This is a genomic window from Pseudomonas brassicacearum subsp. brassicacearum (genome assembly GCF_008801605.1).
GTDB lineage: Bacteria > Pseudomonadota > Gammaproteobacteria > Pseudomonadales > Pseudomonadaceae > Aquipseudomonas > Aquipseudomonas brassicacearum.
Map to the genome: position 1 here is coordinate 1 of NZ_VZPJ01000011.1, position 229,862 is coordinate 229,862.

A 229,862-nucleotide genomic window follows, 5' to 3' on the forward strand; every position below is an offset into this window, starting at 1 on the left:
CCGTGGCCGAAGAGATCAACCGCAGCGTCGTGAACGTTCGCGATGTCTCCGAACAAACCGCCTCCTCCAGCGAAGAAACCGCCGCCTCCAGCGCCGAACTGGCACGGTTGGGGGTTCATTTGCAGACGCTGGTAGGTCGCTTCAAGGTCTAACCAGAGGGCAGGTATAAAACCCGTGGCCAGAGATTGCTCCCGCTTGGGCGCGACGTGGCCACTACTGTGAGATCTATTCTCTACAGATCCCTTCCAACCGGTCGATATAGCTCCCAGCACATAAACTCAGCGCTGCAGGGAGTAACAGCATGTTCCGATGGCTAGGTAATGTAGGCGTTAATCGCAAACTCGGTTTCGGCTTCGGCCTGGTGCTGTTCCTGACCGTGATAATCGCCTTCACGGGCTGGACCGGCCTGGGTAACGTGATCAGCCGTGGCGACAAGCTGGGGTTCATTGCCAGCCTGAACGATTTGACCAAGGACTTGCGCCTGGCACGCATGAACTACGACACCTCGCGGGGCGAGAACGGCCCCCAGCAAGTCAACGACCTGATTGGCAAGCTCGACGCCGGGCTGAAGACCGCCCGCCAACTGATAGAGCAACCGGCCGATGTAGCCCTGATCGATAAACAATTGGCCGCCGTGGCCGAGTACAAAAAAGCCTTCGCCGAGATGACCCGCGCCACCGCCAGCCGAGAAGATGCCCGCAGCAAACTCGGTGCCAGTGCAGACAATGCCGTGGCTCGCATCGCTGAAGTAGAGAAGTCGTTGCTGCAAGGCGACAGCGTCGCCCAGTTCAACAGCATCGTGACCCTGAGCAAAGCGGTCCAGCAAGCGCGCTATCAGGTTCGCGGCTACACCTACAGCGGCAAGAGCGAAGCCCAGCAACCGGCCCTTGAGGCCGTCGACAATGCCCTCAAACTTCTCGCACGTTTGCCAGAGCAATTGCCTGAAGAACATGCAGCCAACCTGCAACAGGCCAGCGACTCGATCAATGTCTATCGCTCAGCGGTCAGCCAGTTCCGCGACTCCCAGATCGACAACGCCGCGGCCCTCAAGCGCATGGCAGAGCAAGGCGACGTATTGATCGATGCCAGCCAAAAACTGACCGTCTCCCAGACCGCCGTGCGCGACCGTGACGCAACCGAGGCCAAGACCTTCCTGGTAGCGGCTGCCGTGCTCGCTTTGCTGTTCGGTGTCGTCGCTGCCCTGGTCATCACCCGGCAGATCGTCGGCCCTCTGGGCCAGACCCTCAAGATCGCCGAACGTGTGGCGGCAGGTGACCTGACTCACAACCTCACCTCCGAGCGCCGCGACGAACTGGGCCAGCTACAGCGCGCCATGCAGAACATGACCGTGGGTCTACGGCAATTGATCGGTGGCATCAGCGACGGCGTCACGCAGATCGCCAGCGCCGCCGAACAGCTCTCGTCCGTCACCGAGCAGACCAGCGCCGGGGTCAACAGCCAGAAAGCGGAAACCGACCAGGTCGCCACCGCCATGCACGAAATGACCGCCACGGTGCAGGAAGTGGCAAGCAACGCCGAAGAGGCTTCCGAAGCGGCCGCCGCCGCCGATGCCCAGGCACGCGAGGGCGATAAAGTCGTCGGCGAAGCGATTGCCCAGATCGAGCGCCTGGCACTCGAAGTGGGTAATTCCACCACCGCCATGGGCGAGCTGAAGCGAGAAAGCGACAAGATCGGCAGTGTGCTGGATGTGATCAAGTCCGTCGCCCAGCAAACCAACCTGCTGGCCCTCAACGCCGCCATCGAGGCAGCCCGGGCCGGTGAAGCCGGGCGTGGGTTTGCGGTAGTCGCCGATGAAGTCCGCAGCCTGGCCCAGCGTACCCAGAAGTCCACCGAAGAAATCGAAGAGCTGATCCTTGGCCTGCAATCGGGTACTGAACAGGTCGCGGCGACCCTGGACAACAGCCGCAGCCTGACTGACAGCAGCGTCGAGCTGACCCGTCGCGCCGGCGGGTCGTTGGAAAACATCACCCGTACCGTCTCGGCGATCCAGGCGATGAACCAGCAGATCGCCGCTGCGGCGGAGCAGCAGAGTGCTGTGGCGGAGGAGATCAACCGTAGCGTGCTGAATGTGCGTGATGTGTCAGAGCAAACGGCGTCGTCCAGTGAAGAGACTGCCGCTTCGAGCGCTGAATTGGCGCGGTTGGGGGTGCATTTGCAGACGTTGGTGGGGCGGTTCCGGGTTTGACTTGGTGTGGTGTTAGGGTTGTGTGAATATCCGTTTCTTCGGTAACGGCGGCTTAGGGTTCCGCTCTTACAGCGGGTCACTTTCGAAAAGCCCGGAAGCCGGCCCAGTCGAAAGTAACCAAAGCGCTTTTGCCCCACCACGCGGTGCCTCGCCTAGGCTCGGCATGCCTGCGTTCGGCCATCGTGGTTAACGGGGCACCCGAGATCAACGTCCACCACGAGGCGGCCTAACAGCCGACCTGGCTCTCCCGGTCGTACACCCGTTAGATCTGTGGGAGCAAAGCTTGCTCGCGATAGCGGTCTGTCAGGCAACATCAATACTGACTGCCCCACCGCCTTCGCGAGCAAGCTCGCTCCCACATAGGTTTTTGGTCGTTTATAAAATCAGCGTCCACCGCCGATCCCTGTGGGGAGCAAAGCTTGCTCGCGAAAGCGGCGGGTCAGCTTGCCTGGATGTTGGATGTGCCGGCCTCTTCGCGGGCAAGCCCGCTCCCACACTGGATCTTCAGTGGGCAAGAAACTTGTGTTCGGCACAGTTCCCTCTGTGGGAGCAAAGCTTGCTCGCGATAGCGGTGGGTCAGCTTGTATTGATGTTGGATCTGCCTGCCTCTTCGCGGGCAAGCCCGCTCCCACACTGGATCTTCAGTGGGCAAGAAATTTATGTTCGGCACAGTTCCCTCTGTGGGAGCAAAGCTTGCTCGCGATAGCGGTGGGTCTGCTTGCATCAATGCTGAATGTGCCGCCACCTTCGCGAGCAAGCCCGCTCCCACATAGGTTTTTGGTCGTTTATAAAATCAGCGTCCACCGCCGATCCCTGTGGGAGCCGAGCTTGCTCGCGATGGCGGTGGGTCTGCTTGCATCAATGCTGAATGTGCCGCCGCCTTCGCGAGCAAGCTCGCTCCCACATAGGTTTTTGGTCGTTTATAAGATCAGTGTCCACCGCCGATCCCTGTGGGAGCCGAGCTTGCTCGCGATGGCGGTGGTCTGCTTGCATCAATGCTGAATGTGCTGCCGCCTTCGCGAGCAAGCTCGCTCCCACATAGGTTTTTGGTCGTTTATAAGATCAGTGTCCACCGCCGATCCCTGTGGGAGCCGAGCTTGCTCGCGATGGCGGTGGTCTGCTTGCATCAATGCTGAATGTGCTGCCGCCTTCGCGAGCAAGCTCGCTCCCACATAGGTTTTTGGTCGTTTATAAGATCAGTGTCCACCGCCGATCCCTGTGGGAGCCGAGCTTGCTCGCGATGGCGGTGGTCTGCTTGCATCAATGCTGAATGTGCCGCCACCTTCGCGAGCAAGCTCGCTCCCACATAGGTTTTTGGTCGTTTATAAAATCAGCGTCCACCGCCGATCCCTGTGGGAGCCGAGCTTGCTCGCGATGGCGGTGGGTCTGCTTGCATCCATGCTGAATGTGCTGCCGCCTTCGCGAGCAAGCTCGCTCCAACAATGGGATCGGAGTACGACCGGAAGAAATAGGCCGGCTGCAAGGCCGCCTCGCGAGCAAGCTTTGCTCCCACAGGTCCGGCTCAAACAGATCTGATGGGTGTACGACCGGGAGAGCCAGGTCGGCTACTAGGCCGCCTCGCGGTGGACGTTGATCTCGGGTGCCCCGTTAACCACGATGGCCGAACGCAGGCATTGTGGAGTGGGCATCCCGGCATGGATGCCGGGATAGCCGCGCTGGGCCATGGATGGCCCTTCGCGGCGGGCCCACGGAGCAATGCCGGAGTGAGGGCACACCGAGCCTAGGCGAGGTGCCGAGTGGTGGGGCATGAGCGTTTTGCTTACTTTTGCGCTTCTCAAAAGTGAGCCGCTGTAAGAGCGGAACCGTAAGCAGCCGTTACCTAAATAACGGATATACATACAAAAATACCTGAGCCCCACAATCCGTCATCCCAAGGCTACGGAGCCTTGCGCCATTGCCTACAACTACGCCAGAATCCGCCGGCTTGTGCGCCTTGGCCCTGGGCTCTAACGTTTGCGGGTCGCTGTCAGTTCAGCGATCGGGTTTAGCAGCTCGGCACAATATCAAGGCACGCAGGTCCGCTTTATGGCGGCTGTGCGTGGGGCACTTCGGTGCGCCGGGTTCCTTGATTCCTGGTCTGCTAACCCGCGCACAGTCGCCACCCTTTTCGTTTAGCAGCGATGTCTGGCGGCTCCATCAATCAAGGAGCGTCAACCATGCACAAGATCACACCCAATCCACCAGAACCAGAAACCGACCCCAAGAAACTCCAGGAAGCCACCGACCGCGCGCTCGATTACTACCTGAAGCCCAAACAACCCAACCCCGAAGATAAACAGCCGCCGGGCCAGCTCTTCACCGTCGTCGACGGCATCGACACCGAAAGCCTGTTGGCCAACCTCAGCGAAAACCTGGCCTCAGCCAATGCCATGGTCAGCGACCTTGCATTCGACCTGAAAGGCTCGCGACGCCATATTGCCCTTGGTATTCAACAACTGATCGAGCTGAGTGGTTTGTTGGCGAATCGGGTACTGGACAACGTCAATACACAGTCCTGACCTCGCCACGGATAGCGCTCAATTACTGAAATAGCGCCCAACAAAAAGCCCCGCTTCCTTTCAGAAGCGGGGCTTTTGCGTATCAGTATCAGGCCACTTGAGGCTGTGCGCTCAACGGCTGAAGCGGTAACAACGGTGCATGAGGATCAGCGTTGATTGATTCGCGCCACGCCGCCAGCCACTCGGGATGACCCTCGCTCCAGACCTGCTCATGCAGGCGGGACAGGGCCACCGGGTCGCTCAGCAGAGCCAGTCGCTCGGCGTTGCTGAGACCGGCAGGGCCGGCCTTCAAGGCGTGACGAACACGTTCGACCCGCAGCCATTCGATCGGCTCGGCCTTGCCGTGACGCGAGGTTGCCAACGCATACGCCAAGGCGTTCTGTTGCGGATCGACCACCGCCCGGATGAAACCGTCTTTGAGCGCATGCCAACGGTTTTCATGGGTGTACTGATCCGTCGACAGCAGTTCCTGTGGCGGTGCGTATTCCTCAGGGATCAGGAACAGGCTTTCATCACGGGACTTCAAGCCCAGGCCCACGCGGCTGGAAATCACCGATACCGGAATCGACAGCATCAGCGAACCGACAATCGGCACCAGCCACCACAGGAAGCTCGGGTTCAGCCAGATCACCAGCAAGGCCCAGAAGAAGCCCAGCAAGGTTTGCGGACCGTGGCGCTTGACCGCTTCGCTCCACGGCGTGGAGTCGTCGTCACGTTGTGGCGAGTTCCAGGTTGCAGCCCAGCCCAGGAATGCGGCGAGCACGAAACGGGTGTGGAAAATCATCCGCACTGGCGCCAGCAGCATGGAGAACAACATCTCCAGGAGCATCGACAGCGTCACCTTGAACTTGCCACCGAACTCCTTAGCACCCTTGGCCCAGATCAGCACGATACTCAGCAGCTTGGGCAGGAACAGCAGCACGATGGTGGTGGAGAACAGGGCGATGGCCTTTTCCGGGTGCCATTGTGGCCACAACGGATAGAGCTGGCGCGGCTCGAGGAAGTACTGCGGCTCCATCAACGTGTTCACCGCCAGCAGCGCCGTGGAGAGCACCAGGAAGAAGAACCACAGTGGCGCCGACAGGTAGGACATCACGCCGGTCAGGAACACCGCACGGTGCACCGGGTGCATGCCCTTGACCAGGAACAGCCGGAAGTTCATCAGGTTACCGTGGCACCAGCGACGGTCACGCTTGAGTTCGTCCAGCAGGTTCGGCGGCAGCTCTTCGTAGCTGCCCGGCAAGTCATAGGCAATCCACACGCCCCAGCCGGCACGGCGCATCAGCGCAGCTTCGACGAAGTCGTGGGACAGGATGGCACCGGCGAACGCGCCTTTACCGGGCAGCGGCGCCAGGGCGCAGTGCTCGATGAACGGTTTCATGCGAATGATCGCGTTGTGGCCCCAGTAGTGGGATTCACCCAACTGCCAGAAGTGCAGGCCGGCGGTGAACAGCGGACCGTATACCCGGGTGGCGAACTGCTGCATGCGCGCATACAGCGTGTCCATGCCCGAGGCCCGTGGCGCGGTCTGGATGATGCCGGCGTCCGGCGTGGCTTCCATCAGGCGCACCAGGCTGGTCAGGCACGTACCGCTCATGACGCTGTCGGCGTCGAGCACGACCATGTACTTGTAGTCGCTGCCCCAACGACGGCAGAAGTCGTCGAGGTTGCCGCTCTTGCGCTTCACGCGACGGCGACGGCGGCGATAGAAGATCTTGCCGAAACCACCGGCTTCACGGCAGACGTCGAGCCAGGCCTGTTGTTCGGCCACGCAGATATCGGTTTCGTTACTGTCGCTGAGCACGAAGAAGTCGAAACGATCCAGGTCACCGGTGGCGGCCACCGACTCGAAGGTTGCGCGCAAACCGGCGAATACCCGTGGCACGTCTTCGTTGCAGATCGGCATCACCAGCGCTGTGCGGGCGTCCTTGGGAATTGGCTCGTTGCCGGCGCTGGCACCGGAAATGCGGTACTTGTCGTGACCGGTGAGCAATTCGAGAAAGCCCATCAACGCTGTCCAGAAGCCTGCCGAGACCCAGCAGAACAGGATCCCGAACAGAATCAGGATGCTGGTTTGCAGCGCATACGGCAGCACTTGCGTGGCGGTCTGCAACAGCGGTTGGTGCAGGACTTCTTCCAGGTCCACGAACGACCAGCCCTGGTACGGCATGATGCCTTTCATGTACCAGCCAGCGACGATGGTCTGGCCGAGCATCAATATCAGCAGGATGTAGCGACGGGTCGAGCCCACGGTACGCCAGCGTGCATGCGGCAACACGCGCTCATCCTTGGGCGGCTTCGGCGGGTTGGTACGACCGGTCAGGCGCCGCCAGCCACGCACCAGGATATTGGTGCGCCATGGCTCCGGTACGACCTTGGTCCGACGAATCGGCGGCGTGGCTTTCAGGCACACCCGACCGCTGGTGTCGAGCCCCAGCATCTCGGCGTCTTCGAGCTCTTCGGCGGTGCTCAGGGTCAGCCGGCGGCCCACCGAGGCTTGCGCCGCCTCGGCGGGCTCGTCGAAGGTCGAAGACGACAGGCGTTCGTGCAATTCGCTGAAGGACTTGCAGCCCGCCAGTTCGGCGCGCTGCTCGTCGGTCATGGGCAAATGGGCCAGGTACTCGCTGAGCGTCTCTGGCTGTACTGAAGTATTACTCATCGGCTGGCAACTGATAGCTCCAGGTCTCGGTCAAGACTTGTTCAGTCGGTTCCGGTTCCTGCTGGGTTGGGGTCGGTTCAACAGCGGCGTCTGCCGCCTTGACGGCCTTGGCTTCGTCTTTCGCTTTTTCGTTCGCGAGCTCTTTTTCGGTCTGCTGGCGGGCGACTTTGTCGGCCTTGGCCAGGGTCGTGGTCACGGAGTGCGCGGTGGCCGGGGCTTCGACAGGCGTCAATGGACGGACCAGCGCCGCACGCATTTCGGTGGCCTGTTTCGAATCCTTGATCTTCAACCGCAGGGTCAAGCGCCAGCCCTTGGTTTCAGGGTTGTAGCGCACGCTATTCTCGACGATCTCGCCGTTTTCGCCGACGCTTACCTGGCTACGCACATCGGCGTCTTCCGGCAGGGCTTGCAGGGACGGACCTTCGAAATCCACCAGGTAGGCCACGCTGCCGTCCGGCTGACGGATCAGGTTGGACTGTTTCACGTCACCGGTGGAACGCAGGGTCTGCTGGACCCAGGCGCTGTCCGGCGAGTGCAGGCTGGCTTCGTCGAGGGTCCAGTGCAGGCGATAGCTGAAGTCCAGCGGCTGGCCTGGCTCAGGCAGTTTTTCCGGGCTCCAGAAGGCAACGATATTGTCGTTGGTTTCGTCGGCGGTCGGAATTTCTACCAGGTCCACGGAGCCCTTGCCCCAATCGCCTTTCGGTTCGATCCAGGCACTTGGACGCTTGTCGTAGCGGTCGTCCAGGTCTTCGTAATGGCTGAAGTCGCGCCCACGTTGCAACAGGCCGAAACCACGCGGGTTCTCTACCGAGAAGTTGCTCACGGCCAGGTGTTTCGGGTTGTTCAGCGGACGCCAGATCCACTCGCCGTTACCGGCATGGATCGACAGGCCACTGGAGTCGTGCAGTTCGCGACGGTAGTTCAGCACTTTGGACGGTTGGTTGGCGCCGAACAGGTACATGCTGGTCAATGGAGCCACACCCAGCTTGGTCACGCGGTCACGCAGGAACATGCGCGACTTCACGTCGACCACGGTGTCGGTGCCCGGACGCAAGGTCAGGCGATAAGCGCCAGTGGCGCGTGGCGAATCCAGCAGGGCGAAGATCACCAGGTGCTTGTCGGTCGGCTTCGGACGTTGGATCCAGAACTCGCGAAAGCGCGGGAATTCTTCACCCGATGGCAACGCGGTGTCGATGGCCATGCCGCGGGCGGACAAACCGTAGGTCTGGCCCTTGCCAATGACGCGGAAATAACTCGCGCCCAGCATGGTCATGATCTCGTCCTGCTTGTCAGCCTTGTTGATCGGGTACAACACGCGAAAACCCGCGTAACCCAGCTGTTCAGTGGCCTTGGGATCGAATTTCACATCGTCGAAATCAAAGCGCGACGGGTCGTACTTGATCTCTTCGACGGTGGTCGCGGTGATTTCGTTGATCTTCACCGGGGTGTCGAAATGCATACCCTGGTGATAGAAGGACAGCCTGAACGGTGTCTTCTGGTCGGCCCATTCGGCTTTTTCGGTGCGGAAACGGATTTTTTGATAGTCAGCGAATTTCATTTCGCGGAATTCGTTCGGCAGATTACTGCGCGGGGCTTCGTATTTTTGCCCGGCCAGTTCTTGAGCCTTCGCCGATACATCATCCAGGCTGAATGCCCACAGTTGGCCCGCGCCGAACAGGCACAACAGAGCCGAGCCCGTTACCAGGGCGCTTCTCAACCGTTTGGCAGTCATTTTTGGTGCATTACAGGGACTAACAATCACGAGCAACCCTCGCCGAAAACTGATCAAAAAACCAACGGCCAGATAAAGTATCTGCACGGTAACGGCACTGAAAAACCGTTCCTGCGGACCACTCTTGCCAAGTTGGCGAGCATTGTTCCGACTCCGATGGGACAAAATGATTCCCCAAACGGTCCAGGACAAGTCTCTACCTAAGTCAAATGGACCAGCGAACGCTGATCCCCCGTAGCGCGCGATTATCTAGTAGCCCGCGTGACAACGCATCAGGGGTAGCAAAGTATTTATCGAGAAAACTCCCAGTTTTGCCTCGAAACAGGCCCGAAAAGATGTTTCAAACGCTTTCAGACCTGTAACAGGAAGGTTACCGGGCCATCATTGACCAAATGCACTTGCATGTCGGCGCCGAATCTACCTGATGCCACAGTGCCATGCACCTGTTTCGCCTGGGTGAGCAAATAGTTGAACAACTCTTCTCCCAGGGCCGGAGGTGCGGCTGTCGAAAAACTCGGGCGCAAACCACTTTTGGTGTCGGCCGCCAAGGTGAACTGCGACACCAGCAGCAACCCACCACCGACATCCGCCAGGGACAGGTTCATCTTGCCGTCGGCGTCGCTGAACACTCGATAGTTAAGCAGCTTATGCAGGAGTTTGTCGGCGCTGGCCCGGGTATCCCCGGGCTCGACAGCCACCAACACCAGCAAGCCCTGATCCACGGCGCCAATGATCTCGCCTGATACTTCGACCCGCGCGCAGCGAACTCGTTGCAACAGCCCCTTCATGCTTCTTCAGGCGGCAGGTCGAGCAGGCGCCGGGCCATTTGCGCAGCGGCGCGAACCAGTGCGTCGGTGATCCCCGGCTCCGAAGCGGCGTGACCAGCGTCGCGAATCACCTGCAGTTCGCTGTTGGGCCAGTTCTGATGCAGCTCCCAGGCATTGTCCAGCGGGCAGATGACGTCGTAGCGGCCATGCACGATGACGCCCGGCAAATGGGCGATCTTGCCCATGTCGCGAATCAACTGGTTGGGTTCGAGGAAAGCGTTGTTGGTGAAGTAGTGGCATTCGATCCGGGCGATCGACAGCGCCCGCTGCGGCTCGGAGAAGCGATCGACCACCAGTGGGTTCGGACGCAGGGTCGCGGTGCGACCTTCCCAGGTGGACCAGGCCTTGGCCGCGTGCATCTGGGCGATCTGATCGTTGCCGGTCAGGCGCTTGTGGAAAGCGCTGAGCAGGTCGTCGCGCTCGTCCAACGGGATCGGTGCGATGTAGTCCTGCCAATAGTCGGGGAACAGGCGACTGGCGCCGGCCTGGTAGAACCATTCGATTTCCTGCGGGCGGCAGAGAAAGATCCCACGCAGGATCAAGCCGTGTACCCGCTCTGGATGAGTCTGGGCGTAGGCCAGGGCCAGGGTCGAGCCCCAGGAACCGCCAAACAGCACCCACTTCTCGATACCCAGGTGCTTGCGGATGCGCTCCAGGTCTTCGACCAGATCCCAGGTGGTGTTGTTCTCAAGGCTCGCATGGGGGGTGGACCGACCGCAGCCGCGCTGGTCGAAAGTGACGATGCGGTACAGGTTCGGATCGAAGTAGCGGCGGCTCTGTGCATCGCAGCCAGCACCCGGGCCGCCGTGAATGAACACCACCGGCAGGCCTTCCGGGGAACCGCTTTCATCGACATAGAGCGTGTGGGTGTCATCGACAGCCAGATCGTGCCGGGCATGGGGTTTGATCTGCGGGTACAAAGTCTGCATTGCGCGCTCCGTAAGGGGTCGAGTCATCCCTGTAGGGACGTCTATTTAGTCTGCCGTCCGGCATCATAAACCCGAATTACCTTAATGAGCATGTCCCCTGCGCAGTCAAAGCATGTCAGCCAGGTACGCCAGCAGCGTGCGATACAGCCGATCGACCTCCGGCACCTGCCCCCGACCGCGCAGGCAGCCGTGGACCAACCCTTCGCCCATGTACAACACAGAGGCTACCCCTGCGGCGTTCAGCCGCTCGCTATAAAGGACACCGTCGTCGCGCAGCGGGTCCCATTGCGCAACGACAATCAGCGCTGGTGGAAGACCGTCCAGATGATCGGCGAGCAACGGCATGGCGAGGAGGGACGGTTGGGCGCCGTTCAGGTAGAGGGTGTGATAACTGTCCAGGTCGCTGCTGCTCAACAGCGGCGCGTCGGCACATTCGCGGCGCGAGGGTAGCGTTGCCAGGCCACCGAGCGCCGGATAGATCAGCACCTGGGCCCGGGGCAGCGCTTGCCCGGCATCACGCAAGGCCAGGCATAACGCAGCGGCGAGATTGCCGCCGGCACTGTCTCCGACCACCAGCCGGCGACGCGGGTCGATGGCAAAGGGCGCGGCTGCCAGATGACGCCACACGGCGAGGCAATCGTCCAACCCGGCTGGAAACGGATGCTCTGGGGCCAGCCGATAATCCACCGCCACCACCAGCGCACCAAGGGCAGCCGCCAGCTCCATGCAGATGAAGTCATGGGAGTCCAGGTCCCCCACCACCCAACCACCGCCGTGCAGATAAAGGATGCACGGCCAGCCGGTGGGTGGCGCGGCGCCCCGTGGGTGATAGGCGCGCGCAGCCACACCGGCCAACTCGAAATCCTCGATGGCCAGTGTTGGCGGGCATGCCGGGGTGAACGCCCGGCACATTTGGCTGTAGGCCTGGCGCGAACTGGCGAGGCTGTCGTCCGGGCTGGTGAAGCTCAGGGTTCTGTCGATGAAGGCTGACATCTGTTCTGAGAGTGGATATGAGGCCATGAAGAACACCACCTATTGAAATGTGGGAGCCACCACAGATAAATCACCCCGCCACAGCCAGGCAGGTCAATTCTTGAGACTGGCCTGCACCGCCGCCACGCCATCCTTGCCGTCGAAGCTGGTGACTCCGGCCAGCCACTTCTGCAAATCCTCGGGATGATCGCGCAACCATTGCCGGGCGACGTCCTGGGGCGTCTTGCGCTCCATGATCGGCACCATCAACTGGCTTTCCTGGGCGGCGGTGAAAGTGAGGTTTTCCAGCAAGCGGTTCACGTTCGGGCAGCGCTGGGCATAGTCCGGCGCGGTGACGGTGGAGACGGTCGCGGCGCCTTCGTTCGGGCCATAGACATCCTCGCTGCCGGTCAGGTAGGTGATGTTCATGTTGATGTTCATCGGGTGTGGGGTCCAGCCGACGAAGACCACGAACTCCTTGCGATTCACCGCCCGTTGCACCGCGGCCAGCATGCCCGCCTCGCCGGATTCGATCAGCTTGAAGTCCTTGAGGCCGAAGTGGTTGGTTTCAATCAGGGTCTTGATGGTGGTGTTGGCACCGCTGCCCGGCTCGATCCCGTAGATCTTGCCGCCCAGTTGATCCTTGAACCGGGCAATGTCGGCGAAGGTCTTGAGCCCCGCCGCCGCCACGTAATCTGGAACAGCCAGGGTGGCCTGGGCGTCGGCCAGGCTCGGCTTGTCCAATACCTTCACTTGGTTGGCCGCCAGAAACGGCGCGATGTTCTTGTCCATCGCCGGCTTCCAGTAGCCCAGGAAAATATCGAGACGCTTATCGCGGATGCCGGCGAAGATGATCTGCTGCACGGCGCTGGTCTGCTTGCTGTCGTAGCCCAGCCCGGAGAGCAACACATCGGCCATGCCGCTGGTGGCGATCACGTCAGTCCAGTTGACCACGCCCATGCGCACGGTCTGGCACGACGCCGGCTCGGCGGCCATCGCCCCGACGCTCAAGAGGGTGGTACCGCAGAGGATCGACAGACAGCGTTTGAACAGTCTTTTCATCGGGAAGGTCTCGTGCGGCAGCGGATTATTGTAGGTCGGTGTCTTGCTGCACCGTGCCCAAAACATTACGCAGCGCCGAGGGGCTGAAGATGAACTGTGGCGACTCGGTTTTGCACAATGGCGACAGTTCCCATTCCAAGGAACCAGAGTACATAAACTTGTGGCGAGGGAGACTCTGGGAGCAAGGCTTGCCCGCGATGAAAACAACGCGGTCTCTCTGAAACAGCGGCGCCTGTATCGCGAGCAAGCTTTGCTCCCACAGATAAGTCCCCTCGCCACAGAAGTCATGGCTAGATCTTTATTTCTTGTAAGCCTGCCGTCCCCACGCCAGGAAGCCTTCCAGCAATTCCCTGAGCACCACCTGAGTCGGCGCCGCCAAATCAGCGCGATAGTTGAACGGTTCGAACTCTTCCATATAGGTGCTCTGGCACAGTTCCAGTTGCACCGCGTGGATGTCTTCGGCCGGGTTGCCGTAGTGCCGGGTGATGTGTCCGCCCTTGAACCGCCCGTTGAGCACATGAGTGAACTGACCGTGACGGGCGCAGATGGCTTCGAGCTGGCTGGCCGGGGTCGGGTCGCAACTGGCACCGTTGAACGTGCCGAGGTTGAAGTCCGGCAGCTTGCCGTCGAACAGGTGCGGGATCACCGAACGGATCGAATGGGCATCGAACAGCAAGGCATAGCCAAACTCGGCCTTGAGCCGCGCCAGTTCCTGCTGCAGCGCCTGGTGGTAAGGCATCCAGACCTGTTGCAGATACATCGCCCGCTCCTCGGCCGACGGTTCCAGCCCTTCGCGAAACAGCGGCACGCCATCGAACAGCGTCGCCGGGTACAAACCGGTGGTGGCGCCGACGTACATCGGCTTGTCATCGGAGGGGCGGTTCAGGTCGACGACGAACCGCGAGTACTCCGCGGCCAGGGTGCTGGCGCCCAGTTCGGCGGCGAACTCGTAGAGCCTTGGGATGTGCCAGTCGGTGTCTGGCAGGCTCTGGGCCTCGGGGATCAACCCGGCCTGTACCGCCGGGGTCAGGCGCAGGCCGGCGTGAGGCATGCTGATCAACAGCGGCACGCGCCCTTGCTTGAAATTCAGGACCTTCTCCACAACCATTCTCCTCAATCGATTTCCACGCCGTGGCGCACGACGCGTTTTTCCAGATCGCCACCGAGCCAGTACGCCAGGTCGGCCGGGCGGTCGATGTGCCAGGCGACAAAATCCGCGACCTTGCCGGCTTCCAGCGAACCGTGGGTTTGCACCATGCCCAAGGCCTGGGCCGCATGAATCGTCGCCCCCGCCAGGGCCTCTTCCGGGGTCATCCGGAAACAGGTGCAGGCCATGTTCAACATCAGGCGCAACGACAACGCCGGCGAGGTGCCGGGGTTGAGGTCGCTGGCCACGGCGATTTTCACACCGTGCTTGCGCAGGGCTTCCATGGGCGGCAATTGGGTTTCGCGCAGGAAATAAAACGCGCCCGGCAACAGCACTGCCACGGTGCCGGATTCGGCCATGGCCTTGGCATCGTCCTCGGTCATGAATTCCAGGTGATCGGCCGACAGCGCCTGGTAACGCGCCGCCAGGCTTGAACCGTGCAGCGACGACAACTGCTCGGCGTGCAGCTTCACTGGCAGCCCCAGTTGTTGCGCGGTGATAAACACCCGCTCGACCTGCGCCGGGGAAAACGCCAGGTATTCGCAAAAGGCATCCACCGCATCCACCAGTCCTTCGGCCGCCAGGGCCGGAAGCATCTCGGTGCAGATGTGCTCGATGTAGTCGTCGGCGCGATCCTTGTATTCCGGTGGCAAGGCGTGGGCCGCCAGGCAGGTGCTGCGCACGCTGACCGGCAACTCGGCGCCGAGGCGGCGGATGACCCGCAGGATCTTGCGCTCGCTGGCCAGGTCCAGGCCGTAGCCGGATTTGATTTCCACCGTGGTCACGCCGTCGCGCATCAGGCTTCCCAGGCGTTTGGCGGCGCTGGCGAACAGTTCGTCTTCACTAGCGGCGCGGGTGGCGCGCACGGTGCTGGCGATGCCGCCACCGGCGGCGGCGATCTCGGCATAGCTGACGCCTTGCAGACGCTGCTCGAACTCACCGCTACGGTTGCCGCCAAATACCGTGTGGGTGTGACAGTCGATCAGCCCCGGGGTGACCCAGGCGCCCTTGAGGTCGTTGACCGCCGGGTAATCACCCGTCGGCAATTCGGCACGCGGGCCGATCCATTGGATGTGCTCGCCCAGGGTAACGATGGCGGCGTCTTCGATGATCGAGTAGACGCCCTGGGCCATGGTGGCGGCGTGGCAGTTTTGCCAGAGGGTTTTCATCCCGGTTTCCTCGTCGCATTCATAATCGAATCGCGAGCAAGCTCGCTCCCACAAGGGTCAGGGTGTACCCCAAATAAGTGTGGGAGCGAGCTCGCTCGCGATGAGGCCCTTACAGGCTCGGCAACAACTGCGCCGTGACCAATTCGTTCAGGCACCGACTCGCCAGCAATTCACTGGCCGCATTGATGTCCGGCGCAAAGAAGCGGTCCTTCTCATAAAACGGCACTTGTGCACGCAGCAGGCCACGGGCCCGCTCCAGCTTCGCGGAGGTCTTCAAGCCGCCGCGCAGGTCCAGCCCCTGGCAAGCCGCGAGCCATTCCACCGCGAGGATCCCACGGGTGTTCTCGGCCATTTCCCACAGACGCTTGCCGGCAGCCGGGGCCATGGAAACGTGGTCTTCCTGGTTCGCCGACGTCGGCAGGCTGTCCACCGAATGGGGATGGGACAGCGCCTTGTTTTCACTGGCCAGGGCCGCAGCGGTGACCTGGGCGATCATGAAGCCGGAGTTCACTCCGCCATTGGCGACGAGGAACGGCGGCAGTTGCGACATGTGCTTGTCCATCATCAACGAAATGCGTCGCTCGCTCAGGGAGCCAATCTCGGCAATCGCCAAGGCCATGTTGTCGGCCGCCATCGCCACCGGTTCGGCGTGGAAGTTGCCGCCGGAAATCACGTCGCCCTCGGCGGCGAACACCAGCGGGTTATCCGACACCGCGTTGGCCTCGATCACCAGCACCTCGGCGGCCTGGCGGAACTGGGTCAGGCAGGCGCCCATCACCTGCGGTTGGCAGCGCAGGGAGTACGGGTCCTGGACCTTATCGCAGTTCTGGTGCGAATCGGAAACTTCGCTGCGCTCGCCCAGCAGATCGCGGTAGGCAGCGGCGGCGTCGATCTGGCCTTTCTGGCCACGGGCGGCATGGATGCGTGCATCGAATGGCGAACGCGAGCCGAGCACCGCTTCCACCGTGAGGCCGCCCAGGGCCAGGGCACCGGCAAACAGGTCTTCGCCTTCGAACAGGCCACGCAAGGCAAACGCGGTGGAGACCTGGGTGCCGTTGAGCAGCGCCAGGCCTTCCTTGGCGGCCAGGGTCAGCGGCGCGAGGCCAGCCACTTTCAGCGCCTCGACGGCCGGCAGCCATTCGCCCTTGTAGCGGGCCTTGCCTTCGCCCAGCAGCACCAGGGACATGTGGGCCAGTGGCGCCAGGTCACCGGACGCACCGACCGAACCCTTGAGCGGAATGTGCGGGTAGACCTCGGCATTGATCAGCGCAATCAGCGCATCGATCACCTGCCGACGGATGCCGGAAAAACCCCGGCTCAGGCTGTTGACCTTGAGCACCATGACCAGCCGCACCAGCGCATCGCTTATTGGCTCGCCCACCCCGGCGGCATGGGACAGCACCAGGGAGCGCTGCAGGTTTTCCAGGTCTTCGCTGGCGATACGGGTCGAGGCCAGCAGGCCGAAACCGGTGTTGATGCCGTAGGCGGTGCGGTTCTCGGCAAGAATCTGCTCAACGCAGGCAACACTGGCTTCGATCTGCGCCGACGCGCTGGCGTCGAGACTCAAGGTCACGGGTTGCTGATAGATGTCACGCAATTGAGCCAGGCTCAATTGGCCGGGAATCAGGTTTAAGGCAGTCATGTAATGCTCCTTTTGAGAGTTTTGTTTTCACCCGCCAGTCGCTCCGGAATGTTCCGTTATCCGTCACCTTCGCTTTTTGGGCGATGCCTTGTGGGCAAGAGGTGCCTTGGCACGCTGGCGCTTTTTTGATCAATTCAAATTCGGTAATACGCTGTGCAACACATTCGGGTCTTTGAGCAGGCCGGCGGCACTGGCGATGTCCGGCGCCAGCCAGCGGTCCTGGTCATAGGCCGGGACGCGTTCGCGCAGCAGTTTCCAGGCAATGTCGGTGCCGGCGCCGAAACGCTGGGCCTTGAGAAACTCAAAGGCCTGGGCCGCCAGCAGGTATTCGATGGCGAGGATCTGCGTGCAGTTTTCCAGCGCCCGGTGCAGCTTCAGGGCCGCGTTGGTGCCCATGCTCAGATGGTCTTCCTGCAACCCGGAGGTGACGAAATTGTCGAGCACCGCCGGTTGCGCCAGTTGCTTGTTTTCCGCGCACAGCGACGCGGCGACGTATTGCACGATCATCATCCCCGAGTTCACCCCGGGGTTGGCCACCAGGAAGGCCGGCAGGCCGCTGACGTGGGGGTTGATCAAGCGGTCGAGGCGACGCTCGGCGATGGAGCCGATCTCAGCCATGGCAATCGCCAGCAGATCTGCCGCCAGCGCCACCGACTGGCCGTGGGGATTGGCCTGGGACATGACCCGGAAGCTCTCCGGCGTACCCAGCAGCAGTGGATTATCGGTCACCGCGTTGAGTTCGGTTTCGATCTGTTGCCGGGCGTGGGCCAACTGGTCGCGAGCCGCGCCGTGCACCTGGGGAATCGAGCGGATGCTCAAGGCGTCCTGGGTGCGAATGCCCAGGCTCGCGGCGATGACTTCGCTGCCGTCGAGCAGTGCTCGCAAATTGCTCCCGACCTGCTGCATGCCCGGGTGTGGCTTGAGGGCGATGACGTCGGCATCGAACGCGGCAATCTGCCCGCGCTGGGCCTCGAAACTCATGGCGCCGATCACGTCGGCCCATTGCACCAACCGCGTCGCATCGGCCAGGGCCAGGCAGCTCAGACCGGTCATGCACGGCGTGCCGTTGACCAGGCACAGACCGTCCTTGGCCCCCAGTTGCACCGGTTGCAAACCCTCTGCGGCCAGGGCCTGTTGCGCCGGGATTATCTGCCCGCGATAGCTGACCTGGCCGACGCCCAGCAACGCGATGCCGATGTGGGCCATGTGGGTCAGGTAACCCACCGAACCCTGGGACGGCACTTGCGGTGTGATGCCGCGATTGAGCAGCGCCAGCAGCGCTTCGACTACCCGGCGATGGATGCCGGACTTGCCTTGGCTGTAGTTGAGGATAGCGGCGCAGATAATCGCCCGGGTCTGCTCATCAGAAAGCGGCGCACCAACGCCACAGGCATGGCTGAGCAAGGTGTTGCGCGACAGTTGGCTGAGTTGTTCGTCCTTGAGCGAAACATTGCACAAGGCCCCCAGGCCGGTATTGACGCCATAGGCGCGCTCGCCGCTTGCGACGATACGCTGGACGATGGCCTGGGCGTTGTCGATCCGCGCCCAGGTCTCAGTCGATAGCTCGAGCACAGCGCCAAAGCGGGCGACGGCGACGACATCCTGCCAACGCAACGGGGCGCCTGTGATTACGATTTTTTCAGCCTGGGACATTTAAAGCCTCATGCACATTAAAGTTGCCAATAACATTTGTGGCGTGGGGATTTATCTGTGGGAGCAAGGCTTGCCCGCGATAAAAACAACGCGGTCTCTTTGGAACCGAGGCGTCTGCATCGCGAGCAAGCTTTGCTCCCACAGGTAAATCCCCTCTCCACAACGGAGTCCGGTCTTACACCACCGCCGCCCGCCGTTGCACAAACCGATCGACATACTCATCCGCCGGCGAGTGCAGGATCTCCCGAGGCGTGCCGACCTGGATCAGCTTGCCGTCCTTGAGGATCGCAATGCGGTTGCCAATGCGCACGGCCTCGTCGAGGTCGTGGGTGATGAACACGATGGTCTTGTGCAGGGTCTTTTGCAGTTCCAGCAACTGGTCCTGCATCTCCGCGCGGATCAGTGGGTCGAGGGCGCTGAAGGCTTCGTCCATCAGGATGATGTCGGTGTCCGCCGCCAAGGCCCGGGCCAGGCCGACGCGCTGGCGCATGCCACCAGAGAGCTGGTGCGGGTATTTGTTCTCGTAGCCCTTCAGGCCCACGGTATCGATCCAGTGCAACGCCCGCTCGGCGCACACCTGCTTGCTCTCGCCGCGCACTTTCAAGCCATAGGCGACGTTGTCCAGCACGCTCTTGTGGGGCAGCAGGCCGAAGCTCTGGAACACCATGCTGATCTTGTGTCGGCGAAATTCGCGCAAGGCGTCCATGTCCAGTTGCAGGATGTCTTCGCCGTCCACCAGGATCGCGCCGCTGGTAGGGTCGATCAGCCGGTTGAAATGGCGCACCAACGTGGACTTGCCGGAACCGGACAGGCCCATGATCACGAAAATCTCACCGGTGCCGATGCTCAGCGACAAGTCGTTAACGCCGACCACGCAGCCGGTTTCGGCCAGCACCTGGTCCTTGGTCTTGTTCTGGCGGATCAGCTCCAGGGCCTCCTTGGAGCGATTGCCGAAAATCTTGAAGACATTCTTGACTTCGATCTTGCTGATGGCTGCGTTGCTCATTTGCTCACCTCGTGCCGAGGACGACCATAGGCCTGGGTAATGCGGTCGATGACCACGGCGAGAATCACGATCGCCAGCCCGGCTTCCAGGCCGCGTCCGACGTTGAGGGTCTGGATGCCCACCAGCACGTCTTCACCCAGGCCACGGGCGCCGATCATCGAGGCGATGACCACCATCGACAGGGCCATCATGGTGGTCTGGTTGATCCCGGCCATGATGCTCGGCAGGGCCAGGGGCAGTTGCACGCCGAACAGCTGTTGCCAGCGGTTGGCGCCGAAGGCGTTGATGGCTTCCATCACTTCGCCGTCCACCTGGCGGATGCCAAGGTCAGTCAGGCGAATCAGTGGCGGCGCAGCGTAGATCACCGTGGCGAAAATCGCCGGGACCTTGCCCAGGCCGAACAGCATCAACACCGGAATCAGGTACACGAAGCTCGGCATGGTCTGCATGATGTCCAGCAACGGCATCAGCACCGAACGCAGGCGATTGCTGCGTGCCGAGAGAATGCCCAGCGGAATGCCGATCAACACCGAGATCAGCGTCGCCACCAGCATCAGCGCGAGGGTCTGCATCAGCTTGTCCCACAGGCCCACCGCGCCCACCAGAAACAGCAGGCCGACGATCACCGCCGTGGCGACGACCTTGCGGGTGGCGTGCCAGGCGATGCCACCGACGATAGCCAGCATCAGCCACCAGGGCGCCATGCGCAGCAGGCCTTCGAGATTGACGATGGCCCACAGCAGGGTGTCGGAGATGTGCCGGAACACATCGCCATAATTGGTCACCAGGGAGTCGACCCAACCGTTGACCCAATCGGCAATGGAGAAGGTAAAGCTTTCGGGAAACATAAGAGACTCTCGATCAAGTGGATGCGGTGAACGTCCCGGCCAGCCCCACGGTTGGCCGGGAAGTATTCGACCTACAGAGCCGCGTCGATTTTCTTGGCAGCGTCTTCGCTTACCCAGGCGTGCCAGACTTCAGGATGTTCCTTCAGGAAGATCTTCGCCAGTTTCGGCGACTCGATTCGTTCCTTCGCCATGCGCCCGAGGTTCTGGTTCAGGATATCGATCGGCAGGTTGACCTTTTCCAGCACCGTCACCAATTCAGGTGCCTCGTCGTGGAAGGTCTTGGACAGGCCGACCTTGATGCTCACGCTTTTATCCACGCCCGGTTTTTCTTCCAGTTTCACCAGGTCCACCTGGCCCATCAGCGGCGTTGGCGACCAGTAGTAGAACAGGATCGGCTCGCCGCGCTTGTAGCTCGACAGCACCGCCGCATCCAGCGCTGGGCCGGTACCTGGACGGAAGTTGGTGTAGGTTTTTTCCAGGCCATAGCTTTTCAGCATTTCGCTGTTGTCCAGCTCGCAGGTCCAGCCGGCCGGGCAGTTATAGAAGCGGCCCTTGGACGGTTCTTCCGGGTCCTTGAACACGGCGGCGTACTGGCCCAGGTCAGCGATGTTCTTCAGTCCTGGTGCCTTGGCTTCGAGCTTGCGCTTGGCGTCGCCTTCCACCACGTAGCGCGGCACGTACCAGCCTTCGATGGCACCCACGACCGGGGCACCGACGCCGACTACCTTGCCGGCCTTCTCGGCCTTGTTCCAGACTTCACTGCGGCCGACCCACTCTTCGGCAAACACCTGGATGTCGTTGCTGCTCAGGGCGTTCTCCATGGTGATGGAGTTGCCTGGCAGGCTGTCGGTCTTGCAGTCGTAGCCTTTTTCCAGCACCACTTGCAGGACGTCGGTCAGCAACATGGCGCTTTCCCAGTTCAGGCCGGCGAACTTCACCGGTTTACCCGACTCGCACCAACCCGCCGCTTGTGTGGCGCCAGCGCTGGCCAGCAGGCCCATGGAAAGCAATGTGGTCAGCAGGGTCTTGTTCGACTTCATTATGTGACGCTCCTAATCAGTTGGATTGGCTTACGGCAGTCAAGAGGCATCCAGCCCTGTCAACGTCCCATCAGACCGCTTGAATGCGGCCCGCCCTGCTCGGTTGTGCGTCAACCGTGTCCTGCTCGATTGGCAGGATCAATTGATCGGGTACAGCGCTGTGCCACTTCTTGGCGACGACGTAATACAGCGCCGCCGGAACCACCAGACCGATGATCCAGGAAATATCCACACCGCCCATGGCTGCCACCAGCGGACCGGTATAGAACTTGGTGGCGATAAACGGCAGTTGAACCAGTACGCCGAAGACATAGACGCTGATGCCGAGGGCGTTCCAACGACCGTAGCGACCGTTCGGGTCGGCCAGTGCCGGCACGTCATAGCGCTCGCGGGTGATGCAGTAGTAGTCCACCAGGTTGATCGCGCTCCAAGGCGTAAAGAACGCCAGCAAGAACAGGATGAAGGACTTGAACGCGCCGAGGAACGAGTGCTGGCCGAGCAGCGCGATCAGCGTCGCAGCGCCGACGATGACCAGCACGAAGACCAGACGCTGCAAGCGCGTTACGTTCAGGTGACCACGAAAACCGCTGATGATGGTCGCGATGCACATGAAGCTGCCGTAGGAGTTCAGCGTGGAGATGGTGACCTTGCCGAACGCGATGCTGAAATACAGCAGCGCGGCGGTGGCACCGGTGCCCCCCAGGCCCACGATGTAGGCCACTTCGTGACCGGCGAATTGCCCATTGGCCGAGGCCGCGGCAAACACGCCGAGGATCATCGCCACCTGTGCGCCGATGACTGAACCGGCGCCCGCGGCAAAAAAGGTTTTCACCGAAGAAGTCTTGCTCGGCAGGTAACGCGAATAGTCCGCCACGTAGGGGCCGAAGGCGATCTGCCAGGACGCCGCGAGCGACACCGCAAGCAGGAAACTGCTCCAGCTGAAATGGCGGATTTGCAAGAGTGCGCCAACGTCCGTCTGGCTCATCAGACGAGAGAACAGGTAAACAAAGGCGATCACACCAAGGATGCTGGCGACACGGCCAATGAAGTGAATCACCCGATAACCGAGCACCGTGACCAGTACGATGACGCTGGCGAAAATGAGGATGCCGACACTGTCGCTGACACCAAACAACTGGCCCAGCGCCTGGCCGGAAAGCACGGTTCCCGTTGCGGTGAAACCCAGGTACATCAGGCACACCAGCACGATCGGGATGGCCGCGCCATACACACCAAACTGCACCCGGCTGGAGATCATCTGCGGCAGGCCAAGCTTGGGCCCTTGCGCGGCATGCAACGCCATGACGCCACCGCCGAGCAGTTGGCCGATCAGCAAACCGATCAACGACCAGAACACATCACCGCCAAGCACCACCGCCAATGCGCCGGTGACAATTGCCGTGATTTGCAGGTTGGCCCCCATCCAGAGGGTGAACTGGCTCAACAATCGGCCGTGTCTCTCCGTTTCCGGGATGTAGTCGATCGAACGTTTCTCGATCAACGGCTTGCTGCTTGCACGTGTGCTGGTGACAGCCATGGTTCAACCTCTGTGGATTGTTCTGCAATTCAATTGCGCCGCACTCCTGTGGGAGCGAGCTTGCTCGCGATGAGGGCGTGTCAGTAGACGGAACCGGTACTGATCCACCGCTATCGCGAGCAAGCTCGCTCCCACAGGGGGGCCCGGGTTTATTTGCCGGTAATCATCGGCAGGTTCAGCCCCTGTTCCTTGGCGCAATCGATGGCGATCTGGTAACCGGCATCGGCATGACGCATCACGCCCGTGGCCGGATCGTTGTGCAGCACGCGGGCAATGCGCTCGGCCGCTTCGTCGGTACCGTCGCAGACGATCACCATGCCCGAGTGCTGCGAGAAGCCCATGCCGACGCCGCCACCGTGGTGCAGCGAAACCCAGGTCGCGCCGCTCGCGGTGTTGAGCAAGGCGTTGAGCAACGGCCAGTCGGAAACCGCATCGGAACCGTCCTGCATGGATTCGGTTTCACGGTTGGGGCTGGCCACGGAACCAGAGTCCAGGTGGTCGCGGCCGATCACGATCGGGGCCGACAATTCGCCGCTGCGCACCATCTCGTTGAACGCCAGGCCCAGCTTGGCGCGTTGGCCCAGGCCAACCCAGCAGATACGTGCCGGCAAGCCCTGGAAGCTGATGCGCTCGCGGGCCATGTCCAGCCAGTTGTGCAGGTGGGCGTCGTCAGGGATCAGTTCCTTGACCTTGGCGTCGGTCTTGTAGATGTCCTGCGGATCACCGGACAGCGCAGCCCAGCGGAACGGGCCGATACCGCGGCAGAACAGCGGACGGATATAGGCCGGGACGAAACCAGGGAAGTCGAAGGCATTTTCGACGCCCTCTTCCTGGGCCATCTGGCGGATGTTGTTGCCGTAGTCGAAGGTCGGCACGCCCATTTTCTGGAAGGCCAGCATGGCTTTGACGTGGACGGCCATCGATTGCTTGGCGGCCTTCACCACGGCGGCGGGTTCGGTCTTGGCGCGGGCACGATATTCGTCCCAGGTCCAACCGGCCGGCAGGTAGCCGTTGAGTGGGTCGTGGGCGCTGGTCTGGTCGGTGACCATGTCTGGGCGCACACCACGACGGACCATTTCCGGCAGGATCTCGGCAGCGTTCCCACACAGCGCGATGGAAATCGCCTTGCCTTCGGCAGTGTATTTCTCGATGCGCGCCAGGGCGTCGTCGAGGTCCTTGGCTTGCTCGTCGACGTAGCGGGTTTTCAGGCGGAAATCGATGCTCACCTGCTGGCATTCGATGTTCAGCGAGCACGCACCGGCCAGGGTAGCGGCCAAGGGCTGCGCACCGCCCATGCCGCCCAGGCCGGCGGTCAGGACCCAGCGACCCTTGAGGTTGGAGTCGTAGTGCTGGCGACCGGCCTCGACGAAGGTTTCATAAGTGCCTTGCACGATGCCCTGGCTGCCAATGTAGATCCAGCTGCCGGCGGTCATCTGGCCGTACATGGCCAGGCCCTTGGCGTCGAGTTCGTTGAAGTGCTCCCAACTGGCCCAGTGCGGCACCAGGTTGGAGTTGGCGATCAGCACGCGAGGAGCGTTGCTGTGGGTCTTGAACACGCCCACCGGCTTGCCGGATTGCACCAGCAGGGTTTCGTCGTCGTTCAGGTTGGTCAGGCTTTCGACGATCTTGTCGTAGCACTCCCAGTTGCGCGCCGCGCGGCCAATGCCACCGTAGACCACCAGTTCCTTGGGGTTCTCGGCCACTTCCGGGTCGAGGTTGTTCATCAACATGCGCAGCGGTGCTTCAGTCAGCCAGCTCTTGGCGGTCAGCGTGTTACCGCGAGGGGCACGGATTTCAACGTCACGGTATTTTTCGGGTTTGCGGGTAGCGTCGGTCACAGCAAAAACTCCTCAGCGATCAATCCAGACCAGCCCGGGCAGTGGGCAGCGATTTAGCGAACGTTGCGTTGAATATCGGCGACTCATACGCATACGTCTTTACTTGTATGTACAAGCATATGCAATCAAGCGGCCAACTTGTTGGAGGCGATATTCAGAAACGGCTGGGGAATTGGCTGAAAGCCTTGTGATTTAAGGGCTGCTGAGCGGCATGAAATTTTTCAAGAGAGTTTTCGAGGGGGAAATCGGAGGGTCACAGAAGCGTGGTGTTGCGCCACGCTGGGGCATTCGGTAACAAGTTGGTGCGCAGAAGAAACAGCAGGCAGGCACCTTGTGGCGAGGGTGTTTATCTGTGGGAGCAAGGCTTGCTCCCACAGGGTACTCAAGAAGCTGAAATTAGCGGGCCGTCAGCTCAATCACGCAGCATTGACCGTGAGTGGAGACATCCACCAACCCGGTGTTACTGCTCAGTTGCAAACAGTCGTAGAGGCCCAAATCAACGGCGGACTCACCGACCTTGATAGCCAGTCCCGGGGCGGCACTGAACACCAGTACCGTTTGCGCGTCACTGAAAAACCGCTGCTGGCCGCCCAACCACTGCAACCGCGCGCGGTAACGCTGCGGTGCGTAGATCAGGTTGAAATCACGAATCGGTCCGCCCAGCAGTGTGCAGAACACATGGCTCTCGCCGCTGAACGTAAAAGGGTCCAGCGGATGCAAAGCCCGCGTGACTTGGCCATCGACGTTCAGTGTCATGCCGCTCCCCTGCAAGACACTGATGACCCGCTCGTAACCGGCGAAGGTGGAGAAGCCGCCCGACTCACCAATGTCGGCAATCGACAGGCGCCAGCCGAAACCTTCCAGGCCGGTGCCGGCATCGCGAGTGATTTCTTCGGTGCTGCCGCCACCGTTTTTCCACGGCATGCGTGGGTAGTCTGCCGCGCGTAAAACCTTCAAATGGCTCATTTATGAAAGCGCCCTTCCAGACTGTGGCGGGACCCCGGATGAATCAAACGGGCGGCGGTCACCGGCTGGCGCCCGGACCAGGTGCGGCGGCGAATCAACAGGCACGGCTCGCCCCTTTCGATCTGCAACAACTTGCATTCACTCGGCTCGGCCAGGATCGCCTCGACCACATGCTCGCCCTCGGTCAGCGGCGCGACCTGGTTCAGATAGGCGTAGGGCGTTTGCACGGTGAAGTCCTGCTTGAGGTAGTCCGGCGCCACCAGCGCGTTGACGAAACGGTCCTCGATTTGCACGGGGATGTCATTTTCGAAATGCACGATCAGCGAATGGAACACTTTCTGGCCTTCGCGCATATCCAGGGCCAGGGCCCGCTCGGAACCGGCCGCCTCTTCTTCCAGGGTAATGACCTTGCAAGTGTGACGATGGCCACGGGAGGCGATTTCGTCGGCGATGTTATGCACTTCGAACAACGCGGACTGGCTCTTGGGCTCGGCCACGAAGGTGCCGACACCCTGCATGCGCACCAACAGGCCGTCGGCGGTCATTTCCCGCAGCGCACGGTTGATGGTCATGCGACTGAAGCCCAGTTGGCTGACCAGTTCGCTTTCCGACGGCACGCGGTAATGCGGCGGCCAGTTTCCACTGTCGATCTGCTGGGTGATCATCTGTTTGACGCGGGCGTACAGGGGTGCCGGACTGTCACCCATGTTTGCGGCCAGCGGCTGTTTGGCAGGCGGAGTCGGCACGGCGGTTCCCTGTTCTGCGGATAAGGTTGCTAGCTTGCCGGAGTTTACCGGCCAGGCAAACGTCTGTATATGTATATACAAATTACGCACGATGAGGTTGAACCATGTCCGCCTTCTTTGCCGAACGCGCGCTGCTGCCTAGTGGATGGGCCCATGATGTACGTCTTGAGGTCGATGCCGAAGGCGTCCTGACCCATATCCAGGCCGGTTCCCACGCAGACGGCGCCGAACGGCTGGGCGGTCCGCTGTTGCCGGGTATGCCGAACCTGCACTCCCATGCCTTCCAACGGGCCATGGCCGGGCTGGCGGAAGTGGCAGGCAATCCCAACGACAGTTTCTGGACCTGGCGCGACTTGATGTACCGCCTCGTCGGAAAAATCAGTCCCGACCAACTCGGCATCATTGCCCGCCAGCTGTACATCGAAATGCTCAAGGTCGGCTACACCTCGGTCGCCGAATTCCACTATGTGCACCACGACATCGATGGCACGCCCTACGCCGACCCGGCGGAGCTGGCCCTGCGCATCAGCCACGCCGCCAGCGCCGCCGGCATCGGCCTGACGCTGCTGCCGGTGCTCTACAGCCACTCCGGTTTTGGCGGCCAGGCGCCCAATGACGGGCAGCGCCGGTTCATCAACAGCACCGAAAACTACTTGAAGCTTCAGTCGCGCTTGCAGCCGGTCCTGGCTGGGCAGCCGTCCCAGGCGCTGGGTCTGTGCTTCCACTCGCTGCGTGCCGTGACGCCCGGGCAGATCCAGGATGTGCTGGCCGCCAGTGACCGCGAGTGCCCGGTGCACATTCACATTGCCGAACAGCAGAAGGAAGTCGACGATTGCCTGAGCTGGAGCGGCGCCCGTCCGCTGCAATGGCTGTACGAAAACACCGAAGTCGACCAGCGCTGGTGCCTGGTCCACGCCACCCACGCCAATGCCCAGGAAGTCAGCCTCATGGCCAGGAGCCGGGCGATTGCCGGCCTGTGCCTGACCACCGAAGCCAACCTGGGGGACGGGATTTTCCCGGCCGTGGATTTCCTCGCCCAGGGCGGGCGCCTGGGGATCGGCTCTGACAGCCATGTATCGCTGAGCGTGGTCGAAGAATTGCGCTGGCTGGAATATGGCCAGCGCCTGCGGGATCAACGGCGCAACCGCTTGTATCGGGCGGATCAGCCGATGGTCGGTCGCACCTTGTTCGATGCGGCGCTGGAAGGCGGTGCCCAGGCCCTGGGACAACCGATCGGTACCCTCGAAATCGGCAAGCGCGCCGACTGGCTGGTGCTCGATGGCAGCGACCCGTACCTGGCCACGGCCCAGGGCGACGGCATCCTCAATCGCTGGCTGTTTGCCGGCGGCGATCGCCAGGTGCGCGATGTGATGGTCGGCGGTCGGTGGGTGGTGCGCGATGGGCGGCATGCCGGCGAAGAGCAAAGCGCCCGGGCGTTTACCCAGGTACTGCGCGAACTTTTAGGCTGACCCAATCAACCCTGTGGGAGCGAGCTTGCTCGCGATAGGGCCTTTACCTTCAACATACATGTTGACTGAAAGTCCGCTATCGCGAGCAAGCTCGCTCCCACATCGGTTTTCGGGTGACAGTCAGTTCGAGGTCTTGGCCATCTGTCGATCCGACGCGCGCCAGATCAGGCGCGTGGTGTCGTAGCCCTGCTGGCGTGCCTTGCTCAGCAGCTCCTCGCGCACGACGCTATTGACGGTCGGTGTACGGGACAGCAGCCACATGTAGCGACGGCTTGGGTCGCCGACGATGGCGGTCTTGTAGTCATCGCTGACGTACAACACCCAGTATTGCCCTTTCGCCACGCCCGGCACGATCCGCGAAAACCAGTTGTCGAACTCGACCCAGAGCTTGTCGGTCTTGCCCGGCACCTGTGGCGTGGCGGTGCCCCTGGCTTCTTCCCACTGCCAGTCCGAGGTCAGGCAGCGATTGAGCACTCCCACGCTGCCGTCTGGCTTGAGGGTGTAGTGAGCTTCCGATTGCGCGCAATTGCGCTGGAAATACATGGGCAGGCGGGCCAACTCATACCAGGTCCCTTGGTAGCGCTTGAGATTGACGCTGTTGACCGTCTTGGGTGCCAGCGGATCTTCGCCAGAAGTGGCACAGCCAGCCAAAATCAGGCCAGCCAAAAGCACAAAAACTAACCGCATCATTATTTTTCTCCCGCGGGCACTGTGGCCAGCATGGTTAGTTCGTCAGTTCAAATTCGGATGCCAGAAGCCTCTAGCCAAGGCGCTGCGACGAGTCATAGCCCGCTATGGCGAGGAGCAGCAACGCAAGCTAGGGGCTTCTGACGCCGAAGTTGACTGACAGAACTAACCATACTGGCCACCATCCCCGGTTTACTTCAGGCCTTGGCCGGAAAACATCAACACTTTGTCACCGGCGTACTGCACGCTGATAAAGCTTTTCTGGTCGCCCCAGGTGCAGCTGGACATGCCGAGCGCGCCTGAACAATCGGTCGGTTTCCCCAGTAACGTTTCGACTTCGGACTTGGGCATGCCAGCCGACAGCTTCGAGTAGTTTTCCTGGTTGACCTTGCTGCATGCAGTCAATACGACACACACAAACAACAAGGCGATAGATCGCAGCGACATGGTGTAACTCCTGGAACGGAAGGGGGGTGGCAGGTGCCAACCAGAAGCTTAGAAGAGAAAACCCCTATCTGGTTCCCCTACACCCCCGGTATTTATTGGGTTTGGGCAGGTGTTTCATCGGTGAAACACTCACTTTGTGACAGCGTCGTGCATTTCGTCGGAATTGAACCGCTACCGCTGATGGGGCGGTCTGGCACGCCGATAAAAAGAAACAGCGCAAACCAATGCGTTATGGCAAATTGACAGCCCGTCCTGACCCGTCCCTCCGCGGTAGTGTTATTAATGACCAGAAACATGAAATTCAGCCATAAAATCCTGCTGGCTGCCGCCCTCGTGGTGGCCGTTGCATTCGCCTGTTTCATCCTGTTCAACGACTATCGTCAACGCCAGAGCTTGAACGCCAGCACCGAAACCTCCATGCAGGAACTCGGCAGCCTGACCAGCCGCAACATCCAGACGTGGGTCGACGGCCGCATCCAGTTGCTGCAATCGCTGGCCCAGCAGATTGCCGTGGACGGCAGCAGTGCCGACAGCCTCAAGCGCGCCGTAGGCCTGCCGGCCTACACCAGCAATTTCCAGCTCAGTTATTTTGGTGGCACCGACGGCGTGATGTTCTCGGTACCGGCCGGCAATCGCGCCGCCGATTACGACCCGCGTGCCCGTGGCTGGTACAAGGCCGCCAACAGCGCACAGCAAACCATCGTCACCGAACCCTACATCGCCGCCTCGTCGGGCAAGCTGGTGATTACCGTCGCCACCCCGGTGCAGCACCAGAACCAGATGATCGGCGTGGCCGGTGCGGACATCGACCTGTCCAGCGTCAGCGCCATCATCAACTCGCTGAACTTCGGCGGCCACGGCCACGCGTTCATCGTCAGTGCCGACGGCAAGATCCTGATCCACCCCGACAGCAAGCGCGTGCTCAAGACCCTGGCCGAGGCCTACCCTAACGGCGCGCCTCAAATCAGCCCGGGCGTGAAAGAAGTCGACCTCGACGGCAAGACCCAATTCATCTCCTTCACCCACGTCAACGGCGTGCCGGGAGCCGACTGGTACGTGGCGCTGGTGCTCGACAAGGACACCGCGCTGGCGATGCTCAGTGAGTTCCGTACGTCGGCGCTGATCGCCATGGTCATTGCCGTGGTATTCATCATCGCCCTGCTCGGCATGTTGATCCGCGTGCTGATGCAGCCGCTGCTGACCATGGGCCGCGCCATGCACGACATCGCCGAAGGCGAAGGCGACCTGACCCGGCGCCTGGTCATCCACGGCCACGACGAATTCGGCGCGCTGGGGACTTCGTTCAACCGCTTTGTCGAACGCATTCATACCTCGATCCGTGAAGTGGCCTCGGCCACCGGCCAGGTCAACGAAGTCGCCCTGCGCGTGGTCAGCGCGTCCAACTCGTCGATGTTCAATTCCGACCAGCAGGCTTCGCGCACCAGCAGCGTGGCCGCGGCCATCAATCAGCTCGGTGCCGCCGCCCAGGAAATCGCCCAGAACGCCGCCCTCGCCTCGCAACATTCCAGCGATGCGCGCAGCCTGGCTGAAGATGGCCAACAAGTGGTGGATAAAACCATCGCGGCCATGCAACAGTTGTCGGCCAAGATCAGCGATTCGTGCGGCAACATCGAAACCTTGAACAGCAACACGGTGAACATCGGCCAGATTCTTGAGGTGATCACCAGCATTTCCCAGCAGACCAACCTGCTCGCCCTTAACGCCGCCATCGAAGCGGCCCGTGCCGGTGAAGCCGGGCGCGGCTTCGCGGTGGTGGCCGATGAAGTGCGCAACCTGGCCCACCGCACCCAGGATTCGGCGCAGCAAGTGCAGAAGATGATCGAAGAACTGCAAGTTGGCGCCCGGGAAGCGGTACTGACCATGACCGACAGCCAGCGCCAGAGCGAAAGCAGCGTCGGCATCGCCAACCAGGCCGGCGAACGCCTGGGCAGCGTGACCCAGCGTATTGGTGAAATCGACGGCATGAACCAGTCCGTGGCCACCGCCACCGAAGAACAGACCGCCGTGGTGGAGTCGATCAACGTCGACATCACCGAGATCAACACCCTGAACCAGGAAGGCGTGGAAAACCTGCAAGCCACCTTGCGGGCCTGTGCCGACCTGGAGCAGCAGGCGGCGCGGTTGAAGCAGTTGGTGGGTAGTTTCCGGATCTAGTGCTTTTGCGGCCTCTTCGCGAGCAGGCTCGCTCCCACATTAGAACTTCAGCGGACGCACATTTTGCGCTCAACGAAAATCCAGTGTGGGAGCGAGCCTGCTCGCGAAGACGGTATCAGCCTCACAGCAAAATCAGAACCTGGACCCAGGCCTGTTCAAGAATTCCACTTCCTCAGCCGTAGACTCGCGCCCCAACACCGCATTGCGATGGGGAAAGCGCCCAAACCGGGCAATGATCTTCTGATGCCGTTCGGCATAATCCAGGTTGTCTTCGAACACCGCCCGTTGCGCCTCCGGTTGTTCTCGCACCAGATCGATAAACCGCGACACGGCCTCGTTCTGCACCGCGAGGTTTTCGCAGTGTTCGAGCACGAGGTAGATGAATACGCGTTGGATCGGTTTGAGTTGCCGGTCGAAACCCGCAGCCATGCCCTGGGCTACCAGCGCTTGGGCACGCAGGTCGCCGGAGAAGGCCTTGGGGGTGTCGCGAAAGATCATTCGCGGGAGTTGGTCGAGTAGCAGCACCAGGGCCAGCCAACCTTCCGGGCGTTGCGCCCAGTCGGTCAATCCGCCGGCCAGTGCCAGCTCGACCTGATCGCCAAAGCGCTCGTTGGCCTGGCGATCATGGCGTTTGCCGAACCACAGCTTGCCTCTGTCAGCCGATATCTCGTCCGGTGTCTTGGCTGAACCAAACCACCAATCGAGCAACGGCTGCCAGGGCTCGGCCATGATTTACTCCTTGTGGTAGGCCGTGGCGCGCGCCACTTCTTCCTTCGAGCCGAGGAACACCGCCACGCGCTGGTGCAGGCCGTCGGGCTTGATATCGAGGATACGCTGATGGCCGTCGGTGGAAGCGCCGCCCGCCTGTTCCACCAGGAACGACATCGGGTTGGCTTCGTACATCAGACGCAGTTTGCCCGGCTTGGACGGCTCACGGCTGTCGCGCGGGTACATGAACAGACCGCCACGGGTCAGGATACGGTGCACATCGGCAACCATCGCGGCGACCCAGCGCATGTTGTAGTTCTTCTTCAGCGGACCTTCTTCGCCCGCCAGCAACTCTTCGACGTAGCGTTTTACCGGAGCTTCCCAGTGACGCTGGTTGGACATGTTGATGGCGAATTCCTGGGTGGTTTCAGGAATGGTGATGTCTTCGTGGGTCAATACGAAGCTGCCCATCTCGCGGTCCAGGGTAAAGCCCTTGACGCCGTCGCCCAGGGTCAGCACCAGCATGGTCTGAGGGCCGTAGATGGCATAACCGGCTGCGACCTGCTCGGTGCCTGGCTGCAGGAAGGCCTTTTCATTCAAGGCTTCGTTCTGGCTCAGGTATTCGTTCGGGCAACGCAGTACCGAGAAGATGGTGCCAACCGGTGCGTTAATGTCGATGTTCGACGAACCGTCCAGTGGGTCGAATACCAGCAGGTAGGCACCCTTGGGGTATTTGCCCGGGATCTGGTAGGCATTGTCCATTTCCTCGGACGCCATGCCGGCCAGGTGACCGCCCCATTCGTTGGCTTCGAGCAGGATTTCGTTGGACAGCACGTCGAGCTTCTTCTGCACTTCGCCCTGCACGTTTTCGGTGCCCATGCTGCCCAGGACACCACCCAGCGCGCCTTTGGAGACGGCGTGGCTGATTTCCTTGCATGCACGCGCCACCACTTCGATCAAAAAGCGCAGATCGGCAGGGGTGTTGTTGCTGCGGGTCTGCTCAATCAAATAGCGACTCAAGGTAACGCGGGACATGGACGGCTCCGAAGAATAGGGGGCGGAAAAACCAGCGCAGTTTAGCGCGAGTCGGGACTTAATTCCTCCTATGAGACGGGGAATGGAGGATTGAGTTCACGGGGTAGCGGTTCGCTTGGGTATTTCTGTTGGTTGAGAGAACGCTATCGCGAGCAAGCTCGCTCCCACAGTTGACCGAGTTGCTGCGACGAACGTGGCCTATTGTGGGAGCGAGCTTGCTCGCGATGAATCACCTCAACTCTTGACCGGCGGCTTGCGCAGCAGGCTGAACGCCATCGCCGCGAGGAACAGCACGCTGAGCAGCAGCACCGCCCACAAGCCGATCTTCTTCCAATTGGTATCGACCGTCGCAGGCGTGGTTGCCGTGGCCGCAGCCGGGGTCGACGTGGCCGCGCCGTTCACGGTCGCCGTACCCAGCGTTGCCAGGCGCGACGGTTTGTAATCGGGCACCAGCGTGGTCAAGGGCAAGCTGGCCGCTTTCACTGTCGCGCTGCCCAGGGCCAGGCTGTAAGGTCCTTCGCCACGCGCCAGGAACACCACCTGGGTCGGACGCACGGCAAAGCGCAGGGCCGGGGCTTCGCTGCCCAGACCGCCGCCACGCTCGTCCACGGTCAATTTCAATTGCTGTACGGTCTGGCCGGACAGTTGCAATTGGTTTTGCAACACATCCTGGCCGTTCTGGGTCAGGCGATAGAGCAAACCACTGCCCAGCGGCTGCCACGGATGGCTGCTTTCACGGCGACCGGCCAAGGTCACCGGCGCCAGGCTGTTGGCCTGGCTCAGCTCGACCTGCACCTGCTCGATGTTCAGCCCCATGGGCAACTGCCAGGTGTATTCACCGGCCTTCACGGTGCTGCCGGCCAATGGCTGCGACCAGGCCAGTGGCAACGGCAAGCTTTCGCGGCTGGCGCTTTGCAACTGGGCCGAGGTCAGGATCGGCGCGGAGGACGGCGAATCCCACAACAACCGCAAGTAACGCGCCGATTGCCCCGGCAAGCTCACTTCATGCTGCTCGACTCGCTCATCGGCAAAGGTCAAGCGCGCCACCTGGCCTTCGCCCCACGACTGCCAGTGTTGCAAGTCGTCACTGGCTTCGATGGTAAACCGCTGGAAACCGTCGCGCTCACTGGTCCAGTCGAGCACCAACTGCTGCAACGGTGCCTTGATCGCGCTGGCATCCAGCAGCCAGCCACGCAGCTCCTCCTCCCCAGCTTCGAGCCGGCTGGAGGGTTGGACTTCCACCAAGGTGCCGTTGGCATTCGATTGCACCCGCACACTGGGCGCGCGCTCATTGTCATCGGCGGCGTTGTACAGCGGGAACCACTTCACGTCGGTGAGGGTACGGTTTTCCCGGCTCTGGGCCGACTCGCGCACAAGGGCGTAGGCCTGGGCCTGGCCGGCCGCGTTGAAGACCCGCAGATCGCTCAGGTCGGTCTGTCGCGCCTGCAACTGCACGTCCAGGGGCAACGGGAGGCGATACCACGGCCCCTCGCCGCTCAAGGCCATTGGCACCTGATGGGCAAAATCCGTCGGTTGCTCCTGGGCCACGGCCGACAATGCCGCCCATAACCCCACCACGCCCAGCCCGATCCGACTCAACTTGCGACTCAAGACGACACTCCCTCACTGACAGGCATAGGCGGCTCATCCTGCGCGACCGTCTCCGGGCGCTTGGGCGGCAGCGGCGCAAAATAGCCCACTACCAGCAGCAACACGCCTACACCGATAAACGAAACAATCCGCGCCAGACCGCCACGGTTACTCAATTCGACAAAAAACAGCTTGGCCACGACCACCGCGATCAACGCCGCGCCGATCAGCCACACTTCACGACGGTGGCGCAAATGCCCACCGATCATCAGCCCCAGGGCGATCAGGGTCCAGACAATGGACAACCCGGCCTGCACGAACATCGACTCGAGCAGCGCGTCCAGCTCGTATGGCACCCCCATCCACTGGTGGGCACTGCGCATCACCAGGGCGGTGAAGAACGCGAACAGCGACACACCGGCGATCAACTGAGCGATGTGCCCGACGCGATTCCAACGGTTCGTCGATTGCTCCACGGCATTGCGGGCCCACACATAGATACCGAACAAGGCGAACAGCAGGCCCAGCTCCAAGGGATTGAGCAACGGCACATAAGGCAGCGGCTCTGAGTTGCCATCGCTGAAGGTGTTGGTCAGCCAGAACCAACCGAGCATCAACAACGCCATCGGCGCCGCCGCGTAGACACGGTACTCGCGCGGTTGGGCCGATACCGGCCACGGCAAGGCACGCGGCGTGGCCATCAGCACCAGGTAAAGGCCTGGCAGGATCGCCCAGGCCAGCCAGCGCCAGGCGTTGTACTGCTCGGACAGCAACAGCAGGCCGTAACGCAACTCCAGCATCAACACCGCCATCAGCAACCAGCAACCGAGCACATGGGCCGTACTGCGCGCCGGGGCCGGCAGCATCGGCGCCAGGCGCTTGAGAGAAAGGAAATGCACGGCAAATACCGCCAGCCAGGCCAGCCAGCCGAAATTCGCGGCCGGGTGATAGTGGCTGTGCCCCGTTGCCACCAGCACGCAGCCCGCCGCCGGAATCAACAAAGTACACAGCAGCCCCAGCGCCGGCCATTTCAAGCGCTGCGCCAAGACTGTCCACACCGCCACGCTGATCGCCGCAACCAGCAGCAGCCAACTGCCCTGCAGGTTTGCCGGGGCAAAGCGCAATACTTCGCTGACCCACGCCAGCGCCCACCAACCGGCGCCCCAGATCAGCAGCAGCTCGGACAGGCGCTGCAAGCTCAAGACCTCGAGTTCCCGCGCCGCGTGCGCCCGTTGCAGGCGCCATGCGCCCACCAGGGCTGCGAGCCCCAGCACCAGCGGCGTCCAGAAGCCGCTGTGGGCCAGCGGTCGCAGATCCTCGGCGTTGAGCGGCCCCAACAGCGCCGGCCCCGCCGTCAGGAATGCCGCACCGCCCAGCAGTTGCAGCAGCAGGCCGAAGACAAAACTCACGCGCTGTTTCAGGTACAGGCTCAGCCAGATGATCAACAAGCCGCTGGCCGCCCACACACCGCTCGCCGTTTGCCACGGCAGGACGAACAGCACCGCAAGGTTGATCAGCACCAGCCCCGCCAGCAACACCACCGACAAGCCGCGCAGCAACCGGACATCGTTGCGCACCATGTCATCACGTGCCGCCAGCAACATGCCGCCAATCAACGCCAGGCCGATCAGCGAGGCGCTGAGCAAGCCGCTCCAGCCCGCGCTGAACACCACCGCCGAATCCCCCTCGGCGCCTTGCAAGCGCAGCAGGAACAGCGCGCCGCCAAGCAATTGCACCCCAAATGCGCTGAACAGGAAGCTGCGCGACTGCAGGCGCAGGCCAACAAACAGCGTTGCCAATCCAGCCAGGGCCCAGGCAATGGCGGTGCCGTGGGTGAAGAAGAACAGCGGTGCCAGCAGATAGAGGAAACTCAACCCCAGCACAGCCAGCACCGGCAGGCCTCGGCGCTCCCAATTGGCGCTGTGTTCAGGTTCAGCCTTGTGCAGTTGGTAGAAGGTGAACAGCAAGGCGCCGCCGAGCATCAACGCGCCCAGCGCTGAACCATCGAGCAGGCTGCCGTCGCCGATACGCAATTCGCTGACGAACGCCAGTGCCGAGCCCAATTGCAGCAACAAGGCAAAAGCCCGGGCGAATGGGCGCTGCTGGCGCAGGCCCAGCCAGAAGATCCCCGCGCCTTCCACGGCCCACGCCGCTGCGGTCCAGCGGGCGTCGAGCCCCAAGGGGATCGCCAGGCTGGCAAAAATCACCCCCAGGGCAAGGCAGGTTTCCGCCAGCAACAGGGCGCGACCGCCCATCAATACCCGCGCCAGGCCCATGTAGATCATGCCCAGGGCCAGGGCGCTGAACGCAGCGGCGAACTCAAAATGCTGCACCAACGCGAACTGCAAGCCGAAGCCCACCAGCGGCGGGCCGAACAGCATGGTGCCGTCCACGTAATCGCCCTTGCGCGCCGACCAGTGCAACAGCGCATCGCGGCTGGCGTCTTCGGGAGCATCGCTCATTTCCAGCAACTTGCGCCGGGTGAACAGCAAGCCAATCGCCAGGTAGATGAGGAAGAACAGGATCAGGAACGGTTCGGTGCTCCAGAGCAGTTCCGGTGTGTAGGAGCGCATGCCCCAGGCGAAACCGATGCCGAAGGTGCCGACAAAGCCGATCAGGTTGAGCAGGCGCCAGGCCTTGAACCAGGCAATCGCGAGGATGCCGGCGTTGAGCAGGATGAAATAGCTGAACAGCGCGACGTGATTGCCACTGCCGGTGGAGGTCAGGATCGGCGCGGCAAACCCGCCCAGCGCCGCAGCCGCGGCCAGGCCCAAGGCGTTCTGGGTAATCGCCAGGATTGCCGAGAACACCGTCACCGCGACCAGCAAGCCCAGGGCCGCCTTGGAGTCGAGCAACGGATGCAGGCGCATGGCCGCGAACACTGTCAGGTACAGCACCGCGATCCCGGTGCCCTGGAGCATAAGCGCATAGTTGCTGTTGCGTTGGCGCAACCACCAGCCCAGGCCCAACAGGCCCAACGCGCTGGCCGCGACGCCGGCGTAACGCAACTCGATCGGCACCACCATGCCTTCGGTGGCATAGCGCAGCAAAAACGCCAGGCCGAGAAACAACAGCACCACGCCGACCCGCAGCACCGTGTTGCCGCCGAACAGCCAGTTGCGCGCGCCAATCACGGCGCGGTCGAACAGATTCGGGCCACGGGGGGCCGCGGGTTTCGAAACCCTCGGTTCCAAGGGCATCGGCTCCAGGGGCAGCGGCGCGAAGTCGCGCTCGGCACGCCGACTGGAAGTGGTTGGCGCGGGTTTCCAAACGTCATCGGGCAACGGTTGGCTGGCCTGGGTGGCCATCGCGGGAACGGGTTCGAGGTCTGGCGGCAATTCCCAGACAAGCTCTGGCTCGGTGCGCGTCTCGGGCTTCGCAGCCTGGGGCACGACAACCTCGGGCGCTGGCGCCGAATCACTCGATTCGGCCACCTTGCCGCGTTCGAGAACCGTCAGACGGGCTTCCAACGTGAGCAAGCTCTGCTGGGCCTCTTGCAACAAGATCTGTTGCTTGGCCGCCTGGCTACCCAGGCGCCCCAATCGAAACGCCTGGGCGATGCCAAGCCCCACCAGCGCGCCTATCAGCGCATCGGCAAACGACTCGTCCACCACCCAGCCGAGTGCCAGGCCCAACAGCGTCAAGATCCATTGCATGGTCGATATCCCTAAGCGGCCCGTTGCGGGCGTAACCGGGGTGATGCGGTGCTTGACTCAGTCTAGTGGAAACCCCCAAACCCTGTGGGAGCGAGCTGTGTGGGAGCAAAGCTTGCTCGCGATCCAGGCGCTGCGGTCCTCAAGAGACCGCGGCGTTTTCATCGCGGGCAAGCCTTGCTCCCACACAGCTCGCTCCCACATTGGATTGTTGGCACTTCCAGTGCTGAGCCCGGCCACACAGCCCGGCGAAACTGGCGCCTAGTATATCGACGAAGCCCAACCGCCGTTGGGCTTCGCTCACATTTCTTACAGCAAATGCTACTCCAGGGCTTTCCAGATGTCGGTCGCGTATTCGCGGATGGTCCGGTCCGAAGAGAACCAGCCCATGCGCGCGGTGTTGAGCACCGCCGAACGCCACCATTGCTTGGAGTCGTGCCAACGCTCTTCGACCTTGGCCTGGGCGTTCCAGTACGAGTCGAAGTCGGCGCAGACCAGGAAGCGGTCGTAGTCCACCAACGAGTCCACGAGCCCGGCGTAGCGCATCGGATCATCCGGCGAGAACACCCCGCCACGAATCGCCTGCAGCACATCATTGAGCCGATGGGACGCGGCGATGTCCGGCGCGGCGCTGAACTCACCGTTTTGCTTGCGGGCCTCCACCTGCTCGGCGGTCAGGCCGAAGATGAACATGTGCTCACCGCCGACGCGCTCATGCATCTCCACGTTGGCGCCGTCCATGGTGCCGATGGTCAGCGCGCCGTTGAGGCCGAACTTCATGTTGCTGGTGCCCGACGCCTCGAAACCGGCCGTGGAGATCTGCTCCGACAGGTCCGCCGCCGGAATGATGCTTTCGGCCAGGCTGACGTTGTAGTTGGGCAGGAACACCACTTTGAGCAAGCCACGTACGGTCGGGTCGTTGTTCACCACCCGGGCGATGTCGTTGGTCAGCTTGATGATGAGCTTGGCCTGGTGATAACTGGCGGCGGCCTTGCCGGCGAAGATCTTCACCCGCGGCACCCAGTCCACTTCCGGCTCGGCGCGGATCGCCTGGTACAGCGCCACGGTGTGCATCAGGTTGAGCAACTGGCGCTTGTACTCGTGGATTCGCTTGACCTGCACGTCGAACATCGCCGCCGGGTTCACGGCAATCCCCAGCCGCTCGTGGATCAAGTAAGCAAGAGCCTTCTTGCTGTGCAGGCGCTGCTCGGCGAACTGCTTGCGAAACGCCGGCTTGTCGGCAAACGGTTCCAGTTCGATCAAGCGCTCCTCGGGGTTGTCGAGCACGCTTGGGCCGAGGGCATCGACCATCATCGAGGTCAATTCGGAGTTGGCCTGGAACAACCAGCGGCGGAAGGTGATGCCGTTGGTCTTGTTGTTGATCCGATCCGGATAGAGCTTGTGCAGCTCGGAAAACACCGTGCTGCGCATCAGTTGGGTATGCAACCCGGACACGCCGTTGACGCTATGGGAACCGAGGAACGCCAGGTTACCCATGCGCACCCGGCGGCCGTTGTCCTCTTCGATCAGCGAAACCGAGCGCAGCACATCGAAATCGTGCACGCCCTTGGCCCGTAGCGAATCGATGTGCTGGGCATTGATCAGATAAATGATCTGCATGTGCCGGGGCAACATGCGCTCCATCAGCCCCACCGGCCAGGTTTCCAGGGCTTCGGGCAGCAGCGTGTGGTTGGTGTAGGACAGCGTGTCCTGGGTGATCTGCCAGGCCGCGTCCCAAGCCACGTCGTAAACGTCCACCAGTTGCCGCATCAGCTCGGCCACGGCAATGGACGGGTGAGTGTCGTTGAGCTGGATCGCCGCATGGTCGCCCAGGGTCAGCACCGAGGTGTGCATGTTGCGATGACGGCGCAGCAGGTCTTGGAGCGAGGCGGCCACGAAGAAGTATTCCTGGCGCAGGCGCAGTTCCTGGCCAGCCTCGGTGCTGTCGGCCGGGTACAGCACGCGGGAAATACTTTCGGCCCGGGCCACTTCCGCTACCGCACCCAAGTGGTCGCCGGCATTGAAGCGTTCCAGGTGAAGGTCTTCCACGGCTCGGGCGCGCCACAGGCGCAGGGTATTGACGCTGGCACCGCGCCAGCCTACCACCGGCGTGTCATAGGCAATCGCCCGCACGGTTTCGGCCGGGGACCAGACTTGCCGGGTTTTACCCGCCTCATCGGTGACGGTCTCGACGCTGCCGCCAAAGCCGATCGGGTAGACCACTTCCGGCCGCTCGAACTCCCACGGATTGCCGAAGTCCAGCCAGTGCTCGGTCTGCTCCTGCTGCCAGCCATCGACAATCGCCTGGCGGAACAGGCCGTGTTCATAACGGATGCCATAGCCATGGCCGGCGATGCCCAGGGTCGACATGCTTTCCATGAAACACGCGGCCAAGCGGCCAAGACCGCCGTTGCCCAATGCTGCATCCGGCTCGAGCAGACGAATGCGCTCCAGATCCACGCCCAGTTCGGTCAGCGCCTCGCGCGCCGTGTCCAGCAGGCCGAGGTTGCTCAGGCTGTCGTAGAGCAAGCGACCGATGAGGAATTCCAGGGAGAGGTAATAGACGCGCTTCTGGCCCTTGCGGTAGATCTGTCGCGTGTGGTCCATCCAGTGATCGACCATGTGGTCGCGGGCGGCGAGGGCGATAGCTTCGAACCAGTCGTGATCAAACGCATGATCCGGGTCCTTGCCAACGGCATAAGTGAGTTTGGTCAACACGGCGTCGCGAAATGCGGCAACTTCAGCTTCGCGAACAAGTGGTTCTTGAGTCATTGATAAGACCTCGAACGAGCATGGAATTGTCTGAGCCTAGACGGTCTGACAGACGGTACAGGCTCTTGGTTCGGTGGATTTCCCCGAGTGTCGGAGAATCGTCGCCATGGAATTGCCGGATGGTCGAATGAATGCAGGGGCCGTGCCGATCCGGGCGGGTTTGGCCGGGATGAAAAAAAACTGGCGGATGGTCGTTCAAAATTTCACCAGTCCCGGTATGATCGCGCGCCCTGATGCATGCTGGTAAACCGTGATGATGAAGCCCAACCTGATCGCCGCCGCGGAGATCGACCGACTCGATACCTGGGCCAAGTACTCCGCCCCGATGTGCGGTTCCTGTGTGTCGAGCTGCTGCACGCTGCCGGTGGAGGTCAAGATCAAGGACCTGATCCGCATCGGCATCGTCGATGAGTTCGAACTGGGCGACCCGCCGAAGAACATCGCCAAGCGCCTGCAAAAGGAAGGGATCGTCGAGCGCTACAACCAGAAGTCGGAAATCTTCACGCTCCAGCGCATGAGCAACAACGATTGCCTTTATCTGGACCGCAAGAGCCGGTTGTGCACCATTTACGAGAAACGCCCGGACACCTGCCGCAACCATCCGCGGGTTGGACCACGGCCGGGGTATTGCGCCTACAAGCCCAAGGAAGTGGAGCGCGAGCGTAATCCACGGACGTTGGACAAATTCTGATCGACTGATGGTTCAGCTGTGTCTGAACCACCGTTATCGCGAGCAAGCTCGCTCCCACACGAGGTCTGTATCCACTGAAGATCCACTGTGGGAGCGAGCCTGCTCGCGATAGGGCCCTGACAAGCGACACACAAACCCCAGGCATAAAAAAACGCCCCCGATCTCACGACCGGGGGCGTTTTTTTAGCTGCTAACTAAGTCGAAACTCAGTTGCCGCTTTTCTTGGCAGCGCGGGTACGCTCGCTTTCGCCAAGGATTTTCTTACGCAGGCGAATCGACTTAGGCGTCACTTCACACAGTTCGTCTTCCTGCACGAACTCCAGCGCTTGCTCCAGGGTGAACTTGACCGGCGGAACCAGGGCGATGGTTTCGTCCTTGCCCGAAGCACGCATGTTGTCGAGCTTCTTGCCTTTGGTTGGGTTCACGCCCAGGTCGTTGTCGCGGCTGTTCAAGCCAACGATTTGACCTTCGTAGATATCCTGGCCGTGCTCGACGAACAGCTTGCCGCGCGCTTGCAGGGTTTCCAGCGAGTAGGTCAGTGCCTTGCCGGTCGCAACCGATACCAGGACACCGTTCTGACGGCCGGACATGTCGCCGGACTTCATCACGTCGTAACGATCGAAGATCGAAGTCAGGATGCCGCCACCGGAGGTCAGGGTCAGGAACTCGTTACGGAAACCGATCAGGCCACGAGCCGGGATGTTGTACTCAAGGCGTACACGGCCCTTGCCATCCGGAACCATGTTGGTCAGGTCGCCCTTACGCAGGCCCATTTGCTCCATGATCGCGCCCTGGGATTCTTCCGGCAGGTCGATGGTCACGTTTTCGTACGGTTCGTGCTTGACGCCATCAACCATGCGGATGATCACTTCAGGACGGCCCACACCCATTTCGAAGCCTTCGCGACGCATGGTTTCGATCAGCACCGAGAGGTGCAGCTCACCACGGCCGGAGACCTTGAACTTGTCGGCCGAGTCGCCTTCTTCAACGCGCAGGGCAACGTTGTAGAGCAGCTCTTTGTCCAGGCGCTCCTTGATGTTACGGCTGGTCACGAACTTGCCTTCTTTACCGCAGAATGGCGAGTCGTTGACCTGGAAGGTCATGGAAACGGTTGGCTCGTCGACGGTCAACGGCTTCATCGCTTCGACGTTCAGTGGGTCGCACAGGGTGTCGGAGATGAACAGTTGCTCGAAGCCGCTGATGCAGACGATGTCGCCGGCAGCTGCTTCTTCAACGTCGATGCGGTGCAGGCCGTGGTGACCCATCAGCTTGAGGATACGACCGTTGCGCTTCTTGCCGTCGGCGTCGATGGCAACCACCGGGGTGTTCGGCTTGATGCGACCACGGGCGATACGGCCAACACCGATAACACCCAGGAAGCTGTTGTAGTCCAGTGCCGAGATCTGCATCTGGAACGGGCCGTCACGGTCGACTTTCGGCGCTGGTACGTCGTCGACGATCGACTGGTACAGCGGGGTCATGTCTTCAGCCATGGCGGTGTGGTCCAGACCGGCAATGCCGTTCAGGGCCGAGGCGTAGACGACTTTGAAGTCCAGCTGTTCTTCGGTGGCACCCAGGTTGTCGAACAGGTCGAAGATCTGGTCCAGAACCCAGTCCGGACGCGCGCCTGGACGGTCAACCTTGTTGATGACCACGATCGGACGCAGGCCGGCTTCGAAAGCCTTCTTGGTCACGAAGCGAGTTTGCGGCATAGGGCCGTCCTGGGCATCAACCAGCAGCAGCACGGAGTCAACCATCGACATCACGCGCTCTACTTCACCACCGAAGTCGGCGTGGCCCGGGGTGTCCACGATGTTGATGTGGTAGCCATTCCAGTTGATGGCGGTGTTTTTCGCCAGGATGGTAATACCGCGCTCTTTTTCCTGGTCGTTGGAGTCCATCACGCGCTCGTCGTTGAGCTCGTTGCGCTCCAGAGTGCCGGATTGACGCAAGAGTTTGTCTACCAGGGTGGTCTTACCATGGTCAACGTGAGCAATGATGGCGATGTTGCGTAGATTTTCGATCACTTGTGTATCTCGATCAGAGGATTCGGTGTGCTGACAGGTCGTGGCAGCGATTTACGTTGAGTCCGACAAGGCCGTTACAGCCTGTCGGCGGCGTCGGGGGGCCGGTGACGCAGGCCACAGGCAAACAGCCCCGGGCACTTAGCTCGGTCGATAAACGCGCACATTGGCATGCCCCTCACTGAGCAAATGGTGGGCATGCAGGCGACTCATCACGCCTTTGTCGCAATACAGCAGGTACTGGCGAGTAGGGTCCAGTTCCTTGAAACGCGCGTTCACGGCATAGAACGGCATCGTTTTTACCTCGATGCCGGCGATACTCAGCGGGTCGTCTTCAGCGTCGTCCGGGTGACGGATGTCGATGATGATCTGACCGGCCAGCGCTTCGCCGACTTCTTCAATCTGAATGTCCTGGCCCAACTCATCGATGACTCGATCGATTGGCACCAGCCTGGCGTTTTCGAGCGCACGCTCGAGCACCGCCATGTCGAATTCTTTCTCTTCGTGTTCCACCCGCCCGCGCTTGGCCGCCGTCTTCGGATTGACCGAGATGACGCCGCAGTATTCCGGCATGTGCCGGGCAAACTCGGCGGTGCCGATTTCATTGGCCTGGTCGATGATGTCCTGCTTGTGGCTGGCAATCAGCGGCCGCAAGACCAGTTTCTCGGTCACGCAGTCGATCACCGACAGGTTCGGCAGCGTCTGGCTCGACACCTGGGAGATCGCCTCGCCGGTCACCAGCGCATCGATTTGCAGGCGGTCGGCAATTCGTGAAGCGGCGCGCAACATCATACGCTTCAAAATGACGCCCATATGACTGTTATCGACTTTGCCGAGAATCTCGCCCAGGACTTCTTCGAACGGCACACTCACAAATAACACGCGTTGGGAGCTGCCGTACTTCTTCCAGATGAAGTGCGCCACTTCCATCACGCCCAGTTCATGGGCACGCCCGCCGAGGTTGAAGAAGCAGAAATGGCTCATCAAGCCGCGACGCATGATCTGGTAAGCGGCCACCGTGGAGTCGAAACCGCCGGACATCAGCACCAGGGTCTGCTCCAGCGAACCCAGCGGATAACCGCCGATGCTGTTGTGCTGGCTGTGGATCACGAACAGCCGCTGGTCGCGAATTTCGATGCGCACTTCGATCTGCGGGTCTTTCAGCGAAATACCGGCCGCGCCGCACTGTCGACGCAACTGGCTGCCGACATACTTCTCCACATCCATCGAACTGAACGGGTGCTTGCCGGCACGCTTGCAGCGCACCGAAAAAATCTTGCCGGCCAGGGCATCACCATAATGGAGCATGCACTTGGCGAGGATGTCATCGAAATCCCCCAGCGGGTATTCATCGACTTGCAGGAAATGCGCGATGCCCGGCATGCAGCTCAGGCGCTCGGTCATTTCCTTCAGGACCTTGGGTTCGCTGACACGGGTTTCCAGCTCGAGGTTGTCCCACACGCCATTCACCACCACGGCCGGGTCCAGGTCTCGGAGCACGGCACGGATGTTCTTGGCCAACTGGCGGATGAAACGCATCCGTACCGGGCGGCTCTTGATGGTGATCTCGGGGAAGACTTTTACGATTAGTTTCATGAAAACAGCGCGCGAACGGCCAGCCGAAAAAGGGGGGCGCGGATTATAGCGGAAATTGCTCAAGGTTTAACCAGTTTATGTGCAGATGGTTTTACATGCACCAAAACAGGTCATTATCGATTGACGACGCCACATTGCAGTGCGTTATTGTCTGACAATCTTTGATTTACGCCTTTAAAAGCGTGGATTTGGTGCAAAAAACCCATGCTGGGGCACTGGCATGCAATTTGCTCCCTTGTGAGGCAGGTTGCCATGGCAGAGTATTCGCGCCGGCATCACCCATATCTAAGGGCACTCCACTACCCGCCCGAAGCCACCCGGAGGACATATGTCGAAGTCGGTTCAACTCATCAAAGATCATGACGTCAAGTGGATTGATCTGCGCTTCACTGACACCAAAGGTACTCAACATCACGTGACCATGCCGGCCCGTGATGCGCTGGACGACGAATTCTTTGAAATCGGGAAAATGTTCGACGGTTCCTCCATCTCCGGCTGGAAAGGCATCGAAGCCTCCGACATGATCCTGATGCCGGACGACGAAACTGCCGTCCTGGACCCGTTCACCGAAGAGCCGACCCTGATCCTGGTCTGCGACATCATCGAACCTTCGACCATGCAAGGCTATGACCGCGACCCACGCGCCATCGCCCACCGCGCCGAGGAATACCTGAAGTCCACCGGTATCGGTGATACCGCTTTCTTCGGTCCTGAGCCTGAGTTCTTCATCTTCGACTCGGTCAAATTCAAGTCCGATATCTCCGGCTCCATGTTCAAGATCTTCTCCGAACAAGGTTCGTGGATGTCCGACCAGGACGTGGAAGGCGGCAACAAAGGCCACCGTCCAGGCATCAAGGGCGGCTACTTCCCGGTTCCACCGTTCGACCACGACCACGAGATCCGTACCTCCATGTGCAACGCACTGGAAGAGATGGGCCAGACCGTCGAAGTTCACCACCACGAAGTGGCAACTGCCGGCCAGAACGAAATCGGCGTGAAGTTCAACACGCTGGTCAAGAAGGCTGACGAAGTCCAGACCCTGAAGTACTGCGTACACAACGTTGCCGACGCCTACGGTCGCACCGCGACCTTCATGCCGAAGCCACTGTACGGCGACAACGGTTCGGGCATGCACGTTCACATGTCGATCTCCAAAGACGGCAAGAACACCTTCGCAGGCGAAGGCTATGCCGGCCTGTCGGACACCGCCCTGTACTTCATCGGCGGTATCATCAAGCACGGTAAGGCCCTGAACGGCTTCACCAACCCGTCGACCAACTCCTACAAGCGTCTGGTACCAGGCTTCGAAGCCCCGGTCATGCTGGCCTACTCGGCTCGCAACCGTTCCGCCTCGATCCGTATTCCTTACGTGAACAGCCCTAAAGCCCGCCGTATCGAAGCACGCTTCCCGGATCCGGCTGCCAACCCGTACCTGGCCTTCGCTGCACTGATGATGGCCGGTCTGGACGGTATCCAGAACAAGATCCACCCTGGCGATGCCGCTGACAAAAACCTGTATGACCTGCCGCCTGAAGAGGCCAAGGAAATCCCACAGGTGTGTGGCAGCCTGAAAGAAGCCCTGGAAGAGCTGGACAAGGGCCGTGCCTTCCTGACCAAGGGCGGCGTATTCAGCGATGACTTCATCGACGCTTACATCGCACTGAAAAGCGAAGAAGAAATCAAGGTTCGCACCTTTGTACACCCACTGGAATACGAGCTGTACTACAGCTGCTGATCCAGTAAACGCCGCCACGCACGGCGTGAATAAAGAGAGGCCTCCTTCGGGAGGCCTTTTTTATGGGCGCAGGTTACGTGCATGATGCCTCGTCGCTCCCCCATAGAAGACGAGATTGCCCATGACTTTGCGCTTCAAGCTCTGCCTTGCCCTGTCTGCCGCACTGCTGGCCTCCACCGCCGAAGCCGCCTCGGCTCCCGCCCCTGAGGCCCTTGCCCCGTTGCTTAACGCCATTGGCGAACGCCTGGCCCTTGGCGATCAAGTGGCGTTGAGCAAATGGGACAGCCATAAACCGGTAGAAGACCGTCAGCGCGAGCGTGAAGTCATTGCTGCCGCCGTTGCCCAGGCACCGGCCTACAAGCTGAGTGGCGAAACCGTGGAAGCGTTTTTCGCCGCCCAGATAGAAGCCAACAAAATGGTGCAGTACATCAACCTGTCCGACTGGGCCCTGGAAGGCAAGGCCCCGGACCTCCCACGCCCGGACCTGGTGGGACAGATCCGCCCGCAACTCGATCGACTGCAAAAACGCCTGCTGCAACAACTGGCCGATTTCGCCCCCTACCGCACCGACCCGCAGTGCCCGCAATGGCTGGCCCGAGCCACCCACCACAACAAGCAGCACCCGGTGCACCGCCTCGCCCTGATCCGAGCGACCGGAGAGCTGTGTATCTCCACAAAATCCTGAGGCACCCCACCTCCCCTTGTGGGAGCGAGCCTGCTCGCGATGAGGCCTTTACATTCAACATCTCAGCGTCTGACACACCGCTTTCGCGAACAGGCTCGCTCCCACAGTGGTTCTGCATCGGGCACAAGATTTGTGTTCACAGCAGACCCCCTGTGGGAGCGGGCTTGCTCGCGAAGGGGCCGGCTCAGCCAACATCTCAGTGACTGACATACCGCTATCGCGAGCAAGCTCGCTCCCACAGGGGTTATGTGCAACAACTTGGGTCAATCACCCTCCCTGACCTATGCTGCAACCCATCACTTTTAGTTTTCGGTCGATTTTCCATGGGTCGTGGTTTTCCAATCATCCTGTTGTTGTTGGCACTGCCCGCCGCCGCGCAGATCTACAAGTACACCGACGCCGACGGCAACACCGCCTACAGCAACCAGCCGCCCCAAGGCGTACCAGCCCAGACGGTGGAGTTGCCGCCGCTCAACAGTATCGAACGCCAATCCCCAGCCAGCCCGAACACACCGCCAGCCCCCGCCAACAGCGACGAGCCGCGCAATGCCTACGAAACATTGGTACTGACGGACATCCCCACCGACGAGGCCCTGCGCGCCAACAATGGCACCTTCACCGTTGGCGTCCGAGCGCAACCGCGCCTGCAGAGCCCGCATCTGTTCCAGCTATTGCTGGACGGCCAACCCTACGGCCAGCCGTCCAACGTGCCACGCCTGCAATTGGTGAACATCGATCGGGGCGAGCACAGCCTGGCGGTTCAAGTCATCGACGGGGACACCCTCGTGCAACAAAGCAAGACCGTCACGTTCACCGTGCAGCGGGTGCACCAGCCATGATCCGCTGGCTGCTCGCGCTTAGCCTGGCGCTGGCGGCGCTGCCTGGGGTGGCGCAGGTCTACACCTACATCGATGCCCAGGGTAATCGCGTCTTCACCGATCAGCCGCGCCCCGGCAATGCGAAGAAAGTCCAACTGCCACCCGGCAACCGGATGCCGACGCCGCCCCCGGGCACAACCTCGGCGCCCATGCCCGAAGCCCGGCCCGAGCCCCTGTTTCATTACGAAATGCTCCGGCTGTTGATACCTGAGCCGGACGCGACGATACGCAGCACCGCAGGCGAACTGATCGTCAGCGTCACCAGCGAACCCGGCCTGAAAAAAGGCCACCGCTATCGCCTGTTGCTCGACGGCCAGCCAACAGGCGCGCCGGGGCCGAGCCCGGTGTTTGCCTTGAGCAACATCGATCGAGGCACCCATCAACTGGCGGTAGAAATCCTCGATGAGCAGGACCGCATCGTCGAACGCACCGCCAACCAGCCCTTCCATATGCAACGCATGTCCCTGGCGCAAAAGCGCCGCATCAAACCCTGCGCCGCGACCGATTACGGTCAACGCCCCGAGTGCCCCCTCGCCGAAAAGCCTGAAGAAGAAAAAAGCAGCATCCTGCCGTTCTTCTGATGCCGTTCAGGCTGGCGCACTATATTGGTGCAAACCATTGCACGCTACTCAGTTTCCAAACCCATTTTGGTTCGAAAGTACCCGAAAAAGCTGGCAGAACGCCACGCAACTGGGCGAAAAACACCCTTTTGAGGCTCTAAACGCTTCTTTTCGGAGCCTTGGTTTGGTTTTTGCATTTTCCTTGTAACAGCGCATTAATCGCGCGCGCAATTTGGGACCGGTCCCGAGTTGCTACGCTCCAAAAGAGGTCCTGATGACCATTAGCGACGCACTACACCGCTTGCTGCTCGACAACCTCACCACCGCGACCATCCTGCTCGACGCCGAACTGCGCCTCGAGTACATGAACCCGGCGGCCGAGATGCTCCTGGCCGTCAGTGGCCAGCGCAGCCACGGACAGTTCATCAGCGAGTTGTTCACCGAGTCCGCCGAAGCACTCAACTCCTTGCGCCAGGCGGTGGAACAGGCCCATCCGTTCACCAAGCGCGAAGCGATGCTGACCGCGCTGACCGGCCAGACCCTGACCGTGGACTACGCGGTTACGCCAATCCTGAACAACGGCGCCACCCTGCTGTTGCTGGAAGTCCACCCGCGTGATCGCTTGCTGCGTATCACCAAGGAAGAAGCGCAATTGTCCAAGCAGGAAACCAGCAAGATGCTGGTGCGCGGCCTGGCCCACGAGATCAAGAACCCCCTCGGCGGGATTCGTGGCGCGGCGCAGTTGCTCGCCCGCGAACTGCCGGAAGAAAACCTCAAGGACTACACCAACGTCATCATTGAAGAAGCCGACCGCCTGCGGAACCTGGTGGACCGCATGCTCGGCTCGAACAAGCTGCCATCGCTGGCGATGTGCAACGTCCATGAGGTGCTGGAGCGCGTCAGCAGCCTGGTGGAAGCCGAAAGCCAAGGCTGCATCACGTTGGTGCGCGACTATGACCCGAGCATTCCCGATGTCTTGATCGACCGCGAGCAGATGATCCAGGCCGTGCTGAACATTGTGCGTAACGCGATGCAAGCCATCAGCAGCCAGAACGAGCTGCGCCTGGGGCGCATCAGCCTGCGTACCCGCGCCATGCGCCAGTTCACCATCGGCCATGTGCGCCATCGCCTGGTGACCAAGATCGAAATCATCGACAACGGCCCGGGCATCCCTGCCGAGCTGCAGGAAACCATCTTTTTTCCCATGGTCAGCGGCCGTCCGGACGGTACCGGGCTGGGCCTGGCCATTACCCAGAACATCATCAGTCAGCATCAGGGCTTGATCGAGTGTGAAAGCCACCCCGGCCACACCACCTTCTCGATCTTCCTGCCACTGGAACAAGGAGCCACATCGACATGAGCCGTAGTGAAACCGTGTGGATCGTCGATGACGACCGTTCTATCCGTTGGGTCCTGGAAAAAGCCTTGCAACAGGAAGGCATGACCACCCAGAGCTTCGACAGCGCCGATGGAGTAATGAGTCGCCTGGCGCGTCAGCAACCGGACGTCATCATCTCCGACATCCGCATGCCTGGCGCCAGCGGCCTGGACCTGCTGGCGCGGATTCGCGAACAGCATCCACGGCTGCCGGTGATCATCATGACCGCCCATTCCGACCTGGACAGCGCCGTGGCGTCCTACCAGGGCGGCGCTTTCGAATACCTGCCCAAGCCATTCGACGTCGATGAAGCCGTGTCGCTGGTCAAGCGCGCCAATCAACATGCCCAGGAACAACAGGGCATGGAAGAGGTGCCAGCCCTGGCCCGCACCCCGGAAATCATCGGTGAAGCGCCGGCGATGCAGGAAGTGTTTCGCGCCATCGGGCGCCTGAGCCACTCCAACATCACCGTGCTGATCAACGGCGAGTCGGGCACCGGCAAAGAATTGGTGGCCCACGCCCTGCACCGTCACAGTCCACGGGCGGCATCGCCGTTCATCGCGCTGAACATGGCTGCGATTCCCAAGGACCTGATGGAGTCCGAGCTGTTCGGCCACGAAAAAGGTGCGTTCACCGGCGCGGCCAACCTGCGGCGCGGGCGCTTCGAGCAAGCCGACGGCGGCACGTTATTCCTCGATGAAATCGGCGACATGCCGGCGGACACCCAGACGCGCTTGCTGCGCGTACTGGCCGATGGCGAGTTCTATCGGGTGGGCGGGCATACGCCGGTCAAGGTGGACGTGCGCATCATCGCCGCGACCCACCAGAACCTGGAAACCCTGGTTCACGCCGGCAAATTCCGTGAGGACTTGTTCCACCGCCTGAACGTGATCCGCATTCATATCCCGCGCCTGGCGGACCGTCGCGAAGACATCCCGACCCTGGCCAGGCACTTCCTCAGCCGCGCGGCCCAGGAACTGGCGGTCGAGCCCAAGCTGCTCAAGAGCGAAACCGAGGAATACCTCAAGAACCTGCCGTGGCCGGGCAACGTGCGTCAGCTGGAGAACACCTGCCGCTGGATCACGGTAATGGCTTCGGGTCGCGAAGTGCACATCAGCGACCTGCCGCCAGAGCTGTTGAGCCTGCCGCAGGATTCGGCTCCGGTGGCCAACTGGGAGCAAGCCCTGCGCCAGTGGGCCGACCAGGCCCTGTCCCGTGGCCAGTCGAGCCTGCTGGACAGCGCGGTGCCGAGTTTCGAGCGAATCATGATCGAAACCGCCCTCAAGCACACCGCCGGCCGCCGCCGCGACGCCGCGGTGCTGCTGGGTTGGGGCCGTAATACCTTGACCCGCAAGATCAAGGAATTGGGGATGAAGGTCGACGGTGGGGATGATGATGACGGGGATGAGGGCTGATCGGCCTTTAACCCTTCGCTGATCTTGAAGGCCAATCGCGAGCAAGCTCGCTCCCACAATGGTTCTGCATCAGGCACAAAATTTGTGTTCACCGCAGATCCCCTGTGGGAGCGAGCTTGCTCCGGGCGGCGATCCGACGATGCTTTTTAAAGGACTGTGTGCACCGCATCAATGCACTGCGAACCGCAATTGCGCATGCACAACGAGCCAAAACCAATCGATCCAGTTCGAAAAAAACCGCACAAACAAAAACAAAAGCCCCGGAATACGGGGCTTTCAGCATCGCCAGCAGTGTTTTTGTGACAAGCCATTCAAAACTGGCACGCCCCCTGCAATAACTCAATCACTACCCAGTTTCGGGGACCTTGGTACAGGCAGGCCGGGGATTCCCCTCTTTTATACCGGGCTCATCGAGCCCACTGTTTTGGGGGCCTTGATACAGGCAGGTCAAGGTTTCCCTTCTTTACACCAGGGCTGGACCTTCGCGGTAAGCCCTCCCGTTTTGGGGACCTTGGTACAGGCAGGCCGGGGATTCCCTCTTTTATTGCTCCTGGAGATGGACCTCCAGCCGCCAGCGGTCATCGACCTCGCTGGAGGTCCACGCCCCGCGCAACGGACGCGCCGCCACCAGCGTCAGCAACAACCCCTTGTCACTCAACCGCACCCGCCAGTTCACGTCCTTGCCGTTGAGCTTTAACTGGCCGTTCTGCGATCGCCCTTGCGCTTCGAACAACAGCGCCACCGAGCCGTCGATGACTTCCCCGTGCAGCTTGGGTTCGGTGTTGAACCAGGCCACCACCCCACCGTCAATCACCTCGACCTGCTGCAGCACGCTCGGTTCGGGCGTGGTCAGGCGTCCGATCATCAATCCGACCATCATGCCGAAGATCGCCAACGAGCCCATCACCCGAGGCATTAGCTTCGAACGTCGGTCGGTTTGCAGCGTAGAATGCCGCTCATCTTCATCTGCGGAGCCGTGCATGTTTCACGTCATCCTTTTTCAACCGGAAATTCCGCCGAATACCGGCAATGTCATCAGGTTGTGCGCCAACAGCGGCTGCCACCTGCATTTGATCGAACCGCTGGGCTTCGACATGGACGACAAGCGCCTGCGCCGTGCCGGTCTCGACTATCACGAGTATGCCACCTTGCAGCGTCACGCCGACCTTGCCAGCTGTCTGGAAAGCCTCGGGCATCCGCGCCTGTTCGCCTTTACCACCAAGGGTTCGCGGCCGTTCCATGACGCCAGCTTCGTCGCCGGTGATGCGTTCCTGTTCGGCCCGGAAAGCCGTGGCCTGCCGGCCGAGGTGCTGGACGCCCTGCCCGCCGACCAGCGCCTGCGCCTGCCGATGCGCGAAGGCTGCCGCAGCCTGAACCTGTCCAATACCGTGGCGGTGGCGGTTTATGAGGCGTGGCGGCAGAACGGCTTCGCCTGAGCCCTGCCTGTCAGCCAGAAACACCTGTGGGAGCGAGCCTGTGGGAGCCGAGCTTGCTCGCGATGAGGTCGACACGGTTCAACTGCAAAACCGCGTCATCGTTCATCGCGAGCAAGCTCGGCTCCCACAGGGCTCGCTCCCACAAGTTTTGTGCCTTGCGAACAGAAGCGACGCCGCTTACTGAACGGTCGCGCCGCCTTCTTGCTGCATGCGCTGCAGTTCTTGCGCATACAGGGCATCGAAGTTCACCGGGGCCAGCATCAGGGCCGGGAACGAACCGCGGGTCACCAGGCTGTCCAGGGTTTCGCGGGCGTAAGGGAACAGGATGTTCGGGCAGAACGCACCGAGGGTGTGGCTCATCGAAGCGGCATCCAGGTTCCTGATCAGGAAGATCCCGGCCTGTTGCACTTCGGCGATGAACGCCACTTCGTCACCGTTTTTCACGGTAACCGACAGGGTCAGCACCACTTCGTGGAAGTCATCTTCCAGGGCTTTCTGGCGAGTGTTCAGGTCCAGGCCTACGCTCGGCTCCCACTGCTGGCGAAAGATCGCCGGGCTTTTCGGGGCTTCGAAGGACAGGTCACGTACATAAATGCGCTGCAAGGAGAATTGCGGTGCGGCTTCGTCTTCGCTGGCAGCTGTGTTCTGTTGGTCAGTCATCGCAGATCCTTCTTACTTTCAGGTTCTTGTCAGTGGGAAATTCAGGCCTTGAGCAGTGCGTCGAGCTTACCGGCGCGCTCCAGGGCGAACAGATCATCGCAACCGCCCACGTGGGTGCTGCCGATCCAGATCTGCGGCACGGACGTGCGCCCGGCCTTCTGGGCCATTTGGGCGCGCAGTTGCGGCTTGCCGTCGACCTTGATCTCTTCGAAGGCCACGCCTTTGTTCTGGAGCAGGAACTTGGCTCGGGAACAATAGGGGCAGTAATCGCTGGAATAGACAACGACGTGGGACATTTCACTTCACCAGGGGCAGATTGTCGGCTTTCCAGCTCGCAACACCGCCGGACAGCTTGGCGGCGGTGAAACCGGATTTCATCAGCTCGCGGGCGTGGGTGCCGGCGTGCTGGCCTTGGGCATCTACCAGGATCAGTGTCTTGGCCTTGTGTTTTTCCAGCTCGCCGATGCGGGCGATCAGTTTGTCCTGGGGAATATTCACCGCCCCGACAATGTGGCCGGCGGCGTAATCCTTGCTCGGGCGGATGTCCACCACCACGCCGGCATCCTTGTTGACCAGCGCCGTCAGCTCGGCGGTACTGAGGCTGCGACCGCCACCCTGCATCGTATGGGCTACCAGCAACGCCAGCAGTACGACGAAGATACCGACGAGAATGTAGTGGTTAGTGGCAAATTCAATCAGGTGAGCAACCATCGAAGGAGGTTCCAGGGCGTTAAAATGTCGGCCAGTATACACAGCACACAAGGCCGGCCAAACCCCGCCCGGCGGTGACGCCGTCGGAACTTACCTTTAAACTGCCCGTCCCTTTTCCATCGTCTTCTTTTAACCCGCCACGAGTGGATTCCATGACTACCACGCCTAAACCTTTGGTCCTGATGATTCTCGACGGCTTCGGTCACAGTGAAAGCCACGAATCCAACGCCGTGTATTCGGCCAACAAGCCTGTGCTGGACCGTTTGTGGGCCACCGTGCCCAACGGCCTGATCTCCGGCAGCGGCATGGACGTCGGCCTGCCGGACGGGCAGATGGGCAACTCCGAAGTCGGCCACATGAACCTCGGCGCAGGCCGCGTGGTGTATCAGGACTTCACCCGCGTGACCAAATCGATCCGCGACGGTGAGTTCTTCGAAAACCCGACCATCTGCGCCGCCGTGGATAAAGCCGTGGCCGCCGGCAAGGCCGTGCACTTCATGGGCCTGCTGTCCGACGGTGGCGTGCACAGCCACCAGGACCACCTGATCGCCATGGCCGAACTGGCCTTCAAGCGCGGCGCCGAGCAGATCTACCTGCACGCGTTCCTCGATGGCCGCGACACGCCACCGAAAAGTGCCACGTCGTCGATCGAACTCCTGGACGCAGCATTCCAGGCACTCGGCAAGGGGCGCATCGCCAGCCTCATCGGCCGCTATTACGCCATGGACCGTGACAACCGCTGGGACCGCGTGTCCCAGGCCTACAACCTGATCGTCGACGGCAGCGCCGAATTCAATGCCGCCACCGCCCAGGAAGGCCTGCAAGCCGCCTACGAGCGTGGTGAAAGCGACGAATTCGTCAAGGCCACCACCATCGGCGAACCGGTCAAGGTCGAGGACGGCGATGCCGTGGTGTTCATGAACTTCCGCGCCGACCGCGCTCGCGAACTGACCCGCGTGTTTGTCGAAGACGACTTCAAGGAATTCGAACGCGCTCGCCAGCCGAAACTGGCCGGCTTCGTGATGCTGACCCAATACGCCGCCAGCATCCCCGCGCCATCGGCCTTCGCCGCCGGCAGCCTGGACAACGTGCTGGGCGACTACCTGGCGAAGAATGGCAAGACCCAACTGCGCATCGCCGAGACCGAAAAGTACGCCCACGTGACGTTCTTTTTCTCCGGCGGCCGTGAAGAACCCTTCCCGGGCGAAGAACGCATCCTGATCCCCTCGCCCAAAGTCGCCACCTACGACCTGCTACCGGAGATGAGCGCGCCGGAAGTGACCGACCGCATCGTCGAGGCCATTGAAAACCAGCGTTACGACGTGATCGTGGTCAACTACGCCAACGGTGACATGGTGGGCCACAGCGGCGTGTTCGAGGCGGCGGTCAAGGCCGTGGAATGCCTGGACACCTGCGTTGGCCGCATCGTCGAGGCCCTGGAAAAGGTCGGCGGCGAAGCACTGATCACGGCCGACCACGGCAACGTTGAGCAGATGTCCGACGAATCCACCGGCCAGGCCCACACCGCCCACACTACCGAGCCGGTGCCGTTCATCTATGTCGGCAAGCGCAACTTCAAGGTCCGTGACGGTGGCGTGCTGGCTGACGTGGCACCGACCATGCTGATGTTGCTGGGCATGGAGAAGCCGGCGGAGATGACCGGGACGTCGATCCTGGTCTGATTGATCCATCAATCACCGCAAACCCTGTGGGAGCAAAGCTTGCTCGCGATAGCAATCTGACAATCTACATTTTCGTTGGATGTGCTGACGTCATCGCGAGCAGGCTTTGCTCCCACAGGGGTTTGGCGGGAAATAAGTGCCCTGCACCGCTCCAGTTATCACACAGCCCCAAATGGGCGTTTTTTTTGCAGCGTGGGGCGGGCATACTAGGCCGTCCCTTTCCCTGGTGTCGCCCGCCTCTATGCTTCGCGTCCTGATAGCCCTCGCTCTGACCTGCTTGCTCCAACCGGCCTTTGCCGACGAGCGCGCGCAAACCCAACAACAGTTGGAAGCCACGCGCCAGGACATTGCCGAGCTGAAAAAACTGCTGGGCAAGTTGCAGGAAGAGAAATCCAGCGTGCAGAAAGACCTGCGCGGCACCGAGACCGAGATGGGCAATCTGGAGAAACAGGTCGACGCCCTGCAAAAAGAGCTGAAGAAAAGCGAATCCGAGCTGCAACGACTCGATGGAGAGAAAAAAAAACTCCAGAGCGCGCGCACTGAACAGCAAAAGCTGATCGCCATCCAGGCCCGGGCCGCCTACCAGAACGGTCGCCAGGAATACCTCAAGCTGCTGCTCAACCAGCAGAATCCCGAGAAATTCGCCCGCACCCTGACTTATTACGATTACCTGAGCCAGGCCCGCCTGGAACAGCTCAAGAACTTCAACGAAACCCTGCGCCAACTGGCCAATGTCGAAAAAGACATCGAACTGCAGCAAGCCCAGTTGCTGGTGCAGAAAAGCAGCCTCGACACCCAGCGCGAAGAACTCGAGAAGGTTCGCAAGGAACGCCAGGTGGCCCTGGCCAAGCTCAATGACGACGTGAAGGCTCGCGACAGCAAGCTCAAGGCCCGCGAGCAGGACCAGGCCGAACTGGCCAATGTATTGAAAACCATCGAAGAAACCCTGGCCCGCCAGGCCCGAGAGGCAGAAGAAGCGCGCCAGAAAGCGCTGATCGCCCAGCAGGAAGCCGAAAAAAAGCGTTTGCGTGAAGCCCAGGCCGACGCAGATGCCGGCGACGCGCCGCGCAAGCCGGTGAAATCAAGCCCCGGCGCGCTGGTTTCCAGTGATGGCGAAACCTTCGGCGGCGCTTTTGCGTCGGCGCGGGGCAAACTTCCATGGCCGGTCAATGGTCGACTGCTTGCGCGCTTCGGTGAAACCCGCGGCGACGACACCCGCACCAAGTGGGACGGCGTGATGATCAGCGCCTCCGCCGGCAGCCAGGTGCATGCCGTGCATGGCGGGCGCGTGGTCTTCGCCGACTGGCTGCGCGGCGCCGGCCTGCTGGTGATCCTGGATCACGGCAACGGTTATTTGAGCCTGTACGGCCACAACCAGACGCTGCTCAAGTCCGCGGGGGATGTGGTCAAGGCCGGTGAGTCCATCTCCACGGTCGGCAACAGTGGCGGGCAGGATACGCCAGCACTGTATTTCGCTATTCGTCAGCAGGGTCGCCCCAGTGACCCGGCCCAATGGTGTCGTGCGCAAGGATAAGCGCGCCCATCCTATTAAGGAGTTCGTTCGACATGCTGCATTTGTCCCGCCTTACCTCGCTGGCCCTGACGATCGCCCTGGTGATCGGTGCGCCCCTGGCTTTCGCCGCCGAACCGGCCCCGTCGGCACCCGCCGCCACAGCCGCGACCACCAAGGCCCCGCTGCCGCTGGACGAACTGCGCACCTTTGCCGAGGTCATGGACCGGATCAAGGCCGCCTATGTCGAACCGGTGGACGACAAAGTACTGCTGGAGAACGCCATCAAAGGCATGCTCAGCAACCTTGATCCGCATTCGGCCTACCTGGGGCCGGAGGATTTTGCCGAGCTGCAGGAAAGCACCAGCGGCGAATTCGGCGGCCTGGGCATCGAGGTCGGCAGCGAAGACGGTTTCGTCAAAGTGGTTTCGCCTATCGACGACACGCCTGCTTCCAAGGCCGGCATCCAGGCCGGTGACTTCATCGTCAAGATCAACGGCCAGCCGACGCGCGGCCAGAGCATGACCGAAGCCGTGGACAAGATGCGCGGCAAGATCGGCCAGAAGATCACCCTGACCCTGGTGCGCGACGGTGGCACGCCGTTCGACGTGACCCTCACGCGGGCGGTCATCCAGGTCAAGAGTGTGAAGAGCCAGCTGCTGGAGTCGGGCTACGGTTACATCCGCATCACCCAATTCCAGGTCAAGACCGGCGAAGAAGTCGCCAAGGCCCTGGCCAAGATGCGCAAGGACAACGGCAAGAAGCTCAACGGCCTGGTCCTGGACCTGCGCAACAACCCCGGCGGCGTGCTGCAATCGGCGGTGGAAGTGGTGGATCACTTCATCACCAAGGGCCTGATCGTCTACACCAAGGGCCGCATCGCCAATTCCGAGCTGCGCTTCTCGGCCACCGGCAACGACCTGAGCGAAGCCGTGCCATTGGTGGTGCTGATCAACGGTGGCAGCGCCTCGGCATCGGAAATCGTCGCCGGCGCCCTGCAGGACCAGAAGCGTGGCGTGGTCATGGGCACCACCAGTTTCGGCAAAGGCTCGGTGCAAACCGTATTGCCACTGAACAACGACCGCGCCCTGAAGATCACCACCGCGCTGTACTTCACGCCCAACGGTCGCTCCATCCAGGCCCAGGGCATCGTCCCGGACATCGAGGTGCGCAAGGCCAAGATCACCAACGAACAGGACGGCGAATACTTCAAGGAAGCCGACCTGCAAGGTCACCTGGGCAATGGCAACGGTGGCGCCGACAAACCGACCGGTTCCGGTGGCAAGGCCAAGCCAATGCCACAGGATGACGACTACCAGTTGGCCCAGGCCCTGAGCCTGCTCAAAGGGTTGAACATCACTTCCGGCCGCTGAGATGGGCCGGCGCTTCCTCCTCGGCCTGTTGTGCTGCCTGGCGGGCACTGCCTTTGCTGCGCCCGCCGCTTCACCCGCTCCACCGCACAAGGCCTACCTGAGCCTGATCATCGACGACCTGGGGCAAAACCTGCCCCGGGATCGCCGGGTACTGGCCCTCCCCGGCCCGGTCACCACCGCGATCATGCCTGACACGCCCCACGCCGCCGAATTCGCCCGCGAAGCCCATCGTGCCGGCAAACTGGTCATGCTGCACATGCCCATGGACCCGGCCACCGGGCCGTTCGCCTGGCATCCGGAGCTGCCCATCGAAGAACTGGGCAAGCGCCTCGACGCCGCGTTCGCTGCCGTGCCTTATACCAGCGGGATCAACAACCACATGGGCAGCCGCATGACCGCCCAACCCCAGGCCATGGCCTGGCTGATGGCGAACTTGCAGCAGCGACACAAATTTTTCGTCGACAGCCGCACCAGCGCCCAGACCGTCGCCGCCGCCGAGGCGCAGAAGATCGGCCTCGCCAGCGTGTCGCGGGACGTGTTCCTGGACGACGAGCGCACCGAAGCGGCCATCGCCCGCCAGCTCCAGACCGCTATCGACCTGGCCCGCCGGCAAGGCTCGGCCGTAATGATCGGCCACCCCTACCCACAGACCCTGACCGTGCTCGAACGCGAGCTACCCAAGCTCAAGGCACAGGGCGTCGAATGGATCGACATCAAGTCGATGATCAGCCTGCGCAGCAATCGGGCGATGGTCGGGCATGGGAAGGATGGGGTTTATCGGTAGCGCCGACCCGGCTGGCGCAACCTTCAGAGATACCGCGCCATGATCGCGTCCACTTCACCTTCCTTGCGCAATTCATCCAGGGCCTTTTGAAGCCGGGCAACCACGTCGTCAGGCACGTCCTTGTTCAAGGCCAGGTACAACTCGGCACTGTTGAAGCGCAGCACGGTCTTGAGATCGGTCACCCCCTCCTGACGCGCCAGGTAACGCCCGGCAGGATCGCCGGTGGCCCACAGATCGATCTGGCCGTTGACCAGTTTTTTGGCGTTGTCCTGATCGCGCAACACGACAATCGGGTTCAGCCCTTGCTTGGTCAATGTCTCGGCAATCGCGTCGCCCTTGTAGGCCCCGACCTTGTATTGGCGCGCCTGCTCCAGCGAACCTAGGGCGATCTTGCTGTCGGCCTTGGCGAGCATGATCCAATCATCCGGACCGATGGGGCCAACCCATTTGAAAAGCTTTTCACGCTCCGGCAACCGCGCCATGACAAAAACACCGTAGCCAGGGTTTTCCAAGGCGAGTTTGTAGATCCGCTCCCAGGGGAAACGCAGTGTCAGGCTGTAGGAAATATCGGCACGCTTGAAGACTTCGCGGACGATGTCCACGGCAATGCCATGGATGTTCTCGTCCTGAGCGAAGTTCTTGCCGTTCTTGGCCATGTTGTACGGTGGGAAATTTTCCGTCAGCAACACCAGCGATGTATCAGCGGCGCGGACGGTGCCTGCGAGCAGCAGCGTGACACCGGCAAAGGCAAGAACGAGGCGTTTGAGCATGTCTGGCTACCGCAATCCATGGTGTGCCCAAGAGTGCCTTGGGCCCGCCATGGTGTCCAGCGATCAGCGAATGCAGATACCGCGATGCGCCATGTAGGCCTTGGCTTCCGGCACGGTGTATTCGCCAAAGTGGAAAATGCTCGCCGCCAGCACCGCGCTGGCATGGCCTTCCAGGATGCCGTCGGCCAGGTGTTGCAGGTTGCCGACGCCGCCGGAAGCGATCACCGGGATGCCCAGGGCATCGCTGATGGCGCGGGTGACACCGAGGTCGAAGCCGTTTTTCATGCCGTCCTGGTCCATGCTGGTCAGCAGGATTTCACCGGCACCCAGGCCTTCCATCTTCTTCGCCCACTCCACGGCATCGAGGCCCGTGGGTTTGCGGCCGCCGTGGGTGAAGATTTCCCAGCGCGGGGTTTCGCCCGGGCCGGAGACCTTCTTCGCGTCGATGGCCACGACGATGCACTGCGAACCGAAGTGCTGGGCCGCTTCACCGACGAATTCCGGGTTGAACACCGCCGCAGTGTTGATCGACACCTTGTCGGCACCGGCATTGAGCAGGTTGCGGATGTCCTGCACGGTGCGCACGCCACCGCCCACGGTCAGCGGGATGAATACCTGGCTGGCCATGCGCTCGACGGTATGGAGCGTGGTATCACGGCCATCGACGCTGGCCGTGATGTCGAGGAAGGTGATCTCGTCCGCACCCTGTTCGTCGTAGCGACGGGCAATTTCCACCGGGTCGCCGGCATCACGGATGTTCTCGAACTTGACGCCCTTGACCACCCGGCCGTTGTCCACGTCCAGGCAAGGGATGATGCGTTTGGCCAGCGCCATGGTGAGTCCTCAGCCTTTATAGGTATCGCAGAAGGCCTGGGCCTCGGCGACGTCCAGGGTGCCTTCGTAGATCGCGCGACCGGTGATCGCACCGATGATGCCCGGCGCCTTGGCGTCGAGCAGTGCCTTGATGTCACCCAGGTTATGGATGCCACCGGAAGCGATGACCGGGATCTTCGTCGCGGCGGCCAGGGCGGCGGTGAATGGAACGTTGCAGCCCTGCATCATGCCGTCTTTGGCGATGTCGGTGTAGACGATGGCAGACACACCGTCGGCTTCGAAACGCTTGGCCAGGTCGATCACCTGTACGGTGCTGACTTCAGCCCAACCGTCAGTGGCGACGAAACCGTCTTTTGCGTCCAGGCCAACGATGACCTTGCCCGGGAAAGCGCGGCAGGCTTCGGCAACGAACTCGGGCTCCTTCACGGCTTTGGTGCCGATGATCACGTAGCTCACGCCAGCCTTGACGTAGTGCTCGATGGTTTCCAGCGAACGAATGCCGCCGCCGATCTGGATCGGCAGGTTCGGGTAGCGCTTGGCAATGGCCGTGACCACTTCGCCATTGACCGGTTGTCCTTCGAAGGCGCCGTTCAGGTCGACCAGATGCAGGCGACGGCAGCCGCCCTCCACCCACTTGGCGGCCATGCTCACCGGGTCATCGGAAAACACCGTGGAGTCTTCCATGCGGCCCTGACGCAGACGTACGCAAGCGCCGTCCTTGAGATCGATAGCGGGGATAATCAGCATCTGGCAAACCTTCAAATACGAATATTCAGCTTGGCTCGAAAATCAGTTTTTCTCGAGCGCCCACAAGTCGCTTTCAATGCTTTCGAACCTTTCTTTAAGGTGCGTCTGCACATCGAAAATCGCCCTGTTGTAATAATGCGGAGCAATTTCGCGGGTAAACAGGTCAAGAATTTCCGCCGCTTCGAACGAGCCCAGGTCCAGCTCGAAACGGTCCTCCATGAACCGCTGGATCTTGCGGTTCGCTTCACTCTCCTGCTCGGACGTGAGGGTGAGGATCGGCGGTTTCTTGCGGGCCATTACCAGCGCCCGTCCCACGCTGCGAAGTTCTGCAACAGTTGCAGGCCATGGGTATGGCTCTTCTCGGGGTGGAACTGCACGGCGAAGCGCGAGCCATCGGCCAGGGCCGCGGCGAAATCGACGCCATAGTGACCGCTGCCCACTACCTGCCGCGCATTACCGGCGGCGATGTAGTAGCTGTGCACGAAGTAGAAGCGCGCCAGGTCCGGGATGTTGTGCCACAGCGGGTGATCCACCGTCTGCTTCACTTCGTTCCAGCCCATGTGCGGGACTTTCAGGTGCTCGCCGTCTTCATGCAGGCCCTTGCCGAAAAACTTCACCTGGCCTGGAAACATGGCAATGCAATCGACGCCGTCGTTCTCTTCGCTGTGCTCGAGCAAGGCTTGCATGCCCACGCAGATGCCCAGGAACGGACGGTCCTGGCTGACTTCGTGCACCAGCTTGTCGAAGCCCAGGCGACGAATCTCGGCCATGCAATCACGAATCGCACCGACGCCGGGAAACACCACCCGGTCGGCTTCGCGAATCACGTCGGCATCGCTGGTGATCAGCACCTTGCCGGCACCCACGTGCTCGAGGGCCTTGGCCACCGAGTGCAGGTTGCCCATGCCGTAGTCGATAACCGCGACCGTCTGCATTACAGGACGCCCTTGGTGGAAGGCATCTGGCCGGCCATGCGGTCATCGAGCTCGACGGCCATGCGCAGCGCGCGGCCGAAAGCCTTGAACACGGTTTCGATCTGGTGGTGGGTGTTGTGCCCGCGCAGGTTGTCGATGTGCAGGGTCACGTTGGCGTGGTTGACGAAGCCCTGGAAAAATTCCTGGAACAGGTCAACGTCGAAGCCGCCGACGGTGGCACGGGTGTACGGCACATGCATCTGCAGGCCCGGACGGCCGGAGAAGTCGATGACCACGCGCGACAGCGCTTCATCAAGCGGCACGTAGGCATGGCCGTAGCGACGGATGCCCTTCTTGTCGCCGATGGCTTTGGTAAAGGCCTGGCCCAAGGTGATACCGACATCTTCCACCGTGTGGTGGTCGTCGATATGCAGGTCGCCCTTGCTGACGATGTCCAGGTCGATCAGCCCGTGACGGGCGATCTGGTCCAGCATGTGCTCAAGAAAAGGCACGCCGATATCAAACCGGGCCTTTCCGGTGCCATCCAGGTTGATCGAGGCTTTGATCTGGGTTTCCAGAGTGTCGCGCTCGACAGACGCCTTACGTTCGGCCATCACCAGCTCCGCAAAATCATTGGGCGAAAAAGGCAGCCATTATAGGGGCGCGAGCGGCAAACAGAAACACGGGAGGTGATATCCCTGACGGGTTGTCGGCGATAGACATGTCCATACAAGCTTTCACCACACATAAAACAAATGTGGGAGCGAGCTTGCTCGCGATAGCGGTGGGTCAGCCGACCATGATGTCGACTGACACACCCTCATCGCGAGCAAGCTCGCTCCCACAAGGTTTGCCCTCACCTGATGGTCAGGGCAACGGTCTTAGTGGAACAACACCGCCGTCTTCTGCAGGGTCACCCACACACCCCACGCCAATGGAATGCCCACCACCAGCCAGGCGGCGATCGCCAGGGGCTTGGTGCCCGGCGCAGCTTTCCACTCCAGCGAAGTGGTGCTGTCGGCGCCTTTGTCATGGCCCAGCGCCTGTTCGGCGGCCAGTTCGGCGTCGGTCATGAAGTACTTGTCGGCGACCGGACGGACCAGCAGGTTGCACAGGAAGCCCAGCACCAGCAGGCCGGCGAGGATGTACAAGGTGATGTCATAGGCCGCGGCACGTTCAACGCCGATGCTCAGTTGATATTCACGCAGGTAGTTCACCAGTACCGGACCCAGCACGCCCGCCGCTGCCCAGGCAGTCAGCAGACGACCGTGGATCGCGCCGACCATTTGCGTACCGAACAGGTCCGCCAGGTAGGCCGGCACAGTGGCGAAACCGCCGCCGTACATCGACAGGATGATGCAGAACGCCGCCACGAACAGCGCGACGCTGCCCAGGTGACCCAGGTTCGGGATCAGCGCGTACAGGGCAAAGCCCAGGGCGAAGAACACGAAATAGGTGTTTTTACGACCCAGGTAATCCGAGAAGGATGCCCAGAAGAACCGGCCGCCGATGTTGAACAGGCTCAGCAGACCGGTGAAACCAGCGGCGATGGCCGCGATCTGGCCCAGTTGCACGGCGTCCAACTGACCGAAAGGCAGGTCATTGCCGAGCAACTTGCCGCCGAACACTTCCTGCAACAGTGGCGAAGCCATGCCGAGAATGCCGATACCGGCGGATACGTTCAGGCACAGCACCAGCCATACCAGACGGAACTGCGGGGTTTTCCAGGCAACGTTCACGTGAACGTGGCGATGGGTGATCATCGCGTTCGCGGCTTTCTTCGGTGCCGGGGTCCAGCCTTCAGGCTTCCAGCCGGTTGGCGGAACGCGGTACGACAAGGCGCCACCGATCATGAACACGAAGTAGATCGCGGCCATGACCAGGAAGCTCTGCCATACGCCCACGCCGGTTGGCGAAGCGAAATGGCTCATCAGCGCCGCAGCCAGCGGAGCACCAACCATCGCACCGCCGCCGAAGCCCATGATCGCCATGCCGGTGGCCATGCCACGCTTGTCCGGGAACCACTTGATCAGGGTCGACACCGGGGAGATGTAGCCCAGGCCCAGGCCGATACCACCGATCACCCCGGAACCGACCCACATCAGCCAGATCTGGTGGGTATAGATACCCAGCGCGGAAATCAGCAGGCCACCGCACCAGCACAATGCCGATACAACGCCGGCCTTGCGTGGCCCGGCGTGTTCCAGCCAGCCGCCCCAGATGGCTGCCGAGCAACCCAGGAAGATGAAGAACAGGGTGTAGATCCAACCGAGCATCGAGATCGGCCAGTCACATTGGGACGAAAAGACTTGCGAGATGAAGCTCATATCCGGTGCACAGGCCACAGGCTTGGTGACACCCAAGGCTTTGGACAGTGGCAGCCAGAACACCGAGAAGCCGTAGGCCATGCCGATGCAGAGATGAATGGCCAGTGCGGCCGGTGGAACCAGCCACCGGTTGAAACCGGGCTTGGCGATGATGCGCTCCTTGGAGAGGAACGCAGGCTGGTCGGCGACGCCGCCGGCCGTGATGCTCGTGCTCATTTGTGTATCCCCCAGTTATTAGAATGGTTCGCCAGTCACGCATCACCGTCAGCCTTCATTGCACGCAGGCATGACTGTATTTTCTGGTAAGGCTCCATATTAGTGCGACATTACGCCGCAGAAAGACGGGCGAACAGGCAAAGGTTACCATTTGATCGTTACAGAAGAGTCAAAGTGATATCACCTTTTTCGTTTCATCTGTCTTATCGCGCCATTACTGACTTTCTGTAGGCCGTGAACCGTTTATTTTTCAGGAATCCGTATGCCCATCGTCGTCGAGCACCTGAACGAAGCCACCTGCCAAGACCAGCAGGACCTGCAGAAAATCTACCGGGATGCCCCGGCCTGGCTGTTCGAACCGTTTAGCGATGCCAAGCAATTGATCGCGCAATGCCTCGAGGAAGGCTCGCTGATCGCGGCACGCTTCAATGACCGACTGCTTGGTGCAGCACGCCTGCAACGGCACCAGAACGCCTGGCGCTTGTCCCACCTGTGCGTACGAAACGTTACCCGTCGCCGTGGCGTGGCTGAACGGCTGGTGAGCGAAGCCCGGCGAATGGCCGCGCTAAACGGTGCCGAGCTGCACTTGTTGGCCCCAGCCGGGCATCTGCAAGCCCAGGCGCTGGCGGCCAAGCTGGGACTGATGCTGGTCCAGGATTAGAAACCACTGTGGGGCGAGCTTGCTCGCGATGGCGGTCGCACACGCAACACCTTCATTGATTGTCACACCGTTATCGCGAGCAAGCTCGCTCCCACAGTGGATTTGCGGTCCTAACGCACCACCACCAACCCACAGCGTTATACTCCCGGCTAAATTTTGAACTCAACCTACAAGGATTCGCCCATGAAAGCGTTCGGCAAAATCCTGGGTCTGGTACTTCTCGGGCTGTTGCTGATCATCGTGGCCCTGGGCTTTGCCCTGACCCACCTGTTCGATCCCAACGACTACAAAGAAGAGATCCGCCAGATAGCCCGCGACAAGGCCCACATCGAGCTGACCCTCAATGGCGACATCGGCTGGAGCCTGTTTCCGTGGCTGGGCCTTGAGTTGCACGACGCCAGCGTCGCTACCTTGGCCAGTCCGACCCAGCCTTTCGCCGACCTGCAGATGCTCGGCCTTTCGGTCCGGGTAATACCGCTGCTGCGCCGGGAAGTACAAATGAGCGATGTGCGGGTCGAAGGCCTGAACCTGCGGCTCAACCGTGACAAGAGCGGGCACGGCAACTGGGAAGACATCGGCAAGGTGCCGGCCTCTGCGTCGACGGCGAACGCGCCGGCACCCGTGCCGGCTGAACAACCGACCCCACCTGTCAGCACCCCGGCAGAAAAACCTGCCCAGCCGACCCGACTGGATATCGACAGCCTGACCGTGAACAACGCCCGGGTCGAATACACCGACGAGCAGACCGGCAAGCTGTTCACGGCCGAGAGCATTCAACTGAGCACCGGCCCGGTCCATGACTCCACCAACATTCCGGTCACCCTGACCGCATTCCTGTCCAGCAACCAGCCGGCCGTACGCGTACGCACCGAAGTGACGGGTGAACTGCGCTTCGAACGTGCCTTGAAGCGCTACAAGTTCGAAGACCTGAAACTGTCCGGCGAAGCCACTGGCGACCCCTTGCAGGGCAAGACCCTGAACTTCGCCGCCCAAGGCCAACTGTTCCTGGACAAAGCCGCAAACGTCGCCGAATGGACCGGCATCAAACTGTCGCTCAATCAACTGCGCGCCCTGGGTGAACTGAAGGTCAACGACCTCGACAAGACTCCGCAGTTGAATGGCGGCGTGTCCATCGCCCAGTTCGACTTGGCGAAGTTCGTCGACAGCGTTGGCCAGAAACTCCCAGCCATGGCCGAAGGCAGCCTGAGCAAAGTAGAGCTGTCCAGCCGCATTGCCGGTACGCCAACCAGTGTCGAGTTCAACGACATCAACATGAAAGTGGACGACAGCAACTTCAGCGGTCGTATTGCCGTGGAGGACTTTGCCAAGCAGTCCCTGCGTGCGCAGCTCAAGGCCGACACGTTCAACGTCGACCGTTACCTGGCGCCAAAGTCCGCCGAAGCCGACAGTTCCAAGGCGGCCCGTGAGGCCGAAGTCAGCAACACCGAAGCCAGCGCCATGGTCGGTGCCGGCAGTACACCGCTGCCAAGCGCCCCGACCCAGGGCGCCTGGAGTAACGATCGACTGTTTCCAGTGGAACGCCTGAGCAAGCTGGACCTCGATGCCGACCTGACCTTCGGGCAACTGACTCTCGATAAACTGCCGATCCAGAACGCTGCGCTCAAGGCCACCGGCCGGGGCGGCCTGCTGACCCTGGAGAACCTGCGAGGCGACCTGTACAGCGGTAACTTCGAAACCAAGGGCACCCTGGACGTGCGCCAGCCTACGCCGCAACTGAGCCTGCAAACGCGCATCAACCGGGTCCCTGCCGAGAAGATCATCGAAAGCCAAGGCAAGAATCCGCCGGTCAAAGGCCTGGTCACCGTCAACAGCGCGATCACCGCCAGCGGCAATAGCCAGAAAGCCCTGATCGACAGCCTCAACGGCACCGCCGGGTTCGTCATCAACGATGGCGTGCTGCTCAATGCCAACCTCGAACAGCAATTGTGCAAAGGCATCGCCACCCTCAATCGCAAGACCCTCAGCGGCGAACCCCGGGGCAAGGACACGCCGTTCCAGCAACTCAACGGCAATCTCACCTTCAACAATGGCGTTGCCAACAACCCGGACCTGAAAGTCCGCATCCCCGGCATGACCGTCAACGGCAACGGCGACATCGACCTGCGGGTACTGGGCATGGACTATCGCGTCGGCGTCATCGTCGAAGGCGACAAGAGCGACATGCCCGACCCGGCCTGCCAGGTCAATGAACGCTACGTCGACGTCGAATGGCCATTGCGCTGCCGCGGCCCGCTGGAACTGGGCGCCAAGGCCTGCCGCCTGGACAACGACGGGCTGGGCAAGGTCGCGGCGAAACTGGCCGGTGACCGTCTCGGCGACAAGATTGATGAGAAGCTGGGCGACAAGGTCAGCCCCGAACTCAAAGATGCACTCAAGGGGCTGTTCAAGCGATGAGAGCCGAGCAGTTTTCCACCGCCGTACTGGACTGGTTCGACCGCCACGGGCGCCACGATTTGCCCTGGCAACAAGCCATCTCGCCCTATCGGGTGTGGGTCTCGGAAATCATGTTGCAGCAGACCCAGGTCAGTACCGTGCTCAACTACTTCGACCGGTTCATGGCCTCGCTGCCCACCGTTCAAGCCCTGGCCGCCGCGCCGGAGGACGAAGTGCTGCACCTGTGGACCGGGCTGGGCTATTACACCCGTGCGCGCAACTTGCAGAAAACCGCGAAAATCGTCGTCGAGCAGTACGGCGGCGAATTTCCCCGGGACGTGGAAAAACTCACCGAGTTGCCGGGGATCGGCCTGTCCACCGCCGGTGCCATTGCCAGCATCAGCATGGGCCTGCGGGCGCCGATTCTCGATGGCAACGTCAAGCGGGTACTGGCGCGCTTCACCGCCCAGGAAGGCTACCCAGGCGAACCCAAGGTTGCGAAACAGCTGTGGGCCACCGCCGAGCGCTTCACGCCACAGGACCGCGTCAACGCCTACACCCAGGCGATGATGGACCTGGGCGCCACGCTCTGTACCCGTAGCAAGCCCAGTTGCCTGCTCTGCCCGCTGAAGCAAGGCTGCGAGGCCCACATGCTGGGCCTGGAAACCCGCTACCCGATTCCCAAGCCTCGCAAGGAAGTGCCCAAGAAGCGCACCTTGATGCCGATGCTGGCAAACCACGAAGGCGCGATCCTGCTTTACCGTCGCCCTTCCACGGGGCTGTGGGGCGGTCTGTGGAGCCTGCCGGAACTTGACGACCTCGACGACCTGCAGCATCTGGCCCTGCAACACTCGCTGGAGTTGGGCAGCCAACAGGAAATGCCAAGCCTGGTGCACACCTTCAGCCACTTCCAGTTGGCGATCGAACCCTGGCTGGTCCGGGTCCGGGAAACCGGCCATCACGTGGCCGAGGCCGACTGGCTCTGGTATAACCTCGCCACCCCGCCGCGCCTGGGCCTTGCCGCCCCGGTCAAAACCTTGCTCGAACGCGCGGCTGCCGTAATGAACGCAGGAGAGTTGCAATGACCCGCACCATCATGTGCCGCAAGTACAAAGAAGAACTGGAAGGCCTGGAACGTGCACCCTTCCCGGGCGCCAAGGGCCAGGACATCTACGACCACGTCTCGGCCAAGGCCTGGGCCGACTGGCAGAAACACCAGACCCTGCTGATCAATGAAAAACGCCTGAACATGATGAACGCTGAAGATCGCAAATACCTTCAGGGCGAGATGGACAAGTACTTTTCCGGCGAAGATTACGCCAAGGCCGAAGGCTACGTACCGCCGTCCGAATAAGCTGTTCAGTACGGGGGCGGATCGTAAGCGACGGTAATAGTTAAATATTTTTTGAAAACTTGCTTGACGCCCCCCTGAAAAACCCGTTTAATGCGCCCCGTTGCCCAGATAGCTCAGTCGGTAGAGCAGGGGATTGAAAATCCCCGTGTCGGCGGTTCGATTCCGTCTCTGGGCACCAAATACCGAAAACCCCGATCAAGAAATTGATCGGGGTTTTTTATTGTCCGGGATTTTCTTCCTCCGCCTTATCGACTCGGCTACATTCGTCCGCTCCCCTCCAGCAAGCGAGTCGACATGGACATCACCGGCATCCCCTTTGGCACCACCGATTGGTCAACCATCGAACCCACCGAGCACACAGGCATCACCGGAATCGCTTATTGGCGCACCCAACAGTTCGGGAACATTCGCGTGCGGATGGTGGAATATACGCCGGGGTACCTGGCCGACCATTGGTGCACCAAGGGCCACATCCTGTTTTGCCTCAAGGGCGAGCTCAATACTGAACTTGAAGATGGCCGGCAATTTTTGCTCAAACCCGGCATGAGCTACCAGGTAGCCGACCAGGCCGAGCCCCATCGATCCTCCACTTCATCGGGGGCTACGCTCTTCGTAGTGGATTGAGATTCGAAGCACTCCCGCTGAAGCTGTAGGATAGATAGCCTTATCCATCAGGAATCCGACTATGTCATCGGCGAACAAACAGCAGAAGCGCAGCCAGCGCGCCAAGGCGAAAGCCAAGCAGAACCGTACCAAGCGTGCTGCTGCGCCGAACGATTTCCTCGACCCGAACGACGAGCGCATCGATCTGGAAACCGTGGACCTGACGGAGATGTTCCAACTCATGGGCGCTGCCGAAAAGATCAGCCAGCAGGCCATGTGCATCGCCTTCCTGGGGCATCCACTGCTGGAGCTGGTGCTGGAGCAGGAAGGTGAGGAAGAAGCGACCGACTTCATCTTTACCGCATTGATCGAATACCGCCGCTTGACCACCGGTGTGGATGAACAGACCGCGCTGGATTGGGTGGAAAGCAAGCAATTCCAGGCCGATTATGTGGCTGCATCCCAGGCACTGGCGCAAGGCAAGGTCTGACTGTCACCCGCCAAGCGCTTTGTGGCGAAGGGGTTCGCGGTGGCTGACAGGCTGCGGGAATAGTTCCTACAAGCCAAGGTCAACCAACATGGGACGGCGTCATACCCGTCCCGCGTCAATCAGCTATTTTTCCTCTCAAATTTGCGCTACATGCGCCTCTTTTATCAGGCGCTTCCAATCTGTGACGCACTGCGTCACGAATTGAGCTGGACTCACTATCGAACGCTGCCACGCGTCGAAAATGCGAATGCACGCCGTTGGTACATGAACGAAGCCGTCACTCAAAACTGGTCCACCCGCGCCTTGGAACGACAGATCGGCACGTTCTATTACGAACGTCTCCTGGCAAGCCACGACCGGCCTGCGGTAGAGCAGGAAGCGGCCGCCAATCTTGAGAAGCTGTATTTCGGTCCCAGGGACATCGTCAGGGATCCCGTGGTCCTTGAGTTCCTAGAATTGCCCAATACCGGCATGCCGCTGGAAACCGACCTCGAACAAGCCCTGATCGACCAGCTACAAGGCTTCCTTCTGGAACTGGGAAAAGGCTTCGCCTTTGTCGCCCGCCAACAGCGCATCAGCACCGAAAGCAAAGACTTCTACATCGACCTGGTCTTCTACAACTACCTGCTCAAGTGCTTTGTACGAGCTGGATCGCGAACAGGCGCGACTTGAAGAGGGGCGGCAATCGGGTACCGCGACTTGAAGAAGTGAAGGCCAACCTGATGAGCGCACACTCAAAAAACCCATGTAAGATTGGCGCGCTTTTTTTCCAGCAATGCTTCAGTCAACGAGCTTCATCCTGCATGTCACCGGCCGCGCCCCACCCTTCTCTGATCCAGGCATTGCGGACCGAAACCGCTGAACTGCACGTCGCACTGGAAAAACGCCTGCCGTTTTTCTCGCCACAGTTGGACCTGGATCTGTACCGACGCCTGATGGCGGCCTACTACGGTTTTTATCAACCGCTGGAACAACGGCTACATGTGCTGGCACTGATTCCGGCCGGGTTGGACCAGTCCCTGCGCATCAAACTTCCGGTATTGCGGGCCGACCTCACGGCACTGGGCCTGGATGAAACCGCTATCGAGGCATTGCCCACCTGCCAGGCGCTGCCGCGTATCGACTCCCGGGCCGCCGCCCTCGGCGTTTCCTATGTGTTGGAAGGTGCGACTCTCGGCGGGCAGATCCTGCGGCGCAGGGTGGCCGAGCAGCTCGGTCTCGATGCTTGCAGCGGTGCTGCCTTTCTCAATGTGTATGGCGAACTCACCGGCCGACGCTGGAAGGATTTCCTTCAGTACCTGGACGACAGGAACCTTGGCGAGACCCAGACGCTCGAAGTCACAAGCGCCGCCAAGGCGACGTTCACTCATTTCGAACACTGGCTGGACAGCCAAAAGGTACTGTTATGACCCCGGAAAACCAGGAAGCCTTCGAAGAGCTGCTGGCCAATTGCGCAGATGAACCGATTCGCTTCCCCGGGGCCATCCAGCCTCATGGTGTGCTGTTGATGCTGTCCGAACCCGATTTCGTGATCCGTCAGGTCAGCGCCAACGCCTTGCAATTGATGGGTCAGGATCCCCACAGGCTGTTGGGCCAGACGCTGGACGCACTGTTGGGGCTGGAACAGGCCGAGGCGATCCTGGTCGCCTGTCGCGCCGCCCCGGAAAGCGACAACGTGCCCGTGGCCATTGTCGTGAACCAGCAGCGCTTTGACGCCTTGGTGCATCGCCATCAGGGCGCCCTGATCGTCGAGCTGGAGCAACACCTGAGCGACTATCGTCCTGAAGGCGTCAGCGGCGAGGCCAACCTGGGCCGCATGCTGCAACGCCTGCAAAGTGCGAAAACCCTCCAGGCCCTGTACGAAATCAGCGTGCGGGAAATCCAGGCCATGACCGGTTACGACCGGGTACTGATCTACCGCTTCGAGGAAGAAGGCCACGGCCAGGTGATCGCCGAGGCCAGCGCGCCGTCGATGGAGCTCTACAAGGGCCTGTTTTTCCCGGCCTCGGATATTCCCGAACAGGCCCGCGAGCTGTATCGCACCAACTGGCTGCGGATCATCCCCAACGCCGACTACGCGCCGGTGCCACTGGTCCCGGAACTGCGGCCCGACGCCCAGGCGCCCCTGGACCTGAGTTTTGCCACGCTGCGCAGCGTCTCGCCGATCCACCGCCAATACATGAAAAACATGGGCGTGCTGTCCTCCATGAGCATCTCGCTGATGGAAGGCGAACGCCTGTGGGGGTTGATCAGTTGCGGCAATCGCCAGCCGCTGCTGGTCCCCCATGAGATGCGCATGGCCTGCCAGACCATCGGCCAGGTGCTGTCGTTGCAGATCAGCGCCATGCAGGCCCTGGAACTGAACCGGCAACGGGACGCCAAGCTGGAAGACCTCCAGGTCCTCGCCACCGTCATGGCCGAGTCCAGCGAAAACGTCTTCGATGGCCTGTCCCATGAGCCACAACGGCTCATGGACCTGACCGGCGCCAGCGGCGTGGCGATTTTCGAAGACAACAAGCTGCACCGCCACGGCCAGTGCCCGGAACCGGAACAGATCCGCGAGCTGCACAAATGGATCCTGGAAACCGGCAAACCGGTGTTATCCCACCACAACCTGAGCAGCGACTTCGCGCCTGCCCAGGCTTATCAGGACGTGGCGAGCGGCGTGCTGGCGATCCACCTGCCCAAGCCAGTGGAAAACGGCGTGCTGTGGTTCCGTCCCGAGGTGAAACAAACCCTCCAATGGAGCGGCGACCCGCAAAAACCCCTGGACCTGGAAAACAGCGAGACCGGCCTGCGCCTGCGGCCCCGGACGTCTTTCGAGATCTGGAAAGTCGAAATGGCCGGCATCAGCACCAAATGGACCCATGGCGATCTGTTCGCCGCCAACGACCTGCGGCGCTCGGCCCTGGAAAACGATCTGGCCCGACAGGTGCGCAAGGAGCGCCAGGCCGTGCAGGCCCGCGATGAACTGGTGGCCGTGGTGTCCCATGACCTACGCAGCCCGATGACGGTCATTTCCATGCTCTGCGGCATGATGCGAAAGGCCTTCAGCTCCGACGGTTCCCACAGTTCCAAGCGAATCTCTTCAGCCATCGACACCATGCAACAGGCCACCAGCCGCATGAACGCGCTGCTGGAAGACCTGCTCGACACCTCGCGCATCGATGCCGGACGCTACACCATCAATCCCCAGCCGATGGACGTCAGCCAGATATTCGAAGACGCCTGCTCGCTGCTGACGCCGCTGGCCACTGCCAAGGCCATCGACATTTCCTTCCATGCCGAACCCAACCTGAGGATCAATGCCGACCCCGAGCGGCTGTTCCAAGTGCTGTCGAACCTGATTGGCAACGCCATCAAGTTCACACCGCAACAAGGCACCGTGGGCATCAGTGCGATGTCAGTCGGCGATGAGATCGTGTTCAGCGTTCGGGACACTGGTGAAGGGATCGCGCCAGAGCAGTTGCCTCATGTTTTCGAGCGCTACTGGACGACCAAGGAAGGCAACCCGAACGGCACCGGGCTGGGGTTGTACATTTCCAAGGGGATTGTCCAGGCCCATGGCGGTAAACTGCACGCCGAAAGCCAGCCAGGCCAGGGCAGCGAATTCCGCTTTACCGTGCCGAAAATCGACTGAGCCGGGCACCGTCCCCTAACGAATTGGAAACCGAAGCCCAATGGCCTCACTGAACAAGCAGCAAAAACGCGCCAAGCGCGCCAAAGACAAAGCCAAGCAGATCCGCATGACCGGGCGCAAATCGATCCCAATGTATGGCGACCCGGCCCACGCCACCGCCCAACCACCGGTCTACGTGCTGGAACTGTTCGCCAAGCTGCGCGAAGCCGAGGCCATCAGCCGCAGTGAAATGCTCGACACGCTGCTCGCGTCCCTGAGCGAGATGATCATCGAACGCCCAGGCCTGCTCGACCTGAAAAACGCCGAAAACGAAAGCATGGCAGCGACCAACCTGGCCGCCGACATGCTGGTGGACTACCGCATGTGGGTCGATGAAATGGACCGCGAGACCGCCCAGCGCTGGCTCAGCACACCGGAGTTCATCAAGGACTTCAGCGAGGCGCTGGATCGGTATCGCCAGTCGATGGAAGAACCCGCCAGCGAATAAGCCGGCCGGTTATTCGTCACCGTTCCAATGGAACACCAGGTTGCGCGCGGCCCCGCTGCCTATCTCAGCAGTGTCGCGCCGCGCCTCACCTTTGCGCGTCGCCACCACGCTGTACTTGCCCGGCGGCAGTTGCACATAAACCAGCGGTCCGGCCTCAGTCAGCGTCAGCAGCGTTTGCCCCGACGCGTTCTGGATGACGACCTCCACATCCGGGATGTATTTGTTTTCCGGGCCGACCGCGAATGTCATGTGCAGGTTGTAGCCCTGGGCCTGCCCAATGGCCCGGGCTTCGTCCTCACCGATACCGCCCGACAGATAAGTGATGCCGTTCTGCTGCATGGGTTGGACCTGCACGCCTGCGTTGTCTATGGGCGCGAGGTTGGTGGCGTTGAGGGCGATGGGGAACAGCAGGATGCTGATGGCGATGAAAGGTAATATAAGATAATGAATGAGCTTCATGGCGAGGACTCCAGGTTCTGGAAACAACTCACATGAGTTCTTTTTGGAGCACCGTAGCGGGTTAAGGTTTAGATCGATTGGGACTATTGACTAGGACGAACCCATCGCACAACCGGCATATACCATTTACATGCCCCTTCATTGCCCTATGCCTTTAACTGATTCCAATGGATCGAGTTCATGCTCGATGCCAATATCTAACTTCCACTACAAATAACGGGACCACACCCATGGCCTCCGCGAACAAGCAACAAAAAACGCGCCAAGCGTGCAAAAGCAAAAGCCAAGCAAATACGCGTCAGCCGTACCAAGCCTGCTGTCACGTTTGATCTTCCCGAATACGACGATCCGTATTTCCTGGATGCCCTGCAAGACGAATTCGAAGAACGCCCCGGAGATTTCCTGTCACTGTTTTATGAGATGCAAGACGCCGAAGAAAAGACGGGGCGCATCGACATGATGGTCAGGATGCTCGGATTACTCATTGCGATGACGGATGAACAGCCCGAGCTTCTGGACAGTCAAAATGCCGAAAACGAGGCCATGGCAGTCCAAAACCTGGTCGAAAATACCCTGATCGCTTACCGAAGTTGGGCTGACGATATCGATCAGGAAGCAGCGAAGCATTGGCTTCATAGCCCTGAAGTGCAGGCGGATTTCAAAATTGCATGGGTCAGCTTCAGAGAGGTTCTCAAAATACTGTGGGACGCGCCCGAATAACCCAACAGACTTTTGATCGCGGCAACGCTCATCCGTTTAACCCTTCCAACCCCCGCCCAAAGCTGGCACCATCGCGCCTTTTTTTACGCGACTCCCCGGACTTTTCACCGGTAAACCAGGTTCAAACGGCCGTTAGGTTGTTGATGGCGCGACAGTCTGCTGCGCCGATGCGACAACCTGCCGCACATCACCGGTTTACCGCCCGTAGCGCTGTTGGCGGCCATTCGGACGCATGCTAGCTTGGCCGCCTCGCCAAGGAAGGCAGCCAACAGCAAGGGAGCACATACCATGAGGACCGCACATGGCCCAGGCCACGCCCGCGCTTGAAATCCGCAACCTGCACAAACGCTACGGACAGCTGGAGGTGCTCAAAGGCGTCTCGCTGACCGCCCGCGACGGCGATGTGATCTCGATCCTCGGATCCTCCGGGTCCGGCAAATCCACATTCCTGCGCTGCATCAACCTGCTGGAAAACCCCAACCAGGGCCAGATCCTGGTGGCCGGCGAAGAGCTCAAGCTCAAGGCCGCAAAGAACGGTGAACTGGTGGCCGCCGACGGCAAACAGATCAACCGCATGCGCAGCGAGATCGGTTTTGTCTTCCAGAACTTCAACCTTTGGCCGCACATGAGCGTGCTCGATAACATCATCGAAGCGCCGCGCCGGGTGCTTGGCCAGAGCAAGGCCGAAGCCGTCGAAGTGGCCGAAGCCCTGCTGGCCAAGGTCGGTATCGCCGACAAGCGCCACGCCTACCCGGCCGAACTGTCCGGCGGCCAGCAACAACGCGCCGCCATCGCCCGCACACTGGCGATGCAGCCCAAGGTGATTCTGTTCGACGAACCCACCTCCGCCCTTGACCCGGAAATGGTCCAGGAAGTACTTAGTGTGATCCGCGCCCTGGCCGAAGAAGGACGCACCATGCTGCTGGTCACCCATGAAATGGGGTTCGCCCGTCAGGTTTCCAGCGAAGTCGTGTTCCTTCATCAAGGCCTGGTCGAGGAGCAAGGATCGCCACAGCAGGTCTTCGAGAACCCGCTTTCGGCGCGCTGCAAACAATTCATGTCCAGCAACCGCTAACGGAGCAGTACACATGCAGACCTACAAGAAATTCCTCCTGGCCGCAGCGGCCAGCCTGGTCTTTTCGGCCAGCGCCATGGCGGCCGACAAACTGAAGATGGGCATCGAAGCGGCCTATCCTCCGTTCAACAACAAGGACGCCAGCGGCCAGGTCGTGGGGTTCGATAAAGACATCGGCGATGCCCTTTGCGCCAAGATGAAAGTCGAATGCGAAGTGGTCACCTCCGACTGGGACGGCATCATTCCCGCCCTGTTGGCCCAGAAGTTCGACTTCCTGATTTCTTCGCTGTCGGTCAACGACGAGCGCAAGCAAGCCGTGGACTTCACCGACCCGTACTACTCCAACAAATTGCAATTCATCGCACCGAAAAACGTCGATTTCAAAGTCGATAAAGAATCTCTCAAAGGCAAGGTCATCGGGGCACAGCGCTCTACCCTCGCCGGTACCTGGCTGGAAGACGAACTGGGCAGCGATATCACCGCCAAGCTCTACGACACCCAGGAAAACGCCTACCTGGACCTGACCTCCGGTCGCGTCGACGCGATCCTGGCGGACAAATACGTGAACTACGACTGGCTGAAAACCGAAGCTGGCCGTGCTTACGAATTCAAGGGCGACCCGGTGGTGGAAGGCGACAAGATCGCCATTGCGGTGCGCAAGGGTAACGACGAGCTGCGCAACAAGCTGAACGCCGCCCTCAAGGAAATCATTGCCGACGGCACCTATAAAAAGATCAACGACAAGTACTTCCCGTTCAGCATCTATTGATACTGACGTGCCTGGCCGGCGCTGTTCCCTGGCAACGCCGGCCCTTAGCAAAGCCTGCCGCGATATGAACTCTTACCCATGATGATCGATCTCTACGGATTCGGCCCGGCGCTCGCCGCCGGCGCGCTGATGACCGTCAAACTGGCGCTCACAGCCCTCTGCCTGGGGCTGGGGCTCGGCCTGCTCGGCGCCTTGGCCAAGACCTCGCCGTACAAGCCGCTGCAATGGCTGGGTGGCACCTATTCGACACTGGTTCGCGGCATCCCGGAATTACTCTGGGTGCTGTTGATCTATTTCGGCACCGTCAACCTGATGCGTGCCCTGGGTGAGTATTTCGGCAAACCGGACCTCGCCCTCGACGCCTTTGCCGCCGGGGTCATTGCCCTGGGCCTGTGCTTTGGCGCCTACGCCACGGAAGTGTTTCGCGGCGCGATCCTGGCGATCCCCAAGGGCCACCGTGAGGCCGGCGTAGCCCTGGGCCTGTCGAAGTGGCGGATCTTCACCCGGTTGATCATGCCGCAGATGTGGCGCATCGCCCTGCCTGGCCTGGGCAACCTGTTCATGATCCTGATGAAGGACACCGCGCTGGTCTCGGTGATCGGCCTGGAAGAGATCATGCGCCATGCGCAAATCGGCGTGACCGTGTCCAAACAACCGTTCACCTTCTATATGGTCGCAGCATTCATGTATCTGGGCCTGACAGTGCTCGCCATGATCGGCATGCATCTGCTGGAACGACGCGCCGCCCGTGGATTTACCAGGAGCACCCAATGAACTGGGACGTCATCATCAAGTGGCTGCCGAAGCTGGCCCAGGGCGCGACACTGACCCTGGAACTGGTGGCCATCGCCGTGATCGCCGGCCTGCTGCTGGCGATTCCACTGGGCATCGCCCGCTCTTCGCGTCTGTGGTACGTGCGGGCGTTTCCCTACGCCTACATCTTCTTTTTCCGTGGCACGCCGCTGCTGGTGCAACTGTTTTTGGTCTACTACGGCCTGGCGCAGTTCGATGCCGTGCGCAGCAGTGCAATGTGGCCGTACCTGCGGGATCCGTTCTGGTGCGCCACGGCCACCATGACCCTGCACACCGCCGCCTACATCGCCGAGATCCTGCGCGGCGCGATCCAGGCCATCCCCCGTGGCGAGATCGAAGCCGCGCGGGCCCTGGGCATGTCGCGGCCCAAGGCGCTGCTCTACATCATGCTGCCCCGCGCCGCGCGCATCGGCCTGCCGGCCTACAGCAACGAAGTGATCCTGATGCTCAAGGCCAGTGCCCTGGCGAGTACCGTGACCTTGCTGGAACTCACCGGCATGGCCCGTACCATCATTGCCCGGACCTATATGCCGGTGGAGATATTCTTCGCGGCCGGCATGTTCTATCTGTTGATGTCCTTCGTCCTGGTGCAAGGCTTCAAGCAGCTGGAGCGCTGGTTGCGCATCGATGCCTGCCAAGGGCGCTGACAGTGGCGTGCTGACGGGCGAGGCTCTACTCGCCCGCTTCACGGCGCTGGATACTTTTCTCACGGCGCACCAGGCACTGTGGAAACCGCGTCCGTTCACCCATCTGCAACTGCCTTGGGAAACGTCCCACCCGGAATTGTCCCAATGGCTACGCCAGCGTTCTCTGGAGGCCGCGGAAAACGACCATCATCAGCCGTGGTTGATGGAACACGCGCCAGCTCCATTCCCCGAATTGGCCGCTATCTCCCGTGCATTGAGCGCTGTCGCAGAATTGCCGGCCAGCACGCTTGAGGCACCAAGCCATCGCCTCAACGTCGACGTGCCCGGACGCAAGTGGCAGCAGATCGAAGCCTTCGCCAGCCGCCTGCACTTCACCACCCAACCGACCCATTGGCTGGATTGGTGCGCCGGCAAAGGCCACCTCGGTCGACGCCTGCTGCACGGTGAGCAGCAACTGACCTGCCTGGAATACGACCCCGCACTGGTCGCCAGCGGCCAACAACTGAGCCTGCGCCATCGCCTGCCCGCCACACATCTGCAACAAGACGTGCTGGCGGCGGACGCAACCCAGGCGCTCCACCCCGGACACACGCCTGTGGCCCTGCACGCCTGCGGCGACCTGCATGTGCGCTTGATGCAACTGGCCAGCGCCGCTGGTTGTGCACAACTGGCTATCGCACCGTGCTGTTACAACCGCATCAACACCGAGCGTTATCAAGCACTGTCCGACGCCGCCAAGGGCTCTGTCCTACAGCTGTCGCTCGATGATCTCAGCCTGCCGCTGACCGAAACCGTCACCGCTGGCGCCCGCGTCAGAAGACAACGAGACCAGTCCATGGCCCGGCGCCTGGGCTTCGACCTGCTGCAACGGCACATCAGAGAGTGCGACGACTACCTACCCACCCCCTCACTGCCCAGCACCTGGCTGGAAAAATCCTTCGCCCAATACTGCATCGATCTGGCGGCCCTGAAAGACTTATCCACAGTCGGCACGCCGGATTGGCTCGCCTTGGAAGCAGCAGGCCATCAGCGCCTGGCCGAAGTGCGCAACCTGGAGTTGTTGCGAGGCCTTTTCCGGCGGCCACTGGAGCTTTGGCTGGTACTGGATCGGGCGCTGTTCCTCAGTCAAAAAGGCTACGAGGTTCGCCTTGGCACCTTCTGCGAAACACCGCTTACGCCGCGCAATCTGATGTTGCTGGCAGAGCGTTGCTGAGACGAAACACCCTGTGGATAACTCTGTTGATGAAATAAACCTGGATCGAAGAAATTCGCGATTTCCTGACCGATTCAACATTGGTCATTTTTTGTTCATATGGATAAAAAACCATGAAAACAGGGATTTGCGACAAAACGCGAAAGCGGTCACAAAACCGCAAGGTTCCATCCGCCTCATCCTGCCCGTTGTGCATAAGCGTCTAAGCAAAACGACATAACCGCCGAATTCAGTGCTGCCCCGCGCCAGTAATTGCGTCCACCGCGCCCGTGCTATACAACAGCCAAACGTATCGTGATTGACACAATGCCGACACACTCAAGGACTGGCCGTGACGTTCATTTCCTACGCACAGAACTTCGAAGACATACGCCTGTGGCGCGCCCTTCAATCGGTGGAAAACGGCTTTTACCTCGACGTCGGCGCCAACCATCCGACAGATGATTCGGTCACCCGAGCGTTCTACGATCGTGGCTGGCGCGGCATCAACATCGAACCGGTACCGGCTTACTACGACGCCCTCTGCCAACAACGCCCCCACGACATCAACCTGCAATGCGTGGCCGGCGAAAACGCCGAAAGCCTGACCTTCTACACCATCGCCGACACCGGCTTATCCACAGTAGAGGCCAGCGTCGCCCAACAACACCGCGACGCTGGCATGGACGTGCGCAACCAGACCGTCCAATCCCGCACCCTGGCCTCCATCTGCGAGCAATACGCCCAGGACCGCCCCATCCACTTCCTGAAAATCGACGTCGAAGGCCACGAGGAAACCGTCCTGCGCGGCATGGACTTCAGCCGCTGGCGCCCCTGGATCATCCTCATCGAAACCCCATGGGCCCGTGACCAGACCTGGGAAACCCTGGTGACCGGTGCCGGCTACCAGTCCATCCTGTTCGACGGCATCAACACCTACTACCTCGCCGAAGAACACCTGGCCCTCAAACCCGCCTTCGACATCCCCCCGTGCAACCTCGACGGTTTCCAACTCTGCAAAGGCCACAAATTCAGCCACCCCATCGACGACGCAGACCAACAGCTCAGCGCCGCCCTGCAACGGGCTGAACAGGCCGAAGCCCAACTCCAGGCCATGCAAAACAGTCGTGCGTGGCGAGCCTTGCAGAAAATGCGCGCCCTGCTGCGCCGCGCTTGAGCATGGGTCGTGCAAAAATAGTCAGAATTCAGGGGTTTACAGAACGCACCCAATCGCTATAATCGTCGCCCACACGCCGGTATAGCTCAGTTGGTAGAGCAACTGACTTGTAATCAGTAGGTCCCGGGTTCGACTCCTGGTGCCGGCACCATACAAGACGAAGCCCTCGCAGAAATGCGAGGGCTTTGTTGCTTCTGGGAGGTTTAAACCTCCTAGAAGCTGGATAAAGTCCAGCACTGCCTTATCAGCATCGACAGACCAAGCTTTACTCGCGCGTCTACTCGTTACAATTTCACGTCAGTGCAACGTTGACGGTCTCTTACACCTACCTATAATGCACCCCAACACACCCGCCAAGCCTAGGTTGACCCAGTCAGCAAGCTCAAATCGTGCGGGTTTTTTTTGCCTGGAGAAAACTACATGAGGCCCTTCGACAAACCGGCCCTCAGCGTAGAACAGCAATTGGAACTGCTGAAACAACGAGGCTTGCACATCGCCAACGATGATCGGGCCATGCGTTTTCTCGAAGTGGTCACGCTGTTTCGCCTGAGTCCCTACATGCGCCCCTTTCAGGAGCCAGACCCTGAACACACGTTCAAGCCAGGCAGCACACTGAAGGCAATCGTCGACATCTACCGCTTCGATGGTTCGTTGCGGCGCATCACCATGGATGCCATCGAACGTGTCGAAGTCGCCATACGAGCGACCATCAGCAATCATATGTGTCCAAAATACGGGCCTGACTGGATAGCTGACGCGTCAGTCTTCTCCTCGTCATACTCACACCCCGATCTGTTGCGTCCGTTGCGGGAGCAAATGAATAAGGAGGGCAGCAAACTCAGACGTGATATCGACCGCATCAAAAAGGGCCGACAGACCGATGGGCTCCAGCAACAGCGGATCGAAAACCGCATGCGTGACAACTACTTCCGATATTACGGTGCAACCTATGCCCACCCTGAGCTGCCGCCCGCTTGGGCAGTCCTGGAAGAACTCAGCCTTGGGACGGTATCTACCCTCTTCAATGCCATAGGCAGAAGCGCCGATAAGAAAGCTATCGCCACCCGATTCAGCCTGCCCTTCGAAGTATTGGCCTCCTGGCTTCACACGCTGACCTTCATTCGAAACTGCTGTGCCCACCACTCACGGCTATGGAACCGGGAGCTCTCGATTCGACCATCCTTACCTAAAGAATGGGTCATCCCAACGGCTCCCGCCGACCGGCCTCAGCCCAAGCAGCGGCTGTACGTTGTATTGACGATGCTGGCCTACCTAACCGACTTGATCAGCCCAGACAGCCAGTGGAAGCTCCGCCTGGCCGAAATCATGGATCAGCAGAAAGTGGATCATCTGCTACTCATGGGATTTCCAAATGATTGGAAAGATCAACAGCAATGGGGTCTAGCGTAAGCCTGGCAATGGCGCAGAGAGGAGGAATTGATATGGATACTCAACCTCGCAAAGCATCAAGCTCGCCATTGTGTCGGCAACCGGACTGTCAAAAGACGCGCTGCATATCTATTTGGGCATGGCAGTCTATTTAGGGGGGAAACGGGGACAGACCCTGATTGCTCATTCCGTGCAATGGCGGCTGTGCGTGGGAGACCTTCGGGTCTGCCGGGTTCCTGTATCTCCGGTTTCTCAGCCTGCGCACAGCTGCCACCCATTCGCCTGAGAACGAACGTGGCAGCTCTCATTTGATATGGGAGTTTATCGATGCATGCCTTGGATCTGCTGCAGTCTCGCTTTATCGCTTTGCTAGTCACCACCTGCCGCCAATTAGCAAATGGAGGTGCGCGATGACCCATCCCAAAGACCTCAAAACCCCAGGCCTAACCCCCTTCTCCTACCACTCCGACCGCCCGCTATTCCGCGTCAACAGCGGCATACCCATCGGCGAAGCCCTGTCCCACGCCTCCGACCTGCTCCACGTTGCCAAGGTCCTGGCCGAGGACGCGGCGATGATTCGCGGCACGGATCGGTATGCCTGGGCGTCGTGTTATTTGCAGGATATGAGCAAGGCCGTCATCGATGATGTGGTGAAGGTGCTGGAGGCGCCGGGGAGTAATTCTGCTTAAGAGTCGCTGTGCAATGCTGCTCCGAGCGGGGCAGCATTGAATTTCATTTGCGGGAGCGGATTAAAAAAAGGGCGCTTCGCAGCCCAGCGGGAGCAAGCTCCCTCGCCACGGGGTTACGGACAAACACTGAATCAATCTAGTCAGTCCCCGTTTTGGTGCCAGGATCAGGCGTGGACTTCGCGATCCAGAACGTCGGAAACCCACTGATTGATGCTCTTGTGAGCCAACTCTGCCTTGGCAGCCACTGTGGCATGAAGAGCCGGAGCCAGTCGTAGGCTCAGCTTTCCTGAGTAGGGTTTCTGTGGAGCACGGCCGAGCTTGGCGCAAGTGTCGAGGTAATCGACAACTGCCTCCTCAAACGCAGCTCGCAACTCCTGAACCGACTCTCCATGGAAGCCAACAACATCTTTAATGCCTGCGATATGGCCTACAAACAGGCCGTCCTCTTCGCTGTATTCGATTCGGGCTGCATAGCCCTGGTAACTCATCACGTTCATGGGGTAACGCCTGCTAGTTCAAGGAAAGCCCGAGCATCACGAACCTGATAGGGCTTTGCTTCTTTATCGGGGTGTGGCCGGTGGAAGGTACCGACCACACCATTCAGTTCAAACCGTACTCGCGACCCATTGCCTTCAATGGTCTTGGCGCCTGCGGCACCAAACAGCGATTCGATGCGAGCCCATTCCAATGTCGCCGGAGTGGGCTTCGAGAAGACGGCCTTTAGGGTGCTGAGTTGCTTGCTATTCATGGTATTACACTATGATACCGTTCGCGATAGGTAACCAATGCTGATTGAGTAGAGCCAAACTTGGCATGGCCTATCTGGGGTCTTGGATCGGGCCACGATAGCGTTCAACAAGCGTCCACACCTGAAAATAATATTTTCTACTCATTTCTAAATGGCCTCGAAATATCGCCCTCGTTGCCCCCTCGGTAGAGGCCCTGGCCTAACCCCTTCTCGTACCAGTCAGACCAACCGAGCCCCACCATCAATGTTCAACGTGGCGCCGTTCATAAACGTGTTGGTCATCAGAAAAACGGTAGCCGCACCTGCTTCAGCAGCAGTACCCACACGATGCAATGGCAACGCTTGTGCCCATGCGCGAACATACGCATCGCGCCCCTCGCCCAGGGCTTTGCTGAAAAGCGGGGTATCGATCGGCCCTGGAGACAGGGTGTTGACGCGAATGGGCGCCAGTTCGAGGGTCAGGCCACGTGCCAATGCTTCCATCGCGGCCGAAGCAGCAGCGAGCACAGCAGTGCCGTGCGCATTGGGCCGGTCGGCCAAGCAGCCAGAGATAAAGGTGATGGAGCCGTCCTTGGACAAACGATCCCCGAGCGCGCGAATGGCGTGCACAGAAGCCCACATCCGCTCTTCGAACGCCCGGCGCAGGTGATCGATTTCAGCATCCAGCACCTTACCACCCACAAATGTGCCGGCGAGTAGAACCAAATGATCCACGTGCGGGATGTCCGCCAAGGCGGTGTAGATAGCCTCGCTATGGGTGACATCAGCAACACGCCAGCCGGCGAGCCCGTGTTCCAGGGCAGCCTGCTCGGCACGCTCGGCGTTGGAACCGATCACGGTCACGAATGCCCCGGCAGCTTTGGCCTGAGTCGCGGCGGCTAAACCGATGCCGGACGTGCCGCCGAAAATCACCACGGTGCGGCCGTCCAGTTGGGCTGGAAGCGGTTGGGTCAATGCGTTTTGGGTAGCAGTGAAATGGCTCATGGTCTCTCTCCTTGAACGCCTTGATGGCGTCGATGGGCAAAGACTAAAGGCTCGATACAACATTGATAATTAGGGCGAAAGTCGCTTTACTGATGCCATGAAGGAACAAATAGGGTTGGACCGCCTTACCGGTCTCATTGCCTTTGCCCGAGCGGCCTCTTTGGGCAGTTATACCGCTGCAGCGCGCGATTTATCAGTGTCGCCGTCCGCCATCAGCAAGAGCGTGCAACGCCTGGAGCAGCATTTCGAGCTGAGTTTGTTCAACCGCACCACCCGCTCGCTCACCCTGACAGCTGAAGGACGGGATCTGTACGAACGGGCGCTGCGGATTCTGCGCGAGGTGGAGGACATTGAGCAGGCCGCAGCGGCCTCGCGCGCTGAGCCCTCCGGCATCTTGAAAGTGACAGCGCCACCGCCTATCGGATTGAACATATTGGCGCCGGCGATTCCCAGGTTTCGCGAGCGCTACCCCAAGCTCGCCATCGACTTGCGCTTGGGCGATCAGTTTTCGGACATCGTTGAACAAGGCATCGATGTGGCCGTGCGCGTGGGCGATCTGGCCGATTCGCGACTCATTTCTCGTACGCTGGGACCGCATCGAATTTGCGCTTTTGCCTCGCCAGCCTATCTAGCCAAACGCGGCACGCCGCTGGAACTCAGTGATCTGGCCGACCATGACTGCGTGAATTTTCGCTACCAGAGTTCGGGTCAAGCGCTGCGCTGGCCATTTAGCGTGGGGGACCGAATGGTGGAGATCGCACCCGACGCAGCCATCGTCATCGACGCGAGCGATGCGGTTGCCGCGGTGCTCGCAGCGGGCGGTGGCATCGGCATTTCACCCACTTATGTCGCAGCGCCCTATGTTGCCCGGGGAGAACTGAAGCCGCTCTTTCCACAGTTCGCCGTCGACCGTTTCTCCATCACCGCCTTGTGGCCTGAAAGCCGTCGGGGAAGCCCTAACGTTAAAGCGTTTGTGGGTTTTCTGAGCGAGCTATTCCCCACCCCCACAGCGTGGGACGAGATCGTGGCGAAGGCGTAGGCGCTTGCTTCGCACCCTCGCGAGAAAAACTCCCTCGACCCTGCCTCCTGTCCAGACAGTCTGCGGCGTATTCATCTAATCATTTACCCCGCCGATACCCAAATAGGAGCCTGGCCCGTCCCAAGGCTCCGCCGGCACTCGACTACACTTTCCCAGAATTCCCCGCTCCAGGAGCAGTAAGCATGAAGATCCGCACCAAGATCATAGGCTCGGGGTTGGTCAGTCTTTCTTTTGCGCTATTGCTCGGCGGTATCGGGTTGTGGGGTTATCACTCCATGACCGAGGCCCTGGTGCAGAACGAGACCAGTATTTCGGCCATGCGCAAGCACATGGAGGCGGACATGATGCACGACGCCATTCGTGCCGATGTGTTGGCTGCATTGCTGGTGGCACCGGGGGACACTCAGGCGGCCAAGGAGGTGACGGAGGCATTCGATGAGCATACGCAGCGGATGCGCAAGGTTATCGCCGAAAACGCCGAGGCCAAGTTGCCAGGGGATGTCGCCAAGGCGATTGGCGAGCTCAAACCACAGGTCGAAACCTATATCGACAAAGCCAAGCAAATAATCGGCAAGGCACTGAGTGGTTCCCAGGATGGCCATGCGTTGCGCGCAGAGTTCGACAAGGCGTTTTCAGCGCTGGAGGAACGCAACGAGGCGGTGAGCGAACTGATCGAGAACCAGGCGCAGTCGTCCCGCGAGCATCAGGACAGCAGCATTCAAACCTCGCAAACCTGGCTGATCGTTACCTTGTTGGCCACTTGTGTGGCGCTGGCGCTGTTGTCGTGGAGCCTGCTCAAGGCGGTACTTACGCCGCTGAACAAGATCATCCTCAATACCCAGGCGATTTCCCAAGGGGACTTGCAGCGCTCGATGGGGGCCCAGAGCAAGGATGAGCTGGGTCAGTTGCAAGGTGTGATCGAGCAGATGCAGACCAATCTGCGGCAGATGATCGCCACTATCCGCGGTCAGAGCGATGAGTTGCACGGCACGTCCCGGCACCTGGGCGATACGGCGCGGCAGATTGTGTCCAGCGCCGATCAGCAGGCCCAGAGCGCGACCAGCATGGCGGCAAGCATGGAGCAGATGATAGCGAACATCAGCCAGATCCATCAGCACGCCGACAGCGCCCGGACGATTTCCGCGCAGTCCGAACATTTGGCGAGCAGCGGTGGCCAGGTGATTCTCGGGGTGGTGGAGGGCATGAACCGGATCGCTGAAGTGGTCAACCAGTCGTCCAGCAAGATCACGGCACTGGACGCATCGTCCGAGGACATTCATTCCATCATCCAGGTGATCAAGAGCATCGCCGAGCAGACCAATTTGCTGGCCCTCAACGCCGCCATCGAAGCCGCCCGTGCCGGTGAGGCGGGGCGTGGTTTTGCGGTGGTGGCCGACGAGGTGCGCAACCTGGCGGCGCGCACCACGCAGTCCACCCAGGAAATCACCGCGATGATCGAGCGCATCCAGTCCAGCGCCCGGGACGCGGTGGCGAACATGCAGGCGTGCGTCAGCCGTGTGGACGAAGGCGTCAACCTGGCCCAGCAGGCCGGGGTGTCCATCAGCGAAATCCGCACCGGTGCCCGGCATGCGGCCGAAGTGGTGGAGGAAATTTCCCACACCATTGCCGAGCAGTCCAAGGCCAGTGATGAGATGGCTCAGCGGGTGGAGTCGATTGCCGAGCAGTCCCGCGAGAACACCCGCTCGATTCACACCCTGACGCAAACAGCGGATCAATTGAACAATGCGGCAGGGTCGATGCAGGCTTCGGTGCAGCAGTTCAAGATTTGATCAATCGACTGTGCTTCTGTGACGAGGCTTGCTCCTGTTGGCTGCGTGGCAACCTCTGATTTCAATAATCACGAATTGTTGAAAATTATGGCTGGGCAATAATTATTGCCCAGCCATAAAACGCCGTAGAAACCTGACTCACACCTCGCTCACCTCAAACACAAACGAAATCTCCCGCTTCTGGGCACTCCAGACGTACCGAATGTGCTTGCCCTGCGTCGGAATCGAAACAGCCGGCGGGCGAAACGCGGCCACGCATTCGTGGCCGGGCAGGCGGACGCTGTTGTACAGCAGCCCCCAGGACAGGGTTTCACGCAGCTGCCGGGCAAACACTTGGGACGGGCCGTAGGCGGTAGGGTCCGGGTTGTGGAGGTGGGGGTAGTCGTGGCGGATGTCGTGCAGGGGTTTGACGACCTTGTTGACGTAGGTGCGCATGGTCAACTCCAGGTCCGGCTCGTTGGTCGCGCCAAGGAATCGCGCCTGGTGATAGCAGGTCTCGGCGATGGCGGCTTCCTGGCTGCTGGCCGCGTAGTAGACACCGAAGGTGCCGTCGCTGAAGCGGCTGCTTTTGCCGATGTGGGTAAACGCCGCCATCACCGGCGAGGAGCCGGGCCCGGAAATGCGGTCTTCGGGGCGTACCCGGGACAGCACGCCGGCTTGTTCCATCAGCCGATCGTTGGTCAACGCTTCCAGAGCGTAGGCCGTGGGCAGGTCTTCCGGGTCGAGTACGTCTTCAAACAGCGAAATCGGCGGGAAGCTGCTGTTGACGATCCGATAGGCCCGTTTCCATTGCGGGTCCGCCAGTGGTGGCACCATTAACCGCGCACTCCGTCGAGGTATCGCCGCACATCGGCGATGTCCACCACCCGCCCTGTCAGCATGTAGGACAGCGCCGACTGGCCGTTGAACGGTGCCGCGGTGTTGGGGCTGCTGACCCATTGATAAGCACGGTCCCGGCTGTTGCTGAAGATAATACTCAGCGCCTTGTGAATACCCATGAGGTAGGAAATGCGCTCGAGCGTATCGCGAGGCAGCTTCACGTTTTCCGGCAATTGTTTGTATTTGTAGAAGGTCGTGTTCCCCACCTTGCCCAACAATGTTCGCTGCTGCTCGACGCTGCAGCCCCAGAGCGCCATGAGGTTGAAGAAAAACTTCAACGCGACTCGACCCGCATCCGGGGAATCCAATTGTTGCTGTGCGTTGAGGGTAATGGAGGAAGTCGCCATGGGTTTGGGCTCCTTTGTCGCGGGGTGGTGCTTAAAGGATAGTACAGATGTGGATTATTTTTAAGTTTTTATTCGCAAGTGGACTCAACAGATCCCCTATTTGAACAATTCGGCATGACTTCCCAAGTCAACAAACGTAACCAGGGTCGGGCGTAAAACTCACGCAGGATTTTTCGCAAGACAGTCCACCTATGACCCTGCTAACTGATCCCGGCCAGCACCGACTGGGCAAAATCCCCAAATCCCGCATAAGCTCCAACCATCGCATCTCAGCGCTTTTCGGCACAAAATCGCGACAACCGTGGCAAGGTGCATGATGATAGCCCGCATGCACTGCCTGGCCCGGATCAGGTGCACAACAATAGCGAGCCCACTTAAGCAGAGGGCATTACCTCATGGATAGCAGAACCCTACGCAACCTCATGCGTATCGTGCAGACCGGCTCGTTGTCGGCAGCGGCCGAGCATTCGTGCCTCACGGTGCAGGCGTTGGCGGCGCAGTTGAACAAGGTCGAGGAACAGTTCGGTTTCCGGTTGTTCCGGCGCTCGAACAAGGGCCTGACGTTGACGAGCCAAGGCTCGGAACTGACCCCCTTCATGGATCAGGTGCTGGTTGCCACCCGGCAGTTGGAGGAGAAAGTCGCGGCGCTCAAGACCCCGCGACAGCGCACGCTCAGAGTGGCGCTCAATACCACCCTGCCGGCAGAGTTCAACCGGCGAATGATCGACCGGTTGATCGCTGTGTTCCCCCAGTATCAGCTGGAATTCAGCTACGCCGAGTCGATGGAGAACCTGAGCAAGCTCAGGAATGAAGATTTTGACCTGGCGATCCTGATCGGCCAGCAACAGGGCGGTTTTACCAGCATCACCATGCCCGATGTGCAGGTGCGGGTGGTCGGCGCCCATTGTGGCGACGCAGACGATTCCCTTGGCCTGCTCGGTGACAAGTTTCAGGTGCGTCCGGCAGAAGAATGTCCGTATTCCCACAGTTTCCTGCGCTTTCTCGACGCCGGCCTGGGCGAGTACGGCTCGAGCCAGCGCATGGTGTATTCCTGCAGTGAGACGCTGACGTTGTCGTTGATCACTCAGCTCGATGGCTTGGGGCTGGTGTCCCGGGAAGCCGCGTTGCGCAACGGCCTGGCGATTTTCCCGGATTTCGAGGACTTCCTTGAGGTCCGCCTGGCGGTGAACAATCCGGAGTTGTCCGGCCAGGCACTGCACGATGTGGTGGACCTGACGCTACAGGAACGAACCGAGCGCGATGTACGCCGCCGTGCCCACCGCCACACTGAGAAACAGGTTGCGGCTGAAATACGCACATAACAGCGTCGGAATCGCGGCATAAAACTCAGGGCGGTCGAGTTGTATCCGCTGATCCTTGATCAACAAGGGAGTCAGGCTGATGGCAGCGACGATCGCCACTGGCAGGTATTCCAGGGCGCGGGCGACGAAGGGCGGCCAGTGTTCGGTATTGATCTGCAGCGGCAGGGCGCGTGGCAGGAAGGTCACGGCCATCATCAGGACCACGACCAGAATCAGGAACGTTTGGTCAGGCATACACCCACCCCGCAGCCAACGAACGTGGCAATGAAGACATTGAACGGCGAGCTGCCCAGCAGGCTCAGCCCGCCCATGCAGACGACAGCCGCCAGGGCTGCGATCAGTTTGTTGCGGGTGTTGCACAACGAAACCAGCACATAGAGCATCATCGCCGTCAGGGCATAGTCGAGCTGGTATTTGATGAGGTGCGCCGCGTACTGCGCACACACGGCGCCCAGCAAGCCACCGAGCACCCAGGATGTATGGCAGAACAGGTTGAAGCCGACCAGATAGCGCACGCTCACCGGCGCCCCGCTGCCGAGCTTGACGCTGTGGAACGCGAACGACTCATCCGTCAGCCCCGCCGCGTAGCACCAGCGCTCGAAACGGCTGAGCCCCAGCGCACGCAGGGCCTTGGCCATGTAGACCGACATCAGCATGTGCCGGGCATTGATCAGGAACGTGGTGAGCACGATGGTGGTCAGCGACGCGCCGCTGGAAATCAACGCCAGCGCCGCGAATTGCGAAGCGCCCGCGTAAACGAACAGGCACATCGCCACCGGCAACCACAAGGGCAACCCGGCGTTGACCGCCATCAGACCGAACACAAACGAAACCGTGAAATAACCCGCTACCACCGGACTGGCTTCAGCAAAGGTACGCGAGGCTTGTGGTTCGACCGCCAGCGGCTGGCTGGAAGTCTTGTTCATAAATCCCTCTCGAAGGTGATTTCACCCCGGGGCTCACAGAAGCCCTGGGCCGCCCAGAAGCGCTTGCCGGCCAGATTAGCATCGTCGACGAAAAGGAACATGCGCAGCACGCCGACCCGCTTCATGTCAGCCGATGCGGCTTCGACCAGGCGCTGGCCCAGGCCTTTGGTGCGATGCTGCGGGCTGACCGCCAAGTGATTGATGGTGCCACGGGTACCGAGCATGCCGCCGATCACCGCGCCCACCACTTCACCGCTCGCATCGATGGCCAGGTAGGCGGTGGTGGTTTCCTGCAATAACACACCGCGCAAGAATCGCGCGTCCTGCCACTCGCAGAACGACACTTCGTCGAAACCGCGAAAAAACCGCTCCAGTCGCTCGGCGTCCCGGACCATGGTCCGGCGCAACAGGACCTGCTGCGCCGGGTCGTCCATGGGTTCGAGCCGTTCAGCGAACAATGTCGAAAGCGGTCCCGGGCCGCGAGAAGGAGATGGCCAGGATCTGCCGGTACGCCATGTCATGGCTATGGGTGTTGCGCGCCGGGGTCACGTAATGGCGCATGTCACGATCCAGGAAGAACGTGGTGTCGAGGATGTCCTCGTAGGTCGTCGCCGCCAGCTGTTCTTCCTGGGCGCTGTACAAGCGGCTTTCCGCACCCGCCACATTCTGACGGCCCCAGAAGTGCACGCCGCTGAACGGATAGCCGTCGCAGTGAATCCCTTCGGGGGTGATTTCCAGTTGTTTGCCCGGCTTGATCTCGATGCGGATCTGATGGATCTGGCACTGCCAGATTTCATCGTGCAGTTCCTGTGGCAGGACGTTCTTGTAAACCTCGAAGTCCGTGTCGATCAGGCTGCGCATCACCGGCGAATTGATCACTTCGTTGGAGAAATCCTGGAAGTGTCGCTCCAGTCCACCGACATAGCTGTTGTTGGCCTTGGACTGAATGTAGGCCCGGTGTTCGAGCTGCGTGAGCTCACGGGTCGTAGGGTTGTATTCGAAGTCGCTGTAGCGGCGAAAACGCATGCCTGACTCGGCCTGGCCGTAGTAACTGTCGGGCTCCATGTTTTCCCAGCTTTTGGTCAGCCGGACAAAATCGCCGAAATGACCGTAGAGGTTGAAGTCCCCACCGCGAACGTTGACGTATTTGTCACGTCTTAGCGCTTCGCCCACTTCCCTGTTCAGAACGATCATTTTTCATAGGTCTCCGCTGCATTGAGCGGCCTAATCTAGTAGGTGCAGGATTTACGTCCATGAGAAAGTATTTGAGGCATTTCAAGCGGTGCTTGAAACGGCGGATAAAGCCGCATTAGTACGACTTTTGCTCGGGAAAACAGGCGGTTCCAGCGTTGTTTTTTGCGTTAAAAGCCAAAAGCACCCGAGTTTGAGGCCGCAACGCTATTCACTTCAGGCATGGCGAGGGAGCAAGCCCCCTCGCCACGGTTTTATCCACTTACAACGCGATCAGGCATCAGAAGACGTTGATCGGGTAATCCACGAACACCCGCAGCTCATTGCCGCTGACGTTGTACTCGCTGGACTTCTGCGACACCCGCAGCACGGAACTGCGCAACCTTACGCTCAAGTCCTTGGCCGGGCCGCTCTGGACCACGTACTTGAACTGGTTGAAGATCTCGCGCTCGGTACCGCCTTCGCTGGTAGAGGTGGTGATGTTGTCGCCACGCACATAAGCGACGTTATAGGTCAGGCCCGGCACGCCGAAGGTGGTGAAGTCCAGGCCATAGCCCAACTGCCAGCTGCGTTCGTCTTCAGCGTTGAAGTCGGACCAGTAGGAGTTGGCCAGGTAGATCGTGTTACCACCATCACCCACCCGATTCTGCTCGCGCTGATAGCCGCCGTAGGCATAACCCAGGTTGCTGTCGCCGGTGCTGCGCTGGTGGGCGAGCGTGAAGCTGTGCGGGCCTGTGGCGAAGGTGGCAGCCAGGCTCCAGATCTTGTTGTCATCGCCGGTGACGTTGTTTTCACGAACGTAGCTGTTATCCAGCTTGGTGCGATAGCCGTTGAAATCCAGGGTCAGGGACTGATCCTTGGCCAGCGGGAACACATAGTTGGCGTTCACGTATTGCTTCTTCAATACGTCCTCGACATCCGAAGCGTAGAGCGAAGCCTTGAACTGCTCGGTGAACTGATAGCTGCCGCCCAAGACGTTGATCGACTTCAGGCCACCGCTGTCGCGGCCTTCGGCGCTCTTGCGCGATTCGGCGGTGAAGCGGCCGGCATTGAGTTCCAGGCCCTTGATCTCCTTGGAGGTGATCAGCGTACCGGTGTAGCTTTCCGGCAGCAGGCGCGAGTTGTCATAGCTGAGCACCGGCAGGGCCGGCATCTGGTCGCCGTAGGCCAGCACGGTGTTGGAGACCCGGAACTTGACCGCTGCGCCGAACTTGGACAGATCATCGGCCGCGTTGCCGCTGTCGCCTTGCTTGAAGAAGTCGATGCCGCCCGCACCGCTGCGGCCTTTACCGCCGTCCAGACGCAGCGCGTACAGGCCGAACGCATCCACACCGACACCCACGGTGCCCTGGGTGAAACCGGACGAGAAGGTACCTATGGCCGCCTGGCCCCATTCGGCCTTGTCTTCGTTGCCATCTTTGTAGTCGCGGTTGATATAAGCGTTGCGCAACAGCACTTTCAAGCTGCTGTCTTCAACGAACCCTTTGGACTCAGCCTGGTCGTTGGCCATGGCGTGTGTCGTGCTCAAGATCCCCAGTGCGATCAAACTAATGCGCTTGTTCAACATGATTATTTTCCTTGTACGGGTTGATACGCACTGCGGCGGGCAACCGAAATGGCGCTTTTGCGCTCTTTTTCGGACTCTTGCTCCTGAAAATAATGAAAAGGCCCGCCCACGAATGATCGTGTCGGGCCTTTTTATTATTTAAGAGTCATGGCTGTTAGCCACAGGCGTAGGACGAATCCTAGTCTCGCCCTCAACGGTGTGTCAATTTCGTGAATCGTCTGTAATTAGGCGAAAAACATCTAAGAATCGATCAAAACGAACAACCATCCAGACCGCAGGCCGACGATGGCGTAGAGGCCTGCTCCGGCAAGACTTGCGTCAGCCATTGGGCGAATGCCTCGGGTTTGCCGAGCCAAGGGCCGATGTCGATCAGCGTGAACTGGCCGTCCTGCTCCAGGGCAAAGGTCGGGAAACCCTGGCCGCCGGCCTGGGCCAGCAAGGTACGACTGGCCTTGATATGCCCCTGCACGTCAACCGCGCGCAACGCCGCCAGGAACGCCTGGGCCGGCAGGCCAATGGATTGAGCGAGCTCCAGCAGGACGGCTTCGTCAGCGATGCGCCGGCCTTCGACGTAGTGCGCGGTTTGCAGGCGCCCGAGCAATTCCAGGCCGTGGCCGCCGAGCTCTTCGGCAGCGAGGATGGCGGCGGTCGGCGGCGCCGAATCGAACACGGCGCTGTGGTCACGCAGCAAACCTTCGAAATAGGCCTCGCCAAACGGCTGTCCGGAATATTCGGCGATGCGCCGGTCGTGGGGCATCACGTAATTGCGCAATTGTGGCGAGACCTGCTGGCGATTGGCACCGGTCATCATGCCGCCGCCATGGGCAATCACCGGCAATACGCTTCGGGCGGCCTGCACCAGCGGCTTGGCGCCGTAGCACCAGCCGCACAGCGGGTCGTAGATGTAGTGAAGGGTGGTCATGGGAACTCCGCTAGCCGTCAGGATTCGATGACAGCAGGGTAGCCTCGGGAGGGCTGCGGAAAAACGCTGGAATGGCTTTCAATCTATTTCGCGGATCGGTCGAATTCCCACTGAATTTGAACACCACCCCTTGTGGGAGCGAGCTTGCTCGCGATGGCAGTGTGTCAGTCAACAGCAGTGTTGTTGATCCACCGCTATCGCGAGCAAGCTCGCTCCCACAGGGATTTGTGTGAATTCGAAAGCCAGCGGACACAAAAAAAGCGCTGCCATCCCGGCCAGCGCTTTTTATCAATCCGTCGAATTCTATCCTTGCATCACATCCCACAACGCTTCCAGCTCTGCCTCGCTGAACAAGCCAACGGGGTAACGTTCAACGATCATCCGGCGCGGATCAGGTTCTCTGATCTGACGCGTTCCGTTGGACTTCAACCACTGCGCCAAGGCTTGAAGCGACTCACCATTAACGGCCAAGGGATGGCATGTGCGCTCGCTTGTCATATTCATTCCAGCGCCCTCTCCTGGTTGATGAGCGGCCAATTTATCCAAGGTTTATGACAAAACAACGCAGTTCCGCTCCCCGAAACTGCCGGAACACTGATACAAGAGCTATGCCAACGTATCCATGACAGCTATAAACAGACACAAAAAAACCCACGACCCAATTGGGCCGCGGGCTTGCCAGGATGGATCCAAAACCGCCGACTTAGAGCCGACGCGTTCGATAAAACCCAGCTGTTACATCGCCACTCATTTTGCCCGCGGTGCAGGTTGCTGTTGAGTAAGGCAATGGATATTGCCGCCCCCCAGTAACAGTTCACGTCCTGGCACCATGACCACTTCGTGCTGCGGGAACAGGTTCTGCAGGATATCCCTGGCCGGTGCGTCCAGCGGATCGTCAAAACTTGGGGCGATGATGCCGCCGTTGACGATCAGGAAATTCACATAAGAACCGGCCAGCCGCACGGTTGGGTTGCGCTCCTGGGAACCTTCCACCGCATCGACGCCGGCACATTCTTCCTCGGTGGCGTACAACGGCCCCGGAATCGGCATTTTGTGCACTGTGAATGGGCGTCCCTTGGCGTCAGTGCTGTTTTGCAGCACGTTCATCGCCGCGTGGCAACGGGTGTAGTTCGGGTCTTGCGGGTCGTCGGTCCAGGCAAGCAGCACTTCACCCGGCCGCACGTAGCAGCAGAAGTTATCCACATGGCCATCGGTTTCGTCATTGAACAGACCGTCCGGCAGCCAGATGATCTTGTCCACCGCCAACTGCGCGCTGAGCACCGCCTCGATCTCTTCGCGGCTCAAGTGCGGGTTGCGATTGCGGTTGAGCAGGCACTCTTCGGTAGTGATCAGGGTGCCTTCACCATCCACGTGGATCGAGCCGCCCTCGAGCACAAAACCTTCGGTGCGATAACGCGGGCTGCGCTCGATCTCGAGGATCTTGCCGGCCACTTGCGCATCACGGTTCCACGGCGCATACAGGCCACCGTCGAAACCGCCCCAGGCGTTGAAATCCCAATCGACACCGCGCACTGCGCCGTTGTCATTGATGATGAACGTCGGCCCTGTGTCGCGAACCCAGGCGTCGTCGCTGGACATTTCCACCAGGCGGATATTCGGCACGTCGAGACGCGCCCGGGCATTTTCATATTGGGCCGCAGACACCGCCACGGTCACCGGTTCAAAACGGGCGATGGCCTTGGCGACGGCTACGTGAGCGGCCTGCGCGGGCTTGCCGCCCAGGCGCCAGTTGTCCGGACGCTCGGGCCAGATCATCCAGACCTGGGTCTGGGTCGCCCACTCGGCAGGCATGTGGAAACCATCCGCGCGGGGAGTGCTGTGCAACGTTGTCATGGGTCATCTCCTGGGCGATGGGCAGCGGCAACTTTATAAACGATAAATATCGACTAATAAAGCCAGAAAAACTAGCACCCATCAAAAAATAGCGCCAAACATCGACAAAAATCGATTTAAAAAACCGCAAAACCCTGTGGGAGCGAGCTTGCTCGCGATAGCGTTGGGTCAGCCAAATCAATATTGGCTTGGGCACCGTCCATCGCGAGCAAGCTCGATCCCACAGGGGAACAGCTTGGCGTTCCAGATTAGTTACAGCCCCTCGTCCAAGACCTTCACCAGCATATCGACGAAGAAATCCACGCTCTGGCGCGTGGTGACCATCGGCGGCTTGATCTTGAGGATGTTCAGGTAATCGCCGGTCGGCTGCATGAAAATCCCCAACGTTCGCAGACGGTTGCACAGCGCCGTGGTTTCTTCAGTGGCCGGCTCCAACGTGTCGCGGTCGCGGATCAGTTCCACGCCCAGGTAGAACCCGGAGCCATGCACCGCGCCGACCAATGGATAGCGGTCGATCAAGGCCTCCAGCCGCGCCTTGAAGTGCCCGCCCACCACCCGGGCGTTTTCCCAGAGATTCTCTTCTTCCATGACATCCAGCACCGCCATGCCGATCTGGCAACTGACCGGACTGCCTCCGGCCGACGAAAAGAAATACCCCTCGGCTTCCAGCGCCTCGGCGATCTCCCGGCGGGTAATGACCGCGCCAAGCGGCTGGCCGTTGCCCATGCCCTTGGCCATGGTGATGATGTCCGGCACCACGCCTTGCTCTTCAAAGCCCCAGAAAAACTCGCCCATGCGCCCGTAACCGACCTGTACTTCGTCGGCGATGCAGACCCCACCGCGCTCGCGCACCATCGCATAGACCTGCTTCAGGTAACCGGGCGGCAGCGCAATCCCACCGGCGTTGCCGTATACCGGTTCGCAGATGAAACCGGCGAGCTGGCGCTTGTTTTCAGCGATTTTCGCCAGGTTGTGTTCGACGCTGCGCACGTAGTCCGGCGCAGTGTGGGGGCCACGGAATTCGCCGCGATAGGTGTTCGGGGCAGTCACCGGATGCACCCAGTCCGGGCGGCTGCTCAGGGCCTGGGGGTTGTCGGCGATGGACGTCGAGACCGCATCGGCCGCCACCGACCAGCCGTGATAGGCCTCCAATACGCTGAGCATGTCCCGCCCGCCGCTGTAGGCCCAGGCCAGGCGGATCGCCAGGTCGTTGGCCTCGGTGCCGCTATTGACCAGGAACACCCGATCCATGTTGGACGGCGACAGCGCCAGCAGGCGCTCGGAAAATTCGGCAACCGCCGCATAGTGGAAACGCGAGTTGGTATTGAGCAGCGACCACTGCCGGGCAGCCACTGCCGCCATGCGTGGATGGCCGTGGCCCAGCACCGCGACATTGTTGAGCATGTCCAGGTAGGAGCGGCCCTGCATGTCGATCAAGTGATTGCGCCAGCCGCGCTCGATACGCGGCGGATCGACGTAATAGTGCTTCTGCGAACGGGCAAAGCTCGCATCGCGACGGGCCAGCAGCAACTCGGGATCGATCTCCGGTTCGGCATCGCAAGCCAGTCCCAGCAGCACCGCCGGCGAAGGACACAGCGCCTGCCAGGCCAGTGCCCTGGAGGGCGCGCAGAACAGCGGTGGACTCACCTGGGCGCCCCTACACAACTGGACCCGCAACGGCCCCGTCACTTCGCCCAGCACCTGCCCCTTGACCAGTGCCGCGCCGGAATGCAGCGGCGACGTCACGCCCCACAGCCGCACGCTCAACTGCGCGCTGTCCAGTTGCAACAGGCCGTCGGCCGTCTTGTGCACGACCCCAGCGAACGGGGATTCGAGCGGCGTCCCCCGAGGAACGCTCAACTCCACGTGCAGTGGATAAGTATCGGGTTCGACGGCGCTGTCCGGCCGAGTGCGGGATAACCGGTACTGCCCATAGCGGCTGGCGGCCAGGCCATGAACGCCCGCGGCCTCACTCAGCAGGCGTTGGTCGATCCCCGGCTGCTCCCAATTGCCGGCCTCGAAATGCGGGCTCAGTACACCCAGGTCAATCAGCGCGAACTCACGCCCCACCAGGGTCGGCAACAGCGGCGCAAAGCCTTCGCTGGCGATGGGCGGCAGGCTGTGGCCGACGGCGCTGAGAATCGCCGCTTCCATCAACTCGAAGGGCACCGAGTGGGCGACCCGGAAAATCTCCCACTCATGGGCCAGGTTGTCACGGCTGTATTGGTTGTCCGGGTCGATGGAAACCTGCTGCTCACCGCTGAGCACCAATACCGCGGCGCGCGCCACGATCAGTGGCCACAGCGCCAACAGTTCTTCGCGTTGCAAGGGGTTGACCGCCTGGTAGGCCTTGATCGCCGGCAAGATGAAGAACGGGTCGCCGTCGGCGTGGTGCAGCAGGGCCGCGCACGTCACCGACAAGTCAGTGATGCGCCAGGTGCGGATCAGGTCGCCGAAATCGATGACGCCCTGCAATTGCCATTGGCGCTGGGCATCGCGCTGCCAGACCACGTTGTCATCGGTGATGTCCATATGGATCGCCTGCACCGGCAGGCTGGCCTTGAGCGGCTGCAAACGACGCTCGGCCTGTTGCGCAACCTCGGCGATCAGCTGTCGCCGTTGATCGTCGTCGATGACCGGCAACAGGTGATCGACCAAGGCAGGGGCGTGGCGCGCGTCCCATTGCAGGGTACGCTCCAGGCCTGGGTGGTCGAATGTCGCCAGGGCCAGGTCCATTTCCGCGCACAGGCGACCCAGGCCGGTCACCAGCTCAGGCGGCAAGTGCTTGAGCTGCGTGAGGGACTGGCCGTCGATGTACTCAAGCAGTCGCATATGGACCGCTTGCCCGTCGACGTCCAATGTCAGCAGGTCCTGGCCGTTGCTGGCGGTAATCACCCGCGGCACCTTCACCGCGCCGTGCCCGGCCAACAGCTTGAGGGCAGCGTGTTGGGCCTGGAGCTCCTGGACGGCGTAGTCGCCATGGCAAATTTTCAGCACAAAGCGCCCGCGCTCGCTGTCGACGCGGTAGTTGAGGTCCTGGTTGCTGCCAAGGGGTCGCAGGTCACCGCTGAGTCCGTAATTCAAGCGCAACAGCACCAACGCCTGCTCGGCGCTGATCTGTGGGCTTGGCAAACTGGCACGGTGAACCAACGTAGTGAGTGGCATACAACGACCCCTGAGGTGGTTTTGATCGGATGACTATCACGCCACTGAGTCGTGGGATAAGCAACCCCTCTTACTTACGCACCCTGGTATTGGGCCTGCGGTGAGAGGATTTATCCCAACGCACAGGTTCATTCTTGCGCTGGTCGCCTGTCGACGCAGCAATATCCCCCTTGCGCCGCCCCCGCCATGCCTACAAGCTATGCTCTTATCGCTCTACTCTCTGGTCCAAAAGGCTTACTGGATGCGCATTCTCATCACTGGCGGTGCCGGCTTCATCGGCTCGGCTCTCATACGGCACTTGATTCTTGATACCGGGCACCAGGTCCTGAACCTCGACAAGCTGACCTATGCTGGCAATCTCGAATCGCTGAGCAGCATCGATCACGACAGTCGCTACGAATTCGTCCAAGCGGATATCGTCGATCAATCAACCGTCAGTGCAGTGCTGGCGCGATTCAAGCCTGACGCCATCATGCATCTGGCGGCCGAGTCCCATGTAGACCGCTCCATTGATGGCCCGGCGGACTTCATCCAGACCAATATCGTGGGCACCTACAGCCTGCTGGAAGCCACTCGAGCCTATTGGCAGACCCTGCCCGAGCCGCAGAAGCGCGCGTTTCGCTTCCACCACATTTCCACCGACGAAGTGTATGGCGACCTGCACGGTGTGGATGACCTGTTCACCGAAACCACCGCCTACGCCCCAAGCTCACCGTACTCGGCGAGCAAGGCGGCGTCCGACCACCTGGTCCGCGCCTGGCAACGCACCTATGGCTTGCCCGTGCTGTTGACTAACTGCTCGAACAACTACGGGCCGTTTCACTTCCCCGAGAAGCTGATTCCACTGGTGATTCTCAACGCACTGGCCGGTAAGCCATTGCCGGTCTATGGCAACGGCCAGCAAGTGCGCGACTGGCTGTTTGTCGAAGACCATGCCCGTGCACTGCTCAAGGTCGTTACAGAAGGCGCGGTCGGTGAGACTTACAACATTGGCGGCCACAACGAGCAGAAAAACATCGACGTGGTGCGCAGTATCTGCGCGTTGCTCGAAGAACTGGCGCCACGCAAACCCGAAGGGGTCGAGCACTATGCCGACCTGATCAGCTTCGTCCAGGATCGCCCCGGCCACGACCTGCGCTATGCCATCGACGCCAGCAAGATCGAACGGGAACTGGGCTGGACGCCTCAAGAAACCTTCGAGACCGGGCTGCGCAAGACCGTGCAGTGGTACCTCGAAAACCTGCTGTGGTGCCAACGTGTCCAGGACGGCAGCTATCAGGGCGAGCGCCTGGGCTCGCTCGACAACAAGGATACGATTGCGTAATGAAAGGCATTATTCTGGCCGGCGGTTCCGGCACACGCTTGCACCCGATTACCCTCGGCGTTTCCAAACAGCTATTGCCGGTTTATGACAAGCCGATGATCTATTACCCGATCTCGGTGCTGATGCTCGCCGGCATCAAGGACATCCTGGTGATTTCCACCCCGCAGGACCTGCCGCAATACCGCAATCTGCTGGGCGACGGCCAACAGTTTGGCGTGCAGTTCAGCTACGCCGAGCAGCCGTCGCCCGATGGCCTGGCCCAAGCGTTCCTGATCGGCGAGCAATTCATTGGCAGCGACTCGGTGTGCCTGATCCTGGGCGACAACATTTTCCACGGCCAGCATTTTGGCGAACAATTGCAGACCGCCGTCAACCGGCAGAGTGGCGCGACGGTGTTCGGCTACTGGGTCAAGGACCCTGAGCGTTTTGGCGTGATCGACTTCGATACAGAAGGACGGGCGATATCCATCGAAGAGAAACCCACCGCGCCCAAATCCAGCTACGCGGTGACCGGCCTGTATTTCTACGATAACGACGTGATCAAGATCGCCAAGGCCATCAAGCCGTCCAAGCGCGGCGAACTGGAAATCACCGACGTCAACAATGCCTACCTGCAACGCGGCGACCTGCACGTCGAGCGCTTCGGTCGTGGTTTCGCCTGGCTGGACACCGGCACCCACGACAGCCTGCTGGAAGCCTCGCAATACGTGCAGACCATCGAACATCGCCAAGGCCTGAAAGTGGCATGCCTGGAAGAAATTGCCTACCAGCAAGGCTGGGTCAGCCGCGAGCACGTCCTCGAGCGTGCCCAGTATTTTGGCAAGACCGGCTACGGCCAGTACTTGTTTAACATCGCCGGAGAAACACGATGAAGGTCATCGCCACTCGCTTGCCAGACGTCCTGGTCATCGAACCGAAAGTCTTTGGCGACGACCGGGGTTTTTTCTACGAAAGCTTCAATGCCCGGGCGTTTGCCGAAGCGACTGGCTGCACCCTGCAGTTCGTCCAGGACAATCATTCACGCTCCACCAGGGGCGTGCTGCGGGGCCTGCACTACCAGATCGAACAAGCCCAGGGAAAGCTTGTGCGCGTCACGGCGGGGGAAGTGCTGGATGTCGCGGTGGACATCCGCCGCAGCTCGCCGACCTTCGGCCAATGGGCCAGCGTACGCCTGTCGGCGCAGAACCATCGGCAAATGTGGGTCCCGCCAGGGTTTGCCCACGGTTTCGTCGTACTGAGCGAATCAGCGGACTTCCTCTACAAGACCACTGATTACTACGCACCCTCGGCCGAGCGCTGCATTCGCTGGGACGATCCGCAGTTGGCCATCGATTGGGAGTTCGAAGGCGCGCCGATCCTCTCGGCCAAGGATCAGAATGGCAAGGCCCTGCACGAGGCAGACCTGTTCCCATGAGTGCCCCCTTGCGTATCCTGATCATCGGCCAGAATGGCCAGGTTTCACGGGCGCTCCAATCGCGCCTGAGCGGCCTGGGCGAGTTGATCGTACGCGGCAGCGACCAGCTCGATCTGGCACAACCGGATTCCCTGCGCGCGCCCATCGAAGCCCTCAAGCCCGGCCTGATCATCAATGCCGCCGCCCACACGGCCGTCGACCAGGCCGAAAGTGAACCGGAGCGGGCGTTCGCCATCAATGCCACGGCACCGGGCATCCTGGCCCAGGCAGCGGTTGCGCTGGGCGTCCCGCTGATTCATTACTCCACCGACTACGTCTTCGATGGCCTCAAGCCGGCCCCCTACACCGAAGACGACACGCCCAACCCGCTGAGTGTCTACGGACGCAGCAAACTGGCCGGCGAGAATGCCATCCGCCAGGCTGGCGGCCAGCACCTGATTCTGCGCACCAGCTGGGTGTACTCCACCGAGGGTCGCAACTTCCTGTTGACCATGCAGCGCCTGTTGCAGGAAAAACCGCAGCTGCGGGTGGTCGCCGACCAGGTCGGCGCACCGACCTGGGCCGGCACCATTGCCGACAGCACCGCGCAACTGATCGAGCGCTGGCAGGCCGGCCAACCCGGCGCCTGGGGCACCTATCATCTGACAGCCCGGGGCGAGACGTCCTGGTTCGGTTTCGCCCAGGCCATCGGCGAAAACCTGCTCGATCGGCACAAACCGTGTGCGCTGCTGGAGCCCATTGAATCCAGCGCCTATCCGACTCCAGCCCCGCGGCCACTTAACTCGCGCCTGGATTGCACGCGCCTGTTCAAGGAGTGGGGGGTGAGCCAACCGGACTGGCGAAGTGCGTTGCAGCAGTGCCTTGCCGGACAAACCTAGTACTGCCTTACAAATAGTATTTGCAAGGCAACTAGGCATAATACGCCTGTCACCACAGGCGTCCGAGGCTCATGAATTCCACCCTTCCCCGCAGACCCCGTTGGCGCAGCCTGGCCTTGCTCGCGCTGTGCCTGGCGCCGTTGCTGTGGCCGTTGGAGCACCTGGCCGAACGTTATTACCGCAGCGAGTTGGCCGGTCAGAACCGCCAGACCCTGGACCTCTACGTCGCCAACCTGCTGGGCACGCTGCACCGTTATGAGGTGCTGCCACAGATTCTCGGCGACCTGCCGGCCTTGCGTTCCGCGTTGTCGGCGCCGGACGATGGCGTGACTCAAGGCAACGCCAACCGGCTGCTGAAAAATATCAGCGCCCAGACCGGCGCCGAAGTCATGTACCTGATGGACCCTTCCGGCAAGACCCTGGCCGCGTCGAACTGGGACAAACACGACAGTTTCGTCGGACGCAATTTCGCCTTCCGGCCGTACTTCATCGAAGCCATGGCCGGACGCCTGGGCCGCTTCTTCGGCCTGGGCACGACATCGGCCAAACGTGGTTATTTCTTTGCCGCCGCCGTGCGCGACCGCGAAAAAGTCATCGGCGTGTTGGTGGTCAAGGTCGACCTCGACCACACCGAAAGCCTGTGGGGCAAGACTCCCGAACAATTGCTGGTGACCGACCACAACGGCGTGGTCATCCTCACGTCGCGACAAGAGTGGCGATTTCGCGCGACCCGGCCCTTGAGTGACGCCGAGCGCGAGGCCATCAGCTCGGTACAACCGTATCCGACCCGCGATCCCAAGCCGCTGAACCTGGACGCCAACGCCTGGCTGCCCCAGACCCAGTCCATCGAGGAAACCGGCTGGAGCGTGAGCATTCTCGCCCCGCGCACGCTGATTGATCGTCCGGTGCGCACCGTGGTCGCCATCGGTGGCGCGGCGTTGCTGGTCTTGATGTTGTTGCTCGGGTTGATGATGCAACGCCGGCGTCATTACCTGGATCGAATCGCCTTCGAAGCCAAGGCCCGTCACGAATTGGAAGGCCGGGTGGCCGAGCGCACCAGCGACCTGGAAGGACTGAACCGACGGCTGAAGCAGGAAGTGCTGGAGCGCGAACAGGCTCAGCAGGAGTTGGTCCGCGCCCAGGATGACCTGGTGCAGGCCGGCAAGCTGTCAGCCCTGGGCACCATGTCGGCGAGCATCAGCCACGAACTCAACCAACCGCTGGCAGCGATTCGCAGCTACGCGGAAAACGCCGAGATTTTGCTCGACCACCAACGCACCGAAGACGCCCGGGGCAACCTCAAGCTGATCAGCGAACTGACCGGGCGCATGGCCTCGATCATCGCCCACCTGCGCGCCTTCGCCCGCCGCGACCGACATGCGCCGGAAAGCGTCGCCCTGCAACCGGCGCTGGACGACGCCCTGGCGCTGCTCGCCAAACGCCGACGCAGCATGGAAGTGGAACTGATCCGCGACTTGCCGGCCGCCACGCTATGGGTCGAGGCCGGCGAAACCCGCTTGCGCCAGGTGCTCGGCAACCTGCTGGCCAACGCCCTCGATGCGCTCACCGAGAAAGGCCCACCGCGCAAACTCTGGCTCAGTGCCCAGGCCACCGAAACCGGCGTCAACCTGTACATCCGCGATAACGGCCCCGGGTTTTGCATGGAAGCCCTGGGCCGCGCCGGCGAACCCTTCTACACCACCAAGACCCGCACCCAGGGCCTCGGCCTGGGGCTGGCGATCTGCGACACCCTGATGCGCGCCTTTGGCGGCGAACTGTCGTTCGCCAACCACAAGGAAGGCGGCGCCCTGATTACCCTGAAACTGCGAGCCGGCGCCCCCGGGGTGAGCCTGCAACCGTCCGAGGACCGAAGTGTATGACCATCGACAACCGGATTGAGGTGGTGCTGATCGACGACGATCCCCATTTGCGTCAGGCCCTGAGCCAGACCCTCGACCTGGCCGGCCTGAAAATCCTGCCCCTGGCCGAAGCCAAGGGTGTGGCCGCGCAACTGCCCCGTGACTGGCCGGGCGTGGTGGTCAGCGATATTCGCATGCCGGGCATGGATGGCCTCGAACTGCTGGGCGAACTCCACGCCCAGGACCCGGAGCTGCCGGTACTGCTGATCACCGGCCACGGCGACGTGCCACTGGCGGTGCAGGCGATGCGCGCCGGAGCCTATGACTTCCTGGAAAAACCTTTCGCCAGCGATCACCTGCTCGACAGCGTACGCCGGGCCCTGGCCCTGCGCCGACTGGTGCTGGACAACCGCAGCCTGCGCCTTGCCCTGAGCGATCGCCATGAACTCAGCGCCCGCCTGGTCGGCAAATCGACACCCATGTTGCGCCTGCGCGAGCAGATCGGTGCACTGGCCGCCACCCGCGCCGACGTGCTGATCCTCGGTGAAACCGGTGCCGGCAAGGAAGTGGTCGCCCGTGCATTGCACGATCTTTCAGGCCGGCGCAACGGCCCCTTCGTGGCGATCAACGCCGGGGCCCTGGCCGAGTCGGTGGTGGAAAGCGAGCTGTTCGGCCACGAACCCGGCGCTTTTACCGGCGCGCAGAAGCGCCGCATCGGCAAATTCGAATTCGCCAACGGCGGTACGCTGTTCCTGGATGAAATTGAAAGCATGAGCCTGGATGTCCAGGTCAAGCTGCTGCGCCTGCTGCAGGAGCGCGTGGTGGAGCGGCTGGGGGGCAATCAACAGATCCCGCTGGATATCCGCATCATAGCCGCGACCAAGGAAGACCTGCGCCAGGCCGCCGACCAGGGGCGTTTTCGCGCCGACCTGTATTACCGCCTGAACGTCGCGCCGCTGCGCATACCGCCATTGCGTGAACGGGGGGAGGATGCGCTGATGCTGTTCCAGCATTTTGCCGATGAAGCCAGCGCTCGCCACGGGCTGCCGCCCCATGAATTGCAACCGGCACAACGGGCGCTGCTGCTGCGCCACAGTTGGCCGGGCAATGTGCGGGAACTGCAGAACGCCGCCGAACGTTTTGCCCTGGGCCTGGAACTGGCCCTGGACAACAGCGCGCCCGACGGCAGCCCCGGCGCACCGGTGGAAGTGGTCAGTGGCGGCTTGAGCGAGCAGGTGGAAAACTTCGAGAAAACCCTGATCGCCGCCGAACTGGCCCGCCCCCACAGCTCGGTGCGCAGCCTGGCCGAAGCCTTGGGCATTCCACGCAAGACCTTGCACGACAAGTTACGCAAACATGGGCTGCACTTCGGCGACAGCAGCCATGGTTCGGCCGATGAGTCCGATTGAGTTATCGTCATTTCCCGTTCAAGCAAAAGGCCCCGCAATGAACCGCGACAGTCGTTACCTGGAATCGATCCTGCACCACGACATCCCCTTGACCCGGGACATGGGCCTCAAGGTGCTCGATTGGCAGGCCCGGCAACTGCGCCTGTCCTTGCCGCTTGCAGCCAACGTCAACCACAAGAGCACCATGTTCGGTGGCAGCCTGTATTGCGGCGCGGTGCTCGGCGGCTGGGGCTGGCTGCACCTGGCCCTGCGCGAGGAAGGCATCGAAGACGGGCATATCGTGATTCAGGAAGGGCAGATCAGCTACCCGCTGCCAGTGACCCGCGATGCGACCGTCGTCTGCGAAGCGCCCGAGGAAAAGGTCTGGAAGCGCTTCCTGGCCACCTACCGACGTTACGGACGGGCGCGGCTGGCGTTGCAGACGCGGGTGATGAATACCGGCAGCGAGGACGTGGCGGTGCAGTTTGAGGGGCAGTACGTGTTGCACCGCTAAAACACCGCCGCCCCCTGTGGCGAGGTATCTCTGTGTGGGAGCAAGGCTTGCCCGCGATGGATGCGCTGCGGTCTTGCAGAGATCGAGGCGCCTGTATCGCGAGCAAGCTTTGCTCCCACAACCCCCTTGCCACGAAGGATCGAGCCAGGCTTAAGAGCGAGCAAGCTCCAGCAGCTTCCCACGCCACGCCGCTTTCGCTGGCAACGCCAGGAATGACGTATTCAACAGCGACTCACGCGGTGGGTAACAGAACGGTTCGCCGCTCAAGTCCAATACCTCGCCACCCGCACCTTCCAATACACCCTGGGCGGCGGCGGTGTCCCATTGGGAGGTCGGCGCCAGCCGTGGATAACAATCCGCCGCGCCTTCGGCCACCAGGCAAAACTTCAACGAACTGCCAATACTGGTCAGTTGCAGCTCACCCAGGCTCCCGCTCAAGCCATCCAGCAGGCGTTCCTGCTCCGGGCTGGTGTGCCGGCGGCTGGCAACCACGGTGAAGGCTTCACCTGGCGCCAGGGTGTCACGAACCGCGATCGGCAAGGGCTGCCCTCCCTTGTCGCCACGCCAGGCCCCCAGCCCTGCGCCGCCGACGTAAAAACGCCCATTGGTGGGCATCGACACCACGCCGAACACCACACGGCCCTGCTCCACCAACGCGATGTTGACGGTGAACTCCTCGCTGCCGGAAATGAATTCCTTGGTGCCATCCAGCGGGTCTACCAGCCACCAGCGATGCCAGCCGGCGCGCACGCTTTGGGCAATATCGGCGTCTTCTTCGGAGAGGATCGGAATATCCGGGGCCAGCGCCATCAGCCCGGCTACGATCACATCATGAGCGGCCATGTCCGCGGCGGTCACCGGCGACTCGTCGGCCTTGTGGTTGACTTGCACATTGGCGCGCCAGAACGGCAGGATCGCCTCACCGGCCTGGAGCGCCAGTTCGACCACAGGAGCCATCAACGGATGAGGGAAAGTCATGACAGGAACGCTCCACGCTGGGTCAGCAGGTCACGGGCCAGGTAGAGCGCCGCCAAGGCCCGGCCCTCCGTGAACTGCGGGTTCTGTGCCAGGGCCGACAGCTCACGCAGGTTGACCTTGTCCACACGCATCGGCTCGGGCTCGTCACCCTCCAGCCGTTCTTCATACAGATCGGTCGCCAGCACCACCTGGATCTTCTGGCTCATGTAGCCGGGGGACAGCGACAGTTCGGTCAGGTGTTCCAACTGGCGCGCACCGAAACCGGCCTCTTCCTTGAGCTCCCGTTCCGCCGCAGCCAGCACATCTTCACCGGGCTCGATCAAGCCCTTGGGCAGGGACAGTTCATAGGCGTCGGTGCCACCGCAATACTCTTCCACCAACACCGCGTGGTCGGCGTCGAGCATCGCCACGATCATCACCGCGCCATAACCTGCGCCCTTGCTCGCCAGACGTTCATAGGTGCGCTCCACACCGTTGGAAAACCGCAATTTCAGTTCTTCCACGCAAAACAGGCGGCTGGTAGCGACGATCTGGCGATCGAGTATGGTGGGTTTCTGGCGCATAAACGGCTCCCTGGGCGATAGCGGGCTACTATACCCGGCCTATTCTGATTGTTTGTGTCGGATATCCGATTACCGCTGGAGAAGTTTTATGGCTTTGCTGCCCTGGCATGAGATCGATACGGTTCTGCTGGACATGGACGGCACCCTGCTGGACCTGCATTACGACAACCACTTCTGGCTCGAACACCTGCCCCAGCGCTACGCCGAACTGCATGGCGTGAGCCGGGCGATGGCCGAGATGGAGCTGCAGCCGCTGTTCGAGCGCAACGCCGGTCAGTTGCAATGGTATTGCCTGGATTTCTGGAGCGCCGAGCTGAAACTGCCGGTACGCGAACTGAAGTTGGAAACCGCGCACCTGATCGCCTTGCGGCCGGACGCCGATACCTTCCTGGCGGCGATCCAGCGGGCCGGCAAGCGCGTGGTGATGATCACCAACGCCCACCGCGATTCATTGTCCCTGAAGCTGGAACGCATCGAACTGGCCCCTTACTTCGACCGCTTGATCAGCTCCCACGACTACGGCTTCCCCAAGGAAAACCCGCAATTCTGGGATGCGCTGCAAGCCGACTTGAATTTCAACCCGGCCCGCAGCCTGTTCATCGACGACACCCTGCCGGTGCTGCGCAGCGCCCGAGACTTCGGCGTGGCGCACTTGCTGGCCGTGAGCGAGCCGGATAGCCGCAAAGGACCGAAGGACACGGGGGAGTTTGACGCGTTGGGGGATTATCGGGACTTGATTGCCGGGCTTTGAACCGCGCCGTATTCATCGCGAGCAGGCTCGCTTCCACAGTTGGATCCCTGTTCGCCACCGATCCAGTGTGGGAGCGAGCTTGCTCGCGATGAAGGCACCACAGTCCTGAAGGTTACGCGGGGATACGCAACACCTGCCCCGGATAAATCTTGTCCGGGTGCGACAGCATCGGCTTGTTGGCCTCGAAGATCTTGTTGTACTTGTTCGCGTCGCCGTACTCGGCCTTGGAGATGGCACTGAGTGTGTCGCCCTTCTTCACGGTCACGAAACGCGCCGCCTGTGCCACCGGGCCAGTCACCGTAATCTGGTCGTCGACACTGCCGACACCGGCGATATTGCCCACCGCCAACAGGATCTTTTCCTTTTCTTCCTGGCTCGCTACTTCACCGGTGACGATGACTTTGTCGCCGTCGATGGTCGCCTGGACATTCGGATTACCCAAGCCGACCTTTTCAATATGCGCTTTCAGTTGTTCGCTGGCATTGGCATTGCCGGGGGTCAGCAGGTCGATCAGTTTTTCACCTGCTTCCTTCACAAAGCTAAAAATACTCATGGCACACGCTCCTTGATTTAAGTGTCCAGACGCAAAGACTAGACCAGGCGAGACGAACCCGGTTCCCAACCGACCAATGACCCCACCACGCGCAAGCGCTAGAATCCGAACCTTCCTGCGCCCTGGAGCGAAGATGGACATCAAGCAGCTGAAATTTCTCATCGCGCTCGACGAAACCCGCCACTTCGGCCAAGCCGCCGCACGCTGCCACATCACCCAGCCGACCCTGTCGATGCGCCTGCGCAGCCTTGAAGAAGAACTCGACCTGCCGCTGGTCAACCGCGGCCAGCGTTTTGAAGGTTTCACCGCGCCGGGGGAACGAGTGCTGGCCTGGGCGCGCACGGTGCTGGCGGCCTATGACGGGCTGCAGGCCGAAGCGGCGGCTTGTCGTGGCAACCTGGTGGGTACGCTGCGCCTGGGTGTGGTGCCGTTGTCGGACTTCGACCCGCTGGCGATGATGCAGCGCTTGCACGCCGAGCACCCCAGCCTGCGTTTCGAATTGTCGTCCCTGAGCTCCGAACGCATCCTCGAACAGTTGGCAAACAACCGTATCGACCTGGGTATTTCCTACCTGGAACGCCTGGACAACGAACGCTTCGAAGCCCTGCCCTTCAGCCACACCCGCATGGGTCTGCTCTACGACCAGCGCTTTTTCTTCTTTGGCGAACAACCGCTGAGCTGGGAAGCGCTGATAGAGCTGCCCCTGGGCATGCTCACCAGCGGCATGCACTTTCGCCAATCCATCGACCACAATTTCCACAGCCGGGGCCTCACGCCTCAACCGCTGTTGCAAACCGACGCGGTGCATCAATTGTTACAAGCTGTGCACGGTGGACTGTGTTGCGCGGTGATGCCCTTGGACAGCGGCCTGAATGTGCTGACCGAAGATTTGCGCATCCAGCCCATCGAAAGCGCGCAAACGTTGGTCCCGCTGGGCCTGATCATGCGGCGCGGCGCCCCACGCTCGGCCTTGGCAGAGGCCTGTTTTGCCCTCTACCAGAAATCATCGACAACATCTTGATCGACGTCATCTATTGAGAGATCAGTAATAGCGATTAGACGTGGCAGATTGCCGCATTTAGTCTTAACACTATTCCTACTTTCAGTGATGCCTATGAACGACAAGCCTCCGGTCAGTCCAGCGCCAGCGATGGAAACATCCGCGCCGGCCGCCAGCCAGAGCTATCGCTACTGCAATCTGGACCACTCCCAAACGGACAGCACCGCGCTGGCCGAGGAAGTGGCGCTGGCGATTGCCTATAACGGCATCAGCCAGGCGGTCATGCTGGTCACCCCCACCGACCTTGAAGACTTCATCGTCGGCTTCAGCCTCGGCAGCGGCATCATTGAAGACGCATCGGACATCTATGACCTGCAACTGAGCGGCACGGGTGCTGCGCACCATGCCGAGGTGACCATCGCCAACCGCGCCTTCTGGAACCTCAAGCAGCAACGCCGGCAATTGACGGGCACCAGTGGCTGCGGCTTGTGCGGCGTGGAAGCAGTGGAACAGGCATTGCCAAACCTCAAGGTGCTGCCCGGCGCACCGCTACCACCGGCGCAATGGCTCGATGGCCTGCGTGACCGTATCAGCCAGTTTCAGCCCCTGGGCCAATACTGCGGCGCAGTCCACGCCGCGTTGTTCATGAACGCCCAGGGCGAATTGCTGCTGGGTCGCGAAGACATTGGCCGACACAACGCCCTTGACAAGCTGATCGGCGCGTTGGTCCGGCAGCAGATCCCGGTGGCCGGCGGCATGGCGATCGTCACCAGCCGTTGCAGCCTCGAACTGATCCAGAAAGTCCTGCGGGCCGGCATCCAGACCCTGGTCAGCCTGTCATCGCCCACCGGCCTTGCGGTGCAGTGGGCTCGCCAACACAACCTCAACCTCATCCACCTGCCGCAAAAAAGTGCGCCGCGGGTCTACAGCCCTGCGATGGAGAAACAAGCGTGAGCAATCATCAACAAGCCGACCAGAAACCCGTACCGCGCTACAAGCCCTACAAGGGCCCGGCCGGTGGCTGGGGTGCGCTGATCAGCGTCGCTCAGGCCTGGTTGACCAGCGACAATGCACTGAAAAACATCCGCATGATGCTCAAGACCAACCAGAATGGCGGTTTTGACTGCCCAGGCTGTGCCTGGGGTGACTCGCCGGAAAGCGGCGTGGTCAAGTTCTGCGAGAACGGCGCCAAAGCCGTGAACTGGGAAGCCACCAAGCGCCGCGTCGATGGCGCATTTTTCGCCAAGCACAGCGTGAGCTCGCTGCTGGGGCAGAGCGACTACTGGCTCGAGTACCAGGGTCGCCTGACCGAACCAATGCGCTACGACGCCGAAACCGACCGCTACAAACCCATCAGTTGGGAAGCGGCGTTCGACCTGATCGGCAAGCACCTGCATGGGCTGTCCAGCCCGAACCAGGCCGAGTTCTACACCTCGGGCCGAGCCAGCAACGAAGCGGCCTACTTGTATCAACTGTTCGTGCGCGCCTATGGCACCAACAACTTCCCCGACTGCTCGAACATGTGCCACGAGGCCAGCGGCGTAGCGCTGTCCCAGAGCGTTGGCGTGGGCAAGGGCACAGTGACCTTCGACGATTTCGAACACGCCGACGCGATTTTCGTCTGGGGGCAGAACCCCGGGACCAACCATCCGCGGATGCTCGAACCACTGCGCGAGGCGGTGAAACGCGGCGCCCAAGTGGTCTGCATCAACCCGCTCAAGGAACGTGGCCTGGAGCGTTTCCAGCATCCACAGAACCCGATCGAAATGCTCACCAACGGCAATAAGCCGACCAACACCGCCTATTTCCGCCCGGCCCTGGGTGGCGACATGGCGATCTTGCGCGGCATGGCGAAGTTCCTGCTGCAGTGGGAGCGCGAAGCGCAGAACACCGGCGCTGCGGCAGTGTTCGACCATGCGTTCCTCAATGAGCACAGCACCAACGTGCTGGATTACCTGGCGGCGGTCGACGACACGCCGTGGGAACAGATCGTCGAGCAATCGGGCATGACCCTGGTCGACATCGAGCAAGCGGCGCGCATGTACGCCAAGAGCGAGAACGTGATCATGTGCTGGGCGATGGGTATCACCCAGCACCGTCATTCGGTGGCGACCATCCAGGAAATCGCCAACGTGATGATGCTGCGCGGCAACATCGGCCGGCCAGGCGCAGGCCTGTGTCCGGTACGCGGCCACAGCAACGTCCAGGGCGACCGCACCATGGGCATCAACGAGCGTCCGCCAGTGGCGTTCCTCGATTCGCTGGAGCGGCGTTTCCAATTCAAGGTACCGCGTGAAAACGGCCACAACGTGGTCGAGGCGATCCACGCAATGGCCGACGGCCAGGCGAAGGTGTTCATCGCCCTGGGCGGCAACTTCGCCCAAGCCACGCCGGACAGCCATCGAACGTTCCAGGCCTTGGCCAATTGCGACCTGACGGTGCAGATCAGCACCAAGCTCAACCGCAGCCATCTGGCTCACGGCAAGGAAGCGCTGATCCTGCCGTGCCTGGGCCGCACCGACATCGACCTGCAAACCGAAGGTGCGCAAGCGGTGACCGTGGAAGACTCCTTCAGCATGGTGCATGCCTCCATGGGCCAGCTGCAGCCGCTGTCGAACCAGATGCGCTCCGAACCGTGGATCATCGCCGGCATCGCGGCCGCCACGCTGGGTAGCCGTCCGGTGGACTGGAACTGGCTGGTGGCCGACTACAGTCGCATCCGCGACCTGATCGCCGACACCGTACTCGGCTTCAAGGACTTCAACGAAAAGCTGAAGAACCCTGGTGGGTTCTACCTGGGCAACAGCGCCGGTGCGCGGCGCTGGAACACCCCGTCGGGCCGCGCCAACTTCAAGCCCAACCGGTTACCGACCGACCTTGTGCATGAACGCACCCGGGCCACCGGCCAGTTGCCCGACCTGATCATGCAGTCCATGCGTTCCCACGATCAGTACAACACCACCATCTATGGCCTCGATGACCGCTATCGCGGTGTGAAGGGTCAGCGTGACGTGTTGTTCGTCAACGAAGCGGACATCATTCGCCTGGGCTTCAAGCCGGGGCAGAAAGCCGACATCGTCTCGCTCTGGGATGACGGCCGCGAACGGCGGGTCAAGGGCTTTACCCTGCTGGCATTCGACATTCCTGCCGGGCAGGCTGCGGCCTATTACCCTGAAGTGAACCCGCTGGTGCCACTGGAAAGCACGGGCGACGGCAGCCACACTCCAACGTCGAAGTTCGTCGCGATCCGCCTGGAAGCGGCGAGCGAGAATGGACTGATCCTGGCCAAGTCGGCCTGATACACACATCTATGGCGAGGATTTAGGTTTGTGTGGGAGCAAGGCTTGCCCGCGATGAAAGCGATGCGGTCTTGCAGAAATAGAGTCGCCTGTGTCGCGAGCAAGCTTTGCTCCCATGATCGTACTTTTCGAACGCCCACAAAAAAGGCCGTTTTCCATAGAAAACGGCCTGTCCGAAGTAGCTAAAGACCGGCCAATTTGCCTTAAGTTCCCACCAAAAAACAATAACTTAGAGAATTGTGCACAAGTCGTGTTACTCGTCGGATTTCTATTGTAACCAAGCGAAGCCAGCCTCAGGATCGCGCCGTCATCCCTTTGAGGCTCCTCTATGAAGTTCTCCTCCATTCTCTTGTTGTCCCTTAGCCTGGCCAGTGGCATCGCTTCTGCCGGCGGTACTGCCGAAGCAGGTGTGGGCGGCGCATTGGGCGGGGTTTTGGGTTCGGTCGTCGGCCAGTCCCTGGGCGGCAACACCGGCTCCACTATCGGCGCGGCGCTGGGTGGCGCGGGCGGCAGTGCAGTCGGCGCAGACAAACACAGCCGCGGCGAAGCGGCGATCGGCGGCGCGCTGGGCGCAGCCGGCGGTAACGTGGTCGGCCGTAGCGTCGGCGGCACCACTGGCAGCCTGATCGGTGCAGCTGCAGGCGGCGGCGCTGGTGGCGCCCTGGGTAACTACATGGGCAAGGACGATGACGATGATCGTCGTTATGACGGTCGCCGCGGTGATCGCCGCTACTACCGCGATGGCCACCCGGGTCGTGGCCATGCCTACGGGCATCGCAAAAAACATCATCGCTACTACCGCGACTAACGGCTGACTGATAACCGCCGTTGAAGATCGCAGCCTCCAGCAGCTTCCAGAGCTGACAGGAGGCTGCGATTTTTTGTTTCAGACCACCAACAATTCCAAAGCCCCACGTAGCCGGTCCGGAATCGCCACCGGCCGATTCGACGCCCGGTCCACGAATACGTGAACAAAACGTCCCGCCGCGCAGGCCTCCTCCTCGCCGACCTTGAACACCGCCAGCTCGTACTGCACCGAACTGCTGCCCAACTTCCCTACCCGCAGGCCGATTTCAATCCGGTCAGGAAAAGCGATCGAGGCAAAGTAGTCACAGGCTGAACTCACCACGAACCCCACCACCTCTCCATCATGGATATCCAGGCCACCCACTTCGATCAGGTAGGTATTCACTGCGCTATCGAAAAAACTGTAATAGGTGACGTTATTGACGTGACCGTACACATCGTTGTCGTGCCAGCGCGTGGTAATGGTTTGCAAGTGTCGGTATTCGTTGCGCTGGGGCATCAGGTGTCCTTTACGGTTGTTCAATGACCTTGGCGTGACCCGGCCTCAGGCCTTCGCGAAGCCCTTGCCCTGCGCTGCCAGATCGCCGATCAGGCGCGCGGGCTTCCACTGGTCGCCCTGCTTCGTTTCGAGCTCCAGCAGGCGTGCGTGGATATCCTCCAGCCCCTGCCCGTCGGCCCAGGCCATCGGCCCGCCCTTGTCGGCAGGGAAACCATAGCCGTTGAGGTAGACCAGGTCGATGTCATGGGCCGACTCGGCAATGCCTTCCTGCAGGATCTTTGCCCCCTCGTTGACCAGCGCCAGCAAGCACCGCTCGAGGATTTCCTCCGGGCCAATCTCGCGCCGCTGGAAACCCAGCGCTTCACTGACCCGTAGCACCAGCGCATCGACCTCGACATCATGCTCGGCCTGTCGACTGCCCGGCTCGTAGTGATAGTACCCATTACCGCTTTTCTGGCCGAACCGTCCCAGTTCGCACAAACGGTTGTCCACCTGCACCTCGGGCGCATCCTGGCCCTTGCCCGCCAGCTCACGGGCGCGCCACTCCAGATCGATGCCAACGACGTCGTACATACGAAACGGTCCCATGGCGAAGCCAAAGCCTTGCAACGCGGCATCCACCTGATGGGGGAATGCCCCCTCCAGCAGCATCTTGCGCGCTTCCAGCACATAAGGATGAAGCATTCGGTTGCCAATGAATCCATGGCAATTGCCTGATACAACGCTGACCTTGCCCATGCGCTTGCCCAGAACCAACGCCGCGTCCAGCACCGCTGTGGAGGTGTGCGCGCCGCGAACGATTTCCAGCAGCTTCATGATGTGCGCCGGGCTGAAGAAATGCAGGCCCAGGACCTGGGCGGGCCGGCGGGTGACAGCGGCGATGGCATCGATGTCCAGCGCCGAGGTGTTGCTCGCCAGGATAGCCTCGGGCTTGAGCAGGCCGTCCAGTTCACGAAAGATTTTCTGTTTGAGTTCGAGGTTTTCGTAAACCGCTTCGATCACCAGGTCCACATTGCGGATTGCCGCGTAATCATCCGCCCGTGTCACCCGGGCGATCCGCGCGTCGGCCTCACCCTGATCGATACGGCCCTGACGCACGCCATGGGCATAGGTCTCGGCCACGGCCACCAGTGCCTGCTCGAGCATCTGCGGATTGTTGTCGACCCACTGTACCGCCACGCCCGCGTTGGCCAGGCACATCACGATGCCCCGGCCCATGGTGCCTGCACCGACCACCGCGGCACGCTGAATATCGAAAGGTGTCTGGCTCATGTTTGCTCTCTTGTTGGCGATCCGAAGACAGCCTTCACCTTAGTCAGCCACCGAATATTTTTGAAATTTATTCGTGTGATGCAGGGCATTCAGCGGATGGATGCAGCTCACAGGTGCGCCTGGGCCCACTGACGAACTTCAGCGTATGGATACGCCTCCAGTGCGGCATATCCGCGGATTTTCCGCGCCTTCAATCGGGTGAACAGCGGCATGCCGATCCCGCACAGGAAGCGGGTGAGGCGCTCGGCAGACGGCACGCTGCCGCTGTGCTGCTCATGCTTGTGGATAAAGTCGCTACACAGCGCCTCGAAGTTTTTATCCACAAGCGGCGGCAACGCCGGCGGCTCCGGCAGGCGAGCGATATGCCCATGGCACACCGAGCAATGACCGCACTCGCGTGGCGCATTGTCATCGCCGAAATACTGCGCCAGGCGATAACCCAGGCAACGGTCGGTGGCGAACAACTCGAGCATGGCGTGGATCCGCGCGATTTCACCTTGCTCGTGCCGGGTGAAATAGGCGTGTAGCTCGGAGCTCAAGACCTGCGTATCCAGGCCCCCTTCCAGCACGCTGTACACCTCGGTCATCTGTTTGCTTTCCAGCTCGATCCAGCCTTTTTCCTGGAAATAATCCAGCGCCTTGACCACGCGATTACGCTCAGCGTGATATTGCTGGTACATCCCGTCGAAATTCACCGTGGCCCAGGCCCGGGCGCGACTGGAGGTCTGGATGATGGCCGAGACGAAGTCCCTTCGCTCGCCTTCGAAGCGCTCCAGCAATTGTTGTGGCTCAGTCAGGAACTTGAAGCGGTACTCCGCGAAATAGGCATAGCGCGGCGCGATCAGCCGACGTAGCTCCAACTGGACCAGCAACGTCTTGAGTGGCAACTGCCGGATGTTGCTCTGGTCCGCCAGGGGTCCCAGCAAGAACTCCCATTGCCCATCGGGAGCGGCGGCCTGCAGCTCATCGAGCACGCAACGAATGCCTGCAAGCTCCGGTGTATCGCCATACACAAAGTTTTCCAGCACGTTGAGACTGTCGCGGTTGGCCAGCACCAGGCAATCGGAAGGCTGCCCGTCCCGACCGGCGCGGCCGATCTCCTGGCTGTAGTTTTCGATGGACTTGGGCAGGTCGAAATGCACGACGTTGCGAATGTCACTCTTGTCGATGCCCATGCCAAAAGCGATGGTCGCGACGATGCAATTGGATTGCCCGCCCATGAACCGCCGCTGGATATCTTCGCGTTGTTCATGGGGCAAACCGGCGTGATAGGCCTCGGCCTCGATCCCGTGCCGGCCCAGGTGTTCGGCGATCTGCTCGGCGGTTCGCTGCAAGGTCACGTAGACGATGCTCGGCTGCCCGGCACGTTCGCCCAGCCACTGCACCAGCCGTGCGCGCTTGTCGGCTCCCAGCACGGGCTCGACCAGCAGATTGAGGTTCGAGCGGTAGAAACCGGTTGTCACCACATCCACGGCGGCGATGGCGAATTTCGCCTGCATGTCGGCGATGACCTTGGGTGTCGCGGTGGCCGTCAGCAGCAAGACCTGAGGAATATTGAACTCACGCTGGTAATCGGGAAGCTTGAGGTAGTCAGGTCGAAAGTTATGCCCCCATTCCGAAATACAGTGGGCCTCGTCCACCACCAGCAACGAGATCGGCACCTGCTGCAAGAAGTTGCGAAAGCGCTCGTTCTTCAGGCGCTCCACAGAAATCATCAGGATCTTCAACTCACCCGAACGGGCTCGTGCCATGGCGTCGTTGGCTTCATCACGACCCTGGGCCGAATCGATACTCGCCGCCGCGATGCCGTGGCGCTTGAGGAACGCCAACTGGTCCTGCATCAGCGCCAGCAGTGGCGAGACCACCAGGGTCAGATGAGGCAATAGCAGGGCCGGCAATTGATAACACAAGGACTTGCCCGAGCCGGTGGGAAAAATGGCCGCTGCCGACCGACCGGCCAGCACGGCGCCGATGGCCGTCTCCTGACCGGGACGAAACTGTGGATAACCGAAAACCTGTTCCAGGGTGCTGTGCATGCGCGGTCGCTCCTTTGACTGCTGCGATGCCCAAAGCCTAGCGGGACAACGCGGTGAGTCGAGAAAAGGTCGGGGTCGAATCGATACGGGATGATACAGCCTGAATGGCCGTGACGCTGATCGACTCGGGAGTCAACGCACGCGCGGAGACGTTTGATAGCTGACAGTTTGAGCTTGGTGTTCAGTCATAAGACGTTAAATAAAGATCCAGTCCTTGAGGAAGAACCAATGATGCCAACCGCTCGATTTCAAGCACTTGCTTTGCTGAAAGCCTGAAGTCCGCACCAATATGATCATTACTACCTGCCCATTGCATCACGGGCTTCAAGTCCTCCACCGACAAGCTGATGCTCTGCTCAAATACCAGCTCATCCTTACCAGGATAAAAACCCAACACCCCAAAACTCATGGCTCTACCTTCCTTGTCTCATCCGCTTTTTTGGTCTGTTCGCCCGTGATGTGATTGAACTCACCCAAATGGTTTCCACGCGGGTTGTACTTTTCAAGGGCGCCATGCTGCCGGTCCCATTCATAAATATTGCCTTTCCGGTCGTGCCAATGTGGACGTATTCCTCCACCTCCTTGTACGGGAGTTTTTGACCGACCGCGAACAAGATCAGGAAAAGCAGGAATTACACCTTTCGGGGTCGGGTGATATTTGTGATCAGAAATGCTGAGCACGATATACAACGGCGAAACCCCAGAATCCGCCGGAAACACAAGAATGAAATCCTTGTACTGCGGCGGATAAATCGGGTTGACGATGATGCTGTCCGCCGCAGGCGTTGGCGGAAAAATCCATATGTGCGGAGCCTGTGGCGCGGCCTCCAGCGTCGGGATGCCCAGCGTGGCGGATGGATCGACTGCCGGCGTCCAGATCAATTCGACCCCATCGCCAAAGTCCGCCACCTGCTGCTCGCCGCGAGCCTGGAACGTGACCACGGGAATCATTTCCCAGTCACGTCGCGTCTGGGTGTTGTAGCCGTATCCCTTGAGTGTTCCATCGACCTGGGTTTCGACATGCAACCGAACCCGGGTGCGAGCCTGCTCCAGGGAGCGCAGTTGCTCTTCGGTGTACAACGAGCCGTCACCCAGGTTCGTGGGCATCAGCAATCCGACCAGGCCGATCAGCACACCCGCCGCCACAGGAGCGCTGACCGCGGCAGCAGCACCAAGGGAGACCGGCATCGTCCGCCCCAAGGCAAACGTACCGAAGCTTGCCGGTAACGACCCACTGATACTCTTAAGCTGAATGCGCCCTGACTCGTCAGCTTGACGCCCGCCCAACAAGGTAAATTGGCCGTACTCCCTCAGGGCTTCAGTCGGGATGTACCCGGTCGGGTTGTGGTAGTCGATGACTGAATCAGGCAGCTTGCAGGACTTTGCAAATACGCAGCCCTTCACATCGGAAGGTGATGCTTCGCGGACCTGGGCCAGACGCTCGCTCATGTACGCCGTCTGCCTGGCGAGCATGGCCTCATAGGTGTGTTGATCGGCATCTCTTTTTGCCAGTTCGCTGGGGGTCATGGCCCGCAGGATCCTGTAGCCCCGATCGCCACCGTAATGCTCCCAGACCTGCGGAACACCGGTCTTTCCTTTCGTCATGCTTCATCCCTGCTCGGTCGCCGTTACCCCCATTGAAAGGGCGTGGCGAACCTTACCGAGCGGCCAGGGAAATACTCAGCAGACGGTTCCGAGACTGCTGTGAGATCTTTCTTCTTTTCCAACGGGCAACGATTTCCCCCTAAACTTTCCCTTCAGACGGACGCACGCCAACCTCCCGGAACCTCGACATGTACCTCGCCCCAGACTTCCCCGACGATCACGCCATGCGCCAGCTCATGGAATTGCTGCACGAAGAGATCGGCCTGCCTGAACGCAAGACGATCCGCCTGGACACCGCGATCAATCTCGACCTGGGTTGTGATGGCGCGGATGCCCGGCATCTGATGGAGGCCTTGGAAGAACGGTTCGCCATCGAGCTCATCGACTACGACGCCTACCGCTATTTTCAGCCTGAAGGATTTGATGTGTTTCAAAAGCGCAGGGCCAAGGGCCGTGGGAACAAGACGCCACTGACCATCGGCATGCTCTATAAGGCGATCAAGGCGCAACGATGGGATACGCGGGAAGTGGAAGAGGCCTAGTTGATCGGGGCGCCTCAAATAGTCGCCCATAAAAAAACCGCCCATGAAGGGCGGTTTTTTCATTCGCTAACCAAGCCTTACAGCTGCGGACCCGCCGCCTTGATCGCGTCGCTCACGTCGAACTTCTTGAAGTTCTCGGTGAACAGACCGGCCAATGCCTTGGCCGCTTCGTCGTAGGCAGCTTTGTCGACCCAGGTGTTGCGTGGGTTCAACAGGCCAGTCTCGACGCCTGGAACAGCCAGCGGCACGTCCAGGTTGATGATGTCCAGGTGTTCGGTTTCAGCACCGATCAGCGCGCCGCTCTGGATCGCTGCGATCACCGCACGGGTGGTCGGGATGTTGAAACGCTTGCCGACGCCGTAACCGCCGCCGGTCCAGCCGGTGTTGACCAGGTAGACCTTGGAGCCGAAACCGCGGATGCGCTTGATCAGCAGCTCAGCGTATTCACCAGCCGGACGCGGGAAGAACGGGGCACCGAAGCAGGTGGAGAAGGTCGACTTGATGCCGCTGCCCGAACCCATTTCAGTCGAGCCCACCAGTGCGGTGTAGCCGGACAGGAAGTGGTAGGCGGCTTGTTCTTCGCTGAGGATCGACACAGGCGGCAGTACACCGGTCAGGTCGCAGGTCAGGAAGATCACAGCGTTTGGCTCGCCACCGAGGTTTTTCGGTGCGCGTTTTTCGATCAGCTCACGCGGGTAGGCGGCGCGGCTGTTCTGGGTCAGGCTGTCGTCGGCGTAGTCGGCTTTCTTGGTGACCGGGTCCAGGACGACGTTTTCCAGTACGGCGCCGTGCTGGATGGCTTTCCAGATAACTGGCTCGTTCTTCTCGGACAGGTCGATGCACTTGGCGTAGCAGCCGCCTTCGATGTTGAAGACCACACCCACGCCCCAGCCGTGCTCGTCGTCACCGATCAGATAACGGCTCTCGTCAGCGGACAGGGTGGTCTTGCCAGTGCCCGACAGACCGAAGAACAGGGTCACATCGCCCTCTTCGCCCATGTTCGCGGCGCAGTGCATCGGCAGCACGTCAACGGCCGGCAGCAGGAAGTTCTGCACGGAGAACAGGGCTTTCTTCATTTCACCGGCGTAGCGCATACCGGCGATCAGCACTTTCTTGGCCGCGAAGTTGATGATCACGGTGCCGTCGGAGTTGGTGCCGTCGCGCTCAGGCTCGCAGACGAAGTTCGGCGCGTTGATGATCTGCCATTCATCCTTGCCGCCGGCGTTGTATTGCTCGGGGTTGATGAACAGGCAACGGCCAAACAGGTTGTGCCACGCGGTCTCGGTGGTCATCTTGACTGGCAGGTAGTGCGCAGGATCGGAGCCTACATGCACGTGGGATACGAAACGCTCGCGCTCGCCCAGGTAGGCTTCGACGCGGTTCCACAGGGCATCGAACTTGTCGGCCGGGAACTTGCGGTTGATCGGGCCCCAGGCGATGGCGTCCTGGGTGGTTGGCTCTTCCACGATGAAACGGTCGACTGGCGAGCGACCGGTACGATGACCGGTACGAACAACCAGCGCGCCAGTATCGGCAAGCTCGCCTTCACCGCGATTCAGGGCTTCTTTGACCAGATCATCGACACTCAGATCGGTGTACACGGCGTTATTGGCTTGCGTCATGAGATTCCCCGTCGGCCCGTGGCCGAGTGCTCCAAACGTTTTGTAGTAGGAAGTCGCGCACTACTACCCGAAAAAAGTGGGCCGGATTATGCCAGAAAACCCCAAAAAGAGTAGGGCCCTCCCGTCAGTACGGCGTAAATCCGGCGTTTGCCAGGAGATTTACCTGCGCTGAATCGTTTTAGTGACGAGTATCTGACGGTGTGTCGACACCCGCACCGGCGAACAATTGCGCGATGTCCGCCGCGTCGAACAGGTAGCGCTCGTTGCAAAACTGGCAATCGATCTCGATGGCACCGCCATGCTCGATCACCAGTTGCTGCGCATCTTCCAGACCCAGACTGACCAGCGCATTGGCAGAACGTTCACGAGAGCAACTGCACTGGAAGCGCAACGGCTGTCCATCGAACAAGCGTACCTGCTCCTCGTGATAGAGGCGATGCAGCACGGTTTCGTTGTCCAGGCTCAACAGCTCATCGGCGCTCAAGGTGCTGGCCAGAGCGTTGATGTGCTGCCAGCTGGCATCACGTTCTTCCGCGTCGCGAAGGCGATCGGCAGGCAGTTGTTGAAGCAGCAAACCGCGGGCACGCCGCCCGTCGGCGTAGAGCCAGAAGCGGGTATTGGTCTGCTGGGACATGACGAAGTAGTTGGTGAAGCATTCAGCCAGGGTCGCGCCGTCGAGATCGACGATGCCCTGGTAGCGCTTGCCATGGGTAGGGTCGACCGTCAGGGCCAGCACGCCGTCGGGCATCATGTCAGCCAGGGTCGCGTCGGGCGCGATCTGCTCGGCGTGATAACGGGCCAGGCCACGGATCTCACGTTCGCTGGAGCACTCGATCATCAGCAGCGGCACCGGACCTTCGGAGCGCGCCTGGAGAATCAGCAAGCCATCGAACTTCAAGGTGCCCACCAACAACGCCGCAGCCGCCATCAGCTCGCCGAGCAGTTGTGCGACCGGCTCCGGATAGGCGTGCTTGGCGAGGACTTCGGCGTAGCTACGCTCCAACGCCACCAGTTCGCCACGGGCGTCGCTGTCATCGAAGATGAAACGTTGGGTGTAGTCGGTATCCGGTAAATCAGTCATAGGGTCTGGTATCTGAGGTGATGACAAATGATGGCAGGCATTTTATGGGCATTCAGGGTGGGTTCCAAGCAAGGCTTAGGCTTGCCTGACGGGAAGGTGCTGACACCTCATCTGAATGTGTAGGCTGACACATTGTGGCGAGGGAGCTTGCTCCCTCGCCACGGGTGAAATGACCGGCGCTTTATTCGCTATTGCTGCCATGAAACTTGAACAGGTCCCGGCGCTGCTTCTTGCTCGGCTTGCCGTCGGTGCTGACCCCCAGGGCGCCGGCCTTGCGTTGCGCGGCGGCGGTTTCGCGCTTGGCGATGCTGGCTTCGGTTTCGCGATACAGCGCCTGGGCTTCAGGCGCGCCGCGACGCACGATCGACAAGGCTTCGACCACCACGGTCTTTTCATCGAAGCCGGTGCGGATGACAAATTCATCGCCAACGCGTGGCTCTTTGCCCGGCTTGCAACGTTCTCCGCGGTGATGAACCTTGCCGCTTTCGATGGCGGTCTTGGCCAGCGCCCGCGTCTTGTAGAATCGCGCCGCCCACAACCATTTATCGAGACGGACCTTGTCGTCCTCTTCCTTTTTTTGTGCCACTGCCATTCCTCTTTTCTGCCAATAGCCGGAACTGTACTACCGTTTTTGTCGGGCGCACGAATCCGGCCCGACGGATAGAATGCCCGTCAAATCGCCTCCACATGCATGGCTTGGCTCGAAATCGGTTACAAGCACAAACAAGCGCGTAGATAACTGTCGCCATTTTGTGATTATTCTGCGTGAATACCGCGATTCGCGGAGTCCACGATCCGATGTACTGATCGCAGGTTTTTTTATTGAAGACTTTTGACCATTTGACCGTTGTCGGTCTGCGCGAGTGGGTGGCGCTCCCGGATCTGGGAGTCGTGGGCCTGCGGGCAAAAATCGACACCGGCGCCAGCACCTCCAGCCTGCATGCCACCGACATCGAGCCATTCGAGCGCGATGGCGAAAAGTGGGTGCGCTTCACTGCGCACCTCGGTACGGTCGTGCAATTGCGCCATCGCCGCTGCGAAGCCCCGCTGGTGGCCCGCAAGACAATAAAAAGCTCCAACGGCCACGCCCAGGTCCGCTACGTGATCAGCACCACGTTGGCACTGGGTGATCGGATCTGGCGGGTCGAGTTCACCCTTGCTTGCCGCAAGTCCATGCGATACCGCCTGTTACTGGGCTCCAAAGCCTTGATCGACGGCCAACTGGTGGTCAATCCGGGTATCAAATACGTTCAAGACAAGCCGGCATTCCCGGTGTCCACTACCTCTGCCACAGGTGTTGCATGAAGATCGCTGTGCTGTCGCGTAATCCGCGTCTGTATTCCACTCGTCGTCTGGTTGAAGCCGGGACCGAACGAGGCCATGAAATGGTGGTGATCGATACCCTGCGCGCCTACATGAACATCGCCAGCCACAAGCCGCAGATCCATTACCGTGGCAAGCCGCTGGAAGGGTTCGATGCGGTGATCCCGCGTATCGGCGCATCGGTGACGTTCTATGGCTGCGCCGTGTTGCGTCAGTTCGAAATGATGGGGGTGTTTCCCCTCAACGAGTCGGTGGCCATCGCCCGCTCCCGGGACAAGCTGCGCTCGCTGCAGTTGCTGTCACGGCGCGGGATCGGCCTGCCGGTAACCGGTTTTGCCCACTCCCCCGACGACATTCCCGACCTGATTGCGATGGTCAACGGCGCACCGCTGGTGATCAAGGTGCTGGAAGGCACCCAGGGCATCGGCGTGGTCCTGTGTGAAACCGCGACGGCGGCGGAATCGGTGATCGAGGCGTTCATGGGCCTTAAGCAGAACATCATGGTCCAGGAGTACATCAAGGAAGCCGGTGGCGCGGACATTCGCTGCTTCGTGGTCGGCGACAAGGTGATTGCCTCGATGAAACGCCAGGCCAAGCCCGGAGAGTTCCGCTCCAACCTGCATCGCGGCGGCAGTGCCAGCCTGATAAAGATCACCCCGGAAGAACGCATGACCGCCCTGCGGGCCGCGAAAGTCATGGGCCTGGCCGTGGCGGGCGTGGACATCCTGCGCTCCAACCACGGACCGCTGGTGATGGAAGTCAACTCCTCGCCAGGCCTGGAAGGGATCGAAACCACCACGAGCAAGAACGTGGCCGGGATCATCATCGAGCATTTGGAAAAGAATGGCGGGCCGAACATGACCCGGACCAAGGGCAAGGGCTGACTCAACACAAACCCTGTGGAAGTGAGCCTTTGTGGGAGCTGAGCTTGTTCCCACAGGTTCTCTGTCTTGCTTGAGGGAGATCGCTACACCGCATCCCGAGGCAGCATCAAGCCCAACGGCAAGCGCACCCGAGCTTCCAGCCCGCCACCGACACGATTTCGCAGTTCGACGTTGCCGCCGTGCATCGAAGCGATGCGCTTGACGATGGCCAGGCCCAGCCCCGTGCCCTTCCCGCCCCGGGCGCGATCACCGCGAGTGAAGGGGTTGAAAATGGCTTCCAGCTCAGAAGGATCGATGCCGGCGCCACGGTCCATGACGCTCAGCACCACGTAAGGCGCGCTGGTGTCACCGGAGACATAGGCCGCGACTTCGACGCCGGTGCCAGCATGGTTCAGTGCATTGCCAATCAGGTTGTTCAGCAAACGCTTCATCGACACCCGGCGCAACGGGAACGGCTGGATCGGCTCCAGGCGCAGGTGCACTTTCTCATCGTTCTGGTTATAGGGCGCGGCCACCTCCCGCACCAATTCACTTAGGTCCACCTCTTCCACAGACTCGTCACGACCGTCGCGAATGAACGCCAGGAACTGGTCGAGAATCGCGTCCATGTCCTCGATGTCGCGGACCATCTCGTCGGTCAGATCGGTGTGCTCGCCCATCAACTCCAGCGACAACCGCAGCCGGGTCAGCGGCGTGCGCAGGTCATGGGAGACACCAGCGAGCATCAACTCACGCTCGCGCCCGGCCTGTTCGACATCCTCGGCCATCTGATTGAAGGCACGGTAGACCTCGGTCATCTCGCTGGGTGTATCGCTGATGGGCAGCCGCACGCTGCGCCCCTGGCCCAGTTGGCGGGCGGCGTAGACCAGGCGTTTCAATGGTTGGTTGAGCTGGCTGACGAAGATCCACGCCGACGCCGTCGACAGCAGGCCGATGGCCAGGAACCAGCCGAGCACGTTCCAGATTTTCTGGCCGCGCAGCGGATGCGGGTACAACGGCACTTTCAGCCAGCCATCCCCCAGGCTCGGGGCTCGTACCCACAGCGCCGGCGGCGAGTGCATGCGTAATCGCACCTCGGTATCGGCACCCAGTTCGGCCTGCATCTGGCGTTGATAGATCTCGCTGTAGGGCCAGTGCTGCTCGCCCTCCGGCACGCCGGCACCGACAACGCGGATCAGCGTCGCCGCCTCGGCAATTTTCGCTCGGTTGGTTTCGTCCGCCGCCCAATAGGCCCGCAGCGTCAAGGCAACGCCGTGACTGTACTGCCGATCCACGAGAACGTCTTCGTTCATCAGCAGGTACACCAGCGTCAGTGCCTTGGAGAAGAGCACGACGATCAGCACCAGCCAGAGGGTGCGGGAGAAGAAACTCTGGGGGAACCAAACGGGGGTTTTCATGAATAACCGCTACACACTTGCAGGAGCGAGCGATGCTCGCACAATGACAGACCGCGAGTCGCCTGGAAGAAGACATTTCAACCGGCCAGGCCACCCGCTCCTACAAATCGCCGATCACTTGCTGGCGGCGCCATCCGGCACGAACACGTAACCCACGCCCCAGACGGTCTGGATATACCGCGGCTTGGAAGGATCGGGTTCGATCATCCGGCGCAGACGGGAAATCTGCACGTCGATGGAGCGCTCCAGCGCATCCCATTCACGGCCACGGGCCAGGTTCATCAGTTTGTCCCGGGTCAGCGGCTGGCGGGCGTTCATCACCAGGGCCTTGAGCACCGCGAACTCGCCGGTGGTGAGCATATGGACCTCATCACCGCGCTTGAGCTCGCGAGTGGCCAGGGACAGCTCATAGTCGCCGAATGTCACGCTTTCATCTTCGCTACCCGGCGCGCCAGGTACCGGCGCCGACTGACGACGCAGCACCGCCTTGACGCGGGCCATCAGTTCGTCGGGGTTGAACGGCTTGGCCAGGTAATCGTCGGCGCCCAGTTCCAGGCCCTTGATACGGCTCAGCTCGTCGCCCTTGGCGGTGAGCATGATGATCGGGATCTGGTTGTTGGCGCCACGCAGGCGGCGGCAGGCTGTCAGGCCGTCTTCACCAGGCAGCATCAGGTCGAGCACCACCAGGTTGAAAACTTCACGGGCCAGCAGTCGATCCATTTGCTCGGTGTTCGGTACGGTGCGGGCGCGGTAGCCCTTGCTGACGAAAAAGCGTTCCAGCAAGCTGCTCAGCCCCGGATCGTCGTCAACAATAAGAATTTTTTCGCCTTCAGCAGTTTGTGCAGTGCTGCTCATAGGAAGCTCCTTTGATCTCGGCGCGCATTATGGCCTAGCTGCCGTTATACGCACCGTGTGCATTGTTAGCAGATTTTTCCTCCATCACCACAAATCCGGGTATCAAGCCTACAGACCATGTCCCCCCCTCAGGACGGAACGCTGGTTATAATGCGCGGCCTTTTGTGCCAGGGAATGCCGGATCGTGACCCGGCGTGCCATTTTTTTCCCCTTGGCCAGGCAGCACTTTTTGAATTTCGCGGGTCAACAGGCAGCCTTTTGACCCAGGCAGCGGCGCATGCCAGGCCGCTCAACCAGTCTCGCCGAGCCCTGCTTCTGCGGCGGCGAGCCTGATTTCACAATTTGTCAGGTGGTTTTATGGACAGCATCAACAGCCGCATCGCCGAGGAACTCGGTGTACGCCCACAACAGGTCGAAGCGGCCGTCGCGCTACTCGATGAAGGCTCCACGGTGCCTTTCATCGCCCGTTACCGGAAAGAAGTGACCGGCAGCCTCGATGACACCCAATTGCGGCATCTGGAAGAACGCCTGCGCTACCTGCGAGAACTCGACGAACGGCGCATCAGCATCCTGGCCAGCATCCAGGAGCAGGGCAAGCTGACCCCGCAACTTGAGCGCGACATCAAGCTGGCCGACACCAAGACCCGCCTCGAAGACTTGTACCTGCCCTACAAGCAAAAGCGCCGCACCAAGGGCCAGATCGCCCTGGAAGCCGGCCTCGGCGAGCTGGCCGACGGCCTGTTCAACGATCCGACCCTGGCCCCGGAAGCCGAAGCCGCGCGCTTCGTCGATGCCGAAAAAGGCGTGGCGGATGTAAAAGCGGCGCTGGAAGGCGCCAAGTACATCCTCATGGAGCGTTTCGCCGAAGACGCCAACCTGCTGGAAAAACTGCGTAGCTATCTCAAGCAGGAAGCTACCCTCAGCGCCCGGGTGATCGCCGGCAAGGAAGAGGAAGGCGCGAAGTTCCGCGACTACTTCGAACACGACGAACCGCTCAAGAGCATGCCGTCCCACCGCGCCCTGGCGATTTTCCGTGGTCGCAACGAAGGCATCCTCAGCTCCGCACTGAAAGTCGGTGAAGAATTGCCCGGCACCATGCACCCATGCGAAGGCATGATCGGCCAGCAGTTCGGCATCCAGAACCAGAATCGCGCCGCCGACAAATGGCTGGCCGAGGTGGTGCGCTGGACCTGGAAGGTCAAGCTCTACACCCACCTGGAAACCGACCTGCTGGGCGAGTTGCGCGATAACGCCGAGACCGAGGCAATCAACGTATTCGCCCACAACCTGCATGACCTGCTGCTGGCCGCACCGGCCGGCCCACGCGCCACCCTGGGCCTGGACCCGGGCCTGCGCACCGGTTGCAAGGTGGCCGTGGTGGATTCCACCGGCAAGCTGCTGGACCACGCCACGGTCTACCCGCACGTGCCGCACAACAAGTGGGACCAGACCCTCGCCGTGCTCGCCGCCCTGTGCGCCAAGCATTCGGTGGACCTGATCGCCATCGGCAACGGCACCGCCAGCCGCGAGACCGACAAGCTGGCTGCCGAGCTGATCAAGAAATACCCAGCCATGAAGATGACCAAGGTCATGGTTTCCGAGGCAGGCGCTTCGGTTTACTCGGCGTCGGAACTGGCCTCCAAGGAATTCCCGGACCTGGACGTGTCGATCCGAGGCGCGGTGTCCATCGCCCGTCGCCTGCAGGATCCACTGGCGGAACTGGTGAAGATCGACCCGAAATCCATCGGTGTCGGCCAGTACCAGCACGATGTTTCCCAGTTGAAACTGGCGCGCGGCCTGGACGCGGTGGTGGAGGATTGCGTGAACGCCGTGGGCGTTGACGTGAACACCGCTTCGGTGGCGCTGTTGGCACGTATCTCCGGCCTGAACGCCACCCTGGCGCAGAACATCGTCACCCACCGTGACGAACACGGCGCGTTCAAGACCCGCGCCGCGTTGAAGAAAGTCCCGCGCCTGGGTGAAAAGACCTTCGAACAGGCCGCCGGCTTCCTGCGGGTGATGAACGGCGATAACCCGCTGGACTCCTCCGCCGTCCACCCTGAAGCCTACCCGCTGGTGCAACGCATCGCCGCCCAGACCGACCGCGACATCCGTTCGCTGATCGGTGACGCCGGGTTCCTCAAGCGCCTGGACCCGAAGAAGTTCACCGACGAAACCTTCGGCCTGCCCACCGTCACCGACATCCTCCAGGAACTGGAGAAACCGGGCCGCGACCCGCGCCCCGAGTTCAAGACCGCCGAGTTCCAGGACGGCGTCGAAGACCTAAAGGACCTGCAGCCGGGCATGATCCTCGAAGGCGTGGTGACCAACGTCACCAACTTCGGTGCCTTCGTCGACATCGGCGTGCACCAGGACGGTCTGGTGCATATCTCGGCCTTGTCCGAGAAGTTCATCAAGGACCCGCGCGAAGCGGTGAAAGCCGGTGATGTGGTGAAAGTGAAGGTCATGGAAGTCGACATCCCGCGCAAACGCGTCGGCCTGTCGATGCGCATGAGCGACACACCGGGCGAGAAAGTCGACGGTGCCCGTGGTGCGCGTCCCGGCTCGACGCCACGCCAGTCGCAAAACACCGCGCCACGCAAGGAAACCGCCACCGCGGCCCCGGCGAACAACGCCATGGCCTCGTTGTTCGCCAACGCCAAGCAGTTGAAGAAACGCTGATGGACGTGCCAGCCGAGTTGGTGGAGAGCGCGTTTTTCAAGCTGCTCGGCTGCCGTCTGCACAGCCTTGGGGACGGGGTGGCGCAAGTCGCCCTGAGCCTTGAGCCGCCGCTGCGCAATCGCGGCGGCAAGCTGCACGGCGGCGCGCTGTTCAGCCTGGTGGACATCGCCATGGGACTGGCCTGCTCCAGTGTCCATGGCTTTGACCAGCAGAGCGCGACCATCGAATGCAAGATCAACTACATTCGCGCAGTGTCCGACGGCGACGTGTTGTGCACCGCTCGGGTCATCCACCCCGGTCGGCGCACGCTGGTGGTCGAGGCCGAGGTGATGCAAGGCGACAAACTGGTCGCAAAAGCGCAAGGCACGTTCGCTGTCCTATAGCTCCCTGTCATCGATTTGAGTTAATTTCGACGCCATGAATGCCGCGCCGAAACCCCTTGTGGGAGCGAGCCTGCTCGCGATAGCGGTGGACCAGTCAATATAAAAGTTGACTGACAGACCGCTATCGCGAGCAGGCTCGCTCCCACAGGGGGGTGTGATGATTGTCTTTGGCAGCATGAAAACCAGGCGAAAACGCCAGTTTTAACTTCACCCTTGTAGACCGTCTTGCCCACCCCCATATTGGGGCGACTGACGCGTGAAGGAATTCAACTTGAGCGACCTTTTAAACCGCCGCCTGGCCCTGCTCGGCGAGCGCGCCAACCTCTCCCTGCTCGAACAGTGCCTGCACGGCATCGAGCGTGAATGCCTGCGCGTCACTGGCGATGGGCACTTGGCGCAGACCCCGCATCCCAAGGCCCTGGGTTCGGCGTTGACCAACGAACAGATCACTACCGACTATTCCGAGTCGCTGCTGGAGTTCATCACGCCGGCCCTGGCCAACCCGGCCGATACCCTGCGCAGCCTCGACAAGATCCACCGGTTTGCCTACAGCAAACTGGGTGACGAGTACCTGTGGAGCCCTTCGATGCCGTGCCCACTGCCGGCGGAAGAGGACATCCCGATCGCGTATTACGGCACCTCGAACATCGGTCGGCTCAAGTACGTCTATCGCAAGGGCCTGGCCCTGCGCTACGGCAAGACCATGCAATGCATTGCCGGGATCCACTACAACTTTTCCCTGCCGGAAAAGCTCTGGCCCCTGCTCCGGCAGGCCGAAGGCGTCGAGGCCAGCGACCGTGATTTCCAGTCGTCGGCCTACATCGCGCTGATCCGCAATTTCCGCCGCTACAGCTGGTTGCTGATGTACCTGTTCGGTGCCTCGCCGGCCCTGGACGCCGGTTTCCTGCGCGGTCGCCCGCACCAGTTGGAACAACTGGACCCGGACACCCTGTACCTACCCTACGCCACCAGCCTGCGCATGAGCGACCTGGGTTACCAGAGCAACGCCCAGGCCGGCCTCACGCCTTGCTACAACGACCTGGCCAGCTACACCGACAGCCTGCGCAAAGCGGTGGCGACGCCTTATGCGCCGTACGTCGAGGTCGGCACTCACCAGAACGGCGAGTGGGTGCAGCTCAACACCAACATCCTGCAGATCGAAAACGAGTACTACTCCAACATCCGCCCCAAACGCGTGACCTACACCGGCGAGCGCCCGATCCAGGCCTTGATGGCCCGGGGTATCCAGTACGTCGAAGTGCGTTGCCTGGACATCAACCCGTTCCTGCCGATGGGTATCGACCTCACCGAGTCGCGGTTCCTCGATGCGTTCCTGCTGTATTGCGGTCTCAATGACAGCCCGCAGCTGGAAAACAACGAATGCGGCAACGCCACCAGCAACTTCCTGACCGTGGTCAAGGAAGGCCGCAAGCCTGGCCTGCAATTGCAGCGCCAGGGTCAATCGGTGGACATGCAGGCCTGGGCCGTCGAATTGCTGGAAAAAATCGCACCGTTGGCCTCGCTGCTCGACCAGAGTCAAGGTGGCGATGCCCACCGCCAGGCGCTGGACGCGCAATTGGCGAAAGTCCGCGACCCGTCCCTGACGCCCTCCGCCCAGGTGCTGGCCGCCATGGCCGAACATCAGGAAAGCTTTGCCCAGTTCTCCCTGCGCCAAAGCAAGGCCCACGCCGAGTTCTTCCGCGCCGAGCCTTTGCCCGCCCAGGAACAGACTGCATTCGAGGAAACCGCCCGAGAATCCCTGGTTCAGCAAACTGAGCTGGAGCAGAACGAGGTGGGGGATTTCGACGTGTTCGTGGGTTCGTATCAGGCGAGCATCCTGGCGATCAGTAACTGATCCCTCTTTGACGAGGACGCTTCGCTGGACTGCACTGTAGGAGCTGCCGAAGGCTCGGGCCGCGTTCGGACGATCTTTTGATCTTTCGCTTGGGACTCAAGCGTCTGGGGAAAGATCGCAGCCTCGCTTCGCTCGACAGCTCCTACAGGCCCAGCGGGAGCAAGCTCCCTCGCCACAAGAGTTTCAAGCCGTTCTCAATAGATTTTTTCGAAAATAAGCTCATTCGAAAAAGTTATTTATTTTCCAATTCTTAGATCATTTAGTCTCCTCCAACGCCGAACATCCGGCGGCCTGTTGAGGAGCTTTCCCATGTCTTTGAGTTTCCCCCTTCGCCTTCTCGCGGCCGCTTCCCTGGCTGCAACGAGTCTTTTTGCCCAGGCGGCCGACCTGACCGTCGCTTACCAGACCACCGTCGACCCGGCCAAAGTCGCCCAGGCCGATGGTGCCTACGAAAAAGCCACCCAGGCCAAGATCGACTGGCGCAAGTTCGACAACGGCGCCGATGTCATCACCGCCATCGCCTCGGGCGACGTGCAGATCGGCTACCTCGGTTCCAGCCCGTTGACCGCGGCCATCACCCGCAAGGTCCCGGTGGAAACCTTCCTCATCGCCACCCAGATCGGCGCCGCCGAAGCCTTGGTGGTTCGTGACGGTTCGGGCATCAACTCCCCGCAAGACCTGATCGGCAAGAAAATCGCCGTGCCATTCGTGTCCACCGGGCACTACAGCCTGCTCGCCGCGTTGAAGCACTGGAATATCGACCCGTCGAAAGTCACCGTACTCAACCTGGCGCCACCGGCCATCATTGCCGCCTGGAAGCGCGGCGACATCGACGCCACTTACGTCTGGGACCCGGCCCTGGGCGTGGCCAAGGAAAACGGCAAGGTCCTGATCACCTCCGCGGAACTGGCCAAGTTCGGCGCCCCGACCTTCGACGCCTGGATAGTGCGCAAGGACTTCGCCCAGAAGCATCCTGAAATTGTCACCGCCTTCGCCAAAGTGACCCTGGATGCCTACGCCCAGTACCGCAAGGACCCACAAGCCTGGCTGGCCGATACGTCCAACGTCGACAAACTGGTGAAGCTCTCCGGCGCCAAGGCCAGCGATATCCCGCTGTTGCTGCAAGGCAATGTCTTTCCCCTCGCGGCCGATCAGGTCGTGAGCCTCGGCGCACCGACCACCCAAGCCATCACCGACACCGCAGCGTTCCTCAAGGAGCAAGGCAAGGTCGAAGCCGTGCTGCCGGACTACGCGCCTTACGTCAGCGCCAAATACATCACTCGTTGAGCAGGAAAAGGGAGACACGCGATGGCCTTGCTACAGCTGGAGCGCATCAGCGCACAGTACCCCGGCGCGGCGGAACCGGTGCTGGCGGATATTTCCCTGACCCTGGGGCCCCAGCAATTGCTGGTTGCCCTCGGCCCGTCCGGCAGTGGCAAAACATCGCTGTTGAACCTGATTGCCGGGTTCGTCGAGCCCAGCGCCGGGCAGATCACCCTCGACGGCACGCCGGTCAAGGGTCCGAGCGCCGAGCGCGGCGTGGTGTTCCAGGACGATGCACTGCTGCCTTGGCAGGACGTGCTGGCAAACGTTGGGTTCGGCCTGGAACTGGCTGGGGTCGGCAAGCAAAAGCGCGAAGCCCGGGCCCGGGAAATGCTTGCCCTGGTTGACCTGGCCGGTTTCGAGCAACGTCGTGTCTGGCAGCTTTCCGGCGGCCAGAAGCAACGCGTCGGCCTGGCCCGGGCGCTGGCGGCCGACCCACGCGTGCTGTTGATGGACGAACCTTTCGGTGCGCTGGACGCCTTCACCCGCGAGCAGATGCAGGAACTGTTGCTGCAGGTCTGGCAGCGCACCGCCAAGCCGGTGTTCCTGATCACCCATGACATTGAAGAAGCCGTGTTCCTCGCCACCGACTTGATTCTGTTGGCACCTAACCCGGGGCAGATCGTCGAGCGCCTGAGCCTGGATTTCGGCCAACGCTACGGGGCCGGGGAATCGGCGCGGTCGATCAAATCCGACCCGCGCTTTATCGAAACCCGCGAGCATGTGCTCGCCAAGGTGTTCGCCCAACGCAGCGCCACTCGACCACAGGAGCGCGCATGAGCAGCTACGAAATTCCAGCCGTCGTCAGTGAAACTACGAGCAGGCGCGCGACCAACGACTCAAGGCCCAGCCTGAGTACACGCTGGATCAGCGGCTTGACCCTGATCGCCCTGCTGGCGGTCTGGTGGGCCGTCACCGCGAGCGGCCTGATCGAACCGCTGTTCCTGCCCTCGCCGTCTGCAGTGCTGCAAAAAGGTTGGCTGCTGGCAACCAGCGGCTACATGGACTCGACCCTCTGGCAGCACCTGGCCGCCAGCCTTGAACGCATCGGCCTGGGCCTGCTGTTCGCGGTGCTGACGGCGGTGCCGGTGGGCATCGCCATTGGCGCCAACCGCATCGCTCGCGGCGTGCTCGACCCGTTGATCGAGTTCTACCGGCCGATTCCGCCGCTGGCGTACCTGCCGTTGATCGTGATCTGGTGCGGCATCGGCGAGTTGTCGAAAGTGCTGCTGATCTACCTGGCGATTTTCGCCCCGATTGCCATCGCCACCGCCACCGGTGTGCGCACTGTCGACCGGGCCAAGCTACGCGCTGCGCAATCGTTGGGCGCCACGCGGGCCCAGTTGATTCGCCACGTGATCGTGCCCAGTGCCTTGCCGGACATCCTCACCGGCATTCGCATTGGCCTGGGCGTGGGTTGGTCGACGCTGGTGGCCGCCGAGCTGATCGCCGCCACCAGCGGCCTGGGGTTCATGGTGCAGTCAGCGGCGCAGTTCCTGGTCACCGACGTGGTGGTACTGGGGATCCTGGTGATCGCACTGATCGCCTTCGCCATGGAAATGGGCCTGCGCGCCCTGCAACGCAAACTGGTGCCGTGGCACGGCCAGGCCCATTGATACCCAATGACTACGCCGACCATTCGGCGCCCAATCCGAGAACTCGACGATGAACCGCCCGACCATTACTCCCTTGAGCACAGCCCTCGGCGCGCAGATCAGTGGGATCGATATCAGCCAGCCGCTGAGCCCGGAACATCGCGAGGCCATCGAGCAGGCTTTGCTTGAACATCAGGTGTTGTTCTTTCGCGACCAGCCAATCGAACCGGAGCAACAAGCGCGTTTCGCCGCGCATTTTGGCGACCTGCACATTCACCCGATCTACCCCAACATACCGGAACAGCCGGAAGTACTGGTGCTCGACACCGCCGTCACCGATGTTCGCGACAACGCCGTGTGGCACACCGACGTGACCTTTCTCCCGACGCCGGCCATGGGCGCGGTGCTCAGCGCCAAGCTACTGCCGGCGTTTGGCGGCGACACGTTGTGGGCCAGCGGCATCGCGGCCTACGAAGCCCTGTCAGCCCCGTTGAAACGCTTGCTGGAAGGCCTGACAGCGACCCACGATTTCACCCGGTCCTTTCCATTGGAACGGTTTGGCAACACCACCGAAGACCTGGCGCGCTGGGAAGAGGCACGGCGGAAAAACCCACCGCTGTCCCATCCGGTGATCCGCACTCATCCGGTGAGCGGGCGACGGTCACTGTTCGTCAATGAAGGCTTCACGACACGGATCAACGAGCTGTCGGAAACCGAAAGCGAGGTGATCCTGAAACTGCTCTTCGCCCACGCCACCCGCCCGGAGCTCACCCTGCGCTGGCGCTGGCAGGTCAACGACGTGGCGTTCTGGGACAACCGCGTCACCCAGCACTTTGCCGTGGATGATTACCGCCCCGCCCGCCGGGTGATGCACCGGGCGACGGTGTTGGGGGATGTGCCGTTTTTCAGGTGAGGCACCGAGTCTGAATTGCTCTTGTGGCGAGGGGATTTATCCCCTCGCCACAAGATTGTGTATTCAGCTGATCATTGCAGATCAGCCGATTCGTTACTCAGCCGACGAGGGCTTCTCCCAAAGATTGATCCCGCCCTCCAGGGCAAACCGATCGATCTGCGCCAGTTCTTCAGCACTGAAGCTCAGGTTCTTCAACGCCCCGACGTTCTCGATGATCTGCTCCGGCCGGCTGGCGCCGATCAGCGCGCTGGTCACGCGGGGATCGCGCAGGGTCCAGGCCAGGGCCATTTGCGCCAGGCTCTGGCCGCGCCGCTGGGCGATCTCATTGAGGGCACGTACATGGGCGATGTTTTCCTCCGACAGGTGCGAAGCCTGCAATGAGCCGCCGCCCGGACGGTTCACCCGCGCATCGGCCGGAATACCCTTGAGGTACTTGTCGGTCAACAAGCCCTGGGCCAGTGGCGTGAAAGCGATCACACCGGTACCCAGTTCGTCGGTGGCGTCCAGCAGGTCTTTCTCCACCCAGCGGTTGAGCAGGTTGTAGGCCGGCTGGTGAATCAGCAGCGGGACTTTCCACTCTTTGAGCAGCGCCGCCATTTCCCGGGTCTTCACCCCGGAATACGAGGAAATGCCGATGTACAACGCCTTGCCCTGCTGAACGGCAGTGGCCAGTGCGCTGGCGGTTTCTTCCAGTGGGGTGTCGGGGTCGAAGCGGTGGGAATAGAAGATATCCACATAGTCCAGCCCCAGGCGTTGCAGGCTCTGGTCGAGGCTGGCGAGCACGTATTTGCGCGAGCCACCACCCTGGCCGTATGGGCCCGGCCACATGTCCCAACCGGCCTTGCTGGAGATGATCAACTCATCGCGGTACTGCTTGAAATCTTCGCGCAGCAACCGGCCGAAATTGATCTCGGCGCTGCCGTAGGGCGGGCCGTAGTTGTTTGCCAGGTCGAAGTGGTTGATGCCCAGGTCAAACGCCGTACGCAGCAAGGCGCGCTGGGTATCGATGGGCGTACTGTCGCCAAAGTTGTGCCACAACCCCAGCGACAGCGCCGGCAGCACCAGCCCGCTGCGACCGACGCGGCGGTAGGGAATGGACTCATAGCGGTTTTGCGCAGCGGTGTAGGTCATCGAAAGGCTCTCTGTTCGGACGCTGGTGGCAGAAGCTAACACTTCACAGACGCATCGGTCAGGCTGAAAGTTCGCATATCAGGTGTGGGAGCGGGCTTGCTCGCGAAAGCGGTGTATCAGTCAGCACAAATTCTGAATTTGCCGACGCATTCGCGAGCAAGCCCGCTCCCACAGGGTTTGCAGTGCCAGGAAGTCGGAGACCACACTAACGCGCCTGCGCAAACACCTCCGCCACCCAATCCACGAATACACGAACCCGCGGCGACATGAGTCGGTTGTGCGGATAGAGCACCGACACCGGCATGGACGGTGGTGGGGTGGCGGTGAGGACTTCCTGCATCAGGCCCTGCCGGATCGGCTCTTCCATCCGGTAATGCGGGCATTGGATCAGGCCCAGGCCGGCGATGGCCGAGGCGGCATAGATTTCGGCGCCGGACACCGACAGCGAGCCCCCGATCGGGACCTCCTTGAGCTCGCCATCGACCATGAACTCAAACGGATACAGTTTGGCGGTGGTCCGCGAGACGTAATTCACCGCCTTGTGATGTTTCAAGTCATCGAGGCACTTCGGCTCGCCGTACTGGCGCAAGTAACCGGGGCTGGCGCAGGTGATCTGCCGAAGATTGGCGACACGCCGGCCGATCAATGATGAGTCCGCCAACTCACCGGAGCGCAGCACGCAATCGACGCCTTCGGCGATCAGATCGACGAAACGATCGGCCTCGCTGATGAACAGTTCTATTTCGGGATAGCGGGCCATGAATTGTGGCAACGCCGGAATCACGAAATACCGTGCCTGGGTGCCGTGCAAGTCCACCCTCAACTTGCCTTTGGGCGCCACGCCGCGAAACGCCAGTTCGGCTTCTTCAAGTTCCGCCAGCAATTGCACGCAGCGTGGGTAATAGGCTTCGCCATCGAGGGTCGGGCGCACCTTGCGAGTGCTGCGCTCCAACAAGCGAACGCCCAGCCAGGCTTCGAATTGATTGAGGGTATGGGTCAGCGTGGCCCGTGGCATGTTCAAGTCTTCAGCAGCCAGGGTGAAACTGCTTCGCTCGTAGATGCGCACGAACACCTTCATCGCTTTGACTTGATCCATCTGAATCCGGTGCCTTTATTGTTAGTGATTGTTGAACAGTCAAGGCAACTTTCGGGCATTTATCGCCGAGAGTAAACATGTGAACCTGGCCTCACCCACTTCAAGAGGACTCAAGCATGCCGACTCAAACGTCCAAAGTTGCCATCATCACCGGTGCTTCCCGCGGCATCGGCGCCGAAATCGCCAAGCAACTGGCCAGCGAAGGTTTCGCCGTCGTCATCAACTACGCCAACAGCGCCAGTGAGGCGTCCAAGTTGGTGGTGCAACTGCGCCAGGCCGGCCACCAAGCCATAGCGGTGAAGGCAGACGTGTCCTCTGCCGCCGATGTCCGCAGGATGTTCGATGAAACCGAAGCGCAACTGGGCAAGGTCGATGTATTGATCAACAACGCCGGCATCCTCCAAGTGATGCCCCTGGCGCAGCACAGCGACGAGTTGTTCGACCAGACGTTCGCCATCAACACCCGTGGCACCTTCAATACCCTGCGCGAAGCCGCGACCCGTTTGAATGACGGTGGCCGGATCGTGAACTTTTCCAGCAGCACCGTGGGCCTGAACCTGCCGGGCTACTCGGTGTACATCGCCAGCAAGGCCGCAGTGGAATCCCTGACCCAGGTGTTCGCCAAGGAACTGCGCGGTCGGCAGATCACGGTCAATGCCGTGGCCCCCGGCCCAGTCGCCACCGAACTGTTCATGCACGGCAAAAGTGAGGAACAGGTGCAGCACTACGCCAAGATGCCGCCCCTGGAACGCCTCGGCCAGCCGCAAGACATTGCCAGCATCATCGCGTTCCTGGTGAGCCCGGCCGCTGGATGGGTGAATGGACAGATCCTGCGGGCCAATGGCGGACTAGTCTGAGGCTTTTTCCTGCATCGCCAGCTAAACCGCCATCGCGAGCAAGCTCGCTCCCACAGGGGTCAAGTGATTCCCTTGTGGGAGCGAGCTTGCTCGCGATGAGGTCGGTGCAGATGAGTCAGCGCACCAAATGCAGGAACTGCAGGTGCCGCTCGTACTGGTCGAGGATGTCGTTGATGACTTGCTCCTTGGTGTAGCCCACCAGGTCGTAATCCTGGCTGCCTTCGCTCAGGTGCACCTCGGCACGGTAGTAACGACGGTTGTTGAGTTCCTTGGAGCCCATGCCGCCGCGGGCGAAGGACGGCGTGAAGTAGCCGCGCATCTGCACCTGGTAGATGAACGGATGCTGCTCACCGTGACCGATCTCCAGGCTGACGTTGTCATTGGCCGGATCGGGCTGGGCCACCACTGTCAGGCCCTTCTCGACGAACACCGCGGTCACTTCTTCAATGGCCGGGCGCACTGTGGTGTCGAGGAAACGGTACACCTCATCACGGGACGGAAAATGCACCGCCTGGCTCAAGCGCTGGCGCCAGCCGCCCGTGCCCCGACGTGAACCCGACACCGGCGCCAGGGAGTGCAATTGCGCGATCTGCTTCTGCGACTCCAGGTAGAACGCCTTGTGCAGGCCCCACATCATCAGCAGCAGAATCAACGAGAACGGCAAGGACGTCAGCACCACCGCCGACTTCAAGGCATCGATGCTGCCGGAGAACAGCAACGCACTGGTCACCAGGGCCGTCATCGCACCCCAGAACACCCGCAGCCATTTCGGCCCGTCCTCATCGGGGTTGCCGCCCTTGGCCGACAACGTCGACAGCACCACGGTGCCTGAGTCGGCGGAGGTGACGAAGAACACGAAACTGATGAACACGGTGACCGCGATGACGGTCTTGCTCCAGGGGTAGGTTTCCAGCAGCAGGTAAAGGCTCATCGATGGGTTTTCCAAGGCGGACATGCCCAGGGCACTCATGCCGTGGTTCAGCACTTGGTCGATGGCGCTGTTGCCGAAGATCGACATCCACGCCAGGGTGAAACCCAGGGGAATCAGCAGCACGCCAAACACGAATTCGCGGATGGTGCGGCCACGGGAAATCCGTGCGATGAACAGCCCCACGAACGGCGACCACGCGATCCACCAGGCCCAGTAGAACACCGTCCAGCCGCCCAGCCAGTCGCTAGGTTCGTTGTAGGCGTACAGGTCGAAGCTCTTCATCGGCAGAGCGCCGAGGTAATCGCCGATGTTCTGGATCAAGGTGTTGAGCAAATGCTGGGTGGGTCCGGCGAACAGCACGAACAGCAACAACGCGCAGGCCAGGAGCATGTTGATGTCGGACATGACCCGCACGCCCTTGTCGACACCGGCCACCGCGACAATGATCGCCGCGCCCATCATCAGCACGATCAGGCCAACCTGAATCCACTGGGTGTGGGCGATGCCGAACAGGTAGTCGAGCCCGGAATTGAGGTGCAGCACACCAAAGCCCATGTCGGCGCCGAGGCCGAACACCGTGGCGATAATACCGAAGCCGTCCACGGCGTAGCCGATGGGGCCGTTGATGCGCTTGCCGATCAGCGGGTACAACGCCGAACGCAGGGCCAGGGGCAAATTGTGCCGGTAGGCGAAGTACGCCAGGGCCATGCCGACGAATGCGAAAACGCCCCAGCCGTGCAGCCCCCAGTGCAAGAACAGGATCTGCATGGCCTGGCGCGCAGCTTCGGCGGTACCGGCCTCGCCCTGGGGCGGCTGGACCATGTGAGTCAGCGGCTCGGACACGCAGAAGAAAAACAGCGTGATGCTGATGCCGGCGGCGAACAGCATGCCGGCCCAGGACAGATAACTGAATTCGGGCTCGTCGTGGTCGGCACCGAGCTTGATCTTGCCGTAGCCGGACAAGGCGGTGACCACCACGAAGACCAGATACAGCGTCATCGCCAGCATGTAGTACCAGCCTACCGTATTGGCCGCCCAGTTCTGCGCGGCCAGCAACCAGGCACCGGCCTGCGCGGGCATGGCAATCACCACCAGGCCGAACAGCAGGATAAAGGTCGCGGCGAAGTAAAAGACCGGCGGGTTCATGCGGACCAGGCCGCTGGGTGGAAGGGACGAGGCACTCATGAAACAAGCACCTCGGGAAAAAGAATCGGGGTGGTCGAAAACGGACTCGGCAAAGGCAAGCCTCCTGTTGTGAGCGGGCAGCAAACCGACGGTTTAACTTGAATGAACGTTCAAGTTAAACATAAATAGCTAGCTAAGGACTAATCGCAGGGCTCGACGGCACGCTTCCTACACTAGCCTACGAGAGGGTATGACGTTGCCAGTAGAGCATTCGTTCACTGGCGCCAAGCCCCTGTGGGAGCGAGCTTGCTTGCGATAGCGGTGTAGCAGTCAATGAAGATGTTGAATGTCAGGCCGCCATCGCGAGCAAGCTCGTTCCCACATGCCGGTTGCCCATGAATATCCGCGTGCCTATAGTCCAGACATCGCCTACAACCAGTACGGACCCATGATCAAAGAACAGCTGTCTCGCTTTAACCGTCTCGACCTGCTCGGCCATCCGACACCACTGGAAAAACTCGACCGTCTCTCCACCTGGCTCGGCCGGGACATCTATATCAAGCGTGATGACCTGACGCCCCTGGCCATGGGTGGCAACAAACTGCGCAAGCTCGAATACCTGGCCGCCGATGCCATCGCCCAAGGCGCCGATACCCTCATCACCGCCGGGGCGATCCAGTCCAACCATGTGCGCCAGACCGCCGCCCTCGCCGCGAAGCTGGGCCTGGGCTGCGTGGCCTTGCTGGAAAACCCCATCGACACCGAAGACAGCAATTACCTGGGTAACGGCAACCGGCTGCTGCTGGAATTGTTCGACGCCAAGGTCGAGTTGGTGGACAACCTGGACAACGCCGATGAGCAGCTGCAGGCCCTGGCCGGTCGCCTGCGCAGCAACGGGAAAAAACCCTACCTGGTGCCGATTGGAGGTTCGAACGCCTTGGGCGCGCTGGGTTATGTGCGCGCCGGCCTGGAACTGGCCGAGCAGATCAAGGACACCGGGATTGAATTCGCCGCCGTGGTACTGGCCTCGGGCAGTGCCGGCACCCACAGCGGCCTGGCGCTGGCGCTGAGCGAAGCCCTGCCGGCGCTGCCTGTCATCGGCGTCACGGTCTCGCGCAGCGAGGAGGACCAGTTTCCGAAGGTCCAGGGCCTGGCCGAGCGCACGGCAGCGTTGCTCGAAGTCGCCCTTCCGGAGGCGTTCAAAGTGAACCTGTGGGACGAATATTTCGCCCCCCGCTACGGCGAACCCAACGCCGGGACACTGGCGGCGGTCAAGCTGCTGGCCAGCCAGGAAGGGCTGCTGCTCGATCCGGTCTACACCGGCAAGGCCATGGCCGGCCTGCTCGACGGCATGGGTCGCGACCGTTTCGACGAAGGCCCGATCATCTTCCTTCACACCGGCGGCGCACCGGCGTTGTTTGCCTACAGCGCGGCGCTCCAGGCTTAGTGGAGACTTCTGTGGGAGCGAGCTTGCTCGCGATAGCGGTATGTCAGCTGCATAAATTTCGGCTGATCCACCGTGATCGCGAGCAAGCTCGCTCCCACAAGCAGTCATTCCAAATAGACATATGCGCTTTGTTTAATATTATTTTCCAATCTATAAAAGCCATCCTATAGTCTCGCCGCAGGCACATTTGCCGCGAGACGCCCAAGCTGCTTTAAGGCAGGATGTGGCAATCTTTTCGGATCGCGGCTACGCCTTATCTCAGCCAAAATAACCTCTTCATAAGAAAACACAGGGGCTTGTCATGAATTTTTCCGCATTACGTCGCAACCTGTTGGTAGGTTCGCTGGGCCTGGCATTGAGCGCCGGGCTGTTGGGGCAAGCAGTTGCCGGTGAGCAGCTGCAGAAAATCAAGGATGCCGGCGAAATCAAGATCGGCCTGGAAGGCACTTATCCACCGTTCAGTTTCGTCGATGACAGCGGCAAACTGACCGGCTTCGAAGTGGAGTTCTCCGAAGCCCTGGCCAAGGAACTGGGGGTGAAGGTCAAGCTGCAGACGACCCCATGGGCCGGCATTCTCGCGGCCCTGGAGTCCAAGCGTCTGGACGCAGTGGTCAACCAGGTGACCATCTCCGAGGAACGCAAGAAAAAGTACGATTTCTCCGAGCCGTACACCGTTTCCGGGATTCAAGCGCTGGTACTGACCAAGAAAGCCGACGAGCTGAACATCAAGAAGGCCGCCGACCTGGATGGTAAAAAAGTCGGCGTGGGCCTGGGCACCAACTACGAACAGTGGGTCAAGGCAGAAGTACCGGGCGCCCAAGTCAAAACCTACGATGACGACCCAACCAAGTTCCAGGACCTGCGCGTCGGTCGTATCGACACCATCCTGATCGACCGCCTGGCCGCACTGGAATACGCCAAGAAAGCCAAGGACACCACCGTCACCAGCGAAGCCTTTTCGCGCCAGGAGTCCGGTATTGCCCTGCGCAAAGGCGAGCCTGAGCTGTTGGCAGCCGTAAACAAGGCCATCGAAAAACTGCGCGCCGACGGTACGCTGAAAAAGCTTTCGGAAAAATACTTCAGCGCTGACGTTACCCAATAATGGAAGCAGCTCTTCAACTCGCACTGGACTCCGCGCCCTTCCTGCTCAAGGGCGCGTATTACACGGTCTTCCTCAGCCTGGGCGGTATGTTTTTCGGCTTGCTGCTGGGGTTCGGCCTGGCGCTGATGCGCCTGTCGCGCTTCAAACTGGTGAACTGGATCGCCCGCATCTACGTGTCGTTCTTTCGCGGCACGCCGTTGCTGGTGCAGCTATTCGTGATCTATTACGGATTGCCGCAACTGGGCATCGAGCTGGATCCTCTACCGGCGGCCCTGATCGGTTTCTCGCTGAACATGGCCGCCTACGCGTGTGAAATCCTGCGGGCCGCCATCAGCTCCATCGAGCGCGGCCAATGGGAAGCGGCGGCAAGCATCGGCATGACCCGCGCCCAGACCCTGCGCCGAGCCATCCTGCCGCAAGCCGCACGCACGGCCCTGCCACCGTTGGGCAACAGCTTCATTTCCCTGGTCAAGGACACCGCGCTGGCGGCGACTATCCAGGTACCGGAGCTGTTCCGCCAGGCGCAGTTGATCACCGCGCGGACCTTCGAAATCTTCACCATGTACCTTGCCGCCGCGCTGATCTATTGGGTTCTGGCCAGCGTGCTCTCGCACCTGCAGAACGTCCTGGAAGCCCGGGTCAATCGGCATGACCAGGAGTCCTGACCCATGATTGTCGTGGAAAAACTGACAAAGCAGTTCAAGGGCCAGGTGGTGCTCAACGGCATCGACTTGAAGATCGAAGAAGGCGAAGTGGTTGCGATCATCGGCCCCAGCGGCTCGGGCAAGACCACCTTCCTGCGCTGCTTGAACTTCCTCGAAGAGCCTACCAGCGGCCGGATCAAGGTCGGCGACATCGAGATCGATGGCAGTCGCCCGCTGAACCAGCAACAGGGCCTGGTGCGCCGTTTGCGCCAGCAGGTGGGCTTCGTGTTCCAGAACTTCAACCTGTTTCCCCATCGCACCGCATTGGAAAATGTCACTGAAGGCCCGCAGGTGGTGAAGAAAATCCCTCGCGCCGAAGCCGAAGCCCTGGGGCGCAAGCTCTTGGCCAAGGTCGGCTTGGCCGGCAAGGAGGACGCCTACCCACGGCGCCTTTCCGGCGGCCAGCAACAGCGCGTGGCGATTGCCCGGGCGTTGGCGATGGAACCGGCAGTGATCCTGTTTGACGAACCGACTTCGGCCCTCGATCCGGAACTGGTGGGCGAGGTGCTGGCAACCATTCGCGGCTTGGCCGAAGAAAAACGCACCATGGTCATCGTGACCCACGAAATGGGCTTCGCCCGGGACGTGGCCAACCGCGTGGTGTTTTTCGACAAAGGCGTGATCGTCGAACAAGGCGAAGCCAAGGCCTTGTTTGCAGCCCCCAAGGAAGAACGCACGCGACAGTTCCTCAGCAAGTTCCTTTCCGCCGGGCACGGCGCCCAGTAAGTTATTCTTAGCATTATCACTTCCAGGGAAGGAAGTGAGACCGCTGCAAAAGAAACAACTCGCACTGTTTTCATGTGCGGGATATACAACTTCTCGTAACACTCCCCGTCACCCAAGTGTCTTTCCACTTCAGTCTCCAGTGCCCTTGCGCACCCATTTTTTTGAAAACTGGCAAGCCTAGGAAAAAGGCGTGCGGCGCCGCGTATTATTAACTTTGCCGCGTAGGATATTTCTGAAGCCTTTCACAATTAATTATTAAGCAAGTTCCTCTATTGACACTGAAACTACTGAGACCTTATCTAGTGAGCAATAGGCGACGCACATTATTTTAGTTCTGCGCAGTGACTAAACGTAGCCAGCCTCTATGACTGCACAAATAAATATGTCGCGATTATCAAGCGCCTTTGATCAAACGGACTTCGTTTTCAAGCATCAAGGAGAACACCATGACATGTAAGTCGAAGAGTCCTGAACTGGCCGCCCCCACCCTGGCCAATGCCCACCCTACCGGCATCAATATCGCCAACGCCGCTCACCTGGAGGTTGCCATTGCGCCCTACCCTGGTATGGACGCAGGTGACCTGATCGAACTGTTCTGGGACAACTGCTACGTCGGCTCGCGCCTGTTGTCGCAGGCCGATGTGCAAGACAGCGTCACCCTGCGGGTCCCGGAGAGTTTTATCGTCGATGGAGCGTCGCGCATTCACTATCGGGTGATGCAGGTCGGGCGTGGGCCGGCGCTATCCGCCAAGCAACGGGTACATGCGAAGCTCGATTGCCCCGGCGGACAGCCGTCGGCCCTGAGCGGCGATGAAAACCAGGGCCTGGCGCCAGTGCGCATTCCCGGCACTATCCGACGCCAAGGGGTGAACCCCAACCAGATCAAGCGCGGCGTACCGCTGACCATCGAGCCCTACCTGAACATGGCCGCCGGCGATGCCGTGACCCTGCGCTGGGGCGATGTGCGCATGGACCTGCCTGCCGTCACCGCCAGCGAGGTCGGCCAGCCAATCAATATCTGGGTCCCGCCGCAGATCATCCTGGAGGCAGGAGAAGACCTGCGCCTGGAAGTGACCTACTGCATCCTCGACCGTGTGGGCAACAACTCCCATTGGGCACCGCCACGGACATTGAAGATCGGTTGCGCCAATCCGTACCTGAAAAAACCGCCGAAAGAAGCCCTCATGGCGGCCGAACCGCACCGCAAAAGGCCTTGATACGGGAGACACTTTTGCGAGGGACGCTTTTGTGGGCGAGGGAGCTTGCTCCCGCTTGGGCTGTGGGAGCAAAGCTTGCTCGCGAAACAGGCGCCTCGATTCTGCAAGACCGCATCGCGTCCATCGCGGGCAAGCCTTGCTCCCACATAGCGGGAGCAAGCTCCCTCACCACAAAAGCCGCTTCGCCCCAAGTGAGCGTACAGCCGCCCATCTAAATCCAACCTATACATATTCCTAAAAGTTAGTTCAAAAATAATTTATACACGCTTAGGGTATATGAACCGGACCACCGGACATTCTTGATTTTTGCTCGCCGCATTCATCGCGGCGTTTCTTGAGATGTGAGGTGGGTATGGAACGGAACACAATCACCCCAGGGCAATACGCCAGGGCACTGCCAGCAGCCACGGAGTGGCTGTAATGTCGGATCTGGCGCAAGCAAAAGTCCAGAGCGACCTGGACATCGCACCGCTGTTGTTGCCCGCACAGGTGTTGCGCAACGATGCCGAGGCCATCAAAGCTGCCCATGAACTGGCGCAGGTCGCCCGTCAGCAGGCCGCGCGTCGTGACCAGCAACGCAAACTGCCCTGGGCAGAAATCGAGCAATTCACCCGCAGCGGATTGGGCAGCATCGCCATCCCCCGGGCATACGGCGGCCCGCAGGTTTCGTTCGTCACACTGGCCCACGTCTTCGCGATCATCTCCGCCGCTGATCCCGCCCTCGGGCAGATCCCGCAAAACCAGTTCGGCGTGCTCCAACTGATTCTCGGCACCGGCACCGAACGGCAGAAAAAAATCCTCTTGCAGAGCGTGCTCGAAGGTTGGCGCATCGGCAACGCCGGGCCGGAACGCGGTACTCGCAATACCCTTGAGCTCAAGGCTCGGATCACCGCCGACGGTGACGGATTTGTCATCAATGGCCAGAAGTTCTATTCCACCGGCGCGCTGTTTGCCCATTGGGTCGCGGTCAAGGCGCTGAATGACGAGGGCCGGCAGGTGCTGGCGTTCGTGCGGCGCGGCACCCCGGGCCTGCGGATCGTCGACGACTGGTCGGGGTTCGGCCAGCGCACCACCGCCAGCGGCACCGTGCTGCTGAACAATGTGCGGGTGGATACCGAGTTGGTCCTGGATAACTGGCGCATCAACGAAATACCCGGTGTGCAAGGCGCGATTTCCCAACTGATCCAGGCCGCCATCGATGCGGGTATCGCCCGTGGCGCCATTGACGACGCCATCGCCTTCGTCCGTGAACGAGCCCGGCCCTGGGTCGACGCCAAGGTCGAGCGAGCCAGTGACGACCTCTACGTGATCGCCGACATTGGCAAACTGAAAATCGAACTGCACGCCGCCGAAGCCTTGCTGCGCAAGGCCGGACAGGTGCTGGATCAGGTCAGTGCCGCCCCCATCACGGCGCAATCGGCCGCCCGCGCCTCGATTGCCGTGGCCGAGGCCAAAGTGCTCACCACCGAGATCGCCCTGCAAGCCAGCGAAAAACTCTTCGAGCTGGCCGGCAGCCGCGCCACCCTCGCCGAATTCAACCTCGATCGCCACTGGCGCAACGCACGGGTCCACACCCTGCACGACCCGGTGCGCTGGAAGTATCACGCGGTAGGCGCCTACCACCTGAACGGCACCTTGCCGGCCCGCCATTCCTGGATCTGACGACCCGACCTCTGGAGCAGTACATGACGTTTTCTCAACACGTCGCGGTGATCACCAGCGATGAACAAGCCCTGATCGTGGCCAGCGACCTGGCCGATGACTTCAAGCGCGACAGCGCCCTGCGCGACCGCGAGCGCCGCCTGCCGTACCCGGAACTGGAGGCTTTCTCCCGCTCGGGCCTGTGGGGCATCAGCGTGCCCAAGGCCTATGGCGGCGCCGGTGTTTCCAACGTCACCCTGGCCAAAGTCATCGCGCTGATTTCTCAGGCCGACGGCTCGCTGGGGCAAATTCCGCAAAATCATTTCTATGCCCTGGAAGTGCTGCGGGTAAACGGCACTGAAGCGCAAAGACAACGCTTGTACGCCGAAGTACTCGCCGGCCAGCGCTTTGGTAATGCCCTGGCCGAACTTGGCACCAAGACTGCCCATGACCGCATCACCCAACTGCGCCGCGACGGCGAGGGCTATCGCATCAACGGTCGCAAGTTCTACGCCACGGGCGCGATCTACGCCCAGCGCATCCCCACATCGGTGGTGGACGAAAACGGCGTGCAACAACTGGCGTTCGTCCCTCGCAGCAGCCAAGGCCTGACGGTGATCGACGACTGGAGCGGTTTTGGCCAGCGCACCACGGGCAGTGGTTCGGTGGTGTTCGAAGACGTGTATGTCGCCGCCGCCGACATCGTGCCCTTCCAGAGCGCCTTCGAACGCCCCACACCGGTAGGGCCGCTGGCGCAGATTCTTCACGCCGCCATCGACACCGGCATCGCCCGCGCCGCCTACGAAGACGCCCTGCATTTTGTCCGCAATAAAACCCGCCCCTGGATCGACGCCACCAGCGACGTCGCCACAGAAGACCCGCACACCCTCAAGAGTTTCGGCCAACTGAGCATCCGCCTGCACGCCGCCGAAGCCCTCTTGGAGCGCGCTGGTGAGTTTCTCGACCGAGCACAGGCCGACACCCGGGCCGACACAGTCGCCGCTGCCTCGATTGCCGTGGCCGAGGCCCGCGCCATCAGCACCGAGATTTCCCTGGCCGCCGGCAGCACGCTGTTCGAGTTGGCCGGCAGCCAGGCGACCCTGGCCGAACATGGCCTCGACCGCCACTGGCGCAACGCCCGGGTGCACACCCTGCATGACCCGGTGCGCTGGAAATACCACGCGGTGGGCAACTTCTACCTCAACGATGAAAAACCGCCGCTGCGGGGGACCATCTGATGGCGGCCGGCAAGAAAAAGATCCTGCTCAACGCGTTCAACATGAACTGCATCGGGCACATCAATCACGGCCTGTGGACCCATCCCCAGGACACGTCGACCCAGTTCAATACGATCGAATACTGGACCGCCCTGGCGCAATTGCTCGAGCGCGGATTGTTCGACGGGTTGTTCATCGCCGACATCGTCGGGGTCTATGACGTGTACCAACAGTCGGTGGACGTCACGCTCAAGGAGTCGATCCAGCTGCCGGTCAACGACCCGTTGCTGCTGGTGTCCGCGATGGCCGCCGTGACGAAAAACCTCGGTTTCGGTCTCACCGCCAACCTGACCTACGAACCGCCCTACCTGTTCGCCCGACGCATGAGCACCCTCGACCACCTGAGTCGCGGCCGGGTCGGCTGGAACATCGTCACCGGCTACCTGGACAGCGCCGCCAAGGCCATGGGCCTGACCGCGCAAGTCGAGCATGACCGCCGCTACGACCAGGCCGACGAATACCTGCAAGTGCTCTACAAACTGTGGGAGGGCAGTTGGGAAAACGACGCGGTGCTCAATGACCGCGTGCAGCGGATCTATGCCCGGCCGGAAAAAGTGCACAAGGTCCGGCACCAGGGCGAGTTCTACCAGGTCGAGGGCTATCACCTGTGCGAACCCTCGCCCCAGCGCACACCGGTGCTGTTCCAGGCCGGCAGTTCCGAGCGCGGCCTGCTGTTCGCCGGTCGGCATGCCGAGTGCGTGTTCATCAGCGGCCAGAGTAAACCGGCGACCAAGGCCCAGGTGGACAAGGTCCGCGCCAGCGCCGTAGAGGCCGGGCGCAACCCCGGGGACATCAAGGTGTTCATGGGCCTGAACGTGATCGTCGGCGAGACCGAAGCGGCCGCCTGGGCCAAGCATGCCGAGTACCTGAGCTACGCCAGCGCCGAGGCTGGCGTGGCGCATTTTTCCGCATCGACGGGGATCGATTTTTCCCAGTACGAACTGGACGAACCGATCCAGTACGTCAAGAGCAACGCCATCCAGTCCGCCACCAAGACCTTGCAGAACAACGACTGGACCCGGCGCAAATTGCTCGAGCAACACGCCCTGGGCGGTCGCTACATCACGGTGGTCGGTTCGCCCGAACAAGTGGCCGACGAGTTGGAGTCCTGGATCGCCGAAACCGGCCTCGATGGCTTCAACCTGACCCGCATCGTCACGCCGCAAAGCTACGTGGACTTCATCGATCTGGTGGTCCCCGAGTTACAGCGACGCGGCTCATACAAGACCGAATACGACAACGGCACCCTGCGCGAAAAACTGTTTCACGCACAGGCCCATCTCCCCAAGCAACACACCGGTTCGACTTACCGGCACTGACGTGGGAGCAAGGCACTGTGGGAGCAAAGCTTGCTCGCGATGCAGACACCTCGCTTTTTGAGAGACCGCATCAACTTCATCGCGGGCAAGCCTTGCTCCCACATAGCTCTGTTCGCCAAAAAATATGCACCTCCTCCTAAATGACTGGAATAACTGACATGACCAAGCACTTCCTGACCCTGCCAGTCAAAACCCTGGCCCTGGCCCTCGGCCTGTTCAGCTCGGCGCTGTTTGCCGCCGATGCGCCGTTGAAAATCGGCACCACCGCCGCGTTCGCCATTCCCCTGGAAGCGGCCGTCGAAGAAGCCGGCAAGCAAGGCTTGAAGGTCGAGCTGGTGGAGTTCAGCGATTGGATCGCGCCCAACGTCAGCCTGGCCTCTGGCGATATCGACGTGAATTACTTCCAGCACATCCCGTTCCTGGAAAATGCCAAGGCCGCAGCCGGGTTCGACCTGGTGCCCTTTGCGCCGGGGATCATCAACAACGTCGGCCTCTATTCGAAAAAATACAAAAGCTTCGACGAACTGCCAGAAGGTGCCAGCGTCGCCATTGCCAACGACCCGATCAACAGCGGTCGCGGCCTGCAACTGTTGGCCAAGGCCGGACTGATCAGCCTCAAGCCGGGCGTCGGCTACAAGGCCACCGAAGACGACATCGTCGCCAACCCGAAGAAGCTCAAGATCCTGCAGGTCGAAGCCGTGCAGTTGGTGCGCGCTTATGAAGACGCCGACCTGGTGCAGGGTTATCCCGCCTACATCCGCCTGGCCAAGACCTTCGACGCCAGCTCCGCCTTGCTGTTCGACGGCCTCGATCACAAGGAATACGTGATTCAGTTCGTGATCCAGCCCAAGAGCAAGAACGATCCACGGCTGATCAAGTTCGTCGACATCTACCAACACTCGCCAGCCGTGCGCGCCGCCCTGGACAAGGCCCACGGAAAGCTCTACCAAGCCGGTTGGGAAGGCTGACATGAACGCCGTCAACGCTCGACTCCGACACGAAGCCCCCACGCCCCAGAGCGCCGAACACACCGAACTGCATCCGGAGCTCAACCGTGCCCATGTGCGCTTCATCGGCCTGGGCAAGACCTATAACGGTGCCCAGGGTCCGGTGGCCGCGCTGCAAGGCATCGACCTGGCGATCCAGCGCGGCGAGGTGTTCGGCATCATCGGCCGCAGCGGCGCCGGCAAGTCGTCGCTGATCCGCACCATCAACCGCCTCGAACAACCCACCAGTGGCCGGATGTTGATCGATCAGATAGACATCGGCGAGTTCGATGAAGACCGCCTGGTGGAACTGCGTCGGCGCATCGGCATGATCTTCCAGCACTTCAACCTGATGTCGGCCAAGACCGTGTGGCAGAACGTTGAGCTGCCGCTGAAAGTCGCTGGCGTGCCCAAGGAGCAACGCCAGCGCAAAGTTCGCGAGCTGCTGGAACTGGTCGGCCTGCAAGGCAAGCACAAGGCCTATCCGGCGCAACTTTCGGGCGGGCAGAAACAGCGGGTGGGGATTGCCCGGGCACTGGTGCATGACCCGCAGATTTTGTTGTGCGATGAAGCCACCTCGGCCCTGGACCCGGAGACCACACAATCGATCCTCGGCCTGCTGCGCGAAATCAACCAGCGGTTGGGCCTGACCATCGTGTTGATCACCCATGAAATGGCGGTGATTCGCGAAGTCTGCGACCGGGTCGTGGTGCTTGAGCAAGGGCGGATCGTCGAGCAGGGGCCGGTCTGGGAAGTGTTTGGCAACCCGCAACACGAGGTCAGTCGAACACTGCTGGCACCGTTGCAACACGCGATACCGGAAGAACTGCAAAACCGCTTGCAGACGCAGCCGGCATCGGCGGATGCCGCCATTGTGCTGCGCCTGCAATTCACCGGCATAGATCGTGAAGAGCCGGATCTCGCCGCTTTGTTCAGCGCCCTCGGTGGACGGGTGCGACTGCTGCACGGCGGCATCGAGCGAATTCAGGGCCACGGGCTGGGGCAATTGCTACTGGCCGTGAGCGGTTCGTCGTGGGGCGCCGAGGAACTGCGGCAACGGGCGGGCAATTGGGCGCAACGGGTAGAGGTGCTGGGTTATGTGGTTTGATCGGCTGTTGCAGGGTTTCATCGACACGTTCCTGATGGTCGGCGTGTCGTCGCTGATCGCGTTGTTGGCGGGCATCCCGCTGGCGGTGATCCTGGTGACCAGCGGCAAGGGCGGGATCTATGAAGCGCCGGTCTTGAACCGAGCCCTGGGCGCGTTCGTGAACCTGTTCCGCTCGATACCGTTCCTGATTCTGATGGTGGCGTTGATCCCGTTCACCCGGCTGATCGTCGGTACCACCTATGGCGTGTGGGCAGCGGTAGTACCGCTGACCATCGCCGCCACACCGTTCTTTGCCCGCATCGCCGAAGTCAGCCTGCGGGAGGTTGACCATGGTCTGATCGAAGCGGCCCAGGCCATGGGTTGCCGACGCTGGCACATTGTCTGGCATGTATTGCTGCCCGAAGCGCTGCCGGGCATCGTCGGCGGTTTTACCATCACCTTGGTGACCATGATCAACTCTTCGGCCATGGCCGGAGCGATCGGTGCCGGCGGCCTGGGCGACATCGCCTACCGGTACGGCTACCAGCGATTCGACAGCCAGATCATGCTCACGGTGATCGTGTTGCTGGTGGCGCTGGTGGCAGTGATCCAGTTGGGTGGCGACCGCCTGGCACGCGGCTTGAACAAGCGCTGACCGGGGGGAGCAGTTGACCTGTGGGAGCAAAGCTTGCTCCCACAGGCAGACCAGCGGGCTTGCGGTATAGTCACCTGACGCTCCTCACTCAAGCCCCAATCATGAAACACACCACCGAAGACCTGCACGCCATCACCGCCACGACCCTGGGCCATTACAACGCCGTGGCAGAAAGCTTTCGCGAAGGCACCCGCGATCACGATGTCAGCCAGAACATCGACGCCTTGCTGCGCCATATCCAGGGCGAGGCACCGCTGCACATCCTGGATTTGGGCTGCGGCCCGGGGCGCGACCTGCGCACATTCACGGCCATGGGTCATGTCGCGGTCGGCCTCGACGGTTCAGAAAAGTTTGCCCGGATGGCGCGCCAGGACAGCGGCTGTGAAGTGTGGCAACAGGACTTCCTGGAACTCGACCTGCCGGCCGAGCGCTTTGACGGGATTTTCGCCAACGCGGTGCTGTTTCATGTGCCCGTCCAGGAACTGCCTCGAGTGCTCAAGCAACTGCACGCCACGCTCAAGCCCGGCGGCGCGCTGTTCAGCTCAAACCCGCGAGGCGAAAACCAGGAGGGCTGGAACGGCCAGCGCTTCGGCGCCTACCACGACCTCGCGGCCTGGCGCACGTTGCTTGGCGACGCAGGCTTCGTGGAACTGGAGCATTACTACCGACCGGCTGGGCTGCCGCGGGAGCAACAGCCTTGGTTGGCGAGTGTCTGGCGTAAACCTGCTTAACATTTGAAGACGCCATCGCGAGCTTGCTCGCGATGGCGGTGTATTGGCCAATGAAGCGCCATGGCCTCATCGCCTGAAAGGCTTCACTCCTGCTTACCCAACCACTTCTGCGACAACTTCTCCAACCGCCCGTCATCCTTGATACGCGCCAGGGCGTTGTCCAGGCTGGCCTTGAACGCCGGGTTGCCCTTCTGGAACGGAATCACCAGGCTCGGCGCCGGCTCGCTCTTTTTTTCTGGCTGGAATGACTGCGCCATGACCAACGGGCGTGGCGTCTCATCCTTGCTCGCCAGCAGTTGTGCATCCGGATGGCTGTAAACGGCGCTGGTGTCGAAACGTTCCGCCAGTTCCGGGGTCATTGCTATGTGGTTGATGGCGACGTCGTACTTGCCGCTCTCCACCCCGCTCATCAGGTCGCCGGCATCGGTGACCACGAAGTCGGGGCGTACATCGAGCTCACTGGCAAGCATTTCGCCCAGTTCCACTTCGAAACCAGTGAGTTTGCCGTCTTCCTTGAAGTTGAAGGGCGCGGTGTTGGCCTCGAGGGCAATGCGCAGTTCGCCACGGTCATTGATGTCATCGATCAGTTCGGCATGAGCCAGGGGACTCAAAAGGGGTAGCAGGCAAATCAGGCCAGGCAGAAAGCGCATGGTCACTCCTTTGTATTTATACAAGCGACGCTCGTTTCAGGCTCGCTTTGCTATGGTTGTTGCAGGCTTCGACAACGATTGGTCATGAAGTTGTCATGGCCAGGCGGATTTCATGGAAAAACTGGAGAAAAAAATGAAAAGCTTTATGTCTCGTGCCGCGTTGACCGGCCTGTTACTGGGCGCTTCGATGCTGGCAACCGCCGCGACCCCGGCGCCCAAAGGTGCAGAAGTGTTCATCGTTTCCCCGGCAGACGGCGCCACCGTCGCCCAGGAATTCACGGTCAAGTTCGGCGTCAAGGATATCTCCCTGGCTCCGGCCGGCGATATGACCAAAAACACCGGGCACCACCATTTGCTGATCGATGTCGACAAACTGCCTGCCGCCGGCGCGCCGATTCCAAACGACGCCAACCACATGCACTTCGGCAAGGCACAAACCCAGGCCACCATCAAACTGACCCCGGGCAAGCACACCTTGCAATTGATCCTGGGCGACACCGGCCATATGCCGTTCGATCCGTCGATCGTGTCCGAGAAAATCACTGTCAACGTGAAATAACACGCACCGGCTGACGCAACACAAACACCTGTGGGTTTCATGCTGCCCCCGGTGTCAGGCAATAAAAAACGGGAGCCCTTTCGGGGCTCCCGTTTTTAATTGCAAGCCAGGCCTGCTTAGAACAACACGCGGCAACGAATGGTGCCGTTGATGTGCTGCAGCTTCTCTTGCGCCAGATCCGAGTATTCGGCGTCGACGTCGATCACGACGTAGCCGACTTTCTCGTTGGTCTGCAGGAACTGACCGGAAATGTTGATGCCGTTTTCGGCGAAGACCTTGTTGATCTCGCTCATCACACCCGGGATGTTTTCGTGGATGTGCAGCAAACGGTGCTTGCCAGGGTGTGCCGGCAGAGCCACTTCCGGGAAGTTCACGGACGATACCGAGGTACCGTTGTCGCTGTACTTGACCAGTTTTTCCGCCACTTCCAGGCCGATGTTGGCCTGGGCTTCAGCGGTGGAACCGCCGATGTGCGGAGTAAGGATCACGTTGTCCAGGCCACGCAGCGGGCTTTCGAAAATGTCGTCGTTGGAGCGTGGCTCCACCGGGAACACGTCGATGGCGGCGCCGATCAGGTGCTTGTCCTTGATCGCGTCGGCCAGGGCGTCGAGCTTGACCACGGTGCCACGCGCGGCGTTGATCAGGATCCCGCCCTTCTTGATGGCACGGATTTCCTTCTCGCCGATCATCCACTGGGTGGCAGCGGTTTCCGGGACGTGCAGGGTCACGATGTCGGACATGCCCAGCAACTCGTGCAGATTGTTGACCTGGGTAGCGTTGCCCAGCGGCAGCTTGGTCACGGTGTCGTAGAAGAACACCTGCATGCCAAGGCCTTCAGCCAATACCGACAACTGGGTGCCGATCGAGCCGTAGCCAACGATACCCAGCTTCTTGCCGCGGATTTCGAAGGAGTTGGCCGCGCTCTTGATCCAGCCACCACGGTGGCAGGAAGCGTTCTTCTCAGGGATGCCGCGCAGCAGCAGGATCGCTTCGGCCAGCACCAGTTCGGCAACGGAACGGGTGTTGGAGTACGGCGCGTTGAACACCGCGATACCGCGCTCGCGCGCCGCATTGAGGTCAACCTGGTTGGTGCCGATGCAGAAGCAGCCGACCGCCACCAGTTTCTTGGCGTGGTCGAAGATCTCTTCGGTCAATTGGGTACGGGAGCGAATGCCGATGAAGTGAGCATCGGCGATCTTTTCCTTGAGCTGGGCTTCCGGCAGAGAACTGGTGATGTACTCGATGCTGGTGTAGCCCGCCGACTTGAGGACGTCGACAGCCGATTGGTGGACGCCTTCGAGAAGAAGGAACTTGATCTTGCTCTTATCGAGAGAAGTCTTGCTCATCTGCGTAAACCTGTGTCCCGGAGAAAAATGGCAGGGAATCGGACAGCGCATGCTGGCCCGACCGGCGTGACAGCCGTCGCCGCAGAACAGCCGTTGGGCACTACGCTGCGGGGTCGGTATGCTAGCATATGCACCCCGCTAAACACTCATTCCTGCGACGTGAAGCGTTCTCAGGATGACCATGAATTGTTCGAGAGTTCTGTCGATGACCAATCCTGCCGTGATAGATGAGCTGAAGACCCTGGTTGAGCCTGGCAAGGTCTTGACCGATGCCGACTCCCTGAACGCTTACGGCAAGGATTGGACCAAGCATTTTGCCCCTGCACCTTCGGCCATCGTCTTCCCCAAGACCACCGAACAGGTCCAGGCCATCGTGCGCTGGGCCAACGCGCACAAAATCGCGCTGGTGCCATCGGGCGGACGTACCGGGCTTTCCGCCGCAGCCGTGGCCGCCAACGGCGAAGTGGTCGTGTCGTTCGACTACATGAACCAGGTGCTCGACGTGAACCTCACCGACCGCACCGCGGTCTGCCAGCCTGGCGTGGTCACCGAACAACTGCAGAACAAGGCCGAAGAACATGGCCTGTACTACCCGGTAGACTTCGCTTCGGCCGGTTCCAGCCAGATTGGCGGCAATATCGGCACCAATGCCGGCGGGATCAAGGTCATTCGCTACGGCATGACCCGCAACTGGGTGGCGGGCATGAAGGTCGTCACCGGCAAGGGTGACCTGCTGGAGCTGAACAAGGACCTGATCAAGAACGCCACCGGCTACGATTTGCGGCAGCTGTTCATCGGCGCCGAGGGCACCCTGGGCTTCGTGGTCGAGGCCACCATGCGCCTGGACCGTGCGCCGAAGAACCTCACCGCCATGGTGCTCGGCACACCGGACTTCGATTCGATCATGCCGGTGCTGCACGCCTTCCAGGGCAAGCTGGACCTGACCGCCTTCGAGTTTTTCTCCGACAAGGCCCTGGCCAAGGTCCTCGCTCGCGGCGACGTGCCGGCACCGTTCGAAACCGAGTGCCCGTTCTATGCCCTGCTGGAATTCGAAGCCACCACTGAAGAAGTCGCCAACCACGCCCTGGAAACCTTCGAGCATTGCGTGGAGCAAGGCTGGGTGCTGGACGGCGTGATGAGCCAGAGCGAAACCCAGCTGCAGAACCTGTGGAAGCTGCGCGAATACATCTCCGAAACCATCTCCCACTGGACGCCGTACAAGAACGACATCTCGGTAACCGTCTCCAAGGTTCCGGGTTTCTTGCGGGAAATCGACGCGATCGTCGGCGAACACTACCCGGACTTCGAAATTGTCTGGTTCGGCCACATCGGCGACGGCAACTTGCACTTGAACATCCTCAAGCCGGAAAACCTGAGCAAGGATGAGTTCTTCGCCAAATGCGCGACCGTGAACAAATGGGTCTTTGAAACCGTCGAGAAGTACAACGGCTCGATTTCCGCCGAACACGGCGTGGGCATGACCAAGCGCGACTACCTGACCTATAGTCGTTCACCTGTGGAAATCGAGTACATGAAAGCGGTGAAGGCGGTATTCGACCCGAACGGCATCATGAACCCGGGCAAGATTTTCGCGATTTGACGCCTAAAAACACCTGATGAATCCCAGAAGCAGGAGTCGGTAATGAGCTATCAGCACCAGTATGTCGACGGTACACGTATTCATTTCCCGGTAGGGAAAGTGGTGTGCATTGGCCGTAACTACGCCGAACATGCAAAGGAACTGGATAACCCGGTGCCCACCGAACCCTTGCTGTTCATCAAGCCGGGCAGTTGCGTGGTACCGCTGGAAGGCGGTTTCAGCATTCCTGCCGACCGTGGCTCGGTGCACTACGAGGCGGAAATCGCCGTGCTGATCGGCAAGCCGCTGTCCACCAAGCCCAGCGTTGAAGAAGTACTGGACGCGATCTCCGGCTTCGCCCCGGCCCTGGACCTGACCCTGCGGGACAAGCAGGCCGAACTCAAGGCCAAGGGCCTGCCGTGGGAAGTGGCCAAGTCCTTCGACGGCGCGGCGGTGCTCGCACCGTTCGTGTCGAGCGGCACCTTTGCCGACCTGACCGACATCCCCGTTCGCCTGACCATCAACGGTGAAGTGCGCCAGGACGGCAACAGCAGCCTGATGCTCAACCCTATCGTGCCGATGATCCAGTACATGGCCGGCTGCTTCTCGCTGCAGGCCGGCGACGTGATCCTCACCGGCACCCCGGCGGGCGTCGGGCCGTTGAATGCAGGTGATGAGCTGGTACTGGAGTTGCCGGGGGCGAGCCGCTTCGAAAGCAGCGTTCGCTAACGGCTACACCTGCGCCCCCCTGTGGGAGCGAGCTTGCTCGCGATGAGGCCATCACATCCAGCATTGATGTTGGCTGATACACCGCTATCGCGAGCAAGCTCGGCTCCCACAGGGCTGGGTTGAGTTCCACCCCACCATTTACCGTTTTTTTCACATGCCATCCGGATAATTCCGGGGAATGCGGCATCTGAGCCAGCCACTCCCCTAGCCGAATTTTCTGGAACGCATTCCCCGATGGCCAAACCCCAAGCACTGTCCGCCACCAAACCTGCCCGCCGCTCCCGCTTCGCCCTGCCCTGGTATGCCTGGTCGCTGCTGGCGGTGGCCGCTGCCTATGGCCTGGCGTTTGCGATGCATTGGGACGACCGCGGCCTGCTTTGGCTATCGGAACGCTTCCAGAGCCCAGCCGAGCGCCAGGCGAGCATCTGGCTGCCAGACTACCGCGCCGTGATCGACGCCAAGCCACTATCCGGCATGGAGAAGGACGAGGCGTCCGATGTGACTTACAACCCGCAGACCAAGACCCTGTTCGCCGTCATGGGCAAAAACCCGTTCCTGGTGGAACTGACCCTGCAAGGCGATGTGCTGCGCAAGATGCCCTTGGTGGGTTGGAGCAACCCCGAGGGCGTGGCTTATATGGAAAACGGCCTGCTGGCGATCACCGACGAACGCAATCACACGCTGACCATCGTCCACGTTGGTGCCGATACCCGCGAACTGAACAACGCCGACTTCCCCCACTATGATCTCGGCCCATCCAAGAACCAGAACAAAGGGTTCGAAGCGATCGTCTGGGACCCGCGCAACCAGCAACTGGTGCTCGGAGAGGAACGCCCGCCAGCGCTGTTCACCTGGAAAAGCGATGGCAGCCAGTCGCTCAAGGGCGACAAGCAGATCCATGTCAGCAATGAACTGGACCTGCGCAATCTCTCGGCACTGGCGATCGATCCGCGCACCGGGCACATGCTGGTGCTTTCGGCCGACTCGCATCTGTTGCTGGAACTGGACGAAAAAGGCGAGCAGGTCAGCTTCATGACCTTGCTGGGCGGCTTCAACGGCTTGAAAGACACAATCCCTCGTGCCGAAGGCGTCACCGTCGATGAGGCCGGCAATCTGTACATGGTCAGCGAGCCGAATCTGTTCTATCGTTTCGAAAAACAGCGCTGACAGCACTAACTCTGCGGGATAAATCTTCCTTCGTTGTAGGGTGTGGCACACAGCCATTAAGCTTCAGTTCAGGCAGCCGTGGTATTTCCACGCACCTGTTCTTATCCGAGCCCACCCTGACATGCGTCGACTCGCCCGCCCAAAACCCTTGATCCTGATGCTGCTGACGCTGGCGCTGATCTTCCTGATCGCCGCCGGCCAGCACCTGCGCCTGTTCGAACGCGCCTGGTTCAACGTCAACATCCTCTTCAAACCCATCAACGAGCAAGCCATCGCACTGGACCAATACCAGGTCACAGTCGAGGCGCAGGTAATCGAAGGCCTGAACGATGACGTTTCGGCGCTGACGTTCGATCCGGTACGCAAGAGCTTGTTTACAGTTACCAACCAGAATTCCGAGCTGATCGAGCTGTCACTCGATGGCAAGATCCTGCGGCGCATTGCGCTGATCGGCTTTGGCGATCCGGAGGCAGTGGAATTCATCAGCGAAGACATCTACGTCATCACCGACGAGCGCCAGCAGCGGCTGATAAAGATTCGCCTGGAAGACGACACCCAATTCCTCGACGCCGCCGAAGCCGAACAGATGACCCTGGGCGTGCATATGAGCGGCAACAAGGGGTTCGAAGGACTCGCCTACGATTCGGTAGGCAAACGCCTGTTCGTAGCGAAGGAACGCGACCCGATGCTGATTTATGAAGTGCATGGGTTTCCTCACCACAATCCGGAAAAGTCCTATGCAGTCCATGTGATCAACAACCCCAAGCGCGATGCCGGGTTGTTCGTGCGCGACCTCTCAAGCCTGCAATACGACGAACGCAGCGGCCATTTGCTGGCGCTGTCCGAGGAGTCGCGGTTGATTATCGAATTGGATATCGACGGCCGGCCATTGAGCACGCTGTCGTTGAGCAAGGGCCGCCAGGGCCTGCAAAAAACCGTGCCCCAGGCCGAAGGCCTCGCCATGGACGACGATGGCAACCTGTATCTGGTGAGCGAGCCGAATCTGTTCTACGTGTTCAAGAAGTCACAACCTTGATCCACTTACCCTGAACTACCACAAAAACCCAATGTGGGAGCGAGCTTGCTCGCGATAGCGGTGTATCAGCCATGAAGGTATCGACTGACATACCGCCATCGCGAGCAAGCTCGCTCCCACAGGGTCCGGTGTTGAATCCAATAACTGATCGCCCGGTTTATTCAGCCCGCAGGGTCTTCACCCCTTCAGGGGTCCCTAGCAGCAGCACATCCGCAGGCCGTGCAGCGAACAAACCGTTGGTGACCACGCCCACGATGGCGTTGATCTGGCTTTCCAGTTCCACCGGGTTGGTGATCTGCAGGTTGTGCACGTCGAGGATGATGTTGCCGTTATCGGTCAGCACGCCATCGCGATACACCGGGTCGCCGCCCAGCTTCACCAGTTCGCGGGCCACATGACTGCGGGCCATCGGGATGACTTCCACTGGCAATGGGAACGCGCCAAGCACCGGCACCAGTTTGCTGGCGTCGGCGATGCAGATGAAGGTCTTGGCCACGGCCGCGACGATCTTCTCGCGAGTCAGGGCCGCGCCACCGCCCTTGATCAGGTTCAGGTGCGCGTCGCTTTCGTCGGCGCCGTCGATGTAGAACTCCAGGTCGCTCACGGTGTTGAGCTCGTACACCGGGATCCCGTGGCCCTTGAGGCGCGCGGCGGTTGCTTCGGAGCTGGCGACCGCGCCGTCGAACGCGCCCTTGTGTTGCGCCAGCGCGTCGATGAAGCAATTGGCCGTAGAGCCGGTGCCAACCCCGACGACGCTCTTGTCATCCAGCTTCGGGAGGATGAGGTCGACGGCGGCCTGGGCCACGGCCTGTTTGAGTTGATCCTGGGTCATGCGGGCTCCGAAAGCGGGCAGGAAGTAAAGAGGGCCGCGAGTATAACCCAACAAAACCTTGGGATTCGTGTGGTCGCCCAGCTAAAAGCCGGGTTAGACTCCTTGGCCCTGCCCAACCCGCTCAGTGATGCTTTCCGATGCTTGAACAGTACGTCAAAAAGATCCTCACCTCGCGCGTTTACGACGTTGCCGTAGAAACCCCGCTGCAGACCGCTCGCCAGCTCTCCGAGCGGCTGGGCAACAGCATTTTGCTCAAGCGCGAAGACTTGCAGCCGGTGTTCTCGTTCAAGATTCGCGGGGCCTACAACAAGCTGACCCAGCTCAGCGACGAAGAGCGCGCACGCGGCGTGGTCACGGCTTCGGCAGGCAACCACGCCCAGGGCCTGGCCCTGGCGGCCAAGGTGCTGGGCGTCAAGGCCACCATCGTGATGCCCAAGACCACCCCGGAAATCAAGGTCGAAGGCGTGCGCTCACGTGGCGGCAAGGTGGTGCTGCACGGTGACTCGTTCCCCGAAGCCCTGGCCTATTCGCTGAAACTGGTCGACGAAAAAGGCTACGTCTACATCCACCCGTATGACGATCCCCACACCATCGCCGGGCAGGGCACCGTGGCGATGGAAATCCTGCGCCAGCACCCGGGACGCCTGGATGCGATCTTCGTCCCGGTGGGCGGTGGCGGGCTGATTGCCGGGATCGCGGCCTACGTGAAATACCTGCGCCCGGACATCAAGATCATCGGCGTCGAGCCGGACGACTCCAATTGCCTGCAAGCGGCGATGGCCGCTGGCGAGCGCGTGGTCCTGCCGACCGTGGGGCTGTTCGCCGACGGCGTCGCCGTGGCACAGATCGGCCAGCACACCTTCGATATCTGCAAGCACTACGTGGACGAAGTCATCACCGTCAGCACCGACGAAATCTGCGCGGCCATCAAGGATATCTACGACGATACCCGCTCGATCACCGAACCTGCCGGCGCCCTGGGCGTGGCCGGGATCAAGAAATACGTCGAGTCACGGGGCATCAGCGGCCAGACCCTGGTGGCCATCGACTCCGGTGCCAACGTCAACTTCGATCGCTTGCGCCACGTTGCCGAACGCGCCGAACTGGGCGAAGGCCGCGAAGCGATCATCGCCGTGACCATCCCCGAGAAGCCGGGCAGCTTCAAGGCGTTCTGCGAAGCTGTCGGCAAGCGCCAGATCACCGAATTCAACTATCGCTACAACACTGGCAGCGAAGCGCACATCTTCGTCGGCGTGCAGACCCACCCGGAAAACGACCCGCGCAGCGCGCTGATCGCCAGCCTGACCGAACAAGGCTTCCCGGTGCTGGACCTGACCGACAATGAACTGGCCAAGTTGCACATTCGCCACATGGTCGGCGGACATGCGGCACATGTCATCGACGAAGTGGTACTGCGCTTCGAATTCCCGGAACGCCCGGGTGCGCTGTTCAACTTCCTCAACAAGCTGGGCGGGCGCTGGAACATCTCGATGTTCCACTACCGCAACCATGGCGCGGCGGATGGCCGTGTGGTCGCCGGGCTGCAGGTGCCGCACGATGAGCGCCACCTGGTGCCGGCCGCCCTGGAAGAAATCGGCTACCCGTACTGGGATGAAAGCGATAACCCGGCCTACCAACTGTTCCTGGGTTGATAAAGCCGGGCTAGGCTGTGAGCAAGACTTGAGGAAAATCCAACAATGGAAACATTGACTGCGCTGAAGATCGCTCACGTCATCGCCACCGTACTGCTGCTGGCGGGCGCCCTGGGGCTGGCCATCTGGGTCTGGCGCACGCGCCGCAACGGCGATGCCACGGCGGCGGCGCGCACGCTGCAACGTCCGCGGCTGTTCATCTGGCTGGTGATGATCCTGGCACTGGCAAGCCTGCCCTTCACGGGCTGGTGGATGGTGCATCAGGTTGGCTGGTCGCTGGGGCAGACCTGGCTGCTGGCTTCCAGCGTGCTCTACACCGTGGCGGCGCTGGCGGGGTTCTGGCTGGTGGTGCGACTGAACAAATTGCGCAAGACGCCGGGAGGTAGCGGGAAGTTTACCTTTGCCTTGGCGCTGTTCAGTGTTGTCTGCTTTATCGCCATTGCGGGGTTGATGGGGGCCAAGCCGGTTTAAAACACAGTCTGTGGGAGCAAGGCTTGCTCCCACAGTCAATTGCGCAACGAAATCACCGGCCAACCCCGCTTCTGGGCCTCGACCCGAAGATTCGGATCCGGATCCACCGCCACCGGATGCGTCACCACCTCCAGCAGCGCCAGGTCATTCATCGAGTCGCTGTAGAAATAGCTGCCGTCGAGCGAATGCCCGGTCTCTTCCAGCCAACGGTTCAGCCGGGTCACCTTGCCCTCGCGAAAGCACGGGACATCCGTGCTGCGCCCGCTGTAGCGCCCGTCGATCATCTCGCACTCGGTGGCGATCAGGGTTTCGACGCCCAGGCGCTCGGCAATCGGCCCGGTGACAAAGCGGTTGGTGGCGGTGATGATCACCAGCTTGTCGCCGGCGTCACGGTGCTTTTCCAGCAATTCGATGGCCTGGGGCAAGACGATCGGCTCGATGCAGTCGCGCATGTAGTCCAGGTGCCACTGGGCCAGCACGTGCATTTCGGTACGACCGAGAATTTCCAGGCAAAAATTCAGGTACTCGGCGTTGTCGAGCTTGCCGGCCAGGTAATCCTGGTAGAACTCGTCGTTGCGTGCCTTGTAGGTCACAGCGTCCAGGAAACCGCGCTCGCACAGGTAATCGCCCCACGCGTGGTCGCTGTCGCCGCCCAGCAATGTGTTGTCCAAGTCGAATAAAGCCAGCCGCATTGCAGTTACTCGCTGAAAAATCTGAAGAAAGGCGTCCAGAATACGGACTTTTCACAAGAGTGCACATAAGCTAGGCGGGCTCGTTGCTGCTTTCACAACCTTTGTGGAACAATGCGGCGACATGCGTTTGCGAGGTTGTTGCCGTGATCGACCCCGATGGTTTCCGCCCCAATGTGGGGATCATTCTTACGAATGATGCAGGGCAGGTGCTATGGGCTCGCCGTATCAATCAAGACGCCTGGCAGTTTCCCCAGGGCGGGATCAACCCCCAGGAGACGCCGGAAGAGGCCTTGTACCGCGAGTTGAACGAAGAAGTGGGGCTTGAGCGAGAAGATGTCGAAATACTCGCCTGCACCCGAGGCTGGTTGCGCTATCGTTTGCCGCAACGCCTGGTCAGGACGCACAGCCAACCGCTGTGCATCGGCCAGAAGCAGAAATGGTTTCTCCTGCGCCTGATCTCCAACGAGCAGCGGGTGCGGATGGATTTGACCGGTAAACCGGAGTTCGATGGCTGGCGCTGGGTCAGCTATTGGTATCCGTTGGGCCAGGTGGTGACATTCAAGCGCGAAGTGTACCGACGCGCTCTCAAAGAGCTTGCCCCGCGCCTGCTGACGCGCGACTGACGACGGAGTTCGACCCCGAGCCATGCTCAATACGCTGCGCAAGATCGTCCAGGAAGTTAACTCCGCCAAGGATCTCAAGGCGGCGTTGGGGATTATTGTATTGCGTGTCAAAGAGGCCATGGGCAGCCAGGTCTGCTCGGTCTACCTGCTGGATCCCGAGACCAATCGTTTCGTGCTGATGGCCACCGAGGGCTTGAACAAGCGCTCCATCGGCAAAGTCAGCATGGCCCCCAATGAAGGCCTGGTCGGTCTGGTCGGCACACGCGAAGAACCCCTGAACCTCGAAAACGCTGCGGATCACCCGCGCTACCGCTACTTTGCCGAAACCGGCGAAGAGCGCTATGCCTCGTTCCTCGGCGCACCGATCATCCACCACCGCCGCGTTGTCGGCGTGTTGGTCATCCAGCAAAAAGAACGCCGCCAGTTCGATGAGGGTGAAGAAGCCTTCCTCGTGACCATGAGCGCGCAACTGGCCGGGGTTATCGCCCACGCCGAGGCCACCGGCTCGATCAGCGGCCTGGGTCGACAGGGCAAGGGCATCCAGGAAGCCAAGTTCGTCGGCGTACCGGGTTCACCGGGCGCGGCGGTGGGCACGGCGGTGGTCATGTTGCCGCCCGCCGACCTGGACGTGGTGCCAGACAAGACCATCACCGATATCGACGCCGAATTGGGCTTGTTCAAGACCGCCATCGAAGGCGTGCGCGCCGACATGCGCGCCCTGTCGGCCAAGCTGGCGACGCAGTTGCGCCCTGAAGAGCGCGCGCTGTTCGACGTTTACCTGATGATGCTCGACGATGCCTCCCTGGGCAGCGAAGTGACCACCATCATCAAGACCGGCCAGTGGGCCCAGGGCGCACTGCGCCAGGTGGTGACCGACCACGTCAACCGTTTCGAACTGATGGACGACGCCTATCTGCGCGAGCGGGCCTCGGACGTCAAGGACCTTGGCCGCCGGTTGCTGGCCTACTTGCAGCAAGAGCGCCAGCAGACCCTGGTCTACCCCGACAACACCATCCTGGTCAGCGAAGAGCTGACCCCGGCCATGCTCGGCGAAGTGCCCGAAGGCAAGCTGGCGGGGCTGGTCTCGGTATTGGGTTCGGGCAACTCCCACGTGGCAATCCTGGCCCGGGCCATGGGCATCCCGACGGTGATGGGCCTGGTGGACCTGCCGTACTCCAAGGTCGACGGCATCCAGATGATCGTCGATGGCTACCACGGCGAGGTCTACACCAACCCCAGCGACGTGCTGCGCAAGCAGTTTGCCGATGTGGTCGAGGAAGAAAAGCAACTGTCCCTGGGCCTGGATGCGCTGCGCGACCTGCCGTGCGTGACGCTCGACGGCCACCGCATGCCGCTGTGGGTCAACACCGGCCTGCTGGCCGACGTGGCCCGGGCGCAGAAACGTGGCGCCGAAGGTGTGGGCCTGTACCGCACCGAAGTGCCGTTCATGATCAACCAGCGCTTCCCCAGCGAAAAGGAACAGCTGGCGATCTACCGCGAACAACTGGCCGCGTTCCACCCGCAACCGGTGACCATGCGCAGCCTGGACATCGGCGGCGACAAGTCCCTGTCCTACTTCCCGATCAAGGAAGACAACCCGTTCCTCGGCTGGCGCGGTATTCGCGTGACGCTCGACCACCCGGAAATCTTCCTGGTCCAGGCCCGCGCCATGCTCAAGGCCAGCGAAGGCCTGAACAACCTGCGCATCCTGTTGCCGATGATCTCCGGCACCCATGAACTGGAAGAAGCCCTGCACCTGATCCACCGGGCCTGGGGCGAAGTACGCGACGAAGGCACCGATGTACCGATGCCGCCAGTGGGCGTGATGATCGAGATTCCGGCGGCGGTGTACCAGACCAAGGAACTGGCGCGGCAGGTGGACTTCCTGTCGGTGGGTTCCAACGACCTGACCCAGTATCTGCTGGCCGTGGACCGCAACAACCCGCGGGTCGCGGACCTGTACGACTACCTGCACCCGGCGGTGCTGCAAGCCTTGCAGAACGTGGTGCGTGATGCCCATGCCGAAGGCAAGCCGGTGAGCATCTGCGGCGAAATGGCCGGCGACCCGGCGGCGGCAGTGCTGCTGATGGCGATGGGGTTCGACAGCTTGTCGATGAACGCCACCAACCTGCCGAAAGTGAAGTGGATGCTGCGCCAGATCAACCTCAGCAAGGCCCAGGAATTGCTCGCGGAGGTGATGACCATCGACAACCCGCAAGTAATCCACAGCTCCTTGCAACTGGCGCTGAAGAACCTTGGGTTGGCGCGGATGATCAATCCGGCTTCGAACAAGACCCTCTGACCCCTATCGCGAGCAAGCTCGCTCCCACAGGGGATCTCGGTTGTTCACAAAATATGTGTTCACTGAAGATCCACTGTGGGAGCGAGCTTGCTCGCGATGAGGCCGGCAATCACACAGCAAAAACTAAACCCTGACTTCCACCTCCCCCAAATGCCCCCCATGCGGCCCGAAACTGCGCTCGACCATCTGCCGCGTCCCGTCGGCATGGACAATCAGCGCCGTACTGGCCCGCGTCCCGTAGGCCGGGCTGGCGATGAACACACTCGATAGCAGCATCTCGGTCGCCACTCCCACCCCCGTATCAGGCAGCTCAGCCACCGAAGCAGGTTGCGGGTCGTTCAACAGCGTAAGCAGTGCCTCAGGCCGCGGATCGTCCAGCACTTCGCCCAGCGCCGTGCGGGCCTTGAGCAACTTGGGCCAGGGTGTGTTCAGCCCAGCGTTCGACAAGCCATAGAGCCCCTCGCCCAACCGCTGCGGCTGGGTATCGCGGGCGTTGTGGTGCCAGAGCTCGACGCCATCGCCGAGCAGCAGGTTGAACCCACCATACTCGCTGGCGCGGGGCACGATTTCGCTCAAATACTCGGCAATCGAAAGATTTCCGGTCAGAAACCGCGCCACCAGTTCGCCACGCGACTTGAATGCCGGCAACTGGCCCGGGTCACGAATGTTGGTCAGCGCTGCAAAGCGCCCCTCGGCGCCAATGCCGAGCCAGGTGCCGCCGGCCTCCAGGTCGCGCCCGGCATGCACATGGGGCGCATCAGGCCACTGGGCCAGGGGCAAGGTCGGCCGGGCATAGAACTCGTCGCGGTTGGCCGCCACGATCAGCGGCCGGGCATGGCCGGGTCGCCAGGCAAATACGATCAGGCACATCAGGTTGTCCTGTTTAAAAATGAAGCTGAACGACACCGCTTTTGTGGCGAGGGGATTTATCCCCTCGCCACAGGGACAGCGATCATTAGCCACTCTACTCACACATCCATCATGCATCCATCGCCTTCAGTGGAGCCAGGGACCATGGATCCGTTACCATGCCGCTCTTATTTCGGGGATGGGTGGGGAGACGCTGGTGGAATTTGTGCTCTATCTGCTGCTCGGCGCCTGCGCCGGCGTGCTGGCCGGGTTGTTCGGCGTGGGGGGCGGGATCATCATCGTCCCGGTGCTGGTGTTCAGTTTCACCCTGCAGGGCTTCGACCCGCAGGTGTTGACGCACCTGGCCGTCGGCACCTCGCTGGCATCAATCATCTTCACCTCGGTCAATGCCGTGCGTGAGCACCAGCGCAAAGGCGCGGTGCGCTGGCCGATTTTCGCCTGGATGACCGTCGGGATCCTGATCGGTGCCGGATTCGGCGCGATCACCGCCGAAGCGATTTCCGGCCCGCACCTGCAAAAGATCATCGGCGTGTTCGCCCTGATCGTTGCCGTGCAACTGGCCCTGGACTTCAAGCCCAACGCCAGTCGCAGCGTACCGGGCAAGGCCGGACTGACCCTGGCCGGCACGGTGATCGGCTGGGCCTCGGCGATTTTCGGCATCGGTGGCGGTTCGCTGACCGTGCCGTTCCTGACCTGGCGCAGCGTGCCGATGCAGCAGGCGGTCGCAACCTCATCGGCCTGCGGACTGCCCATCGCCGTGGTCAGTGCTTTAAGTTTCATGATTCTGGGCTGGCACGATCCGCTGCTGCCGGCCCATAGTCTCGGTTTTGTGTATTTGCCGGCGCTGCTGGGCATCGCCCTGACCAGCATGGTCTTCGCCCGCTTCGGCGCGCGGCTGGCCCATCGCCTGTCACCGCGCTTGCTCAAGCGGCTGTTCGCCGCCCTGCTATTCTGCGTCGGCTTGAGTTTCCTGTTCTGACGCAATCCTGGCTTAATCCCGAGGTGGCACCGTCGCCCGGGTATTTTTGACGTTTACGAGGAATATCAATGCTGCCTTACCCGCAGATCGATCCGGTGGCCCTGGCCATCGGCCCGCTGAAAATCCACTGGTACGGCCTGATGTACCTGGTCGGCATCGGCGGCGCCTGGTTGCTGGCGTCGCGCAGGCTCAACCGTTTCGACCCGACCTGGAACAAGGAAAAGCTCTCCGACCTGGTGTTCTGGCTATCCATGGGCGTGATCGTCGGCGGGCGCCTGGGTTACGTGCTGTTCTACGACCTGAGTGCGTACCTGGCCAACCCGACGCTGATCTTCGAGGTCTGGAAGGGCGGCATGTCGTTCCACGGTGGGTTCATCGGCGTGATGCTGGCGGCGTTGTGGTTCGGCAAGCGCAACAACAAATCGTTTTTCGAGCTGATGGACTTCGTCGCGCCGATGGTGCCGATCGGCCTGGGCGCCGGGCGCATCGGCAACTTCATCAATGCCGAATTGTGGGGCAAGCCGACCGACGTGCCGTGGGCGATGATCTTTCCGCCGTTCAGCGATCCGGCGCAGCTGCCGCGCCACCCGTCGCAGCTGTATCAGTTCGCCCTCGAAGGCGTGGCACTGTTCCTGATCCTCTGGCTGTTCTCGCGCAAGCCACGGCCAACCATGGCGGTGTCGGGCATGTTTGCGCTGTTCTACGGGATCTTCCGTTTCATCGTTGAATTCGTCCGCGTACCGGACGCCCAGCTCGGCTATCTGGCGTGGAACTGGCTGACCATGGGCCAGGTGCTGTGCCTGCCGATGATCGTCGGCGGCCTGGCGCTGATCTGGCTGGCTTATCATCGTGCGCCGGCTGCGGCGGCCAAGGTTTAAAATTCGAACCCCGGGGCGCTGGCCCCGGGTTCAAGGACACAGGTAACCCATGAAGCAATATCTCGATCTGGTGGCCCACGTCATCAAGAACGGCACCAAGCAAGCCAACCGCACCGGTGTGAACACCATCAGCTTCCCCGGCGCCATGCTGCGCTATGACTTGAAAGATGGCTTCCCAGCCATCACCACCCGCAAGATGGCCTTCAAATCGGCCATCGGCGAGATGTGCGGCTTCCTGCGCGGCGTGAACAATGCCGCCGAATTCCGAGCCCTGGGCTGCAAGGTCTGGGACCAGAACGCCAACGAAAACGCCCAGTGGCTGGCCAACCCGTTCCGCCAGGGCGAAGACGACCTGGGCGAGATCTATGGCGTGCAATGGCGCAAGTGGCCGGCCTACAAACAGATCCCCCTGAGCAACCCGGCGGCCATCGAGCAGACCCTGGCCCAGGGTTACCGGCAGATCGCCGAAGGCGAAGAAAACGGCCAGGCCTACGTGGTGCTGTACAAGGCCATCGACCAGGTTCGCCAGTGTGTCGACACCATCATCAAGGACCCGGGCAGCCGGCGCATCCTGTTCCACGGCTGGAACTGCGCCCAGCTCGATGAGATGGCCCTGCCGCCGTGCCACCTGCTCTACCAGTTCCACCCGAATGTCGAGACCAGGGAAATCTCCCTGACCCTCTATATCCGCTCCAACGACCTGGGCCTGGGTACGCCGTTCAACCTCACCGAAGGCGCCGCGCTGCTGAGCCTGATCGGTCGCCTGACCGGCTACACACCGCGCTGGTTCACCTATTTCATCGGCGATGCCCACGTCTACGAAAACCACTTGGACATGCTTAACGAACAGCTCACGCGCGAGCCGTTCCCGATGCCCAAGCTGGTGATTTCCGAGCGTGTGCCGGAATTCGCCAAGACCGGTGTGTACCAGCCTGAGTGGCTGGAGTTGGTGGAACCGAGCGACTTCTCCCTCGAAGGCTACCAGCACCACGCGCCGATGACCGCGCCGATGGCGGTCTAAAAGAATCCCACCATCACCCCTGTGGACGGGCCTGTGGGAGCAAAGCTTGCTCGCGATGGAAACGCCTCGATCCGTCAGAAGATCGCGTTATCGTTCATCGCGAGCAAGCTTTGCTCCCACAGGATCGCACCAAGCTTTGCTCCCGCAGGCTCGCCTATAGGCCTCTGTGTATTCGGATTAGCGGCAAGGGCTCAATGCCCGTGGCTGCGCCCCACATGCGAATGCTCCACCTCCGGCGCCACCGCTCCACTGACTTCCAACCGCTGCAAGATCCCGCATTGATCCAGGTCCGGTCCTTCGCCGCAGCGATGGCGCAGGTCGATCAGTTGCGTCTGCAACGCCAGCAGGCCGTCGATGCGGGCCTTGACGTGTTGAATGTGTTCGTCGATCAGCGCGTTGACGCTTTCGCACTGGTCCTGGGGGCTGTCGCGCAGGGCCAGGAGGCTGCGGATTTCTTCCAGGGTCATGTCCAGGGTGCGGCAGTTGCGGATGAACGTCAGCCGCTCGGCATGGGCCTGGGTGTAGACGCGGTAATTGCCGTCGCTGCGGGCCGGTTCCGGCAGCAAGCCTTCGCGCTCGTAGTAACGGATGGTTTCGACCTGGCAGTCAGTGATTTTCGCCAGTTCTCCGATCTTCATGGTGCGGCCTCCCAAATAGGTGCTTGACCCTATAGTGGCTACAGGGTCTTTACTGCGCAACAGGCACTTTTCACGGACGTCACCCGATGAGCGATTCCCTTCACATCCACAAACCCGACCACGGCCATGACCACGGGCATTCCTGCTGCGCATCGAAAGCAGCCCCGTCGCAGGTCATCCTCGACAAAACGCCGACGGACGGTGCGCGGCTGAGCAGTTTCCGCATCGAAGCCATGGACTGCCCCACCGAACAGACGCTGATCCAGAACAAGCTCGGCAAGCTCGAAGGCGTGCAGCAACTGGACTTCAACCTGATCAACCGCGTGCTGGGCGTGACCCATGATTTGCCTAGCGACGCGCCCATCATCAAGGCCATCGAATCCTTAGGGATGCAGGCCGAGCCGATGACGCCAGGCAAAGAGAAAGCCACCCCTGACTTGCCCGCCCCGGCCAAGCCCTGGTGGCCGCTGGCGCTGTCCGGCGTGACGGCCCTGGGTGCCGAGTTGATCCACTTCACCAGCGCCGCGCCAAACTGGGTGGTCGCGCTGGTGGCGTTGGTGTCGATCCTCAGCGGCGGCCTGGGTACCTACAAGAAGGGCTGGATCGCCCTGAAAAACCGCAACTTGAACATCAACGCGCTGATGAGCATCGCCGTGACCGGCGCCGTGTTGATCGGCCAATGGCCGGAAGCGGCGATGGTGATGTTCCTGTTCACCGTGGCCGAGCTGATCGAAGCCAAATCCCTCGATCGGGCGCGCAACGCCATCAGTGGCCTGATGCAGATGGCCCCGGAACAGGCCACCGTGCAACAGGCCGATGGCAGCTGGCAGGCGCAAGACGTAAAAGTCATCGCCCTCGGTGCGCGGGTACGGGTTCGCCCGGGCGAAAGGGTTGGCCTGGACGGCGACGTGGTCGCCGGTCGTTCGACCATTGACCAGGCACCGATCACGGGCGAGAGCCTGCCGGTGGAAAAAACCATCGGCGACAAGGTGTTTGCCGGCACCATCAACCAGGCCGGCGAATTGGAATACACCGTGACCGCGGCAGCCGATCACTCCACCCTGGCGCGAATCATCCACGCCGTGGAACAGGCCCAGGGCTCCCGCGCGCCGACCCAGCGCTTCGTCGACCAGTTCTCGAAAATCTACACCCCGGCGGTGTTTGTCCTGGCCCTGGCTGTAGCCATCATCCCACCGCTGTTCATGGGCGCGGCGTGGTTCGACTGGATCTACCGGGCGCTGGTGCTGCTGGTGGTCGCTTGCCCGTGCGCACTGGTGATTTCCACCCCCGTGACCATCGTCAGCGGCCTCGCCGCCGCTGCGCGCAAAGGCATCCTGGTCAAGGGCGGCGTGTACCTGGAGGGCGGCTACAAGCTCGACTACCTGGCCTTGGACAAGACCGGCACGATCACCCGCGGCAAGCCGGTGCAAACCGACTATGTGGCGCTGGACCCGAGCGTGGAAACCACCGCTCCGGCCCTGGCCGCCAGCCTCGCTGCCCGCTCCGACCACCCGGTTTCCCGGGCGATTGCCAACGCGGCTGTGGATAAACAACTGACACAGCAGGTTGTGGATAACTTCGAGGCGCTTGCCGGGCGCGGCGTGCGCGGCGACATCGGCGGGCAGACTTATCACCTGGGCAATCACCGCCTCGTGGAAGACCTCGGCCTGTGCTCGCCCGAACTGGAAGAGAAACTCTTCGCCCTGGAAAAACAAGGCAAGTCCGTGGTGCTGCTGCTCGACGCTACAGGCCCGTTGGCGCTGTTTGCCGTGGCCGACACCGTGAAGGACTCCAGCCGCGAGGCCATCCGGCAACTGCATGACCTGGGCATCAAGACCTTGATGCTCACCGGCGACAACGCCCACACCGCCGACGCGATTGCCGCGCAGGTAGGCATGGACCAGGCTCGGGGCGACCTGCTGCCCGAAGACAAGCTGCAAGCCATCGAAGCGTTGTACGCCCAGGGTCACCGCGTCGGCATGGTCGGCGACGGCATCAACGACGCCCCGGCCCTGGCCCGTTCGGAAATCGGTTTCGCCATGGCGGCGGCCGGCACCGACACGGCCATCGAAACCGCCGATGTCGCCTTGATGGACGATGATCTGCGCAAGATCCCGGCTTTCATTCGCCTGTCGCGGCAGACTTCAAGCATCCTGAAACAGAACATTGCCTTAGCGTTGGTGATCAAGGCGATCTTCCTCGGGTTCACCTTCGCCGGGTTCGCCACCATGTGGATGGCGGTGTTCGCCGACATGGGGGTGAGTTTGCTGGTGGTGTTCAATGGGTTGCGGTTGTTGCGCAAATGAAGCGCTCAGGGGGCTGAAATGACGCCTCGCGAGCAAGCTTTGCTCCCACAGATCTTTGCGAATACAGAATCTGAATTCACCACGGATCTGCTGTGGGAGCAAAGCTTGCTCCCACAGTTGGATCTTTGTGAAGACAGAACTTGAATCACCACATATCTGCTGTGGGAGCAAAGCTTGCTCCCACAGTTGGATCTTTGTGAAGACAGAACTTGAATCACCACATATCTGCTGTGGGAGCAAAGCTTGCTCCCACAGTTGGATCTTTGTGAAGACAGAACTTGAATCACCACATATCTGCTGTGGGAGCAAAGCTTGCTCGCGATGGGCTGCACAGCAGCCCTCATGAGTTAACGCCAATTCAATCGCGCTTCGGCTCGCGGATCTTGTACCAGGCCACATACAGCGCCGGCAGGAACAGCAGCGTCAGTAGCGTCGCGATGATGATCCCGCCGATCATCGCGTAGGCCATCGGCCCCCAGAACACTTCCCGGGCGATCGGGATCATCCCCAGGCTCGCCGCAGCCGCCGTGAGCAGGATCGGTCGGCGTCGGTGCTCGGTGGCTTCCACCACGGCATCCCAGGGCTCGTAGCCGTCACGTTCGTATTCATCGATCTGGGTCACCAGGATCACCGAGTTACGGATGATGATGCCAATCAACGCGAGGATCCCGAGGATCGCCACGAAGCCCATGGGCGTGCCCGTCGGCACCAGCGCCAGCACCACGCCGATCAACCCGAGAGGCGCGACGCTCGCCACCAGGAACAGTTTCTGCACGCTGTGTAGCTGGATCATCAGGAAGGTCGCCATCAAGAACAGCATCAACGGCACGACACTGGCGATCGGCCCTTGGGCCTTGCTGCTCTCTTCCACCGTACCGCCCGTGGCGACCTTGTAGCCCACTGGCAGACCGGCAGCGAACTTGTCGATGGCCGGTTGCAATTGCTTGACCAGGTCGGTGGGCTGGATCTCGTCGCGCACGGCGGCCTTGATGGTGATGGTCGGCTTGCGGTCACGACGCCATACCAAGGGTTGTTCCAGTTCATAGCGCACCGTGGCGAACGCCAGCAACGGAATCGAGGTGCCGCCCGGGGTGACGATTTGCAGGTTCTGCAGGGTTTCCGGCGAACCACGCTCGGCATCTTCGGCACGGCCGACCACGTCGATCAGGTAAATATCGTCGTTGACCTGGGTCACGGGCGAGCCGCTGACGATGCTGTTCATCAGCCTGGCCACATCATCGGAAGACAAGCCCAACTGCCGCGCCTTGTCCTGGGCGATGTCGATGCGCAGCACCTTGCCCGGTTCGTTCCAGTCGTAAATTATTTCGCCAATGTGCGAGTTCTTGTCCAGCTCGGTGGCCAGTTCGATAGCATGCTTGCGCACCTGGTCGATGTCCTTGCCACTGACCCGGTACTGGATCGGCCGGCCCACCGGCGGCCCCATTTCCAGGGCCTGCACGTAGCTGCCAATCCCGACGAAATCCTCGCGCAGACGCTTTTGCAGGCGCTCGGTGAGGGCCGTGCGCGACTCCAGGCCCTTGCTGACAATCACCAGTTGCGCGTAGTACGGGTTCTGCAGTTGCTGGTCCAGCGGCAGGTAAAAGCGAATCGCGCCTTCGCCGATGTAGGTGCTCCAGCGCTCGATATCCGGGTCGCCCTTGAGGGTCGCTTCCAGGCGATCGACGGCCCGGCGGGTCTCGTCCATTGAGGCGTTCTGCGGCAGGTTGAGGTCCACCAGGATTTCCGGCCGGTCCGAGGACGGGAAGAACTGGTTCTGCACGAAGCGCATGCAAAACACCGACAGCACGAACAGCAGCACGGTAATGCCGATGGCCCACCAGCGATTGCGCATCGCCCACAGCAGGCCGCCGTTGAACGCCCGGCCGATCCGCCCCGGCTCGGCGCTGTGGGGTTTCACATTGGTGCTGAGGATGTGCACGCCGATCACCGGGGCAAACAACACCGCGACGATCCACGACACCAGCATCGCCACGGCGATGACCGCGAACAGGGTAAATGTGTACTCACCAGCGGAACTGGCGTTCAGGCCGATGGGCACGAAGCCGGCCACGGTCACCAGGGTCCCGGTGAGCATCGGGAACGCTGTCGAGGTATAGGCGAACGTCGCGGCCTGGTCCTTGCTGTCGCCTTTTTCCAGGCGTGTGACCATCATTTCCACGGTGATCATCGCGTCGTCCACCAGCAGGCCGAGGGCGATAATCAACGCACCGAGGGAAATCCGCTGCATGGTGATGCCGCTGTATTCCATGAACAGGAAGACCATCGCCAGCACCAGCGGAATCGAGCAGGCCACCACCAGTCCGGCCCGGACGCCGAGGCTGACGAAGCTGACGACCAGGACGATGATCACCGCCTCGAACAAGGCACTGGTGAAGCCGCCGACCGCCTCTTCCACCACTTCGGCCTGGTCCGACACGGTATGCACGCCAACGCCTACCGGCAGGTCAGCGGTCAGCTCGCTCATGCGCGCATGCAACGCCTTGCCGAAATCCTGGATGTTGCCGCCCTTCTTCATTGCGATGGCGAGGCCGATGGCCGGCGTGCCGTTGAAACGGAACATCGGCGTGGCAGGGTCAACGTAACCGCGGCTGATATCGGCGATGTCGGCCAGTCGATAGAAGCGGTCATTGAGCCGCAGGTTGACGTTGGCCAGGTCTTTTTCGGATTGGAACTGCCCGGACGTGCGCACGGAAATCCGCTCGGGTCCGGCATCGATGACCCCGGCCGGGGTCACGGCGTTCTGGGTTTGCAGGCTTTGCACGACTTGTCGTTGGTCGATCCCCAGGGCGGCAAGTTTGCGCGTGGAGAAGTTCAGGTAGAGCACTTCGTCCTGCTCGCCCACCATCTCGACCTTGCCCAGGCCCGGGACGTCATGGATCTCGGCGCGCACCTGTTCTACGTAGTCGCGCAACTGGCGCATCGACAGGCCATCGCCAGTGAAGGCGTACACCGAACCGTAGACATCGCCGAACTCGTCGTTGAACCCGGGCCCTTGCAGGCCGTCAGGAAAATCGCCGCGAATGTCGTTGATCTTCTTGCGCACCTGGTACCAGATCTCGGGGATATCCTTGGCCCCGGTGGTGTCGAGCAGGTACACGAACACCGTCGACTCCCCCGGTCGGGTGTAGCTTTTGACGTAGTCGAGGGAATCGAGCTCTTCGAGTTTCTTCTCGATGCGATCGGTGACCTGCCTGAGGGTTTCTTCCTGGGTCGCGCCAGGCCAACGGGTCTGGATGACCATGGTCTTGATGGTGAACGATGGGTCTTCTTCGCGCCCCAGGTTCATGTACGAAAACACGCCCATCAACAATGCCACGAACATCAGGTACCAGACGAACGACTGATGTCGCAGGGCCCATTCGGACAGATTGAAAGGCCCTTTCATCGTGCTTCCTCGTCGAGTTTCACTTTCTGCCCCGGCTGGAGACTGTTCACCCCGGCGCTGACCACGCGATCGCCGGCCTTGATGCCGTTGGCCACCAGCACCGAGCTGGCCGAACGTTCGAGAATCCGCACGTCACGGGGCGAGACGGTCTGGCTGTGCGGGTCGACCAGCCAGATCCGCGCCTTGCCGTCGATCTCTTGCAACGCGCTGAGTGGCAGCTCGATGCGCGGTTCGATGGTCGAGCTCAGGGTCACGCTGATGGCCGTGCCCAGGCGAAAACCTGGCGGCGTATCGGCCAATGTCAGGCGCGCGCGGCGGGTGCGGGTGGCGCTCTGGGCCTGGGGTTCGATCTCGCGCACGGTGGCGGTGGTGTGGATGCTCGGGTCCAATTGCGCGGCGACCTCGAACACCACGTCCGCGGGCAGGCGCTCGGCCAGACCGGCCGGCAGGTCGATCACCGCCTCCTTGATGTCCGGGCGGGCCAGGGTCACCACTTGCTGGCCGGCGGTGACCACCTGCCCGGCTTCGGCATTCCAGGCCGTGACGACGGCGTCGTGGTCGGTGTGCAGTTCGCTGTAGTTGAGCTGGTCGCGGGCCTGCTCCACCGAAGCCCGGGCCTGTTCAAGGGAAGCGCCTGTGGTTTTCAAATCGGTCTGGGCGATATCCAACTGCGCCTGGGCACCGACGCCACGGTCGAACAATTGCTGCTGGCGGCGGGCATTGGCCTGGGCATTGATGTACTGCGCCTCGATCCGCGCCAGATCGCCCTGGGCGGCGCGCAACTGGTTCTGCTGGTCGGTAGGGTCGAGCGTGGCAAGCAGGTCGCCCTTCTTCACCTCCGCGCCGACGTCGACATTGCGGCTGGCGATCCGTCCTGGCACGCGGAAACCCACGTCGCTCTCGTAGCGCGCCTGGATATTCCCGGCGAACCGCCCAAGCGCCTGCTGGTCGAGGGCCCTGACTTCAATGGACAACACCGGGCGCACCGGTTCGGGTGGCGCTTCTTCCTTGGAGCAGGCAGCCAGCAAGAGGCCGGCCGAGACCATCCATAAACGCTTCATGGCTGGGCTCCCGGCCTGGTTTTTTCAGAGGTGTTTTCAGCGATCTCGACGCGTACGCCGGGGTGTAGCAATTGCCCGCCTGCGGTGATGATTTTCTCACCGCCCTTGAGGCCATCGCTGATGATGACTTTGCCGGTCAGGTAACGGCCTACGGTCACCGTCTGCAACTGCGCCTTGCCCTCACCATCCACCAGCCACACGGCCGGGTCACTAAGGTTCTTGGTCAGGGCCGACCAGGGCAGCTCGAAGGCGGTCTTGCCGGCGGATTTGGCCGTGGCACTGACCACCGAGCCCAAGTGCATGCCTTCGGGTAAATCATCGAGGGTGACCTTGACCTGCACGGTGCCGGTCTGGGCAGACACCGCCGGGGTGATCTCACGCACCGTGCCGGTGGTCTTGATGGCGGGGTTATCCAGCAAACTGATGGTGATTGCAGGGTCCGACGGCGGTTCGCTCAACAGCGATTCGTAGATGTTGAACACCGCGTCGCGTTCGCCATCCCGGGCCAGGCTGAAGATCGGCTCCGTGGCCTGCACCACCTGGCCGACTTCCGCCTGACGCGCCGTGATGATGCCCGGTGCCTCGGCAATCAGTGCGGTGTAGCTCAGTTGCTCGCGGGCGTTGGCCAGTTGGGCCTGGGCAGCGGTCAGCGCACTCTGGCTACTGCGTAGTTGAGCCTGGGCAGCGTCGTATTCGCTCTGGCTGGTGTAGCCCTTGGGCAAGAGTTTCTGCTGGCGCACGAACGCCGCCGCACTCTGCTTGACCCGCGCCTGCTCTGCAGCCACCTGGGCCTCGGCGGAGTCGACGTTGGTCTGCAGGTCCCGAGGATCGAGCCGGGCCAGCACTTGCCGGGCCGAGACCCGGGCGCCGACATCGACCTTGCGTTCGATGATCTTGCCACCCACGCGAAACGACAAGTCAGCCTGCACCCGCGCCTGGACATCGCCGGTCAGGGTCACAGAAGCGGCGTATTCGCTGGGCACGGCTTGCTGCACAAAAACCCGTGGCAGGGCTTTTTCCACAGGCTTGTCATCACCGCATCCGGCCAACATCGCACAGAGGCCCAGGCCAACTATCAGTTTGATTCGGGGACCAGCCATGCAGACTCCTTTGCGCTGTACGGACGTACCAGTGACGATACGACTGTGAGCTTAGAACAGGGTTCAACGAATACAACAGGAGCACAAATCAGGCAAACTGATCGTCTCCTATGGACCCCTGCAGCAGGAGTCTGCTCATGCTCAAGACCCTGGCGGTGGCCAATTACCGCTCCATCAACAAGTTGGTAATCCCCCTGGGTCGGCTGAACCTGATCACCGGTCCCAACGGCAGCGGCAAGTCCAATCTGTACCGCGCCCTGCGCCTGTTGGCAGAGACAGCCCAGGGCGGAGTGGTCAACGCCCTGGCCCGCGAAGGCGGACTGGACTCGACCTTCTGGGCCGGGCCGGAAGAAATCAGCCGGCGCATGCGTAACGGCGAAGTGCCGGTCCAGGCGATTGTGCGCCAGGGCACCAAGCGCCTGCGCCTGGGCTTCGCTGGGGAAGACTTCAGCTATTGCATCGCCCTGGGCTTGCCGGAGCCCAGTCTTTCAGCATTTTCACTGGACCCTGAAATCAAGCGCGAATGCATCTGGGCCGGCCCGGTGTTTCGGCCGGCCAGCCTGCTGGTGGACCGCAACGGGCCGATGATCCGTGCCCGCGAAGGCCGCTCCTGGGATGTGCTGGCCCAGCACACGCCGACCTTCGACAGCCTGTTCGACCAGGTCGGCAGCCTGCGTACTTCGCCGGAGGTCCTGCAGATGCGCGAGTTCATTCGTCGCTGGCGCTTCTACGATCATTTTCGCAGCGATGCCGACGCCCCGGTGCGCCAACCGCAACTGGGCACCCGCACGCCGGTGCTGCACCACGACGGACGCGACCTGGCCGCCGCGTTGCAGACCATCCTTGAAATCGGTGACGTCGAGGCCTTGCATGCCGCCATCGGCGACGCGTTCCCCGGAGCCCACCTGCACATCGAGAAACTGCAAGGCGGACGTTTCGCTATCGCGTTTCAACAGCATGGCCTGCTGCGCCCGTTGTCCGCCGCCGAACTGTCGGACGGGACCCTGCGCTATCTGTTGCTGGTGGCCGCCCTGCTCACACCACGACCGCCCTCGCTGATGGTGCTCAACGAACCGGAAACCAGCCTGCACCCCGATCTGTTGCCGGCCTTGGCGCGGCTGATCATCCGGGCTTCAGTCAATTGCCAGGTCTGGGTGGTGTCCCACGCCACGCGCCTGATCGCCGCCCTGGAGCAGGATGAGGGTTGCAATTGCATCGTGCTGGAAAAGGAGCTTGGGCAGACCGGGATTGTCGGGCAGCGGGTGTTGGATGAGCCGGCGTGGCATTGGCCGGACTAGCCAGCGCCTGATAAACCGAATCGCGAGCAAGCTCGCTCCCACACCCCGAATTTGCCGCGAAGGACAAAGACGACTACTTTTCTTTTCGCCGAAAGACGGATTTTTTAAGTACCCCTCCAAGGGAGCACTGTTTTTCACCCGGCCGAACCATCACAAGGAAGAGAACATGGCTGACGTAAAAGTGCCGCAGCGACTGGAACCGCAGGAAATAGTGAAATTGTTGGTGGCGTTGCGCAGGGCGTTGAAGAGCGGGGTGGCCTGAGGGGAACGATCACGCCGACGCTGTATCAGCCGTCGGCGCTTGAAACCGTGACAAGGTTTACCGCGCGAATCAGAACGCCGGCAGTACCGCGCCGCTGTATTTCTTCTCGATGAACGCCTTCACTTCAGGGCTGGTCAGGGCCTTGGCCAGTTTCTGGATGGCCGGGCTGTCCTTGTTGTCCGGACGGGCCACCAGGAAGTTGACGTAAGGCGAATCCGCACCTTCGATCACCAGTGCGTCCTTGGCCGGGTTGAGACCCGCTTCCAGGGCATAGTTGGTGTTGATCAGGTCCAGGTCGACCTGGTCCAGCACACGCGGCAGCATGGCCGATTCCAGTTCCTTGAACTTGAAGTTGTGCGGGTTCTTGGCGATGTCTTTCGGGGTCGCCAACGCGTTTTTCGGGTCTTTCAACTCGATCAGGCCTGCCTTCTGCAGCAGGATCAGCGCACGGCCGCTGTTGCTGCCTTCGTTAGGCAACGCGATGGTCGCGCCATTTGGCAGATCAGCCAGCTTTTTGTACTTCTTCGAGTAGCCGCCGAACGGTTCGACGTGAACGCCGATCACGGTCACCAGATGGGTGCCTTTGCCTTCGTTGAAGTTCGTCAGGTACGGCAGGGTCTGGAAGTAGTTGGCGTCCAGGCGCTTCTGATCCACCTGCACGTTGGGTTGGACGTAGTCGGTGAAGACCTTGATTTCCAGGTCCACGCCTTCCTTGGCCAGGGCTGGCTTGATCAGCTCGAGGATTTCAGCGTGGGGTACAGGCGTGGCCGCCACGACCAGTTTTTCCGCGGCCTGGGCCAGGCCCGAGGCCAGGGCTGCCGCCAATGCGGTGAACAACAGAACCTTTTTCATGCAGTGTCCTTATCGAATATCACTGTCGTCATGGACGACGGCCAACGAGGGAGTGCCAGCGAAGTGCTATCGCTGGCGTGATGCGGAAGATACCGATATTTTTTATGCCTTAAAAATATTTTTTATGGACGGACATATATCAATATTGCATATAACAAAAACATACGGAGGTACCTTCGTCATGCAAATCGGATGTCCGAGCCTCGCTTCCTGACTTCACCGTAAATATCTTCGGGGGCTTCAGCTCGCTCATGATTGCTGAACCATTCGTCCGCCTGTCGAAGATACCCTTTGGCCTTTTCAATGTATTTTTCTCTCTCGATTGTATAGGTGACGCCTTTAACCGGGTAATTGGCGTAGCCGACTACATCCTTGGCCGTCAGCACGTTGGCGAGATCGTCTTGCAGGCCGATGAAGTTGCGCTGGCCTTCCCGAACCAAAGGGCTCGCGGCCTTGGAGTAGCCGCCAACACGTGTCGCGCGCACATTGCTGCGACCCAGCGTCACCACGTCACCGAGCGAATCAACGGTTTTGCGCAGGGCTAGCGATGTCCCCCTTCCCAGCAATTTGCCGGCCAGCGCAGCCCCGCCGGAGACGGCGCCCAAGGCAAGGCTGGTGTAGCTCAGGATTTGAGCGGCAACGGCGTCCGGCGCGGCCTCTTCCAACACCACCGACGCAATCGATACCGCGCCTCCCACCACCTCCAGCGTCAAGGCCGCCGCAGCCGAAAACGACACCCCTACCAATGGCGCGGATGCGCCAAGTGTCGCAATGGTGAATGCAACAGAGGCGATCGCGAAAGCAGCAGTAAGGCCGATCTTGATCCAGCCCCAGGTAGAAATATGACCGGTCGGATCGCTGAGATTGATCGGGTCTGCGAGGCAATAGGCATAGGGGTTCAGGCCACCGCCATCAAAAGGACTCCAACTGTCGGGCCTATGAAATCGCATCAGTACCGGATCGTAGGCCCGATAGCCATTGCCAAGCAGGTAGCAGCCAGTGACCGGATCCAGCGGTTCGCCGCCGAAACCGAACAGGCTGCCCAACCCGTCTCCCCCCGGGCGTTGGCCATAAGGCGAATAGGCGTGATGGGGATTGTCGCCGCCAGAAAGTGCTTGCAGGACATTGCCGCAGCCATCGGTTCTGAATAACGCTGTCTCTTGCCCCTGCAACAACGCCAACAACTGTCGTTCTTCGCGAACGATGCTGCGACTGCCCTTTTCCGTTACCTCGCTGGATAACTGCTCTTCTCGGTAGAACCGGCGATACGGCTCCTGCCCCATCAACTCAACGGCATGAAGCCGGTCCGAAGCATCGTACCGATAGCGCGCCAATGTCGACCTTGAGTCAGCCGAACTCACGCGCTCCAGGCGGCCCAATTCATCGTAGGTCAGCTGGCGACCCCATGAGTCGTTGAGCAAGTTGCCGTCGTCGTCATATCGGAAGGTCGAATTGGCGGACACATAATCGCGATGACTGTGGGTAACAGCACTCAGTTGCGTTTTGTCAGCCAGGTCATATCGGTACGTGGCGGTGTTCTCGCCGCCCGCGAAACGCGTGACGACCCGCCGGATATTATCGAGATAGTCATAGGTGTAATCCTGCGACGTGATGATTTTGCCCTGTACGTCCACGGGCGCCTGCGGGCCTTGACAGGCGTAACGGGTCAATCGGCCCCGCAAATCATAGGCAAACGTCTCGACACGCAGCACCCCGTTTGACTTGAGCGTACGCCGGCTGAGCTTATCCCCCGGGCCGAACGACTGGGCGACCTCGACGACGTCATTGGCCGAGGAGGCGGAACGTCTAAGGATTTCGCGGCCAAACTCGTCGTATACCAGATCGGTGACCATCGAAAGGCCTGATCGAGGATCGGTGACGGTGATGCACTTGACGAGCCCTTGGGCGTCGTACGAATAGGTGGCGGTGATGCGTTCTTGAGCGGAGGCGCTGACTGGGCCTTGTGTGACTCCCGACAGGCGTCCCGTTTGATCATAAAGACAGATGCGGGCCATGCCGTTGACGTCGGTATGGCCAATCGGCTTACCCATCAATGAATAGGTTTGCTCACTATCGAACCGGTCAAGCGCAGTGACCCAGGATTCTCGGCTGAGCCGGCCTGAAGGACCATATTCCATACGCCGCTGCACCAGCGAATTGGCCGCTTCCTGAAGCAAGCCGGTGTGCGGATCAAACCGATGCTTCGTGGCGACGGATGCCTGGCTGCCGGAGCGGCTGGTGATGCAATCATCGAGCATTGGATCAAGTGTGAACCGCAGCTCTTTCCCGGCGGGAGTGCGCTTGCGCGAAGCGTTCCTGCTGGAACCCGCATAGCTCATTCGTTCGCTGCGACCGCCGCATTGATTGTCGGTAATGCGCATCAACCCATCGTAGGCACGAGTTCCCAGTACATAGCCGTTCGCGCTGATTTGCGTGGGGTGATCAGCCTGACTTTGCAGCGCGTACTTTTTCTCGATGACAGTACCGTCCGGTAGAGTCGTACTCAGCACACGGCCAGCCAAATCGTATGTGTAGCGGGTAACCGCACCGTCGGAAGCGATTTGCCTGATACACCGTCCCAAGCCATCGTAGTCATAGACAGTGACCTCCCGCACAACGCCTGACAGATCCATACGTTCGACGCGCGCTGGTTTCTCCAGAGCGTTAAGGAATGTACAGGTCTTGCCGCCACCATCCGTCCAGTGGGTACGAGTGCGTGCCACAGGATCGATCTCATCATGAACGATCACTTGCCCACGACGATTGGTACGGTTCTGATGCCCCCACTGGTCGTAGTCGTAAAGCGTTTCCAGCGTTTTCGGCTCGCCGTTGAACCAATCGATTTGTTTATCCGACTGCAGGCGACCGAGGCCGTCGTATCGGGCCTCATAAACGACCCGCATCGGCGCGCCGGGCATATCGACGTCCTGTTTCTCGACGTTCAGGGTGCGACCCAGTCCGTCGCTGCGGGTCACTGTCAGGCCGCCGCGGGCGTCCTTGACAGTGACGGTGGCATGACCGCCGGGCGCCGACTGATAGATGAACTCACGCGACGCAGAGTGGCCGGTGTCGGGCATTACCGTTTCACGGGTCAACTGCCCCAGCGAATCGTATTCCATGCTGACCACGCAGCCACCGGCCTCACTGCTCTTGATCAACCATCCGCATACGTCATGCCAGTCCTGTCGTAGATGGCTCAGTCCTTGGGCGCTAAAGGTCTGGTCGGTGCGAACGTTATCGTTTTCATGTTGGTAGGCGTAACGATATTCGCTCCGCACGCCACCTACCGTTTCAACTTTGCTCTGCAACCGCCCATGAAAGACGTCACTAACGTTGTTGATGTATTTCAACCGACAGTCCACCCGTGGCTCGCTGATGCCCTCTTCGTAGAGTGTTTCACTGGCGAGCCGAACACAGGGACGCCCAGCAAGCAGTGAGGGCGATTGGCTGTAGGTGTAATGAACGACGGTGGTAGGTGCGGTGGCGAAATCAGGCGAAGGGTGTATCGACTTGCGCTTGAGGAAACAAGGCACGCCTATGGGGCTGGGTGGACAATCCACGCATCCTTGTGCCGGGAAGTACTCATAAATCTCCCGGGCACCGCATGGACTGGTTTTTTCCAACAGGTTTCCATGCACGTCATAAGACGTCCGGGTGGTCTCCGTCCGGACGTTGCTGCGCCCCATATCCTCAGTCGCGCTGGTGTTGAAAAAAAAGCTGTCATGCACGGCGCGTTGCATCTGGAACTGTGGAGGCTGATTGCTGAAAGCCTTATCGGGCACATCGTGATATTGGATCTCCCGCAGTTGCATCGTGCTGCCGCAGATCGTCCTTTGTGAAATCATCGAATGGAAGCGGTTGTAGGTACGAATAATTCGTGAGTATTCGCGTCGACCGTTTCTATCAAGGATCCACTGAATCTGAGTGCAGGAGTATTGATAATCGCTACTGACGCTATAAAGCACATCACGCTCAGCGGACCAGCGAAAACCTGAGGCATTGCCAAGGAAGTTTCTAGGCGAATACTGGTATGTATTGATAATCGCCGGCTGGTCTCCGCCGGGAAACATGACCGATTGGGTGACGTACGGCATGTCGGGGACTGGTGCACCGTCGGGTAGCCTATGCCCCTGACTCTTGTACGTGAGACTTTCCTGGGCACCGTTTGGCTGATGAACTTCGCTCATCACCAAGAAGCCATTGATCGGGGAATAGCCAAAGTTCCAATTCAACTCGGTATTTTCAGCGGTAACCAGCTTGATGCCCTGGAGCTCTCCAAGCCGTAGCGCAAGCAGGTACTGAAGCCTCTTGGAGGGAATATCCGGCCACACGGTAATTGACGGTGGCTCCGGGCTGTTCAGGGCATAGTCGATATGCAAGACCCGTCGACGCTGATGATGGACCGTCGCCAACTGTCGCGTTCCGGACAGGAGATGATACTGGTAGAGCGTTTCCTTGCCATCGGGCCAATACTCGCGCTCCAGCAGCCACTCGTTATAGGTCGCGCTGGGGCGTGAAAGAATTTCAATCCTGCCATCGATGTGCTTAATAAGCATTTCATTGTCTTGTATCGTGACGAGTAGGTTATCGAGCTTCTTATCAAGGAAAGTTACCTGGCCACCGCTGATAAATAGCTGATAGGTCTCTCCGTTCGTCAATGTCAATTTACGTCGACGTTGATCGTAACTGCAGGTACGAAGAGACCAGCCGGTTCCGAGGCCCAGATTCCTATCATTGAAGCAATCGTATGAAAGGGTCAGTGAGACCTTCGGGCCGCCGGCTGCCTCAGCCGGCACCGCGTCCAGCGCCACACTGCAGCTGTAGGTACCGGTACGGGGGTCCACACCCGAACGGACAAAACTATCAAACTTGAAGGCAGCCGAAGTTAACTGCCCGGAAGGAGAGGTTGAGTTACTCATGGGATCGTCCTTGAAAACGTCTTTTTATTTATCGATGAATCCGGACCAAAAGCGGATCATCGGTTAGCTCCAAGCGCAGTTGGTGAGGATTCCCATACATATCTTGAAATTCCATAAGCGTGTTGGATACAGGGTCTCGGACCCACACATCCCCCCCGTGTTTGCCGTAGGCAAGTACCAAAGCAACCTGCCCTTCTTCGCTGCGACTCCCTCCCAACGCATCAGGTCGCTCCCACCTCGGAGCCCCGCCTGTTCGCATATACCTGCCATTGCCATAGCCAACCAGGTAATAACCTGTGTATCGGCGATCCGAGCTTCCTATCCGCGGATGAGTGCCGATATTGAAGCCCGTTACGAACTCAATTCGCTGCTGATCAATGATCAGTTCCAAGACAAAAACCTCGACCTTTTCAATGTCACGCGAGGTGGAGGCGTAGGGGGCCGAAGTGCGATTGAGCGAATACTGTTCTGCCCGATAAACCGCCACAGGAAGCGAATACAATTGAAGAGATGCCAGTTCGGTTTTCGTATCAAACTGGAACATCTCGCCGTCCGCCCGCGTTATTCGCGGCCGCACTCTAATGGGTGTATACGAAGTGCTGCTGACATAAAAATCCACTACATAGACGAACGGTCCCGGCGGTACCGAACCAGGCACAGGGCCGTTGTGAGGCAGTTCGCGAAATCGACTATCTTGGAACTCCATGTACTCCCATACATGGGTACCCTCCGGGCCGTATCTGTTTTTTTTGGACAAAGGCAACCCACTCGATGCATCGACCAAAACGATGGAGTCAAGTTCGGACTGGGTCAGGGGAACTCTCCTATGGAACGCATCTGCCACCGCGACAACTACCCTGACCTTCAGCTGTTGACGACCATTCCTATATACTCGGTTACCACCCGACACTGAAAAAATCTTGAACTCTTGCAACTCGAACCATGCAGGAGCATTTGCCACGACAGACGTATCATTTCCAAACTGCATTTTAAACCTCGACCTTTAGTTAATGAATTCGCAAGTCAAAACTGCTTGCGCCATTCAATTAACGGCCACAAAACCTCCGTAAATCAAGCGGACAAATCAAACATATTATTTATATTAAAATATATAACTTAACGACTGACATAACATTATCAAGGCAATACTTTTAATACTCACATAACAAATCGCCCCGACGGCACAGCCGTCGGGGCTAAATAAAATCGGCGGGCACATGCACAAATCAGAGTTCAGCAAACCACTCTTTCAACTGCTCCAGTTGCTGATGATTGCCGGACCTGACTAACGTTAGAGCCATCTGCTTTACCACCGCCAAAGGTTCCGTCAGGGCTGGCAAGTTAAGATGTTCTGGCAAGATGTAATCCCCAGTGCTCACCAACAACGCAAAATGAATGACATTCTCCAGTTCGCGGGTATTGCCCGGCCAACTGTGCTGTTCAAGTGCGAGTTGCGCCGCTTCGCTGATCAGCGGCACTGTCAGGCCCAGGCGTTGGCTGTAGATGCCCAGGAAATACTCGGCCAATGACAGGATATCGCCCACTCTCTCACGCAGGGCGGGCAATTCGAGCCGGCCTTCACTCAGGTAGTGATAGAGCCGCTCATGGAATTTCCCGGCGGCCACTGCTTGCGCCAGGTCGATGCTGGTGGCCGCAACCAGGCGGACATCCACCGGACTGGGCTGATGCGCGCCGACACGGGTGACTTCGTGGTTCTCCAGGGCCGCCAGCAACTTGATCTGGATCGGCAGTGGCAAATCGCCGATTTCGTCCAGGTAAAGGGTGCCGCCGTTGGCCGAGCCGAACCAACCGGCCCGGCTGCTGGCCGAGCCACTGTAGCTGCCGGCGGCATAACCGAACAGTTCGGCGTCGGCGTAGGTCGGGCTGATAGCGCCGCAGTTGACCGACACAAACAATCCGCCGCGATCGCTTTCGCGATGGATATGCCGGGCCAGCAGTTCCTTGCCGCTACCGGTTTCGCCGCGTATCAGCACCGAAATCGCACGGGGTGCCAGTTGCTCCAATTCCTGGCGCAACTGCCGTGAACGGGGGTCGACGAACACCAGCGCCTTGGCGCGAATGCTCAGGGGGCTTTTTTCCGCATCGGGAAAGGTCAGCAAGGGCTGACCGAAGGTTTCATGCAAACTCATGGCTGGCTCCCGCCCCAGACCGCCGGGAGACGGGGGGCGCTAAAAATTCAGGCGCGACGCAGGGCGTGATGCTCCATGCGGTTTTGCAGACGATAGAGATAAGCGAAACCCTGCTCCCAGCGCTGGTGGCCGGACTTCACGTTGATATGCCCCGCCCCCGCCAGGATCCCGGCCTCGGCTCCCCAATTGCGCGCCAGTTCCAGGGCACGCGGGGCGCTCACGGCGGCGTCGTTGTCGGAGCTGACCACTTGACTTGGGAACGGCAACAGATCAGTGGGAATCGGCGCGAAGTTGCGCAGCGCCGGAGCGCAGGCTGGCCGCTCGACATCCGCCGGCGCCACCAGCAACGCCCCACGGACTTGTCGCAGGAATTGCACCGGCGCGGTGGCGGCCCAATGAGCCACCGTGATGCAACCCAGGCTATGGGCGATCAGGATCACTGGCGTGCTGTCGGCGGCCACGGCCTCGGCCAGCGCCGCGACCCAGTCTTCACGCCGGGGCGTGACCCAGTCGGCCTGCTCGACCCGGGCGCTGTTGGGCAAGCTGTTCTGCCAGTGGGTTTGCCAATGATTTTCCGGCGATCCTTGCCAGCCCGGCACAATCAGGTAGCGAATCGATTCGTTGCGCATGGGTGCTCTCCTGCGTGTCTGTTCCCGGACGAGTATAGGGAGGAGAGCTATATTACTTAAGGAATAAGAAGCTATTTGTTAAGACCTGAAAGGAATATTAACTCGAACCTGTGGGAGCGAGCTTGCTCACGATAGCGGTATGTCTGGTACATCCATGCTGACCGACCGTTCGCTATCGCGAGCAAGCTCGCTCCCACAGGTAATGCGTCGATCTCACTCGCTACGCCCCTTGCGCAACAACACATCCAACTGGTCGATCACTTCCGCCCAGTCCGCATCCTCGAGGATCTCGTCGCGCAACATTTGCCGCTGGCCCTCGCTCCAGAAAAACGCATCGGCCAGGTGCAGCCCAGGCTTGAGGGGTGAATGGCTGGTGATAAATTGATCAATGCCCTGAGCGTCATCGGGCAAGCCAAGTTGCTTGAATAATGAGGAAAGAGGGTGAATTGGGGTTTCCATACGGGCCTCCTGAACATAATGGAGATGGCGGGGTGTTTCTCCGCAGTCTAGCCCCTCGCCGACCGCCAGACTGATCAAAATTCAATCAACCCTCGACTCGACTAGACTTTGGATAACGTCCCGACGAATACACGTTGCGGAGGATCCCGTGAACATTCACTGGTTGACGGTTGCGCTGCTGGCGATCAGCGGGCCTGCATTCGGCGCCGATGGCCTCGCGCTGCCATATACCGACCCGATGGCTTTCTGGCTGATCGCCTTTGGCGTGGGCTTGCTGGTCTTCGAGGCGGCCCTGCCCAATTACGGCGTCGCGGGGCTGGGCGGGATTGTCCTGTGTGTGATTGGCGCGGTCATCCTGACCAACGCCGAAGTCCCGGTTCCGCTGATGCTCGGCCTGGGCCTGGTCAGTGCTTTGCTGCTGATCGTCCTGTTGGTCCGTGCGTTGAAAACACGACCGCGCCGACCTTTCAGCGGCGATGCCGCGCTGTTGGGCAGTGTCACGACGGTGACCGCATTGCAGGCCGGCAATCATCATCATGGCTGGGTCCGGTTGGAAGGCGAACGCTGGCAGGTGGTAAGCGCGACGCCGCTGCGGCCAGGGCAAGCGGTGCGTGTCATCACTCGCAAGGGTTTGCTGCTGGAAGTGGCCCCCGCTGATTCGCAAGGAGTCTGAGATGGGTATGCAAATCGGTTTTACGATGCTGTTGTTGCTGTTGATCGCGTTGGCGGCTTCGACATTCCGGATCCTGCGTGAATATGAACGAGCAGTGGTGTTCCAGCTCGGACGGTTCTGGCAGGTCAAGGGGCCGGGGTTGATCCTGCTGATTCCAGTGGTGCAGCAGATGATCCGCGTCGACCTGCGCACCATTGTCCTCGACGTGCCGCCCCAGGACGTGATCACCCGCGACAACGTCTCGGTGAAGGTCAACGCGGTGCTGTATTTCCGCGTGCTCGATCCGCAGAAAGCCATCATTCAGGTCGAAAACTTCCTCATGGCCACCAGCCAACTGGCCCAGACCACCTTGCGCGCGGTCCTCGGCAAGCATGACCTGGACCAATTGCTGGCCGAGCGCGAGCAATTGAACGGCGACATCCAGCAAGTGCTCGACGCCCAGACCGACGCCTGGGGCATCAAGGTGGCGAACGTCGAGATCAAGCACGTGGACCTCAACGAATCGATGATCCGCGCCATCGCCCGCCAAGCCGAGGCCGAGCGGGAACGCCGGGCCAAGGTGATCCACGCCGAAGGCGAGCTTCAAGCCTCGGAAAAACTCATGCAGGCCGCCGAAATGCTCGGCCGCCAGCCGGGCGCCATGCAGTTGCGCTACATGCAGACGCTGGGCTCGATTGCCGGGGATAAAAGCTCCACCATCGTCTTCCCCTTGCCGATTGAATTGCTCAAGGGGATGGCGGAGTTGTCGCCCAACAAGGCTTGATGCATTGCCCACTGTGGGAGCAAGGCTGGCCCGCGATGGCGGCGATGCGGTCTTTCAGAAATCGAGGCGCCTGTTTCGCGAGCAAGCTTTGCTCCCACAATGGGGAAGTGCGGCGTTTCGCTAGAACCCCTCGCCATAGCGCAATGTTTCGAGAGCTTCATAGGGCCCCTGCGCCCAGCGCATGACCCGCTCACGCAACAACGCCGAAGCCTCCCGGCGCTTGTCCTCGCTATCGCCTACAAACGCTTGCGCCGGCTGCTTGGCGTGCTGCCCGACCGCTGCGAACACTTGCCCGCATTGCTCATCATCGAGCCGGAAAAACGCCGCCAGCCTGCCCGTCATCGCCTCGGGCAGTTCGGTGTAGTTGACCGCCATTGCGCCAAATACCTGACAGTGTTCCAAACCCGTCGCCAACAACCGTCCCACCCGACGCGAGATGAAATCTTCCGGGCTGCCGAACGGCAATCCATCGTCCAGGACCGTCGCCCCGATCATCCCCGGCACCATGTGCATGCCGGGACGCCGCAGGTGGGAGACGGCGATTTCCAAGGGGTCGCGGTACAGGAACAGCCAGGGCGTGTCGGGGAAACACTCACGCAACAGCGCCAGCTCACCGATGTTCCAGGCGTCGAGTTTGACCACCAGGCGTTGCTCCACGCCTCGGCGGCGCTGCCCATAGGCGGACATCAAGCCCTTGAGCGCCACGCACTGCTCGGCAGGCGACAGATCACTGCGCAGCAACGTATCCAGGGGCGGTGGTTCCGAGATAACGATGTGATCGTCCAATTGGGCAAGCATCTGGCTGATCAAGGTCGAGCCGCAGCGGGAGGCATGGAAAATGAACGCACTGGGCGCCAGGCCCGGGCTTTGTCGTTGCCACTGACCGAACACGTCCAAGGGTGTCTGGCGGCGGAACGCCTGGTTGAAGGGCAAGCGCAGGGCGTCTTCCACGGCGTCGCCGAAGAATGGCTGCGACAGTCGCGCGTCGCCGAACCAGCACCAATCGACCCGCCACTGCCCGGCCTCTTGCCATACGCGGATCGGCAACCAGCCATGCAGATTCAGGTCTTCCATTGGTCTCTCCACTGCTGGCGACCGGTGCGCATCGCAGCCCGCAACTCCTCCCGGGTGAAATGAAGCCCTCGTTCGGCCCCCAGCGCCAGAGCGGAGTCAATGAAAGCTTCCGGCTCATGCAGGTTCTGCAAGGTTCGGGCGAGATGGGGATCCGTTTCTACACGCTGCCGAAAAAGGACAAAGTCGCTTGGCCCGACGCCCACAGCGGGTGTGGTGGGCAGCCCATCGGCAATCTGCTGTGCCAGCCAAGGCCCAGGACGACAATCGAGCACCAGGTGAACCCGCGAATGAGCGCTTCGATTCACAACTCGATGAGGTCGCGCCAGGTCGAGGAACCAGCACTCGCCCGCCGTCATCGGAATGATTTGCCCATCCAGGAAGAAGTCCACGCCAGGCGAGCTGAGCAGCGGCACGTGCAGGCGCAGGTCGGCGTCCGGCCCGTCCAGGTCATAGTCGCGATGTTCGTGGATGCACCCGCCGGGCCCGAGCCGCAGCAGCCGGGCCGAGACGATCTCCAGGGGCCAGTCGCGCAACGCCTCATGCCAACGGCCATCCGTTGACCAAGGCGCGCGGTGCAGGGGCTGACCGCGCCCGGGCGACAGCTCGGTGACGGCATCCGCCGCCGAGATCAGCGCCACCCCGCTCCAGTCGCCGCTGTAATAGGCACTGTTGAAATGCCCCTGCCAGCGCTCGTCTTCAACGGCGGCCAGTGCCTGCAACAGCAACGGCAGGTTCACCGCCACCGGCAGCCGGGAAAACGCCGGGCGCGTCATGCCAGCGCCCGGTTATTGAGTCACCGCGGCCGTCGTCGGCACCGTGATGTCGCCTTGGGCCCAGGCTGCTTCACGATTAGCCAGCGCCGAGGCAATCGACTGGACTGCGGTCGATTGCACTTCGTTTGGCAGCGGGTCCAGACCGGCGCTGGCGAAGATCTGCCCATAAGCGTTGCGCAGGTCGGCGTAGGCCAGGTCCCGGCGCAGATCGGCCTGCAGGGTGTTCAGTTCACCCTGGATCAGATCCAGCTCGCCAATGCCGGCAGCCTCGTGACGGTTGCGCAGTTGACCGACAATCTGCCCGTCGATGTCCGCCAGTTGCTGGCTGGTCTTGAACTGGCGCAGCGCTTCGCGATAGTTGGCATTGGCCACGTACAACTGCGCCAACACGGCAATCGACATCGCCTGGCGCCGCGCCGACGCCACTTCTTCACCGGCCTTGGCCACGTCGATGGCCGCCGGGGCGGAAATCACGTTGAACAGGTTCCAGGTGACTTTCACGCCATAGTCGGCCCAGCCCTGTTCCACCAGGAACGAGTTGCTGTCGTAATGCCCGCCGGCGGAAAACTCCAGCCCCGGCAGCAGGCGCAGCATGGCCTTGCGGGTTTCGGCGGCGGTGATGCGGGTCTGGTAATCCTGCTCGCGCAGTTCCGGACGGCTGGCCAGGGCTTCCTGTTCGAGACGGGCCAGGTCGACCTTGAGTTCCGGGATGGCGTATTCATCCTGGGTCGCCAGGGTCAGCTCGGTGCCCAAGGGCAAGTTGATCAGGGTCGCCAGTTCGGTCTTGGCCAGGGACAGCGCCCGACGCTGCTCTTCGAGCTGGCGAGTAGCCTGGATCAGCGAGCGCTGGTAGCCCAGGGCCTGCACCGGGTCGCCAATGCGCTGTTCGCTCATGCTCTGGCTATTGTCCCGCGCCGTCTCGACCCGGGCCATCAGGCTGTCGATCTGCTTGAGCAGGCGCTCGGCGGCCATGGCGCGCCAGTAGGCTGAACGCACGTCCTGGACGATGGTGTTGATCACCTTGCGCCGGCGCTCCTGCACGATCAGGCGCTGGTCCCCGGCCTGCTTGGCGCTGATGTAGCTGACGCCGAAATCGAGCACGTTCCAGACCATGGTCAGGTCCGCCACCTCGCGGTCGCGGTCCTGGGAGGTCGACGGCTCCAGGGACTGGGTGCCGGTTTCCACGCTCTGGCTGCTGGAGGCGTTGACGTTGTTGCGGCCCACATAACCGGCGTCCAGGGCCATGCGCGGCAGCATGTCGAAACTGGCCAGGTCCAACTGACGCTTGGCCAGGGCTTCCTCCATGATCTTCAAGCGGCCTTCGAGGTTGTACTTCACTGCCCGGGCCATGGCCTGGTGCAGGGTCAGCGGGCCGCTGAGCGGCTCCTGATCCTTGTACATATTCTGCAGGTCGGTTCGAGCGCGCTGTTCGCTGACGCTACGCTCGATCGGATCGCTGGTGACCGCACAACCACTCACCACCAACGCCAGCAAACTCATACCGAATAACTTCTGACTTCTATTCATTCCCTGGATTGCCCCTGGCTGCCCCAATATTTTTTTAGAATTCAGGCCTGCACTTGGCTGATGCCGACCTGTTGTAACGCGCTCGCCAGGCTGTCGACCTGACGCTGTTCAGTGTCCTTGAGGTGTTGCAGTTGCTGACCCAGGGTCGGCGCCCCGAACGTCCCGCGCAGCCCTTGGGAAACATCGCCGCCCTGCATCGACTGGCTGTCGAAGGCGTCCATTGATTCGCCCTCGGAGCCGGAGTCCTGGTTGAACAGGGTCGACAGCGTGCTGGTGCCGAACACCCCGCCATCACCACCACCAAAGCCCAGGAACCCCTGGCCGCTACCGTCGCCGGCGGCGTCAGTGCTGAAGACCTGGGCGATATAGCTCGGCGCAAGCGCACCATGGTTGATGAAAATATCCCCGATCGGCCGCAGGCCACCGCCCACGTCCCGTTGCTCGAACAGCGGCGGGAAGCCCAGCGGCGAACCGAGGTTGCCGGTCGGCGGGGTAAAGACGATCGGTTGCAACGGCACCTCGGACGGCGGGATAACCGTGACCGGATCGGTGGTCAGGAACTCCGGCGGCGGCTTCACATCGTTGGGCACCACAGTGTCGATCGCATAGTTGTTGGACACCGCCACGCTGGCCCCGGCGTTGCCCGTCTGGTCGCTGACGTTGCTGGTGTCCAGGGCAATGAAATTGCTCGGGTCGGTGAGGTTCACCGTCGGTGTGAACGTCGCGGTCCAGGTCTTGCCACCATCGCTGGTGGTCAGGTTGGTCAGTTCACCGTTGGTGACGCTGAGGTCCGACAGGTCAAAATCCGTCACCGCTTCGCTGAAGGTGAAGGTCACCTGGGTCGTCTCGCCCACTGTCAGATTCGGGTCGGCGACCACGATGGTTGCCGTCGGCCGGGTGGCGTCGAGTGCGTAGTTGGCGGAAATCGCGATGCCCACGCCGGCGTTACCGGCCAGGTCCTGCACATTGCCGGCATCGAGCAGGATCAGGTTGGTGGCATCGTTGACGCCCACAGTCGGCGTCAGGGTCGCGGTCCAGGTCAGGCCACCGTCACTGCTGGCAAGGTTGGACAACACGCCATTGGCGACACTGAGATCCGACAAGTCGAAACCGGACACCGCCTCGGTGAAGCTGATGGTCACGGTGGTGCTCTGGCCAATGCCCAGGGTGGTATCGCCCACGGTGATGGTGGCGCCAGGGCGAACCGTGTCGATTGCGTAGTTGTTGGAGTCCACCACACCGACACCGCTGTTGCCCGAGGCGTTGACCACGCCGCTGGTGTCCAGGCTGATCAGGTTGCTGGTGTCGGTGATGCTGGCGCTCGGCGTGAACGTGGCCGTCCAGGTGACGCCGCCGTCGGTGGACGACACATTGCTGAGCGTACCGTTGCTGATGGTCAGGTCGCTGTTGTCGAAACCGCTCACCGCTTCCGAGAACGTAATGGTGACCTGCGAGGTTTCTCCTATGCGCAGCGCACTGTCGGCCACCACGATCGTGGCCGTCGGCACCTGCGTCTCGACTGCATAGTTGGCCGAATCGGTAGTGCCGGTCCCGGTATTGCCGGCCGCGTCGCTCACGCCGGTATTGTCCAGGGTGATCAGGTTGCTGGTGTCGGTCACGCCCAGGGTCGGCGTGAAGGTTGCGGTCCAGGTCAGGCCGCCATCGCTGCTGCTGACGGCGCTCAGGGTACCGTTGGCGACGCTCAGGTCAGCGTTGCTGAAGCCGGTCACCGCCTCGCTGAAGGTGATGGTCACCTGCGCGGTTTCACCCGGTTTCAACACCGAATCGCTCAGCACGATAGTGGCGGTCGGGCGCTGGCTGTCGACGCTGTAGTTGTTCGAATCAGTGGTGCCGCTGCCCGCGTTGCCCGCCAGGTCGGCGACGCCGCTGTTGGCAAGGGTGATGACGTTGCTGGTGTCCGTGACGCCACTGGTCGGAGTGAAAGTCGCGGTCCAGGTGATGCCGCCGTCACTGCTGCTCAACCCGCTGAGCGTACCGTTGGCGACGCTCAGGTCGGCGTCGGTGAAACCGGTCACGGCCTCGTTGAAGGTGATGGTCACCAGCGAGGTCTCACCGGCGGCAATGGCGGTGTCGGCGACGACGATGGTCGCCGTTGGGCGCACGGTGTCGACGGCGTAGTTGTTCGAATCGGTGGTGCCGACGCCAGCGTTGCCTGAGACGTTGACGACACCGGTATTGTCCAGGGTGATCAGGTTGCTGGTATCGGAAATGCTCGCGCTCGGTGTGAACGTGGCCGTCCAGGTAACGCCACCGTCGGAGGACGACACGTTGCTCAGCGTGCCGTTGCTGATGGTCAGGTCGCTGTTGTCGAAACCGCTCACCGCTTCGTTGAAGGTGATGGTCACCTGGCTGGTTTCACCGATGCTCAGAGACGTATCGGCCACCACGATGGTCGCCGTCGGCACCTGCGTGTCGATCGCGTAGTTGGTCGAGTTGGTCGTGCCGGTTCCGGTGTTGCCCGCCGCGTCACTCACGCCGGTATTGTCCAGGATGATCAGGTTGGATGTATCCCGCACACCGAGGGTCGGCGTGAAGGTCGCAGTCCAGGTCAGGCCGCCATCGCTGCTGCTGACGGCACTCAGCGTGCCGTTGGCAACGCTCAGGTCAGCGTTGGTGAAACCGGTCACCGCCTCGCTGAAGGTGATGGTCACCAGCGAGGTTTCGCCGACACTGAGGTTGGCATCGGCCAGCACGATCGTTGCGGTCGGACGTTCGGTGTCCAGCGCGTAGTTGTTGGAGTCGGTGCCGCCGACATTGAGGTTGCCCGCCAGGTCAACGATGCTGCCGCTGTTGAGCGAGATGACGTTGCTGGTGTCCGTGACGCCACTGGTCGGCGTGAAGGTCGCAGTCCAGGTGATGCCGCCATCGCTGCTGCTCAGCCCGGAGATCACGCCGTTGGCGACCGTCAGGTCAGCACTGGTGAATGCCGTCACGGCCTCGTTGAAGGTGATGGTCACCAGCGAGGTCTCGCCAGCGGCAATGGCGGTGTCGGCCACGACGATGGTCGCGGTTGGGCGCACTGTATCGACAGCATAGTTGTTGGAGTCGGTGGTGCCCACGCCGGCGTTGCCCGCAGCGTTGATCAAGCCGGTATTGTCCAGGGTGATCACGTTGCTGGTGTCGGAAATGCTCGCGCTCGGCGTGAACGTGGCCGTCCAGGTGACGCCGCCGTCGGTGCTGCTCATGGTGCTGAGCGTACCGTTGCTGACGGTCAAGTCCGCGTTGTCGAACCCGCTGACCGCCGAGTTGAACGTCACGGTGACCAACGTCGTCTCGCCGATGCTCAATGTGGTATCGGCAATCACGATGGTCGCCGTCGGCACGTTGGTGTCGACCTGGTAGTTGTTGGAGTTGGTGGTGCCGGTACCGGTGTTGCCCGCCGCATCGCTGACGCCGGTGTTGTTCAGGACAATGAGGTTGGACGTGTCGCTGACCCCGAGGGCTGGCGTGAAGGTGGCGGTCCAGGTGATGCCGCCATCGCTGCTGCTGACGGCACTCAACGTGCCGTTGGCCACGCTCAGGTCCGAATTGTCGAAACCGGTCACCGCTTCGGAGAAGGTGATGGTGACCAGCGACGTTTCGCCAACGCTCAGCGCCGTATCGGCAACCACGATGGTGGCGGTCGGGCGCAGCGTGTCGACGACGTAGTTGTTGGAGTCGGTGGTACCGCTGCCGACGTTGCCTGCACCGTCCACCACGCCCGTGTTATTGAGCGTGATCAGGTTGGTGGTATCGCTGATGCCAGCGCTCGGCGTGAAGGTCGCGGTGTAAGTGATGTTGTCGCTGGTGCTCAGGCCGCTCAGGCTGCCGTTGGCGACGGTCAGGTCCGCCAGGGTGAAACCCGTCACGGGCTCGCTGAAGGTGATCGTCACCAGCGATGTTTCGCCAACGGCGATGGCCGTGTCGGCGACCACGATGGTGGCGGTCGGACGCACGGTGTCGATGGCGTAGTTATTGGAATCGGTGGTCCCGCTGCCAGCGTTGCCGGCTGAGTCCGTAATGCCGGTGTTATCCAGGGTGACCAGGTTGGTGGTGTCGCTGACGCTGGCACTTGGCGTGAGCGTGCCGGTCCAGGTGATGCCGCCGTCGCCGCTGCTCAGGCCGGTGATCGTACCGTTGGCGACCGTCAGGTCGGCGGTGGTAAAGCCTGTCACCGCTTCGTTGAAGGTGATGGTCACCAGCGAGGTTTCGCCGACGCTCAAGGCGTTGTCGGCCACGACGATAGTCGCGGTCGGACGCTGGGTGTCGACGGCATAGTTGTTGGAACTGGTGGTGCCGCTGCCGGTGTTGCCCGCCGCGTCCGCCACACCGGTATTGGCCAGGATGATCAGGTTGGTGGCATCGGTGGTGCTGGCGCTCGGGGTGAGCGTCGCGGTCCAGGTGATGCCGCCGTCGCTGCTGCTCAGGCCGCTCAAGGAGCCATTGGCAACGGTGAGGTCAGCCAGGGTGAAACCGGTCACCGCCTCGCTGAAGGTGATCGTCACCAGCGAGGTTTCGCCGATGTTCAGCGCGGTATCGGCCACCACGATGGTGGCGGTCGGGCGCGCGGTGTCGATGGCGTAGTTGTTGGAGTCGGTGGTCCCGCTGCCGGCGTTCCCGGACAGGTCGGCAATGCCGGTGTTATCCAGGGTGATCAGGTTGGTGGTGTCGCTGACGCTGGCACTTGGTGTGAGCGTCCCGGTCCAGGTGATACCACCGTCGCTGCTGCTCAGGCCGGTGACCGTGCCATTGGCGACCGTCAGGTCGGCGGTAGTAAAACCACTCACCGCCTCGCTGAACGTGATGGTCACCACGGAGGTTTCACCGACGCGCAGCGCGGTGTCAGACACCACGATGGTGGCGGTCGGGCGTTGCGTGTCGATGGCGTAGTTGTTGGAGTTGGTCGTCCCCACGCCGGCGTTGCCATTGAGGTCCGCCACGCCCGTATTGTTCAGGACAATGAGATTGGATGTATCGGTGATCGCCGCATCCGGCGTCAGCGTGGCCGTCCAGGTGATGCCACCGTCGCTGCTGCTCAGGCCGCTAAGCGTACCGTTGGCCACCGTCATGTCGGCCGTGGTAAAGCCGGAAACGGCTTCGGAGAAGGTGATGGTGACCGTGGAGGTCTCGCCAATCCTCAGGGCCGTGTCGCTCACCACGATGGACGCCGTGGGTGCCACGGTGTCATTGACGATGTAATTGTTCGAGTCGGTGGTGCCCACCCCGGCATTGCCGGCCAGGTCGGCGACGCCGGTATTGTTCAGGGTGATGATGTTGGTGGTGTCGGCGATGTTGCTGGCCGCGGTCAACGTACCAGTCCAGGTGATGCCACCGTCGCCACTGGTCAAGGTGCCGACGCTGCCGTTCTGCACCGTCAGGTCCGCTGCGGTAAGGCCGGTAACGGCTTCGGAAAAGGTGATGGTCACCGTCGACGTACCACCGGAGTTCAGGTTGGTATTGGCCACCACGACGGTCGCGGTGGGCGGCGTCTCGTCCGGCACATAGTTGGTGTTGATGGTGCCGCCATCCCCGTAGACGTTGGCCACCGACGCCGGCGAAACGCCAGCGCTGCCAGCGCTTGTCCCTCCCACGCCGCTGCCACCGACGTTACCGGCCAGGGCCGCGAAGTTGGCAGCCGTGATCAGGATCGAGCCTTTGTTCCAGATGGCGCCGACACCGACACCACCCGCACCACCCGCCTGGAGATAGCTACCGCCAGCCCCGCCGCCACCACCACCACCGCCGGCACCGACGTTGTTGGAGATGACCGAGTTGCCGATGATCCGCAGGGTTGCGCCGGTATCGTTGTAGATACCCCCCACCGCGCCGCCGCCAGCGCCGCCGATGTCGTCATAACCATCGCCACCGCCGCCACCGCCGATGGACAAGCCTCCGCTGGTGGCCGTGCCGCCGGCCGAACCGGTGCTGTAGCCTGGATAAGCCGCACCGCCCGCGCCACCCGTGGTGGAACCGCCACGCCCGCCAATGTTGAAGAAGCCGCCGCCCGCGCCCCCTTGTCCGGCCGTGCCGTTGGAGCCCGTGGAGTTGAGCGTGTCGCCGCCCTTGCCACCGGTACCGCCAGTGATCGCGCCACCGCCACCACCGCCGCCACCGGCGTACTGCGGCGTTACACCACCGCCACCGCCGCCGCCCGAAGCGGCGTTCGCGGTCACCGTGACGTTTCTCAGGGTCAAGGTGCCGGCGTTGTAGATGCCGCCGCCCTGGGACACCAGCGCATCGTCGCCGCCGTTACCACCGTTGCCTGCCACCATGCCCCGGGTAATGACCAGGCCATCGAGGGTGGCGGTGGTACCCGACGTCACGTTGATGATCTGGGTGCGATATTGCCCATCCAGGGTCACATCGGCGACGTTGTCGTTGTTGAGGTCGCCATCGATGGTGACGTTTCTATCGACCACCAGCACTTGGGTCAGCGCGACGGTCATGCTGGTATTGAACGTGACAATGTCACCGTTCTGCGCCGAACCCAGGGCTGCGCGCAAAGAACCGATACCCGAATTGAGGTTATTGGTGGCGGTCCAGGTGGCCAGGCCCCATTGGTACTCGCTCATGGCGGAGTTCGAGAGCACGTTGGCGCTTTCGATGTTGCCGGTGGCGATTTCCAGGTCCCAGTCGCCGCCCAGGCCGGTACGGTCGTCGGACGCCGCTACATCGCGGCCGGTCAACTGCGCCAATGAATCGACCAGGCTCAAGCCACGTTCGCCTTCGGCGGTATAGCAGCCATAGATCAGGATATCGCCACCGGCATTCATGTCCTGGCCGATCTGCGCGAGCACTTCGCTGCGGGCCTGGACGTTATCCGCCGACAGGTAGCTGTTGCCCAGCCACAAATCACCAGCGTTACCGTGGGCGATGATCTGCACCGAGCTGATGCCCTGGTGGGTGTCCAGGTAATCGGCGATCTGTTGCAAGCCGTCCTTGCTGGCATCCAGTTGCACGACCTGGGTACCAGGCGCCACGCCTTCGAGCAGGCTGGCGGAATCCTTGACCCGGGAATCGACGAACACCACAGACTTGCCCGGCACGGCAGCCTCGGTGGCATCGACCTGGCCCTGGGGTGCATGGGTGTCGGCCGGCTGGTCCGCCGTGGGCGTCTTGGCCGCATCGGCCGTCGGATGTGCATCCGGTTGAGCAGCGTCGGCCACGGTTGCCGCCACCGCGCCGTCGAATAGCATTCGCGGCTCCAGGGACATGATCATTGGCGATGCCAGGGCCTGTGCGCCCTCGGTTACCCGCGATTTGCCTTTACTCCACCACATGACGATCACCTGGACTCGAACTTCTTGAACACGCAAATGAAAAAAACCGCAATCAGCTGATCGCGGCGTCGGTTTTCATACGAATGACATTGGCGGCGCTTGCGGACCCATCGCGCCAGAACGACAACTCGGCATACTTTTCAAACAGATCCGGCGGCAGCAAGGTCCGCCGGGCTTGCGGCGCGACCTTGGGCTTGACCTTGTGCAGGCCGGCAACGCCCAGGGCCTGGTCGAAGGCCGGCGCGTCGTAGGTCAAGTGATTGAAATCGTGCTCGAACCAGGGTTCGCCGATGAAGTCGTACACCAGGCGCATCACCCGCTCCGGGGCCTGGCTCAACAAATCGTAATCAACGATCAGCAGCGACTCGGCGTTCTCACCGTAATAGGCCTCTTTGAGCGCCGTCCAGGCGAACCCCACCAGGCGGTTGCGCTGGGCCAGGGTTTCGCAGCGGCTGTAGACGGTGTTGCGCTCGTCATCGTCGTTGAACAGCTTGGTGTTTTCGAACGGATTGGCGCGGTAGAGCCGCTCCAGGCTGTCGAGCACCCAGGCGACGTTGCGCACACAGGCGATGGTCTTGGCTTGGGGAAACAGATCCTGCAAGGCAGGCAAGCGGGCGCACCACTGGCGGTTCGTATCGAAGATGACAGGCTTGTCGGATTTGTCGGCGTAGTAGGAATCGAAGAGACCGCGCAGCAGGCGGCGGCGCAGGTCGGTGTCGATGACCGAGCCGAACTCGCTGCCGGCGCTGCATTGCTGCAGGACGCTGCTGAACAGCGAACCGACGGGACTGGTCATGCCGGCATGAAAGCGCGGGTTCTGCAACAAAATGGCAGAAAGCAGGGTCGAGCCCGAGCGCGGTAAACCGGAGATAAAGTGAAACTGCGGCAATCCCTTCACCTGTTTGTAGTCCCTTTGTATCGCCAAGCGTAGCCGAGGAAATAATCGCCGACTAGTAGTACTTTGACATCAAATACACCTTGAACCGTAAAAAAGATGGACGGTACAGGCCCACGGCATACGTGAATCGATTAAGCGAACTCGAAGTATTTTCATGCCCTTTTCACCCAGCAGAATGAAACAACCGCGTCTACGCTCAGCGTGCGTGACCAGGCCAGGGGTTAAGGAGTAGGACTGATCGCACCTCTCCTCCCCCAGACCCTGCCCGCGTCGCCATACCAACAATCTGAAGGGATGAGGAATCTATGGAAGTATTTATGGGCACTATCCAGTCATTCGCCTTTAACTTCGCGCCCAATGGCTGGGCGCTGTGCAACGGGCAGACACTCGGCATCTCCCAATACCAGGCGTTGTTCTCCCTGCTCGGCACCTACTACGGAGGCAACGGCACCACCAACTTCATGCTGCCCAACTTGCAAGGCCGCCTGCCCTTGGGGCAAGGCAACGGCCTGGGCCTGACTCCGCGGGTCATCGGCGAAGTTTCCGGTACCGAAAACGTCACAGCAACGATCAACAACCTGCCCAACCACACCCACACGCTCGCAGGCATCAGTGCCTCGACCACCCTGCAACTGGCCAACCCGGCCAGCAACCCGGTGAATACCCCAACGGCCACCAACTCGTTCATCGGCACCTCAGGCACCGGGCCGGGATCGGCGGCGATCTATTCCGACAAGATAGGCGCCTCGCCGGTGCCGTTGCAGGGAGTGACCACCACCGTTAACGGCACGATTTCCGCCACAGGCAACGGTTTGCCAATGGAGATAATGAACCCGTTCCTGGCGATCAACTTCAGCGTCGCGCTGAATGGCCTCTTCCCGTCCCGTAACTGATGAATCGCCGGAGGGCTACGGTCCTCCGGCCTTTTGGAGTCTCGACATGCTGCAACAGGTTCATAGCCGCCATTTCCAACCGCTGCTGGGCCAGACCGGCAGCCTGACCCTGCCCGACGGCAGTCGCCTGCCGGTGCGCTTCGAAACCCTCGAAGAAACACCTCGGGCAAAGCTGCCGAACATCGAGCGCATGCCCTTCAGTGTGGAACTCAACAGCCTGGAAAGTACGCCGTTCGTGGACGGCCTCTGCGAGCTGGAAGTGCCGGAACTGGGCAAGATCGAGGGGGTATTCGTGTCACGGATGCCACCCATGGGACGGGATCCGGCGCTGGGGTATTTCTACATCGCGTTTAACTGATCACACAAAACCCGAGTTCAAAACAGACCTATTGTCGGAGCGGGCTGTGTGGGAGCAAAGCTTGCTCGCGATCCAGGCGCAGCGGTCCTCAAGAGACCGCGGCGTTTTCATCGCGGGCAAGCCTTGCTCCCACACAGCCCGCTCCCACAGGAATTTATAGTGCCTGCAAGACTTGCTCAGTTGCCTTTCGGATACCAGACCAACCGCTCCGCCGCCGGGCTGCGCTCTTGTACTTCGAAACCCAGCGCCAGGTAGTGCCGGCGGGCATGGGGATTGCTGGTCCAGACCACGGTCGCCACCGGGCAACGGATCTGTTGCGCGGCTTTCTGCACCCCTTGCAGCACCGTCCGGCCATAACCTTGCCCACGCGCCTGGGGGATGAAGGCCAGGTACAGCACGCGAATTTCATTGGGGCCGAAATCCGTGCTCAAGGCGCCGATGGCGGTGCCGAGTTTTTCCACGACGTAATGCATGGCATTGGGAAAGTTCTCGCCCAACCCTTGCTCCTGCACCTGGAACTGCTGGGCAAGCACCTGTTGCACTTGCTCGTGCTCACCGTCGATCCACTGCAGGTCCGGTCGCGCCGCCTGGTACAGGCCCTGCAAGAACGGTCCATCGCTGACCCGCGATGGACGCACCACCAATCCCTCTGCTGCCACTGAATCCATGCTCGCCCCTTAGAACCCGCTTTCCCTGACACCCAACGCCGCCAACCGACGCCAGGCCGCTCCCAACACCGACTCGCCCTCGCCCTGCAACACCGCCACCCCACGCAGCGGTTGCACCGGGGCAGAGGTATCGCCCACCGCACTCAGGCGCACGCCGTATTGCGCCTGCACCGGCTCGGCCCGTTGCTGCGAGTCGCGGCGCACCGCAATCGGTCCGTGATGATCAGACGTCAACGCTTGCTGTTCGACCCAGGCCACGCCGTTGGTATCGATTTCATTCAGTTGCACGGCGATGGAGGTGTGCATCGGATCGTCCGCAATGAACCGTCCCGTGGCCCCCGGCTCGACCCGCCAAAGCTCGGCTTCGGTCAAGTACCCGCGCAATCGCGAATCGGTCTGCACCACCCGCGCCAGCGCCTGCGTGGGCGACAACCAGCGCCCGACCGACAGTTGCGGCAACAAGTCGCGCACTTGGCCGGCATGGGGCGCGCGCAGCAACAGGCGTTCACGCTGGGCGACCAGGCCCCGGTATTCGGCCACCGCTTCGGCCAATCGCTGTTCGATGATGCCGGCATCGGCAGCGGTTTCGCTGCGCCCGGCCTGACGCCGCATCTGCAACTGCTGGATCTCGATTTCCCGGCGCACGATGGTCAGGCGCGACGCCATGTCCGGCGACTCCAGCTCAATCAACACATCGCCCTGTGCCACAGTCTGGCCGTCGCGCACATTCACCTGCTTGACCCGGGCCGCCACCGGCGCGTGCAAGGCACTGGCACGCCCGGCCTCGAGCATGGCCGGCACTTCCACCGCGCTGCGCCAGGGCAGCAACAGCACCAACAGCAAAGCCAGCACCACCAGGCTGCTCAGGAGCACCCTAACGCCGTGGGCCTGCTCACGGCGACTCCACCATTGCCGCCATTCATTCACGATGGGCATAAAAATGAACCACACCAATTCCACCATCATCAGAAAAATGCCCAGCACCTTGAAGAACAGGTGATAGACCGCCAGGGCAATCCCGAAAAACAACAACGCCCGCCACAGCCAGGAGCCATAGCCCCACACCAGCAAACGGCGCCGCATCTTCGGCGACCAGGGTTCCGGCGCCGCCGCGCCATAACCGAACAAGGCTTCACGCAGGCGCCAGCGGCACAGGGCGAACGCACGCCCCTGAAGGTTATCCACCGCCCAGAAATCACTGAGCAGGAAATACCCATCGAAGCGCATGAAGGGGTTCAGGTTGATGACCAGCGTGGTGATCCAGGTGGCGCTGGCCAGCATGAACGCCGCGGTGCGCGCCGGCCCGTCGGGCAGCAGCGACCAGGCCAGCAACGCGATGCACGCCAGCACCAGCTCGGCCAGGACCCCGCCGGCACCGATCAGCAACCGCGCGCGGCGGTCATTGATCCGCCAGGCATCGCTGACGTCGGTGTAGAACATCGGCAACAGCACCATGAATGCCACGCCCATGCTTTGCACACGACAGCCCGCACGCTTGGCCATGAATGCATGGCCGAATTCGTGGCACAGCTTGGCGAAGAGCAACGCCGTCCCGAACGCCAGCGCACCGCCCAGGCTGAACAGGTGCGGAAACGTCGCGATGAATCGCTGCCAGTCCCGCGACACCAGGAAAATGCCGGCACCCAAGGTCAGCGGCAGACCATAGCGCAGGATCCCGGGGCCGAACCGCGCCAACCAGGGCCAGGCACGATTGAGAAAAGCGTCCGGGCGCCACAGCGGAATGCGAAAAAACAGGTATTGATGCAGCAGGATCTGCCACAGGCTCTGGCGCTGCGCGGCGGTCTTGAAGAGATAGCTGTCGCGCTGTTGCGGGTCCATCGCGCTGATCAGATCATGACCGCGCAAGAAACCCAGCAACTGCTCCAGCGATTCACCATTGAGTGGCAGGCCTGGCTCGCGGTTCGCGGCTTGCAGCACCTGCTCCGGATCACCCAGGGACCAGTGTCGCAACATGCGCATCGCCGCCGCGCCAAGCTTGAAATAGCGCCCGCGCACCGGATCGGCCAAGGTCCACTGCGGCGAACCGTCCGGGTCCGGCGCCGCCGGGGACAGTTGCAGGTCCGGCCGCAGGCTCGGCAGCTCCATGCTACAGGCCTACGCTCTGGCGCAGGCCGGCCAGTGGTCTACGCAACAGGTACAACGCCAGCGGAGCACGGTCGCCGAAGACCTTCGCCGTACCTCGCAGGCCGATACGCGGCGCTTGAGCATCGAAACGCGCATCCAACCGATACGCCAGTTGCCCGGCGGCGGTAGGCTGCGCTTCATACGCCGAGCGCTCGAGCCAGGCCAGGTGCCGCTGCAACGGGTCGCTGTCGAGAAACAACGCCACTTGCGCACCGGGTTCCAGGGCAATCGCGTCGCCCACCGCCAATTCAATACGCAACTCGGCCTGGTTCGGATCGGCGATCTCCATCAGCCGCTCGCCAGTCTGCACAGGCTTGCCGAGCCAGCGCTCGGCGTCGGCGAACACCGCGATGCCGTCGCGCTCGGCGCGTACTTCGCTGCGCTTGAGCAGTTCAAGCGCGTAGTTGCGCTCGGCGCGTTTCTGTTCGACTCGGGCGGCCAGCAGGTCGATCTTCGAACTCGATTCCGCGTCGGCAAACGAGCGCTGGGAATTGGCCTTGAGTTCTGCCTCGGCCACGCCCAACGCACGCTCGGCCACATCGGCCTGGGCCTTGAGGCTGGTGCTTTCGAAACGCAGCAGCAGGTCACCGTTCTTGACGGCCTGGTTAGGCTTGACCTGGAACTCGGCGATCACCCCATCCAACGGCGCCGCCACCACCTGCCCGCCCAGCGGCACCACTTCGGCCGGGGCCAACACGGACTGGCGCACAGGGATCAGCAAGCCCAGCAACAACACCGCCACCAGGGCGACCTGGCGCTTGCGAGTCCAGCGCAGGCGCCACGGCTTGCGCGGTTGCAGCGCCAGCCACGCATGGCTGTAGGTGTCGCCCAGTTGCGACAGCAGTACTTGTTCAGGCGGGGTCCAAGGCAGGTCGCGGGCCAGCCACAAACCGCCGAACACTTGGGCCTGATGATCGATCAACGGCAGCCAGAACACTTGTCCGGCCGACAAGCTTCGCCAGTCTTCCCGAACGGATTCGCTTACCCCATCGGCGGCAATCACCCGGGCCTGCTTCAGCACCCCCTGCTTGAACAACTGCGCCACGGCCTGCTCGACGAACGCCACGAACGGCGCATTCGGCTCCACGGTGCTGACGCCGGTCACCGCCTGGACCTTGCCGGCGATCAACAACGCGGCGTGGCGAAACCCGAACAGCGCCTGGCCGTCGTTGACCAGGCTGTAGCTCAATTGCGCCGGCGTTCGTGCGGCCCGCGTATGACGCTCCAGGTCGAGGAAGCGGGCAAACACCTGCTCGGCGCTGCCCGATATCGGCGCGTTCACTTGGGCTCCGCGAAACGCGCCGTGCCGCTCATGCCCGACAGCAGGCCGCTGGCATCCGGCACGTTCGCCACCAGCAGCAGGGTCTGGCTGCCCTCATCGATGCGCGCGCCCAGGCGCTTGACCGTCGCTTGCAACGGCTTGCCGGTTTCATCGGGGATAAACGTAAAGGGCTGACCGGGCTTGAGCCTGTCCATCCAGCGTGAAGGCACCAGCAAATGGATCTCCAGGGTGCGGTTGTCGACCACATCCAGCAACGGCGCGCCGGCCGCGACGCTTTCATAACGCTGGACCTTGCGTGCCACCACCTGACCATCGAAGGGTGCGACCACGCTGCAGCGCTTGACCTGGACCTGGTACACCTGGGACTGCGCCTGGGTCTCGTTGAGCCGGGCCTCGGCCCGCGACACTTCAAACCGCCCGACTGACTTCAACGCCGCCAACTGCCGGTTATGCGCCAGTTCCTCACTGGCACCACGGCTGGCCGCCTGGGCCGCATTGAGCTGGGCCTGATAGGCCGAGCAATCGAAACGCGCCAGGGTGTCGCCCTTCTTGAACGACTCACCCTCACTGAACGGCAACTCGACGATACGCCCGGCCAACTCGCTGGCCAGCACCGCCTGATCCCGCGCCCGAAGCACCCCTCGCGCCTCGTTGCCAGACGCACTGGCCGTGGCGTTACTCTCAAGCAATGGATCGTCTGCTACAGGCGTTTGCGCCTGGACACCGCACGCTACAAAGGCCAATCCCACAACCCAACTACTTAAACGTCGCATGACCGTTACTCCCTGACGGATGGGCGGAGTCTACGACAGCGGTAGGGGGCGTCAAGGGAGTAACCGTGAAGCAAGGAGAAATCTCTGTGGCGAGGGGATTTATCCCCGCTGGACTGCGCAGCAGTCCCAAGCATGTATTCAATCTCCCTGAAGTACCGAGGCGTCAGGTTTCGAGGCTGCTACGCAGCCTAACGGGGATAAATCCCCTCGCCACAGGTTATGTGGTTGGCAGACATCGCGCTGCCTACTCCACCAACCTCAACACCCCATCGCAATACACCACCTCACGCCCCAACCACCCCACATCCACCTGAGGCAATACCGCCGAAGGTTTGCGCAATTCACGCAGCAACGTCGAGCCGTGGGACAAGCGTCCGCCCATGCGCGCGATCACGGCACGGGAGCTTTGATAGTGGGCGTGGCGGCCGGGGTCGAGGGTGTCTTCCAGCAGGATGTCCTGGCCCAAAATACCTTGGGCCTGACCCGGGTAGATCAAGAACCCACTCGCCTGCTCGGTGCCTTCACGCCCGTCCTGCCAGAAGCTGCCGTCGCGGCTGCGGATGTCCGGGTGCGGCGCGAACCAATGCGCCCGGTCCACCGTCGGCATGGCGTGATGCAAGCGAAAGAAAATCCGCATCAGGTTGTCGCGATACCATTCGCGCACCTGCAAGTAGTAACCGCGCAAGCCTGGCAGACCGGTCGAATGGGCCAGGCGAATCGTCAGGGGCCATTGTGGGAAGGTCTGCAACGGCAGTTCGGTCGGTGCCGGGCGTGGCGTCGCTGGATCGGTTTCCCAGGGCAGCCGATGCGGACTGTGTTCAAGATTGTCGTAGGCGGTCGGTGGCCGGCCCAGCCAGTCGCCGCCACTGCTGGCCAGGGCACTGGCGATGCACAAGTTGCCTTGCACCACGAACACGTAGAAACGGGTAAACCAGTCGGCCAGTTGCTGGCCGTCTGCGCCTTGTCCGGTCAGTTCCTGCAGCTCTCGGTCAAAACGTCGCAAGCCGTTTTCCAGCGTCAGCAAATGCCCGCGGGCAACGCGTTGCATGCGCAGGAACAACGGCAGCGAACGCAGCAGGCGCAGCGGCCGCCAAGGCAGGTGCGGAGTCGCGCCGCCGACCTCGCCGGCGTAGCTGCTGGCGCTGATGCCCCAGTCGGCCAGCCTGGCGAGAAACAAATCATTGTTGATATACGAAGCGCCGCCAAACACCGCCGTGAAAGGCTCGTTGTCTTGCAGCACCCGCGAGTCCCAACGCGCCATGATCGCCGGAATGCTCGCCGCCGCGCGGCGCTGGGCGTACTCCACCAACACGCTGGGTTGCGGCGGCAGGATCTCGGCGATGTTGGCCGCGGTCAGGTGGCGGCGCCAGCCATAGTCGCTGATCGGTCGGTACTGCAACAGCCAGAGTTGCGTGCCGTCCCAGGCCCATTCAACATCGCCGGGTACGTAGTGGAAGACCCGCAGCACGCCTTGGAGAAAACGCCACAGCAGGTCTGCAGTCAGGCCATGGGCGGGCTTGAAGGTGTCGCTGTTCCACGACGCGCCGAGGCGGGAAATGATCGCGCGCTCGGGGCTCACCTTGCCATCGGCCAACGATTCCAGATGCCCTTCGACCCATTCCAATTCAACGGACAGGTGACGCACGAAGGCGATCCCGGACAGCCGTGGCGTGATGAAGCGCTGCACCACCACTTCCTCGACACCTGCCGCACTCAACTCGGCAATGCGCGCCGGCACGTTGTGCGTCGGCTCGCGCAGGAACGTGGTGCTCAAGCCGGCATTGGCCGCATCGGCCTGATCCTCCCCGTAACTGGAGGAACGCACTGCCCAGAGAGCGTCCGGCTGGCTCTCCAGAAAGTTTGGCAAGCGCGGATCATCACAATCGTTGAGCGACAGCGCCGCAGGCACCGGCTGCCCAGCCAACGCCGCCAGACGCAAGCGGCCGCCTTTGGTATGCGCGACGAAACCACGTTCGCCGGATTCCAGCCACGCCGCGAATTCAGCGGGTGAATCGATCCACGGGTAATGCCCCCAGCCGGGTTTCAGGCTGATGGTCAGATCGGCACGGGCGAGAATGGCCGACCAGGCCGCCGCCTGCGCGACGCCCAGCACCTTGTCCTGATCGCCCCACACCAGTTCGACCGGGTCGGTTATCCACTCCAGCAATGGCAAGGCGGTGTCGGCACGCACCAAGTCCCAGTGCGGCACAAAGGCGCGGCAGCGAGCATAGCCGGCGCCCATGCGCTGGTACTGCGCGGGCGTCCAGGACTGGCTGGAAAATTTGCGGGCAAACAGCGTCGGTTTGTTCGCCAGCAGCCAGTGAATGGTCTTGCGAATCGACAGCGGCGACATCAACGCCGGCAGCCGTCGCTGCCACAAAAACGCACCCACCGGCGCCAACAACACACTGCGACAAAAATGCCCCGGCTGACGTTGCAAGGCGTGCAGCACCAGCAAGGCGTTGACCCCGACCGCCATGATCGCGCTGCCCTTGTCCGTTGCCGCCAGCAACGCCTGGGCGTAGGCCGCCAAGTCTTCGCAGGGAGCCTGAGGGTTGTTGCCGAAGCCGGGCAGTTCCAGCGGCACCACGTCATGGTGTTGAAAGTGCGGCAACGCATCGTCCCACCAATCGGCAGCGCTTCCGTTGCCAGCCAGCAGGTACATCCGGGGCTTGCTCATGGGCGCTCCTCAGGCCAGGTCGCGCAGGGCAGCGCCAAGCGTCGGGTAACGGAACGTATAGCCCGCCTCGACGAGACGACTAGGCAGCACACGTTGGCCGTCGAAAAACAACTGAGCCATTTCGCCTGCCAAAGCACGCACCGGCGCGGCGGGAATGTGGAACCACACCGGGCGCTTGAGCACCTTGCCGACGCTTTCGGCGAACAGCGCCTGACTGACCGTTTCTGGCGCCACCAGGTTGTAGGTGCCACTCAGGCTTTCGTCATCGAAGGCCCGGGCGATCACTTGGATCACGTCGTCGCGGTGCACCCAACTCATGATTTGCCGACCGTCACCCATCCGCCCGCCAAACCCCAGGCGAAATGGAATCAGCAACGGCAACAACGCACCGCCCGGGCCAAACACCACGCCCAGGCGCATCACCACCTGCCGCACACCCAATTCGGTGGCGGGCCGGGCTGAGGCTTCCCAACGCACACAGAGTTCAGCCATGAAGCCATCGCCCTGGGTGGCGCTTTCATCGAGACTTTCACTGGCGTCACGCACGCCATAAAAACCGACGGCCGACGCCTGTATCCACAACGCCGGTTTGTGCCGGGCGTTTTTCAACCAGGTCATCAAGGCTTCGGTGGTATTGACCCGGCTGGCGATGAGTTGCGCCTGGCGCGCGGGGCTCCAGCGCGGCCCGGCCACCGGTGCGCCTGCCAGGTTGATCACCACATCGAAGGTTTCGTCATGACCCAGCTTGCCCAGGGAGCGCAGGCAACGGGCGCGGCCATCAAACAGATAGGCCGCTTTCAATGGATCGCGAGCCAGCACGCTGACTGTGTGCCCGGCGTCGAGCAATTGATTGACCAGCGTCTCGCCGATAAACCCGGTGCCACCCGTGACCAGCACGCGCTTGTAGGCACCACCGGCAAACGGGTTGGCGGGCTTGCCCGCGCGCTGCATGCGCAAGGCCGCCAAGCCGTCGCGAATCCCCGAGGCCGTGACCCCGATGGCGAACAAGGTCAGCAGCCAACCGCGCCAGCCCAGGTCGATCGCGCTCAGGCCGGTGGGCAAACTCGCCCACTGCGCCAGTTGCACGCCGTACAGCGCGAAGAAGGCCCCGCCGTTGACCGCCAGCACCGTGTGCATGATGCGCTCGATGGCGGGCAGCTTGCGGCTACGGTCCTCGACCACGAAATCCCAGAGCGTCAGGCCGATCTCCAGTGCGAACAGCAACGCAATGACGATCGCCCAAGTCCCCTCGAAGGCCAAGTGCGCCATGCCCAGGAACAGGATCCCGTAGAAGCACGAGCGCAGGGCGTGGATGGAGAGCTCCAGTCGGGCACTGTGGCGATAGGGCAAGGCGACGGTGAGTTCGTGGTGGTACAGGGTATCCAGCGCACCGAGGATCGCCTGGGCAATCAGCAGGGTGATGGCCCAGTCCAGCAGTGAAAAGTCAGGCATGGTTTGAATCACTCGACGCGTTGTCAGTCAGGGAGGTGCGGCGGTCGTGGCGATAGAGCCAGAACAGCGGCGGCAATAAAACGAGCAGAGCCAGGCTGTCGAACCATAGGTGGGACCAGACCCGTGCCTGGGCGGAAATCAGCATGTCCTGGGGCGCCCAGAGCAGGATGCCGGCGATCAGCCAGCCCCACGGCATGGCGCTCTTCAGGCGATTGCCGATATGGACGAGGGCGAGCATGTACAGCCCATAGCTCTGCAATGTGGCGCCGAACAAGGCCAGCCACCAGACCTGTTGCGCGCGGGCCGTGACGGGCACTGAGTCGGCTCCCCAGAAAGCCTGTTCGATATTCTGCAGATAACCGTCGAGCAAGCCCGAATGACCGGCCCAGGTCAGCGTGACGCCGGCGAGCAGATGCATCAGGGCGGCGGCATATAACCAAACGACCAGGGCTTTGCGAAGGGGACTGTGAGGGGGTGGCATTCCATGTCCTGAAGGCTTGCTTGAGGGCGGCCAGTCTAAAGGAAATGGAGAGGGCTTTACTTGGCTAATTGTGGCGTGGGGATTTAGCGAAATGTCACACCGCCCTCTGGACCGTAGGAGCTGTGTAGGAGCTGTCGAGTGCAACGAGGCTGCGATCTTTCCCTAGACACTTGAGTCCCAAGATCGCAGCCTCGTTGCACTCGTCAGTTCCTACAGGGTGCAGCCCAGCGGAGCGGTGTGCAGCTTGCATACAGCAAGGTCCTAGGAGATTTCCTTCAAGTTGCGGCGATGTTGGTGAACTTGTCCGGCTCGGGGCTCACCGCTAGTCTGGGTTTGTCACTGAAAAAACGGTGACACGGACGTGCAAGTCCGGGTAAAAGAACGCCAAATAATGCCACCAGCCATTCAATGAGCATTCGTGCCCGTGTTTTATGGCGGCTGTGTGTGGGGAGACCTTCGGGTCTGCCGAGGTTTTTTTGGTGGTTCCTACTCGGTCTTGCACACCCTCACATAGCTGCCACCCTTATATCGCGTGCAAGCGAGCTAGGGCGGCTCTGATTGAATAGGAAGCCAAAACATGTTCAAGGTAACTCCGAATCCGCCAGGAAGCCCTGGCAACTCCGACAAGTCCTCAAAAACCAAAAAACTCGACGAAGCCGCCGAGCGCGTCCTCGACTACTACCTCAATCCCAAACCCACCGATGAAGCCTCGGGCAAAACCCAAACCGCCCAACTCTTCATGGTCGCCCCTGATATCGACACCGAAACCCTGTTGGCCAATGCCTCCGAAGATCTGCTGTCCATCAGCGCCATCGCCGCCGACCTGGCTGATGATGTCGACGGTTCGCGCCGCAGCGTCATCCTGGCGATCAGCCGGATGGCTGATGGGGTGCATTTGTTGGTGGAAAGGGCGATGGATCGGCTTGAGGTTCAAGCGGCGGGCTGACATGCCTGTGGTGAGTTGAAGATTGCCATCGCGAGCAAGCTCGCTCCCACATGGGTTTTGTGTCGAACCCAATATCGAGACACAACACCACCCCACTGTGGGAGCGAGCTTGCTCGCGATGGCGTCAGCCCAGACAACCCATAACCCGTGGCGAGGGAGCTTGCTCCCGCTGGCCTGCGAAGCAGGCCCCCAGCATTCCTTCAGGCAACCCGCATGGCCCGGTTTGCGACTGCTGCGCAGCCGAGCGGGAGCAAGCTCCCTCGCCACAAAGGTGTACTACCGAATCACCGCTGCATCCCCCAGCGCTTCACCGTCACCCGCTCCAGACTGTCGAACACCAGATTCTCCACCAGCAACCCGATCAGAATCACCACCGCCAACCCGGCAAAGACCTTGTCGGTGTACAGCTCGTTGCGGTTCTGGAAGATGTACCAACCCAGGCCTCCTTTGCCGCTGGTGGCGCCGAACACCAGTTCGGCGGCGATCAGGGTACGCCAGGCGAAGGCCCAGCCGATCTTCAGCCCGGCGAGGATCGACGGCAGCGCCGCCGGAATCAGGATGAACAGCACAAAACGCAGGCCCTTGAGCCCGTAGTTGCGCCCGGCCATGCGCAGCGTTTCCGACACACCGAGAAACCCCGAATACATGTTCAACGCCAGTGCCCACAGCACCGAATGCACCAGCACGAAAATCAGGCTGTTCTGCCCCAGGCCAAACCACAAGAGGGCCAGCGGCAACAGGGCGATGGCCGGCAATGGATTGAACATCGACGTCAGGGTGCTGAGCAAGTCGCGACCGAACTGGGTCGACACGGCCAGCGTGGTCAAGCCAAACGCCAGGACGATCCCCAGCAGATAGCCCTTGAGCAGCACCACCAGGGAAATCCACACCTTGCCCAGCAGCTCGCCGCTGAGCAAACCGTCGTACAACGCGCTGGCGGTCTGCAAGAAGCTCGGCAGCAGCAGGTCGTTATTCTGGTATCGGGCCACGCCCTCCCACACCAGCGCCAGCAGCAACAGGATCAGGCTTTTGCGCAACCAACCCTGTTGCCAGAGGCGCTGGCCCAAGGGCAACTCGCGCTCCAGTGGCACGTGGGTCAGGGGTTGCAGATCGACTTCGTACTCTTCGCGCGCAGGCGATAACTGGCTCATGGAACGCTCCCCTTAATACGCGATGCGGATGTCGGTGAAATCCAGCTCACGCTCGATTTCCGGCGACTGGCTTTCATCGAACAGCAACCGATGAATCCGCCGCGCCGTGTGCTGGAACCCCACGCCGCCGAGGCTGTGCAGATCGTATTGATGGCTGTGGATTTCCGCCCGTACCCTTCCTGGGTGCGGTGACAGCAGCAGGATGCGATTGCCCACCACCAACGCTTCTTCGATGGAGTGAGTGACGAAAAGCAGGGTGAAACGCACCTCTTCCCAAAGCAGCAGCAACTCTTCCTGCATCTTGCGTCGGGTCAGGGCATCGAGGGCGGCGAAGGGCTCGTCCATCAGCAGGATTTTCGGTTGCATCGCCAGCGCTCGGGCAATCGCGACGCGGGCCTTCATCCCACCGGACAAGGTGTGTGGGTAGGCATCGGCAAACGCCGCCAGGCCGACTTTGTCGAGATAGTGCAGTGCCCGCTCCTCGGCCTCGCGACGCTTAAGCGTGCCGGATGCCAGCAACGCGAACATCACGTTCTGCTTCACGGTTTTCCAGGGCGGCAGTTGATCGAACTCCTGGAACACCACGATCCGATCCGGTCCCGGCGCGCTGACAGTCTGGCCTTGCAAACGAATCTCGCCTTCGCACGGCGTGATGAAGCCGCCAATGGCCTTGAGCAAAGTGGACTTGCCGCAGCCCGATGGGCCGAGCAGTACGAAACGGTCCGCCGGATCGACTTCGAAACTCACTTGGTGAGTGGCCCGCACCACCCGTTGCGGGGTGCGGTATTCAAGGCTGACATTATCCACGGACAACAACGCGGTACCGGTGGAAGTGGGGTTGCTGGCCGCGTGGCCTTGCAAAAGCGCGTTCATGACAATCAGCTCCCCTGCAGCGGTTTGGCGTCCTGGAAGAAATAATCTTCCCACGACGCCGGTTTGTTCTTGATCGCGCCGACGCGGTAGAGGAACTCGGCCAGCGGGTAGGTATTTTTCGGGCTGACGGTAAATTCGATCTGCGGGTTGTCGATGATCTTCAGCAACGTCGCCCGGTCGATCTTGGCCTTGGTTACCCGCAGGTAAGTGTCCGCCGCCGCGCCTTTGTCCTTCTGAGCGAATTCGGCCGCTTCGGTCAGCGCCTCGACGAATGCCTTGTAGGTTTTCGGGTTTTCATCGCGGAATTTCTCGGTGGCGAACAGCACCGTGGGCGAATTCGGCCCGAGCACGTCATAGGAGTTGAGCACCACGTGGACGTTGGGGTTTTGCAGGGCCTGATCCTGGAACGGCGGGTTGGAAAAGTGCCCGGTCAACTCGGTGCCGCCGGCAATCAACGCCGCCGTGGCGTCCGGATGCGGAACCGCCAGGGTGTACTTGTCGAGGCGATTGAAGTCCTTGTCGCCCCACTGTTTCGCGGCGGCGTATTGCAGCAAACGCGACTGCACCGAAACGCCCACCGCCGGCACCGCGATGCGGTCCTGCTCGGTGAAGTCGGCGATGGTCTTGACGTTCGGGTTGTTGCTCAACAGGTAATAAGGGAAGTTGCCCAGGGAGGCCACGGCCTTGACGTTCTGTTTGCCGCGGGTGCGGTCCCAGACCGTCAGCAACGGCCCGACGCCGGCCCCGGCAATATCGATAGAGCCCGACAGCAACGCATCGTTGACCGCCGCGCCGCCCGACAATTGGGTCCAGTCGACCTTTATCTCGATGCCCTCCTGTTTGCCGTATTTTTCGATCAATTGTTGATCGCGGACCACGTTCAGCAACAGGTAAACGATGCCGAACTGCTCGGCGATACGAATCTCGCCCTCGGCGTGGGCGCTGGCCGGCGCGACCAGGCTGCCGGCCAGCAAGCTGAACCCCAGGCCGATGGCGGCCAGCGGTGCAAAAGCAATGCGTTTGGACATGGAGATTCTCCGGGCTCTTTGCGCGAGGCGCAGCCGATCAGAAAGGGGCGTCGCCCTGGATGGTGGTGCGATACAGCTTGCGGCGCAGATGACTCGGGCAACCGGCGGCCAAGTGGATCAGCGAGCGGTTGTCCCAGAACACCAGGTCATGGGGCTGCCATTGATGGCGATAGATGTTCTGCGGCAGCACGCTGTGGGCATACAGTTCGGCCAGCAGCGCTGCGCTTTCGTCCTCCGGCAGACCGACGATGCGGGTGGTGAACCCCTCGCTGACGAACAACGCCTTGCGCCCGGTTTCCGGGTGGGTGCGTACGATCGGATGCACCACTTCGGCGACCTGGGCCAGTTGCTCCGGCGTGAGCGTCGGGCGCCAGTTGCCTTCGAATTTGGTTTCGCTGTAGCGCGCCGTGTAGGAGTGCGCCGCCGAACGGCCTTCCACGGCTTTACGCAGCGCTTCGGGCAGAGCGTCCCAGGCTTTGTGCATGTCGGCGAACAGCGTGTCGCCGCCTTCGCTCGGCAGTTCCTGGGCGTGGAGCATCGAGCCGAGGCTGGGCAGTTCTTTATAGGAGAGGTCCGAATGCCAGAACTTGCCAGCATCGCCGAGACCGACGGATTGGCCGTTTTCGATGATGTTGGAGACGATGAGGATTTCCGGATGTCCGGCCAACAGGAACTGCTTGAGCACATGGATCTGCAGCACGCCAAAACGACGGCTGAAGGCGATCTGTTGTTCCGGGGTGATGCGTTGGTCGCGGAACACCACGACGTGATAGTCCAGGTGTGCGCGGTGGATGCGGGCGAAATCCTGGTCGTTGACCGGTCGGGACAGGTCCAGCCCGACGATTTCGGCGCCTACGGCATCGCGCAACGGACGGATTTCGAACGACTGCGGGGCAATGTTCGCGATAGGTGAATCTGGAGAATAAGAGACGGCTGACATACATCACTCCCACGCACAGCGCGCTTGAACAGGCGCGCAATCGATCAAAACTCACGGCGTTACCGTGTTGGTTTGTGTCGTGCGGCGCGCCGATTGGTCGGCAGGTACGCAGGGGGATGACTTTAAAGGCATAAGAACAGTAATTTAAATACCGTTAACGAATAACGATATGACCTGGAGTTTTGCACCGCACCGCTGTGGGAGCAAGGCTTGCCCGCGATGAAGACAACGCGATCCGAGGCGCCTGTTTAGCGAGCAAGCTTTGCCCCCACACATGGGAATGTAGCCAAGGATGCTCTGCGCTCCGAAAAGCGTGACGCGGAGCGTCACAGGAGGCATTCCCACGCGGAGCGTGGGAACGATCAACCAACGATCAACCAGGGCGCTACCGCTCGTGCAACGCCTCGGACCGGGCCTTGATGATGGGCTTGAGCAGGTAGCTGAGCACGGTTTTCTTGCCGGTGATGATGTCCACCGACGCCACCATGCCCGGAATGATCAGCAGCGGTTTTTCATCGGTGCCCAGGTGGCTGCGTTCGGTGCGCAGCTTGATGACGTAGTAGGTGGTTTTCTTGTCTTCATCGGTGATGGTGTCGGCGCCGATCTGTTCCAGCTTGGCTTTCATCCCGCCGTAGATGGTGTAGTCGTACGCGGTGAATTTCACCGTGGCGTCCTGGCCGGGGTGCAGGAAGGCGATGTCCTGAGGACGGATTTTCGCTTCCACCAGGATGGTGTCGTCCAGCGGCACGATTTCCACCAGGTCGCTGCCGGGCTGGATCACGCCGCCGATGGTGTTCACCAGCAACTTGTTGACGATGCCGCGCACGGGCGACGTCACCAGGGTCCGGCTCACCCGATCTTCCAGGGCTTTGCCAGTGGCCTGGGCCTTGTTCAGGTCGGTGCGAGCTTCGTTGAGCTGCGTCAAGGCTTCGCTGCGGAACTTGCCACGGGTCTCGTCGATCTTGCGCTGTACTTCCTTGATCGCCGATTCGGCACGCGGGATCGCCAACGTCGTGGCGTCCAGTTGCCCACGGGTCTCGACCTCGGCGCGCTTGAGCCGCAGCACTTCCACTGGCGACACCGCGCCCTGTGCCACCAGCGGCTCGGACATGTTGATTTCCTGGCGTTGCAGCGCCAGGCCGGAGCGGTACTGCGCCTGCTTGGACACGAATTCGCGCAGTTCCTGCTGGCGCTGGATCAACTGCTCCTGCAAGCCGCCGATTTCATCGTGCAACTGCTGGCGGCGGCTGAGGTACAGCGACTCCTCGCTGGCGGCCTGGCCCGGCACCGCCTTGAGCACATCGGCCGGGAAGTTGAGCGGCCGGTCGTCGACCTCGGCACTCAGGCGCTCGACCCGCAACAGCATGGACAGGCGATCGGCCTCGGTTTCGCCGACGTTGGAGACAAACCGGGTGTCGTCCAGGCGAATCAACGACGCGCCGGCATCGACGATCTGCCCTTCCTTTACGAACAGCTCGGCGACGATGCCGCCTTCCAGGTTCTGGATCTTCTGGATCTTGGACGATGGGATCGCCTTGCCGTCGCCCTTGGTCACTTCGTCGATCTCGGCGAAGTTGGCCCACAGCATCAGGAACACAAAGAAGCCGATGATGCCCCAGATCGTCAAACGCACCACCCGCGGAGCGTCCTCGATCAGGGCTTTGTTGACCTCGGGCAGCGGTTGGCCGTGCAGCGAGTCGGAACCTTTGAAATAACGGCCCACCGCGCCCTTGAAACCGGATTTAAGCAACACTGATCTGCCCCTTCTTCAACGCTTCCATGACAGCGGCTTTCGGGCCGTCGGCGAGGATCTGTCCACGGTCGATCACCAACAGGCGGTCCACCAGCGACAGCAAGGATGCACGGTGCGTCACCAGCAACACGGTCTTGTTTTCCACCACGGCAGCCAAGCGCTGTTTCAAGCGTTCTTCACCGGTGTTGTCCATGGCGCTGGTGGGTTCGTCCAACAACAGGATGGGCGGGTTGAGCAGCAGCGCGCGGGCCAGGGCGACGTTCTGGCGCTGACCACCGGACAGGTTCTGTCCGCGCTCACCGACTTGCAGTTCATAGCCTTGCGGATGCAGGCGGGCAAATTCATGCACGCCCGCCAGTTCAGCGGCCTGGAGCACCAGTTCATCTTCGACGTAACGGGCGCCGGAGGTCAGGTTGTCCCGCAGGGTACCGGCCAGCAGCTGGATGTCCTGGGGCACGTAGCCAATGTTGTAGCGCAGCTCGCTGACGTCGATCTGGCGGATGTCCACGCCGTCCACCAGCAAGGCGCCGTCGTCGGGTTGGTAAAGCCCCACCAGCAACTTGGCCAGGGAACTCTTGCCCGAGCCGCTGCGGCCAATGATGCCGATTTTCTCGCCCGGCTTGATCACCAGGTTGATGTTCTTCAGCGCGGGGTTCTGCTGGTTCGGATAAGTGAAATTCAACTGACGGCATTCGACGGCACCCTGCAGGACCTTGCGGCTCAGGGGGCGCTCGTCGAAATTGCGCTCTTGGGGCAGCTCCATCATCTGGTCGACGGACGTCATGGTCACCCGCGCCTGTTGGTAGCGGGTCAGCAGGCCCGACAGCGAAGCCAACGGGCTGAGGGCGCGACCGCTGAGCATGTAGCAGGCAACCAGCCCACCCATGCTCAGGCTACCGGCGATGATCAGGTAAACGCCGAAGACGATCATGACCACCCCGGCCAGTTGCTGGATCAGCAAGGTGATGTTCATTGCCAGGCCGGACAGCATCTTCACCCGCAGTTCGAGGCGGCTGAGGGTGCCGATGGTCTGTTCCCACTGGTATTGGCGTTCGCTCTCGGCGTTGTTGACCTTCACCGCGTCCAGGCCGGCCAGGGTTTCGATCAGGCTGGATTGGCGCTCGGCGCCCAAGGCCATGGTTCGCTCCATGGTCGCCACCAAAGGCTTCTGCAGCGCATAGCCGATCAGCAGGGCAATCGGGAACGCCAGCACCGGAATCCACACCAGGTGCCCGCCGATAATCGCGATGACCATGAAGATCAGCAGGGTGAACGGCAGGTCGATCAGGCTGGTGAGGGTCAGCGAAGCAAGGAAGTCCCGCAGGCTCTGGAACTCATGGATGTTCTGGGCAAAGCTGCCGACCCGCGCCGGGCGGTATTTCATGGACATGCCGACGATGCGCTCGAACAGCGTCGCCGAGATGATCAGGTCGGTTTTCTTGCCCGCCAGGTCCAGGCACAGGCTGCGCAGCATCTTGAGGATCAGGTCGAAGACATAGGCGCCGGTGATACCAACGGCCAATACCCACAGAGTCGATTCGGCCTGGTTCGGCACCACGCGGTCGTAGACGTTCATCACGAACAGCGGCGCGGCCATGGCGATGATGTTGATCAGCAGGCTCGCCGCGATGGCATCGGCGTACAGCCAGCGGGACCGTTTGAGGGTGTCGCGAAACCACGAACGCGCCCGAGGGATCAGCGTGCCGTGGTTAACGTCAAATTTATGCTGCGGCTGGGCGAAGAACACCTTGCCGCTGTAGTCATCGGCCAGCAGTTCACGGCTGATGGTCACCTCACCGCCGTCGCTTTCGCTGAGCAGCAACCGCGCCTGGTCGTCGCCAACCCAGCCCAGCAGCACGGCACTGCGGCCGTCCTTGAGCAACAACAGCGCTGGCATGGCGATGGTCGGGATCTGCTCGAGCTTGCGTTGCAGCACCCGACCTTGCAGACCGGCACGGGCCGCCGCGCGCGACAATAATTCGACGCTCAGCCGCTGCTTGGGCAGCGGCAGGCCGGTGGTGAGCATCGCCGCGCTGGCCGGCTTCTGATGCAGCATGCAGAGCGCCAGCAAGCCGTCCAGCAGCGGGTCGTCGTGCAGCGTGCGCGGGTCATGAACTAGTTCGACTGGACTGACTTCTGATTCCACGCTCGGCACTCTGACTGATTAAAACGGGTGGTAGGACTCAATTCATCCCAGGCAACTGGACCTTGGGCTTCATGTCGTTCTGCACAACCGATGCCAACGGCGCGACCACACCCTGGCTTTTCAACAGCTGGCCCATGGTTGCCTTGATCCGGTACTGGGTGAACAGCTGCACATTCTTGATTTCCGCCAGGCGACGGGAAGCGCTGAACAGCTCGTTTTCGCTGTCGAGCAAGTCGAGCAGGGTCCGCTCGCCGAGGCTGAACTGCTTCTGGTAGGCGGTGCGCACGTTAGCGCTGCGATCCACGTATTGCTGGGCGACCGGCACCTGGGCATTGGCGTTGTTCAAGGCGTTCCAGGCCAGGCCCAGCTCTTCGTTCAACTGGCGCAGCGCGTTGTTGCGAATGTCCAGGGCCTGGTTGGACAGGTACGACTTGGATTCCAGGTCCGCCTTGTTGCTGCCGCCGGCATACAGGTTGAAACGCATGCGCAGCATGGCTTGCCATTCATTGTTGTGACCGTTCTGGCCGTCCAGGTCGTTGTCGGCAGTGCGGCCCAGCTCGGCGTCGAAGCGTGGGTAGAAGCTCGACTTGGCTGCTTCGTACTGCTGCTCGGCAGCGGCGATGTCGGCTTCGGCCGAACGCAGCACCGGGCTGTTTTCCAGCATCTGGGCACGGGCTTCGGTCAGGTTGGCCGGCAGCAACGCCAGAAAATCAGCAGGACGTTCCAGTTGATCGGGCAGTTGTCCAACGGCGCTGAGGTAGTTGGTCTCGGCATCGGCCAGGTTGGTTTGTTCGGTGATCAGGTTGTTGCGGGCCTGAGCCATGCGCGCTTCGGCCTGGTCCAGGTCGGCGCCGCTGCCCACGCCGCGGGAAGTACGCAGCTTGATCTGGTCGAAGATGCGCTCGTGGCTCTTGAGGTTTTCCTCGGCCAGGCGCACGAACTCGCGACGGGTCAGCACGTCCAGGTAGACCTGGGCCACTGTCAACCCGGTGCGCTCGGACGCGTCCAGCAACGAGTAGGCACGGGCATTGACGGTGGCTTGCTGACGCCCCACTTCGCTGGACGTCGCAAAACCGTCAAAAACCATTTGCGACAGGCGCAGGCTCGACTCGCTACGGTTCAGGGTTTCCCAATGATTGGTCCCGCCCGACCGGGTGGTGACGCTGTCGGTGCCTTCACGGCCGTATCCGGCTGCAAGGTCCACTCTAGGCAGGTAGCCGCCCTTGGCCGCCTTGAGTTGGTAATCCGCCGCGAGGCGACTGTTCACGCCAGCCTGGATTTCAGGATGGACATCCAGCGCCTGTTGCATGGCCTGCGGCAAGGTTTGTGCTTGTACGAAACTGGCGGCGAGAGCAAAGGGTAAAGCCTTGAACAGGTACAGACGCATGATGGATTTCTTCCTGAAACACTTGTCTTGGATCACAGCGAAACGTGGCGCTGCATCGGATGATGGCAACCGGAATGACCGTATGTCGGAAAGTTCAAAACAGGAGCTGGAACACGCACTGAAAGAACAGGTCGCCGCTTAAATATCAATGTGACATTACCTCGGCGATTGTTTAGGATGGCCGGCAGAAGGTCAATAGTTTGGCACAAACAAAATAATTGAGAAAACACAGCCAAAATATTGACATGTAAAAGCGTCAAATAACCTTACTTTGTGAACATGTACGTCCAGACCGCTGCAGCCTACAAGCTGACGGGTCCATGGAAGTCTACTGAGCGTGACACCCGGAGAGTCTTCAATGAGCAGTGTTATTGCCGTTGTCAAAAGCATTGTTGGTCAGGTTTTCGTCGTATCCCCAGAGGGCATCCGGCGCGTACTCATTGAAGGCGATCGCCTGTACACGGGCGATCAGTTGGACACTGGCCCTTCTGGCGCCGTCACATTGGATCTGGCCGATGGCCGCACCCTGGACCTGGGCCGCGACACCCAGTGGAGCGCCAATGCCCCGGACTCCTCCACCGACCTGGCACAAGCCACTGCCCAGGCCGCGCCGTCGGTAGAAGAGCTGCAACAAGCCATCGCCGCGGGTGTCGATCCGACGACCGCCCTGGAAGCCACCGCCGCCGGCGCCACTGCCGCAGGTACGGGCGGCGCCGCCGGTGGCGGCCACAGCTTTGTGGTGTTGGATGCCACCGCTGGTAGCGTCGACCCTACTGTCGGTTTCCCAACTGAAGGTCTCGCTGCGGCGGCTGCCACCGATAACAACACCCTGGGTGGCGATACTACGGATACGACCGCCAACGCTGTCCTCAATGCGACGATGACCCTGAGCGCCACGCCGACCCTGACCGAAGCCGGCGGCGTGCTGGTCTACACCGCGACCGTGACCCAGGCCCCGCAAACCGCCTTGACCGTGACCTTGTCCAACGGCGCGGTCATCGTGATCCCGGCGGGTCAGCTGACCGGTAGCGTCAACGTTCCACTCGCGCCGAATGACACGGTCTACAACGACCCAAGCCAGATCAGCGTGACCGTCACTGGCACCACCGGTGGCACTGGCATTGCCGTGACCGTGCCCACCACGCCGGCCGTGACCCAGATCACCGACACCATCGACACCACCACCGTCACCCTGAGCGCGGGCAATACCGTCACCGAAGGCGGCCAGATCACCTACACCGCCACCCTGACCAACCCGGCTCAAACTCCGGTGACCGTGACCTTGAGCAATGGCTCGGTCATCACCATCGCCGCCGGCCAGACTACCGGCACCGTTAACGTCGATACTCCGGCTAATGACGTCTACAACAACGGCAGCACGGTCAGCACCACCATTACCGGTGCGACCGGTGGCAACTTCGAAAACCTGGTCCCGAGCACGACGCCTGCGGTTACTACGATTACCGATTCGGTGGACACCACTGGCCTGACCCTGACCGCCAGCAATACCATCACCGAAGGCGGCCAGATTACCTACACCGCTACCCTGACCAACCCGGCCCAGACCCCGGTGACGGTAACCTTGAGCAACGGCTCGGTCATCACCATCGCCGCCGGCCAGACCTCTGGCACCGTTAATGTCGAGACGCCGGCTAATGACGTCTACAACAACGGCAGCACCGTCAGCACCACCATTACCGGTGCGACAGGTGGCAACTTCGAAAACCTGGTGCCGAGCACGACGCCTGCGGTCACCACAATTACCGATTCGGTGGACAGCACTGGCCTGACCCTGACCGCCAGCAACACCATCACCGAAGGCGGTTCGATTGTTTACACCGCCACCCTGACCAACCCGGCCCAGACTCCGGTGACCGTGACCCTGAGCAACGGCTCGGTCATCACCATCGCCGCCGGCCAGACCACTGGCACCGTTAACGTCGAGACGCCAGCTAATGACGTCTATAACAACGGCAGCACGGTCAGCACCACCATTACCGGTGCGACCGGTGGCAACTTCGAAAACCTGGTGCCGAGCACGGCGCCTGCAGTCACCACGATTACCGATTCGGCGGATACCACTGGCCTGACTCTGACGGCCAGCAACACCATCACCGAAGGCGGCCAGATTACCTACACCGCCACCCTGACCAACCCGGCCCAGACTCCGGTGACCGTGACCCTGAGCAACGGCTCGGTCATCACCATCGCCGCCGGCCAGACTACCGGGACCGTCAACGTCGAGACGCCGGCTAATGACGTCTACAACAACGGCAGCACGGTCAGCACCACCATTACCGGTGCGACCGGTGGCAACTTCGAAAATCTGGTGCCGAGCACGACGCCTGCGGTTACTACGATTACCGATTCGGTGGACACCACCGGCCTGACCCTGACCGCCAGCAACACCATCACCGAAGGCGGCCAGATTACCTACACCGCCACCCTGACCAACCCGGCCCAGACTCCGGTGACCGTGACCCTGAGCAACGGCTCGGTCATCACCATCGCCGCCGGCCAGACCACTGGCACCGTTAACGTCGAGACGCCAGCTAATGACGTCTATAACAACGGCAGCACGGTCAGCACTACGATCACCGGCGCAACCGGCGGCAACTTCGAAAATCTGGTGCCGAGCACGACGCCTGCGGTCACCACGATTACCGATTCGGTGGACAGCACTGGCCTGACCCTGACCGCCAGCGACACCATCACCGAAGGCGGTTCGATTGTTTACACCGCGACGCTGACCAACCCGGCCCAGACCCCGGTGACGGTGACCTTGAGCAACGGCTCGGTCATTACCATCGCTGCTGGCCAGACTACCGGGACCGTCAACGTCGAGACGCCAGCCAATGACGTCTATAACAACGGCAGCACGGTCAGCACCACCATTACCGGTGCGACCGGTGGCAACTTCGAAAACCTGGTGCCGAGCACGGCGCCTGCAGTCACCACGATTACCGATTCGG

At 61.2% G+C, this 229,862-nt stretch carries 198 protein-coding genes, 2 tRNA genes and 2 pseudogenes; 99 read left to right on the forward strand and 103 right to left on the reverse strand.

Going from position 1 to position 229,862, the window contains the following annotated elements:
* From F7R20_RS32390 to F7R20_RS32400, 3 genes and pseudogenes are all read left to right on the forward strand, one after another.
* On the forward strand, nt 1-152 hold a 152-nt coding region (locus tag F7R20_RS32390), incomplete at its 5' end, for a hypothetical protein (RefSeq protein ID WP_170291498.1).
* A gap of 149 nt (nt 153-301) precedes the next feature.
* Nucleotides 302-1,348, forward strand: a pseudogene (locus tag F7R20_RS32395) (methyl-accepting chemotaxis protein); the annotation flags it as partial.
* Nucleotides 1,343-2,206 (forward strand): methyl-accepting chemotaxis protein, encoded by an 864-nt coding sequence (locus F7R20_RS32400; protein ID WP_373557686.1) that lies wholly within the window; start codon nt 1,343-1,345, stop codon nt 2,204-2,206. The pseudogene F7R20_RS32395 and the gene F7R20_RS32400, both read left to right, overlap by 6 nt.
* 1,568 nt (nt 2,207-3,774) lie before the next feature.
* Here F7R20_RS32400 and F7R20_RS31710 read toward each other — a convergent pair.
* Entirely contained in the window at nt 3,775-3,975 is a 201-nt protein-coding gene (locus F7R20_RS31710; protein ID WP_155252640.1) for a nucleoid-structuring protein H-NS, read from the reverse strand.
* 408 nt (nt 3,976-4,383) lie between these two features.
* Between F7R20_RS31710 and F7R20_RS22375 the strand changes: the two genes are divergently transcribed.
* A complete protein-coding gene (locus F7R20_RS22375; protein WP_003196916.1) occupies nt 4,384-4,725 on the forward strand; it encodes a DUF6124 family protein in 342 nt (113 codons plus the stop codon).
* Between the two features lie 88 nt (nt 4,726-4,813).
* Here F7R20_RS22375 and mdoH read toward each other — a convergent pair whose 3' ends face one another.
* The 17 genes from mdoH to hutC all read right to left on the reverse strand — a co-directional run bounded on the left by mdoH (nt 4,814) and on the right by hutC (nt 26,459).
* Nucleotides 4,814-7,384 (reverse strand): glucans biosynthesis glucosyltransferase MdoH, encoded by a 2,571-nt coding sequence (gene mdoH, locus F7R20_RS22380; protein ID WP_003196915.1) that lies wholly within the window; start codon nt 7,382-7,384, stop codon nt 4,814-4,816.
* On the reverse strand, nt 7,377-9,116 hold the full coding sequence (locus tag F7R20_RS22385) for a glucan biosynthesis protein G (protein ID WP_209311659.1): 1,740 nt from the start codon (nt 9,114-9,116) through the stop codon (nt 7,377-7,379). The genes mdoH and F7R20_RS22385 overlap by 8 nt, the downstream gene beginning before the upstream one ends.
* 350 nt (nt 9,117-9,466) lie before the next feature.
* Complete coding sequence (gene dtd, locus F7R20_RS22390) at nt 9,467-9,904, reverse strand: D-aminoacyl-tRNA deacylase (RefSeq protein WP_003196911.1); 438 nt, start codon at nt 9,902-9,904, stop codon at nt 9,467-9,469.
* On the reverse strand, nt 9,901-10,872 hold the full coding sequence (gene pip / locus F7R20_RS22395; protein ID WP_003196909.1) for a prolyl aminopeptidase: 972 nt from the start codon (nt 10,870-10,872) through the stop codon (nt 9,901-9,903). Before pip ends, dtd begins: the two co-directional genes overlap by 4 nt.
* Nucleotides 10,873-10,977: 105 nt before the next feature.
* A complete protein-coding gene (locus F7R20_RS22400) occupies nt 10,978-11,892 on the reverse strand; it encodes an alpha/beta hydrolase (RefSeq protein ID WP_003196907.1) in 915 nt (304 codons plus the stop codon).
* Nucleotides 11,893-11,958: 66 nt separating this feature from the next.
* On the reverse strand, nt 11,959-12,906 hold the full coding sequence (locus F7R20_RS22405) for a choline ABC transporter substrate-binding protein (RefSeq protein ID WP_003196904.1): 948 nt from the start codon (nt 12,904-12,906) through the stop codon (nt 11,959-11,961).
* Between the two features lie 298 nt (nt 12,907-13,204).
* A complete protein-coding gene (hutG, locus tag F7R20_RS22415) occupies nt 13,205-14,008 on the reverse strand; it encodes an N-formylglutamate deformylase (protein WP_003196902.1) in 804 nt (267 codons plus the stop codon).
* Between the two features lie 11 nt (nt 14,009-14,019).
* Nucleotides 14,020-15,222, reverse strand: coding sequence for an imidazolonepropionase (gene hutI, locus F7R20_RS22420; RefSeq protein ID WP_003196900.1), 1,203 nt, complete (start codon nt 15,220-15,222; stop codon nt 14,020-14,022).
* A gap of 109 nt (nt 15,223-15,331) precedes the next feature.
* Nucleotides 15,332-16,864 carry a histidine ammonia-lyase gene (gene hutH / locus F7R20_RS22425; RefSeq protein WP_003196898.1) on the reverse strand — a complete coding sequence of 511 codons (1,533 nt, stop codon included), beginning with the start codon at nt 16,862-16,864 and terminating at the stop codon, nt 15,332-15,334.
* Between the two features lie 129 nt (nt 16,865-16,993).
* Nucleotides 16,994-18,517, reverse strand: coding sequence for a histidine ammonia-lyase (gene hutH / locus F7R20_RS22430; RefSeq protein WP_003196896.1), 1,524 nt, complete (start codon nt 18,515-18,517; stop codon nt 16,994-16,996).
* A 175-nt stretch (nt 18,518-18,692) separates the two neighbouring features.
* A complete protein-coding gene (locus F7R20_RS22435) occupies nt 18,693-19,523 on the reverse strand; it encodes a quaternary amine ABC transporter ATP-binding protein (RefSeq protein ID WP_003196894.1) in 831 nt (276 codons plus the stop codon).
* Nucleotides 19,520-20,371 (reverse strand): ABC transporter permease, encoded by an 852-nt coding sequence (locus F7R20_RS22440; protein ID WP_003196893.1) that lies wholly within the window; start codon nt 20,369-20,371, stop codon nt 19,520-19,522. The genes F7R20_RS22435 and F7R20_RS22440 overlap by 4 nt, the downstream gene beginning before the upstream one ends.
* Nucleotides 20,372-20,442: 71 nt before the next feature.
* The gene (locus F7R20_RS22445) at nt 20,443-21,411 is read right to left on the reverse strand and encodes an ABC transporter substrate-binding protein (RefSeq protein WP_003196892.1); all 969 of its coding nucleotides are present in this window, start codon (nt 21,409-21,411) and stop codon (nt 20,443-20,445) included.
* A 70-nt stretch (nt 21,412-21,481) separates the two neighbouring features.
* On the reverse strand, nt 21,482-22,948 hold the full coding sequence (locus F7R20_RS22450; protein ID WP_003196889.1) for a purine-cytosine permease family protein: 1,467 nt from the start codon (nt 22,946-22,948) through the stop codon (nt 21,482-21,484).
* Nucleotides 22,949-23,097: 149 nt separating this feature from the next.
* Nucleotides 23,098-24,786: a urocanate hydratase gene (hutU, locus tag F7R20_RS22455; RefSeq protein WP_003196887.1), complete on the reverse strand. Its 1,689-nt coding sequence runs from the start codon at nt 24,784-24,786 to the stop codon at nt 23,098-23,100.
* Between the two features lie 396 nt (nt 24,787-25,182).
* A complete protein-coding gene (locus F7R20_RS22460) occupies nt 25,183-25,752 on the reverse strand; it encodes a HutD/Ves family protein (RefSeq protein ID WP_003196884.1) in 570 nt (189 codons plus the stop codon).
* A complete protein-coding gene (gene hutC / locus F7R20_RS22465; RefSeq protein ID WP_170845945.1) occupies nt 25,749-26,459 on the reverse strand; it encodes a histidine utilization repressor in 711 nt (236 codons plus the stop codon). Before hutC ends, F7R20_RS22460 begins: the two co-directional genes overlap by 4 nt.
* Nucleotides 26,460-26,602: 143 nt before the next feature.
* On the opposite strand from hutC, the gene F7R20_RS22470 reads away from it, so the two are divergent.
* On the forward strand, nt 26,603-27,967 hold the full coding sequence (locus F7R20_RS22470) for a formimidoylglutamate deiminase (RefSeq protein WP_003196880.1): 1,365 nt from the start codon (nt 26,603-26,605) through the stop codon (nt 27,965-27,967).
* Between the two features lie 120 nt (nt 27,968-28,087).
* On the opposite strand, the gene F7R20_RS22475 is transcribed toward F7R20_RS22470, so the two are convergent.
* Nucleotides 28,088-28,657, reverse strand: a complete 570-nt coding sequence (locus F7R20_RS22475; protein ID WP_003196879.1) for a lipocalin family protein — start codon at nt 28,655-28,657, stop codon at nt 28,088-28,090.
* A 189-nt stretch (nt 28,658-28,846) separates the two neighbouring features.
* Nucleotides 28,847-29,101 (reverse strand): hypothetical protein, encoded by a 255-nt coding sequence (locus tag F7R20_RS22480; protein ID WP_003196877.1) that lies wholly within the window; start codon nt 29,099-29,101, stop codon nt 28,847-28,849.
* A 282-nt stretch (nt 29,102-29,383) separates the two neighbouring features.
* Between F7R20_RS22480 and F7R20_RS22485 the strand changes: the two genes are divergently transcribed.
* Nucleotides 29,384-31,276, forward strand: a complete 1,893-nt coding sequence (locus F7R20_RS22485) for a methyl-accepting chemotaxis protein (protein WP_013692077.1) — start codon at nt 29,384-29,386, stop codon at nt 31,274-31,276.
* A 132-nt stretch (nt 31,277-31,408) separates the two neighbouring features.
* On the opposite strand, the gene F7R20_RS22490 is transcribed toward F7R20_RS22485, so the two are convergent.
* From F7R20_RS22490 to F7R20_RS22515, 5 genes are all read right to left on the reverse strand, one after another.
* A complete protein-coding gene (locus F7R20_RS22490) occupies nt 31,409-32,005 on the reverse strand; it encodes a DUF924 family protein (RefSeq protein ID WP_003196874.1) in 597 nt (198 codons plus the stop codon).
* Nucleotides 32,006-32,008: 3 nt separating this feature from the next.
* On the reverse strand, nt 32,009-33,019 hold the full coding sequence (locus F7R20_RS22495) for a class 1 fructose-bisphosphatase (protein WP_003196872.1): 1,011 nt from the start codon (nt 33,017-33,019) through the stop codon (nt 32,009-32,011).
* A 234-nt stretch (nt 33,020-33,253) separates the two neighbouring features.
* Nucleotides 33,254-34,630 (reverse strand): DUF3999 domain-containing protein, encoded by a 1,377-nt coding sequence (locus F7R20_RS22500; protein ID WP_042956372.1) that lies wholly within the window; start codon nt 34,628-34,630, stop codon nt 33,254-33,256.
* The gene (locus F7R20_RS22505; protein ID WP_003196869.1) at nt 34,627-38,265 is read right to left on the reverse strand and encodes a DUF2339 domain-containing protein; all 3,639 of its coding nucleotides are present in this window, start codon (nt 38,263-38,265) and stop codon (nt 34,627-34,629) included. The genes F7R20_RS22500 and F7R20_RS22505 overlap by 4 nt, the downstream gene beginning before the upstream one ends.
* Before the next feature lie 318 nt (nt 38,266-38,583).
* The gene (locus F7R20_RS22515) at nt 38,584-41,034 is read right to left on the reverse strand and encodes a glycogen/starch/alpha-glucan phosphorylase (protein WP_003196867.1); all 2,451 of its coding nucleotides are present in this window, start codon (nt 41,032-41,034) and stop codon (nt 38,584-38,586) included.
* Between the two features lie 106 nt (nt 41,035-41,140).
* On the opposite strand from F7R20_RS22515, the gene F7R20_RS31715 reads away from it, so the two are divergent.
* Both F7R20_RS31715 and F7R20_RS22520 read left to right on the forward strand, forming a co-directional pair.
* Nucleotides 41,141-41,281 (forward strand): hypothetical protein, encoded by a 141-nt coding sequence (locus F7R20_RS31715; protein ID WP_155767778.1) that lies wholly within the window; start codon nt 41,141-41,143, stop codon nt 41,279-41,281.
* Nucleotides 41,282-41,287: 6 nt separating this feature from the next.
* Nucleotides 41,288-41,725, forward strand: a complete 438-nt coding sequence (locus F7R20_RS22520) for a YkgJ family cysteine cluster protein (RefSeq protein ID WP_003196865.1) — start codon at nt 41,288-41,290, stop codon at nt 41,723-41,725.
* Between the two features lie 206 nt (nt 41,726-41,931).
* Here F7R20_RS22520 and typA read toward each other — a convergent pair whose 3' ends face one another.
* Nucleotides 41,932-43,752: a translational GTPase TypA gene (typA, locus tag F7R20_RS22525; protein ID WP_003186725.1), complete on the reverse strand. Its 1,821-nt coding sequence runs from the start codon at nt 43,750-43,752 to the stop codon at nt 41,932-41,934.
* A gap of 138 nt (nt 43,753-43,890) precedes the next feature.
* Entirely contained in the window at nt 43,891-45,345 is a 1,455-nt protein-coding gene (thiI, locus tag F7R20_RS22530; RefSeq protein WP_003196863.1) for a tRNA uracil 4-sulfurtransferase ThiI, read from the reverse strand.
* Between the two features lie 328 nt (nt 45,346-45,673).
* On the opposite strand from thiI, the gene glnA reads away from it, so the two are divergent.
* From glnA to ntrC, 6 genes are all read left to right on the forward strand, one after another.
* Complete coding sequence (gene glnA, locus F7R20_RS22540) at nt 45,674-47,080, forward strand: type I glutamate--ammonia ligase (protein WP_003196860.1); 1,407 nt, start codon at nt 45,674-45,676, stop codon at nt 47,078-47,080.
* A gap of 121 nt (nt 47,081-47,201) precedes the next feature.
* The gene (locus F7R20_RS22545) at nt 47,202-47,765 is read left to right on the forward strand and encodes a chorismate mutase (protein WP_003196858.1); all 564 of its coding nucleotides are present in this window, start codon (nt 47,202-47,204) and stop codon (nt 47,763-47,765) included.
* Between the two features lie 323 nt (nt 47,766-48,088).
* Nucleotides 48,089-48,604, forward strand: a complete 516-nt coding sequence (locus F7R20_RS22550; RefSeq protein WP_003196857.1) for a DUF4124 domain-containing protein — start codon at nt 48,089-48,091, stop codon at nt 48,602-48,604.
* Entirely contained in the window at nt 48,601-49,224 is a 624-nt protein-coding gene (locus tag F7R20_RS22555; protein WP_003196855.1) for a DUF4124 domain-containing protein, read from the forward strand. The genes F7R20_RS22550 and F7R20_RS22555 overlap by 4 nt, the downstream gene beginning before the upstream one ends.
* 253 nt (nt 49,225-49,477) lie before the next feature.
* A complete protein-coding gene (glnL, locus tag F7R20_RS22560) occupies nt 49,478-50,563 on the forward strand; it encodes a nitrogen regulation protein NR(II) (RefSeq protein WP_003196853.1) in 1,086 nt (361 codons plus the stop codon).
* Nucleotides 50,560-51,996 (forward strand): nitrogen regulation protein NR(I), encoded by a 1,437-nt coding sequence (ntrC, locus tag F7R20_RS22565; protein WP_003196851.1) that lies wholly within the window; start codon nt 50,560-50,562, stop codon nt 51,994-51,996. The genes glnL and ntrC overlap by 4 nt, the downstream gene beginning before the upstream one ends.
* 541 nt (nt 51,997-52,537) lie before the next feature.
* Here ntrC and F7R20_RS22570 read toward each other — a convergent pair.
* Nucleotides 52,538-52,978, reverse strand: a complete 441-nt coding sequence (locus F7R20_RS22570; protein WP_003196850.1) for a hypothetical protein — start codon at nt 52,976-52,978, stop codon at nt 52,538-52,540.
* On the opposite strand from F7R20_RS22570, the gene trmL reads away from it, so the two are divergent.
* Nucleotides 52,977-53,432, forward strand: coding sequence for a tRNA (uridine(34)/cytosine(34)/5-carboxymethylaminomethyluridine(34)-2'-O)-methyltransferase TrmL (gene trmL, locus F7R20_RS22575; protein ID WP_003196848.1), 456 nt, complete (start codon nt 52,977-52,979; stop codon nt 53,430-53,432). The two genes, F7R20_RS22570 and trmL, sit on opposite strands and share 2 nt — an antisense overlap.
* Nucleotides 53,433-53,609: 177 nt before the next feature.
* Here trmL and secB read toward each other — a convergent pair whose 3' ends face one another.
* From secB to F7R20_RS22590, 3 genes are read right to left on the reverse strand one after another with little or no spacing between them, the layout of a single operon-like run.
* Nucleotides 53,610-54,092, reverse strand: coding sequence for a protein-export chaperone SecB (gene secB, locus F7R20_RS22580; protein ID WP_003196846.1), 483 nt, complete (start codon nt 54,090-54,092; stop codon nt 53,610-53,612).
* A 41-nt stretch (nt 54,093-54,133) separates the two neighbouring features.
* The gene (gene grxC / locus F7R20_RS22585) at nt 54,134-54,388 is read right to left on the reverse strand and encodes a glutaredoxin 3 (protein WP_003196844.1); all 255 of its coding nucleotides are present in this window, start codon (nt 54,386-54,388) and stop codon (nt 54,134-54,136) included.
* Between the two features lies 1 nt (nt 54,389).
* A complete protein-coding gene (locus F7R20_RS22590) occupies nt 54,390-54,803 on the reverse strand; it encodes a rhodanese-like domain-containing protein (RefSeq protein ID WP_003196840.1) in 414 nt (137 codons plus the stop codon).
* A gap of 152 nt (nt 54,804-54,955) precedes the next feature.
* Here F7R20_RS22590 and gpmI point away from each other — a divergent pair, with 152 nt between their 5' ends.
* The 4 genes from gpmI (at nt 54,956) to F7R20_RS22610 (ending at nt 60,152) form a co-directional block, all read left to right on the forward strand.
* Nucleotides 54,956-56,485 (forward strand): 2,3-bisphosphoglycerate-independent phosphoglycerate mutase, encoded by a 1,530-nt coding sequence (gpmI, locus tag F7R20_RS22595; protein ID WP_003196839.1) that lies wholly within the window; start codon nt 54,956-54,958, stop codon nt 56,483-56,485.
* 241 nt (nt 56,486-56,726) lie between these two features.
* Nucleotides 56,727-58,019 carry a murein hydrolase activator EnvC family protein gene (locus tag F7R20_RS22600; protein ID WP_003196837.1) on the forward strand — a complete coding sequence of 431 codons (1,293 nt, stop codon included), beginning with the start codon at nt 56,727-56,729 and terminating at the stop codon, nt 58,017-58,019.
* 32 nt (nt 58,020-58,051) lie between these two features.
* A complete protein-coding gene (locus F7R20_RS22605) occupies nt 58,052-59,368 on the forward strand; it encodes a S41 family peptidase (RefSeq protein ID WP_003196836.1) in 1,317 nt (438 codons plus the stop codon).
* A gap of 1 nt (nt 59,369) precedes the next feature.
* Complete coding sequence (locus F7R20_RS22610; protein ID WP_003196834.1) at nt 59,370-60,152, forward strand: divergent polysaccharide deacetylase family protein; 783 nt, start codon at nt 59,370-59,372, stop codon at nt 60,150-60,152.
* A 23-nt stretch (nt 60,153-60,175) separates the two neighbouring features.
* On the opposite strand, the gene F7R20_RS22615 is transcribed toward F7R20_RS22610, so the two are convergent.
* The 7 genes from F7R20_RS22615 to F7R20_RS22645 all read right to left on the reverse strand — a co-directional run bounded on the left by F7R20_RS22615 (nt 60,176) and on the right by F7R20_RS22645 (nt 65,960).
* A complete protein-coding gene (locus F7R20_RS22615; protein ID WP_003196832.1) occupies nt 60,176-60,922 on the reverse strand; it encodes a substrate-binding periplasmic protein in 747 nt (248 codons plus the stop codon).
* A 63-nt stretch (nt 60,923-60,985) separates the two neighbouring features.
* A complete protein-coding gene (hisF, locus tag F7R20_RS22620) occupies nt 60,986-61,756 on the reverse strand; it encodes an imidazole glycerol phosphate synthase subunit HisF (RefSeq protein WP_003196830.1) in 771 nt (256 codons plus the stop codon).
* A gap of 9 nt (nt 61,757-61,765) precedes the next feature.
* The gene (gene hisA / locus F7R20_RS22625) at nt 61,766-62,503 is read right to left on the reverse strand and encodes a 1-(5-phosphoribosyl)-5-[(5-phosphoribosylamino)methylideneamino]imidazole-4-carboxamide isomerase (protein ID WP_003196828.1); all 738 of its coding nucleotides are present in this window, start codon (nt 62,501-62,503) and stop codon (nt 61,766-61,768) included.
* Between the two features lie 42 nt (nt 62,504-62,545).
* Complete coding sequence (locus F7R20_RS22630) at nt 62,546-62,800, reverse strand: DUF2164 domain-containing protein (protein ID WP_003196826.1); 255 nt, start codon at nt 62,798-62,800, stop codon at nt 62,546-62,548.
* Complete coding sequence (gene hisH, locus F7R20_RS22635) at nt 62,800-63,438, reverse strand: imidazole glycerol phosphate synthase subunit HisH (protein WP_003196824.1); 639 nt, start codon at nt 63,436-63,438, stop codon at nt 62,800-62,802. The genes F7R20_RS22630 and hisH overlap by 1 nt, the downstream gene beginning before the upstream one ends.
* Entirely contained in the window at nt 63,438-64,031 is a 594-nt protein-coding gene (hisB, locus tag F7R20_RS22640; protein ID WP_003186751.1) for an imidazoleglycerol-phosphate dehydratase HisB, read from the reverse strand. The genes hisH and hisB overlap by 1 nt, the downstream gene beginning before the upstream one ends.
* 267 nt (nt 64,032-64,298) lie before the next feature.
* Complete coding sequence (locus F7R20_RS22645; protein WP_003196821.1) at nt 64,299-65,960, reverse strand: OFA family MFS transporter; 1,662 nt, start codon at nt 65,958-65,960, stop codon at nt 64,299-64,301.
* Nucleotides 65,961-66,222: 262 nt separating this feature from the next.
* Here F7R20_RS22645 and panM point away from each other — a divergent pair, with 262 nt between their 5' ends.
* From panM to F7R20_RS22705, 11 genes and pseudogenes are all read left to right on the forward strand, one after another.
* Complete coding sequence (gene panM, locus F7R20_RS22650) at nt 66,223-66,621, forward strand: aspartate 1-decarboxylase autocleavage activator PanM (RefSeq protein WP_003196819.1); 399 nt, start codon at nt 66,223-66,225, stop codon at nt 66,619-66,621.
* 183 nt (nt 66,622-66,804) lie between these two features.
* On the forward strand, nt 66,805-69,036 hold the full coding sequence (locus F7R20_RS22660) for an AsmA family protein (RefSeq protein WP_003196818.1): 2,232 nt from the start codon (nt 66,805-66,807) through the stop codon (nt 69,034-69,036).
* A complete protein-coding gene (gene mutY, locus F7R20_RS22665) occupies nt 69,033-70,100 on the forward strand; it encodes an A/G-specific adenine glycosylase (RefSeq protein WP_003196816.1) in 1,068 nt (355 codons plus the stop codon). Before F7R20_RS22660 ends, mutY begins: the two co-directional genes overlap by 4 nt.
* On the forward strand, nt 70,097-70,369 hold the full coding sequence (locus F7R20_RS22670; RefSeq protein WP_003196814.1) for an oxidative damage protection protein: 273 nt from the start codon (nt 70,097-70,099) through the stop codon (nt 70,367-70,369). The genes mutY and F7R20_RS22670 overlap by 4 nt, the downstream gene beginning before the upstream one ends.
* Before the next feature lie 102 nt (nt 70,370-70,471).
* Nucleotides 70,472-70,547, forward strand: a tRNA-Phe gene (locus tag F7R20_RS22675).
* A gap of 116 nt (nt 70,548-70,663) precedes the next feature.
* A complete protein-coding gene (locus F7R20_RS22680; protein WP_003196810.1) occupies nt 70,664-70,993 on the forward strand; it encodes a DHCW motif cupin fold protein in 330 nt (109 codons plus the stop codon).
* Between the two features lie 61 nt (nt 70,994-71,054).
* Complete coding sequence (locus F7R20_RS22685) at nt 71,055-71,462, forward strand: hypothetical protein (RefSeq protein WP_003196808.1); 408 nt, start codon at nt 71,055-71,057, stop codon at nt 71,460-71,462.
* 126 nt (nt 71,463-71,588) lie between these two features.
* Nucleotides 71,589-72,104, forward strand: a pseudogene (locus F7R20_RS22690) (PDDEXK nuclease domain-containing protein); the annotation flags it as partial.
* Between the two features lie 161 nt (nt 72,105-72,265).
* Nucleotides 72,266-72,871, forward strand: a complete 606-nt coding sequence (locus F7R20_RS22695) for a biliverdin-producing heme oxygenase (RefSeq protein WP_003196803.1) — start codon at nt 72,266-72,268, stop codon at nt 72,869-72,871.
* Nucleotides 72,868-75,102, forward strand: a complete 2,235-nt coding sequence (locus F7R20_RS22700; RefSeq protein WP_003196801.1) for an ATP-binding protein — start codon at nt 72,868-72,870, stop codon at nt 75,100-75,102. The genes F7R20_RS22695 and F7R20_RS22700 overlap by 4 nt, the downstream gene beginning before the upstream one ends.
* Nucleotides 75,103-75,142: 40 nt before the next feature.
* Nucleotides 75,143-75,589: a hypothetical protein gene (locus F7R20_RS22705; RefSeq protein ID WP_003196799.1), complete on the forward strand. Its 447-nt coding sequence runs from the start codon at nt 75,143-75,145 to the stop codon at nt 75,587-75,589.
* 9 nt (nt 75,590-75,598) lie between these two features.
* Here the strand turns inward: F7R20_RS22705 and F7R20_RS22710 are convergent, their stop codons facing one another.
* On the reverse strand, nt 75,599-76,048 hold the full coding sequence (locus tag F7R20_RS22710) for a carboxypeptidase regulatory-like domain-containing protein (protein WP_003196797.1): 450 nt from the start codon (nt 76,046-76,048) through the stop codon (nt 75,599-75,601).
* A 420-nt stretch (nt 76,049-76,468) separates the two neighbouring features.
* Here F7R20_RS22710 and F7R20_RS31985 point away from each other — a divergent pair, with 420 nt between their 5' ends.
* The 10 genes from F7R20_RS31985 to F7R20_RS22760 all read left to right on the forward strand — a co-directional run bounded on the left by F7R20_RS31985 (nt 76,469) and on the right by F7R20_RS22760 (nt 84,519).
* Nucleotides 76,469-76,768 (forward strand): hypothetical protein, encoded by a 300-nt coding sequence (locus tag F7R20_RS31985; RefSeq protein ID WP_050516625.1) that lies wholly within the window; start codon nt 76,469-76,471, stop codon nt 76,766-76,768.
* Between the two features lie 301 nt (nt 76,769-77,069).
* Nucleotides 77,070-77,843 carry an ABC transporter ATP-binding protein gene (locus tag F7R20_RS22720; RefSeq protein WP_003196795.1) on the forward strand — a complete coding sequence of 258 codons (774 nt, stop codon included), beginning with the start codon at nt 77,070-77,072 and terminating at the stop codon, nt 77,841-77,843.
* 13 nt (nt 77,844-77,856) lie between these two features.
* Nucleotides 77,857-78,612 (forward strand): ABC transporter substrate-binding protein, encoded by a 756-nt coding sequence (locus F7R20_RS22725; protein WP_003196792.1) that lies wholly within the window; start codon nt 77,857-77,859, stop codon nt 78,610-78,612.
* A gap of 78 nt (nt 78,613-78,690) precedes the next feature.
* Entirely contained in the window at nt 78,691-79,386 is a 696-nt protein-coding gene (locus F7R20_RS22730) for an ABC transporter permease (protein ID WP_003196790.1), read from the forward strand.
* Nucleotides 79,383-80,072, forward strand: coding sequence for an ABC transporter permease (locus F7R20_RS22735; protein ID WP_003196788.1), 690 nt, complete (start codon nt 79,383-79,385; stop codon nt 80,070-80,072). Before F7R20_RS22730 ends, F7R20_RS22735 begins: the two co-directional genes overlap by 4 nt.
* Nucleotides 80,053-81,285, forward strand: a complete 1,233-nt coding sequence (locus F7R20_RS22740; RefSeq protein WP_003196786.1) for a methyltransferase — start codon at nt 80,053-80,055, stop codon at nt 81,283-81,285. The genes F7R20_RS22735 and F7R20_RS22740 overlap by 20 nt, the downstream gene beginning before the upstream one ends.
* Before the next feature lie 331 nt (nt 81,286-81,616).
* Nucleotides 81,617-82,441, forward strand: a complete 825-nt coding sequence (locus tag F7R20_RS22745; protein ID WP_003196785.1) for an FkbM family methyltransferase — start codon at nt 81,617-81,619, stop codon at nt 82,439-82,441.
* A gap of 75 nt (nt 82,442-82,516) precedes the next feature.
* A tRNA-Thr gene (locus tag F7R20_RS22750) sits at nt 82,517-82,592 on the forward strand.
* Between the two features lie 269 nt (nt 82,593-82,861).
* Complete coding sequence (locus F7R20_RS22755) at nt 82,862-83,851, forward strand: Abi family protein (protein WP_003196783.1); 990 nt, start codon at nt 82,862-82,864, stop codon at nt 83,849-83,851.
* A 389-nt stretch (nt 83,852-84,240) separates the two neighbouring features.
* Nucleotides 84,241-84,519, forward strand: a complete 279-nt coding sequence (locus F7R20_RS22760; protein WP_003196782.1) for a DUF3077 domain-containing protein — start codon at nt 84,241-84,243, stop codon at nt 84,517-84,519.
* A 164-nt stretch (nt 84,520-84,683) separates the two neighbouring features.
* Here F7R20_RS22760 and F7R20_RS22765 read toward each other — a convergent pair whose 3' ends face one another.
* The 3 genes from F7R20_RS22765 to F7R20_RS22775 form a co-directional block, all read right to left on the reverse strand.
* Nucleotides 84,684-85,016: a type II toxin-antitoxin system HicB family antitoxin gene (locus F7R20_RS22765; RefSeq protein WP_003196781.1), complete on the reverse strand. Its 333-nt coding sequence runs from the start codon at nt 85,014-85,016 to the stop codon at nt 84,684-84,686.
* Entirely contained in the window at nt 85,013-85,267 is a 255-nt protein-coding gene (locus tag F7R20_RS22770; protein WP_072409133.1) for a type II toxin-antitoxin system HicA family toxin, read from the reverse strand. Before F7R20_RS22770 ends, F7R20_RS22765 begins: the two co-directional genes overlap by 4 nt.
* Before the next feature lie 219 nt (nt 85,268-85,486).
* A complete protein-coding gene (locus F7R20_RS22775) occupies nt 85,487-86,251 on the reverse strand; it encodes an SDR family oxidoreductase (RefSeq protein ID WP_003196779.1) in 765 nt (254 codons plus the stop codon).
* Nucleotides 86,252-86,348: 97 nt separating this feature from the next.
* Here F7R20_RS22775 and F7R20_RS22780 point away from each other — a divergent pair, with 97 nt between their 5' ends.
* Nucleotides 86,349-87,290: a LysR family transcriptional regulator gene (locus F7R20_RS22780; RefSeq protein WP_003196777.1), complete on the forward strand. Its 942-nt coding sequence runs from the start codon at nt 86,349-86,351 to the stop codon at nt 87,288-87,290.
* A gap of 182 nt (nt 87,291-87,472) precedes the next feature.
* Nucleotides 87,473-89,080: a methyl-accepting chemotaxis protein gene (locus F7R20_RS22785; RefSeq protein ID WP_003196775.1), complete on the forward strand. Its 1,608-nt coding sequence runs from the start codon at nt 87,473-87,475 to the stop codon at nt 89,078-89,080.
* A 138-nt stretch (nt 89,081-89,218) separates the two neighbouring features.
* On the opposite strand, the gene F7R20_RS22790 is transcribed toward F7R20_RS22785, so the two are convergent.
* Nucleotides 89,219-89,896, reverse strand: coding sequence for an RES family NAD+ phosphorylase (locus F7R20_RS22790; RefSeq protein ID WP_003196773.1), 678 nt, complete (start codon nt 89,894-89,896; stop codon nt 89,219-89,221).
* Nucleotides 89,896-90,306 carry an MbcA/ParS/Xre antitoxin family protein gene (locus F7R20_RS22795; RefSeq protein WP_003196771.1) on the reverse strand — a complete coding sequence of 137 codons (411 nt, stop codon included), beginning with the start codon at nt 90,304-90,306 and terminating at the stop codon, nt 89,896-89,898. The genes F7R20_RS22790 and F7R20_RS22795 overlap by 1 nt, the downstream gene beginning before the upstream one ends.
* A gap of 395 nt (nt 90,307-90,701) precedes the next feature.
* Here F7R20_RS22795 and F7R20_RS22800 point away from each other — a divergent pair, with 395 nt between their 5' ends.
* Nucleotides 90,702-91,628 (forward strand): LysR family transcriptional regulator, encoded by a 927-nt coding sequence (locus tag F7R20_RS22800; protein ID WP_003196769.1) that lies wholly within the window; start codon nt 90,702-90,704, stop codon nt 91,626-91,628.
* On the opposite strand, the gene F7R20_RS22805 is transcribed toward F7R20_RS22800, so the two are convergent.
* The 9 genes from F7R20_RS22805 to F7R20_RS22845 all read right to left on the reverse strand — a co-directional run bounded on the left by F7R20_RS22805 (nt 91,545) and on the right by F7R20_RS22845 (nt 101,253).
* The gene (locus F7R20_RS22805) at nt 91,545-91,862 is read right to left on the reverse strand and encodes an AzlD domain-containing protein (RefSeq protein ID WP_013692053.1); all 318 of its coding nucleotides are present in this window, start codon (nt 91,860-91,862) and stop codon (nt 91,545-91,547) included. The genes F7R20_RS22800 and F7R20_RS22805 overlap by 84 nt on opposite strands.
* Nucleotides 91,841-92,554, reverse strand: coding sequence for an AzlC family ABC transporter permease (locus F7R20_RS22810; RefSeq protein WP_003196767.1), 714 nt, complete (start codon nt 92,552-92,554; stop codon nt 91,841-91,843). The genes F7R20_RS22805 and F7R20_RS22810 overlap by 22 nt, the downstream gene beginning before the upstream one ends.
* Complete coding sequence (locus tag F7R20_RS22815) at nt 92,551-92,988, reverse strand: GNAT family N-acetyltransferase (RefSeq protein WP_003196766.1); 438 nt, start codon at nt 92,986-92,988, stop codon at nt 92,551-92,553. Before F7R20_RS22815 ends, F7R20_RS22810 begins: the two co-directional genes overlap by 4 nt.
* 13 nt (nt 92,989-93,001) lie before the next feature.
* Nucleotides 93,002-93,748: a 2OG-Fe dioxygenase family protein gene (locus F7R20_RS22820; protein ID WP_003196764.1), complete on the reverse strand. Its 747-nt coding sequence runs from the start codon at nt 93,746-93,748 to the stop codon at nt 93,002-93,004.
* 277 nt (nt 93,749-94,025) lie between these two features.
* A complete protein-coding gene (locus tag F7R20_RS22825) occupies nt 94,026-95,312 on the reverse strand; it encodes an OprD family porin (RefSeq protein WP_003196762.1) in 1,287 nt (428 codons plus the stop codon).
* A 250-nt stretch (nt 95,313-95,562) separates the two neighbouring features.
* Nucleotides 95,563-96,234 carry a DsbA family protein gene (locus tag F7R20_RS22830; RefSeq protein WP_003196760.1) on the reverse strand — a complete coding sequence of 224 codons (672 nt, stop codon included), beginning with the start codon at nt 96,232-96,234 and terminating at the stop codon, nt 95,563-95,565.
* 303 nt (nt 96,235-96,537) lie between these two features.
* Complete coding sequence (locus tag F7R20_RS22835; protein WP_003196752.1) at nt 96,538-96,738, reverse strand: hypothetical protein; 201 nt, start codon at nt 96,736-96,738, stop codon at nt 96,538-96,540.
* Between the two features lie 243 nt (nt 96,739-96,981).
* Nucleotides 96,982-98,088: an agmatine deiminase gene (gene aguA / locus F7R20_RS22840; RefSeq protein ID WP_003196750.1), complete on the reverse strand. Its 1,107-nt coding sequence runs from the start codon at nt 98,086-98,088 to the stop codon at nt 96,982-96,984.
* 252 nt (nt 98,089-98,340) lie between these two features.
* On the reverse strand, nt 98,341-101,253 hold the full coding sequence (locus F7R20_RS22845; protein WP_003196748.1) for an aminotransferase: 2,913 nt from the start codon (nt 101,251-101,253) through the stop codon (nt 98,341-98,343).
* A gap of 241 nt (nt 101,254-101,494) precedes the next feature.
* Here F7R20_RS22845 and rfbB point away from each other — a divergent pair, with 241 nt between their 5' ends.
* The 7 genes from rfbB to F7R20_RS22880 all read left to right on the forward strand — a co-directional run bounded on the left by rfbB (nt 101,495) and on the right by F7R20_RS22880 (nt 108,630).
* The gene (gene rfbB, locus F7R20_RS22850) at nt 101,495-102,577 is read left to right on the forward strand and encodes a dTDP-glucose 4,6-dehydratase (protein WP_003196746.1); all 1,083 of its coding nucleotides are present in this window, start codon (nt 101,495-101,497) and stop codon (nt 102,575-102,577) included.
* Nucleotides 102,577-103,449: a glucose-1-phosphate thymidylyltransferase RfbA gene (gene rfbA, locus F7R20_RS22855; protein ID WP_003196744.1), complete on the forward strand. Its 873-nt coding sequence runs from the start codon at nt 102,577-102,579 to the stop codon at nt 103,447-103,449. The genes rfbB and rfbA overlap by 1 nt, the downstream gene beginning before the upstream one ends.
* The gene (gene rfbC, locus F7R20_RS22860; protein ID WP_003196741.1) at nt 103,446-103,991 is read left to right on the forward strand and encodes a dTDP-4-dehydrorhamnose 3,5-epimerase; all 546 of its coding nucleotides are present in this window, start codon (nt 103,446-103,448) and stop codon (nt 103,989-103,991) included. The genes rfbA and rfbC overlap by 4 nt, the downstream gene beginning before the upstream one ends.
* Nucleotides 103,988-104,869 (forward strand): dTDP-4-dehydrorhamnose reductase, encoded by an 882-nt coding sequence (rfbD, locus tag F7R20_RS22865; protein ID WP_032833053.1) that lies wholly within the window; start codon nt 103,988-103,990, stop codon nt 104,867-104,869. The genes rfbC and rfbD overlap by 4 nt, the downstream gene beginning before the upstream one ends.
* Before the next feature lie 71 nt (nt 104,870-104,940).
* Complete coding sequence (locus F7R20_RS22870) at nt 104,941-106,749, forward strand: sensor histidine kinase (protein ID WP_003196737.1); 1,809 nt, start codon at nt 104,941-104,943, stop codon at nt 106,747-106,749.
* Nucleotides 106,746-108,137: a sigma-54-dependent transcriptional regulator gene (locus F7R20_RS22875; protein ID WP_003196734.1), complete on the forward strand. Its 1,392-nt coding sequence runs from the start codon at nt 106,746-106,748 to the stop codon at nt 108,135-108,137. Before F7R20_RS22870 ends, F7R20_RS22875 begins: the two co-directional genes overlap by 4 nt.
* A gap of 37 nt (nt 108,138-108,174) precedes the next feature.
* The gene (locus F7R20_RS22880) at nt 108,175-108,630 is read left to right on the forward strand and encodes a YiiD C-terminal domain-containing protein (RefSeq protein ID WP_003196733.1); all 456 of its coding nucleotides are present in this window, start codon (nt 108,175-108,177) and stop codon (nt 108,628-108,630) included.
* Nucleotides 108,631-108,780: 150 nt separating this feature from the next.
* Here the strand turns inward: F7R20_RS22880 and cysQ are convergent, their stop codons facing one another.
* A complete protein-coding gene (gene cysQ / locus F7R20_RS22885) occupies nt 108,781-109,608 on the reverse strand; it encodes a 3'(2'),5'-bisphosphate nucleotidase CysQ (RefSeq protein ID WP_003196731.1) in 828 nt (275 codons plus the stop codon).
* Nucleotides 109,605-110,171, reverse strand: coding sequence for an ADP compounds hydrolase NudE (nudE, locus tag F7R20_RS22890; protein WP_003196729.1), 567 nt, complete (start codon nt 110,169-110,171; stop codon nt 109,605-109,607). The genes cysQ and nudE overlap by 4 nt, the downstream gene beginning before the upstream one ends.
* A gap of 88 nt (nt 110,172-110,259) precedes the next feature.
* On the opposite strand from nudE, the gene yrfG reads away from it, so the two are divergent.
* A complete protein-coding gene (gene yrfG / locus F7R20_RS22895) occupies nt 110,260-110,922 on the forward strand; it encodes a GMP/IMP nucleotidase (RefSeq protein ID WP_003196727.1) in 663 nt (220 codons plus the stop codon).
* A gap of 112 nt (nt 110,923-111,034) precedes the next feature.
* On the opposite strand, the gene lysM is transcribed toward yrfG, so the two are convergent.
* Complete coding sequence (lysM, locus tag F7R20_RS22900; protein WP_003196724.1) at nt 111,035-111,475, reverse strand: peptidoglycan-binding protein LysM; 441 nt, start codon at nt 111,473-111,475, stop codon at nt 111,035-111,037.
* Between the two features lie 133 nt (nt 111,476-111,608).
* On the opposite strand from lysM, the gene F7R20_RS22905 reads away from it, so the two are divergent.
* The 4 genes from F7R20_RS22905 (at nt 111,609) to F7R20_RS22920 (ending at nt 116,582) form a co-directional block, all read left to right on the forward strand.
* Nucleotides 111,609-112,496 carry a LysR family transcriptional regulator gene (locus F7R20_RS22905; protein ID WP_003196722.1) on the forward strand — a complete coding sequence of 296 codons (888 nt, stop codon included), beginning with the start codon at nt 111,609-111,611 and terminating at the stop codon, nt 112,494-112,496.
* A 93-nt stretch (nt 112,497-112,589) separates the two neighbouring features.
* On the forward strand, nt 112,590-113,429 hold the full coding sequence (fdhD, locus tag F7R20_RS22910; protein WP_003196720.1) for a formate dehydrogenase accessory sulfurtransferase FdhD: 840 nt from the start codon (nt 112,590-112,592) through the stop codon (nt 113,427-113,429).
* Nucleotides 113,426-115,774 carry an FdhF/YdeP family oxidoreductase gene (locus F7R20_RS22915; RefSeq protein WP_003196718.1) on the forward strand — a complete coding sequence of 783 codons (2,349 nt, stop codon included), beginning with the start codon at nt 113,426-113,428 and terminating at the stop codon, nt 115,772-115,774. The genes fdhD and F7R20_RS22915 overlap by 4 nt, the downstream gene beginning before the upstream one ends.
* A gap of 328 nt (nt 115,775-116,102) precedes the next feature.
* Nucleotides 116,103-116,582 (forward strand): glycine zipper domain-containing protein, encoded by a 480-nt coding sequence (locus tag F7R20_RS22920; protein ID WP_003196716.1) that lies wholly within the window; start codon nt 116,103-116,105, stop codon nt 116,580-116,582.
* A gap of 78 nt (nt 116,583-116,660) precedes the next feature.
* Here F7R20_RS22920 and F7R20_RS22925 read toward each other — a convergent pair whose 3' ends face one another.
* From F7R20_RS22925 to F7R20_RS22945, 5 genes are all read right to left on the reverse strand, one after another.
* The gene (locus F7R20_RS22925) at nt 116,661-117,080 is read right to left on the reverse strand and encodes an acyl-CoA thioesterase (protein ID WP_003196715.1); all 420 of its coding nucleotides are present in this window, start codon (nt 117,078-117,080) and stop codon (nt 116,661-116,663) included.
* 45 nt (nt 117,081-117,125) lie between these two features.
* Complete coding sequence (locus F7R20_RS22930) at nt 117,126-118,352, reverse strand: 3-hydroxyacyl-CoA dehydrogenase (protein ID WP_003196713.1); 1,227 nt, start codon at nt 118,350-118,352, stop codon at nt 117,126-117,128.
* A 107-nt stretch (nt 118,353-118,459) separates the two neighbouring features.
* Nucleotides 118,460-120,388 carry a RecQ family ATP-dependent DNA helicase gene (locus F7R20_RS22935; RefSeq protein WP_003196711.1) on the reverse strand — a complete coding sequence of 643 codons (1,929 nt, stop codon included), beginning with the start codon at nt 120,386-120,388 and terminating at the stop codon, nt 118,460-118,462.
* A gap of 181 nt (nt 120,389-120,569) precedes the next feature.
* Complete coding sequence (locus tag F7R20_RS22940; protein ID WP_003196709.1) at nt 120,570-120,797, reverse strand: hypothetical protein; 228 nt, start codon at nt 120,795-120,797, stop codon at nt 120,570-120,572.
* On the reverse strand, nt 120,794-121,993 hold the full coding sequence (locus F7R20_RS22945; RefSeq protein WP_003196707.1) for a colicin E3/pyocin S6 family cytotoxin: 1,200 nt from the start codon (nt 121,991-121,993) through the stop codon (nt 120,794-120,796). Before F7R20_RS22945 ends, F7R20_RS22940 begins: the two co-directional genes overlap by 4 nt.
* Nucleotides 121,994-122,181: 188 nt before the next feature.
* Here F7R20_RS22945 and F7R20_RS22950 point away from each other — a divergent pair, with 188 nt between their 5' ends.
* A complete protein-coding gene (locus tag F7R20_RS22950) occupies nt 122,182-122,535 on the forward strand; it encodes a DUF1493 family protein (protein WP_003196705.1) in 354 nt (117 codons plus the stop codon).
* A 77-nt stretch (nt 122,536-122,612) separates the two neighbouring features.
* Here F7R20_RS22950 and F7R20_RS22955 read toward each other — a convergent pair whose 3' ends face one another.
* The 3 genes from F7R20_RS22955 to F7R20_RS22965 all read right to left on the reverse strand — a co-directional run bounded on the left by F7R20_RS22955 (nt 122,613) and on the right by F7R20_RS22965 (nt 125,824).
* Nucleotides 122,613-124,157, reverse strand: a complete 1,545-nt coding sequence (locus tag F7R20_RS22955) for a phosphoenolpyruvate carboxykinase (RefSeq protein ID WP_003196703.1) — start codon at nt 124,155-124,157, stop codon at nt 122,613-122,615.
* A 178-nt stretch (nt 124,158-124,335) separates the two neighbouring features.
* Nucleotides 124,336-125,238, reverse strand: coding sequence for an Hsp33 family molecular chaperone HslO (gene hslO, locus F7R20_RS22960; protein ID WP_003196701.1), 903 nt, complete (start codon nt 125,236-125,238; stop codon nt 124,336-124,338).
* Between the two features lie 181 nt (nt 125,239-125,419).
* A complete protein-coding gene (locus tag F7R20_RS22965; protein WP_003196700.1) occupies nt 125,420-125,824 on the reverse strand; it encodes an RNA-binding S4 domain-containing protein in 405 nt (134 codons plus the stop codon).
* 236 nt (nt 125,825-126,060) lie between these two features.
* Between F7R20_RS22965 and rimB the strand changes: the two genes are divergently transcribed.
* Nucleotides 126,061-126,543 (forward strand): retropepsin-like aspartic endopeptidase RimB, encoded by a 483-nt coding sequence (gene rimB / locus F7R20_RS22970; protein WP_003196699.1) that lies wholly within the window; start codon nt 126,061-126,063, stop codon nt 126,541-126,543.
* Nucleotides 126,540-127,445: a 30S ribosomal protein S6--L-glutamate ligase gene (rimK, locus tag F7R20_RS22975; RefSeq protein ID WP_003196697.1), complete on the forward strand. Its 906-nt coding sequence runs from the start codon at nt 126,540-126,542 to the stop codon at nt 127,443-127,445. Before rimB ends, rimK begins: the two co-directional genes overlap by 4 nt.
* Nucleotides 127,446-127,528: 83 nt before the next feature.
* Here rimK and F7R20_RS22980 read toward each other — a convergent pair whose 3' ends face one another.
* Nucleotides 127,529-128,842: an ATP-binding protein gene (locus tag F7R20_RS22980; protein WP_003196694.1), complete on the reverse strand. Its 1,314-nt coding sequence runs from the start codon at nt 128,840-128,842 to the stop codon at nt 127,529-127,531.
* Nucleotides 128,843-128,956: 114 nt separating this feature from the next.
* Nucleotides 128,957-129,697, reverse strand: a complete 741-nt coding sequence (gene ompR, locus F7R20_RS22985; protein ID WP_003196691.1) for an osmolarity response regulator transcription factor OmpR — start codon at nt 129,695-129,697, stop codon at nt 128,957-128,959.
* A gap of 357 nt (nt 129,698-130,054) precedes the next feature.
* On the opposite strand from ompR, the gene F7R20_RS22990 reads away from it, so the two are divergent.
* The 7 genes from F7R20_RS22990 (at nt 130,055) to tauD (ending at nt 138,448) form a co-directional block, all read left to right on the forward strand.
* Nucleotides 130,055-132,379 carry a Tex family protein gene (locus F7R20_RS22990; protein WP_003196689.1) on the forward strand — a complete coding sequence of 775 codons (2,325 nt, stop codon included), beginning with the start codon at nt 130,055-130,057 and terminating at the stop codon, nt 132,377-132,379.
* Nucleotides 132,379-132,762: a PaaI family thioesterase gene (locus F7R20_RS22995; protein ID WP_003196688.1), complete on the forward strand. Its 384-nt coding sequence runs from the start codon at nt 132,379-132,381 to the stop codon at nt 132,760-132,762. The genes F7R20_RS22990 and F7R20_RS22995 overlap by 1 nt, the downstream gene beginning before the upstream one ends.
* A 271-nt stretch (nt 132,763-133,033) precedes the next feature.
* Complete coding sequence (gene gshA / locus F7R20_RS23005) at nt 133,034-134,617, forward strand: glutamate--cysteine ligase (RefSeq protein WP_027911794.1); 1,584 nt, start codon at nt 133,034-133,036, stop codon at nt 134,615-134,617.
* Nucleotides 134,618-134,926: 309 nt separating this feature from the next.
* Nucleotides 134,927-135,904, forward strand: coding sequence for a taurine ABC transporter substrate-binding protein (gene tauA, locus F7R20_RS23010; RefSeq protein WP_003196684.1), 978 nt, complete (start codon nt 134,927-134,929; stop codon nt 135,902-135,904).
* A gap of 21 nt (nt 135,905-135,925) precedes the next feature.
* Nucleotides 135,926-136,720: a taurine ABC transporter ATP-binding subunit gene (gene tauB / locus F7R20_RS23015; protein WP_003196681.1), complete on the forward strand. Its 795-nt coding sequence runs from the start codon at nt 135,926-135,928 to the stop codon at nt 136,718-136,720.
* The gene (gene tauC, locus F7R20_RS23020) at nt 136,717-137,556 is read left to right on the forward strand and encodes a taurine ABC transporter permease TauC (protein WP_003196679.1); all 840 of its coding nucleotides are present in this window, start codon (nt 136,717-136,719) and stop codon (nt 137,554-137,556) included. Before tauB ends, tauC begins: the two co-directional genes overlap by 4 nt.
* Before the next feature lie 49 nt (nt 137,557-137,605).
* Nucleotides 137,606-138,448 carry a taurine dioxygenase gene (gene tauD, locus F7R20_RS23025; RefSeq protein ID WP_003196677.1) on the forward strand — a complete coding sequence of 281 codons (843 nt, stop codon included), beginning with the start codon at nt 137,606-137,608 and terminating at the stop codon, nt 138,446-138,448.
* A 93-nt stretch (nt 138,449-138,541) separates the two neighbouring features.
* Here tauD and mgrA read toward each other — a convergent pair whose 3' ends face one another.
* Both mgrA and F7R20_RS23040 read right to left on the reverse strand, forming a co-directional pair.
* On the reverse strand, nt 138,542-139,579 hold the full coding sequence (mgrA, locus tag F7R20_RS23030; protein ID WP_003196675.1) for an L-glyceraldehyde 3-phosphate reductase: 1,038 nt from the start codon (nt 139,577-139,579) through the stop codon (nt 138,542-138,544).
* 205 nt (nt 139,580-139,784) lie between these two features.
* Entirely contained in the window at nt 139,785-140,675 is an 891-nt protein-coding gene (locus F7R20_RS23040; RefSeq protein ID WP_003196673.1) for a LysR family transcriptional regulator, read from the reverse strand.
* Nucleotides 140,676-140,791: 116 nt separating this feature from the next.
* Between F7R20_RS23040 and F7R20_RS23045 the strand changes: the two genes are divergently transcribed.
* The gene (locus F7R20_RS23045; protein WP_003196671.1) at nt 140,792-141,532 is read left to right on the forward strand and encodes an SDR family oxidoreductase; all 741 of its coding nucleotides are present in this window, start codon (nt 140,792-140,794) and stop codon (nt 141,530-141,532) included.
* 115 nt (nt 141,533-141,647) lie between these two features.
* Here the strand turns inward: F7R20_RS23045 and betT are convergent, their stop codons facing one another.
* The gene (gene betT, locus F7R20_RS23050; protein ID WP_167331293.1) at nt 141,648-143,609 is read right to left on the reverse strand and encodes a choline transporter BetT; all 1,962 of its coding nucleotides are present in this window, start codon (nt 143,607-143,609) and stop codon (nt 141,648-141,650) included.
* A 427-nt stretch (nt 143,610-144,036) separates the two neighbouring features.
* Here betT and F7R20_RS23060 point away from each other — a divergent pair, with 427 nt between their 5' ends.
* From F7R20_RS23060 to F7R20_RS23115, 12 genes are all read left to right on the forward strand, one after another.
* Nucleotides 144,037-145,035: a D-cysteine desulfhydrase gene (locus F7R20_RS23060; protein ID WP_003196667.1), complete on the forward strand. Its 999-nt coding sequence runs from the start codon at nt 144,037-144,039 to the stop codon at nt 145,033-145,035.
* A 301-nt stretch (nt 145,036-145,336) separates the two neighbouring features.
* Entirely contained in the window at nt 145,337-146,137 is an 801-nt protein-coding gene (tcyJ, locus tag F7R20_RS23065) for a cystine ABC transporter substrate-binding protein (protein WP_003196665.1), read from the forward strand.
* On the forward strand, nt 146,137-146,802 hold the full coding sequence (tcyL, locus tag F7R20_RS23070; RefSeq protein ID WP_003196663.1) for a cystine ABC transporter permease: 666 nt from the start codon (nt 146,137-146,139) through the stop codon (nt 146,800-146,802). Before tcyJ ends, tcyL begins: the two co-directional genes overlap by 1 nt.
* 3 nt (nt 146,803-146,805) lie before the next feature.
* Nucleotides 146,806-147,567, forward strand: a complete 762-nt coding sequence (gene tcyN, locus F7R20_RS23075) for an L-cystine ABC transporter ATP-binding protein TcyN (protein ID WP_003196662.1) — start codon at nt 146,806-146,808, stop codon at nt 147,565-147,567.
* Between the two features lie 446 nt (nt 147,568-148,013).
* Nucleotides 148,014-148,784, forward strand: a complete 771-nt coding sequence (locus F7R20_RS23080; protein ID WP_003196659.1) for a hypothetical protein — start codon at nt 148,014-148,016, stop codon at nt 148,782-148,784.
* Between the two features lie 420 nt (nt 148,785-149,204).
* Nucleotides 149,205-150,446 (forward strand): SfnB family sulfur acquisition oxidoreductase, encoded by a 1,242-nt coding sequence (locus tag F7R20_RS23085; RefSeq protein ID WP_003196657.1) that lies wholly within the window; start codon nt 149,205-149,207, stop codon nt 150,444-150,446.
* 23 nt (nt 150,447-150,469) lie between these two features.
* Nucleotides 150,470-151,663, forward strand: a complete 1,194-nt coding sequence (locus F7R20_RS23090) for an SfnB family sulfur acquisition oxidoreductase (RefSeq protein ID WP_003196655.1) — start codon at nt 150,470-150,472, stop codon at nt 151,661-151,663.
* Nucleotides 151,663-153,021, forward strand: coding sequence for an LLM class flavin-dependent oxidoreductase (locus F7R20_RS23095; protein WP_003196654.1), 1,359 nt, complete (start codon nt 151,663-151,665; stop codon nt 153,019-153,021). The genes F7R20_RS23090 and F7R20_RS23095 overlap by 1 nt, the downstream gene beginning before the upstream one ends.
* A 158-nt stretch (nt 153,022-153,179) precedes the next feature.
* Nucleotides 153,180-153,989, forward strand: a complete 810-nt coding sequence (locus F7R20_RS23100; RefSeq protein WP_003196652.1) for a MetQ/NlpA family ABC transporter substrate-binding protein — start codon at nt 153,180-153,182, stop codon at nt 153,987-153,989.
* Nucleotide 153,990: 1 nt separating this feature from the next.
* Entirely contained in the window at nt 153,991-155,115 is a 1,125-nt protein-coding gene (locus F7R20_RS23105) for a methionine ABC transporter ATP-binding protein (RefSeq protein ID WP_003196650.1), read from the forward strand.
* Complete coding sequence (locus F7R20_RS23110; protein WP_003196648.1) at nt 155,105-155,749, forward strand: methionine ABC transporter permease; 645 nt, start codon at nt 155,105-155,107, stop codon at nt 155,747-155,749. Before F7R20_RS23105 ends, F7R20_RS23110 begins: the two co-directional genes overlap by 11 nt.
* 101 nt (nt 155,750-155,850) lie before the next feature.
* On the forward strand, nt 155,851-156,480 hold the full coding sequence (locus F7R20_RS23115; RefSeq protein WP_003196646.1) for a class I SAM-dependent methyltransferase: 630 nt from the start codon (nt 155,851-155,853) through the stop codon (nt 156,478-156,480).
* A gap of 83 nt (nt 156,481-156,563) precedes the next feature.
* On the opposite strand, the gene F7R20_RS23120 is transcribed toward F7R20_RS23115, so the two are convergent.
* Nucleotides 156,564-157,130 (reverse strand): transporter substrate-binding domain-containing protein, encoded by a 567-nt coding sequence (locus tag F7R20_RS23120; protein ID WP_003196644.1) that lies wholly within the window; start codon nt 157,128-157,130, stop codon nt 156,564-156,566.
* A 133-nt stretch (nt 157,131-157,263) separates the two neighbouring features.
* On the opposite strand from F7R20_RS23120, the gene F7R20_RS23125 reads away from it, so the two are divergent.
* A complete protein-coding gene (locus F7R20_RS23125; protein ID WP_003196642.1) occupies nt 157,264-157,689 on the forward strand; it encodes a DUF4399 domain-containing protein in 426 nt (141 codons plus the stop codon).
* 116 nt (nt 157,690-157,805) lie between these two features.
* On the opposite strand, the gene serA is transcribed toward F7R20_RS23125, so the two are convergent.
* Nucleotides 157,806-159,035: a phosphoglycerate dehydrogenase gene (gene serA, locus F7R20_RS23130; protein WP_003186856.1), complete on the reverse strand. Its 1,230-nt coding sequence runs from the start codon at nt 159,033-159,035 to the stop codon at nt 157,806-157,808.
* Between the two features lie 205 nt (nt 159,036-159,240).
* Here serA and F7R20_RS23140 point away from each other — a divergent pair, with 205 nt between their 5' ends.
* The 4 genes from F7R20_RS23140 (at nt 159,241) to F7R20_RS23155 (ending at nt 163,546) form a co-directional block, all read left to right on the forward strand.
* Nucleotides 159,241-160,635 carry an FAD-binding oxidoreductase gene (locus F7R20_RS23140; RefSeq protein WP_003196640.1) on the forward strand — a complete coding sequence of 465 codons (1,395 nt, stop codon included), beginning with the start codon at nt 159,241-159,243 and terminating at the stop codon, nt 160,633-160,635.
* 42 nt (nt 160,636-160,677) lie between these two features.
* Entirely contained in the window at nt 160,678-161,343 is a 666-nt protein-coding gene (locus tag F7R20_RS23145; RefSeq protein WP_003196639.1) for a fumarylacetoacetate hydrolase family protein, read from the forward strand.
* A gap of 234 nt (nt 161,344-161,577) precedes the next feature.
* Nucleotides 161,578-162,510: an SdiA-regulated domain-containing protein gene (locus F7R20_RS23150; protein ID WP_003196638.1), complete on the forward strand. Its 933-nt coding sequence runs from the start codon at nt 161,578-161,580 to the stop codon at nt 162,508-162,510.
* Nucleotides 162,511-162,631: 121 nt separating this feature from the next.
* Complete coding sequence (locus tag F7R20_RS23155; RefSeq protein WP_003196637.1) at nt 162,632-163,546, forward strand: SdiA-regulated domain-containing protein; 915 nt, start codon at nt 162,632-162,634, stop codon at nt 163,544-163,546.
* Nucleotides 163,547-163,703: 157 nt separating this feature from the next.
* Here F7R20_RS23155 and rpiA read toward each other — a convergent pair whose 3' ends face one another.
* Complete coding sequence (gene rpiA / locus F7R20_RS23160) at nt 163,704-164,378, reverse strand: ribose-5-phosphate isomerase RpiA (RefSeq protein WP_003196636.1); 675 nt, start codon at nt 164,376-164,378, stop codon at nt 163,704-163,706.
* Nucleotides 164,379-164,515: 137 nt separating this feature from the next.
* Here rpiA and ilvA point away from each other — a divergent pair, with 137 nt between their 5' ends.
* Both ilvA and F7R20_RS23170 read left to right on the forward strand, forming a co-directional pair.
* Entirely contained in the window at nt 164,516-166,030 is a 1,515-nt protein-coding gene (gene ilvA / locus F7R20_RS23165) for a threonine ammonia-lyase, biosynthetic (protein ID WP_003196635.1), read from the forward strand.
* 45 nt (nt 166,031-166,075) lie between these two features.
* The gene (locus F7R20_RS23170) at nt 166,076-166,501 is read left to right on the forward strand and encodes a DUF2269 family protein (RefSeq protein WP_003196634.1); all 426 of its coding nucleotides are present in this window, start codon (nt 166,076-166,078) and stop codon (nt 166,499-166,501) included.
* Nucleotides 166,502-166,536: 35 nt separating this feature from the next.
* Here the strand turns inward: F7R20_RS23170 and F7R20_RS23175 are convergent, their stop codons facing one another.
* Nucleotides 166,537-167,193, reverse strand: coding sequence for a histidinol-phosphatase (locus F7R20_RS23175; protein ID WP_003196633.1), 657 nt, complete (start codon nt 167,191-167,193; stop codon nt 166,537-166,539).
* Nucleotides 167,194-167,336: 143 nt separating this feature from the next.
* On the opposite strand from F7R20_RS23175, the gene F7R20_RS23180 reads away from it, so the two are divergent.
* Both F7R20_RS23180 and ptsP read left to right on the forward strand, forming a co-directional pair.
* Nucleotides 167,337-167,816 carry an RNA pyrophosphohydrolase gene (locus tag F7R20_RS23180; RefSeq protein WP_003186867.1) on the forward strand — a complete coding sequence of 160 codons (480 nt, stop codon included), beginning with the start codon at nt 167,337-167,339 and terminating at the stop codon, nt 167,814-167,816.
* A 22-nt stretch (nt 167,817-167,838) separates the two neighbouring features.
* On the forward strand, nt 167,839-170,118 hold the full coding sequence (ptsP, locus tag F7R20_RS23185; protein ID WP_003196632.1) for a phosphoenolpyruvate--protein phosphotransferase: 2,280 nt from the start codon (nt 167,839-167,841) through the stop codon (nt 170,116-170,118).
* Between the two features lie 123 nt (nt 170,119-170,241).
* Here ptsP and F7R20_RS23190 read toward each other — a convergent pair whose 3' ends face one another.
* On the reverse strand, nt 170,242-170,988 hold the full coding sequence (locus tag F7R20_RS23190) for an NRDE family protein (RefSeq protein WP_003196630.1): 747 nt from the start codon (nt 170,986-170,988) through the stop codon (nt 170,242-170,244).
* 196 nt (nt 170,989-171,184) lie between these two features.
* Here F7R20_RS23190 and F7R20_RS23195 point away from each other — a divergent pair, with 196 nt between their 5' ends.
* From F7R20_RS23195 to F7R20_RS23205, 3 genes are all read left to right on the forward strand, one after another.
* Entirely contained in the window at nt 171,185-171,967 is a 783-nt protein-coding gene (locus F7R20_RS23195; RefSeq protein WP_003196628.1) for a sulfite exporter TauE/SafE family protein, read from the forward strand.
* A gap of 68 nt (nt 171,968-172,035) precedes the next feature.
* Complete coding sequence (lgt, locus tag F7R20_RS23200; protein WP_003196626.1) at nt 172,036-172,845, forward strand: prolipoprotein diacylglyceryl transferase; 810 nt, start codon at nt 172,036-172,038, stop codon at nt 172,843-172,845.
* Nucleotides 172,846-172,894: 49 nt separating this feature from the next.
* Nucleotides 172,895-173,866 carry a thymidylate synthase gene (locus tag F7R20_RS23205; protein WP_003196624.1) on the forward strand — a complete coding sequence of 324 codons (972 nt, stop codon included), beginning with the start codon at nt 172,895-172,897 and terminating at the stop codon, nt 173,864-173,866.
* A 191-nt stretch (nt 173,867-174,057) separates the two neighbouring features.
* On the opposite strand, the gene cadR is transcribed toward F7R20_RS23205, so the two are convergent.
* Nucleotides 174,058-174,504, reverse strand: a complete 447-nt coding sequence (gene cadR, locus F7R20_RS23210; protein ID WP_003196623.1) for a Cd(II)/Pb(II)-responsive transcriptional regulator — start codon at nt 174,502-174,504, stop codon at nt 174,058-174,060.
* An 86-nt stretch (nt 174,505-174,590) separates the two neighbouring features.
* Here cadR and F7R20_RS23215 point away from each other — a divergent pair, with 86 nt between their 5' ends.
* Nucleotides 174,591-176,810, forward strand: coding sequence for a heavy metal translocating P-type ATPase (locus F7R20_RS23215; protein WP_003196621.1), 2,220 nt, complete (start codon nt 174,591-174,593; stop codon nt 176,808-176,810).
* A gap of 358 nt (nt 176,811-177,168) precedes the next feature.
* Here F7R20_RS23215 and F7R20_RS23220 read toward each other — a convergent pair whose 3' ends face one another.
* Genes F7R20_RS23220 through F7R20_RS23230 form a run of 3 tightly spaced genes read right to left on the reverse strand, consistent with a single transcriptional unit; the run spans nt 177,169 to nt 182,377 of the window.
* A complete protein-coding gene (locus F7R20_RS23220) occupies nt 177,169-180,216 on the reverse strand; it encodes an efflux RND transporter permease subunit (RefSeq protein WP_003196619.1) in 3,048 nt (1,015 codons plus the stop codon).
* A complete protein-coding gene (locus tag F7R20_RS23225) occupies nt 180,213-181,277 on the reverse strand; it encodes an efflux RND transporter periplasmic adaptor subunit (RefSeq protein ID WP_003196618.1) in 1,065 nt (354 codons plus the stop codon). Before F7R20_RS23225 ends, F7R20_RS23220 begins: the two co-directional genes overlap by 4 nt.
* Nucleotides 181,274-182,377, reverse strand: a complete 1,104-nt coding sequence (locus tag F7R20_RS23230) for an efflux RND transporter periplasmic adaptor subunit (protein WP_003196615.1) — start codon at nt 182,375-182,377, stop codon at nt 181,274-181,276. The genes F7R20_RS23225 and F7R20_RS23230 overlap by 4 nt, the downstream gene beginning before the upstream one ends.
* Nucleotides 182,378-182,514: 137 nt before the next feature.
* On the opposite strand from F7R20_RS23230, the gene F7R20_RS23235 reads away from it, so the two are divergent.
* Nucleotides 182,515-183,675 (forward strand): AAA family ATPase, encoded by a 1,161-nt coding sequence (locus F7R20_RS23235; protein WP_003196612.1) that lies wholly within the window; start codon nt 182,515-182,517, stop codon nt 183,673-183,675.
* 331 nt (nt 183,676-184,006) lie between these two features.
* Here F7R20_RS23235 and F7R20_RS23240 read toward each other — a convergent pair whose 3' ends face one another.
* The 6 genes from F7R20_RS23240 to F7R20_RS23265 form a co-directional block, all read right to left on the reverse strand.
* Nucleotides 184,007-184,789 (reverse strand): MetQ/NlpA family ABC transporter substrate-binding protein, encoded by a 783-nt coding sequence (locus F7R20_RS23240; protein WP_003196610.1) that lies wholly within the window; start codon nt 184,787-184,789, stop codon nt 184,007-184,009.
* 179 nt (nt 184,790-184,968) lie between these two features.
* Entirely contained in the window at nt 184,969-189,708 is a 4,740-nt protein-coding gene (locus tag F7R20_RS23245; protein ID WP_003196605.1) for an RHS repeat domain-containing protein, read from the reverse strand.
* A gap of 28 nt (nt 189,709-189,736) precedes the next feature.
* The gene (locus F7R20_RS23250; RefSeq protein ID WP_027912155.1) at nt 189,737-190,696 is read right to left on the reverse strand and encodes a hypothetical protein; all 960 of its coding nucleotides are present in this window, start codon (nt 190,694-190,696) and stop codon (nt 189,737-189,739) included.
* A 238-nt stretch (nt 190,697-190,934) separates the two neighbouring features.
* Nucleotides 190,935-191,858, reverse strand: a complete 924-nt coding sequence (locus F7R20_RS23255; RefSeq protein ID WP_003196603.1) for a sigma 54-interacting transcriptional regulator — start codon at nt 191,856-191,858, stop codon at nt 190,935-190,937.
* Nucleotides 191,859-191,905: 47 nt separating this feature from the next.
* The gene (locus F7R20_RS23260; protein WP_003196600.1) at nt 191,906-192,487 is read right to left on the reverse strand and encodes an alpha/beta hydrolase; all 582 of its coding nucleotides are present in this window, start codon (nt 192,485-192,487) and stop codon (nt 191,906-191,908) included.
* A gap of 213 nt (nt 192,488-192,700) precedes the next feature.
* A complete protein-coding gene (locus F7R20_RS23265) occupies nt 192,701-192,946 on the reverse strand; it encodes a DUF2789 domain-containing protein (protein ID WP_003196599.1) in 246 nt (81 codons plus the stop codon).
* A gap of 148 nt (nt 192,947-193,094) precedes the next feature.
* Between F7R20_RS23265 and F7R20_RS23270 the strand changes: the two genes are divergently transcribed.
* The gene (locus tag F7R20_RS23270; protein WP_003196597.1) at nt 193,095-193,619 is read left to right on the forward strand and encodes an NfeD family protein; all 525 of its coding nucleotides are present in this window, start codon (nt 193,095-193,097) and stop codon (nt 193,617-193,619) included.
* A gap of 1 nt (nt 193,620) precedes the next feature.
* A complete protein-coding gene (locus tag F7R20_RS23275; RefSeq protein ID WP_003196596.1) occupies nt 193,621-194,382 on the forward strand; it encodes a slipin family protein in 762 nt (253 codons plus the stop codon).
* A 120-nt stretch (nt 194,383-194,502) separates the two neighbouring features.
* On the opposite strand, the gene F7R20_RS23280 is transcribed toward F7R20_RS23275, so the two are convergent.
* Genes F7R20_RS23280 through F7R20_RS23300 form a run of 5 tightly spaced genes read right to left on the reverse strand, consistent with a single transcriptional unit; the run spans nt 194,503 to nt 205,934 of the window.
* Nucleotides 194,503-195,456, reverse strand: a complete 954-nt coding sequence (locus tag F7R20_RS23280) for a sulfotransferase family protein (protein ID WP_003196594.1) — start codon at nt 195,454-195,456, stop codon at nt 194,503-194,505.
* Nucleotides 195,444-196,229 (reverse strand): aspartyl/asparaginyl beta-hydroxylase domain-containing protein, encoded by a 786-nt coding sequence (locus tag F7R20_RS23285; RefSeq protein ID WP_003196591.1) that lies wholly within the window; start codon nt 196,227-196,229, stop codon nt 195,444-195,446. The genes F7R20_RS23280 and F7R20_RS23285 overlap by 13 nt, the downstream gene beginning before the upstream one ends.
* Before the next feature lie 12 nt (nt 196,230-196,241).
* Complete coding sequence (locus tag F7R20_RS23290; protein WP_003196589.1) at nt 196,242-197,756, reverse strand: TolC family protein; 1,515 nt, start codon at nt 197,754-197,756, stop codon at nt 196,242-196,244.
* 41 nt (nt 197,757-197,797) lie between these two features.
* Nucleotides 197,798-205,036 (reverse strand): Ig-like domain-containing protein, encoded by a 7,239-nt coding sequence (locus F7R20_RS23295; protein WP_081352600.1) that lies wholly within the window; start codon nt 205,034-205,036, stop codon nt 197,798-197,800.
* 52 nt (nt 205,037-205,088) lie between these two features.
* Nucleotides 205,089-205,934, reverse strand: coding sequence for a sulfotransferase family protein (locus tag F7R20_RS23300; RefSeq protein ID WP_003196585.1), 846 nt, complete (start codon nt 205,932-205,934; stop codon nt 205,089-205,091).
* A gap of 305 nt (nt 205,935-206,239) precedes the next feature.
* On the opposite strand from F7R20_RS23300, the gene F7R20_RS23305 reads away from it, so the two are divergent.
* Nucleotides 206,240-206,827: a phage tail protein gene (locus tag F7R20_RS23305; RefSeq protein WP_003196583.1), complete on the forward strand. Its 588-nt coding sequence runs from the start codon at nt 206,240-206,242 to the stop codon at nt 206,825-206,827.
* A 46-nt stretch (nt 206,828-206,873) separates the two neighbouring features.
* A complete protein-coding gene (locus F7R20_RS23310) occupies nt 206,874-207,185 on the forward strand; it encodes a DUF6916 family protein (RefSeq protein ID WP_003196581.1) in 312 nt (103 codons plus the stop codon).
* Between the two features lie 176 nt (nt 207,186-207,361).
* On the opposite strand, the gene F7R20_RS23315 is transcribed toward F7R20_RS23310, so the two are convergent.
* The 7 genes from F7R20_RS23315 to F7R20_RS23345 all read right to left on the reverse strand — a co-directional run bounded on the left by F7R20_RS23315 (nt 207,362) and on the right by F7R20_RS23345 (nt 216,666).
* Nucleotides 207,362-207,853, reverse strand: coding sequence for a GNAT family N-acetyltransferase (locus F7R20_RS23315; RefSeq protein WP_003196579.1), 492 nt, complete (start codon nt 207,851-207,853; stop codon nt 207,362-207,364).
* A 9-nt stretch (nt 207,854-207,862) separates the two neighbouring features.
* Nucleotides 207,863-209,959 carry a biotin/lipoyl-binding protein gene (locus F7R20_RS23320; RefSeq protein WP_003196577.1) on the reverse strand — a complete coding sequence of 699 codons (2,097 nt, stop codon included), beginning with the start codon at nt 209,957-209,959 and terminating at the stop codon, nt 207,863-207,865.
* A 1-nt stretch (nt 209,960) separates the two neighbouring features.
* Nucleotides 209,961-211,280 (reverse strand): efflux RND transporter periplasmic adaptor subunit, encoded by a 1,320-nt coding sequence (locus tag F7R20_RS23325; RefSeq protein WP_003196575.1) that lies wholly within the window; start codon nt 211,278-211,280, stop codon nt 209,961-209,963.
* Nucleotides 211,277-212,053: an efflux RND transporter periplasmic adaptor subunit gene (locus F7R20_RS23330; RefSeq protein ID WP_003196573.1), complete on the reverse strand. Its 777-nt coding sequence runs from the start codon at nt 212,051-212,053 to the stop codon at nt 211,277-211,279. Before F7R20_RS23330 ends, F7R20_RS23325 begins: the two co-directional genes overlap by 4 nt.
* A 244-nt stretch (nt 212,054-212,297) precedes the next feature.
* A complete protein-coding gene (locus tag F7R20_RS23335) occupies nt 212,298-214,733 on the reverse strand; it encodes an alpha/beta fold hydrolase (RefSeq protein ID WP_033028045.1) in 2,436 nt (811 codons plus the stop codon).
* Nucleotides 214,734-214,742: 9 nt separating this feature from the next.
* Nucleotides 214,743-216,185, reverse strand: coding sequence for a TIGR01777 family oxidoreductase (locus F7R20_RS23340; RefSeq protein ID WP_003196569.1), 1,443 nt, complete (start codon nt 216,183-216,185; stop codon nt 214,743-214,745).
* Nucleotides 216,178-216,666, reverse strand: coding sequence for a hypothetical protein (locus F7R20_RS23345; protein WP_033028044.1), 489 nt, complete (start codon nt 216,664-216,666; stop codon nt 216,178-216,180). Before F7R20_RS23345 ends, F7R20_RS23340 begins: the two co-directional genes overlap by 8 nt.
* Before the next feature lie 577 nt (nt 216,667-217,243).
* On the opposite strand from F7R20_RS23345, the gene F7R20_RS23350 reads away from it, so the two are divergent.
* Complete coding sequence (locus F7R20_RS23350) at nt 217,244-217,612, forward strand: DUF6124 family protein (protein ID WP_003196566.1); 369 nt, start codon at nt 217,244-217,246, stop codon at nt 217,610-217,612.
* Nucleotides 217,613-217,896: 284 nt separating this feature from the next.
* Here the strand turns inward: F7R20_RS23350 and F7R20_RS23355 are convergent, their stop codons facing one another.
* From F7R20_RS23355 to F7R20_RS23385, 7 genes are all read right to left on the reverse strand, one after another.
* Nucleotides 217,897-218,763, reverse strand: a complete 867-nt coding sequence (locus F7R20_RS23355; RefSeq protein ID WP_003196564.1) for an ABC transporter permease — start codon at nt 218,761-218,763, stop codon at nt 217,897-217,899.
* Between the two features lie 12 nt (nt 218,764-218,775).
* Nucleotides 218,776-219,636 carry an ABC transporter ATP-binding protein gene (locus F7R20_RS23360; protein WP_003196562.1) on the reverse strand — a complete coding sequence of 287 codons (861 nt, stop codon included), beginning with the start codon at nt 219,634-219,636 and terminating at the stop codon, nt 218,776-218,778.
* 5 nt (nt 219,637-219,641) lie between these two features.
* Entirely contained in the window at nt 219,642-220,664 is a 1,023-nt protein-coding gene (locus F7R20_RS23365; RefSeq protein ID WP_003196560.1) for an ABC transporter substrate-binding protein, read from the reverse strand.
* A 37-nt stretch (nt 220,665-220,701) separates the two neighbouring features.
* Complete coding sequence (locus F7R20_RS23370; RefSeq protein WP_003196558.1) at nt 220,702-221,604, reverse strand: TauD/TfdA dioxygenase family protein; 903 nt, start codon at nt 221,602-221,604, stop codon at nt 220,702-220,704.
* Between the two features lie 385 nt (nt 221,605-221,989).
* Nucleotides 221,990-223,357 (reverse strand): HlyD family type I secretion periplasmic adaptor subunit, encoded by a 1,368-nt coding sequence (locus F7R20_RS23375; RefSeq protein ID WP_003196556.1) that lies wholly within the window; start codon nt 223,355-223,357, stop codon nt 221,990-221,992.
* Nucleotides 223,347-225,503 (reverse strand): type I secretion system permease/ATPase, encoded by a 2,157-nt coding sequence (locus F7R20_RS23380; protein WP_003196554.1) that lies wholly within the window; start codon nt 225,501-225,503, stop codon nt 223,347-223,349. The genes F7R20_RS23375 and F7R20_RS23380 overlap by 11 nt, the downstream gene beginning before the upstream one ends.
* A 37-nt stretch (nt 225,504-225,540) precedes the next feature.
* Nucleotides 225,541-226,890, reverse strand: coding sequence for a TolC family outer membrane protein (locus F7R20_RS23385; RefSeq protein WP_003196552.1), 1,350 nt, complete (start codon nt 226,888-226,890; stop codon nt 225,541-225,543).
* On the opposite strand from F7R20_RS23385, the gene F7R20_RS31720 reads away from it, so the two are divergent.
* Entirely contained in the window at nt 226,889-227,032 is a 144-nt protein-coding gene (locus F7R20_RS31720) for a hypothetical protein (RefSeq protein ID WP_155252638.1), read from the forward strand. The genes F7R20_RS23385 and F7R20_RS31720 overlap by 2 nt on opposite strands.
* 216 nt (nt 227,033-227,248) lie before the next feature.
* The coding region (locus F7R20_RS23390; protein WP_151180615.1) for a retention module-containing protein at nt 227,249-229,862 on the forward strand (2,614 nt) is incomplete at its 3' end.

What these genes read in the sequence shown, in the direction of transcription:
- F7R20_RS22785 (WP_003196775.1), top strand. Translation starts at nt 87,473, where the DNA reads ATGAAGATCCGCACCAAGATCATAGGCTCGGGGTTGGTCAGTCTTTCT.
- F7R20_RS22475 (WP_003196879.1), bottom strand. Translation starts at nt 28,657, where the DNA reads ATGATGCGGTTAGTTTTTGTGCTTTTGGCTGGCCTGATTTTGGCTGGC.
- F7R20_RS23150 (WP_003196638.1), top strand. Translation starts at nt 161,578, where the DNA reads ATGGCCAAACCCCAAGCACTGTCCGCCACCAAACCTGCCCGCCGCTCC.
- F7R20_RS22820 (WP_003196764.1), bottom strand. Translation starts at nt 93,748, where the DNA reads ATGATCGTTCTGAACAGGGAAGTGGGCGAAGCGCTAAGACGTGACAAA.
- secB (WP_003196846.1), bottom strand. Translation starts at nt 54,092, where the DNA reads ATGACTGACCAACAGAACACAGCTGCCAGCGAAGACGAAGCCGCACCG.
- F7R20_RS22950 (WP_003196705.1), top strand. Translation starts at nt 122,182, where the DNA reads ATGTACCTCGCCCCAGACTTCCCCGACGATCACGCCATGCGCCAGCTC.
- F7R20_RS23330 (WP_003196573.1), bottom strand. Translation starts at nt 212,053, where the DNA reads ATGCGACGTTTAAGTAGTTGGGTTGTGGGATTGGCCTTTGTAGCGTGC.
- F7R20_RS22940 (WP_003196709.1), bottom strand. Translation starts at nt 120,797, where the DNA reads ATGAGTTTTGGGGTGTTGGGTTTTTATCCTGGTAAGGATGAGCTGGTA.
- F7R20_RS23145 (WP_003196639.1), top strand. Translation starts at nt 160,678, where the DNA reads ATGAGCTATCAGCACCAGTATGTCGACGGTACACGTATTCATTTCCCG.
- F7R20_RS22725 (WP_003196792.1), top strand. Translation starts at nt 77,857, where the DNA reads ATGCAGACCTACAAGAAATTCCTCCTGGCCGCAGCGGCCAGCCTGGTC.
- F7R20_RS23205 (WP_003196624.1), top strand. Translation starts at nt 172,895, where the DNA reads ATGAAGCAATATCTCGATCTGGTGGCCCACGTCATCAAGAACGGCACC.
- F7R20_RS22930 (WP_003196713.1), bottom strand. Translation starts at nt 118,352, where the DNA reads ATGAGCCAGACACCTTTCGATATTCAGCGTGCCGCGGTGGTCGGTGCA.
- F7R20_RS22450 (WP_003196889.1), bottom strand. Translation starts at nt 22,948, where the DNA reads ATGGCTGTCACCAGCACACGTGCAAGCAGCAAGCCGTTGATCGAGAAA.
- F7R20_RS22435 (WP_003196894.1), bottom strand. Translation starts at nt 19,523, where the DNA reads ATGAGCAACGCAGCCATCAGCAAGATCGAAGTCAAGAATGTCTTCAAG.
- F7R20_RS23310 (WP_003196581.1), top strand. Translation starts at nt 206,874, where the DNA reads ATGCTGCAACAGGTTCATAGCCGCCATTTCCAACCGCTGCTGGGCCAG.
- F7R20_RS22770 (WP_072409133.1), bottom strand. Translation starts at nt 85,267, where the DNA reads ATGAATAGCAAGCAACTCAGCACCCTAAAGGCCGTCTTCTCGAAGCCC.
- hutH (WP_003196898.1), bottom strand. Translation starts at nt 16,864, where the DNA reads ATGACTGCCTTAAACCTGATTCCCGGCCAATTGAGCCTGGCTCAATTG.
- F7R20_RS23305 (WP_003196583.1), top strand. Translation starts at nt 206,240, where the DNA reads ATGGAAGTATTTATGGGCACTATCCAGTCATTCGCCTTTAACTTCGCG.
- rfbA (WP_003196744.1), top strand. Translation starts at nt 102,577, where the DNA reads ATGAAAGGCATTATTCTGGCCGGCGGTTCCGGCACACGCTTGCACCCG.
- F7R20_RS23320 (WP_003196577.1), bottom strand. Translation starts at nt 209,959, where the DNA reads ATGGAGCTGCCGAGCCTGCGGCCGGACCTGCAACTGTCCCCGGCGGCG.
- lgt (WP_003196626.1), top strand. Translation starts at nt 172,036, where the DNA reads ATGCTGCCTTACCCGCAGATCGATCCGGTGGCCCTGGCCATCGGCCCG.
- dtd (WP_003196911.1), bottom strand. Translation starts at nt 9,904, where the DNA reads ATGAAGGGGCTGTTGCAACGAGTTCGCTGCGCGCGGGTCGAAGTATCA.
- F7R20_RS31710 (WP_155252640.1), bottom strand. Translation starts at nt 3,975, where the DNA reads ATGCCCCACCACTCGGCACCTCGCCTAGGCTCGGTGTGCCCTCACTCC.
- F7R20_RS23040 (WP_003196673.1), bottom strand. Translation starts at nt 140,675, where the DNA reads ATGGATCAAGTCAAAGCGATGAAGGTGTTCGTGCGCATCTACGAGCGA.
- tcyL (WP_003196663.1), top strand. Translation starts at nt 146,137, where the DNA reads ATGGAAGCAGCTCTTCAACTCGCACTGGACTCCGCGCCCTTCCTGCTC.
- hutH (WP_003196896.1), bottom strand. Translation starts at nt 18,517, where the DNA reads ATGTCCCAGGCTGAAAAAATCGTAATCACAGGCGCCCCGTTGCGTTGG.
- F7R20_RS22740 (WP_003196786.1), top strand. Translation starts at nt 80,053, where the DNA reads ATGCCTGCCAAGGGCGCTGACAGTGGCGTGCTGACGGGCGAGGCTCTA.
- F7R20_RS31985 (WP_050516625.1), top strand. Translation starts at nt 76,469, where the DNA reads ATGCAAGACGCCGAAGAAAAGACGGGGCGCATCGACATGATGGTCAGG.
- rpiA (WP_003196636.1), bottom strand. Translation starts at nt 164,378, where the DNA reads ATGACCCAGGATCAACTCAAACAGGCCGTGGCCCAGGCCGCCGTCGAC.
- F7R20_RS23295 (WP_081352600.1), bottom strand. Translation starts at nt 205,036, where the DNA reads ATGTGGTGGAGTAAAGGCAAATCGCGGGTAACCGAGGGCGCACAGGCC.
- F7R20_RS23215 (WP_003196621.1), top strand. Translation starts at nt 174,591, where the DNA reads ATGAGCGATTCCCTTCACATCCACAAACCCGACCACGGCCATGACCAC.
- F7R20_RS23250 (WP_027912155.1), bottom strand. Translation starts at nt 190,696, where the DNA reads ATGCAGTTTGGAAATGATACGTCTGTCGTGGCAAATGCTCCTGCATGG.
- F7R20_RS23105 (WP_003196650.1), top strand. Translation starts at nt 153,991, where the DNA reads ATGAACGCCGTCAACGCTCGACTCCGACACGAAGCCCCCACGCCCCAG.
- F7R20_RS22385 (WP_209311659.1), bottom strand. Translation starts at nt 9,116, where the DNA reads ATGACTGCCAAACGGTTGAGAAGCGCCCTGGTAACGGGCTCGGCTCTG.
- F7R20_RS22955 (WP_003196703.1), bottom strand. Translation starts at nt 124,157, where the DNA reads ATGACGCAAGCCAATAACGCCGTGTACACCGATCTGAGTGTCGATGAT.
- F7R20_RS22480 (WP_003196877.1), bottom strand. Translation starts at nt 29,101, where the DNA reads ATGTCGCTGCGATCTATCGCCTTGTTGTTTGTGTGTGTCGTATTGACT.
- F7R20_RS22925 (WP_003196715.1), bottom strand. Translation starts at nt 117,080, where the DNA reads ATGCCCCAGCGCAACGAATACCGACACTTGCAAACCATTACCACGCGC.
- F7R20_RS31720 (WP_155252638.1), top strand. Translation starts at nt 226,889, where the DNA reads ATGATGGATTTCTTCCTGAAACACTTGTCTTGGATCACAGCGAAACGT.
- F7R20_RS23280 (WP_003196594.1), bottom strand. Translation starts at nt 195,456, where the DNA reads ATGGAAGACCTGAATCTGCATGGCTGGTTGCCGATCCGCGTATGGCAA.
- F7R20_RS22705 (WP_003196799.1), top strand. Translation starts at nt 75,143, where the DNA reads ATGGCCTCACTGAACAAGCAGCAAAAACGCGCCAAGCGCGCCAAAGAC.
- F7R20_RS22695 (WP_003196803.1), top strand. Translation starts at nt 72,266, where the DNA reads ATGTCACCGGCCGCGCCCCACCCTTCTCTGATCCAGGCATTGCGGACC.
- F7R20_RS23255 (WP_003196603.1), bottom strand. Translation starts at nt 191,858, where the DNA reads ATGAGTTTGCATGAAACCTTCGGTCAGCCCTTGCTGACCTTTCCCGAT.
- F7R20_RS23085 (WP_003196657.1), top strand. Translation starts at nt 149,205, where the DNA reads ATGTCGGATCTGGCGCAAGCAAAAGTCCAGAGCGACCTGGACATCGCA.
- F7R20_RS23045 (WP_003196671.1), top strand. Translation starts at nt 140,792, where the DNA reads ATGCCGACTCAAACGTCCAAAGTTGCCATCATCACCGGTGCTTCCCGC.
- tcyN (WP_003196662.1), top strand. Translation starts at nt 146,806, where the DNA reads ATGATTGTCGTGGAAAAACTGACAAAGCAGTTCAAGGGCCAGGTGGTG.
- F7R20_RS22815 (WP_003196766.1), bottom strand. Translation starts at nt 92,988, where the DNA reads ATGGACGACCCGGCGCAGCAGGTCCTGTTGCGCCGGACCATGGTCCGG.
- mutY (WP_003196816.1), top strand. Translation starts at nt 69,033, where the DNA reads ATGAGAGCCGAGCAGTTTTCCACCGCCGTACTGGACTGGTTCGACCGC.
- F7R20_RS22755 (WP_003196783.1), top strand. Translation starts at nt 82,862, where the DNA reads ATGAGGCCCTTCGACAAACCGGCCCTCAGCGTAGAACAGCAATTGGAA.
- F7R20_RS22550 (WP_003196857.1), top strand. Translation starts at nt 48,089, where the DNA reads ATGGGTCGTGGTTTTCCAATCATCCTGTTGTTGTTGGCACTGCCCGCC.
- F7R20_RS22405 (WP_003196904.1), bottom strand. Translation starts at nt 12,906, where the DNA reads ATGAAAAGACTGTTCAAACGCTGTCTGTCGATCCTCTGCGGTACCACC.
- F7R20_RS22775 (WP_003196779.1), bottom strand. Translation starts at nt 86,251, where the DNA reads ATGAGCCATTTCACTGCTACCCAAAACGCATTGACCCAACCGCTTCCA.
- mgrA (WP_003196675.1), bottom strand. Translation starts at nt 139,579, where the DNA reads ATGACCTACACCGCTGCGCAAAACCGCTATGAGTCCATTCCCTACCGC.
- tauD (WP_003196677.1), top strand. Translation starts at nt 137,606, where the DNA reads ATGAACCGCCCGACCATTACTCCCTTGAGCACAGCCCTCGGCGCGCAG.
- nudE (WP_003196729.1), bottom strand. Translation starts at nt 110,171, where the DNA reads ATGCGCCAGAAACCCACCATACTCGATCGCCAGATCGTCGCTACCAGC.
- F7R20_RS22630 (WP_003196826.1), bottom strand. Translation starts at nt 62,800, where the DNA reads ATGGCCCGCAAGAAACCGCCGATCCTCACCCTCACGTCCGAGCAGGAG.
- F7R20_RS23090 (WP_003196655.1), top strand. Translation starts at nt 150,470, where the DNA reads ATGACGTTTTCTCAACACGTCGCGGTGATCACCAGCGATGAACAAGCC.
- F7R20_RS22670 (WP_003196814.1), top strand. Translation starts at nt 70,097, where the DNA reads ATGACCCGCACCATCATGTGCCGCAAGTACAAAGAAGAACTGGAAGGC.
- F7R20_RS22990 (WP_003196689.1), top strand. Translation starts at nt 130,055, where the DNA reads ATGGACAGCATCAACAGCCGCATCGCCGAGGAACTCGGTGTACGCCCA.
- aguA (WP_003196750.1), bottom strand. Translation starts at nt 98,088, where the DNA reads ATGACAACGTTGCACAGCACTCCCCGCGCGGATGGTTTCCACATGCCT.
- F7R20_RS22870 (WP_003196737.1), top strand. Translation starts at nt 104,941, where the DNA reads ATGAATTCCACCCTTCCCCGCAGACCCCGTTGGCGCAGCCTGGCCTTG.
- F7R20_RS23115 (WP_003196646.1), top strand. Translation starts at nt 155,851, where the DNA reads ATGAAACACACCACCGAAGACCTGCACGCCATCACCGCCACGACCCTG.
- F7R20_RS22735 (WP_003196788.1), top strand. Translation starts at nt 79,383, where the DNA reads ATGAACTGGGACGTCATCATCAAGTGGCTGCCGAAGCTGGCCCAGGGC.
- F7R20_RS23060 (WP_003196667.1), top strand. Translation starts at nt 144,037, where the DNA reads ATGATCAAAGAACAGCTGTCTCGCTTTAACCGTCTCGACCTGCTCGGC.
- yrfG (WP_003196727.1), top strand. Translation starts at nt 110,260, where the DNA reads ATGGCTTTGCTGCCCTGGCATGAGATCGATACGGTTCTGCTGGACATG.
- F7R20_RS23245 (WP_003196605.1), bottom strand. Translation starts at nt 189,708, where the DNA reads ATGAGTAACTCAACCTCTCCTTCCGGGCAGTTAACTTCGGCTGCCTTC.
- F7R20_RS22470 (WP_003196880.1), top strand. Translation starts at nt 26,603, where the DNA reads ATGTCCGCCTTCTTTGCCGAACGCGCGCTGCTGCCTAGTGGATGGGCC.
- F7R20_RS22445 (WP_003196892.1), bottom strand. Translation starts at nt 21,411, where the DNA reads ATGAAGTCGAACAAGACCCTGCTGACCACATTGCTTTCCATGGGCCTG.
- thiI (WP_003196863.1), bottom strand. Translation starts at nt 45,345, where the DNA reads ATGAAACTAATCGTAAAAGTCTTCCCCGAGATCACCATCAAGAGCCGC.
- F7R20_RS22710 (WP_003196797.1), bottom strand. Translation starts at nt 76,048, where the DNA reads ATGAAGCTCATTCATTATCTTATATTACCTTTCATCGCCATCAGCATC.
- F7R20_RS22790 (WP_003196773.1), bottom strand. Translation starts at nt 89,896, where the DNA reads ATGGTGCCACCACTGGCGGACCCGCAATGGAAACGGGCCTATCGGATC.
- hisA (WP_003196828.1), bottom strand. Translation starts at nt 62,503, where the DNA reads ATGCTGATTATCCCCGCTATCGATCTCAAGGACGGCGCTTGCGTACGT.
- F7R20_RS23110 (WP_003196648.1), top strand. Translation starts at nt 155,105, where the DNA reads ATGTGGTTTGATCGGCTGTTGCAGGGTTTCATCGACACGTTCCTGATG.
- F7R20_RS23340 (WP_003196569.1), bottom strand. Translation starts at nt 216,185, where the DNA reads ATGCCTGACTTTTCACTGCTGGACTGGGCCATCACCCTGCTGATTGCC.
- hisF (WP_003196830.1), bottom strand. Translation starts at nt 61,756, where the DNA reads ATGGCGCTGGCCAAACGCATCATCCCTTGCCTGGACGTGGACAACGGC.
- F7R20_RS23290 (WP_003196589.1), bottom strand. Translation starts at nt 197,756, where the DNA reads ATGAATAGAAGTCAGAAGTTATTCGGTATGAGTTTGCTGGCGTTGGTG.
- glnA (WP_003196860.1), top strand. Translation starts at nt 45,674, where the DNA reads ATGTCGAAGTCGGTTCAACTCATCAAAGATCATGACGTCAAGTGGATT.
- F7R20_RS22485 (WP_013692077.1), top strand. Translation starts at nt 29,384, where the DNA reads ATGACCAGAAACATGAAATTCAGCCATAAAATCCTGCTGGCTGCCGCC.
- F7R20_RS23225 (WP_003196618.1), bottom strand. Translation starts at nt 181,277, where the DNA reads ATGAAGCGTTTATGGATGGTCTCGGCCGGCCTCTTGCTGGCTGCCTGC.
- F7R20_RS22615 (WP_003196832.1), bottom strand. Translation starts at nt 60,922, where the DNA reads ATGCTCAAACGCCTCGTTCTTGCCTTTGCCGGTGTCACGCTGCTGCTC.
- F7R20_RS23385 (WP_003196552.1), bottom strand. Translation starts at nt 226,890, where the DNA reads ATGCGTCTGTACCTGTTCAAGGCTTTACCCTTTGCTCTCGCCGCCAGT.
- F7R20_RS23125 (WP_003196642.1), top strand. Translation starts at nt 157,264, where the DNA reads ATGAAAAGCTTTATGTCTCGTGCCGCGTTGACCGGCCTGTTACTGGGC.
- F7R20_RS22495 (WP_003196872.1), bottom strand. Translation starts at nt 33,019, where the DNA reads ATGTCCCGCGTTACCTTGAGTCGCTATTTGATTGAGCAGACCCGCAGC.
- pip (WP_003196909.1), bottom strand. Translation starts at nt 10,872, where the DNA reads ATGCAGACTTTGTACCCGCAGATCAAACCCCATGCCCGGCACGATCTG.
- F7R20_RS23285 (WP_003196591.1), bottom strand. Translation starts at nt 196,229, where the DNA reads ATGACGCGCCCGGCGTTTTCCCGGCTGCCGGTGGCGGTGAACCTGCCG.
- F7R20_RS23220 (WP_003196619.1), bottom strand. Translation starts at nt 180,216, where the DNA reads ATGAAAGGGCCTTTCAATCTGTCCGAATGGGCCCTGCGACATCAGTCG.
- F7R20_RS22570 (WP_003196850.1), bottom strand. Translation starts at nt 52,978, where the DNA reads ATGCACGGCTCCGCAGATGAAGATGAGCGGCATTCTACGCTGCAAACC.
- F7R20_RS22845 (WP_003196748.1), bottom strand. Translation starts at nt 101,253, where the DNA reads ATGCCACTCACTACGTTGGTTCACCGTGCCAGTTTGCCAAGCCCACAG.
- F7R20_RS23100 (WP_003196652.1), top strand. Translation starts at nt 153,180, where the DNA reads ATGACCAAGCACTTCCTGACCCTGCCAGTCAAAACCCTGGCCCTGGCC.
- F7R20_RS22375 (WP_003196916.1), top strand. Translation starts at nt 4,384, where the DNA reads ATGCACAAGATCACACCCAATCCACCAGAACCAGAAACCGACCCCAAG.
- F7R20_RS22935 (WP_003196711.1), bottom strand. Translation starts at nt 120,388, where the DNA reads ATGCACAGCACCCTGGAACAGGTTTTCGGTTATCCACAGTTTCGTCCC.
- F7R20_RS22660 (WP_003196818.1), top strand. Translation starts at nt 66,805, where the DNA reads ATGAAAGCGTTCGGCAAAATCCTGGGTCTGGTACTTCTCGGGCTGTTG.
- F7R20_RS23360 (WP_003196562.1), bottom strand. Translation starts at nt 219,636, where the DNA reads ATGAACGCGCTTTTGCAAGGCCACGCGGCCAGCAACCCCACTTCCACC.
- F7R20_RS23370 (WP_003196558.1), bottom strand. Translation starts at nt 221,604, where the DNA reads ATGTCAGCCGTCTCTTATTCTCCAGATTCACCTATCGCGAACATTGCC.
- F7R20_RS23080 (WP_003196659.1), top strand. Translation starts at nt 148,014, where the DNA reads ATGACATGTAAGTCGAAGAGTCCTGAACTGGCCGCCCCCACCCTGGCC.
- F7R20_RS23345 (WP_033028044.1), bottom strand. Translation starts at nt 216,666, where the DNA reads ATGCCACCCCCTCACAGTCCCCTTCGCAAAGCCCTGGTCGTTTGGTTA.
- F7R20_RS22720 (WP_003196795.1), top strand. Translation starts at nt 77,070, where the DNA reads ATGGCCCAGGCCACGCCCGCGCTTGAAATCCGCAACCTGCACAAACGC.
- F7R20_RS23240 (WP_003196610.1), bottom strand. Translation starts at nt 184,789, where the DNA reads ATGAAAAAGGTTCTGTTGTTCACCGCATTGGCGGCAGCCCTGGCCTCG.
- F7R20_RS22680 (WP_003196810.1), top strand. Translation starts at nt 70,664, where the DNA reads ATGGACATCACCGGCATCCCCTTTGGCACCACCGATTGGTCAACCATC.
- F7R20_RS22980 (WP_003196694.1), bottom strand. Translation starts at nt 128,842, where the DNA reads ATGAAAACCCCCGTTTGGTTCCCCCAGAGTTTCTTCTCCCGCACCCTC.
- F7R20_RS22780 (WP_003196777.1), top strand. Translation starts at nt 86,349, where the DNA reads ATGAAGGAACAAATAGGGTTGGACCGCCTTACCGGTCTCATTGCCTTT.
- F7R20_RS23355 (WP_003196564.1), bottom strand. Translation starts at nt 218,763, where the DNA reads ATGAGCCAGTTATCGCCTGCGCGCGAAGAGTACGAAGTCGATCTGCAA.
- F7R20_RS23120 (WP_003196644.1), bottom strand. Translation starts at nt 157,130, where the DNA reads ATGCGCTTTCTGCCTGGCCTGATTTGCCTGCTACCCCTTTTGAGTCCC.
- F7R20_RS22460 (WP_003196884.1), bottom strand. Translation starts at nt 25,752, where the DNA reads ATGAGCCATTTGAAGGTTTTACGCGCGGCAGACTACCCACGCATGCCG.
- F7R20_RS23350 (WP_003196566.1), top strand. Translation starts at nt 217,244, where the DNA reads ATGTTCAAGGTAACTCCGAATCCGCCAGGAAGCCCTGGCAACTCCGAC.
- F7R20_RS22945 (WP_003196707.1), bottom strand. Translation starts at nt 121,993, where the DNA reads ATGACGAAAGGAAAGACCGGTGTTCCGCAGGTCTGGGAGCATTACGGT.
- F7R20_RS22760 (WP_003196782.1), top strand. Translation starts at nt 84,241, where the DNA reads ATGACCCATCCCAAAGACCTCAAAACCCCAGGCCTAACCCCCTTCTCC.
- ptsP (WP_003196632.1), top strand. Translation starts at nt 167,839, where the DNA reads ATGCTCAATACGCTGCGCAAGATCGTCCAGGAAGTTAACTCCGCCAAG.
- F7R20_RS23175 (WP_003196633.1), bottom strand. Translation starts at nt 167,193, where the DNA reads ATGCGGCTGGCTTTATTCGACTTGGACAACACATTGCTGGGCGGCGAC.
- panM (WP_003196819.1), top strand. Translation starts at nt 66,223, where the DNA reads ATGCCCATCGTCGTCGAGCACCTGAACGAAGCCACCTGCCAAGACCAG.
- F7R20_RS22800 (WP_003196769.1), top strand. Translation starts at nt 90,702, where the DNA reads ATGGATAGCAGAACCCTACGCAACCTCATGCGTATCGTGCAGACCGGC.
- trmL (WP_003196848.1), top strand. Translation starts at nt 52,977, where the DNA reads ATGTTTCACGTCATCCTTTTTCAACCGGAAATTCCGCCGAATACCGGC.
- F7R20_RS32400 (WP_373557686.1), top strand. Translation starts at nt 1,343, where the DNA reads ATGACCGTGGGTCTACGGCAATTGATCGGTGGCATCAGCGACGGCGTC.
- betT (WP_167331293.1), bottom strand. Translation starts at nt 143,609, where the DNA reads ATGAACCCGCCGGTCTTTTACTTCGCCGCGACCTTTATCCTGCTGTTC.
- F7R20_RS22825 (WP_003196762.1), bottom strand. Translation starts at nt 95,312, where the DNA reads ATGTTGAACAAGCGCATTAGTTTGATCGCACTGGGGATCTTGAGCACG.
- rimK (WP_003196697.1), top strand. Translation starts at nt 126,540, where the DNA reads ATGAAGATCGCTGTGCTGTCGCGTAATCCGCGTCTGTATTCCACTCGT.
- F7R20_RS23155 (WP_003196637.1), top strand. Translation starts at nt 162,632, where the DNA reads ATGCGTCGACTCGCCCGCCCAAAACCCTTGATCCTGATGCTGCTGACG.
- rfbC (WP_003196741.1), top strand. Translation starts at nt 103,446, where the DNA reads ATGAAGGTCATCGCCACTCGCTTGCCAGACGTCCTGGTCATCGAACCG.
- F7R20_RS23260 (WP_003196600.1), bottom strand. Translation starts at nt 192,487, where the DNA reads ATGCGCAACGAATCGATTCGCTACCTGATTGTGCCGGGCTGGCAAGGA.
- rfbD (WP_032833053.1), top strand. Translation starts at nt 103,988, where the DNA reads ATGAGTGCCCCCTTGCGTATCCTGATCATCGGCCAGAATGGCCAGGTT.
- ompR (WP_003196691.1), bottom strand. Translation starts at nt 129,697, where the DNA reads ATGAGCAGCACTGCACAAACTGCTGAAGGCGAAAAAATTCTTATTGTT.
- cysQ (WP_003196731.1), bottom strand. Translation starts at nt 109,608, where the DNA reads ATGACTTTCCCTCATCCGTTGATGGCTCCTGTGGTCGAACTGGCGCTC.
- F7R20_RS22920 (WP_003196716.1), top strand. Translation starts at nt 116,103, where the DNA reads ATGAAGTTCTCCTCCATTCTCTTGTTGTCCCTTAGCCTGGCCAGTGGC.
- hutI (WP_003196900.1), bottom strand. Translation starts at nt 15,222, where the DNA reads ATGAAAACCCTCTGGCAAAACTGCCACGCCGCCACCATGGCCCAGGGC.
- tcyJ (WP_003196665.1), top strand. Translation starts at nt 145,337, where the DNA reads ATGAATTTTTCCGCATTACGTCGCAACCTGTTGGTAGGTTCGCTGGGC.
- tauB (WP_003196681.1), top strand. Translation starts at nt 135,926, where the DNA reads ATGGCCTTGCTACAGCTGGAGCGCATCAGCGCACAGTACCCCGGCGCG.
- F7R20_RS22905 (WP_003196722.1), top strand. Translation starts at nt 111,609, where the DNA reads ATGGACATCAAGCAGCTGAAATTTCTCATCGCGCTCGACGAAACCCGC.
- F7R20_RS22610 (WP_003196834.1), top strand. Translation starts at nt 59,370, where the DNA reads ATGGGCCGGCGCTTCCTCCTCGGCCTGTTGTGCTGCCTGGCGGGCACT.
- hisH (WP_003196824.1), bottom strand. Translation starts at nt 63,438, where the DNA reads ATGCAGACGGTCGCGGTTATCGACTACGGCATGGGCAACCTGCACTCG.
- F7R20_RS22515 (WP_003196867.1), bottom strand. Translation starts at nt 41,034, where the DNA reads ATGACTCAAGAACCACTTGTTCGCGAAGCTGAAGTTGCCGCATTTCGC.
- F7R20_RS22700 (WP_003196801.1), top strand. Translation starts at nt 72,868, where the DNA reads ATGACCCCGGAAAACCAGGAAGCCTTCGAAGAGCTGCTGGCCAATTGC.
- lysM (WP_003196724.1), bottom strand. Translation starts at nt 111,475, where the DNA reads ATGAGTATTTTTAGCTTTGTGAAGGAAGCAGGTGAAAAACTGATCGAC.
- F7R20_RS23095 (WP_003196654.1), top strand. Translation starts at nt 151,663, where the DNA reads ATGGCGGCCGGCAAGAAAAAGATCCTGCTCAACGCGTTCAACATGAAC.
- F7R20_RS23365 (WP_003196560.1), bottom strand. Translation starts at nt 220,664, where the DNA reads ATGTCCAAACGCATTGCTTTTGCACCGCTGGCCGCCATCGGCCTGGGG.
- rfbB (WP_003196746.1), top strand. Translation starts at nt 101,495, where the DNA reads ATGCGCATTCTCATCACTGGCGGTGCCGGCTTCATCGGCTCGGCTCTC.
- F7R20_RS22995 (WP_003196688.1), top strand. Translation starts at nt 132,379, where the DNA reads ATGGACGTGCCAGCCGAGTTGGTGGAGAGCGCGTTTTTCAAGCTGCTC.
- F7R20_RS22685 (WP_003196808.1), top strand. Translation starts at nt 71,055, where the DNA reads ATGTCATCGGCGAACAAACAGCAGAAGCGCAGCCAGCGCGCCAAGGCG.
- F7R20_RS22765 (WP_003196781.1), bottom strand. Translation starts at nt 85,016, where the DNA reads ATGAACGTGATGAGTTACCAGGGCTATGCAGCCCGAATCGAATACAGC.
- tauA (WP_003196684.1), top strand. Translation starts at nt 134,927, where the DNA reads ATGTCTTTGAGTTTCCCCCTTCGCCTTCTCGCGGCCGCTTCCCTGGCT.
- hutC (WP_170845945.1), bottom strand. Translation starts at nt 26,459, where the DNA reads ATGGGTGACAGTCCGGCACCCCTGTACGCCCGCGTCAAACAGATGATC.
- ilvA (WP_003196635.1), top strand. Translation starts at nt 164,516, where the DNA reads ATGCTTGAACAGTACGTCAAAAAGATCCTCACCTCGCGCGTTTACGAC.
- F7R20_RS22590 (WP_003196840.1), bottom strand. Translation starts at nt 54,803, where the DNA reads ATGGTTGCTCACCTGATTGAATTTGCCACTAACCACTACATTCTCGTC.
- F7R20_RS22730 (WP_003196790.1), top strand. Translation starts at nt 78,691, where the DNA reads ATGATGATCGATCTCTACGGATTCGGCCCGGCGCTCGCCGCCGGCGCG.
- F7R20_RS22600 (WP_003196837.1), top strand. Translation starts at nt 56,727, where the DNA reads ATGCTTCGCGTCCTGATAGCCCTCGCTCTGACCTGCTTGCTCCAACCG.
- F7R20_RS22440 (WP_003196893.1), bottom strand. Translation starts at nt 20,371, where the DNA reads ATGTTTCCCGAAAGCTTTACCTTCTCCATTGCCGATTGGGTCAACGGT.
- F7R20_RS22810 (WP_003196767.1), bottom strand. Translation starts at nt 92,554, where the DNA reads ATGAACAAGACTTCCAGCCAGCCGCTGGCGGTCGAACCACAAGCCTCG.
- hslO (WP_003196701.1), bottom strand. Translation starts at nt 125,238, where the DNA reads ATGACTGATTTACCGGATACCGACTACACCCAACGTTTCATCTTCGAT.
- cadR (WP_003196623.1), bottom strand. Translation starts at nt 174,504, where the DNA reads ATGAAGATCGGAGAACTGGCGAAAATCACTGACTGCCAGGTCGAAACC.
- F7R20_RS22545 (WP_003196858.1), top strand. Translation starts at nt 47,202, where the DNA reads ATGACTTTGCGCTTCAAGCTCTGCCTTGCCCTGTCTGCCGCACTGCTG.
- F7R20_RS23265 (WP_003196599.1), bottom strand. Translation starts at nt 192,946, where the DNA reads ATGGAAACCCCAATTCACCCTCTTTCCTCATTATTCAAGCAACTTGGC.
- F7R20_RS23315 (WP_003196579.1), bottom strand. Translation starts at nt 207,853, where the DNA reads ATGGATTCAGTGGCAGCAGAGGGATTGGTGGTGCGTCCATCGCGGGTC.
- grxC (WP_003196844.1), bottom strand. Translation starts at nt 54,388, where the DNA reads ATGTCCCACGTCGTTGTCTATTCCAGCGATTACTGCCCCTATTGTTCC.
- F7R20_RS22795 (WP_003196771.1), bottom strand. Translation starts at nt 90,306, where the DNA reads ATGGCGACTTCCTCCATTACCCTCAACGCACAGCAACAATTGGATTCC.
- F7R20_RS23230 (WP_003196615.1), bottom strand. Translation starts at nt 182,377, where the DNA reads ATGGCTGGTCCCCGAATCAAACTGATAGTTGGCCTGGGCCTCTGTGCG.
- F7R20_RS22555 (WP_003196855.1), top strand. Translation starts at nt 48,601, where the DNA reads ATGATCCGCTGGCTGCTCGCGCTTAGCCTGGCGCTGGCGGCGCTGCCT.
- ntrC (WP_003196851.1), top strand. Translation starts at nt 50,560, where the DNA reads ATGAGCCGTAGTGAAACCGTGTGGATCGTCGATGACGACCGTTCTATC.
- F7R20_RS23235 (WP_003196612.1), top strand. Translation starts at nt 182,515, where the DNA reads ATGCTCAAGACCCTGGCGGTGGCCAATTACCGCTCCATCAACAAGTTG.
- F7R20_RS22400 (WP_003196907.1), bottom strand. Translation starts at nt 11,892, where the DNA reads ATGGCCTCATATCCACTCTCAGAACAGATGTCAGCCTTCATCGACAGA.
- F7R20_RS23275 (WP_003196596.1), top strand. Translation starts at nt 193,621, where the DNA reads ATGGGTATGCAAATCGGTTTTACGATGCTGTTGTTGCTGTTGATCGCG.
- F7R20_RS22805 (WP_013692053.1), bottom strand. Translation starts at nt 91,862, where the DNA reads ATGCCTGACCAAACGTTCCTGATTCTGGTCGTGGTCCTGATGATGGCC.
- F7R20_RS22505 (WP_003196869.1), bottom strand. Translation starts at nt 38,265, where the DNA reads ATGCAATGGATCTTGACGCTGTTGGGCCTGGCACTCGGCTGGGTGGTG.
- F7R20_RS22830 (WP_003196760.1), bottom strand. Translation starts at nt 96,234, where the DNA reads ATGACCACCCTTCACTACATCTACGACCCGCTGTGCGGCTGGTGCTAC.
- F7R20_RS31715 (WP_155767778.1), top strand. Translation starts at nt 41,141, where the DNA reads ATGGAATTGCCGGATGGTCGAATGAATGCAGGGGCCGTGCCGATCCGG.
- hisB (WP_003186751.1), bottom strand. Translation starts at nt 64,031, where the DNA reads ATGGCCGAACGTAAGGCGTCTGTCGAGCGCGACACTCTGGAAACCCAG.
- F7R20_RS22835 (WP_003196752.1), bottom strand. Translation starts at nt 96,738, where the DNA reads ATGAATATGACAAGCGAGCGCACATGCCATCCCTTGGCCGTTAATGGT.
- F7R20_RS22490 (WP_003196874.1), bottom strand. Translation starts at nt 32,005, where the DNA reads ATGGCCGAGCCCTGGCAGCCGTTGCTCGATTGGTGGTTTGGTTCAGCC.
- fdhD (WP_003196720.1), top strand. Translation starts at nt 112,590, where the DNA reads ATGAACGACAAGCCTCCGGTCAGTCCAGCGCCAGCGATGGAAACATCC.
- F7R20_RS23190 (WP_003196630.1), bottom strand. Translation starts at nt 170,988, where the DNA reads ATGTGCCTGATCGTATTTGCCTGGCGACCCGGCCATGCCCGGCCGCTG.
- F7R20_RS23170 (WP_003196634.1), top strand. Translation starts at nt 166,076, where the DNA reads ATGGAAACATTGACTGCGCTGAAGATCGCTCACGTCATCGCCACCGTA.
- F7R20_RS22875 (WP_003196734.1), top strand. Translation starts at nt 106,746, where the DNA reads ATGACCATCGACAACCGGATTGAGGTGGTGCTGATCGACGACGATCCC.
- glnL (WP_003196853.1), top strand. Translation starts at nt 49,478, where the DNA reads ATGACCATTAGCGACGCACTACACCGCTTGCTGCTCGACAACCTCACC.
- F7R20_RS23140 (WP_003196640.1), top strand. Translation starts at nt 159,241, where the DNA reads ATGACCAATCCTGCCGTGATAGATGAGCTGAAGACCCTGGTTGAGCCT.
- F7R20_RS22880 (WP_003196733.1), top strand. Translation starts at nt 108,175, where the DNA reads ATGAACCGCGACAGTCGTTACCTGGAATCGATCCTGCACCACGACATC.
- gpmI (WP_003196839.1), top strand. Translation starts at nt 54,956, where the DNA reads ATGACTACCACGCCTAAACCTTTGGTCCTGATGATTCTCGACGGCTTC.
- F7R20_RS22605 (WP_003196836.1), top strand. Translation starts at nt 58,052, where the DNA reads ATGCTGCATTTGTCCCGCCTTACCTCGCTGGCCCTGACGATCGCCCTG.
- F7R20_RS22520 (WP_003196865.1), top strand. Translation starts at nt 41,288, where the DNA reads ATGATGAAGCCCAACCTGATCGCCGCCGCGGAGATCGACCGACTCGAT.
- F7R20_RS23335 (WP_033028045.1), bottom strand. Translation starts at nt 214,733, where the DNA reads ATGAGCAAGCCCCGGATGTACCTGCTGGCTGGCAACGGAAGCGCTGCC.
- mdoH (WP_003196915.1), bottom strand. Translation starts at nt 7,384, where the DNA reads ATGAGTAATACTTCAGTACAGCCAGAGACGCTCAGCGAGTACCTGGCC.
- tauC (WP_003196679.1), top strand. Translation starts at nt 136,717, where the DNA reads ATGAGCAGCTACGAAATTCCAGCCGTCGTCAGTGAAACTACGAGCAGG.
- F7R20_RS22645 (WP_003196821.1), bottom strand. Translation starts at nt 65,960, where the DNA reads ATGAGCACGAGCATCACGGCCGGCGGCGTCGCCGACCAGCCTGCGTTC.
- serA (WP_003186856.1), bottom strand. Translation starts at nt 159,035, where the DNA reads ATGAGCAAGACTTCTCTCGATAAGAGCAAGATCAAGTTCCTTCTTCTC.